Origin of the sequence: Bacillus sp. BD59S (assembly GCF_007363175.1) — a bacterium.
Classification (GTDB): domain Bacteria; phylum Bacillota; class Bacilli; order Bacillales; family Bacillaceae_G; genus Bacillus_A; species Bacillus_A pacificus.
In genome coordinates, this window is the sequence record NZ_CP034686.1 from 4802499 (window position 1) to 5033184 (window position 230686).

Annotated in this window: 220 protein-coding genes, 2 pseudogenes and 2 riboswitches (2 of these 224 only partly in view); of the genes and pseudogenes, 58 read left to right on the forward strand and 164 right to left on the reverse strand. The window is 36.7% G+C overall.

Translation table 11 applies throughout. The features are described from left to right. The 3 genes from EKQ63_RS27435 to EKQ63_RS27445 all read right to left on the reverse strand — a co-directional run. Positions 1–328, reverse strand: the beginning of a protein-coding gene (locus EKQ63_RS27435; protein ID WP_140421129.1) for a C40 family peptidase. Its footprint begins 1088 nt before the window's first position; the window shows 328 of its 1416 coding nt (coding positions 1–328); its start codon is at positions 326–328; its stop codon lies beyond the left edge, outside the window. A 146-nt stretch (positions 329–474) separates the two neighbouring features. Further along, positions 475–789, reverse strand: coding sequence for a winged helix-turn-helix transcriptional regulator (locus tag EKQ63_RS27440; protein ID WP_000400857.1), 315 nt, complete (start codon positions 787–789; stop codon positions 475–477). 173 nt (positions 790–962) lie between these two features. Beyond that, on the reverse strand, positions 963–1805 hold the full coding sequence (locus tag EKQ63_RS27445; RefSeq protein WP_000844764.1) for a DegV family protein: 843 nt from the start codon (positions 1803–1805) through the stop codon (positions 963–965). A 239-nt stretch (positions 1806–2044) separates the two neighbouring features. Here EKQ63_RS27445 and EKQ63_RS27450 point away from each other — a divergent pair, with 239 nt between their 5' ends. Both EKQ63_RS27450 and EKQ63_RS27455 read left to right on the forward strand, forming a co-directional pair. Beyond that, on the forward strand, positions 2045–2680 hold the full coding sequence (locus EKQ63_RS27450; protein WP_000926682.1) for a YigZ family protein: 636 nt from the start codon (positions 2045–2047) through the stop codon (positions 2678–2680). A gap of 74 nt (positions 2681–2754) precedes the next feature. Next, positions 2755–3888 (forward strand): LCP family protein, encoded by a 1134-nt coding sequence (locus tag EKQ63_RS27455; RefSeq protein WP_087955108.1) that lies wholly within the window; start codon positions 2755–2757, stop codon positions 3886–3888. A gap of 32 nt (positions 3889–3920) precedes the next feature. Here EKQ63_RS27455 and wecB read toward each other — a convergent pair whose 3' ends face one another. Then, entirely contained in the window at positions 3921–5036 is a 1116-nt protein-coding gene (gene wecB, locus EKQ63_RS27460; RefSeq protein ID WP_000140134.1) for a non-hydrolyzing UDP-N-acetylglucosamine 2-epimerase, read from the reverse strand. Between the two features lie 74 nt (positions 5037–5110). Beyond that, positions 5111–6481, reverse strand: coding sequence for a UDP-glucose dehydrogenase family protein (locus EKQ63_RS27465; protein ID WP_143881671.1), 1371 nt, complete (start codon positions 6479–6481; stop codon positions 5111–5113). Positions 6482–6970: 489 nt separating this feature from the next. Here EKQ63_RS27465 and EKQ63_RS27470 point away from each other — a divergent pair, with 489 nt between their 5' ends. The 3 genes from EKQ63_RS27470 (at position 6971) to EKQ63_RS27480 (ending at position 11765) form a co-directional block, all read left to right on the forward strand. Further along, positions 6971–8044, forward strand: coding sequence for a UDP-N-acetylglucosamine--undecaprenyl-phosphate N-acetylglucosaminephosphotransferase TagO (locus EKQ63_RS27470; protein WP_016718934.1), 1074 nt, complete (start codon positions 6971–6973; stop codon positions 8042–8044). 203 nt (positions 8045–8247) lie between these two features. Then, entirely contained in the window at positions 8248–8985 is a 738-nt protein-coding gene (locus EKQ63_RS27475; RefSeq protein ID WP_087955111.1) for a polysaccharide deacetylase family protein, read from the forward strand. 104 nt (positions 8986–9089) lie between these two features. After that, positions 9090–11765: a sigma-54-dependent transcriptional regulator gene (locus EKQ63_RS27480; RefSeq protein WP_143881672.1), complete on the forward strand. Its 2676-nt coding sequence runs from the start codon at positions 9090–9092 to the stop codon at positions 11763–11765. A 140-nt stretch (positions 11766–11905) separates the two neighbouring features. Here the strand turns inward: EKQ63_RS27480 and exsM are convergent, their stop codons facing one another. Next, on the reverse strand, positions 11906–12319 hold the full coding sequence (exsM, locus tag EKQ63_RS27485; RefSeq protein WP_048553037.1) for an exosporium regulatory protein ExsM: 414 nt from the start codon (positions 12317–12319) through the stop codon (positions 11906–11908). A 189-nt stretch (positions 12320–12508) separates the two neighbouring features. Between exsM and EKQ63_RS27490 the strand changes: the two genes are divergently transcribed. Further along, positions 12509–13690 (forward strand): chromate transporter, encoded by a 1182-nt coding sequence (locus EKQ63_RS27490; protein WP_143881673.1) that lies wholly within the window; start codon positions 12509–12511, stop codon positions 13688–13690. Positions 13691–13728: 38 nt separating this feature from the next. Here EKQ63_RS27490 and chbG read toward each other — a convergent pair whose 3' ends face one another. The 8 genes from chbG to EKQ63_RS27530 form a co-directional block, all read right to left on the reverse strand. Beyond that, on the reverse strand, positions 13729–14433 hold the full coding sequence (chbG, locus tag EKQ63_RS27495) for a chitin disaccharide deacetylase (RefSeq protein WP_087955114.1): 705 nt from the start codon (positions 14431–14433) through the stop codon (positions 13729–13731). 48 nt (positions 14434–14481) lie between these two features. Next, the gene (celF, locus tag EKQ63_RS27500; RefSeq protein WP_000145757.1) at positions 14482–15807 is read right to left on the reverse strand and encodes a 6-phospho-beta-glucosidase; all 1326 of its coding nucleotides are present in this window, start codon (positions 15805–15807) and stop codon (positions 14482–14484) included. A 3-nt stretch (positions 15808–15810) separates the two neighbouring features. Then, positions 15811–16134: a PTS lactose/cellobiose transporter subunit IIA gene (locus EKQ63_RS27505; RefSeq protein ID WP_000989050.1), complete on the reverse strand. Its 324-nt coding sequence runs from the start codon at positions 16132–16134 to the stop codon at positions 15811–15813. Positions 16135–16317: 183 nt separating this feature from the next. After that, the gene (gene celB / locus EKQ63_RS27510; RefSeq protein ID WP_143881674.1) at positions 16318–17625 is read right to left on the reverse strand and encodes a PTS cellobiose transporter subunit IIC; all 1308 of its coding nucleotides are present in this window, start codon (positions 17623–17625) and stop codon (positions 16318–16320) included. A 16-nt stretch (positions 17626–17641) separates the two neighbouring features. Then, positions 17642–17944 carry a PTS sugar transporter subunit IIB gene (locus EKQ63_RS27515; RefSeq protein WP_001023567.1) on the reverse strand — a complete coding sequence of 101 codons (303 nt, stop codon included), beginning with the start codon at positions 17942–17944 and terminating at the stop codon, positions 17642–17644. 329 nt (positions 17945–18273) lie between these two features. Beyond that, positions 18274–18591: a PTS sugar transporter subunit IIA gene (locus tag EKQ63_RS27520; RefSeq protein ID WP_143881675.1), complete on the reverse strand. Its 318-nt coding sequence runs from the start codon at positions 18589–18591 to the stop codon at positions 18274–18276. Between the two features lie 9 nt (positions 18592–18600). After that, positions 18601–19902 (reverse strand): PTS cellobiose transporter subunit IIC, encoded by a 1302-nt coding sequence (gene celB / locus EKQ63_RS27525; protein ID WP_087955117.1) that lies wholly within the window; start codon positions 19900–19902, stop codon positions 18601–18603. 14 nt (positions 19903–19916) lie between these two features. Continuing rightward, entirely contained in the window at positions 19917–20219 is a 303-nt protein-coding gene (locus tag EKQ63_RS27530) for a PTS sugar transporter subunit IIB (protein ID WP_087955118.1), read from the reverse strand. A 224-nt stretch (positions 20220–20443) separates the two neighbouring features. On the opposite strand from EKQ63_RS27530, the gene EKQ63_RS27535 reads away from it, so the two are divergent. From EKQ63_RS27535 to EKQ63_RS27545, 3 genes are all read left to right on the forward strand, one after another. Then, positions 20444–21661 carry a dicarboxylate/amino acid:cation symporter gene (locus EKQ63_RS27535; RefSeq protein ID WP_000649373.1) on the forward strand — a complete coding sequence of 406 codons (1218 nt, stop codon included), beginning with the start codon at positions 20444–20446 and terminating at the stop codon, positions 21659–21661. A gap of 148 nt (positions 21662–21809) precedes the next feature. After that, on the forward strand, positions 21810–22961 hold the full coding sequence (locus EKQ63_RS27540) for an acyltransferase (protein WP_088325778.1): 1152 nt from the start codon (positions 21810–21812) through the stop codon (positions 22959–22961). Positions 22962–23003: 42 nt separating this feature from the next. Then, positions 23004–23384: a VOC family protein gene (locus EKQ63_RS27545; RefSeq protein ID WP_087994274.1), complete on the forward strand. Its 381-nt coding sequence runs from the start codon at positions 23004–23006 to the stop codon at positions 23382–23384. Between the two features lie 40 nt (positions 23385–23424). On the opposite strand, the gene EKQ63_RS27550 is transcribed toward EKQ63_RS27545, so the two are convergent. Beyond that, the gene (locus EKQ63_RS27550; protein WP_088325780.1) at positions 23425–25425 is read right to left on the reverse strand and encodes a YhgE/Pip domain-containing protein; all 2001 of its coding nucleotides are present in this window, start codon (positions 25423–25425) and stop codon (positions 23425–23427) included. A gap of 135 nt (positions 25426–25560) precedes the next feature. On the opposite strand from EKQ63_RS27550, the gene EKQ63_RS27555 reads away from it, so the two are divergent. After that, positions 25561–26445, forward strand: coding sequence for a LysR family transcriptional regulator (locus EKQ63_RS27555; protein ID WP_087955122.1), 885 nt, complete (start codon positions 25561–25563; stop codon positions 26443–26445). A 46-nt stretch (positions 26446–26491) separates the two neighbouring features. Here EKQ63_RS27555 and EKQ63_RS27560 read toward each other — a convergent pair whose 3' ends face one another. Further along, positions 26492–27577: a transcriptional regulator gene (locus EKQ63_RS27560; protein ID WP_140168432.1), complete on the reverse strand. Its 1086-nt coding sequence runs from the start codon at positions 27575–27577 to the stop codon at positions 26492–26494. A gap of 91 nt (positions 27578–27668) precedes the next feature. Further along, positions 27669–27821: a hypothetical protein gene (locus tag EKQ63_RS30065; RefSeq protein WP_173601759.1), complete on the reverse strand. Its 153-nt coding sequence runs from the start codon at positions 27819–27821 to the stop codon at positions 27669–27671. A gap of 251 nt (positions 27822–28072) precedes the next feature. Between EKQ63_RS30065 and cydA the strand changes: the two genes are divergently transcribed. The 3 genes from cydA to EKQ63_RS27575 all read left to right on the forward strand — a co-directional run bounded on the left by cydA (position 28073) and on the right by EKQ63_RS27575 (position 32151). Then, on the forward strand, positions 28073–29428 hold the full coding sequence (cydA, locus tag EKQ63_RS27565; protein ID WP_143881676.1) for a cytochrome ubiquinol oxidase subunit I: 1356 nt from the start codon (positions 28073–28075) through the stop codon (positions 29426–29428). Continuing rightward, positions 29421–30446 carry a cytochrome d ubiquinol oxidase subunit II gene (locus tag EKQ63_RS27570; RefSeq protein ID WP_143881677.1) on the forward strand — a complete coding sequence of 342 codons (1026 nt, stop codon included), beginning with the start codon at positions 29421–29423 and terminating at the stop codon, positions 30444–30446. The genes cydA and EKQ63_RS27570 overlap by 8 nt, the downstream gene beginning before the upstream one ends. Before the next feature lie 346 nt (positions 30447–30792). Then, positions 30793–32151, forward strand: a complete 1359-nt coding sequence (locus tag EKQ63_RS27575) for an arsenic transporter (RefSeq protein WP_087955125.1) — start codon at positions 30793–30795, stop codon at positions 32149–32151. A 101-nt stretch (positions 32152–32252) separates the two neighbouring features. On the opposite strand, the gene thiC is transcribed toward EKQ63_RS27575, so the two are convergent. Together thiC and lldP are read right to left on the reverse strand one after the other, a co-directional pair. Beyond that, a complete protein-coding gene (thiC, locus tag EKQ63_RS27580; RefSeq protein ID WP_143881678.1) occupies positions 32253–34013 on the reverse strand; it encodes a phosphomethylpyrimidine synthase ThiC in 1761 nt (586 codons plus the stop codon). Positions 34014–34126: 113 nt separating this feature from the next. Continuing rightward, positions 34127–34242: riboswitch (TPP riboswitch) on the reverse strand. A gap of 71 nt (positions 34243–34313) precedes the next feature. Next, a complete protein-coding gene (lldP, locus tag EKQ63_RS27585; RefSeq protein ID WP_143881679.1) occupies positions 34314–35975 on the reverse strand; it encodes an L-lactate permease in 1662 nt (553 codons plus the stop codon). Between the two features lie 296 nt (positions 35976–36271). Between lldP and EKQ63_RS27590 the strand changes: the two genes are divergently transcribed. Beyond that, positions 36272–36589, forward strand: coding sequence for a magnetosome magnetite crystal formation protein family (locus EKQ63_RS27590; protein ID WP_143881680.1), 318 nt, complete (start codon positions 36272–36274; stop codon positions 36587–36589). Between the two features lie 68 nt (positions 36590–36657). Here EKQ63_RS27590 and EKQ63_RS27595 read toward each other — a convergent pair whose 3' ends face one another. Beyond that, the gene (locus EKQ63_RS27595) at positions 36658–37149 is read right to left on the reverse strand and encodes a metal-binding protein (protein WP_143881681.1); all 492 of its coding nucleotides are present in this window, start codon (positions 37147–37149) and stop codon (positions 36658–36660) included. A gap of 50 nt (positions 37150–37199) precedes the next feature. Beyond that, positions 37200–37565, reverse strand: a complete 366-nt coding sequence (locus EKQ63_RS27600) for a YkvA family protein (protein WP_000435502.1) — start codon at positions 37563–37565, stop codon at positions 37200–37202. Between the two features lie 546 nt (positions 37566–38111). Here EKQ63_RS27600 and EKQ63_RS27610 point away from each other — a divergent pair. The 6 genes from EKQ63_RS27610 to EKQ63_RS27635 all read left to right on the forward strand — a co-directional run bounded on the left by EKQ63_RS27610 (position 38112) and on the right by EKQ63_RS27635 (position 47271). Then, positions 38112–40040 (forward strand): LTA synthase family protein, encoded by a 1929-nt coding sequence (locus tag EKQ63_RS27610; protein WP_016718951.1) that lies wholly within the window; start codon positions 38112–38114, stop codon positions 40038–40040. Between the two features lie 510 nt (positions 40041–40550). Next, the gene (locus tag EKQ63_RS27615; RefSeq protein WP_049112924.1) at positions 40551–41435 is read left to right on the forward strand and encodes a D-amino-acid transaminase; all 885 of its coding nucleotides are present in this window, start codon (positions 40551–40553) and stop codon (positions 41433–41435) included. A gap of 210 nt (positions 41436–41645) precedes the next feature. Continuing rightward, positions 41646–43400: a C40 family peptidase gene (locus EKQ63_RS27620; RefSeq protein ID WP_143881682.1), complete on the forward strand. Its 1755-nt coding sequence runs from the start codon at positions 41646–41648 to the stop codon at positions 43398–43400. Positions 43401–43746: 346 nt separating this feature from the next. Continuing rightward, positions 43747–44958, forward strand: coding sequence for a NupC/NupG family nucleoside CNT transporter (locus EKQ63_RS27625; protein ID WP_087955131.1), 1212 nt, complete (start codon positions 43747–43749; stop codon positions 44956–44958). Between the two features lie 259 nt (positions 44959–45217). After that, positions 45218–45973 (forward strand): MreC domain-containing protein, encoded by a 756-nt coding sequence (locus tag EKQ63_RS27630; RefSeq protein ID WP_087955132.1) that lies wholly within the window; start codon positions 45218–45220, stop codon positions 45971–45973. Next, positions 45970–47271, forward strand: coding sequence for a glycosyltransferase family 2 protein (locus tag EKQ63_RS27635; RefSeq protein WP_088325784.1), 1302 nt, complete (start codon positions 45970–45972; stop codon positions 47269–47271). The genes EKQ63_RS27630 and EKQ63_RS27635 overlap by 4 nt, the downstream gene beginning before the upstream one ends. 679 nt (positions 47272–47950) lie before the next feature. Here EKQ63_RS27635 and opuD read toward each other — a convergent pair. After that, the gene (opuD, locus tag EKQ63_RS27640; RefSeq protein ID WP_087955134.1) at positions 47951–49468 is read right to left on the reverse strand and encodes a glycine betaine transporter OpuD; all 1518 of its coding nucleotides are present in this window, start codon (positions 49466–49468) and stop codon (positions 47951–47953) included. Between the two features lie 664 nt (positions 49469–50132). Between opuD and EKQ63_RS27650 the strand changes: the two genes are divergently transcribed. Together EKQ63_RS27650 and EKQ63_RS27655 are read left to right on the forward strand one after the other, a co-directional pair. Further along, entirely contained in the window at positions 50133–51005 is an 873-nt protein-coding gene (locus EKQ63_RS27650; RefSeq protein ID WP_143881683.1) for a cell wall-binding protein EntA, read from the forward strand. A 231-nt stretch (positions 51006–51236) separates the two neighbouring features. Further along, positions 51237–51539, forward strand: coding sequence for a DUF3910 family protein (locus EKQ63_RS27655; protein ID WP_087955137.1), 303 nt, complete (start codon positions 51237–51239; stop codon positions 51537–51539). A gap of 40 nt (positions 51540–51579) precedes the next feature. Here the strand turns inward: EKQ63_RS27655 and EKQ63_RS27660 are convergent, their stop codons facing one another. Genes EKQ63_RS27660 through EKQ63_RS27670 form a run of 3 tightly spaced genes read right to left on the reverse strand, consistent with a single transcriptional unit; the run spans position 51580 to position 55020 of the window. Beyond that, positions 51580–52959, reverse strand: coding sequence for a zinc ribbon domain-containing protein (locus EKQ63_RS27660; protein ID WP_087955138.1), 1380 nt, complete (start codon positions 52957–52959; stop codon positions 51580–51582). Positions 52960–52972: 13 nt separating this feature from the next. Beyond that, the gene (locus EKQ63_RS27665; RefSeq protein WP_143881684.1) at positions 52973–54526 is read right to left on the reverse strand and encodes a hypothetical protein; all 1554 of its coding nucleotides are present in this window, start codon (positions 54524–54526) and stop codon (positions 52973–52975) included. A gap of 5 nt (positions 54527–54531) precedes the next feature. Further along, positions 54532–55020, reverse strand: a complete 489-nt coding sequence (locus EKQ63_RS27670; protein ID WP_087994286.1) for a zinc ribbon domain-containing protein — start codon at positions 55018–55020, stop codon at positions 54532–54534. 157 nt (positions 55021–55177) lie between these two features. Between EKQ63_RS27670 and EKQ63_RS27675 the strand changes: the two genes are divergently transcribed. Both EKQ63_RS27675 and EKQ63_RS27680 read left to right on the forward strand, forming a co-directional pair. Beyond that, on the forward strand, positions 55178–56797 hold the full coding sequence (locus EKQ63_RS27675) for an SWIM zinc finger family protein (RefSeq protein ID WP_088325791.1): 1620 nt from the start codon (positions 55178–55180) through the stop codon (positions 56795–56797). Further along, on the forward strand, positions 56781–59537 hold the full coding sequence (locus EKQ63_RS27680; protein ID WP_087955142.1) for a DEAD/DEAH box helicase: 2757 nt from the start codon (positions 56781–56783) through the stop codon (positions 59535–59537). Before EKQ63_RS27675 ends, EKQ63_RS27680 begins: the two co-directional genes overlap by 17 nt. Before the next feature lie 179 nt (positions 59538–59716). Here the strand turns inward: EKQ63_RS27680 and EKQ63_RS27685 are convergent, their stop codons facing one another. Further along, the gene (locus tag EKQ63_RS27685; RefSeq protein ID WP_001080717.1) at positions 59717–60202 is read right to left on the reverse strand and encodes a VanZ family protein; all 486 of its coding nucleotides are present in this window, start codon (positions 60200–60202) and stop codon (positions 59717–59719) included. Positions 60203–60312: 110 nt separating this feature from the next. On the opposite strand from EKQ63_RS27685, the gene EKQ63_RS27690 reads away from it, so the two are divergent. Both EKQ63_RS27690 and EKQ63_RS27695 read left to right on the forward strand, forming a co-directional pair. Next, complete coding sequence (locus EKQ63_RS27690) at positions 60313–60537, forward strand: DUF1659 domain-containing protein (protein ID WP_014893407.1); 225 nt, start codon at positions 60313–60315, stop codon at positions 60535–60537. Positions 60538–60605: 68 nt separating this feature from the next. Further along, positions 60606–60821 (forward strand): DUF2922 domain-containing protein, encoded by a 216-nt coding sequence (locus EKQ63_RS27695; RefSeq protein WP_001197596.1) that lies wholly within the window; start codon positions 60606–60608, stop codon positions 60819–60821. 19 nt (positions 60822–60840) lie between these two features. Here the strand turns inward: EKQ63_RS27695 and EKQ63_RS27700 are convergent, their stop codons facing one another. Then, positions 60841–61239, reverse strand: a complete 399-nt coding sequence (locus EKQ63_RS27700) for a DUF4359 domain-containing protein (RefSeq protein ID WP_000747726.1) — start codon at positions 61237–61239, stop codon at positions 60841–60843. Positions 61240–61433: 194 nt separating this feature from the next. On the opposite strand from EKQ63_RS27700, the gene EKQ63_RS27705 reads away from it, so the two are divergent. Then, a complete protein-coding gene (locus tag EKQ63_RS27705; RefSeq protein WP_087955144.1) occupies positions 61434–61940 on the forward strand; it encodes a competence protein ComK in 507 nt (168 codons plus the stop codon). Positions 61941–61995: 55 nt separating this feature from the next. Here the strand turns inward: EKQ63_RS27705 and EKQ63_RS27710 are convergent, their stop codons facing one another. The 5 genes from EKQ63_RS27710 to EKQ63_RS27730 form a co-directional block, all read right to left on the reverse strand. Further along, positions 61996–62466, reverse strand: a complete 471-nt coding sequence (locus EKQ63_RS27710) for a sigma-70 family RNA polymerase sigma factor (protein WP_087955145.1) — start codon at positions 62464–62466, stop codon at positions 61996–61998. Between the two features lie 222 nt (positions 62467–62688). Further along, complete coding sequence (locus EKQ63_RS27715; protein ID WP_143881685.1) at positions 62689–63390, reverse strand: YknW family membrane protein; 702 nt, start codon at positions 63388–63390, stop codon at positions 62689–62691. Between the two features lie 113 nt (positions 63391–63503). Next, the gene (locus EKQ63_RS27720; RefSeq protein WP_088325795.1) at positions 63504–64706 is read right to left on the reverse strand and encodes an ABC transporter permease; all 1203 of its coding nucleotides are present in this window, start codon (positions 64704–64706) and stop codon (positions 63504–63506) included. After that, positions 64703–65383: an ABC transporter ATP-binding protein gene (locus EKQ63_RS27725; RefSeq protein ID WP_087955147.1), complete on the reverse strand. Its 681-nt coding sequence runs from the start codon at positions 65381–65383 to the stop codon at positions 64703–64705. The genes EKQ63_RS27720 and EKQ63_RS27725 overlap by 4 nt, the downstream gene beginning before the upstream one ends. Next, positions 65380–66573, reverse strand: coding sequence for an efflux RND transporter periplasmic adaptor subunit (locus tag EKQ63_RS27730; protein WP_000249042.1), 1194 nt, complete (start codon positions 66571–66573; stop codon positions 65380–65382). Before EKQ63_RS27730 ends, EKQ63_RS27725 begins: the two co-directional genes overlap by 4 nt. 375 nt (positions 66574–66948) lie before the next feature. On the opposite strand from EKQ63_RS27730, the gene EKQ63_RS27735 reads away from it, so the two are divergent. Further along, positions 66949–67140, forward strand: coding sequence for a helix-turn-helix transcriptional regulator (locus EKQ63_RS27735; RefSeq protein ID WP_001067018.1), 192 nt, complete (start codon positions 66949–66951; stop codon positions 67138–67140). Continuing rightward, on the forward strand, positions 67141–67653 hold the full coding sequence (locus EKQ63_RS27740; RefSeq protein WP_098227981.1) for a DUF3278 domain-containing protein: 513 nt from the start codon (positions 67141–67143) through the stop codon (positions 67651–67653). A 104-nt stretch (positions 67654–67757) separates the two neighbouring features. On the opposite strand, the gene EKQ63_RS27745 is transcribed toward EKQ63_RS27740, so the two are convergent. The 48 genes from EKQ63_RS27745 to nuoA form a co-directional block, all read right to left on the reverse strand. After that, a complete protein-coding gene (locus EKQ63_RS27745; protein WP_044791980.1) occupies positions 67758–69092 on the reverse strand; it encodes an MFS transporter in 1335 nt (444 codons plus the stop codon). A gap of 19 nt (positions 69093–69111) precedes the next feature. Next, complete coding sequence (locus EKQ63_RS27750; RefSeq protein ID WP_087955148.1) at positions 69112–70146, reverse strand: ABC transporter substrate-binding protein; 1035 nt, start codon at positions 70144–70146, stop codon at positions 69112–69114. Then, complete coding sequence (locus tag EKQ63_RS27755; protein WP_087955149.1) at positions 70143–70925, reverse strand: DUF3919 family protein; 783 nt, start codon at positions 70923–70925, stop codon at positions 70143–70145. Before EKQ63_RS27755 ends, EKQ63_RS27750 begins: the two co-directional genes overlap by 4 nt. Positions 70926–70991: 66 nt before the next feature. Next, positions 70992–72422: a HAMP domain-containing sensor histidine kinase gene (locus EKQ63_RS27760; protein ID WP_143881686.1), complete on the reverse strand. Its 1431-nt coding sequence runs from the start codon at positions 72420–72422 to the stop codon at positions 70992–70994. Positions 72423–72433: 11 nt separating this feature from the next. Continuing rightward, positions 72434–73105, reverse strand: a complete 672-nt coding sequence (locus tag EKQ63_RS27765) for a response regulator transcription factor (RefSeq protein WP_128805232.1) — start codon at positions 73103–73105, stop codon at positions 72434–72436. 121 nt (positions 73106–73226) lie between these two features. Further along, positions 73227–74219, reverse strand: coding sequence for a UDP-glucose 4-epimerase GalE (gene galE, locus EKQ63_RS27770; protein ID WP_143881687.1), 993 nt, complete (start codon positions 74217–74219; stop codon positions 73227–73229). A gap of 90 nt (positions 74220–74309) precedes the next feature. Next, on the reverse strand, positions 74310–75128 hold the full coding sequence (locus tag EKQ63_RS27775) for an SGNH/GDSL hydrolase family protein (protein ID WP_143881688.1): 819 nt from the start codon (positions 75126–75128) through the stop codon (positions 74310–74312). A 99-nt stretch (positions 75129–75227) separates the two neighbouring features. Continuing rightward, a complete protein-coding gene (locus EKQ63_RS27780; RefSeq protein WP_143881689.1) occupies positions 75228–76136 on the reverse strand; it encodes a polyisoprenyl-teichoic acid--peptidoglycan teichoic acid transferase TagU in 909 nt (302 codons plus the stop codon). Between the two features lie 259 nt (positions 76137–76395). Then, positions 76396–77562 carry a nucleotide sugar dehydrogenase gene (locus tag EKQ63_RS27785; RefSeq protein ID WP_143881690.1) on the reverse strand — a complete coding sequence of 389 codons (1167 nt, stop codon included), beginning with the start codon at positions 77560–77562 and terminating at the stop codon, positions 76396–76398. A gap of 89 nt (positions 77563–77651) precedes the next feature. Continuing rightward, positions 77652–78284: a CatB-related O-acetyltransferase gene (locus EKQ63_RS27790; protein ID WP_098905869.1), complete on the reverse strand. Its 633-nt coding sequence runs from the start codon at positions 78282–78284 to the stop codon at positions 77652–77654. Beyond that, the gene (locus EKQ63_RS27795) at positions 78281–79057 is read right to left on the reverse strand and encodes a glycosyltransferase family A protein (RefSeq protein ID WP_143881691.1); all 777 of its coding nucleotides are present in this window, start codon (positions 79055–79057) and stop codon (positions 78281–78283) included. The genes EKQ63_RS27790 and EKQ63_RS27795 overlap by 4 nt, the downstream gene beginning before the upstream one ends. Before the next feature lie 83 nt (positions 79058–79140). Further along, positions 79141–80544 carry a lipopolysaccharide biosynthesis protein gene (locus EKQ63_RS27800; RefSeq protein WP_143881692.1) on the reverse strand — a complete coding sequence of 468 codons (1404 nt, stop codon included), beginning with the start codon at positions 80542–80544 and terminating at the stop codon, positions 79141–79143. A 171-nt stretch (positions 80545–80715) separates the two neighbouring features. Next, positions 80716–81858 carry an O-antigen ligase family protein gene (locus EKQ63_RS27805; RefSeq protein ID WP_143881693.1) on the reverse strand — a complete coding sequence of 381 codons (1143 nt, stop codon included), beginning with the start codon at positions 81856–81858 and terminating at the stop codon, positions 80716–80718. A gap of 14 nt (positions 81859–81872) precedes the next feature. Further along, positions 81873–82859, reverse strand: a complete 987-nt coding sequence (locus EKQ63_RS27810) for a glycosyltransferase family 4 protein (protein ID WP_143881694.1) — start codon at positions 82857–82859, stop codon at positions 81873–81875. Position 82860: 1 nt separating this feature from the next. Further along, positions 82861–83634, reverse strand: coding sequence for a glycosyltransferase family A protein (locus EKQ63_RS27815; RefSeq protein ID WP_223290774.1), 774 nt, complete (start codon positions 83632–83634; stop codon positions 82861–82863). Positions 83635–83738: 104 nt separating this feature from the next. After that, positions 83739–84905, reverse strand: a complete 1167-nt coding sequence (locus EKQ63_RS27820) for a glycosyltransferase family 2 protein (protein WP_143881696.1) — start codon at positions 84903–84905, stop codon at positions 83739–83741. Between the two features lie 21 nt (positions 84906–84926). Then, the gene (locus EKQ63_RS27825; protein ID WP_143881697.1) at positions 84927–85550 is read right to left on the reverse strand and encodes an acetyltransferase; all 624 of its coding nucleotides are present in this window, start codon (positions 85548–85550) and stop codon (positions 84927–84929) included. After that, positions 85547–86191, reverse strand: coding sequence for a sugar transferase (locus tag EKQ63_RS27830; RefSeq protein WP_143881698.1), 645 nt, complete (start codon positions 86189–86191; stop codon positions 85547–85549). Before EKQ63_RS27830 ends, EKQ63_RS27825 begins: the two co-directional genes overlap by 4 nt. Then, positions 86191–87306, reverse strand: a complete 1116-nt coding sequence (locus EKQ63_RS27835) for a DegT/DnrJ/EryC1/StrS family aminotransferase (protein WP_143881699.1) — start codon at positions 87304–87306, stop codon at positions 86191–86193. The genes EKQ63_RS27830 and EKQ63_RS27835 overlap by 1 nt, the downstream gene beginning before the upstream one ends. A gap of 23 nt (positions 87307–87329) precedes the next feature. Next, the gene (locus tag EKQ63_RS27840) at positions 87330–89141 is read right to left on the reverse strand and encodes a polysaccharide biosynthesis protein (RefSeq protein ID WP_143881700.1); all 1812 of its coding nucleotides are present in this window, start codon (positions 89139–89141) and stop codon (positions 87330–87332) included. Between the two features lie 59 nt (positions 89142–89200). Continuing rightward, entirely contained in the window at positions 89201–90082 is an 882-nt protein-coding gene (gene galU, locus EKQ63_RS27845; RefSeq protein WP_143881701.1) for a UTP--glucose-1-phosphate uridylyltransferase GalU, read from the reverse strand. A 241-nt stretch (positions 90083–90323) separates the two neighbouring features. Beyond that, positions 90324–91091, reverse strand: a complete 768-nt coding sequence (locus tag EKQ63_RS27850) for a tyrosine-protein phosphatase (RefSeq protein ID WP_143881702.1) — start codon at positions 91089–91091, stop codon at positions 90324–90326. 108 nt (positions 91092–91199) lie between these two features. Then, entirely contained in the window at positions 91200–91901 is a 702-nt protein-coding gene (locus tag EKQ63_RS27855) for a CpsD/CapB family tyrosine-protein kinase (RefSeq protein ID WP_061184196.1), read from the reverse strand. Beyond that, positions 91891–92634 (reverse strand): YveK family protein, encoded by a 744-nt coding sequence (locus EKQ63_RS27860; RefSeq protein ID WP_143881703.1) that lies wholly within the window; start codon positions 92632–92634, stop codon positions 91891–91893. Before EKQ63_RS27860 ends, EKQ63_RS27855 begins: the two co-directional genes overlap by 11 nt. Before the next feature lie 274 nt (positions 92635–92908). Further along, positions 92909–93586: a CpsD/CapB family tyrosine-protein kinase gene (locus EKQ63_RS27865; protein WP_000467939.1), complete on the reverse strand. Its 678-nt coding sequence runs from the start codon at positions 93584–93586 to the stop codon at positions 92909–92911. 367 nt (positions 93587–93953) lie between these two features. Further along, positions 93954–94388, reverse strand: a complete 435-nt coding sequence (gene fabZ, locus EKQ63_RS27870; RefSeq protein ID WP_000931959.1) for a 3-hydroxyacyl-ACP dehydratase FabZ — start codon at positions 94386–94388, stop codon at positions 93954–93956. Between the two features lie 431 nt (positions 94389–94819). After that, positions 94820–95821, reverse strand: coding sequence for a rod shape-determining protein (locus tag EKQ63_RS27875; protein ID WP_000457987.1), 1002 nt, complete (start codon positions 95819–95821; stop codon positions 94820–94822). Between the two features lie 161 nt (positions 95822–95982). Beyond that, positions 95983–96255, reverse strand: a complete 273-nt coding sequence (spoIIID, locus tag EKQ63_RS27880) for a sporulation transcriptional regulator SpoIIID (protein WP_000544012.1) — start codon at positions 96253–96255, stop codon at positions 95983–95985. A gap of 308 nt (positions 96256–96563) precedes the next feature. Then, entirely contained in the window at positions 96564–96698 is a 135-nt protein-coding gene (locus tag EKQ63_RS27885; RefSeq protein WP_000008903.1) for a hypothetical protein, read from the reverse strand. Between the two features lie 141 nt (positions 96699–96839). Next, positions 96840–97745 carry a stage II sporulation protein SpoIIQ gene (locus tag EKQ63_RS27890; protein WP_016718987.1) on the reverse strand — a complete coding sequence of 302 codons (906 nt, stop codon included), beginning with the start codon at positions 97743–97745 and terminating at the stop codon, positions 96840–96842. A 161-nt stretch (positions 97746–97906) separates the two neighbouring features. After that, the gene (locus EKQ63_RS27895; protein ID WP_088325847.1) at positions 97907–98614 is read right to left on the reverse strand and encodes an ABC transporter permease; all 708 of its coding nucleotides are present in this window, start codon (positions 98612–98614) and stop codon (positions 97907–97909) included. Then, complete coding sequence (locus EKQ63_RS27900; RefSeq protein WP_070807218.1) at positions 98614–99456, reverse strand: ABC transporter ATP-binding protein; 843 nt, start codon at positions 99454–99456, stop codon at positions 98614–98616. The genes EKQ63_RS27895 and EKQ63_RS27900 overlap by 1 nt, the downstream gene beginning before the upstream one ends. Before the next feature lie 180 nt (positions 99457–99636). Continuing rightward, positions 99637–100644 (reverse strand): LytTR family transcriptional regulator DNA-binding domain-containing protein, encoded by a 1008-nt coding sequence (locus EKQ63_RS27905; RefSeq protein ID WP_070807219.1) that lies wholly within the window; start codon positions 100642–100644, stop codon positions 99637–99639. Between the two features lie 126 nt (positions 100645–100770). After that, positions 100771–101790, reverse strand: coding sequence for a stage II sporulation protein D (spoIID, locus tag EKQ63_RS27910; protein ID WP_000672636.1), 1020 nt, complete (start codon positions 101788–101790; stop codon positions 100771–100773). Between the two features lie 360 nt (positions 101791–102150). Beyond that, complete coding sequence (murA, locus tag EKQ63_RS27915) at positions 102151–103455, reverse strand: UDP-N-acetylglucosamine 1-carboxyvinyltransferase (protein WP_000411263.1); 1305 nt, start codon at positions 103453–103455, stop codon at positions 102151–102153. Positions 103456–103494: 39 nt separating this feature from the next. Continuing rightward, on the reverse strand, positions 103495–104199 hold the full coding sequence (locus EKQ63_RS27920) for a YwmB family TATA-box binding protein (RefSeq protein ID WP_411469467.1): 705 nt from the start codon (positions 104197–104199) through the stop codon (positions 103495–103497). 51 nt (positions 104200–104250) lie between these two features. Continuing rightward, positions 104251–104487 carry a DUF1146 family protein gene (locus EKQ63_RS27925; RefSeq protein WP_000940742.1) on the reverse strand — a complete coding sequence of 79 codons (237 nt, stop codon included), beginning with the start codon at positions 104485–104487 and terminating at the stop codon, positions 104251–104253. 212 nt (positions 104488–104699) lie between these two features. After that, entirely contained in the window at positions 104700–106214 is a 1515-nt protein-coding gene (gene nuoN / locus EKQ63_RS27930) for an NADH-quinone oxidoreductase subunit NuoN (protein ID WP_411469475.1), read from the reverse strand. Between the two features lie 7 nt (positions 106215–106221). Next, the gene (locus tag EKQ63_RS27935) at positions 106222–107724 is read right to left on the reverse strand and encodes an NADH-quinone oxidoreductase subunit M (RefSeq protein ID WP_143881706.1); all 1503 of its coding nucleotides are present in this window, start codon (positions 107722–107724) and stop codon (positions 106222–106224) included. Continuing rightward, positions 107721–109583: an NADH-quinone oxidoreductase subunit L gene (gene nuoL / locus EKQ63_RS27940; RefSeq protein WP_143881707.1), complete on the reverse strand. Its 1863-nt coding sequence runs from the start codon at positions 109581–109583 to the stop codon at positions 107721–107723. The genes EKQ63_RS27935 and nuoL overlap by 4 nt, the downstream gene beginning before the upstream one ends. Before the next feature lie 29 nt (positions 109584–109612). Next, entirely contained in the window at positions 109613–109927 is a 315-nt protein-coding gene (gene nuoK / locus EKQ63_RS27945) for an NADH-quinone oxidoreductase subunit NuoK (protein ID WP_143881708.1), read from the reverse strand. Next, positions 109920–110444 carry an NADH-quinone oxidoreductase subunit J gene (locus EKQ63_RS27950; protein WP_001012803.1) on the reverse strand — a complete coding sequence of 175 codons (525 nt, stop codon included), beginning with the start codon at positions 110442–110444 and terminating at the stop codon, positions 109920–109922. Before EKQ63_RS27950 ends, nuoK begins: the two co-directional genes overlap by 8 nt. Continuing rightward, the gene (gene nuoI / locus EKQ63_RS27955; RefSeq protein ID WP_000677191.1) at positions 110441–110860 is read right to left on the reverse strand and encodes an NADH-quinone oxidoreductase subunit NuoI; all 420 of its coding nucleotides are present in this window, start codon (positions 110858–110860) and stop codon (positions 110441–110443) included. Before nuoI ends, EKQ63_RS27950 begins: the two co-directional genes overlap by 4 nt. A 25-nt stretch (positions 110861–110885) precedes the next feature. Further along, positions 110886–111887, reverse strand: coding sequence for an NADH-quinone oxidoreductase subunit NuoH (gene nuoH, locus EKQ63_RS27960; protein ID WP_000573430.1), 1002 nt, complete (start codon positions 111885–111887; stop codon positions 110886–110888). Then, positions 111887–112987, reverse strand: coding sequence for an NADH-quinone oxidoreductase subunit NuoD (gene nuoD, locus EKQ63_RS27965; RefSeq protein WP_087995315.1), 1101 nt, complete (start codon positions 112985–112987; stop codon positions 111887–111889). The genes nuoH and nuoD overlap by 1 nt, the downstream gene beginning before the upstream one ends. A gap of 3 nt (positions 112988–112990) precedes the next feature. Beyond that, complete coding sequence (locus EKQ63_RS27970) at positions 112991–114256, reverse strand: NADH-quinone oxidoreductase subunit C (protein WP_143881709.1); 1266 nt, start codon at positions 114254–114256, stop codon at positions 112991–112993. Next, positions 114253–114771: an NADH-quinone oxidoreductase subunit NuoB gene (gene nuoB, locus EKQ63_RS27975; RefSeq protein WP_000236331.1), complete on the reverse strand. Its 519-nt coding sequence runs from the start codon at positions 114769–114771 to the stop codon at positions 114253–114255. Before nuoB ends, EKQ63_RS27970 begins: the two co-directional genes overlap by 4 nt. Further along, positions 114762–115130 (reverse strand): NADH-quinone oxidoreductase subunit NuoA, encoded by a 369-nt coding sequence (nuoA, locus tag EKQ63_RS27980; protein ID WP_016718997.1) that lies wholly within the window; start codon positions 115128–115130, stop codon positions 114762–114764. Before nuoA ends, nuoB begins: the two co-directional genes overlap by 10 nt. Before the next feature lie 268 nt (positions 115131–115398). Here nuoA and EKQ63_RS27985 point away from each other — a divergent pair, with 268 nt between their 5' ends. Then, positions 115399–118128: a putative bifunctional diguanylate cyclase/phosphodiesterase gene (locus EKQ63_RS27985; RefSeq protein ID WP_143881710.1), complete on the forward strand. Its 2730-nt coding sequence runs from the start codon at positions 115399–115401 to the stop codon at positions 118126–118128. Positions 118129–118202: 74 nt separating this feature from the next. Here EKQ63_RS27985 and EKQ63_RS27990 read toward each other — a convergent pair whose 3' ends face one another. From EKQ63_RS27990 to EKQ63_RS28080, 19 genes are all read right to left on the reverse strand, one after another. Further along, entirely contained in the window at positions 118203–118856 is a 654-nt protein-coding gene (locus tag EKQ63_RS27990; RefSeq protein ID WP_087955173.1) for a DUF975 family protein, read from the reverse strand. A gap of 49 nt (positions 118857–118905) precedes the next feature. Further along, complete coding sequence (locus EKQ63_RS27995) at positions 118906–119700, reverse strand: DUF975 family protein (RefSeq protein ID WP_000578817.1); 795 nt, start codon at positions 119698–119700, stop codon at positions 118906–118908. Between the two features lie 130 nt (positions 119701–119830). Then, positions 119831–120232 (reverse strand): F0F1 ATP synthase subunit epsilon, encoded by a 402-nt coding sequence (atpC, locus tag EKQ63_RS28000; protein ID WP_000847211.1) that lies wholly within the window; start codon positions 120230–120232, stop codon positions 119831–119833. Positions 120233–120252: 20 nt separating this feature from the next. Next, entirely contained in the window at positions 120253–121662 is a 1410-nt protein-coding gene (atpD, locus tag EKQ63_RS28005; RefSeq protein ID WP_001032602.1) for a F0F1 ATP synthase subunit beta, read from the reverse strand. A gap of 120 nt (positions 121663–121782) precedes the next feature. Then, on the reverse strand, positions 121783–122643 hold the full coding sequence (atpG, locus tag EKQ63_RS28010; protein ID WP_000157696.1) for a F0F1 ATP synthase subunit gamma: 861 nt from the start codon (positions 122641–122643) through the stop codon (positions 121783–121785). A gap of 223 nt (positions 122644–122866) precedes the next feature. Continuing rightward, a complete protein-coding gene (atpA, locus tag EKQ63_RS28015; protein WP_000027518.1) occupies positions 122867–124375 on the reverse strand; it encodes a F0F1 ATP synthase subunit alpha in 1509 nt (502 codons plus the stop codon). Positions 124376–124386: 11 nt separating this feature from the next. Next, positions 124387–124929 (reverse strand): F0F1 ATP synthase subunit delta, encoded by a 543-nt coding sequence (gene atpH / locus EKQ63_RS28020; protein ID WP_000064683.1) that lies wholly within the window; start codon positions 124927–124929, stop codon positions 124387–124389. Beyond that, positions 124926–125432, reverse strand: coding sequence for a F0F1 ATP synthase subunit B (gene atpF / locus EKQ63_RS28025; protein WP_001142617.1), 507 nt, complete (start codon positions 125430–125432; stop codon positions 124926–124928). Before atpF ends, atpH begins: the two co-directional genes overlap by 4 nt. Before the next feature lie 129 nt (positions 125433–125561). Then, positions 125562–125780, reverse strand: a complete 219-nt coding sequence (atpE, locus tag EKQ63_RS28030; RefSeq protein WP_000052064.1) for a F0F1 ATP synthase subunit C — start codon at positions 125778–125780, stop codon at positions 125562–125564. 56 nt (positions 125781–125836) lie between these two features. Next, positions 125837–126556, reverse strand: a complete 720-nt coding sequence (atpB, locus tag EKQ63_RS28035) for a F0F1 ATP synthase subunit A (RefSeq protein ID WP_000399870.1) — start codon at positions 126554–126556, stop codon at positions 125837–125839. A 7-nt stretch (positions 126557–126563) separates the two neighbouring features. Continuing rightward, the gene (locus EKQ63_RS28040; protein ID WP_000567600.1) at positions 126564–126956 is read right to left on the reverse strand and encodes an ATP synthase subunit I; all 393 of its coding nucleotides are present in this window, start codon (positions 126954–126956) and stop codon (positions 126564–126566) included. Beyond that, positions 126956–127180, reverse strand: a complete 225-nt coding sequence (locus EKQ63_RS28045) for an AtpZ/AtpI family protein (RefSeq protein ID WP_001171223.1) — start codon at positions 127178–127180, stop codon at positions 126956–126958. The genes EKQ63_RS28040 and EKQ63_RS28045 overlap by 1 nt, the downstream gene beginning before the upstream one ends. A 26-nt stretch (positions 127181–127206) precedes the next feature. Then, positions 127207–127320 (reverse strand): DUF4024 domain-containing protein, encoded by a 114-nt coding sequence (locus EKQ63_RS28050; protein WP_000232961.1) that lies wholly within the window; start codon positions 127318–127320, stop codon positions 127207–127209. Between the two features lie 378 nt (positions 127321–127698). Then, a complete protein-coding gene (gene upp / locus EKQ63_RS28055) occupies positions 127699–128328 on the reverse strand; it encodes a uracil phosphoribosyltransferase (RefSeq protein ID WP_000517539.1) in 630 nt (209 codons plus the stop codon). Between the two features lie 271 nt (positions 128329–128599). Next, on the reverse strand, positions 128600–129841 hold the full coding sequence (glyA, locus tag EKQ63_RS28060) for a serine hydroxymethyltransferase (RefSeq protein WP_140168593.1): 1242 nt from the start codon (positions 129839–129841) through the stop codon (positions 128600–128602). Between the two features lie 216 nt (positions 129842–130057). Continuing rightward, complete coding sequence (locus EKQ63_RS28065) at positions 130058–130630, reverse strand: TIGR01440 family protein (protein WP_087955175.1); 573 nt, start codon at positions 130628–130630, stop codon at positions 130058–130060. 66 nt (positions 130631–130696) lie between these two features. Beyond that, positions 130697–131140, reverse strand: coding sequence for a ribose 5-phosphate isomerase B (gene rpiB, locus EKQ63_RS28070; protein WP_000869919.1), 444 nt, complete (start codon positions 131138–131140; stop codon positions 130697–130699). Between the two features lie 96 nt (positions 131141–131236). After that, positions 131237–131677 carry a low molecular weight protein arginine phosphatase gene (locus EKQ63_RS28075; RefSeq protein ID WP_087955176.1) on the reverse strand — a complete coding sequence of 147 codons (441 nt, stop codon included), beginning with the start codon at positions 131675–131677 and terminating at the stop codon, positions 131237–131239. 246 nt (positions 131678–131923) lie between these two features. Continuing rightward, positions 131924–132421 (reverse strand): PTS sugar transporter subunit IIA, encoded by a 498-nt coding sequence (locus EKQ63_RS28080; RefSeq protein ID WP_000473666.1) that lies wholly within the window; start codon positions 132419–132421, stop codon positions 131924–131926. 387 nt (positions 132422–132808) lie between these two features. On the opposite strand from EKQ63_RS28080, the gene EKQ63_RS28085 reads away from it, so the two are divergent. Then, positions 132809–133195, forward strand: coding sequence for a DoxX family protein (locus tag EKQ63_RS28085; protein ID WP_087955177.1), 387 nt, complete (start codon positions 132809–132811; stop codon positions 133193–133195). A gap of 159 nt (positions 133196–133354) precedes the next feature. Continuing rightward, positions 133355–133966: a flavin reductase family protein gene (locus EKQ63_RS28090; protein ID WP_000949041.1), complete on the forward strand. Its 612-nt coding sequence runs from the start codon at positions 133355–133357 to the stop codon at positions 133964–133966. A gap of 317 nt (positions 133967–134283) precedes the next feature. On the opposite strand, the gene EKQ63_RS28095 is transcribed toward EKQ63_RS28090, so the two are convergent. The 15 genes from EKQ63_RS28095 to spo0F form a co-directional block, all read right to left on the reverse strand. Continuing rightward, positions 134284–134562, reverse strand: a complete 279-nt coding sequence (locus EKQ63_RS28095; protein ID WP_000197486.1) for a DUF3935 domain-containing protein — start codon at positions 134560–134562, stop codon at positions 134284–134286. Between the two features lie 83 nt (positions 134563–134645). Further along, positions 134646–134774, reverse strand: coding sequence for a hypothetical protein (locus tag EKQ63_RS30540; RefSeq protein WP_001094280.1), 129 nt, complete (start codon positions 134772–134774; stop codon positions 134646–134648). A gap of 19 nt (positions 134775–134793) precedes the next feature. Next, a complete protein-coding gene (locus EKQ63_RS28100) occupies positions 134794–135342 on the reverse strand; it encodes a manganese efflux pump MntP (RefSeq protein WP_071725954.1) in 549 nt (182 codons plus the stop codon). Positions 135343–135416: 74 nt separating this feature from the next. Continuing rightward, entirely contained in the window at positions 135417–136460 is a 1044-nt protein-coding gene (locus tag EKQ63_RS28105; RefSeq protein WP_048552893.1) for an L-threonylcarbamoyladenylate synthase, read from the reverse strand. A 108-nt stretch (positions 136461–136568) separates the two neighbouring features. Further along, positions 136569–137027, reverse strand: a complete 459-nt coding sequence (locus tag EKQ63_RS28110; RefSeq protein ID WP_071725955.1) for a GNAT family N-acetyltransferase — start codon at positions 137025–137027, stop codon at positions 136569–136571. A 49-nt stretch (positions 137028–137076) separates the two neighbouring features. After that, entirely contained in the window at positions 137077–137943 is an 867-nt protein-coding gene (spoIIR, locus tag EKQ63_RS28115) for a stage II sporulation protein R (RefSeq protein WP_103627336.1), read from the reverse strand. A gap of 112 nt (positions 137944–138055) precedes the next feature. Next, entirely contained in the window at positions 138056–138907 is an 852-nt protein-coding gene (gene prmC / locus EKQ63_RS28120; RefSeq protein WP_071725956.1) for a peptide chain release factor N(5)-glutamine methyltransferase, read from the reverse strand. Then, positions 138907–139974 carry a peptide chain release factor 1 gene (gene prfA / locus EKQ63_RS28125; protein WP_029441082.1) on the reverse strand — a complete coding sequence of 356 codons (1068 nt, stop codon included), beginning with the start codon at positions 139972–139974 and terminating at the stop codon, positions 138907–138909. The genes prmC and prfA overlap by 1 nt, the downstream gene beginning before the upstream one ends. Positions 139975–140234: 260 nt before the next feature. Next, positions 140235–140819, reverse strand: coding sequence for a thymidine kinase (locus EKQ63_RS28130; RefSeq protein ID WP_000280861.1), 585 nt, complete (start codon positions 140817–140819; stop codon positions 140235–140237). 108 nt (positions 140820–140927) lie between these two features. After that, positions 140928–141173: a type B 50S ribosomal protein L31 gene (locus tag EKQ63_RS28135; protein WP_000643437.1), complete on the reverse strand. Its 246-nt coding sequence runs from the start codon at positions 141171–141173 to the stop codon at positions 140928–140930. A gap of 521 nt (positions 141174–141694) precedes the next feature. Beyond that, positions 141695–142966 (reverse strand): transcription termination factor Rho, encoded by a 1272-nt coding sequence (rho, locus tag EKQ63_RS28140; protein ID WP_001053898.1) that lies wholly within the window; start codon positions 142964–142966, stop codon positions 141695–141697. A gap of 318 nt (positions 142967–143284) precedes the next feature. After that, positions 143285–144250, reverse strand: coding sequence for a class II fructose-bisphosphatase (glpX, locus tag EKQ63_RS28145; RefSeq protein ID WP_000442333.1), 966 nt, complete (start codon positions 144248–144250; stop codon positions 143285–143287). 116 nt (positions 144251–144366) lie between these two features. After that, complete coding sequence (murA, locus tag EKQ63_RS28150) at positions 144367–145656, reverse strand: UDP-N-acetylglucosamine 1-carboxyvinyltransferase (RefSeq protein WP_000413260.1); 1290 nt, start codon at positions 145654–145656, stop codon at positions 144367–144369. Between the two features lie 331 nt (positions 145657–145987). Beyond that, positions 145988–146845 (reverse strand): class II fructose-bisphosphate aldolase, encoded by an 858-nt coding sequence (locus EKQ63_RS28155; RefSeq protein ID WP_001131850.1) that lies wholly within the window; start codon positions 146843–146845, stop codon positions 145988–145990. 210 nt (positions 146846–147055) lie between these two features. Further along, positions 147056–147424: a sporulation initiation phosphotransferase Spo0F gene (spo0F, locus tag EKQ63_RS28160; RefSeq protein WP_000398594.1), complete on the reverse strand. Its 369-nt coding sequence runs from the start codon at positions 147422–147424 to the stop codon at positions 147056–147058. Between the two features lie 201 nt (positions 147425–147625). Between spo0F and EKQ63_RS28165 the strand changes: the two genes are divergently transcribed. Continuing rightward, positions 147626–148150 carry a DUF2529 domain-containing protein gene (locus tag EKQ63_RS28165; RefSeq protein WP_087995309.1) on the forward strand — a complete coding sequence of 175 codons (525 nt, stop codon included), beginning with the start codon at positions 147626–147628 and terminating at the stop codon, positions 148148–148150. A gap of 31 nt (positions 148151–148181) precedes the next feature. Here the strand turns inward: EKQ63_RS28165 and pyrG are convergent, their stop codons facing one another. The 8 genes and pseudogenes from pyrG to EKQ63_RS28205 form a co-directional block, all read right to left on the reverse strand. Continuing rightward, positions 148182–149789: a CTP synthase gene (gene pyrG, locus EKQ63_RS28170; RefSeq protein ID WP_000170452.1), complete on the reverse strand. Its 1608-nt coding sequence runs from the start codon at positions 149787–149789 to the stop codon at positions 148182–148184. A gap of 257 nt (positions 149790–150046) precedes the next feature. Beyond that, the gene (gene rpoE, locus EKQ63_RS28175) at positions 150047–150580 is read right to left on the reverse strand and encodes a DNA-directed RNA polymerase subunit delta (RefSeq protein ID WP_087955180.1); all 534 of its coding nucleotides are present in this window, start codon (positions 150578–150580) and stop codon (positions 150047–150049) included. 154 nt (positions 150581–150734) lie between these two features. Beyond that, a complete protein-coding gene (locus tag EKQ63_RS28180; RefSeq protein ID WP_000238599.1) occupies positions 150735–151364 on the reverse strand; it encodes a TetR/AcrR family transcriptional regulator in 630 nt (209 codons plus the stop codon). Positions 151365–151428: 64 nt separating this feature from the next. Next, entirely contained in the window at positions 151429–152568 is a 1140-nt protein-coding gene (gene acdA / locus EKQ63_RS28185) for an acyl-CoA dehydrogenase AcdA (RefSeq protein WP_143881711.1), read from the reverse strand. 21 nt (positions 152569–152589) lie between these two features. Next, positions 152590–153720 (reverse strand): acyl-CoA dehydrogenase, encoded by a 1131-nt coding sequence (locus EKQ63_RS28190; protein WP_088326403.1) that lies wholly within the window; start codon positions 153718–153720, stop codon positions 152590–152592. Between the two features lie 73 nt (positions 153721–153793). Then, entirely contained in the window at positions 153794–154645 is an 852-nt protein-coding gene (locus EKQ63_RS28195; RefSeq protein WP_088326405.1) for a 3-hydroxybutyryl-CoA dehydrogenase, read from the reverse strand. Positions 154646–154694: 49 nt separating this feature from the next. Further along, a pseudogene (locus EKQ63_RS28200) lies at positions 154695–155976 on the reverse strand (acetyl-CoA C-acetyltransferase). Positions 155977–155985: 9 nt separating this feature from the next. After that, positions 155986–158097, reverse strand: a complete 2112-nt coding sequence (locus tag EKQ63_RS28205) for a (Fe-S)-binding protein (protein WP_143881712.1) — start codon at positions 158095–158097, stop codon at positions 155986–155988. 306 nt (positions 158098–158403) lie between these two features. Here EKQ63_RS28205 and cls point away from each other — a divergent pair, with 306 nt between their 5' ends. The 3 genes from cls (at position 158404) to EKQ63_RS28220 (ending at position 163390) form a co-directional block, all read left to right on the forward strand. After that, positions 158404–159597, forward strand: coding sequence for a cardiolipin synthase (gene cls, locus EKQ63_RS28210; RefSeq protein WP_087955182.1), 1194 nt, complete (start codon positions 158404–158406; stop codon positions 159595–159597). A 32-nt stretch (positions 159598–159629) separates the two neighbouring features. Then, on the forward strand, positions 159630–160583 hold the full coding sequence (uvsE, locus tag EKQ63_RS28215; RefSeq protein ID WP_140421170.1) for a UV DNA damage repair endonuclease UvsE: 954 nt from the start codon (positions 159630–159632) through the stop codon (positions 160581–160583). Positions 160584–160711: 128 nt separating this feature from the next. After that, entirely contained in the window at positions 160712–163390 is a 2679-nt protein-coding gene (locus EKQ63_RS28220) for a DUF4084 domain-containing protein (RefSeq protein ID WP_143881713.1), read from the forward strand. An 18-nt stretch (positions 163391–163408) separates the two neighbouring features. Here the strand turns inward: EKQ63_RS28220 and papR are convergent, their stop codons facing one another. Then, the gene (gene papR / locus EKQ63_RS28225) at positions 163409–163555 is read right to left on the reverse strand and encodes a quorum-sensing peptide PapR (protein WP_000734741.1); all 147 of its coding nucleotides are present in this window, start codon (positions 163553–163555) and stop codon (positions 163409–163411) included. Between the two features lie 88 nt (positions 163556–163643). Beyond that, positions 163644–164501: a transcriptional regulator PlcR gene (plcR, locus tag EKQ63_RS28230; protein ID WP_048552869.1), complete on the reverse strand. Its 858-nt coding sequence runs from the start codon at positions 164499–164501 to the stop codon at positions 163644–163646. Positions 164502–164669: 168 nt separating this feature from the next. Here plcR and EKQ63_RS30410 point away from each other — a divergent pair. Next, positions 164670–165216: pseudogene (locus EKQ63_RS30410) on the forward strand (M4 family peptidase); the annotation flags it as partial. 31 nt (positions 165217–165247) lie between these two features. On the opposite strand, the gene EKQ63_RS28245 reads toward EKQ63_RS30410, so the two are convergent. From EKQ63_RS28245 to EKQ63_RS28260, 4 genes are read right to left on the reverse strand one after another with little or no spacing between them, the layout of a single operon-like run. Beyond that, positions 165248–165850 carry a response regulator transcription factor gene (locus EKQ63_RS28245; RefSeq protein ID WP_000619255.1) on the reverse strand — a complete coding sequence of 201 codons (603 nt, stop codon included), beginning with the start codon at positions 165848–165850 and terminating at the stop codon, positions 165248–165250. Continuing rightward, positions 165847–166977, reverse strand: coding sequence for a sensor histidine kinase (locus EKQ63_RS28250; RefSeq protein WP_048552867.1), 1131 nt, complete (start codon positions 166975–166977; stop codon positions 165847–165849). The genes EKQ63_RS28245 and EKQ63_RS28250 overlap by 4 nt, the downstream gene beginning before the upstream one ends. Then, a complete protein-coding gene (locus EKQ63_RS28255; protein WP_001202426.1) occupies positions 166978–167712 on the reverse strand; it encodes an ABC transporter permease in 735 nt (244 codons plus the stop codon). Then, complete coding sequence (locus tag EKQ63_RS28260) at positions 167709–168611, reverse strand: ABC transporter ATP-binding protein (RefSeq protein WP_087955185.1); 903 nt, start codon at positions 168609–168611, stop codon at positions 167709–167711. Before EKQ63_RS28260 ends, EKQ63_RS28255 begins: the two co-directional genes overlap by 4 nt. 157 nt (positions 168612–168768) lie before the next feature. Between EKQ63_RS28260 and map the strand changes: the two genes are divergently transcribed. Both map and EKQ63_RS28270 read left to right on the forward strand, forming a co-directional pair. Further along, entirely contained in the window at positions 168769–169563 is a 795-nt protein-coding gene (gene map, locus EKQ63_RS28265) for a type I methionyl aminopeptidase (protein ID WP_002081265.1), read from the forward strand. Positions 169564–170000: 437 nt separating this feature from the next. Next, a complete protein-coding gene (locus EKQ63_RS28270; RefSeq protein ID WP_087955186.1) occupies positions 170001–171398 on the forward strand; it encodes a M28 family metallopeptidase in 1398 nt (465 codons plus the stop codon). A 647-nt stretch (positions 171399–172045) separates the two neighbouring features. Here EKQ63_RS28270 and EKQ63_RS30070 read toward each other — a convergent pair. Together EKQ63_RS30070 and EKQ63_RS28290 are read right to left on the reverse strand one after the other, a co-directional pair. Beyond that, positions 172046–175246, reverse strand: coding sequence for a Cna B-type domain-containing protein (locus EKQ63_RS30070; protein ID WP_190240638.1), 3201 nt, complete (start codon positions 175244–175246; stop codon positions 172046–172048). A gap of 119 nt (positions 175247–175365) precedes the next feature. Beyond that, positions 175366–179217 carry a Cna B-type domain-containing protein gene (locus tag EKQ63_RS28290; RefSeq protein ID WP_223290775.1) on the reverse strand — a complete coding sequence of 1284 codons (3852 nt, stop codon included), beginning with the start codon at positions 179215–179217 and terminating at the stop codon, positions 175366–175368. A 1838-nt stretch (positions 179218–181055) separates the two neighbouring features. Between EKQ63_RS28290 and EKQ63_RS28305 the strand changes: the two genes are divergently transcribed. Then, a complete protein-coding gene (locus EKQ63_RS28305; protein WP_143881714.1) occupies positions 181056–181430 on the forward strand; it encodes a hypothetical protein in 375 nt (124 codons plus the stop codon). Between the two features lie 24 nt (positions 181431–181454). Here the strand turns inward: EKQ63_RS28305 and EKQ63_RS28310 are convergent, their stop codons facing one another. The 5 genes from EKQ63_RS28310 to EKQ63_RS28330 form a co-directional block, all read right to left on the reverse strand. Next, the gene (locus EKQ63_RS28310) at positions 181455–182126 is read right to left on the reverse strand and encodes an anti-sigma factor (protein WP_087955188.1); all 672 of its coding nucleotides are present in this window, start codon (positions 182124–182126) and stop codon (positions 181455–181457) included. Then, the gene (locus tag EKQ63_RS28315; protein ID WP_087955189.1) at positions 182110–182424 is read right to left on the reverse strand and encodes an anti-sigma factor; all 315 of its coding nucleotides are present in this window, start codon (positions 182422–182424) and stop codon (positions 182110–182112) included. Before EKQ63_RS28315 ends, EKQ63_RS28310 begins: the two co-directional genes overlap by 17 nt. Beyond that, positions 182411–182938, reverse strand: coding sequence for an RNA polymerase sigma factor (locus EKQ63_RS28320; RefSeq protein ID WP_000391655.1), 528 nt, complete (start codon positions 182936–182938; stop codon positions 182411–182413). The genes EKQ63_RS28315 and EKQ63_RS28320 overlap by 14 nt, the downstream gene beginning before the upstream one ends. A 397-nt stretch (positions 182939–183335) precedes the next feature. Next, entirely contained in the window at positions 183336–185006 is a 1671-nt protein-coding gene (argS, locus tag EKQ63_RS28325) for an arginine--tRNA ligase (RefSeq protein WP_087955190.1), read from the reverse strand. Further along, positions 185006–185443, reverse strand: coding sequence for a YwiB family protein (locus tag EKQ63_RS28330; RefSeq protein ID WP_070758258.1), 438 nt, complete (start codon positions 185441–185443; stop codon positions 185006–185008). The genes argS and EKQ63_RS28330 overlap by 1 nt, the downstream gene beginning before the upstream one ends. Before the next feature lie 202 nt (positions 185444–185645). On the opposite strand from EKQ63_RS28330, the gene EKQ63_RS28335 reads away from it, so the two are divergent. Beyond that, complete coding sequence (locus EKQ63_RS28335) at positions 185646–186632, forward strand: S66 family peptidase (RefSeq protein ID WP_143881715.1); 987 nt, start codon at positions 185646–185648, stop codon at positions 186630–186632. Positions 186633–186657: 25 nt separating this feature from the next. Here the strand turns inward: EKQ63_RS28335 and EKQ63_RS28340 are convergent, their stop codons facing one another. After that, on the reverse strand, positions 186658–187020 hold the full coding sequence (locus tag EKQ63_RS28340) for a YxeA family protein (protein WP_016719024.1): 363 nt from the start codon (positions 187018–187020) through the stop codon (positions 186658–186660). A 234-nt stretch (positions 187021–187254) separates the two neighbouring features. On the opposite strand from EKQ63_RS28340, the gene EKQ63_RS28345 reads away from it, so the two are divergent. Then, positions 187255–188292, forward strand: coding sequence for a PTS sugar transporter subunit IIC (locus tag EKQ63_RS28345; protein ID WP_087955192.1), 1038 nt, complete (start codon positions 187255–187257; stop codon positions 188290–188292). 488 nt (positions 188293–188780) lie between these two features. Here the strand turns inward: EKQ63_RS28345 and speB are convergent, their stop codons facing one another. From speB to EKQ63_RS28370, 4 genes are all read right to left on the reverse strand, one after another. Continuing rightward, positions 188781–189653 carry an agmatinase gene (speB, locus tag EKQ63_RS28355; protein WP_001209831.1) on the reverse strand — a complete coding sequence of 291 codons (873 nt, stop codon included), beginning with the start codon at positions 189651–189653 and terminating at the stop codon, positions 188781–188783. A gap of 217 nt (positions 189654–189870) precedes the next feature. Then, positions 189871–190698 carry a polyamine aminopropyltransferase gene (gene speE, locus EKQ63_RS28360; RefSeq protein WP_000424696.1) on the reverse strand — a complete coding sequence of 276 codons (828 nt, stop codon included), beginning with the start codon at positions 190696–190698 and terminating at the stop codon, positions 189871–189873. A 164-nt stretch (positions 190699–190862) separates the two neighbouring features. Beyond that, a complete protein-coding gene (locus tag EKQ63_RS28365; RefSeq protein WP_087995303.1) occupies positions 190863–192026 on the reverse strand; it encodes an MFS transporter in 1164 nt (387 codons plus the stop codon). Between the two features lie 5 nt (positions 192027–192031). Next, positions 192032–192439, reverse strand: a complete 408-nt coding sequence (locus EKQ63_RS28370; protein ID WP_000276566.1) for a MerR family transcriptional regulator — start codon at positions 192437–192439, stop codon at positions 192032–192034. A 152-nt stretch (positions 192440–192591) separates the two neighbouring features. On the opposite strand from EKQ63_RS28370, the gene EKQ63_RS28375 reads away from it, so the two are divergent. Both EKQ63_RS28375 and EKQ63_RS28380 read left to right on the forward strand, forming a co-directional pair. Further along, positions 192592–193317 carry a glycerophosphodiester phosphodiesterase gene (locus tag EKQ63_RS28375; RefSeq protein WP_087995302.1) on the forward strand — a complete coding sequence of 242 codons (726 nt, stop codon included), beginning with the start codon at positions 192592–192594 and terminating at the stop codon, positions 193315–193317. A 99-nt stretch (positions 193318–193416) separates the two neighbouring features. Beyond that, positions 193417–195468, forward strand: a complete 2052-nt coding sequence (locus EKQ63_RS28380; protein ID WP_087995301.1) for a transglycosylase domain-containing protein — start codon at positions 193417–193419, stop codon at positions 195466–195468. Positions 195469–195630: 162 nt separating this feature from the next. On the opposite strand, the gene EKQ63_RS28385 is transcribed toward EKQ63_RS28380, so the two are convergent. After that, positions 195631–196140, reverse strand: a complete 510-nt coding sequence (locus EKQ63_RS28385) for a YwhD family protein (protein WP_000136687.1) — start codon at positions 196138–196140, stop codon at positions 195631–195633. A gap of 25 nt (positions 196141–196165) precedes the next feature. After that, a complete protein-coding gene (locus tag EKQ63_RS28390; protein WP_087955197.1) occupies positions 196166–196840 on the reverse strand; it encodes a site-2 protease family protein in 675 nt (224 codons plus the stop codon). Between the two features lie 112 nt (positions 196841–196952). Here EKQ63_RS28390 and EKQ63_RS28395 point away from each other — a divergent pair, with 112 nt between their 5' ends. Continuing rightward, complete coding sequence (locus EKQ63_RS28395; protein ID WP_001147171.1) at positions 196953–197138, forward strand: 2-hydroxymuconate tautomerase; 186 nt, start codon at positions 196953–196955, stop codon at positions 197136–197138. 39 nt (positions 197139–197177) lie between these two features. On the opposite strand, the gene EKQ63_RS28400 is transcribed toward EKQ63_RS28395, so the two are convergent. The 6 genes from EKQ63_RS28400 to EKQ63_RS28425 all read right to left on the reverse strand — a co-directional run bounded on the left by EKQ63_RS28400 (position 197178) and on the right by EKQ63_RS28425 (position 203204). Next, complete coding sequence (locus EKQ63_RS28400; RefSeq protein WP_000262739.1) at positions 197178–198482, reverse strand: HD domain-containing protein; 1305 nt, start codon at positions 198480–198482, stop codon at positions 197178–197180. 146 nt (positions 198483–198628) lie between these two features. Further along, positions 198629–199573: an ABC transporter substrate-binding protein gene (locus EKQ63_RS28405; RefSeq protein WP_087955199.1), complete on the reverse strand. Its 945-nt coding sequence runs from the start codon at positions 199571–199573 to the stop codon at positions 198629–198631. A gap of 191 nt (positions 199574–199764) precedes the next feature. Next, a complete protein-coding gene (locus EKQ63_RS28410) occupies positions 199765–200577 on the reverse strand; it encodes an ABC transporter ATP-binding protein (protein ID WP_000212064.1) in 813 nt (270 codons plus the stop codon). A 15-nt stretch (positions 200578–200592) separates the two neighbouring features. Continuing rightward, positions 200593–201609 (reverse strand): FecCD family ABC transporter permease, encoded by a 1017-nt coding sequence (locus EKQ63_RS28415; RefSeq protein ID WP_143881716.1) that lies wholly within the window; start codon positions 201607–201609, stop codon positions 200593–200595. After that, positions 201606–202661, reverse strand: coding sequence for a FecCD family ABC transporter permease (locus EKQ63_RS28420; protein WP_087955202.1), 1056 nt, complete (start codon positions 202659–202661; stop codon positions 201606–201608). The genes EKQ63_RS28415 and EKQ63_RS28420 overlap by 4 nt, the downstream gene beginning before the upstream one ends. Positions 202662–202979: 318 nt before the next feature. Then, positions 202980–203204, reverse strand: coding sequence for a YuzB family protein (locus tag EKQ63_RS28425; RefSeq protein WP_000526077.1), 225 nt, complete (start codon positions 203202–203204; stop codon positions 202980–202982). A 387-nt stretch (positions 203205–203591) separates the two neighbouring features. Between EKQ63_RS28425 and EKQ63_RS28430 the strand changes: the two genes are divergently transcribed. Both EKQ63_RS28430 and EKQ63_RS28435 read left to right on the forward strand, forming a co-directional pair. Next, complete coding sequence (locus tag EKQ63_RS28430) at positions 203592–204284, forward strand: RsfA family transcriptional regulator (protein WP_000868372.1); 693 nt, start codon at positions 203592–203594, stop codon at positions 204282–204284. 129 nt (positions 204285–204413) lie between these two features. After that, positions 204414–205259 (forward strand): octanoyl-[GcvH]:protein N-octanoyltransferase, encoded by an 846-nt coding sequence (locus EKQ63_RS28435; RefSeq protein ID WP_087995300.1) that lies wholly within the window; start codon positions 204414–204416, stop codon positions 205257–205259. 48 nt (positions 205260–205307) lie between these two features. Here the strand turns inward: EKQ63_RS28435 and pta are convergent, their stop codons facing one another. Then, on the reverse strand, positions 205308–206279 hold the full coding sequence (gene pta, locus EKQ63_RS28440; RefSeq protein ID WP_000067215.1) for a phosphate acetyltransferase: 972 nt from the start codon (positions 206277–206279) through the stop codon (positions 205308–205310). Between the two features lie 279 nt (positions 206280–206558). Between pta and hemQ the strand changes: the two genes are divergently transcribed. The 4 genes from hemQ to gerQ all read left to right on the forward strand — a co-directional run bounded on the left by hemQ (position 206559) and on the right by gerQ (position 209828). Further along, the gene (gene hemQ / locus EKQ63_RS28445) at positions 206559–207302 is read left to right on the forward strand and encodes a hydrogen peroxide-dependent heme synthase (protein WP_088326422.1); all 744 of its coding nucleotides are present in this window, start codon (positions 206559–206561) and stop codon (positions 207300–207302) included. Between the two features lie 196 nt (positions 207303–207498). Continuing rightward, a complete protein-coding gene (locus tag EKQ63_RS28450) occupies positions 207499–208776 on the forward strand; it encodes a serine hydrolase (RefSeq protein WP_173602142.1) in 1278 nt (425 codons plus the stop codon). Between the two features lie 173 nt (positions 208777–208949). Continuing rightward, on the forward strand, positions 208950–209372 hold the full coding sequence (gene cwlJ, locus EKQ63_RS28455) for a cell wall hydrolase CwlJ (RefSeq protein ID WP_087955205.1): 423 nt from the start codon (positions 208950–208952) through the stop codon (positions 209370–209372). 27 nt (positions 209373–209399) lie between these two features. Beyond that, positions 209400–209828, forward strand: coding sequence for a spore coat protein GerQ (gerQ, locus tag EKQ63_RS28460; RefSeq protein WP_088326425.1), 429 nt, complete (start codon positions 209400–209402; stop codon positions 209826–209828). Between the two features lie 30 nt (positions 209829–209858). Here the strand turns inward: gerQ and EKQ63_RS28465 are convergent, their stop codons facing one another. The 3 genes from EKQ63_RS28465 to EKQ63_RS28475 all read right to left on the reverse strand — a co-directional run bounded on the left by EKQ63_RS28465 (position 209859) and on the right by EKQ63_RS28475 (position 211575). Next, complete coding sequence (locus tag EKQ63_RS28465) at positions 209859–210227, reverse strand: DUF423 domain-containing protein (protein ID WP_000688322.1); 369 nt, start codon at positions 210225–210227, stop codon at positions 209859–209861. A 64-nt stretch (positions 210228–210291) separates the two neighbouring features. Then, a complete protein-coding gene (locus EKQ63_RS28470; RefSeq protein ID WP_001167353.1) occupies positions 210292–210576 on the reverse strand; it encodes a YwdI family protein in 285 nt (94 codons plus the stop codon). Between the two features lie 6 nt (positions 210577–210582). After that, entirely contained in the window at positions 210583–211575 is a 993-nt protein-coding gene (locus tag EKQ63_RS28475) for a potassium channel family protein (protein ID WP_142940756.1), read from the reverse strand. A 95-nt stretch (positions 211576–211670) separates the two neighbouring features. Between EKQ63_RS28475 and EKQ63_RS28480 the strand changes: the two genes are divergently transcribed. The 3 genes from EKQ63_RS28480 (at position 211671) to EKQ63_RS28490 (ending at position 214506) form a co-directional block, all read left to right on the forward strand. Beyond that, on the forward strand, positions 211671–212954 hold the full coding sequence (locus EKQ63_RS28480; RefSeq protein ID WP_142940757.1) for a purine/pyrimidine permease: 1284 nt from the start codon (positions 211671–211673) through the stop codon (positions 212952–212954). Between the two features lie 225 nt (positions 212955–213179). Beyond that, positions 213180–214001, forward strand: a complete 822-nt coding sequence (locus EKQ63_RS28485) for a Cof-type HAD-IIB family hydrolase (protein WP_016719034.1) — start codon at positions 213180–213182, stop codon at positions 213999–214001. Positions 214002–214212: 211 nt separating this feature from the next. After that, the gene (locus EKQ63_RS28490; protein ID WP_000953390.1) at positions 214213–214506 is read left to right on the forward strand and encodes a DUF3817 domain-containing protein; all 294 of its coding nucleotides are present in this window, start codon (positions 214213–214215) and stop codon (positions 214504–214506) included. 38 nt (positions 214507–214544) lie between these two features. Here the strand turns inward: EKQ63_RS28490 and EKQ63_RS28495 are convergent, their stop codons facing one another. Genes EKQ63_RS28495 through EKQ63_RS28515 form a run of 5 tightly spaced genes read right to left on the reverse strand, consistent with a single transcriptional unit; the run spans position 214545 to position 219010 of the window. Further along, positions 214545–215222, reverse strand: coding sequence for a uracil-DNA glycosylase (locus tag EKQ63_RS28495; protein WP_087995294.1), 678 nt, complete (start codon positions 215220–215222; stop codon positions 214545–214547). A 19-nt stretch (positions 215223–215241) separates the two neighbouring features. Further along, positions 215242–216234 carry a DUF2705 family protein gene (locus tag EKQ63_RS28500; RefSeq protein ID WP_087955210.1) on the reverse strand — a complete coding sequence of 331 codons (993 nt, stop codon included), beginning with the start codon at positions 216232–216234 and terminating at the stop codon, positions 215242–215244. Then, entirely contained in the window at positions 216227–217144 is a 918-nt protein-coding gene (locus EKQ63_RS28505; protein WP_087955211.1) for an ABC transporter ATP-binding protein, read from the reverse strand. Before EKQ63_RS28505 ends, EKQ63_RS28500 begins: the two co-directional genes overlap by 8 nt. Next, complete coding sequence (locus tag EKQ63_RS28510; protein WP_140168590.1) at positions 217141–218022, reverse strand: SGNH/GDSL hydrolase family protein; 882 nt, start codon at positions 218020–218022, stop codon at positions 217141–217143. The genes EKQ63_RS28505 and EKQ63_RS28510 overlap by 4 nt, the downstream gene beginning before the upstream one ends. Positions 218023–218032: 10 nt before the next feature. Further along, complete coding sequence (locus EKQ63_RS28515; protein ID WP_143881717.1) at positions 218033–219010, reverse strand: LacI family DNA-binding transcriptional regulator; 978 nt, start codon at positions 219008–219010, stop codon at positions 218033–218035. A 97-nt stretch (positions 219011–219107) separates the two neighbouring features. Between EKQ63_RS28515 and EKQ63_RS28520 the strand changes: the two genes are divergently transcribed. Continuing rightward, positions 219108–219734, forward strand: coding sequence for a YczE/YyaS/YitT family protein (locus EKQ63_RS28520; RefSeq protein WP_087955214.1), 627 nt, complete (start codon positions 219108–219110; stop codon positions 219732–219734). A 23-nt stretch (positions 219735–219757) separates the two neighbouring features. Here the strand turns inward: EKQ63_RS28520 and EKQ63_RS28525 are convergent, their stop codons facing one another. The 3 genes from EKQ63_RS28525 to EKQ63_RS28535 all read right to left on the reverse strand — a co-directional run bounded on the left by EKQ63_RS28525 (position 219758) and on the right by EKQ63_RS28535 (position 223382). Continuing rightward, entirely contained in the window at positions 219758–221053 is a 1296-nt protein-coding gene (locus EKQ63_RS28525; RefSeq protein WP_000659098.1) for a homoserine dehydrogenase, read from the reverse strand. 141 nt (positions 221054–221194) lie between these two features. Continuing rightward, positions 221195–222100 (reverse strand): homoserine O-acetyltransferase MetA, encoded by a 906-nt coding sequence (gene metA, locus EKQ63_RS28530; protein WP_087955215.1) that lies wholly within the window; start codon positions 222098–222100, stop codon positions 221195–221197. Next, entirely contained in the window at positions 222084–223382 is a 1299-nt protein-coding gene (locus tag EKQ63_RS28535) for a bifunctional O-acetylhomoserine aminocarboxypropyltransferase/cysteine synthase (protein WP_087955216.1), read from the reverse strand. The genes metA and EKQ63_RS28535 overlap by 17 nt, the downstream gene beginning before the upstream one ends. A 92-nt stretch (positions 223383–223474) precedes the next feature. Further along, a riboswitch (SAM riboswitch) is annotated at positions 223475–223579 on the reverse strand. Between the two features lie 319 nt (positions 223580–223898). Here EKQ63_RS28535 and EKQ63_RS28540 point away from each other — a divergent pair. Further along, positions 223899–225131, forward strand: coding sequence for a chloride channel protein (locus EKQ63_RS28540; RefSeq protein WP_087995292.1), 1233 nt, complete (start codon positions 223899–223901; stop codon positions 225129–225131). 40 nt (positions 225132–225171) lie between these two features. On the opposite strand, the gene EKQ63_RS28545 is transcribed toward EKQ63_RS28540, so the two are convergent. Continuing rightward, positions 225172–225867 (reverse strand): YjjG family noncanonical pyrimidine nucleotidase, encoded by a 696-nt coding sequence (locus EKQ63_RS28545; RefSeq protein ID WP_143881718.1) that lies wholly within the window; start codon positions 225865–225867, stop codon positions 225172–225174. Positions 225868–225973: 106 nt separating this feature from the next. Between EKQ63_RS28545 and EKQ63_RS28550 the strand changes: the two genes are divergently transcribed. After that, complete coding sequence (locus EKQ63_RS28550; protein ID WP_143881719.1) at positions 225974–226645, forward strand: transcriptional regulator YeiL; 672 nt, start codon at positions 225974–225976, stop codon at positions 226643–226645. Between the two features lie 62 nt (positions 226646–226707). Here the strand turns inward: EKQ63_RS28550 and EKQ63_RS28555 are convergent, their stop codons facing one another. The 3 genes from EKQ63_RS28555 to EKQ63_RS28565 all read right to left on the reverse strand — a co-directional run bounded on the left by EKQ63_RS28555 (position 226708) and on the right by EKQ63_RS28565 (position 229765). Next, positions 226708–227334, reverse strand: a complete 627-nt coding sequence (locus EKQ63_RS28555; RefSeq protein WP_143881720.1) for an FMN-dependent NADH-azoreductase — start codon at positions 227332–227334, stop codon at positions 226708–226710. 191 nt (positions 227335–227525) lie between these two features. Next, positions 227526–228173 (reverse strand): response regulator, encoded by a 648-nt coding sequence (locus EKQ63_RS28560; RefSeq protein ID WP_143881721.1) that lies wholly within the window; start codon positions 228171–228173, stop codon positions 227526–227528. Positions 228174–228193: 20 nt separating this feature from the next. Further along, positions 228194–229765 carry a GAF domain-containing sensor histidine kinase gene (locus EKQ63_RS28565; RefSeq protein WP_087955222.1) on the reverse strand — a complete coding sequence of 524 codons (1572 nt, stop codon included), beginning with the start codon at positions 229763–229765 and terminating at the stop codon, positions 228194–228196. A gap of 135 nt (positions 229766–229900) precedes the next feature. On the opposite strand from EKQ63_RS28565, the gene pdxK reads away from it, so the two are divergent. After that, positions 229901–230686 carry the 5' portion of a pyridoxine/pyridoxal/pyridoxamine kinase gene (gene pdxK, locus EKQ63_RS28570; RefSeq protein WP_000174249.1) on the forward strand. It continues 39 nt past the right edge of the window, so the window shows 786 of its 825 coding nt (coding positions 1–786); it begins with the start codon at positions 229901–229903; the stop codon falls past the right edge of the window.

Below are 230686 nucleotides of genomic sequence, written 5' to 3' on the forward strand. Positions count from 1 at the left end.
TCTCTTGAACAGACTTATCTAAACCTTGAATTGTTTTGTTTAAGTCATTCATTTGTTTTTGTAATGCATCACGTTCTTGTTGTTGTTTATGTAAAGTGTCATTTTGTGTATTAATTTGTGATTTCACGTCAGAAATTTTATCTTCTGCAAATACATTTGGTGTTAGTCCTGAAAACATTAATCCTGCAACTAATGCGCAAGATGCCATTTTTAGCTTTTTCATTTTATTTTTTACACCGCTTTCTTTTTTCTTTTTCCGTATATAACCTATAAAATTTATACCATAATTCGGGATTTTTTTTGCTAATGTTACGCTTTTGTAAAACAAATGTAATATTATATGTAACTCTATCGCAAAATATGCATATTTTTGTATATATGTGTAGAGTTTTAAAATTTTTTTTAAGCAAAGAAAAAAACGCAAGGTTCCCCTTACGTTTTATTAAATATACTAATACGGATGAAATCAAAACGTTATTTCATCCATTTCTCAGCCCAATTTTGGACTTCATCCATAACACTTTCTAACGCTTTTCCCTTGTCCGTTAAGCCGTACTCGATTCGAACTGGTACTTCTGGATAAACATTACGAACTACAATGCCTTCGCTTTCCAATTCCTTTAAACGCTCTGATAACATACGATCGCTCATATTCGGTATAATATCTGCGATTTCTCTAAAACGTTTTGACTCTTCCAGCAAAGATTTAATAATTAAGCCAGTCCATTTCTTACTAAGCAAAGTAAAAGCTGACTCAAACTTTGGACATAAACAAGAATTATGCTCCATATGTTTCACCTCTCTTCTATTATAATATAGTTTCTTGTAAAAAGTAAGTTATAAAACTTTCCTCATTATTTTATTTTACGTACATTTTACCATTTCCAAATATTAACTTGTCAACTTCACGTAAAATATCCGTAAAAAAACCCTCTTCCGAAAGAGAGCTTTTTATATCCTTATTACTTCGTATACCATCCAAGACCTAGTGCACCTTCACCTAAATGCGTTCCAATTACAGCACCGAAATAACCTGTGCGGATTGTAACATGAGGATATTTTGCTTCTAATTCTGCCTTCCATTCATTCGCTTCCTCTTCACGTTGTGCATGAATGATAACTGCTTCCATAGGTACGCCTTTACTTGCTTGCTCATCAAAAATTTCAATGATACGTTTTAACGCTTTTTTACGCGTACGAATCTTTTCAAACGGGATAATGATTTTGTCTCTAAAATATAAAACCGGCTTTACTTGTAACAGACTACCGATGAAAGCTTGCGCACTATTTAATCGGCCTCCACGTTGTAAATGGTGTAAATCATCTACTACAAAATAAGCGTCCATCGTTTTCTTCATTTCATCAAAACGGGCGATAATCTCTTTTGGATCCTTCCCTTCGCTTGCTAGCTTTGCACCTTCACGCACGTAGAATCCTTGTACTTCACAACTAATTTCAGAGTCGTACGTATATACATCAATACCCTCTACCATTTGACCAGCTGTCGTTGACGTTTGATATGTACCACTAATCCCACTTGAAAGATGAATGCTAATAACTGCATCATAATCCTTAGATAATTCTTCATATAGCTCAACAAACTTTCCGATTGCTGGTTGAGAAGTTTTCGGAAGCTCTTCTTGCTCACGTACCTTTACATAAAAATCATCTGCTGAAATTTCAGCTTCTTCTTGATAAGATTCCGTTCCAAACACAACGTTTAATGGAATCATATATATATTGAGTTCATCACGAATATGCTTCGGTATATATGCTGTACTATCAGTAACAATAGCTGTTTTCATTTTCGTACCTGCCTTATAAAAAAGTTTTTATTTCCTAATTTTACACGAAAACTAAAAATGGTGCATCCATACATGAAAATGCGGGTTTGAAATTATACTTATCATCTCGACAAATTACAACAAAAAGGTAAAATACTCATCAAAAATTTCAGCTTATTTATAAAAAATGTTTGAATATAAAAACGCCCGCTTTTAAAATGTAAAGTACTAGTCATTTTGATGGATAGGGGCGTATACAAGTGTTATTACAATATTTAACAATAAAAGACTACGGTGAACACGAAATTGTTATTCAAAAATCAAGATTCATCTGTTATGTTAGTCGTGCTACAACCGAAGAAGAAGCTCAAGAATTCATACAAAAAATCAAAAAACAAAACTGGAATGCAACACATAATTGTTCTGCATATTTAATTGGCGAACAAGATCAAATCCAAAAAGCAAATGATGATGGTGAACCTAGTGGTACAGCTGGCGTACCTATGTTAGAGGTACTAAAAAAACGCGGTTTAAAAGATACCGTCGTTGTCGTTACCCGCTATTTTGGTGGCATCAAACTGGGCGCTGGTGGATTAATTCGCGCATATGGAAAATGTACAAGCGAAGGCATTAATCATGTCGGTGTTGTCGAGCGAAAGCTAATGCGCGTTATGCAGACCGAAATTGATTACACATTACTTGGCAAAATTGAAAATGAATTACGTAATTCAAAATATGCCATTAAAGATATACATTACCTCGAAAATGTCACATTTGATACGTATGTAGAAGAAGATGGAAAACAAGCATTCACGGATTGGATGATTGAATTAACAAATGGGAAATGTACAATTACAGAAGGAGATATGTTGTACTTAGAGCAAGATGTTATCTAAGAATAACTACTGTATCGCCTTTAAAGATTAATGTAGTGAATTACTTACCTACAAATGAACTAAGGAGATTATATATGGAAGAACGTTATTATCATCTCCAAAATAGCAGAATAAAAAAGAAACGAAGAAGAAAGTTTTTCTACTTCCTTATTTTCTTATTTTTATTTGGTAGTGTAGGACTTTATATATTAAATTCCTACTCTTCTCTCATGGGGATGTATAGTGGTTTTACTCGTGAAAAATCGGATTTGAGAACCGAAGATGTAGAAATTACAAAGGAGCCTTTTACACTCCTTATTATGGGTATAGAAGATTATGCAACAGACGGCCAAAACGGTCGTACAGATTCATTAATGTTTGCGACAGTCAATCCGAAAACGCAAAAGATTTCGCTTATGAGTATTCCTCGTGATAGTCGCGTTCCAATTGTCGGAAAGAATAAAGAGGACAAAATTAACGCTGCGCATGCTTACGGCGGAGAAGAAATGGCAATCAAAACTGTCGAAGGTTTCCTAAAAGTACCTGTAGACCATTATGTTAAAATTGATTTCCAAGGCTTTAAAGGTATTGTTGATGCTGTTGGCGGTGTTACTGTTGATGTTCCCTTCGATTTTTGGGAGCGTTCAGACGTAGATTACTACAAAAAAATCCAATTTAAGCAAGGACAACAAGAATTAAATGGTGAAGAGGCACTCGCTTACGTTCGTATGCGAAAGCAAGATCCAAATGGTGACTATGGTCGTGCCGCTAGACAAAGACAATTACTAGCTGCTGTTGCTCAAAAACTAAATTCCACCTCTACCGTATTTAAAATTAAAGATTTAACAGCAGTCGTTGGAAAATATATAAAAACTGACATTCCTATTTCTGATGGCCTTGCTCTTTACAAGAAACTTTCTGGGTTTGATCCTTCTACAATACAAACACTCAAACTTGAAGGAGAAGACAAAAAAATAAGTGGTATTTATTACTTCCTTCCGGATCCAAACGGTGTTGAGGCAGTACGTAACGAAATTAAAAAAGAACTAGGAGAAAAGGTAACCACGCAAGAAAATTCAACAACAAAAACCGAATCCACTCCTTCTTCAAATTCTAACTCTAACGAGAAAGCGAAGAAAGAAACGAATCATAATCAGAACAAAACACCAACTGATCCCCCTCCTTCTACGAATGCTCATGCAGAGTGGATTATGAGAAATCAGCAATAAAACAGCCAAATCGCATGCGATTTGGCTGTTTTTTATTTATTAAAATGTTTTAAGATTGCTTCTACAATACGCTCTGATGCACGGCCATCACCGTACGGATTAGATGCTTTTGACATCTTATCATGAGCTTCTTTGTCTGATAACAACTCATCAGCAAGACTAAAGATTGTCTCTTCGTCTGTTCCCGCTAATTTCAACGTACCTGCTTCAATACCTTCTGGACGCTCTGTTGTATCACGAAGAACAAGAACCGGTACACCTAATGACGGAGCTTCCTCTTGTACACCACCAGAATCAGTTAGCATTAGATAGGAACGAGCTGCAACATTGTGGAAATCAATTACATCTAACGGCTCAATTAAATGAATGCGGCCATGATCGCCTAAAATATCATTTGCAGTTTCACGAACAACAGGGTTCATATGAACAGGATACACAACTTGTACGTCTTCATGCTTATCAACAAGACGCTTTATTGCACGGAACATATTACGCATTGGCTCTCCTAGGTTTTCACGACGGTGAGCTGTCATAAGTACAAGACGATCACTTCCAAGTTTCTCTAGTACAGGATGACTATATGTTTCTTTTACAGTCGTTTTTAGTGCGTCAATCGCTGTATTTCCTGTTATGAAAATGCGTGATTCATCTTTATTTTCTTTCTGTAAGTTCGTTGCTGATTTTGCTGTAGGTGAGAAATGAAGATCTGCCATTACGCCTGTTAATTGACGATTCATCTCTTCTGGGTATGGAGAATATTTATCCCATGTACGAAGTCCTGCCTCGACATGACCTACTGGAATTTGATTATAGAAAGCAGCTAAGCTTGCAATAAACGTTGTCGTCGTATCACCATGTACAAGTACGATATCCGGCTTTGCTTCTTTCATTACTTTATCCAAACCTTCTAAACCACGCGTTGTAATATCGATTAAAGTTTGGCGATCCTTCATAATATTCAAATCGAAATCTGGTGTAATTCCAAAGATACTTAATACTTGGTCTAACATTTGACGATGTTGTGCTGTTACAGTCACAATCGATTCAATTTTCTCTGGATGCTTTTGCAACTCTAATACAAGAGGTGCCATTTTAATTGCTTCTGGACGTGTCCCGAAAATTGTCATTACTTTTAAACGTTCAGTCATTTCATTGCCTCTTTTCTTTCACTAGTTACAAATCCTATTATGACATATAAGAATATACATGAATACATACCTTTTTAACGAATAACGGAAAAATCCCTCTTATAAATACTTTCTCTTCCAACAGAATAATAATCTATTCCTTGTTTCTTGACATCCTCATCAGTATAACAATTTCTTCCATCAAATAAAATAGGTTCTCTCATAAGTTGTACGTACTTTCCTAACGGATACGTTCGGATAGCCTCCCATTCTGTCACGATAAAAGCCGCACTCGCTCCTCTAATCGATTCATCTATACATTCGCTATATTGTATAGTCTCCCCAAAGATATTTTTCATATTTTGAATCGCCTTTGGGTCATATAGTACTATGTTTGCACCTATATTCATTAATTCTTGTATCATAATAAGGGACGGTGCTTCTCTTATATCATCTGTATTCGGTTTAAATGCTGCTCCCAGCACTGCAATCCGCTTCTTGTTCATATTTATTACTTTCTTTGCTTTCTCAATCAATAATAGCTGTTGTTTATTATTCACTTCAATGACGGCTTTTAACAAACGAAAATCATGCGCCACATTCCCTGCAATTTGCACAAGCGCTTTCGTATCTTTCGGAAAACACGATCCCCCGTAACCAATGCCCGCATTTAAAAAAGACGACCCAATTCTCTTATCCATTCCCATTCCTTTTGCAACATCTAATACATTAGCTCCTACCTTCTCACATATATTTGAAATTTCATTGATAAAACTAATTTTTGTCGCTAAAAAGGCATTCGATGCGTATTTAATCATCTCTGCACTTTTTATATCTGTAACATACGTTTGCAAATGTAATTTACTATATAAATTTTCAACTTTTCGCGCCGCTTCCTCGTTATCTGCTCCAATTACAATACGATCTCCCTGAAAAAAATCGTAAATCCCTGAACCCTCCCGTAAAAATTCGGGATTCGATACAATATGTAATTCATGCCTATTTTGTAATGTCTCCTCAATCCATCCCCTCATAGCACCATTCGTCCCTACAGGAACAGTACTTTTTGTAACAACAATAATGTCTTTAGTCGCATATGCTCCAATATCAAAACATGCATTTTGAATATATGTTAAATCTGCTGTACCATCTAATAACGATGGCGTTCCAACTGCAATAAATATAAATTCTGCATCATGAAATGCTTCTTCTTTACTCGTTGTAAAAGTTAAACGATTATTCTCACACGCATCATGTATTAATTCATATAAGCCAGCTTCATAAATAGGCAGATCCCCTTGTTTTATCCGTTCAATTTTCTCATCATTTATATCAAAACATGTAACCGAATGTCCCAATACTGCCAATCCTACTCCTGTAATCAATCCAACGTATCCGGTGCCTATTATCGTAATTTTCATTTCCTTTTCGCACAGGAATATACAATAGAAAATATACGAATACATAGAATTTCCCCTGTGCTTCCCCCTCTCATATCAAAAATGAGAAAACTCTTTTACTTCTTTATTATATGAATTACTTTTTTCATTCTTTTTTAAGTTTTTGTAAAATTAAATATTGTCCATAAAACCAATAGAAATTTTACCGAGATTAAAGCTGTACGTTCAAGCGGGACAAATTCCCACATTTTAACACGGAACTTACTCATTTCTACGTGTAACACTTATAATATTGAAATAAAAGTATTCGCTATTAAAGAAAAAGAGAAAATGTCATATTCCAAAGCCCAATACGATTAACCTTCTCAAATGATTCAACATTCTGTATACAATTGTCATATATTCTATCTGCTTCCATTTACCGTAAAACGAAAAAAAGATTGAATTCTAATCTTTTTGTGATACCATATGTTATGAGCCTGTAAATAAACATCATAATTTTCAGATAAATATATCAAAAAAAATTACGTTATACTATAAAAGGGTGGGGTATTAATGGACTCACAAGTGATTTATGCCATTTTGGCATCTTTCATCACTGTACTCGTCGTTACTCCTTTAGTTATTAAGTTAGCTTTTAAAATAGGAGCAACAGATAAGCCAAACGCGCGTAAAGTGCACCAAAAGATTATGCCTCGTCTTGGCGGGTTAGCAATATTTATTGGTGTGGCTGTTGGATTTGTTGTCGGTGGCTTATACGAACAAAGAATGTTATCGATAACGCTAGGTGCGATTATCATTGTAATCATCGGTATTTTAGATGATATGTACGAGTTATCTGCGAAGGTAAAATTTGGTGGACAACTATTAGTTGCCATTATGATTGTAAAAAGTGGATTATTAGTGCAAGTATTATATATTCCAATCCTCGGGGATACTGAACTTGGATGGCTTGCTTACCCAATTACAGTATTTTGGATTGTAGGTATTACAAATGCCATCAACTTAATTGACGGCTTAGATGGATTATCCGCTGGTATTTCATCTATCGTACTGGCAACGCTAGCATATATGGCCTTCACTAGCCCATGGGGTACTGGAGCTGCTATTATCTTACCACTAGCATTAATTACATTAGCAAGTACAATTGGATTTTTATTCTACAACTTCCATCCAGCAAAAATTTTCATGGGAGATACAGGAGCACTATTTTTAGGATACTGTATTTCTGTTATATCGTTACTTGGATTATACAAAAGTGTAACGTTATTCAGCTTTATCGTTCCAGTTATCATTTTAGGCGTGCCTGTATTTGATACGACATTTGCAATTATCCGTCGTATCGTAAATAAAAAACCTATTTCAGCACCAGATAAGTCGCATTTACATCACCGTTTACTTGCAATGGGCTTCTCTCATCGTAAAACGGTACTAATTATATACGCATTCGGTATTTTCTTTAGTGTAAATGCAATCATTTTCTCTAGTGCGACATTATGGTTATCCATTATTCTTCTTTTCGTTTTAATCTTCTTTACAGAGATTATTGCTGAAGTAATTGGACTTGTACATGAACGTTACAAACCACTTATTTCCTTTTATAAAAAAGTGAAAAAACGCGAAGACTAATTGTAGTATAGCCTTTACTATTATGAAATATTCAAATAGCATCCTCTTTCTTATAAGAGGATGCTATTTTTTATTCGTTATTTTACATTTCCAAAATATAGCTTGTTTGAGAGTTCCACTATTGGAGAAAGATATACATAATAAGAAAAGGATTATATTTTCTTTTTTACATCTTGATGATTGTCAAACTGAGGGTGAATGTTATGATCAAGCGAGTATTTCAATACATTATTTTATTTTTAACGATTACTATGTACGCGTCATCTCATGCAGGAGCAACTACAATTCCCCCTGCTGAACATCATCCAAATACCGAAACTTCCTCTTCTACAAAAAAAATCGCGTACTTAACATTTGATGACGGACCAAACAAATATACTACGCAAATTTTAAACATCTTAAAAGAAAAGAACGGAAAAGCAACTTTCTTTGTTATTGGTGGAAAAGTACCACATTATAAAAAGACAATGCAACGATTAATTAAAGATGGACATTATATCGGACTTCACAGTATGTCCCATGATGTAAAACGCCTTTACACTGGTGATCCATCCGCTTTAATTACAGAAATGGAACAAACACAAAACATTGTCCAACAAGTTACAACATTAAATACACATCTCGTTCGTGTCCCATATGGTAGCATGCCTTACTTAAAAAAGAATTACCGTGATGCACTTGTATCAGCCCAATATAAAATGTGGGATTGGACAATCGATACATACGACTGGAAAAGCTATGATAACCCTTCTGCCATACTAGAAAGGGTACGTAATCAGAGCGATGAACAAGTCGAAGTAATTTTAATGCATGATTCGAGTGTAACCGTACAAATACTGCCACAAGTAATTGATTACTTACAGTCACAAGGATACAAGCTTCTTCCCTATAATCCATCTTCTCATCTCGAAGTAAACTTTTGGAAAGACACAAGATTGTAACAGCTTTAGTGCCTATGTGCTAAAGCTGTTTTATTTTTCTCTTCCCACCCTTCCCATTTTTGTGTAAAATTTTAAATAGTGATGAAGTTTCGAGGTGAATAGAAATGAAACGAATAGATCTCATTTTTAACGCAATACAAAAAGGCAATTATACAGAAGGTGTAACTGCATCAGAACTCGCTACCCTGTTGCAACTAGATCGAGCCAATGTAAGTAGCGACTTAAACAAACTCGTAAAAGATAAACGTTTATTAAAAACAAATACGCGTCCTGTTCGTTTTTATATAGAAACGAACACTTCGTTGGAAACGCATTCAAAAGAAGTAACTTCATTAGATACATTTGCAGTTGAAAATACGAGCCTTAAAATCGCAATCGAAAAAGCGAAAGCTTCTATTCTCTATCCTCCAAACGGTATGCATACTTTACTGCTCGGAGAAACAGGCGTCGGAAAATCCATGTTTGCTTCTTTAATGCACGAATATGCAATTGAAGTTGAACAGCTTCCTAAAAATGCACCATTTATCGTCTTTAACTGTGCCGATTATGCAAATAACCCACAGCTACTACTAGGACAATTATTTGGGATTAAAAAAGGAGCATATACAGGGGCAAGTGATCAAAAAGGGTTAATTGAAAAAGCACATGAAGGGATCCTTTTCTTAGATGAAGTACATCGCCTTCCTCCAGAGGGACAAGAAATGCTTTTCACCTTTATTGACCGCGGGGTATATCGCCGCCTTGGAGAAACAGAAAACGAACGTAAAGCACAAGTATTGATCATTACTGCAACAACAGAAGAACCAAATTCATTTTTATTAAAAACATTTACAAGACGTATACCAATGACTGTCACGCTGCCACCACTTCGTGAGCGTACACATAAAGAACGTTTTGCTTTACTGCAACTATTTTTCACAAATGAAGCAATTCGCTTGCGAAAAGAAATTCACGTTAGTCCGAATGCAATGCGTGCTTTCGTCTTTTACAATTGTCCCAATAACATCGGTCAATTAAAAACGGATGTACAAATTGCCTGTGCGAAAGCCTATTCTGACTTCGTGACAAAGAAACGTGATTCTGTCTATGTTTCAAGTACAGATTTACCTTGGTACATGAAAGAAGGGCTCTTCATTGAAAGAAAAAGCCGTCATCTATACCAAATACCGAATGAAACATTTATATTTACAGGTGATGAAGGTTGGAGTAATCATAAGGCAGAAAATGAAAAACAGTCTTCTATTTACGATTATATTGACTATAAATATGAAGAACTTCAAGCTCGTGGTATTGAAGAGGAAGAATTAGAATTACTAATAGAAAATGATATTCAAAGCTTTTTCGTACAATATTTTAACCAAATGTCAAAAAAGACAAGTCATGAAAATGTTTTTAAAATTGTAGATCGTAATATCGTTTCCGTTTGTGAAAAGATTGCTGAACTTGCTGAAAAACATTTATCCAAGACATTCGACGAAAAAGTATTTCTCGCTTTAAGTTTACATGTACAGACAACTCTACAACGTTTACAAGCTGGAAAACAAATTCATCACCCACAATTAAATCAAATTCGTACGAAATATAAAGAAGCTTTTTCCGTAGCTATGCAATGCATTCAGCTACTGGAAGACGAATTACAAATAACAATGCCTATCGACGAAGCAGGCTTTTTAACAATGTTCTTCGTCGTTGATCCAATTCCTGCCTCACAAACAGAAGTAAAAGTATTAATATTAGCGCACGGCAACGGCATAGCAACAGAAATGGCAAACGTCGCAAACGAACTGCTCGGCATTGACGAAGTAACCGGTATCGATATGCCGTTACATGAATCGCCGAAAGATTTCTTAGAACGTGTGAAAGTGTATATGAAAACACTCCAGAATGTAAATGGGCTTCTCTTACTCGTTGATATGGGATCTCTCGCTTATATTGGGGATATATTAGAAACTGAGTTCAAAATTCCAGTGCGTGTTCTTTCCATGACGAGCACTCCACATGCACTAGAAGCGGCTCGAAAAGCTCAGCTTGGCTACTCGTTAGATGCATTATATGAAACAGTGAAGAACTTAACACCGTTTTACTTAAACGTACAAGAAGAAAAGAAAAAGCCACTATCACCAATGAAATCTGTTATTTTGACAGCTTGTTTAACTGGGGAAGGCAGTGCTTTAGCTATTCAAAAAATGTTGGAGAACTATTTGCGATTTGACAAAGACTTAATTGAAATCATTCCGATTAGTATCGTCCATGAAAAAGATTTAACAAAAATGATTGAGAACATAAAAAAAGAGCGGAATATCATTTGTATCGTTACGAATTTCGATGTGCAGGTGCCATGCTTAACTTATCATTTCCAAGATATTGTAAACTACACAGCGATTCAGCCAATTCAAGAATTAATTACGTATGAAGAAACATATGCAAAAATGGCTGATATTCTTGAACAACAAATGCAGCGTAACGACGGAGCATTACTTATTAAAACAATTCGTTACGCATTGAATACAATTCAAGAATTAATTTCCTTACAGCTAACTCCTGACAGTTTAATGGGTGTTATTCTGCATATGAGCTGTATGGTTGATCGTCTTCAAAAAGGAGAAAGCCTTCTCCCTCATCCAGATAAAGAGAAACGAAGACAAGATGAATACTGGATGTATATGAAAGTAAAAAAAGCATTGCAGCCAATTGAAAATACATTTGAAATACAAATACCTGATGACGAAGTGTTTTATGTTATGGACTTCTTCATTAAAAATCAGCCTGTAAAAAATTAATTGAGGTCGTTTTGTAGTATATCGAACGTAACTCGGATTTTATCAGCGATTTTTCAAACATATCGATTTACCGGCAATAATCGCTAAAATTTGCACCTTATAGCAAAAAAGGCTGTTCCAAAATATGGACAGCCTTTTTTCTACTTCTTTACTTTCCTGATTCTCCCCCTTATTTCACCCTTCTTATGGGACTTCGTATAAACATTTACATATACATTCGCCTGAATGATTTCTTGAAGTAAGCTATCAAACGCTCGCCCTTGTAAAGGCCCTTCAAAATCCTCCACATTAACTACACTGGTCACGACTCCTTCACTTACACTAATACCTTGCTTTAGCGGACCAAACAAATTTAGAACAACTGGACCAATTTGATCCGATTTCCCTAAATGAATTTGGCATGATGTAACTTTTTCGATGTTTTTCAATATGACCCGATATTGTAATTTCTTTAAATCATCACTAAATATAAACTCTGCTACGCCAAAAGCTTCTGTATTTACAGGAGGTATTTCCCTCTTGCCTGTTAACCTCGCAAAGAAATGTGTTGTCATACGGGCATTCTCCTTATATAAATTTCCCAGTACTACTTCTACTACTTTATGGTTTATACATAATCATTTATGACTTTTTCAAGTGTTAATTACGAAGAAAAGATTCACATAATCTTTACATTAGAATCGTTCCTTTTTCTTTACTACCTCTTGTATAATGCACATAGAAAAACATTCTAGGAGGTCGTTTTGGAAAATAACAAATACACTATTCACAAATTATTAGAGATTTTTCTCGTTTCATTTAAATTAGGACTTACTTCATTTGGTGGTCCTGTCGCCCATCTTGGGTATTTCCACCATGAATATGTGCAAAAAAGAAAATGGATAGATGAACGGAGCTACGGAGATTTAGTAGCACTAAGTCAATTCCTTCCTGGTCCTGCTAGCAGTCAAGTTGGTATGGGGGTTGGATTAGTAAGGGGCGGCCTATTAGGAGCTATTATTTCATGGATTGGATTCACACTACCATCTGTACTTGTTTTAGTTTTCTTCGCCTCATTCCTTAATCAATTTGACCTTGGAAGTGCTGGCTGGATTCATGGACTAAAACTTGTAGCAGTCGCTATTGTCGCCCATGCCATATGGGGAATGGCGCAAAAGTTAACACCAGACCGAAATCGTGCGACCATTGCTATTGTAACTGCCGCAATCGCCTTATTATGGCCAAGTAGCTGGACACAAATCATTCTCATTATAATATCTGGCTTTATCGGCTGGTTTTTATATCGCAACCAACCAATTAGCCAATCTCAAAATATAAAAGTACCTATTTCAAAAAAGATAGCAGTTTCTTGCCTCATCTTATTCTTCGGACTATTACTGCTGCTACCAATATTAAGACCGTTCTCTTATTACATCGCTTTATTTGATAGTTTCTATCGCTCTGGCGCACTTGTATTTGGAGGCGGACACGTCGTCCTCCCCCTTCTTGAAGGTGAGTTCGTACAAAACGGAATGATGACGAAAGAACAATTTCTAGCTGGATACGGATTAACACAAGCAATGCCAGGACCACTATTTACATTCGCTTCTTATATAGGAGCAGTGTTAAACGGGACGCTTGGGGCAATACTCGCAACAATTGCGATCTTTCTTCCTGCTTTCTTACTCGTTATTGGTGTATTACCATTTTGGAACAGTGTGAGAAAAATATCTTTCATACAAGGCGCACTACTTGGAGTCAATGCCGCTGTTGTTGGTATTTTAATTGCCGCCTTTTATGATCCTATTTGGACAAGCACAATTATGAACGCTGTAGATTTTGTTTTTGCGTCTCTTCTATTTTGCTTGCTCGCTTTTTGGAAAACACCACCTTGGGTTATCGTTATACTTGGAGCCTTTGGCGGATATGTTCTATCCATTTTGTAAATAAAAAACGACGGCATTATATAGCCGTCGTTTTTTTATTAGAACTTCACAAGTTCTATTCCTTCTGGTAACTCACTCTCTGTTAAAATACGCAATTCTTTCACGCGATCCATTACGTAAGAAGAACGTTTCACAAGCTCTGGGTCAATATAAGCTGGATGAACCATAACTTCTACCGTTTGCTCACCTTGTACTCTTTCTTTTAACTTCACAAAATAATCTTCCGTCACACCATCCGCATAAAAATCACTATAAAACACGTCAGAAAATGGACGCACCGCTCGCTCGTCTTCACAACGACGAATTGGAACATTATATGTAGCAGCTAACCTTTCAAGAACATCGTGCAAGATCGGTAAGCTATGCACGTGATGATGACTATCTAAATGCGTTGGTTGTAATCCGTAAGATAAGAATTTCTCAATTTGAGCAATCCACTCTCTCTCAACTTCCTCTGGATTTACGTTCCCTTCCCATACGACGCTTTGTTTATGAAACAATCCATCGCTACTTACAAGTGATGGTACGTCTCCAAGAAGCGGCTTACCTGCCGTTAATACGAGATGTACGCCTACCCCTAACGTTTTATACTCTTTCGCTAAGCGTACCGCATGCTCTGTTCCTGGCATATTCATCATCATCGTCGTTGAATTTACAAGTCCATTTATATGTCCATCAATAATGCCGTAATTTGTACCTTCTGTAAGACCGAAATCATCTGCATTTACAATTAACTTAATCATCATAATACCTCCTAATAGAATAAAAAAAGCGGGCTAAATAGCGCCGCTTTATTTCTCTACCTTTTTGAAGAACTGTGGAAGATATTCTTTATGTGCTTCCAACATTTCATCTAAAATTTGTTTTGCAACTTTATCTGATGGTACAAGTGGATTAATTGTCATAGCAAGCAGCGCCTTATGATAATCCCCTGTAACAGCAGCTTCAATTGTTGTGCGCTCAAATGATTTAATTTGCTGTACTAAACCGCGAACTGGTACTGGAAGATCTCCAACCGCAATTGGTTTTGGGCCTTCTTTCGTAATAATACAGTTCACTTCAACAGCAGAATCATGTGGTAAGCTTGCAATTGTTCCGTTGTTTCGTGTATTAACAGGCTGGATATCACCTTTATTATTATAAATAGACGTAATTAAACTACATGCTGCGTCACTATAATAAGCGCCGCCACGTTTTTCTAATTGTGGTGGTTTAATATCTAAATTCGGGTCTTTATATAACTCGAATAAATCATCTTCTAATTGTTTTACTACTTCTGCACGTGTACCTTTTTCAACCGAAGCTTCTTTCTCTTCTTCTAGCATTTCACGTGTTTTGTAGTAGTAACGATGGTATGGACATGGAATTGCACGAAGGCCACGAATAAAGTCAGGCTCCCAGTTAAGCGCAGCGATATTTTCCATCGTAATTTGCTTTTCAGGATCTGTTACAAGCTCTAATACACGATCCATTACACTTACGCCATCTAAATATACATCTAGTCCGTATACCATATGGTTTAAACCTGCGAAGTCAACGTGGACACGACTTGCATCTACTTCAAGTAATCTCGCAAGACCCATGCGAATTCCGATTGGAACGTTACATAGACCAACTACTCTTTGAATATTTGTATAACGAAGAACAGCTTCTGTTACCATACCAGCTGGGTTTGCAAAGTTAATTAACCATGCATTCGGACAAAGCTCCTCCATATCCTTACAAATATCTAAAATAACAGGAATCGTTCTCAATGCTTTGAATAAACCACCAGGACCATTCGTTTCCTGACCGATTACATCATACTTTAACGGGATTGCTTCATCTTTTGCACGAGCTTCTAATAAACCTACGCGAAGCTGCGTCGTTACGAAGTCAGCATCTTTTAATGCTTCGCGACGATCAAGCGTTAAATGTACCTCAATTGGCAAACCAGATTTTTTCACCATACGTTTCGCTAAGTTACCAACGATTTCTAACTTTTCTTTTCCTGCCTCAATATCTACTAACCAAATTTCACGAACAGGAAGCTCATCATAACGCTTAATAAACCCTTCAATTAACTCTGGTGTATAACTAGATCCACCGCCGATTGTAGCAATTTTAATTCCAGTCATGCTTTATTCCCCTTTCGCTTCAAGCTTTTTATAAAGATCGATAAACTCTGCTGCTAATTCTTTTACTGTAATCGCATTCATTAAATGATCTTGTGCGTGAATTAAAAGAACACTAATCTCTGTTTTTTCTCCTCTTGCTTCTGATTGTATGAGCTCTGTCTGGAAATGATGCGCCTCATTAATCGCTTCTTTCGCCTTTACCATCGCTTCATCAGCTTCTGCCATTTTCCCCTGTTTGGCAAATTGAAGTGCCTCCATCGCAAAGCTTCGTGCATTACCGCTATTTAAAATTAATTGGAATGGAATTTGTTCTGCTGTAGTCATCATAATTACCGCCCTCTCTATTATCGTTCAACCGATTTACATACCCCTTCAGTTTGAACATGTCTATTAAAGTATTAATTTATGAATGATAGTTTGGTGTTCTTGTAGATGGTTCTCATCTTTTTGAACATGATATAAAGGTAGTTGTTCTCACAGACAATGCTGTCTGTGAGAACAATCTTTATGTTACATAGGTACAGAGTTGTTATTTCCTTGTGCTACTGCTTTTTCCGTACGAACAACTGAACGATCGCATAATACAACGAATGGATAATAGATTACCATTGCAATTACAAAGTTGAATAACTGTAGGAGTGCACCTGAAAGATGTCCACCTGTTACAAGATAACCACTAATAATTGGTGGTGTTGCCCATGGGATCATCACAACTGTTTTTGGTACCCAGCCAATAGATATAGCTGTATAAGAAGTAATTACTAATACAATTGGTGTTATGATAAACGGTAAGAATAAAATTGGATTTAAAATAATTGGTGTACCAAAGATTACTGGTTCGTTAATGTTGAATGCACCAGGACCAATTGATAAACGAGATACACCGCGTAATTGCGCACTTTTCGCTACAATTAATACAACGACTAAGAACGCTAATGTTGCACCAGAACCACCAAGATATACGAAAGTATCAAAGAATGGTTTTGTAACAATGTTTGGAACATCAAATGCAGATGTACCACCTTTGAATAACTGCATGTTTTTCTCTAATGCCGGTAAGTATAATGGCTCAATAATACCACCAACGATATTTGGACCATGTAAACCGAAGAACCAAAGAAGATGAACAAGGAGTACAATGACAATTGCACTTGGTAATGTCCCTGCTAAACTTTGCAGTGGTGATTGAATTGTATTAAAGATAAATTCATGAACACTTGTACCAGCTAATTTCACTGCTAATTGAATACCTGCAACTACTGTTAAGATAACAAATGCTGGAACTATAGCTGCGAAAGACCTTAAAACTGCTGGTGGTACTCCATCGGGCATTTTAAAAGTAATGTTTCTTTGTACAAAGAAGCGGAATACTTCAGTAACAAGGAGTGCCACAATAATTGCTACGAATAACCCTTGTGCACCTGTCCAAGCTAAGTTCAATCCGCCTTCTTTCGGTGTTGTTGGCGTAAGAATAATTAACGCACCAAATGAAATAATACCTGCTGACAAACCATCAACGCCGTAAGATTTTGCTAAGTTATAACTTGTTGTAAATGCTATGATTAGTGCTAGAATCGCGAAAGAGCCAGTCCACATTCCACCGCCAACTTGTTTCCACGTTTCACCAAACAAACCTTTCATGAAATCTTGGAAAGCTTCAGATGGAAAACCATTAATTAGTGATGCCAGTGCACCAACTAAAATAAGTGGCATAACTGCAATAAATCCGTCACGGATCGCAGCTAAGTGACGTTGCGATCCGATTTTACCAGCGACAGGAACAATATATTTCTCCATGAATGCAATAAACTTTTGCATTTTGCTTCCCCCCTAATTATTTTTTAAGTGTTAATGCGTGATCTAAAACTGCCTCTCCATTCATCATGCCGTAGTGCATTGGATTGATAACGTCGATTCCAACGTTTTTCTCATCAGCAAGCGTTTTCATTGAAGAAAGCATGTAACGAACTTGTGGTCCTAGTAATAATACATCTGCTTGATCGATATTCGTTTTTACTGCATCCCCAGATACAGCCCAAATCTTTCCTTCTAGACCGCGAGCTTTTGCAGCCGCTTCCATTTTTGTAACTAGTAAACTTGTAGACATCCCTGCTGAGCAACATAATAAAATATTCATTTGAAAATCCCCCTTGTGTAGTATAAAAAATTAATATTTTATTTATTTTTCTTTACGCTATTTATCAATGCAATTAGCGTGCCAACTTTTTAAAACCACTAAAATCAGCACTTTTTCGACCATTTTCTTTGTGTGTTAACGCTTTCAATTAGTGTGTCGACCAAAAAAACACAGTGTGTTATAAAACAACACGCTTTTAACACATAACTGTATGAAAATAGATTAGTGTTTAGTTGTCTAGTTGTATTTAAAATAAAAAAACACTAAAAAAATTTTTTAGTGTTTTTACCCTCTATTTAATGAAATAAAAAACCTTGCATACGCAAGGTTCATTCAGATATTGACATCTTCCTATATAATTCTACAAACTCACTCGCTAATTCCTTCACTGTAATTGCATTCATTAAATGATCTTGCGCATGTACCATTAGAAGGGTAACCTCAGTCTTTTCACCACCGGCTTCTTTCTGTATGAGATCCGTTTGTACACGGTGCGCCTCTTTTAATTCCTCTAACGCTTCTTGTAATTTCGCTTCTGCTTCTGTAAACTCTCCACGCTTCGCGCAATCAATTGCTTCCATTGAACAACTTCTCGCATTTCCCCCATGCAAGATTAAGTGAAAGGCCTTCGTTTCTACCGTATCCATTTTAGTTCTTTACGCCCCCTTTTCTTCCGCTAATTTTTGTTTATCCCATATTTTTAAGAATGGTAAATATATGACGAACGCTAGTGCAAAATTAACGAGTTGCAAAATCACACCTGAAATTTTGCCACCCGATCCTAAATATCCACTAAATAGAATTGGTGTCGTCCATGTTACAGCAGCACCACTTGGACGAGCTACCAATCCCCACTCCATTGCGAAATAAGAAACAATTGTTAACACAACTGGAACTACTATAAATGGAATAAGTAACAGTGGATTCATGACAATTGGCATACCGAAAGTTACCATTTCATTAATATTAAAAATACCAGGTGCAATTGACAATCGTCCTAAACTTTTTAATTGCTGACTTCGCGCAAACAATAACATTCCGACAACTAAGGCTAGTGTTGCACCAGAACCGCCCATATAAATCCATAAATCAAAAAACTGTGCAGTAATCGTGTTCGGTACATCTTGGCCCGCTTGAAAAGCAATCCGGTTCTGATCCATTAACGATAACCAAATCGGGCTCATTACACCGCCCACAATTGTAGCTCCATGAATTCCACACGCCCAAAGGACATGAACGAGAATAACCGCTATAACTGCTCCCCAAAGACTAGCACCAAGTATACTCAGCGGTTCTTGCAGTAGCTTCCCTACAACATTATGAATGCTTCCGAAAGTTGTGTGTTCAAAAATCAATCTAATGATCCAAACAACTGTCACAACAATAAACCCAGGAATAAGCGCTGCAAATGAACGCGTTACTGCCGGTGGAACTGTCTCAGGCATTTTTATAATCATCTTTTTTTGTACAAGAAATCGGTATATTTCAGTAGATATAATTGCAATAATCATCGCTACAAATAAACCTTGGCTTCCCATTAATGCCGCTGGAATTACTCCATCTACCAGTATACTTTCTTTCGTACCCGGCATGATATATGCAACTTGAAATGGAGTTGCAAGTAAAAATGTCACAAGCGACAATGCCCCGGATGCTAGAGCGTCCACTTTATAATATTCCCCAAGCCTGTAAGCGATTCCAAAAACGGCTATTAAAGCCATTATATTAAAAGTTGCACTAACTGGATACCCTAATGCTACGTTCCAGTTTTTCCCGAACAAACTCGCCATGAATTCACTATACCCGGGGATTGGTAATGTACTAATAATAAGAAAAATTGATCCTATAATTAAGAACGGCATCGTCAATACAAGTCCATCACGAATTGCTAGCAAATGCCTCTGCTCTGCAACCTTTCCTGCTACCGGCATTACATATTTCTCTAAAAACCGTATCATCTATCCCACTCTCCTCATGGTTTCATTGACAAAGCTGCTTGCAAGATAGCTTCTCCATTACAAAGTCCGTAATGGACGGATTGAATGACATCAACAGGTACTCCTTTCCCCTTACATAATTCTTTCATTTTCGGTAATAAATAACGTACTTGCGGTCCAAGTAAAAGTACATCAGCTTCATCTATGTGACTATTTACTTCAGAACCTGATACAGCCCAAATCTTTACCTCTATCCCTTTTGCCTCTGCTGCTTTCTCCATTTTTGTAACAATCAAGCTGGAAGACATTCCCGCTGCACAGCAAAGTAAAATATTCATCCCTTTTCCCTCCCCCTTTTTCCAAACCTAAGTTACGGCGCATCCCTTACCACAACTAGGTTACAAATATATATGTCTAGATTTCCTGCTGTATGCCGAGCTTAAAAACAAAAATTTCTCGGTTTTCACGCTATTCCATCTATCCGTATTCTCCTAGTAAAGAGGGCTCTAACTCGCTATAATAATTCAGTATGATTTTTTATAATTGATAGGAGGATATATTTATGAAGGCATATCGCTTTCCACTTATTTTATTATCTTCTATCCTAATTGGTGGTTTCATTGGTTATTTCATGGGTGCCGATGCAGTTGCTTTAAAGCCGCTTGGTGACATTTTCTTAAACTTAATGTTTACGATTGTTGTACCTCTAGTGTTCTTTAGCATCGCGTCATCTATTGCTAATATGGATGGATTAAAACGTTTCGGTAAAATTATGTCTAGTATGGCTGGGACTTTCTTATTTACAAGTATTTTAGCTGCTATTTTTATGATTATTGTCGTGAAAGTATTCCCGCCAGCACAAGGTGTTGTATTAGAACTAACCCAACCTGACAAAGCTGAAAAAGCAGTTAGTGTTGCAGATCAAATCGTCGGTATTCTAACAGTATCTGACTTCTCGAAGTTACTATCTCGTGAAAATATGTTAGCACTTATTTTCTTCTCTATTTTAATGGGGGTTGCAACTTCAGCAGTTGGTGAAAAAGGAAAACCATTCGCTACATTCTTACAAGCTGGTGCAGAAATTTCAATGAAAGTTGTATCTTTCATTATGTACTACGCTCCAATCGGACTTGCTGCTTACTTCGCAGCATTAGTTGGTGAATTTGGACCACAACTTCTTGGAACTTACTTCCGAGCAGCAATGGTATACTATCCAGCATCTCTTATTTACTTCTTTGTATTCTTTACGTTCTATGCATACCTTGCAGGTCGCAAGCAAGGTGTACAAGTATTTTGGAAGAACATGGTCTCTCCTACAGTTACATCTCTTGCAACTTGTAGTAGTGCCGCAAGTATTCCAGCAAACTTAGAAGCAACGAAGAAAATGGGTATCTCTTCTGACGTTCGTGAAACAGTTGTCCTTCTTGGATCTACACTCCATAAAGACGGCTCTGTTTTAGGCGGCGTATTAAAAATTGCTTTCTTATTCGGTATTTTCAACATGGAATTCGAAGGACCAAAAACATTAGCAATCGCACTTGTTGTTTCTTTATTAGTAGGAACAGTAATGGGCGCTATTCCAGGCGGAGGTATGATTGGTGAAATGTTAATCGTTTCTCTATACGGCTTCCCGCCAGAAGCATTGCCAATTATTGCAGCGATTAGTACTATCATTGATCCTCCTGCAACGATGTTAAACGTAACAGCAGATAACGCTTGTGCCGTAATGACAGCTCGCCTTGTAGAAGGTAAGAACTGGATCAAAAACAAATTTGCTTAATAGATAGAAAGAGGATGCTCCAAACGAGCATCCTCTTTTTTTGTTGTTAATCCATTCCGCCACAAATTTGTTAAAATCTTCACAAATATTCCACATCCATTATCCATTCTCCGTACTATAATCATGTATGGAAAAGGAGTTGGACATGATGACACAAAGCGCACCAGAATTTAAAGTTTTGCAAAGCATTGCATTCCTTGCTGTCGTTTTGCAAAGTTCGTTATTATATACAATGAATCAAGGAAATGTCTTACTTGAGCAATCCCTCATTATGGGCATGCTATTTAACCTTGCAAAATTTTCAGCACCTGCATTCATATTTATCGTCGGCTTCCACTTAATTCGTCACTATACAAAGCAATTAGTATACAAAGAATATATTTCTGAAAAAGCCGCACATTTACTCATTCCTTATCTCTTCTGGTCTATTCTTTACTTATTAACAACAAACGATATGATCACATTACAAGGCGGAATAAAAAGTTTATTACTCGGAACAGCCGCACCCCATCTTTGGTATGTAATTATGATGTTTCAAATTCACCTACTGTTCCCTTTACTGTGCACACTATTTTATTGGTTTCAAAAACGAACAGAAAATAAAAAAGACATATATAAATATATGACCGTCTTTGCTTCTCTATATTTCCTCTTAATGTGGTATTCTTCGCACTACATTTTTAATGGAGAGAAATTGACTAGCTCAACCATTTTACATTATACAGATCGTTCCTTCTTCTTCTATTCGTTCTATTTCGTCATGGGAGGAATCGCGGCTGTAGCACTAAAAACTTGGCGACTATTTGTCATGAAACATATCCCACTAATCACAATATTATTTTTCGTCTTATTTTTATTCATCAATTATGAGTTATTTAGTTTTTACGGAGCAAACTCTATTCATTTAACCGTTTCGACTTATTTAAAACCGTCTATGTTTTTATATATCGTATGCGAAATTATCATACTTTACGTGCTATCTATTACAATCGTACAGCGACGCGGTTTCTTATATAAAGCTTTACGATTTATCGGGAATTACACGTATGGTGCTTATTTAGCTCACTTTTTCTTCTTGCAACTATGTACAAAGTTTCTTTCTTTATTCACACTGCAAGAAAACACAATATTATATAGCTTATTATTATTTACAATAACAGCCACAATCTCGATTTCAGCAATGGTCCTATGCAGTACACTACCATTTCATACATGGATTACAGGACCTTCTCCTACGATGAAATGGGCTAAGATTGTACTTCCGAAAAATCACGAAAAGGTATTCAAACCATATCTTTGATATAATAGAATTCCATAAAAGAAAAGAAAGTAGGACACACCTATGATTAATCAAATTGGGCAAATTATGCTATATGTAAATAATCAAGATGAAGCAGTACAATTTTGGACTGAGACAGTAGGATTCCAAATTATTGCGGAAGAAAATAACGGACAAGGTTTTCGCTGGATTGAAATTGCACCGTCAAAAGAAGCAAGCACAAGCATCGTCCTTCACGATAAAGCGTTAATTGCAAAAATGCAACCTGAATTAAACTTACATACACCTTCACTTATGTTCTTCTCTAACAACTTAGATCAACTGTATAAAGATCTTTCTGAGAAAAACGTTACTGTTGGACAAGTTGTAGATTTACCTACTGGCAGAGCTTTTAACTTCGCTGATAACGAAAACAATTACTTTGCAGTAATGGAACGCAAATAAAAAAGAAGCTATCCGAAAAAACCGGATAGCTTCTTTCATTTTAAGAAACTTGTTCTGCATTCGTTTCCCTATGTTGTATATGGCTCGTAATCCAAGCAATTCCACCAGCAACAACGAGATAGCATAACAATATTAAAATTTGCATTTGTAATTGCGACCAATCTCCTAAAGAAATCACATCTTGCAATCCTCTAAGAGAATGGGACATTGGGAGAAATTGTCCAATCTTGCTAAGAACAGCTATATTTAATTCTCCTGGGAAAGTCCCACCGCTCGTCGCTAATTGCAAGACGAGAAGCGTTACCGCTAAGAACTTTCCAACAAGACCAAACACCGTTACTAACATAAGAATAAACGTCATGAACGTAAAGGAAATAACGATACTTGATAAAACAAAGAGTGGCACACTTGCAACTTCTAATTTCATAACTCCTAGCACAACCACATCCACTAGTAATGCTTGAATAAGTCCAATTACATATACTAATCCTAATTTATTAATAAAATGTACTGTTCCGCTTACTTTCATATTTTGTCTACGGCCAAGCGGTAAAATATTTGATGCCATAATTCCGCCAACATAAAATGCAAGCGATAAGAAATATGGTGCAATACCCGAACCGTAATTAGGCACGTCAGAAACTGTTGACTTCACTAATTGAACCGGCTCTGAGAACATCGTATTGCGTGCATCATCATTGCGAACATCCGCTATCTTCTCTGCGCCCTCTCCCAATTTCGTAGAAAGTTCTTTCGCACCATCGTCAAGTTTAACAAGTCCGTTCGTTAACTGATCAGCACCATGATTCAGCTCTGTTCCGCCATTCGCAAGTTGATTTACACCTTCTTGTAATGATGTAAATCCAGTTCCCCATTTCGTAAATCCACTAGCTAAATTTGTAGCACCATCTGCTATCTTTTTCGTTCCAGCAGTAGCTTCATTTAACTTAACTCCGAATGTATTCATACCTTCTTCAACCTTATGCTGACCATCTGCAAGCTTCTGTGCACCTTGTGTCAATTGTTTCTGACTATGATTTAAAGTGTTTGTTGCTTGAGCTAATCCATTAGAAGTAGCGATAATCTTTTGAAAAGCAGGATCTTGCTGCACTTCTGGATGATTTTTCACGTACTCTTCTAATTGTTGTTTTACACTATTTGCTGCATTGTCCGCTTTCACTTGCCCCTCAGCAAGTTTCTCACTTCCGTTCACCCATTCATTTGTACCAGCACTTAATTCACTAACCCCTGATTGTAACGTTTTTTCACCTTGCGTCAATAACTCCATACCGCTATGAAGTGAGGTTGCTCCTTGACTTAGCTCATTCGCTCCTTCAGTTAAGGCTGATTTACTAGAAGCAAGTTTTTCACTTCCTTCTTTCACTTTTGATGTCCCTTCACTTAAACGATGAATACCATCTGCAAGTTGATTTGCCCCATTTCTTGCATCTGTCGTTCCTTCATGTAACTTCCCAGCACCATTACTTGCATCACTCAACCCTTGTGCTAAGTCCTGAAACTTTGAAAAGACACCTTCTGTATAAGATTTCGTAATACTATTTGAAATTTTTGTTTTCATATTTTCAACAGCTGTCGTTCCAATTTGCGCTGCTACAAAGTTTTTACCCGGATTTACTTTGTACTGCAATTGTGCTGGTTCTGGCTTCTCATCCATAAGTGTACTTACCTTTTTAGAGAAATCGGCTGGAATCGTAACAACCATATAGTACTTATCTTCTTTTAACCCTTCCTCAGCATTTTTTTCTGATACGAAATGAAAAGCCAGTTCCTTATTCTCTTTTAAATTTTTTACAAAATCGTCTCCTGCATGAATTGTTTTCTCATCCATCGCAGCGCCTTTATCTAAATTCACAATCGCAACAGGTAATTTATCTAATCGTCCGTATGGATCCCAATATCCAGCTAAAAAGAATCCTGAATAAATTAAAGGAACGATTAATAAAAAAATTAAAGCGATACGCCCATGTTTATGGTGCCACATCGCTTTCCAATCTTTAAATATAAGTTGAATTCCATTCATGAAACATACTCCTTCTCCTAATTTCACACCATTACAATGGTTTAACAGATTTACTATACACGTCACTTTTCATACTGTATAATACATCTTTAATTATCAATTCATTCCTTTCGATCTATAGATAGGAGAGTCAAAATGGAACTTCTTCAACTAAAATACTTTCAAACAGTCGCACGATTAGAACATATGACAAAAGCGGCTGAGGAATTGCATATCGCACAACCTTCGCTCAGCAAAACAATTGCTAGATTAGAAAAGGACTTAGGCGTTCCGCTATTTGACCGCCAAGGGCGACAAATTACATTAAACTCTTTCGGGAAAGTATTCTTAAAACGAGTAGAGCGCATTTTTCATGAATTAAGTGAAGGCGAACGAGAAATTAAAGATTTAGCTGACTTACAACAAAGCTCTATTACGTTGGCTGTTTCTATTCCAAGAATATTACCCGAACTAATTGGTTCTTTTTTACTAGAACATCCTAACGTTCGATTCCAACAATTTCTCGCATCTACTCCTTCTATGAAACGACAACTAGATAATATAGAAATTGACTTTTGCATTTCTTCTGTGCCAATTGAAGGCGAAGAGATTATTTGGGAACCACTTATTACAGAAGAAATTTTCTTAGTCGTCCCTTCAGGTCATCGTTTATCAGAACGTAAAAGTATCTATCTACATGAAGTAAAAGACGAACCGTTCATTAGTATGAACACTGGCTATGGATTTCGGCACTTAACAGATGAATTTTGTAAAGAAGCTGGCTTCACTCCACATATCGCTTTTGAAGTAGATGAACCAACCGTGATTAGCGACCTTATTAAGCAAGGCCTCGGCATCGCCTTTGTCCCAAGTTTAACTTTATTAAAAAACTCTACTTTAGCATTAAATAAGTTACGTATTATTGAACCAAATTGTGAGCGAACGATTGGGTTAAGCTGGTCAAAAAAACGTTACTTATCAAAAACTGCCCAGCAATTCCGTGAATTCGTGATTGATTACTTCTCCAATATTAGGACGTAAAATAATATCAAAAAATGAAAGGTGCCATCCCCAAGGGTGGCACCTTTTATTTTTCACTCTTCTCTAATTCTATTTCAGCTAAAAGCGGCAAAACATTATCAAAAATATGCGTATTGTTATTTTCACCTGTTACATATCCACCGTAATATCTACTAAATACGTTGTCATTTCGGAATGTGGCCATATGATCATATAATTCCTTTGCAAACTTTGTATCACCTGTTTGTAGTACGTACAAAATCGTTAATCCGTAAGCCGCTGGCGATTCATAATTGACAGTTTGTTTTCCCGTTTCTAAATTGTAACGACCGTATAACTTTCCATCCTCCTGAAATTTCTTCTTTATAAATTCCAAATAAGCATCGGATGAAAGACCACCTAAACTACGATGATATGCAACGTATGATTGATCAATAAGATTCACTTCTTTGTCATACGTAAATGTACCATCTGCTTTATACTCTTTCGGGAATGCCCATCCATGCCTTGGATAATCCGCTAAAAATTGAACGACTTCCTGATATTGCTGAGCAGAAACTTTGCCATACTTTTTCATATAGGAGAACGCGCGCGGATTTATATATGACGTTGTTGCAAAATCATTTTGTTTCCTTGCATCTGCATCATAATAATCAACATAATAATTATCTTTCTTATTATAACGAATTACAGCATCACTCAATTGATCTGCCAAGTTTTTATAGCGCTCTTCCTTGTACATTTCATAAGCGCGATATAACTGTTCTATAATACGAAGGTCATCAATAAGTGCATTTGTAGCTGACTGCATTTCTCCCTTTTCAGAGATTTTCCATAAAACAATTTGGTTCTTATGTACAAAGTTATTTTGAATAACCTTAACTTGTTCATCGAATAACGCTTGATCGTCTTTATCGAGTGTATATTGCAACCATAGTCCTGCTGATTCCGATAAAGCTTCACGGCCTTTCGCTTCACCGGTACCTGCTTTTGTATCTTCTAAACGATATGTAGCAAGCGTCCCATTTTCATTCACCATATGTCTTAAAATAAAATGTTCCGTACGGTTTCCTTGCAAAGCTGACCAAAATACAATTCCACCTAAAGCGATTAAAAGGATAACTCCAATCACTATATATATACGTTTCCGCAAACTTTTCACCTCCCTAGTAAGGCTATCCTTAATTTTACCAGAACATACGTAAATGTAAAAAAGACAATCTGTTAGATTGTCTCCCGTTCCTCTATCCCTCACAAGCCTCTTTAGAAGGTCTATATAGCGATTCCACGAGTCGATCATACTCACTACGCGTAATCTCTTTATTATACAGCTTCAATAATAAATCTCTATGCTCTTTTGAAAATGCCATCTTTTTAATGACTTCAGGATACATCAAACATCCTCTCCATTTCACATAAACTTCTTCATTTCAAAAACAGAACTTATGTTCGCATAAAAGATTATAAAATATTCCTCACTAAAAAACAAACAAAATATTATTAAACATGAACTTCTTTCTATTTAGAATATTCAAACATAATATTATCATATTCACTTTTTAAATACATATATATTTTTGGAAGTTTTTTTGAATAAATCTTCCAATTCAATCAGAAAATAATGGCAAAAAAGAAGAGGAGTTTACATATGGATACGGTAACATTAGCAAGAGCATTTTTCGGTTCTTCACTAGCATTCCACATTATCTTCGCAACACTTGGTGTCGGACTTTCATTAATGATTTTTATAAGTGAAATACTCTATCACTGGAAGAAAGATTCCGACTACGCCATTATGGCGAAAAGATGGACAAAGGCCTTTGCCATCCTTCTTGGTGTAGCAATTCCAACTGGAACAATCGTTGGTGTGCAAATCTCACTGCTTTGGCCTGGTTTTGCCAAAATTGTTGGGCAAGTTATTTCTGTGCCCTTTCAAATTGAGATTTTCGCCTTCTTTTTAGAGGCTTTGTTCATGTCCATTTATGTATATGCAGCTGACAAACTACCTCCATTCATGAGATTAATCTCGCTATTCTTCGTTATGATTGGTGCCACGGCATCCGCCGTGCTTATTACATCGGCAAATACATGGATGAATACACCCGCGGGCTTTTCAATGGGGCCAGATGGATCAGTTTTTAACGTTGATCCGTGGAAAGCTTTCTTTAATCCGAGTTTTGGCACGAGCGCATTCCACGTTGTGATTACAGCCTACGCAACTGGAGCTGCCGTCATTGCCTCTATCGCTGGATTTAAATTATTAAAGAAGAATGTAAGTGAACGTGAAGTGGCATATCATAAAAAAGGACTACTGTTAGGACTCGTCGTGACATTTATTACAGGCGCTACGATGTGGCTTTCGGGACACGAATCGGCAATTGCTTTACATAAGCATTCCCCTGAAAAACTGGCATCTGCTGAAGCTTTATTTGAAACGACATCACATGCACCGTTATCAATTGGCGGCGTTGTAGATCCCAACACACTTGAACTAAACTACGCACTAGAAATTCCGAACATGCTTAGCCTACTAGTAGGACTAGACCCTAGCACTGTCGTAAAAGGACTAAAGGAATTTCCACAAGAAACATGGCCACCATTTTACACGCATACACTGTTCAATTTAATGGTTGGCACTGCTGCCTTTACCTTTGCAGTTGCAGCAATTGCCCTCTTATATTGGTACTTTGTTTACCGAAAAAAAGGAACAGAGCTACCGAAGTGGCTTCTTTGGGGAGCTGCCGCATGTGGACCAATTATGATGCTCGGCATTGAATTTGGGTGGATTTTCAGCTGTAGCGGTCGTCAGCCATGGACCATTTACGGTATGCAACGTACAGTCGACGCTTCTACACGCGCTGATTTTGTCGGTCCTTTATTTATTCTATTCATCATTTTATATATTGGACTCGGTATTTTAACAGTTTTTGTACTACGAACATTCTTTAAGAAACATCCGCTTACAAATGATTTACATCACGAAGGAGGCGATTCTCGTGCATGAGGAAAGTATTGCAATCATCATCTTATGGGCTCTTATTTTCGTATATAGTATATTAGGGTCCATCGATTTTGGAGCAGGTTTTTGGGGCATGGTATACGCAAAACATCCAACGCTCGCTGCCAAGCTTGCCAATCGATACTTATCACCAACCTGGGAAGTAACAAATACATTTCTCGTCTTTGTCGTTGTCGCTTTTCTCGGTTTCTTTCCGAAAGCTGCTTTCACCCTTGCGACAGTCATGTTCGTACCAGTTATGTTAATTTTAGTACTCGTGGCAATTCGCAGTACATTTATGGTATTTGCTTATTCTCTACCTAAGTACCAACACCTTCTTCGTATTATTTCAGGTATTACAGGGCTCTTAATTCCTGCTCTATTAATTACCGTTTTACCTGTTACAGAGGGGGCTTATATTACAATGTCTGAAGGAAAAGAAGTACTCCTTTATGGAAAACTTCTTTCTAGCCCGGTGATCTACTGTTACATGCTCTTCGGACTAACTTCGGAACTATTTCTCTCCTCTCTCTTTCTTGCTGATTTTGCGAGAGAACAACGTTCAGAAGATGCATATAAAATTTATAGAAGAAACGCGATCATCCTTGGCCCTGCAACGCTCGTCACGGCAATTATCGCCCTCGTTGTAATGGATCCGGAAACACACTGGCTGATGCAAGGATTAATCAAGCAATTCCCATGGTTTACAGTTTCTATCGTTTTATTCGTTATTGGGTACTCTTCTCTTTGGTGGACAAACAAAAAGTATGGCGCACTAGGATACCCTCGCATTGCCGTTTTAGCAGTCGTCGCTCAATATGCATTTGCAAGTTACGCTTACGGCGTTGCGCATTTACCATATATTATTTATCCTGATGTAACTGTATTTACGAGCTTTACAACGACAGAAACATTCTATGCATTACTTATTCTATATGCAATTGGGATCGCAATTTTATTACCAGGATTTATTTTCTTCTGGAATTTATTCTTGAAGGATCGAACTTTTTTGAAGGAAAAATAATATTGTGTGGGTCTGTTCCAAAAGATATTTTGGGATGGACCCTTTTGTCATTTTTTTCGGTAAATCGATATATTTTAAAAATCGCTCATATATTTTGATTTGCGATCGATATATTTCAATAATCGCTCATATAAATTTCATATACTACCTTACTGCCCCTTCAATTTATAGACTCCTCTCACAATAGTTATTTCACTAAGAGAGATACTTGTCCCATAACTTGAAAAACACATATTCACTATACTCCGTTATACGTCTAGTTCTTCTTATTTTTTGCTGAATATACTACCAATATAAACTTGAGACAAGCTACTTGTTCAAGGAAAAATAGAAAGGTAGGCAAAATATGAGCATTGAAATATGGATTACTATTATTGTATTCTTCCTAACGATGATTGTTATCTTTTGGCGACCTCGTGGTTTAAATGAGGCGTGGCCGGCAGCAATTGGTGCTGGCATTATCCTGATTACTGGACTTGTATCAAAACCAGACGTCATGGACATTATTAGTAAAATTGGCGGTGCCTCCATAACAATATTAGCGACCATCGTTATGGCGGTTATATTAGAAAGCTTCGGCTTCTTCCACTGGTCCGCAGCGAAACTTGCAAATTTAGCAAAAGGCTCTGGTCGTCGTTTATACTGGTATATTCAATTATTATGTTTTCTTATGACTCTCTTATTTAATAACGATGGTAGTATTTTAATTACAACTCCAATCCTAATTTTATTACTAAGAAACCTTAAATTAAAACCTCACCAACAAATCCCTTATTTATTAAGCGGTGCTTTAATCGCTACTGCATCTAGCGCACCAATTGGTGTAAGTAATATCGTAAATTTAATCGCATTAAACATCGTCCATATGACTCTTTATATGCATACTGCTATGATGTTTGTACCTGCAACATTAGGACTATTGTTTATGTCATGGCTCATGTATACGGTTTTGAAGAAAAAACTTCCAAAAAAATTACCTGTTTCTTCATATGATATCGAAGAAATATTCTTCACGAAAAACTTCCATCCGTTAAAGGGAAAAAATTCTGTTGATACGAAACAAAAACGTACAAAATTCATGCTAAAAGTATTAGGCTTCGTCTTCCTTATGCGCTGTCTTCTGTTCGTTGCATCCTTCTTATCTATTCCAATCGAAATCGTTGCCGTACTCGGTTCACTCGTTCTTCTTATCTGGAGATGGTACTACTTACGAACAAACCCTATCGATATTTTGAAAAAGACACCATGGCACATTTTAATTTTCGCTTTCTCTATGTACGTCATTATTTACGGACTTCACAATGCAGGTTTAACAGCTGCCCTTGTACAATGGCTTGAGCCAGTTGTAAATCAACATCTACTTTATGCTAGCTTTGCAATGGGCGGACTCGTTTCCCTCCTCTCTAACGTCTTCAATAATCACCCTGCACTTATGATTGGTACGATCACATTAACAGAAATGGGACTAGACCCAATCACTTTAAAAACTATCTATCTCGCAAACATTATTGGTAGTGACATCGGTTCACTATTACTACCAATTGGTACGCTAGCTTCCCTTATTTGGATGTATATCCTGAGACAAAACAAAATTAAAGTAAAATGGAAAGACTATTTAAGTGTATCCCTTATCGTTATTCCACTCACAACAGTCGTCACATTATTCCTCTTATTCTACTGGGTACACCTCTTCTTCGCTTTATAAACGACAGAAGCCCACTTTGCTACCGTCTTAGCAAAGCGGGCTTCTTCTATATTTAAGTTAGGTACTACAGTGTGATCAATCAAGTAAAGAGGTGTAACGTGTTATTGGTATAAATGACTACCAGTGTCTTTAAATTCTTTCGCTTTCTCTTTCATTCCTTTTTCAATTGCTTCTGTCGTTTCTAAATCATTTTCTTTTGCGTATTCACGAATATCATGTGAAATTCTCATACTACAAAACTTTGGTCCACACATGGAACAGAAATGAGCCGTTTTCGCACCTTCTGCTGGCAACGTTTCATCATGATACTCCATTGCACGTTCAGGATCTAAAGATAAATTAAATTGATCGCGCCAACGGAATTCAAAGCGAGCTTTTGAAAGTGCATCATCACGCTGATGAGCCGTTTTGTGCCCTTTCGCCAGATCAGCCGCATGCGCAGCGATTTTGTACGTAATAACACCTTCGCGTACATCATCTTTATTCGGTAAACCTAAATGTTCTTTCGGCGTTACATAACAAAGCATCGCTGTTCCAAACCAGCCAATCATCGCAGCTCCAATTGCCGATGTAATATGGTCATACCCTGGTGCGATATCTGTCGTTAACGGCCCAAGTGTATAGAACGGCGCGCCCTGACAAATATCAAGCTCTTTCTCCATGTTCTCTTTAATTAAATGCATCGGTACATGCCCAGGTCCTTCAATCATCACTTGCACATCATGTTTCCAAGCAATCTTCGTTAATTCACCAAGTGTTTCAAGCTCTGAGAATTGCGCTTCGTCATTTGCATCTGCAATCGAACCGGGACGCAATCCATCTCCAAGAGAGAACGAAACATCGTACTGCTTCATAATTTCACAAATCTCTTCAAAATGAGTGTATAGGAAGTTTTCTTTATGATGGAATAAACACCACTGCGCCATAATTGAACCACCACGCGAAACGATACCTGTCGTACGCTTTGCAGTAATTGGAATGTAACGAAGTAATACGCCAGCGTGAATCGTGAAGTAATCAACGCCTTGCTCCGCCTGCTCAATTAACGTATCACGATACACTTCCCACGTTAAATCTTCTGCAATTCCATTTACTTTTTCAAGCGCTTGATAGATTGGTACAGTTCCAACTGGTACAGGCGCGTTACGAATAATCCACTCACGCGTCGTATGAATGTTTTTACCTGTAGATAAATCCATAATCGTATCTGCACCCCAGCGAGTAGCCCACGTCATCTTCTCTACTTCTTCTGCAATAGAAGACGATACAGCAGAGTTACCGATATTTGCATTAACCTTCACGTGGAAATTACGTCCGATAATCATCGGCTCTGCTTCAGGATGGTTAATATTCGCTGGTAAAATAGCACGACCTTCCGCGATTTCCTTGCGAACAAACTCCGGCTCTACTCCTTCACGAATCGCAACGTATTCCATCTCAGACGTAATGATGCCATTACGCGCATAATGCATTTGCGTAACATTTGCACCTTGCTTCGCTCTAAGCGGTTTGCGATCCATCTGCGGGAAAACAGGTGTATGTTTTGAAGCCACCTTCACACCGTCATCCTCTGGTTTCACTTCGCGCCCTTCGTATGCTTCTACATCCCCACGCTCTAGAATCCAAGAGTGGCGCGGCGCCTGCAACCCCTTTTCCAGGTCCACTTTATACTCTGGATCCGTATAAGGACCGCTCGTATCATACACACGAATTGGCGGATTCGGAACGCCGTTTGTATCGCTTTGTTCAATCTCACGCATCGGCACCTTCATACCTTCTCGTGGTCCATCCACATACACTTTCTTACTTCCTGGTAAACTCGATTTCAATTCAATTTGCTCAGCTGAAACAGACTGTTTCATAACCTTTATTGCCCCCCTGTACGTGACAAGGACGAGATATGGCCAGCGTATGCCAAAATAAAAAGAGCCAGGTCCATAAAAAAATAAGGACCTGGCTCATAAAAGACATCATTATGTAAAGCCGTTAACTTCCCTACGCTGGTACGAGCCAGATCAGGTCCAAAGGGTTAAGAAGTTCACGCGCTTCTCTCTCAGCCTACGCATACGTTAGGCACCCCTAGTTTATCACTGATTTAATTTTCAATACTTTCTCATCATACACGATAATCTGAAAAATGCAAAGTTTATTTCTTTTGCTCTTTATGGAATCATCCAAGTTAAATAATAAGCCTGAACATAAGTCATAATCCCCACAATTATTACGAAGAACAAACTATGCTTTACTGTAAACCGGAATAAATCTGATTCTTTCCCAGCAAGTCCAACTGCTGCACAAGCAATGGCAATCGATTGCGGAGAAATCATTTTTCCTGTTACACCGCCCGTTGTATTTGCTGCAACGAGAAGTACTTCAGATACACCGACTTGCTGCGCTGTAATTGCTTGTAAATTTGAGAATAATGCATTCGCTGACGTATCAGACCCTGTTAAGAATACGCCAATCCACCCTAAGAATGGTGAGAAGAACGGGAATAGTCCGCCAGTTCCTGCTAGTGCCAATGCTAGTGTAGAAGATAGCCCAGAATAGTTTGCGATAAATGCAAATCCTAATACAAATCCAATAGATAGAATTGGCATTTTAAGTTCACTTAAAGTTTCTTTAAATGTTACCACTGCATCTTTTACACTCATTTTCAAAATCAGCATGGAAATGAGACAAGCAATTAAAATTGCTGTTCCCGTTGCTGATAATACATCAAACTTCAAAATTGCCTCGTAAGGCGTCGCTTTATTTACAATAGGCTCTGCTTTCATTACTAAATTGTGCAAGCCTGGAATTTCAAACTTAAACACAAGGCTTTCCAATGCGCCGCCTGGAGCAAATAACGATTTAAAGAAACTTTGGCTCCAAATAACTACCATCACAGTTAAAACAATGAATGGAGACCATGCTTTTACGACTTTTCCTACTGTTAGTTTCGGCATAGATGTCGCCGTCGTTGCCGCAGCTACTTCTCTATTTGCTTGCCCCGATTGATAAATTTCTTTCGGTTGCCATACTTTTAAGAACAGCGCTAAACTCACTAAACTTACAAGTGCTGACGTAATATCCGGAAGTTCTGGTCCTAAGAATGTCGCTGTTATGAACTGCGTAATTGCAAATGAGCTACCTGCTACAAGTAAAGCAGGCCATGTTTGTCTTACCCCTTTCAACCCGTCCATTAAAAATACGATAAAGAATGGAACAAATAATGATAAGAACGGTAATTGATGTCCAGCCATTTGTCCAATTTTATGTGGATCAATACCTGTTACTTGTCCAGCAACTGTAATCGGAATACCCATCGCCCCGAACGCTACTGGTGCTGTATTTGCAATTAAACAAAGACCTGCTGCATATAAAGGATTTAACCCAAGACCTGCAAGAAGCGCTGCCGTAATCGCTACTGGTGCACCAAATCCTGCTGCCCCTTCTAAAAATGCTCCGAATGAAAAACCGATTAAAATAACGAGTAAACGATGATCATTCGTAATGGATAATACAGATGCACGAATCACATCGAATTGACCTGTTTTCACAGATATTTTATATAAAAATACCGACATAATGATAATCCAAGCAATTGGCCATAATCCGTATAAAAAACCATATCCAGTCGCTGCCATCGCCATCATGAACGGCATCTTATAAGCGAATAACGCCACTAAAATTGTAAGTACAACTGTAATAAATCCTGCCACGTACCCCTTCATGCGGAAAACTGCTAAAGCTAAGAAAAAAAAGATAATCGGAATAAGTGCGACTGCTGCCGAAATCCAAATGTTTCCGAACGGATCATAAACTTGTGTCCATGTGTTCATTGTTCTCTCCCCCTAAAGAATCCCCTTTTAAATAGAATAACCTCATCAATAGACTATCAGGTCATCATACCTTTCAGCCTAAAATAAAAAAACGTTTAAGAAAACGTTTTCAATAACTTTCATTTATACTGTACCATAACAATTTCCGTTTAAAAAGATTTTTTCGAAAATTTTATTATTTAACATAAAAATCTTACAAAATCGTCACCTTGCTGTAATGTTCATCGATAGAAAGCTTGCCAAAACTATTGCATAATAATAGTATAACAACAGACATTATTCATGAGGTGATATATATGAACGGAAACAAAATATTAGCAGCTTTATCATACTTTAGTGTATTATTTGCCCCTATCTTATTCCCGATTATTGTGTGGACTGTGGGCGATTCTGAAACGAAACCACACGCAAAACGCGCTCTATGGACACACATCATTCCAAGCATCGCTACATTCATTGGCGTAACTATTTTAGGAATTATGGGTCTTGGATCTGATCAACCGGATGTAACATTGGGGATCGGTACAATGATTGTCTTATGTATTTGCGGAATCATTAGCTTATACTACTTCATTTGGAACATCGTAAAAGGTATTAAAGTACTGAAAGCTTAATTTCCTTTTTAAACAAACGTTTGATTAAAAAAGAAAAACCGTCCCAAAATACCTTTTGGGACGGTTTTTTATCTTCTGCGTCTCTTCTTTTTTCTCATCATTTTCTTGCGGCGCGTATTCACTTTATCCGCTATAATGTGAAGCGTGCTTGCCACAACAATTCCCATTACGAACGTTACAATTTCAACCTCATGGTCCTTCGCAATTTCTATTAAATTACCGTCAAGCGCGATTACATTTAATAGGAATAAAAATGGAGAAAACACAATTAACATGTATGCAATACGAATCACATCACCAAGTATAATTGTGTGTGTAAAGAAGGAGCGATGCGGCATTACCTTCTTATACGGATACCAAAATATACGCAGGAATCCCCATTTATTATACGCATTACTATACGTATCTAAATCCGGTGTTAAAAATGTAGTACCTACTAAAAAACCAATTGCAAAAGTTAATAAAAAATCAAAATTTGTTAGTCCATACGAAAAGAGCAGAAACAAAACAACCGGAAGGGATATTAAGTTTATTTTCGTATGCGTTCTTCCTGATGGCATAATGCACTTCCTCGCTTACGTTCGCCCTGTCACCATGTGACAGTTCTCACCTATTGATCTAATTTCTGATCGATAAAGGATGTGTCTATATCCGAACCAAACCATTCTGCCAACTTCACTCGTGCTTTATCTTTTACATCATCATCGACGTATAACGACGCTTGTAATAACGCAGCCATTAACGCCCCTAAATCATCCGTATAACCAATTCCAGCAACGAAATCTGGAATCGCATCAATCGGTGCAATAAAATAAGCAAGTGCCCCAATTACAATAATTTTCACTCGTTTTGGAACATCTGGTTTCTGCAAAACGTAAAACAACAATAAACTTGCATAAATGACCGACTGCCCCGCCTGCTTTGCGACATGTTTTACTTTCTTCCAAAACGCTTCAACTGAAAATTTTTGCTCCATGTAAAAGCCTCCCTATTTTTTAAAAGAAATAAGCTACAATATGTTTTCAGTAAAAGTTCATCAAAATTACACATAATCTATCAATGAACTTTCATTGTAACAAACAAACCTAAAAAGAACAAATGTTCGTTAATTTTTACGTACTTCCCTTCATATAATAGGTTTCTAGATAACCACTTACCCATTGTCATTTCTTATTTCTCAACAAAGAGAATTTTCACTTTCACTTAACATTCTGCTCTACCTTTGTTATATTTTCTAGTTGACGGACATATAAACGAATGTTAAAGTTTTCTCTGGTAGTGACAAATCTCATACAAAAAATGTAAAATGTTATAGTGTTTCTCAGAAATGAATTTTGTTGTATAATACAGAAATGACGTTATGCTTATGAGTAACACAAGAAACTAAAAGGGTATGCATAGTTATAGTCGTATATGGGTGAATATAGAACCTTTAATTATGGCCAAGAAAACTATGTATTTTTTATTTTAGCATTTTTCGCTCCAAAATCGACCAAGCCTGATAGAGAAAGGGTGGAAATGAATGAAAGAAACCTTGAAATCACAATTTCAAAATGTGCGTTTCACTGCATTCGTAGCTTTAGCCTTATGGTTGAAGACATATCTTATTACACGCACAAGCTTTGATTTAAAACTTGAATCTTTCATGCAAGAATTCATTTTATTCCTGAGCCCATTAGCAGCATCATTACTGCTTGTTGGTCTTGCATTATTTGCAAAAGGGAAAAAACGTAACTATATAGCACTTGGAATTAATTTTGTCTTAACAATCGTTCTTGTTGGTAACGTAATGTTCTACGGATTTTACAATGACTTCGTTACTTTACCAGTACTAGGACAAACATCTAACTTCGGAAGTTTAGGTTCTAGTGTAAAAGAATTATTTAACTACAAAATTATCCTTGCATTTGCTGATATTATCGTATTCTTCATTTTATTGAAGAAGATGAAGAATTTTGCACCGACAGAACGTGTAGCACGCCCAATGCGTTCCCTATACTTCGTGTCAACAATTGCTATTTTCTTCGCAAACTTAGGATTGGCAGAAGCTGAGCGTCCAGAACTATTAACACGTTCATTCGACCGCGTTATGCTTGTTAAAAACTTAGGTTTATATGTACACCAAGTGTATGATCTTGGCTTACAAGCAAAATCAAGTTCACAAAAAGCATTTGCTGACGGTAGTAAATTACAGGAAACAGAGAACTACGTAAAAACAACCCAAAGCAAACCAGATCCAAATATGTTTGGTACTGCAAAAGGGAAGAACGTAATCGTTGTATCTCTTGAGTCATTACAAACATTCTTAATTGGTGCAACAGTTAACGGACAAGAAGTTACACCATTCTTAAACCAATTTACGAAAGAAAGTTATTACTTTGATAACTTCTTCCATCAAACTGGGCAAGGAAAAACATCTGATGCTGAATTCTTAGTAGATACTTCAATGTATCCACTAGACCGTGGTGCTGTATTCTTCACACACGGTAACAACGAATATACAGCAACTCCAGAAATTTTACGTCAGCAAGGATACTACACTGCAGTATTCCACGCAAACAACGCAACATTCTGGAACCGTAACATTATGTATCCGGCACTTGGTTATGATCGTTACTACAACGAGCTTGACTACAAGATTACGCCAGAAACAAAATTAAACTGGGGATTAAAAGATATCGAGTACTTTGATCAATCTATCGATATGTTAAAACAAGTGAAGCAACCGTTCTATACTCGCTTCCTTACTTTAACAAACCATTACCCATTCACTTATGATGACAATACAAAATTAATTGATGAATACAATTCTGGTGATGGCGTATTTGACCGTTACATGGTAACAGCTCGCTACTTAGACGAAGCAATGAAACACTTCATTGAGCGTCTAAAAGCAGAAGGTATTTACGACAACTCAGTTATCGTATTCTACGGTGACCACTACGGTATTTCTGAAAACCATAACCGTGCAATGGCACAGTTCTTAGGAAAAGAAGAAATTACTGCATTTGACCATATGAACTTACAAAAAACACCGATGTTTATTCACGTTCCAGGTCAAAAAGAAGGTAAAACAATTTCAAAACCAACTGGTGAAATTGACATTAAACCAACTATTCTAAACTTACTTGGTGTAGACTCTACGAATGACGTTCGATTCGGTCATGACGTATTCTCACCTGATAATAAAGGCTTCGTTGTTCTTCGTGATGGTAGCTTTGTTACAGATAAGTACATGTACACGAACAGTACATTCTACGACCGCGCTACTGGCGAAGTTGTACAACTGCCAAAAGAGGAATCTCAACCACTTATTGATCGTGCCCAAAATGAATTGAACATGTCTGACAAAATCATTGAGGGTGACTTACTTCGCTTCTCTGAAAGCAACAAGATCAAAACTGGTGAAGTAAAGACAGCTATTAAAGAAGAAAAGAAGAGCGCTGAGTAATCTCAGCCTCTTTTTTTATATTCCTCCATACAATTACTTATATTCATTAACTTTAACATTACATAACCTTTACCAAATATTCACATAGAGTTAATGAAGTATCTCTATAATAAAATATGTAAACGAGGTTCTATATATTTCTTATCTCTCATCTGTAATAAGATCCCTTAAAGAAATATGTGAATCGTTTATTTCTACTTTCTTATAATTGTCTTTCAATATGTTTTGTTTCCATACACAAAACATTCAATAAGACGATGTCCCTATGAAAGATAGCTACCCTCCTTGTGCAGCATTCCATAAGAATGTTGCTTTTTTTTATTTAAAAGCAGGATTCTTATTTCTTATTTTCGAATTTGTATATACGAAACGCTGTAAATCACTACCAGTTCTCTACCATTTACAAATACATATACGTCATATGTAAAGAATTACTCACATAAAAATTACTGTAGTGATTTTTATTCCAAATGAATGAAAGCTTCACTTTACTTATGCACTTACGAAAGGATGGGACGAAAATTGGCATATGAAAGATTTGTACTTTGGAATGATGCAGTTATTGATACAACGAAACAAAAAACGTACATAGACCTTGAGGAAAGAGGCTTGCAGTTTGGGGATGGTGTCTACGAGGTTATTCGTCTATATAAAGGGAACTTTCACTTATTAGATCCGCATATCACAAGATTGTATCGCTCCATGGAAGAAATAGAATTAACACTCCCTTTCTCAAAAGCGGAACTGATTACCCTACTTTATAAACTAATCGAAAATAATAATTTCCACGAAGATGGAACGATTTATTTGCAAGTATCTCGTGGTGTACAAGCTCGTACCCATACGTTCTCATATGACGTCCCTCCAACAATCTATGCCTATATTACAAAGAAAGAAAGACCAGCGTTATGGATTGAATATGGTGTACGTGCCATATCAGAACCGGATACACGCTGGCTACGCTGTGATATTAAATCATTAAATTTATTACCGAATATATTAGCTACTACGAAAGCGGAACGAAAAGGTTGTAAAGAGGCCCTTTTCGTACGAAATGGTACTGTAACTGAGGGAAGCCACTCTAACTTCTTTCTAATTAAAAACGGAACTCTTTACACACATCCAGCTAATCACCTTATTTTAAACGGCATTATTCGTCAATATGTCCTTTCTTTAGCGAAAACCCTTCGTATTCCAGTACAAGAAGAGCTTTTCAGCGTTCGTGATGTTTATCAAGCGGATGAATGCTTTTTTACAGGAACAACAATTGAAATTTTGCCGATGACTCATCTTGATGGAACCGCAATCCAAGATGGTCAAGTTGGCCCTATCACTAAAATGCTGCAACGATCATTTTCTCAGAGTTTGTTACAATCCAATATGTCATCTTCTTAAACACGAATAATTTCTATCCTTTCTACATTCAATATATGTATTTAAATGGAAATCAAGGTATAGATTTATGCCTTGATTTTTTCTTGTAATCTTTTTGTCATATTCAGATTCCCGCATAAGTCTTGACAGTAATCGACATGCTCTTTAGAATTTTTAACAGTTGGTAAATATTTCTTCACTACATTACAGACAGAAAGGAATCGACAAATTATGAAAAAATACCTTGCCGGTCTTGCGGCAGTGTCTGTAGCAGGAGGAGCAGCACCTACACTTGATAGTGTTCAAGCTGCCCCTGAACAAAATACACAAAAAGCTGCTACAACTGTCCAAGCTTCTGCATCAAACAGCTCATCTTATACGGTAAACGCTAGCGTATTACATGTTCGTGCAGGCTCAAGTACTTCTCACGACATCATCTCGCGCGTTTATAACGGTCAATCACTAAACGTGATTGGCGAAGAAAATGGTTGGTACAAAATTAACATGAATGGCCAAACAGGCTTTGTTAGTGGCGAATTTGTATCAAAAAATGGTGCAAGCAATTCCACTGTAAGTACAACAGGCGGAAACAATAAAGTTACTGCTGATGTATTACGTGTACGTACTGCTCCTAACACTTCTAGTTCTGTTTCAGGACGTGTATATGCAGGACAAACATTAAACGTAATTGGCCAAGAAAATGGTTGGGTGAAAATCAACCATAATGGACAAGTTGGCTATGTAAGTGGCGAATTCGTATCTGGTGTTTCTGCTAATGCAGGCTCTTCAAACAACAATACGAATAATAACAACCAAGAATCTGTAAAACCAACAAGCGGAAACTATACAGTAAATGTATCTTCCCTTCGTGTTCGTACAGGTCCTAGCACTTCTCACACAACTGTAGGTTCTGTTACAAAAGGACAAGTCGTACAAGTTGTTGGCGAAGTTCAAGATTGGTTCAAAATCAATTATGCAGGCCAAACAGCTTACGTAAGTAAAGACTACGTAACAAAAGGTGGTTCTAGCGATAACGTTACACAAGGAAACAACCAAGATAACAAACAAGAACAAAATAATAATGTAACTGTTCAAACTGGCGGCACTTACGTTGTTAACGCAACATCTCTACGCGTACGTACAGGCCCTGCTACTTACCATAGCGTAATTGGTGGCGTATTAAATGGTACGACATTAAACGTAATTGGCTCTGAAGGTAGCTGGTTTAAAGTTAACTATCAAGGAAAAACAGGCTACGTTAGTAGCGAATTCATGAAATTCGTTAAAGGTGGCACTACTACTCCTGAGCAACCAAAACAACCTGAACAACCTAATCAAGGTGCAATTGGTGACTACTACATTAATGCTTCTGCCTTAAATGTACGTAGTGGTGAAGGTACAAATTATAGAATCATAGGCGCACTTCCACAAGGACAGAAGGTTCAAGTAATCTCTGAAAACTCTGGATGGAGCAAAATTAACTACAACGGCCAAACTGGTTATATCGGCACACGTTACCTTTCTAAAACACCAGTTGGGGGCGCAGTAGATAATAAGCCTAACAACAACCAAAATAACAATCAAAACAACAACAATAATAATAACAATACAAGCAATAATAGCGGTGACAGTTCTTCCGTACTTGCATATGCAAAATCAATGCAAGGTGTACCTTACGTTTGGGGTGGAACTTCTGCTACTGGTGTTGACTGCAGTGGTTACATCTACCACGTATTTAAGAAATTTGGTCATAACATTAGCCGTCAAAGTGTTGCTGGATATTGGGGTAGCCTACCACAAACTTCAAATCCACAACCAGGTGACTTAATTTATTTCCAAAACACTTATAAATCAGGTCCTTCTCATATGGGTATTTACCTTGGGGGCGGATCATTTATCCAAGCTGGAGATAAAGGTGTAGCAATCGCTTCATTAAGTAACTCTTATTGGAAGAGCCATTTCTTAGGATACACGAAAGCACCTTAATTAATAGTTTTAAAGCCTTCTAGATTACTAGAAGGCTCTTTTTAATGTTGTATAACCTATTTCCCTAAAAAAATAATGTATCTATTTTCCTATTTCATACACTATATTCTACAATAATGATCCATAACGTTATCATAATGTATATTTTCACATAAAAAACATAACCTATTTCATGTCTAATCATTTCATATGTGTTTTTTTGAAGAATTTTCTTTTTATTTAAACTTTTCGTTAGACGTTTGACCTCTGATGTCCATTATGATAAGTTACTTAAGATGTTATATTTGCAGAAGTATAGACAACTGTTTTATACATTTTTTTACTATGAGGAAGGAGCATACACTGCATGAATCTTTTATGGGGAATTGGCGGCGTGATTGGAGTATTAGCAATCGCTTTCTTACTATCTTCCAACCGCAAAGCTATTAATTGGCGCACGATTTTAATCGCGCTAGCATTACAAATGTCATTTTCATTTATCGTATTACGATGGGATGCCGGAAAAGCAGGTTTAAAACACGCTGCAGATGGCGTTCAAGGATTAATTAATTTTTCTTACGAGGGAATTAAGTTCGTTGCTGGGGATTTAGTCAACGCAAAAGGCCCTTGGGGATTTGTTTTCTTCATTCAAGCACTACTTCCAATCGTATTTATTAGTTCATTAGTTGCAATCTTATATCATTTCGGTATTATGCAGAAATTTGTCAGTGTCGTTGGTGGCGCATTAAGCAAACTTCTTGGAACTTCTAAAGCAGAAAGTTTAAACTCTGTAACGACTGTATTTTTAGGACAAACTGAAGCTCCAATCTTAATCAAGCCTTACTTAGCACGTTTAACAAATAGTGAATTCTTCGCTATTATGGTAAGCGGTATGACAGCTGTTGCCGGATCAGTTCTTGTCGGCTATGCAGCAATGGGTATTCCGTTAGAACACTTATTAGCAGCAGCAATTATGGCAGCTCCATCAAGTCTATTAATTGCGAAACTAATTATGCCAGAAACAGAACAAGTAGATAATAACGTTGAACTTTCTACAGAGCGTGAAGATGCAAACGTTATTGACGCAGCAGCACGTGGTGCATCAGAAGGTATGCAACTTGTTATTAACGTAGCAGCAATGTTAATGGCTTTCATCGCATTAATTGCTTTATTAAACGGTTTATTAGGATTAATTGGCTCTCTGTTCCATATTAAACTTAGCCTTGATTTAATCTTCGGTTACTTACTATCACCATTTGCAATCTTAATCGGGGTTTCTCCTGGTGAAGCTGTACAAGCAGCAAGCTTTATCGGTCAAAAACTTGCAATCAACGAATTCGTTGCATACGCAAACTTAGGACCACATATGGCAGAGTTCTCTGCAAAAACAAACTTAATTTTAACATTTGCAATCTGTGGATTCGCAAACTTCTCTTCTATCGCAATTCAGTTAGGTGTAACAGGAACATTAGCTCCTACTCGCCGTAAACAAATTGCACAATTAGGGATTAAAGCAGTTATCGCTGGTACACTAGCTAACTTCTTAAATGCAGCAGTTGCAGGTATGATGTTCCTATAAATTTATGCAAACCCTCCTCTTTCTAAAGAGGAGGGTTTTTATTTTATAATATGTTTTATTTATATGCAAAATATCCTATGTCTAAATATAATTACATTATGATACAATGATTAGTGGTTCTTTTTATTTTTTTAAAATAAAAAGAACCACTAATTTATGTTACTCACTTCAAAAGAATTTAGCTAAATGGTCTATTTCTTAATAATTGCGCATACTACAAGTATCCTTGCATGAATTATCTTTAAAGGAGGAAAGTTTTGTGAAAGATAACTTCTATAAGATCCTTTCTATGTGGATTTTACAAATTTTATTTTATTTTACAACTGTACATGTAACGCAATATGAGCATGCTCTCATTTTTACAATTATATATGTAATTGTTAATGTACTATTTCTATTTTTCCCTGATAAAACTGCCTTTGTTTTCTTCATATTAGGAACCATTATTTCTGTTTTCTATTTATTCTACGAAGCATGGCTTTACTTATGGAGTACATCAGAACAATGGGAATACATTATTACTCACTTCCTAATGGCAGCAAATTTCTTCATTGTATATATCTCCACTCATCTATTAAAGAAGGTTATTCATGAAAATAAAGAATTAACCGAACGTGTGAGAACGTTAGAACAGTACATTGGAGAATCGAAATTATTAACAAGACAAGAATTCGAAAGACGACAAGCATTATTAATCAATGCAATGAATCGTCGTAATGAAACAGGCGTTATAATTTATTTTGACTTCACTTCCTTTAGTAAATATACGAAGGAAAGTGTTATGGATCGTGTAGCTTCATTATTAGTTGAAACGGTAAGAGCTGACTTTGACCTTGTTGCTGAGTATGATACCAACACACTAGTCACTTTATTACAAAATACAAATGAAGCTGGTGCCGATATTGTAATGAACCGTCTACAGCCTAAAATGGAAAAATGGCTTGCAGCTGAGGCAATTCAAGACATTAAGATTAAACGAGAACAAATCGCTACAAAAGGACCGACAGTATTATGATGACACTCGTTATACTTCTTTTATTCCTTCTATTTTGCGTACTCGTTTTTTGGATCAGTATCACATTTTCGATTAAGTATGTACTTATTTTTACAGCCTTTCTTTTCTCTGGCTTACTCGTTTACTATTCTTTCTTAACACTCGCAGGTTTAGTTCACCGAAATAGGAAACGAAAAGATCGTACGCTAGAACATTACCCAAGCGTCGATATTTTAATACCAGCTCACAACGAAGGCGTCGTTATTAAGGATACTTTAGAGGCGATGGCAAAGATTGAATATCCAGGCAAACTAACTGTTTATTTATTAAACGATAACTCGCAGGATGAGACACCTGAAATTGGTGACGATTTTGACAAAGCTTATGCTCATATTCGTCACATTCGCGTTCCACCTGGTGAACCAAAAGGAAAATCACGTGTATTAAACTACGGCCTTAGTATTTCAGATGGTGAATACTTCTGTGTTTATGATGCAGATAACCAGCCTGAACCACATGCTTTGCGAATGCTTGTAGAACACGCTGAAACAACCGAGGATGCTGTTGGGGCAGTTGGGCATGTTCGTACTGTAAATGAAAACAGAAACTGGCTAACACGAATGATTTCGTTAGAATTTCAAATCTTCCAGCTCCTTATGCAATCTGGGCGCTGGTTACTATTCCAAACAGGTTCACTAACAGGAACAAACATGCTTCTTCGCCGCGCTGCACTAGAAGAGCTTGGCGGCTATGACCCTTATGCAATTGCAGAAGATGCTGAATTAACATTACGAATTACACAAAAAGGCTATCTCTTACCAATCGTTCCAGAATCGATTACATGGGAACAAGAACCTGAGCATTTAAAAATCCTTATTAAGCAGCGTACACGTTGGCTTCAAGGGAACTTATACATTTTAGAAAAAATGTTTTCTTCATTAAGTTTCTTTAAAGGAAAGCTTCTCGTCCATTCCTTACAACAAGTTTTAGTGTATGTTGTATTTTGGCTATTCTTAATTATTTCAAACGTTTGGTTTGTAATTGGGTTACTCGGGATATTCCAAATTCAATATAGCATTCCGCTACTATTTATGTGGTATGTCGCATATATTACATATGTTTCTCAATTATTTAGTGCCCAGAGTGTGGAACGAACCTTTACACCAACTAATATTTTTATTAGTGTGATCATGTACTTTACGTACGCACAGCTCTTTACGTACTTATTCATTCGTAGTTTAATCTTATACTTACGTGCAAAGAGTAAGAAACAAGTCATTGGCTGGGATAAAACAGTTCGATTCAAAAAAGACAAATAAACAGCACATTAAAAATAAGCACAGAGCGCCGTATGCTCTGTGCTTATTTATTGCCGTATAACTTATATATCAGACAATACCCCTTAGCTGAAAGTAATTTCACGTCCATCCCCCAACGAACGATCGACCTTCATTTATATACGAAAAAGTGATTGCTATTTTTGTAGAACCAATTGTTTCTCTTGCTGCTCTTTGCGCGTTTCAGTCTTAGGTTCCGTGCTTTCTTGGACACTACGATGTGCCACACGTTTCAAACAAATATGCTTCCACTTTCTTTCGTAACGTTTCATTATTCTAGATGTCCCCCTTGAATGCGCTTTAAAACTATTTGAAATCGCTTACAGGAAATAATATAGCACATATATATAAACGTGACAACACATTTCCGACAATTTTTTGTCAAAAATATGAATAGAATCCGCAAGATATCGAACATTGTCGAAACGAATCGATTTTTATTCGTATAAAAGGCATACTACTAATATAGTAAAGTATTTTATTTCCCTTACTTGCAGTTCAAATTCCTTCTATATAAAGTGAAATTTTAATCAGTGAGGTTTTTCTTCATCCCCACCTAACTTCTTTGCTTTCACTGAATTTTGAGGTGGGGGTCTTACTGCCCATTATAAAGCGGGATTAAAAAAAAGAGCTGATACATAATCAACTCTTTTTCCTTCTATTATTTATGACGCTTCATACGCCCTTCTTTTTGTAACTCTTTAAATAATGCTGCCATCATAAAGAAAATAACAAATACGAACGGGAATGCCGCTATGATAGCTGCTGTTTGCAGTGCTTCTAATCCGCCAACATATAATAGAGTAGAAGCTATCGCTGCTAATACGATACCCCAAACCATTTTAATGCGGTTTGGCGGATTTAAACTACCATGCGTCGTTAACATTCCTAGAACGAATGTCGCAGAATCTGCTGATGTAATAAAGAATGTTGCAATAAGTAGAATGCCTAATACTGATAAAGCTGATCCAAAGCTTCCCATCTGATCGAACATAGCAAATAATCCTACTTCTGTTCCCAGCTCTTTAACCTTTTCAAAGATATGTGCGTCACCAAATAGCTCCATATGAATACCAGTTCCACCAAAAACAGAGAACCAAAGTGCACCAATTACGGTCGGTACGAGTAAAACACCAATAACAAACTCACGAATCGTACGTCCTCGTGAAACACGAGCAATAAATGTACCTACGAATGGTGACCATGCAATCCACCATGCCCAATAGAAAATTGTCCATGACTGAATCCATTGGTTTCCGCCTTCATCTAATGGACTTAAACGGAAGCTCATACTCGGTAATTCTTGAATATAAGAACCTATTGTTGAAGTAAAGTAATTCATAATAAAGTTTGTTGGACCCGCAAATAATACAATGATCATAAGTGCAAACGCAAAAATAATATTCGTATTACTTAAATATTTAATTCCTTTATCAAGACCTGTTTGCGCAGATAACATGAAAAGAACAGTTACAATCGCTATAATAACTAACTGTGTCGTTAATGAATTCGGGATAGATGTTAAATAACTAACACCACCGGCAATTTGTTTCGCACCAAGGCCTAATGACGTCGCTACGCCAAACACCGTTGCGAAAACAGCTAACACATCAAATGAATGAGCAATACGACCATGTTCCCCGCCCTTAAATAACGGACCTACTGTCGCACTAATCGTACTCGCTTTTCCTTTTCTAAAAGTAAAGTAAGCAATACACAGCGCTACAAATGCATATAGTCCCCACGGATGTAATCCCCAATGGAAAAATGAGAAGCGTAGTGCAAGGCGCGCACTTTCCTCAGTTGCACCTTCTCCAAACGGAGGTGCATAAAAATGGTTTAATGGTTCGGCAACGCCCCAGAAAACTAGACCGATACCCATACCAGCACTAAATAACATAGCAAACCATGTCATATAACTATAATCAGGTTCGTCATCATCTTTACCTAAACGAATAGAACCGTATTTCGAAACAATTAAAAAGATAGACACAACTAAAATAATAGAAACAGAAATAATATAAAACCATCCAAACTTACTAACTAATGCAGTTTGAATTGCGGTTGTTACATTTCCTAGGCTACCTTTTCCAATAATAGATTCGGGAATAATTCCCCAAATTGTAAATGCAATACATAATGTTAATGATACGATGAATGTTTTTGTTAGTTTCCTCATCAAATCCCCCTTCGTAGGTTTCACTTTTGTAAATAACATAAATTCCGATATGTAAAATCGGATAGAAAACTATAATTTCACGGTGATTTTCTTACTTTCACCTTCACCAATTCGAATTCTTATGGACAGCCTTACCTTCCGTATAACCTTTTCACTCTGCAAGAGCTATAAGATCGAAATACTGCTGTCAAATTGTGTGAGAAAAATGCGGATGGGAATGTATTTTCCCAAAAAAGGATGTGTTACAGATGTAAAAAAGGGCATTTTTCTTCCTTGCAACCCTTTCTTTTTGTAACAATTATGCGGTTTTTTTGCTAGTATATAGCACGTGTTTATAGTTTCACAAACGAAATGTTTATGTTTATATAACTATATTACCCATAAAACGGTAAAATACTCAAGGAATGTAACCGTTTAGTAAACATTATGTAACACTCATGTAATATTTTTATTTACGTCGAAAACAATATGTTGTATTAAATATTTTGAATATAAGTAGAAACCTACTAATCACATAGAATGAAAAACGCTTTCCTATATTTTTTGTTATATTACAGGATGTTAACGACTTATTACGAATGGTTTGTAATTGTGTGTTTTCCCCAAATCCGAAAAAATCTGTTGCTATAATGAGGACACGAAAACAAACGCAATGGAGGCTATCATGAAAAAATTAATTGGTATAGCAACAGCAGCAGTTTTTGGTCTTGGGATTTTCACATCATCTGCTAATGCAGAAACTGTTGTAACAACAGACGTACTAAATGTACGCGAAAACCCTACTACGGAATCAAAAGTTGTCGGTAAATTACTAAACGGTAATAAAATAGATGTTCAAAATACAGAGAACGGATGGTCAAAAATCACTTTAGATGGTAAAGACGCATTCGTAAGTACAGAGTTCACTAAAAGCATCTACTACGTAACAGCTAACGTATTAAACGTACGTACTGAAGCGAACACAAACTCAGAAATTCTTGGGACGCTTAAGAAAGACGATATGATCGAAACAACGAACCAAGTACAAAATGAGTGGTTACAATTCGAATATAACGGAAAAACAGCTTATGTTCACGTTCCTTTCTTAACAGGTACAGCACCAGTTATTGAGAAACAAGAACAACCTGCTCCTGCTAAAGCGCAAGCACCAGCTCAAGCACCTGCAGCTCAAGCAAAACAAGCTGCTAAGCCTGCTGTAAAGGCTGCTGAAACTAACACACCTTCTGGTGGTCGTGAGTTAACAGTTGTAGCTACAGCATATACAGCTCATCCGAGCGAAAACGGTGGCACATATGGCGGCCGTGTATTAACTGCAATGGGTCATGACTTAACAGCGAACCCAAACATGAAAATGATCGCTGTTGACCCGAAAGTAATCCCATTAGGATCTAAAGTATGGGTAGAAGGTTACGGAGAAGCTATCGCTGGCGATACTGGCGGTGCAATTAAAGGTAACCGTATCGACATCCTACTTGGATCAGATAGCGCTGCTCAAAAATGGGGACGCAAAACTGTTAAAGTGAAAATTTTAAAATAACCAATGACTGCTGAAGCCAGTTCTCTTTGTTGAGAGCTGGCTTTTATTTTTTTATCCCACTTTAATGGGCAGTAAGACCCCCACCTCAAAATTCAGCGAAAGCAAAGAAGTTAGGTGGAGATCAACTGCCCATAAAAGTCCGATTGGTGAGGGCTAATAATCAGTGGGGGATAAAGAAAACCCCCACTGATTAAAGTTTCACTTTATAATAGCCATAAGGAGGTTATGTCCATGAATGTACAAGCAAAAGTAGACTGGATCGGTACACCAAAACCATATATATATAAGGATGAAGCAACATACGACGCTACTTCCATTGATTTCTCACTCGCTGACGACGACAATCGATATAAATTAATTGTGCTCAAGTCTGAAGATAATACACATTACAAATTTGTCCAATATGGAATCAAACCCGGCTCACAAAAGCCATTTCCTATCGACATTCCATTCGAACAAAACATGTTACCAATCATAGAGCAAATATTACATGATCCATATGTACAAGCGATATTAAAGGAAACGCGCTTCTAATCGAAAAAAGACTATCTCAATTATGAGATAGTCTTTTGCATTAATGAGTTGGACCAGATACTTCCTCTGATTTCAACGTATTATTCGCTCCAAGAGAATGGTACAATATCTTTCCATTTCCATTCACAGTAACGATATGATCATTATTAAAGCTTTTGAACTTCACAGAGCCATCACCGTAACGAATATGATACTCTTCATATGTCGTTACTTTATATTTCGTAGCACTTTGACGCTCTACATTACGAATTTCCATTGTTAATAAATCTTCTGTAATTCCTTTTTTGTGTAAATACTGTATATAATCACGGTCTTCCTTATACGATTTCCCGCTCTTATCATAATTATTTTCAATTAAGCTAAAATCATTTAATGAAATCGCACGCACATTATCATAAAGATGATTTCGTACAAAGTCACCAACAGCCGAACTTGATGTTTCTTTCGGGAATTTTAAGTAATACGTGCTTTGGTCTCCAATTTTAACACTTTCAGATTTCATCACACCAAAATCAGTAGTTTTCTCTAAATGTACTTCTACCGTTTCATCTGTTGGTACAGGACCAAGTTTATAACTTCCGCGGCTTAACTTCCCACGCTTCGTACCATTCACAAATACAGTTGCATCATTTTCATCAGAAGAAATGGTTACATAATTTCCTTCTAATGATAATTTAACATCCACTTTCGCCTCTTTTTCATCTGCCAAGTCCACTTCTTTTTCTGTTTCTAACTCAGTTAGTTCCGTCTTCGCTTTTGCCTTTACAACGTAAGAACCAGGGAAGTACGGACCAACTTCTTTTGAAGTTTTATCACTTGATAGCTCTATCTCTTTCTTATCATTCACATATATTTCAGCACCTTTCGCAGTTGTGCTTACATTCATATAATAAGATTTCATATTAAGTTTATACTTCGGATATAAGAACCATTCTTTCCCGTCTTCTATAATTTGACCATCTTTAAATGATGCTTTATCACTTGCTAGTTTTTGATCTACTGTCTCTCTTTGTAAATAAGATAGCAGTTCTTTATTATAAGAAGGATTTTCTTTTAAATAACGGATATATCCTTTAATATCGTCAACTTTCACTTTCAAACTCGGATCATCTACTTTTACAAACTCATCAATTGCATTCGCATCTTTCTTTTGGAATGCTTCAATCATAGCATTGACCTGCTTTTCTTTTGAGAACTTGCTTGCTCCAAATTTATACGCACCAAACAATATAGCAAAGATAACAACAAAGCCTATAAGTAACATTATATTTTTCTTACTTTTCACTGGCTTTATTTCTCGTTGTACTTCTGAACGAGAAGAAGCTGCCTGATCAGCAATTACATCTACCTTACTTCCACACTCGGAACAAAAGTTCAAATGATCTGCAACTTGTTTATTACATTTCCCACAAAACTTCAAATGGCTCTCCCCCTTATTTTTTCCCTAACTTCATACCGGCGAATGTTAATGCGTAAGAAAGAAGAAAACTACCTACCATTAAATACAGCGTGCTACTTTGAATAGAGAACAATGGTCCGGAAATCCCAGCAAATTCCTTCATAACTTCTTTACTCCCTGAGGCCTCAATATGAATTTTGGCCAATCCATTTACACAAAGCATCATCACAGTATACACCGCACTAAACACAGCAATAGTTACGTACATACTTTTCATCGGATATTGAGCCAATTTCATTCCAGCTCTAAATAGTAAAATGCATGGTAGTACAATTAATAACCCCCACCAGTGCATGTAGGAATTGAAATCCTCAATTTCTTTTACTCGTTTAAAATTCGCTCCATTAGCTACTTCCAGATCTTTTAATGACGTACCATTTATTGATATTCCTGACGTATAAGATAAATGCAATGGACCTTTTTCCATTGAGTATCTTCTCATTTCTCTATCCATGTCTCCCCATTCAATTGCTGTTGGAGCAAAGTGAGCCATATTCCACATGTATGGTGTTGCTTCTAATAAAATGAATGTTTTATATGTTTTCTCTGGAAAATCAATTGGTCCCACTGACTTTGAACTGCTAAATAAAATTGTAATAAGTATAATACCAAATGTAATAAGCAATCCTTTTAATACAGTTACCACACTATAATAAATAGATGTTGCATATGGAATACTTCGACTCATAGAAGATAATAGACGGTGTGGTCCTGCCTGAATACACATACCAATAAAGGTAAATAATAAACCAAATATAATGCCATACAATAAACTACTAACATGTGAATAACCAATACTGATTGTCATCGTTTTATAGAATTGAGAAATTGTCGTAGAAGAACTTGCGATAAAGCTGACAATACACAAGAAAACCCCATATACAATACCGATAATACTTGATGTTAGTAACTTCTCACGCCAAATAGCAGAAGGGTTGCTTCTCTCTACAAAGAATCCAATTCCACCTAATATAAGTGCTGGAATTGCTAACAAGATGAACAATGGGAAATGAAGGATAAATGACATCGCATATTCCCCGCTCCCACTAACTTCAAGGCCTATTAAATGATACATTAAAATTAATGGTGCTATACCGATGACAGATTGATCAATAGTAGTCATATTCAGCATACCGTTCATCTTTGTAAGCATCGTTCTCACTAGATCGTTAATCGCCGCATCGACAATTAGGCTACCAATCCAACCGGCTATAAACATACATACGATTGCAAGCCCACCACCAAGTAAACCTTTTTTCAAAGTGCTGCCAGGTGGACTTACATGTAATTGTAAACTTTCGTCTGGTAATCTTGTTTTCATTTCTTTTTTCATAATACCTAATAAGGAATCCCCGCATTTCTCACAATACGTAGCAGTCCCTTTACTTTCCACACCACAAGTTCGGCAATACTTTGAGTCTTTCGGTGCTAACGTAACTTCACTTTCTACACTACCTGTACTTGATCCATCATGTGTACAATAATTCGCTACATCCGATTGTTCTAAACCACAAGTTTTACAATACATGTTCCTCACTCCTTACTTTGCTTCATACCACAAACTGGGCAGAATGTAGCCTCTGCTGCAATTCGTTCACCACATGAAGTACATGACCCATTTTCAGCATTTTTTGATTGAAGGAGTAACTCATTTTCTTTCCCGCACTGTCCACAAAATTTATCATTTAATGATAATGGGCCGCCACAGCTACATTGCCCTTTCTGTCCTTGATTCTGTAAATTAGCTATTTGCTTACGCGTGTTATAAATAGCTACATCCAGCTCTTGTACTGGTTCTATAATACTTTTTAACACATCTACTCGAACTTCATCATTTCGGAGTTGCATATATGTCGTTTGACCAAGTTCCAACAAAATTTCAGTTTTCACCTGTAGTTTCTCTTGCGTAATCTTCTTTAATTGCGCAACCTCTTGAGCTACTTGTAATTTCATCTTCCCTTGCTCAATTCCCTCTTGCAATTTGTTCATACCGCTACCAAACTTCGATTGTAAATCTGACAAAACTTAATCCCTCCATAAATATATAGTAATATACAAAATTAACATTTTATATATTACCATGATTTTCAAGTAATGTAATCTAAATTTCATTTTTTCTGTTTTAAGCATTTTTTGTTTATAATGGTAAAGGAAAGAAATATGTGTACGGAGGAATATTATGCTGCAACACTCAATTACGAAAGATGAAATTATGATGATTGCGAATGAGTTCGTTCAAGGACTAGATCCACAGCAAACAGCTGATCAGGAACATGTCGCTACAGCTCGGCACCTATATCGTAGTGGTGTTGTCTACAACGTTGACTTTGATGGCTATACGCTATCAGGAACTGTAGATGCTGAAGGCAGCGTATATAGCGTCCATATCCCGATTCGCAACGTCGCTGAAAGCTATTGCGATTGCTTCGCACCAACGCAATGTGAGCATATGCTCGCTGTGTTACTATCGGCAGCATCTAGTTTCGGGCAAGTAGGAGATGTATTAACTTTATTTAAAAATAATACGAAGCCTTCCCTTCCTCCTATTCGAACTGCAAGACAAGTATTGCAATCATCAGCTTTTGAAGAAACGGATTATAAAAGTTGGCAATCCTATTTTGATAACGAATATGAATCATTTAAAAAAGAACAAGCTCGGCTTACTTATAAACAAATGTATTTTCTTATGAGTATTTTTACGGACTTCTATACGAAACTCGAGCGGAAAGCTCCACGTATCATTGTGATACATGAGTTGTTCAGGTTACATGCAGCACTTTATTGCTTTCAAAAATTATTAGAAGAAATTCAGGAATTTGAAGCAAATAAAACGTATTCTTATCACCAACCAGTTAACGTCGTTCGCCTATTTGTAGATAAAGTGGAATCCATCGTTCGGGACTTACAATCAGAATCGATTCCTTCAGAGTCTAAATCAATTTTGCAAGAAACAGCTCGTCTCGTTCACGAAGTATTCTTCTCCACCGATGCCTATACGCAAGAGAGATTTTTCATTTATCGTCACATATGGAGTGAACTCTTACACAATAACGAGCAACTACAAGAAGAAGAAAAACGAATCGATACGAAAATGAATCCACTTTCCAAAGCATTAGCATCTTCTCATCTACTCTTTTTAAATGACGAAGATCGATTAGCGATGGACTTACTAAAAAAACAGCCTGCTTCTGTTGTAAGTCTATACTTCTATTGGTTAGAAGAGTTATTAAATGCAATGAAATGGGATCGTGCGAAAAACTGGCTTTCCTTTACGTATAAACAAGTGAAGAAAACGATACATGAGCACGAAAATACAATTTTCATAAAAGATATCGTTCGCTTATTCGTCATCATGTATGAAACGTATGCAACCCATACAAATGAACAAGCTGGATTCGAAATGATTTTGCAAGAGCTATTACCATACAGTTTCGCAAACTATGAGCAATACGTACTGGCGAAAAAGCAGTATCGAACATGGGCAGAACTTCAGCTCTTACATGGATTTGAAGCAATTGAAATTTTGAAAGAGCCGCTGAAAGATATTGAAAAGGAGGCACCAGAAGCAGCACTTCCTCTTTATCACCTTGCTGCTACCGAAGCTATTGAAGAGCGAAATCGCAAATCATATAGACGTGCAGTTCGTTACTTAAAGAAATTACGTACATTATATAAACGATTAAAGCGTACCGATGAATGGGATGCTTTCATTATTCACATCGCAAACTTACATTCACGTCTGCGTGCACTACAAGAGGAATTACGGAAAGGAAAATTAATCGATGATCAATCAAACTGAAGTAACAATTAGGCTCCAGCACGTTAGTCACGGTTGGTTCCTTTGGGGAGAGGATGATAGCGGTAATCCATTATCCGTAACAAGTTGGAAACGAAATGCATTTACATGGCACTCCACTTCCTTCTACGGCACGTTTCTAAAAGAAGCAACCTTTGAAGGAAGACAAGGTGTTATGCTAACAAACGCACAAGCATTTGAATACATCGCTAATAAACCAATGAACTCCTTTGCTCGTATTCAAATGAACGGTCCTATTACAGCACTTACGGAAGATGCGAACGAATTGTGGGATGCCTTCACAAGCGGTAGCTTCGTACCTGATATGGAGCGTTGGCCTAAACAACCATCTTGGAAAGTTCAAAATACTCCAATCGAAGATGACACATTGGCATCTCTTTTCTCGGCTGCAGTAAATGAAAGCATATTACAAGATAACCGTTCAAATGACGGATGGGAAGATGCAAAGAGACTTTATGAACATTATGACTTTACGAAAAGACAATTAGACGCAGCACTACATGAAGAAGATTGGCTTCGAAAAATTGGTTACATTGAAGATGACCTTCCCTTTACAATCGGTCTACGGCTACAAGAGCCGCAAGAAGAATTTGAAATGTGGAAGCTTGAAACAATTGTTACACCAAAGCGCGGGGCCCATCGCATATATGTATATGAGGGTATCGATTCTTTGCCAAAACGATGGCACGATTATGAAGAACGTATTCTTGAAACACAAGAAGGCTTCAGTAGACTTGTACCGTGGTTAAAAGATGGTGATACATTCCGAAGTGAACTCTTTGAAACAGAAGCATGGAACTTCTTAACAGAAGCAAGTAACGAATTACTCGCTGCAGGTATTACGATTTTATTACCATCATGGTGGCAAAATTTAAAAGCGACAAAACCAAAATTACGTGTGCAGCTGAAGCAAAATGCGACGCAAACGCAATCTTTCTTCGGCATGAATACACTCGTCAATTTTGACTGGCGCATTTCAACGAACGGCATTGATTTATCAGAAAGCGAATTTTTCGAACTCGTTGAACAAAATAAACGGTTATTCAATATAAATGGTCAATGGATGAGACTAGATCCAGCCTTTATTGAAGAAGTACGAAAGCTCATGAACCGTGCTGATAAGTATGGGCTCGAAATGAAAGATGTTCTTCAGCAACATTTATCAAACACTGCTGAAACAGAAATTGTAGAAGAGGATAGTCCGTTTACCGATATTGAAATTGAACTAGATGGATATTATGAAGACTTATTCCAAAAACTATTGCATATTGGAGATATTCCAAAAGTAGATGTCCCTTCATCACTAAACGCCACACTCCGTCCATATCAACAACATGGCATTGAGTGGTTATTATATTTAAGAAAACTTGGATTCGGCGCATTGTTAGCTGACGACATGGGACTTGGAAAGAGTATTCAAACGATTACTTACTTACTATATATAAAAGAAAACAATCTCCAAACAGGTCCTGCTTTAATCGTGGCTCCGACATCTGTTCTTGGAAATTGGCAAAAAGAATTTGAGCGTTTCGCACCGAATTTACGTGTTCAGTTACATTATGGAAGTAACCGAGCTAAAGGGGAATCCTTTAAAGATTTCCTTCAATCAGCAGATGTTGTATTAACATCTTATGCATTAGCTCAGCTTGATGAGGAAGAACTTAGTACGTTATGCTGGGATGCTGTTATTTTGGATGAAGCACAAAATATTAAAAACCCACATACGAAACAGTCTAAAGCAGTACGAAACTTACAAGCAAATCACAAAATCGCATTAACTGGGACACCGATGGAAAACCGCCTTGCCGAGCTTTGGTCTATTTTCGACTTCATTAATCATGGATATCTTGGCAGCTTAGGACAATTCCAGCGCCGCTTCGTCTCACCAATTGAAAAGGACCGTGACGAAGGAAAAATCCAACAAGTTCAACGTTTTATCTCACCGTTTTTACTGCGTCGTACGAAGAAAGATCAAACAGTCGCATTAAACTTACCAGATAAACAAGAACAGAAAGCTTACTGTCCACTAACTGGTGAACAAGCTTCCTTATATGAACAACTTGTTCAAGATACATTGCAAAATGTAGAAGGATTAAGCGGAATTGAACGACGCGGATTTATATTACTCATGCTGAACAAACTTAAACAAATTTGTAATCATCCCGCTCTTTATTTAAAAGAAACGGAACCGAAAGACATCATCGAGCGTTCCATGAAAACGAGCACGCTCATGGAACTCATTGAAAATATAAAAGATCAAAATGAAAGTTGTTTAATCTTCACGCAATACATCGGTATGGGGAACATGCTAAAAGATGTGTTAGAAGAACATTTCGGTCAGCGCGTCCTCTTCTTAAACGGTAGTGTACCGAAGAAAGAACGTGACAAAATGATCGAACAGTTCCAAAACGGAACGTATGACATCTTCATCTTATCGTTAAAAGCAGGTGGTACAGGGTTAAACTTAACAGCTGCTAACCATGTCATTCACTACGATCGTTGGTGGAATCCAGCGGTAGAAAACCAAGCAACAGACCGCGCATATCGCATTGGTCAAAAGCGTTTCGTTCACGTTCATAAACTGATTACAACGGGGACACTTGAAGAGAAAATCGATGAAATGTTAGAAAGAAAACAATCATTAAACAACGCCGTCATTACAAGCGATAGTTGGATGACAGAACTATCTACAGATGAACTAAAAGAATTACTTGGTGTATAAAGTGAAACTTTAATCAGTGGGGGTTTTCTTCATCCCACACTGATTATCAGCCCTCACCAATCGGACTTTTATGGGCAGCCCGCCCCCCCACCTAACTTCTTTGCTCTCGCTGCATTTTGAGGTGGGGGTCTTACTGCCCATTAAAGCGGGATAAACAAAAGGAGCTAATCTTTTCGAGATTAGCTCCTTTTTCTATTCCAAAACCAATTACTTATTATAATACCTGTTAATCCACCGCACGTATCCAGTAATGAATCTTGCCACATCGGTGTACGATCGCCCGTAAACCATTGATGAATTTCATCAAATGTTGCGTATCCCGCAACGAAAAGGAGAGCGTATATAAAACACCTTTTTCTCGAATAACCTGATCGATGAAAAGCGTAATACGTCAATGAACCGAGCATAAAGAACACCATAAAATGAGCACCTTTACGAAGGAAAAACTCAATAAATCCACCTACACCTTTATTTGCAATACTAACAGGTGTACCACCGCCGTAATCGATAGATACCCATGAAAAATGCTCTTTCACAAACTCCACATTTACATATTGTTCAATATCCGAACGCATATCCTGCTTTTTATATGGTTGTGCCGAGGAATAGAAAATCAGCCCCATCCATAGTAAAACAGGAATCCAAAATAACCATTTACGATTCATTCTTCCGAAACCCCTCTCTTATTCTTTTAAGAGTACCAAAAAAAAGAATAAATTTCACGCCAAAACATGACATTTGCATCCTATTTATATAGTGAAAGGGGGTGATAAACATGGCAGTCGAAACAATCGTAATGGATTTAACTTTACGTCTCGTCTTAAACAATGGATTAGATAAGAATGGAAAAACAGTTTTTAAGAACAAACAATTTAAGCGCGTAAAAACAAACGCAAACTTAGAGCAAGTACAAAACGTAGCACGTGCTCTTGCTTCTTTACAAGCATCACCACTTCACGCTGTACAACTTGTTAGCACATCAGATCTTTCTAACCTTTAAGGTGGAAATATAATCAGTGGGGATGCCCCCCACTGATTACAAGATAAATAAAAAGGAGGAATCAACGTATGCAAGTACTAGAATTAATTTTCGCGAAAGAAGATGGAAAAACAGTTGTCTTTTCTATCGAGAAGCCGATCACACCTATTGATGCACAAGTCGTAAATCAAGTAATGGATACGATCCTTGCCTCATCTGTATTTTCATCAATTAATGAAAATACCCGAAAAAAAGGAGCTCGTCTCGTAGAAAGAAATGTATCTGAAGTTCCTATTACCTTATAGACAAAAAGACGAATCTGCATCATTTTGCAGATTCGTCTTTTTTCTTCGGCATTTCAATTGGAATAAAGATTTTTGAAAAACCGACGCATACATATTTATAGTGTTCTCCGCCGATATCAAATTCCGTCTTATATGTTGAGAAGAATATATAATCATCTCGCTTCGTATAATGATCGATTAACAATCCAACTTGCGGCTCAACATATTTTTTCGCCAACTTCTTACCAGCCGATGCTAAATCACCAAGGAGCCCCTCTTCATTTTCCTTTTGAACTTCGTCTAGCTTCTTACTTACATCATTACGTTTCATAAACTGCTTCGCTGCCCAATCCGTATATTCACCTTTACTCGGATTACTATTTGCTAAATATACTAGAAGAACAACAACTAGAGCCATAATAATATACCTTTTCTTCATACTATCTCACCGCCTACTCTTTTCTATTTTCATATATATGTACAAGCGATGCAAATTAGAAAGACTATCATCTATTGATTGTAAACGAATAGCTAAAATTTACAATATGAAATAAAAGATTAACAATTAATTTACTTAATTCGTATATAATTATATTGAGAATTATTATCATTTATAAAGGGGGAATTAAATTTATGAATGACGAAAATGATATTATTATTTCTAATTCTACAATGATGTTAGAACCATACAAGCACCCTTACTATCAGACAAAGATTATAGAAAGTAGCGGGAACCATCTTTACTCCTGTCAAACTGCTCTCCAACTTATCAAGCAATCTTGTCTAACCAATGTTCACTCTACTTATCAAGGTAGACGGAAAGCAGTTCAAACAAACTTTCATTTCAAACAAAATGTCCCGATTCCAATTAATCATCGAGAATATATTTGTGCTTTCCCAACAGAGTCTCCTTCTTCTCCAAACTGTATATGGCTGTTTTATAACCATATAGATGACATAGAGTTTTTCAAAAAAAGTAAAAAAGCTACCATTCATTTTTCAAATGGCACGACTACAACCATACATATCAGTCCCCATAAGTTAAAACAACAATTATTAAAAGCCGGATATGTATTATCACGTATGAACATGCAAGATTCACTACAATTTAAAAAACTCTTACTACATTTACTACCTTAACAGAATAAGTAGAATGGAAAGCAATATCCCTTGCCTTCCATTCTTATGATAATGTTTATCCTCTTAAACTATCTCGCATTTTCTCAAGTGCTCGCCGATACACCCACCTCACTTGATAATAGGTCATCTCTGTCTCTAAAGCGATTTCCCCCATCGTCTTTCCTACAAAAAAACGCTCAAAAACGATATACTTCTCCTTCTCATCTAATACACTCATAAAATCCTTCACTTTCATTTCAATATCTTCAAAACGAAAGATATCCTCATACTCTCCTACACATACACACTTTTCTTGCACTGCAAACTCTTTCTTCAATCTTTCTAATATATAACCACGCACCGTTACAACTGCATATGCAGGAAAACTCCCTTTCTCTGCATCAAACTTTTCATACGCATGCCAAAGACCGATTAACCCACATTGATAATATTCTTCATAATCTTGATAGATCCCTAACTTCTTTATTTGATTTACAATCAATCCTTCATACAACAAAACTGCCTCTTTAAAAGTCGCTGGCTTCACACAGTACCCACTTCTAAAAGGTATACCTCTTTGTTATTCCGCCGGTACCTCCACAATATAAAAATAAAGAGGGAAATTCACTGTGAGTAATTTTAAATACTATCGCTGAAATTTGAAATTACAATGGGTAGAATTTCAAATTTTGTTGGTGGTATTTGAAGTAAGGTTAAAAATAAAAAAGGTGACCCCCTTAAAGAGTCACCCCTTAATTCAATCATATTATTATACAGGTAAACCAGGTAAGAACTTTGCAATCAATACAACAATCGCAGCTAGGAATCCCGCTTTAATAATGAATAAAACAATAATTGGGATAGCTGCTTTCACTTTACTTAATCCTGCTGTAACTTGTAATCCTAACCAAATTAAAACTAAATTCCATAAATAGAAAAATTCAATTGTATTACCAATTCCATATGCAAGTGAACCTTGATCGAATAGTGGTCCTAAACTTGTATACGCAGTTGGTCCAGCACCTAAAATTAAAGCTATAACACCATTAATAAGTCCACCAATAACAACAACAATATCCGCATATACAATAAGCATTACTATTTTTTTATAAGAAGTATCATTCCCATAGAACATCATAAACACCTTATAAATAGCTGCAACAACTAATGTTGCAATCATAACACCTACTATTCCCCATATCGTACCAGAAATTACATCTGATGTAAGCGAACCCTGCTTTGCAAATTCGCCTCCCAATTTCTTTTGCATTTCAATCATCTCAGGTGATGTATACGTAATATACGAATTTAAACCACCCACAAGTCCTTGTAATAGCGCCACTATGAAGAACATACCCCAAACTTTCTCAGTCGTCTTCATTCTCTCAAACTGTAAACCAGGAGAAGTAATCATTCCGAACAATGATGGCTTCTCACCGCCAGCTTTTTGCGTATTCACATTAGCTTCCATTATAACGCCTCCTTCTATGTATATAACCCGTTCTAACGGGCGGTTCACTTCCTCATATAGAGGCTACGAACCGCCCACTAGAACGGTAATGTGTAGTTCTACTACACGATTAATTACTCATAACGAAGTGCTTCAATTGGATCTAATTTCGCAGCTTTATTCGCTGGAATTAATCCAAAGATAATACCGAGTGTCATAGAGAACAGTACGCCTCCGACGACAACTTCCCATGAAACAAGAGGTGGCCATTTTGCGAATGTGGAAACGATATATGCTCCGCCATATCCAAGACCAATTCCGATTAAGCCGCCTAGAAGTGTTAACATAACCGCTTCAATTAAAAACTGTAATAAAATTTTACTACGCGTTGCCCCAAGTGCTTTACGTATCCCAATTTCGCGCGTACGCTCCGTTACAGATACTAGCATAATGTTCATAACACCGATACCGCCAACGACTAATGAAATACCTGCAATACCGCCGATGATCATCGTCATAATGCCAGTTACTTTAGAAACATTTTCTTGGAATTCTTTTAAATTCACCAGTTCATATTTACCTGGAATTTCACTTGGCTTACGACTATTTAATACATCAACAGCCTGTTTCCCAGCTGCTTCTAAATCGTCTACATTTTTAGCTTGAATTGCGATGTTTTGAATCTCATCTGTTCCGTATAAAACAGGCCATAACGTAAGAGGGATTAGCGCTTCTTCCATTTCAAATCCCATAAACTCATTATCAGATGTATACACACCAACAATTTGCATTGGCTGCCCCTTCATCTCAATAATTTGTCCAACTGGGTTTACGTCCTTAAATAACGTTTCTTCTGTTTTTGTGCTAATCATCACAACGTTATTTGCATGAGTAATATCTGATTCACTTAAAGTACGTCCCTTTACGACCTTTACTTTATTAACTGCAAAATATTCATTATCAAGACCAATAACATTCAGATTTGCCTTTTTATCATTTACATCAAGCACCTCTGAATTCCGGTTTGTCGTAATAACATGTGAAACATCTTTCACTTGTTTTACTTCCAAAATATCCTCTTCCGTTAACTTTGGCATTTCAAATCCACCCATAGCAAACTCATCATTAATATCTGGTTGAAATTGAATTGGCATAAGATTATTACCACCAGAACCTGCGAATTTCGACTTCAGCATTGCTTCCCCGCCTTGCCCAATCGCAACGACAGTAATAATGGAACCAACACCGATAATAATACCGAGCATCGTAAGAGCTGAACGCAGTTTATGAGCTAAAATAGAAGACAGGGCAATTTTTATACTATCTAGTAAACTCATACCGCACACCTTCTATCTTCTGTAATTTTCCCGTCTCTCAGTACAATACGGCGGGAAGAATACGCCGCTACTTCCTCTTCATGCGTAACCATAACAATCGTTGTACCTTCTGCATTAAGCTTCGTGAAAATATCCATAACTTGCTCACCAGACTTCGTATCAAGCGCACCCGTCGGCTCATCGGCCATAATGAACGTTGGATTATTTGCAATCGCTCTTGCAATTGCGACACGCTGCTTCTGTCCACCTGACAATTCGTTCGGTAAATGATGCACGCGGTCCGCTAATCCAACTTTACCTAATGCCTCTAAAGCACGCTTACGACGCTCTGCCTTCTTCACGCCGCCATATACGAGCGGAAGCTCAACATTTTCGACTGCTGAAAGACGCGGAAGCAGATTAAAGTGCTGAAACACAAAACCGATATATTCATTACGAATTAAAGCAAGCTTTGACTCGTCTGCTGTTAAGATATTCACATCATTCAACATATATTCGCCTTCTGTTGGACGATCTAAACAGCCGATAATATTCATAAGCGTTGACTTACCAGAACCAGACGGTCCCATAATTGAAACGAACTCCCCGCCTTGAATTGTTAAACTAATATCGTGTAAAATCGGTACCGCAAGTTTCCCTTGATAATACGTTTTAGCAATATGATTTAACGTAATCATTTCTCTTTCACTTCCATTCCGTCATACACATCGTCGGAAGGATTTTTAACCACCTTTTGCCCCACTGTTACGCCTTCAGTAATCTCCGTCCAGTCTCCATCAGTAGAACCTTTTTTCACATTTTGTTTGCGAAGCTTTCCTTTATCCTCAACATAAACAAATGCATCATCATCTTTTTCTACAATGCTCTTAGTAGGAACAGCAACCATCTTCTTATTCTCTAAATTTACTTGCAGAGAAACGTGATAACCTGGAGATAAACCATCTTGACTATCAAGACTTGCTTTATATGTATATTGGGACATATTTTGAGTCGCTTCACCCATACCACCAGCTTGCGCCATCTCTGCACTCGTTGGGAATTCACTTACTTCTGTAATCTTACCTGTCCACTTCTTCTTATTGTTTGCTTTCGCAGTTACAGTAAATGTTTGATCCTTTTGAATTTGCGACTTTTGAAGCTCAGTTAATGTCCCTTGAATTTGGAATGGATCTTTAGAAGCCACTTGTAAAAAGGCTTTCCCTTGACCACCTAACGCTTGAGATGAACTTTGTGCCGCATCTTTATCTAACTTTTGAACAACACCAGCAAAATTACTATAAATCGTAAGCTCTTTTTGCTTTTTACTTAATTCTTCTTTCTGCAACTTCCCTTTTTCTTTCTCAAGATCAGTTGTCTTTTGTGCTATCTCTAACTCACTTACTTGCTCTTCCATCGGATCTGTTACTTCTTTCCCAGCTCCGCTATCTTTCGCTTTCTTAATTTCTTTCTTCAGCGAATCAATCTTCTTTTTCCCTTGATCATAACGCATATCTGCCATCTTCTGATCAAGCTCAGCTTGCTTCATTTGAAGATTAATCTCTTCATTATCATAAGAGAATAACTTCGCACCTTTCTCTACCTCTTGTCCTTCTTTTACCTCAATATCTTTCACTTTTCCTTTGGCCGGATCCGCATAAAAACTTTCAATATTCCCAGGTTTCACTTGACCAGAAATTAACTTCGTATTATTCAGCTTTCGCTCTGTTACCTTCTCGAAACTTACAGCATCAGCCGATGTTGATGCCCCCTTCTTCTTACCTTGCATAACAAAAATATTAACTGCTGCTACAATAACAATTAGTGCAATAACCCCGATAATAATCCATTTCTTCTTCTTGTTTGGAGTACGAACCGTATTTGGTACCATATTCTCTCTCCTTTTTATAACTTAATAGTTTAATATAAAATTGTATAAAACTTTCTGAAAATGAATTACATATTATTACATTCTTTTTACAAAGTTTTACACATCCATTTATATTGTAACAAAAATTCCAATGATTAGAAATATGACATTATGTCTTTTAAGATAGATTTAAGGAAAGATTATAGTAATATAAGAAAAGCTATCCTTTATTAATAAACTCCTCACAAAGATAAATTATTAAAATTATTTTTCTAATTGCATCACTATCATTTTTGTCATATATATTTGACTTTTCATTTATTCAACTATAAAATGTCACATATACATGACATTCTGGTGCACAAGGTCTACAACTATTAACTAGGAGGTTTATATTTGAATAACGTTAAACAATATCGAAAATCTGAAGGTCTATCGCAGCTAGAATTAGCTAAAAGAGTTAAAGTGGCGAGACAGACAATAAACTTAATTGAAAACAATAAATATAATCCCTCTTTAGCCTTATGTATCGAATTAGCAAAAGCACTAAAAACAGATTTAAACAGTTTATTTTGGGAGGGAGATTAAATGATGAAAATTGAATGGAAAGAAAGAGTTTATAATAGTTTTGTTGGAACAATGAGTGAGCGAGATGAATATCAAAAACAAGAAATCAATAAAGAATTATCTGTAGCTGGAATTGGTTTATGGTGGTTAAATATGTTGGTCATGCTTATTATGTTACTTGTTGATACTATGAACCATACAATATCTATAGGAACTATATTAGTTTTTCTATCTAATATGATTTACGCTAATTATTTAGCCTTTAAATTTAAGAAAAAAGGTTTAAGTGATACTGAATGTGCAACAAAAGAAGAATATTTGCAACACAAGAAAAAATTAAGAAAAGCTGGCTTAAAAGCAGGTTTGCTTTGGGGCTTTCAAATGTTTGTTTTTATGAATTATATCCTTCCCTATGTAGGTTCAGAGGAAATCTCTATTTCTTTATTTGATGTTGTACTTTGGAGTTGTGCCGGTGGATTTTTTGGTCTAACTATGTACATATTCGGTTTATGGAACCTAAAAAGATTATATTAAATAACAAAAATCATTTACATATTAAACTTCAATTTTACATACTGTTTGTTTTTCCTAATATAAAAGCTATCCAATCACAATTGGATAGCTTTTCAAACAAAATATTACGCCGCTTTAGGGGCTTTGCTTTCATGTCCACGTTGAACGATGAACAAGAAGATTGTTGATAAAATAGCACCTGTTAATAGTAAGATGAAGCAACCATCCCAGCCAGAACGATCAACAATAACACCGATTGCTGCGTTTGCTACAAGACTTCCACCTACGTAACCGAACAGACCACACATACCAACTGTCGTACCTACTGCAAATTTCGGTACTAATTCCATCGCACTTAAACCGATTAAGAACTGTGGTACATAAATTAAACAACCGATAATAGAAACTGCAATACTTATAACAAGTATGCTAGTTGCTTGCCAGTACACAAACGTACCAATAACAACTCCGACCATACTAAAGATACATAATGGCATACGTTTTCCTTTAAATAATTTATCACTTAAAAGACCAACGATTAATGAACTTGGAATTGCCATACCTTCAAAGATTGTGTACGCTGCGTGTGCTTCATTTTTTGAGAACCCTTTAACTGTCGTTAAATACAGTGGAACCCAGTTAATAACACCGAAGCGAATTAAATACACAAATGCATTTGCAATACATAAGAACCATACAAACTTATTTTTCACTACATACTTCATTAAAATTTCTTTTGGTGACATCTTGTTAGCATTGTCTGCTTTTTCAAGATTTTCATAGTCATTACGATACTCATCAATTGGAGGAAGACCTTCTGATTCCGGTGTATCCTTCGCATTAATCCAAACAAGAACTGCAATTACCATTGCGATAATCGCTGGGAAAATAAACACGCCGCCTTGCCAATGATTTTCACCAAAAATACCTACACCAATTCCGACAAGTGGTGGTACAAGCATTCCACCAACGTTATGTGAAATATTCCAAAGACCTGTTTTCGTACCACGTTCTTTCTTCGAAAACCATTTCGTCATAACGATACTACAAGGAGGTGCTCCCATACCTTGTACAATACCATTCACAACAAGTAATGTAACGATCATCCCAAATGAAGATGCAAAACCGAAACAAATATTTACAAGCCCTGATAAGAATAAACCGACCGCGATAAAGCGCTGGGCGAAAGCTTTATCTGATAAATTCCCCATAAAAAACTTACTAAATCCATAAACAATTGCCATTACTGAACCTAGTAGACCAATTTCAGCTGTACTAAATCCAAATTCTTCTACTAAATATGTGCTTGATAACGTAAAGTTACTACGAACTAAATAATAAGCAGCATATCCAACTGAAATTCCGATTAACACACGAATACGTAGTAATCGATATACACGGTCGATCATATCCGCAGGCAATCTTTCAATTGCAGGTGCTGGCTTGAGCCATTTAAACATATTCTTTCGTCTCCTTTTCTCACTTCTGAGAGAGACGTTGTCTATTCCATATCTCGATTATTCCGCTATTTGATATATGTTGGTTCGTTCTTCTAACCGGCTGTCCTTCTATTTCTTTCTCGTTCTTCGCAAACATCGTTGGCACGCCAAACGAAACCTTTTCTAAAATGTGACCCGCTTCTTCTGATAAACAATAATCAATAAATAAATCCGCAATAATACCATTCGGTGCACGCTTTAGTTTCGAAATCGCATTAACAGATAGCCCTGTTTGCTCAGGTACGATACTTACAACTGGAAAGCCTTGTTTTTGAAGCATTCTTTGATCTCCCATGAAGTTGATGCCTATCATATATTCACCACTCGCAACAAGCTCTACTGGCATGTAACCATTCACCGTTACTTCACCAACTTGCCCTGCAAAGTTCTTAACATATTCTTTCGCTTCCTCTTCACCTACAGTATCAATAAGTGATTGAAAAAACGTATAGGCTGTTCCTGAAACATTTGGATCTGGCATAACAATCTTTCCCTTATATACTGGATTTAATAAATCTTGCCACCTTGATGGATAAGGAAGTCCGAGCGGTGCTATTTCTTCGTTCCACCGCTCTTTATTGATTGCAATCGCCAGCTTCTCTACTTCATAACCGTACCAATAACCGTCTTTATCTTTCACAGTTTTTGAAATACGGTTCGCATGCTGACTCGTAACAGGAATAGATAGATTTTTTTGCTTCATCATTTGATGCGCGTCTACCGTACCACCAATAATAATATCCGCTTTCGGATTTCCAGCTTCCTCTTCTACCCTCCGAAGAAGCTCTTCTGTCGAAAGACGAATAAATTCATACGTACAGCCGCGTTGTTTACAAAATGATGAAAGCAACGCTTCCCCAACTTCCTCACGAGCCGCTACATACGCAACTAGATGACGATCATTCAAAATAGGGAGACCACTTTTATTATATTTAATAGAGGTTGTATCTCGAGAGCAACTAGACATCGCTCCTCCAATTACTAGCAAAAAGAAGAAAAAGGCTATCTTTCTCATGACACATTCTCCTTTACAAATACATTTGCGAGGGAGCTTTTCATATACATGACATTCCCATTATTATCACCGAGATATTGCACAACAAAATACGATGGATACACAGAAATAGTAAGAATGTCTTCACGCTCATTCTTTATACGCTTACCAGTTTTATAAGCGGTAATATAAGCGATCGGTTCATTCTGTGATTGTAATAACTTCTGGATTTCTCCGTAATCTGTAATTTGCTTTGCATACCGAATGGAATCAAGTATGTGCGTAAGGTCGATAGTACGTACCACATTACCTTGGCGCACTATGACATCCTGTGCTGACGCAAAGAAATCATGAATACGCTCTGGTGTGTAATACAGACTTAATAAATACGTTTGAAATGCTGAAATCATAGGATCCGTACCATTCTTTCCGTACATATCAGCCCCATACTGGAACAAGTCACCTACTGCAAAAGTACGTTTCTGTCCATTCAAGTACGTTACTTCTCCAGTAAATACTTGTTCTTGGTCCTTAGCTTCTCTCGGTTCTATTCTAATTCGGTCAAAGAATGAAACAATCGTATGCAAACGAACTTCATCCGTTATAACAATTTCTCCCCACTTTTCATGCCTAACCTTCATTTCAGTAGGCAGGGATTCATTCACTCTTTGTAAAACAGCTTGTTTGTCATTCACGATTGTGATTCGATTATATATTTGCTTCTCCATCACATAAAACAAAATAAGAGAAACAATTATACAAAAGACAAATATAAGAATTTGAAATGATAGCCTTTTCATTTCTGCCTACCTCCAAGATAAAAAAACGTTGTTTCGAAAATACCGCATAATTGTTTCATAAATGTATCATTTAACCGCTTTCAAGTTTTTTATGTCTTCCATCCGTCTCGGAAGCAAAAATGTAATAAATATGGTAGTACCAACCTCTTCACTACTCTCAATCCGCATACTTCCGCCCTGCTTATTCATAATCTCCTGACAAATATACAAACCGTAACCATTCCCGTAACTAGAAGAAAGTACCTTTCCTTCTGGCGATTCATTCCACTCTGCCAGCACCCCTTCATCGATACCAATGCCATCATCATGAACAAACACCTTTGCCTCATGTTCATTTACAATGGCATTCATACGAATTTGCGTAGCGTCGCTATATTTTATCGCATTATCAAGCACATTTAAGAAGATCTGTTTCGTCTTATCGAAATCCGCAACAACATGTACATCTGTTAACTCATTAAGAACTTCAATCTCAAATTTCTGCAAGCGAGGTTTCACAATTGAAACTGCTTCTTCGACCAATTCCTTTATATTCACAACTGTAGGTGATATTTCAAACGTACTCGTCCCGTACTTTGAAGACTTAAGTAATTCCTCTACAAGTGATAATAAACGCTCACTTTCTACAGCTACATAGCGCAAGCTCTCCTGTACATCTTCCTTCGCCTTTAACTTCGGAATTAAATCCACATAGCCAATAATCGCCGTTAGCGGTGTTTTTAGCTCATGCGTAATACGGTCTAAAAAATCTTTCTGCTTCTCTTTTTCTTCCTTCAATTGCTTAATATGTAGTTCAATCCCATCAGCCATCGCATTAAAAGACGCTGAAAGCTGCGCAATTTCCACATATTCATTTAACTCAATCTTACTTTTATAATCACCATTCGCAAGCCGGTGCGCCATTTGTCTTAACTGATCAATCGGCTTATGAAGAGACTTTGCCAAACGAATTGCAAAGAAAATACCTGCAGCTACGAGGCAAAGAGACGTCATTAAAAACGTCCAACCGACATTTGTTAAAACTTCCTTCTCACCCGTTAACTCATTTATAAAACGAACACTACCAATGACATCGTTTCCATAATACACTGGGCTTGAAAACAAAAGAATTGGAGCTGGGTCTCCCTCTTCAAACACATAAGATTTCTTCCCCTTCAAAGAACTCTCAATATCAATATTCCGATGAAGAAGTGCTCCCTTTTGCGTATCTGCCACAACATCCCCATTCTTCCCAATCATCTGTACACGGACATCCATGCGCTTCGCTAAATACGAAGCAATTAAAAGTGAATTCGGACCGAGCGTCTCTACCTCTGCTTCCTTCTCTAAATAATTCATCGTATAAATTTGTGCTTCTACACTTAACTTTTCTAAAGAATTTGCCGCGTTATGATACATATTCTTTTCTAACGTAATATAAACAACTGCGTACAAAAGAACAAAAATCGGAATTAACAGCCCAACGATTCCAAACACCATATTTCTTTTTAAAGACATACCATCACCACTTAACAATCCAGTTTATAGCCAACGCCATAAATTGTCTTAATATATTCCCCGCTATTTCCGAGCTTCTTTCTCAATCTTTGCACCATAATATCAACCGCTCTCGTATTTCCGATATACTCAAATCCCCATACTTTCTCAAGTAACTCATCTCTCATAAAGACACGCTGCGGATTGGAAACAAACAACTGGCATAAATTAAACTCTCGGTACGTTAACTGAATCTCTTCTCCACTCACATGCACTTTTCTTTCCTTAGGACAAATCGTTATCTCTCCCGCCCCGATTACTTCATGGCTTACCGTTACCTCTTTCTTCTTCACGCGCCGCGTCATATTCTTAACCCGAAGAATAAGCTCCGCATAATTAAACGGCTTCGTCACATAATCATCTGCACCAAGCTGCAAGCCAAGTAATTTATCATTCATCTGACTCTTCGCAGTTAACATGAGGACTGGAATATCCCGATCCTTCTCCCGGAACAAACGAAGCAATTCATACCCATCTGTATCTGGAAGCATAACATCCAAAATCAAAACATCCGGTCCTTCATTCCATCTCTCTAAAGCTTCTCTCCCGTCAGCCGCCGTAAGCACTTCATATCCTTCCATCTCAAGCTGCATCCGAATCAAATTACGAATACTCGACTCATCATCCACTACAAGTATTTTCATCATTCTCCTCCTTCCATCCTGTATTATAGTACAGTTTAGTATAGCAAAAATCATACAAAAAAAGAGAGGGTATTGTCGAACATATGTTGAACGACAATACCCTCTCCTTCACTTATTAGTCTTACTTATCATAACCATTAGGTTTCTTCTGATGCCAATTCCAAGCATGCTCAATGATTGTCTTCACATTTACATACTGAGGATCCCAACCTAATTTCTCTTTTGCTTTCTGAGAAGAAGCAACTAAACGTGCTGGATCTCCCGCACGGCGCGGTGCTACTTCAGCTGGAATTTCATGATTTGTAACTTCACGAACTGCATCAACGATTTCTTTTACACTGAAACCATTACCATTTCCTAAGTTATAGAAATCACTCTCTCCGCCGTTCTGCAAGTCTTTAAGACCTAAGAAGTGAGCTGCTACTAAATCTTCAACATGAATATAATCACGGATACAAGTACCATCTGGTGTATGATAGTCATCCCCAAACATCATAATCTTCTCACGTTGACCTAACGCCACTTGCAATACAAGAGGAATTAAATGCGTCTCTGGACGGTGATCTTCCCCAATAATACCATTTGGAGTTGCACCAGCCACGTTAAAGTATCTGAAAATCTTATAACGTAAATTAGAAGCTTGGCTATACCAATGAAGCATCTTCTCGATTGCTAACTTCGTCTCTCCATACGTATTCGTTGGATTTGTCATCGTTTCCTCAGTAATAAGGTCTACATCTACCTCACCATACGTCGCCGCAGTAGAAGAGAAAATAAACTTATCTACCTTAAACTCATCCATTACCTCTAATAAACAAAGTGCACCATACACGTTATTATTATAATATTGCAGAGGCTTCTCCATACTAACTCCAACTAAAGAATCAGCTGCGAAATGCATAACCGCCTCAATATTTTCTTTTGTAAACACATTTCTTAAAAATGCTTTATCACGAAGGTCGCCATTATAAAACTTCGCACCTTCCGTAATTGCATCCTCATGACCCGTTTGTAAGTTATCTACTACTACTACAGATAAACCTTCGTCTACTAACCTTTTCACAGCGTGAGAACCGATGTATCCAGCTCCGCCGCAAATTAGGATTGAACTCATTGTCTTCCTCCTACTATATATTAGGATTTCTTATTCACTCTCTTATTATAAAAGGTATACGATTGCTCGTATACCTTTTGTGTACCTTTATTACTTAGCAACGAAATAGTCCGTTACATATTGTGCCCAAACTTCGTGGCCTTTAGCACTTGGGAAACCAAACTCTTCTGTTAAGTACGGCAGGATAGCCTTCGTTGATGCATCAGGCCATGCTCCCCAATGATCCACATATGTATAACCATTTTGCGTCGCAAATTGCTTTAACGCCTCAATTGCTTTTGGATAATTCTTCGCACCATACACTGGGTTTGATGGCTGAATCATAATTGTAGCACCCTTCGCGCTAGTAGAAAGTGCTTGTACAAACTTCTGTGTACTCGCAACAGAGTTTCCATTACCAGTTTTACCATTGTCAGTAATGAATGGTGGTTCAAATAAAATCACATCTGGATTTTCCTTCGCAATCTCTTTATCACGTTTATTCACAATTAACTCTTCTGTGCTTTCACCCTTATATTCCTTTACCTTCACATTCCATAAACCTTTACCGTAAGCAGTTTCTAAATTAGCTGTTAGCTTAGCTGCCCAAGCACCTTTTTCAGATGAAGAAGCTTCATCACCAACAATAACAAGATTTACTGCCTTTTTATCCTCAGCAGCTTTCTTTAACTTCTCTTTCACTGCATCTGGCAAGTTCTTCGCGTATGCCTCATTAAAAGATGACTTCCCATCTTGTTTCTTCTCTGATTTCTTCGCTCCACTATCTTTCACTTCAGCCTTTGTTTTCGTTACTTCACTCGTCTGTCCCGTTGCATTCGCAATCTTCTTATTCCAGTATAATTTACCACTCACAACCGAAGCGACAAACAATACAAAAATAACTAGGACAAGTACTGCTTTCTTATTCATCGATTCACCTCATCTATTATTCTCACAACATATAATACTAATATAAATTCACGCAAAAATAAACCCAACTCCTACCAAAGGAGTTGGGTTATTCCATAATTACTTAGTCACTTCAAGATGTGATCTTAACTTATTCGTTAGATCTTGTTTCGCTGCATCTGGAACATAATAGTACCAAATACCATCAGCGGCTTTGTGTCCGTCACCTGGGATTTGGATTTCTTCACTATTTTTCAAACAATCTTTATAGTTCTTTTGCATATCAAACATTTGATCTTGCGTTAAGTTTGTCTTCACATTCTTTTGAATTGCTGTTAACACATCACCATAACTTGTTAAAGAAGAGAAAGTTGCGCCTTTCTTAATAACAGCTTGCATCACTTGACGTTGACGCATTTGGCGTCCGAAGTCGCCTCGTGGGTCTGCTTTACGCATACGTGTGAATGCTAAAGCTTCATCACCAGTTAAGTGTATATTTCCCTTGGCGAAATGGTGCTTATCTTGTGTAAATTCTAAATCATTATTTACATCTACACCGCCTACTGCATCTACAATATCTTTAAACCCTTCCATGTTCACTTCAATATAATAGTTAATAGGAATGTTCAAGAAGTTTTCCACTGTTGCTACAGACATGTCTACGCCACCAAATGCATAGGCATGGTTAATTTTATCACTTTTTCCTTTTCCAACGATTTCTGTATATGTATCACGTGGGATACTTACTGTTTTCATTGAATTATTTTTAGGGTTTAATGTGATGACCATTAGAGAATCTGAACGTCCTTTGTCTTCACCGCGTTCATCAGCCCCTAATAATAGGATTGAAACCGGTGCTGATTTACTGATTTTTTCTTCTTGTTTATTACCTTCATCACGCTTTAATGGTTTATGAACTTCATCTAATGCTTTTGACACGGAAGAATATATATTATAAGCATAGACTCCTCCACCTATAATTAGGACTCCTATGATTCCTAATATCCAAAATAGGACTTTCTTTTTCATTTTCCAACCTTCTTCCTTCAATCATTCTTAATAGATTTTCTAGGAATATAATTCTTCAATTAAAGTATCTTATTTCCTTAAACTAGTCAACTTCTAGCATGTATATTCTCTTAACAAGCGATTTGGTCTAATTTTTTAAAAATATAACTTAGAATAAAAAAAGGGTAACATACAAAATACTGCCTCGTTGTTAACTTCTCACTATTCACCTATAAACCCAACTTAGTTTTTAATATATGATAAAAATTACATATATCTTTTAATCTCTACTAAATAAGTCTCGTGTATAAACTTTATCTTCTATATCATATAATTCACTGGTTAATCTATTAGCTACCACTACATCACTTATCTTTTTAAATTCTTCAAAGTTATTAATTACTTTAGAATTATAAAATGTCTCTTCATGAAGAGTTGGTTCATATACAACGACTTCAATCCCTTTTGCTTTAATTCGCTTCATAATTCCTTGAATAGCCGATTGTCTAAAATTATCTGAATCCATTTTCATGGTTAATCTATAAATACCGACAACTTTAGGCTCCCTCTTTATAATCATTTCTGCAATATGATCTTTTCTTGTTCTGTTTGCATCAACAATTGCTGTCATTATATTATTCGGAACATCTGTGTAATTTGCTAATAATTGTTTTGTATCTTTAGGTAAACAATATCCCCCATAACCAAAGGATGGATTATTATAATGATCACCAATTCTAGGATCCAGTCCAACTCCATCAATAATTTGTTTTGTATCTAGTTCTCGTACTTCTGCATATGAATCTAGTTCATTGAAAAAGGCAACCCTCATGGCTAAATATGTATTGGCAAATAATTTAATTGCTTCGGCCTCAGTCGAATTTGTAAATAATACCGGAATATCTCTTTTTATCGCACCTTGAACTAATAATTCAGCAAATTTCTTTGCCCTATCCGATTTTTCCCCTACAATTATACGTGACGGATATAGGTTATCGTATAAAGCTCTACCTTCTCTTAAAAATTCTGGCGAGAAAATAATATTATTCGTTTCAAATTTCTCCTTTATTTTTTCTACATATCCTACTGGAACAGTTGATTTTATTACCATTATAGCTTCTGGATTAATAGATAAAACATTAGCAATTACAGCCTCAACAGTTCTTGTATTAAAATAATTTTTATCTGGATCATAATTTGTCGGCGTTGCAATAATAACATATTCTGCATCCTTAAATGCTCTATAATTATCAGTAGTAGCTATTAAATTCAGTTCTTTTGTTGCTAGAAATTCTTCAATTTCAGCATCTATAATAGGAGATTTTCTATTATTAATCATATCCACTTTTTCTTGAATAATATCAAGTGCTATTACTTCATTATGCTCAGCCAATAAAATTGCATTAGATAAACCAACATATCCTGTTCCAGCTATTGTAATTTTCATTTATTCGAAACACACCCTTACTTCTTAATATCTAGTTTATTCTTTTAAAATCGTATCGTAATTTATCCTAAAACGATAATGTAAAAATATCACTTTACATCTTCTATCCATTTTTCCCTATTTAATACCAAATGTGCAAGTTCTTTGTTTTGAGTATCGTACTTATCCCAATACTTCATTTCTTCTAGAAACTCTATATGATTTTTCTTAAATCTCATTTTAATGACTTTAGCTGGATTACCTACTGCAATAGCGTAAGCTGGGATGTCCTTAGTTACAACTGATCCAGCGCCTATAATTGCACCATTTCCTATTGATACACCTCGCATTATTATTGCATTGGCACCAATCCAAACATCGTTGCCAATTATCGTTTGAATATTTAAATCCTCAAAACTCCCTGGAATATTAAGAATATTATTTTTAGAATATATAAATGGAGATGTGCTAACATTTTTAATAGGGTGATTAGGTAAACCTATCATACAATTATAGCTTATAGAACAAAATTTACCGATATCCGAATTAAACACTATAGAATTATTATTAATATATGAGTATTCGCCGATAGAAACATTCTCGCCGATTATTACACCTTTATTAATTCTAGCCCCCTTAGATATCTTAAGGTTACGATTCACCTGAAAAGAATTAATACTGGCTGATTTGTGTTTATATTTTAAAAATATGAACTTTGCTAATAGCTTCATCTGATTTATCATATATTTCTCCCATGGACACTATATAATAGATAATTATATAAATAGAATAACTTGTATTTATAATTAGGGGCTATTTTTAGTAATAATTTGTAATACGCTTTTGCACCTTTAGAGTTTTTTCTGAACAGTTGTTTATTACCAATAGCAGTCAATCCTCCATGTCTATACTCACAAACCTGTAATGCCTCATTTACAGCTAAAACTTCATATTTGAGTGACATTTGAAGTGTTAGTACGCCCTCTGTAACAAATTTCTCTCCTTTATATTCAGGGAATCTATATTCTTTTAATATATCGTGTTTAAATACCCAAAGTTTATCCCCTTTCATCCTATACTTATAAATTAATTCAATTAAATTAAACGTTGAGTTACTCTTAGGAAAACTACTTCCTATAACCTTATCTTCTGGATCTACACATAAAAAACATATTGCCATTACGTTATTATTTATTTTAGAGTATCTATCAATTTTCTCTAAGGCATAATCCTTTAAAAAATCATCTGAATCTACACAAACCATAAACTCCCCTTTAGATTCTTCAATTGCCTTATTAAAAGCCCGATGCTTACCCCCATTATTTTGTCTAATATACCTAATAGATATGTTACCTTCTTTTATAAAATCATTAACTGTTTCTTTTGTCTTATCAGTTGATCCATCATCAATAATTAACCATTCAAAATCTTGGAATGATTGTTTCTTTAAAGAACCATATAAAACCTCTAACTCATTTTCCCTATTATAGGTTGGAGTAAAAATAGTATATTTCATCTTCTTTCCTCTCTAATCTCAATTTTCAAATCAAAAATTACTATAAATACTACAGATAAAAAATGAATTATAAAAATTCACTTTTATCTATTGAATTTCAATAATTTTACAACAGTTATTAAAATATCCTTAAAAACATAAATTAAGATAACTGTTAAAATTAATATAAAAGGAATTAAGTATACTCCTTTGAAATAATAAAATACAAAAGTAGAAATGATTAAAGTAACTACTCCTCCATAAAGTACAGAAGCTTTAAGTCTAATATTGTACAACTTCTTTAATTTGATTGTAATTATTAATCCATTAATAAAGAATGCTACTGTAAGAGAAATTGTTGCACCTACTAATCCAAAGGTATTAGTTAATAAAAATAAGCAAAATACATTAACTACCGCACTAATTAAAGTAGGCATTAACAATTTACTTGATTCCTTCTCTGCTAAGAATAAAGTACTAGCAAAACTTGCATATGAATTAATTAATACCCCTATAAATGTGATAGGAATAATAGTCAGTGCCTCATGATACTGTTCTGCAATCATGTATGGAAATATAAGTTTAATAATGATTAGCGAGATTGAACCAATATACAAGATAACTTTTAATATATAGTTCAAGCTTTTTCCATAATAACTTTTTTTGTTTTCTTCTTTCCCCATGGAATATGACATTTCATACCATGCTAATTGAAAAGAATTAACAACCAACACCATTATGCTAGATAAACGATTAGTAACCCCATATAATCCATTTTCATACATACCTAACCTATTACTAATTACAAGGCGAATTAGTCCACTTAACAGCCAATATGATATTGTTGTTAGACAAAGTGGTAAAGAAAAAAGCATTAGTTTCTTTATTAAAGAAATTGAAACTGTACTTACTTTAAAATTACTTAATACTTTAACTTTTACTTCTAGTATTATAATTTGAATTAGAGTTCCAACGATATATGAAATATATAGTGACTCAATCCCCATACTATAAATTACAATTAAAATTACATTAATTAAAATACTAATAATACTGTTCAGTAAACCTGTCGCTACTAACAAAGTATTCTTCGAAAAACTTCTAGCTACAAAATTATAATAATATTGAAAGGCAAATAGCACTCCCTGAATAAAGATTAAATATTTGTATTCAATACTATAATTAAGAGAACTAGTCACAACAAAAAAAGTGATACTATATAAAATTGCGCCAAAAATTTGAATCATAATTCCATTTGAAATTACAGCATATTTATCTGCTACCTTTTCATAATCAAAAGTAAAACGAAATATTCCATCCCATACTTGAAAGAATAAAATTGGAATTACTAAATTTATTAAAGAGATAGTTAAATCGTAATAACCAAAAGACTCAGGATTTATTTTGGAGGTATATAGCGGTAATAGAAAAATACCTATTAACTTAGTTAGCGTGTTTCCAATAAAAAATACCCCTGATGTCTTTATAAATTGTTTTAAATAATTCATTTTTGCGATCAGTCCTTATAATTTAACCTTTTAAATTTAAACACGTGTAAATATAATAATTTTTAGTTATTATCCTTAAAAACAATTAATAAAAAGTGCCCTCTTGGTATATAGGACACTTTTGTAAAGTTTATCTATAGTTTTGAAAATTAGAATCCCTATAAACACCTATTAACTCTTACGAGTCGAATAAGCTATGGCAATTAAAAATAGAGCTGGAAATATATTGCTTGCCCAAATTAAATTTGTCTCAAAAAATCCTACTATCAATACACCATAAAAACCTGATATGGCTATTCTGGAAATATTATTATTAACTATTTCATTAGATAAATTTATTATACTCTTACATATTAATAACATCACCATAAAAAACACTGGCATACCATATATAACCAAAATATTAAACATTGAATTATGGATGTTAAGGTTTCCATAAGAAACTATATCATAATTCGAACCTAGTCCTACAATAGGATGTTCTTTAAAACTATAAAATAGTTCAGTCCAAATTGCTTCTCTTCCTGTAAAAAGGGGTTTATCAAAGAACTCTAAACTAATATTAAATCGATTTTCCCACAGATTAATATAAATATATACAAAAACGATAGAACCTAGAGTTAATAAAGTATTTAATATAACTAAAAACTTTTTCTTTCCCCATATTCTAGAAGGAATAAAATAAGCTAATAAAATAAATAATATTAACCCAAGCAGTGCCCCTCTACTATCTGTTACCTGGATAGAATAAAAAGCAACAAAAGTAACTATTGGTACAATTACCTTACCTAATCTTAAAGTACTTAAATAAAAAACTGAATAGATATAAGTTAATAAAACTATATATCCTTTACTATTTGTATTGAATAGTTCTTCCTGTAAAAAACAGTAAAACAAAAAATAAAATAACATTACAATAGAAATTATTTTTAAACTTTTTTCATTTAAATTAAAGAATCTAAATATCGTCAGCATTATTACTAAATTAAATAAAACCATACTGCTTCCTAAATTAGAGTTTGAAAATATCGAATTTAGTAACATTAAAACTAACAAGATTACATTAAAAATAAATACATTTATTTGTTTTGATATTAATAAAGGTAAATGCATAGCCATTAATGCTATATTTGCTAAAAATAAAATAAAGCTAATAGCACTAAACAAATTAAAAAAACTTACCTTATACCAAGTAAGTAAAAAAATCGCGAAAAAAATGAAAGCATATGATGTGGTAACTATATTTAACATCATATGATATCTTCTTTCACTGTCGCTAATCCAACTTCCCTTACTATTTTTCTTTATATCCATAATTTATACCTACTCTAAAATTTTAGTATATCCATTATTCGATTAGCTGCGAAGTTTATAGATGTTTTTTCTCTATCCATCCCCTTAACTAACCGCTTGTTATTAGTACTAACAAGCAACAATTCAATCTTTTTCGAAACTTCAAAGATATCCTGGTTATTACATATAAGATCATCGGGCTCTAATGTTGAAATTATTGACTTAGCTCCCGTTTCTTGTGACATAAGTAAATCACAGCCATTAATAAGAGCTTCTATAGGAGCAAGTCCAAAAGTTTCAAAGCTACTATTCTGTACAAATAACTTTGCCCTTTGATAATAAAATGGCATTTTATCGTGTGGCACCTTTTGATAATATTGAACAAAAGGAAACGAAAGAATTTCTTCAAGATCCTTTCCTTCGTTTCCTATAACAATAAGTTGAAGATTCATTTGATCTTTTTGATTAATTAAATCAATTGCTTTACAAATTGATTTAATATTTTTTAATGGTACCCCTCCCCCAACTGCCATTAAAGTATTTTCTTCTCTTTCTATACTTGTTTTTTTAGCTGCAGTAAGGTTTTCCCAATCGATCCCATTATTGACATAGGTTAGCTTATCTTCATATTGAGGATAATTTTCTTTCATCCAATACATAAAATTTTCGGAAACACAAATAATTATAGGTGCTAATTCTAATACCTTATTTTCGACATCAACATCATTTTGATTATAATTCCCGTTAATTTTTCCTTCTATATTACGACATCCATGCATTAAATACGCAGATTTTATACCTAACAGTTTAGAAATTCTAAATCCTATAATATTTATTTTAGACATTCCAGAAAAGAGAACTGCATCTGCTTTTCTTATTTTAACAACAAGCTCAAAAACCCTACCAATTATTGAACGTTTTTCTAAAAACATAGTACTATTAGGTAAATTTTTCTTTAATGCTTTATTAACATTTGCTGGACCAACATTACCAATAAGATCTCCTACAAATAATAACCTCAAATCACTTCTCTCCCAATTTCCTCTTATATTCTTGATGACCACTGAACATTTCTCTAATTGCTTGAATTACAGTCATATTAGACTTATATTTGTGATAATGTCTAAATGCAAATTGTAATATAAGTACCGCTGCCCACCTTTGTGATAGAGCACTAAATATTGCGCCCCTGTCATAAAAATATTTTTTGTTAAATCCTGTAAACCAAGAAGATTCACCAATATATAAATCGGCAATCTTAATTGGTTCATATTTAATTTTTAATCCCTTTTTTAAACATTCATATAAAAATATATTTTCTTCTCCCATCCTATAAATGGAACCCGCTCCAAATTGCTCATTAAATTGAATGTTTGCTTTTTTAATTTTTTCGACTCTAAATGCAATTTCGACAGAAGATGTTTTTAAGGAACTAAGATATCCTAATCTTTTACTTTGACTTTCATATGTTTTGAATGGTCTGTTAATTCCTTCCACCTGAAATCTAATAATATCATAATCTGGATTTTCATCGAATGTCTTCTGGATTAATTCACTATAATTATCGACATATATTAGGTCATCATCCGCTAACAAAACAATACCGTCATCATGTGAATTGGATATTGCCTTATTACGACTTTTACTTAATCCTACATCCTCGCTACACACATAAGTTAATTTATGGTTCTGTACACATAAAGCTTCTTGTTTTTCATACCCACACTGATTTATTATTACTGCATCCGATGATATATTCATCTTCTCAAACAAATCAACAGGATTTGATCTATTCATTGTAGAGACTAACACCTGAACACACATATTCCCACACCCTAAACTAGATAAATAAAATACTCACTTTATTCCAATAACTTATATCCTACAATTAAAAAATTTATCTATCTTGTACTCTCAGCCTTTTCCCAAAATGGTTTTGCTTTTCCAGTCAATATATTATAGACACCAAACCATTGTGCAATTATCGTTACACAATAATAATAAGTTAATGTTATATACTTATTGTTTGTCTTAGTTATCACTTTTATCAACGCCATGAAATAAAATAGCATTTGACCAATAAATGTAATTAAATAAAACCAAGATTCTGTTACTAATAATGCATTGGATACTAGTACTAAAAGATGTGCAATCCATAGTAAATACCTGCATGTTCTATGTCCAAAATAAAAATAAGAAAACCATTTATACTTAAATATATTCATTATCCTTACATCTGGTAAAATATGCTTTAAAATAATTCGATTCATTCTTACTTTGCGACCAAATTCATCTTCAATGACCTCACCAGCTTTTTCACAAGCAATTGCATCATGATTCGCAATCGCCCTCTTTCCTTGAAGTGCATACAATGGTGGCATTGCACTATCGTGACATTGTATTGGATTAAAGTCATAATAATCATTAGTTCTACATGCATATAAAGCCCCATTACCAGCTGTTATAGTCTGCATTCGCCCTTCAATTTCACGCATTACCATGTCGCTATCCCAATAACTTGCTTCAGCATTACTTACATCACTCGACCCTTGATTAACAATCATTAATCTTCCCGAAACATATGCAATTTCTTCAGACGTAAATGCTGCCATAAGTTCTTTAACAGATTTTTTATCCATCATAGAGTTTGCATCGGTCATAACCAAATACTCTGTTTTCACATTTTTTTGTGCTTCATTTTGTGCATTTGTTTTCCCTTTTCGAGCTTTCACTTCATAAAGTCTTATTTTTCTATCTTTATTTTCTTTAATAAAATCCCTAACAATTTCATTAGTTTTGTCTGTACTATTATCAGAAGCTATTAAGAATTCGATTTTATCTTTAGGATAATCTAACTCTAAAATATTATTAAGTTTATCTAAAATTACTTTTTCCTCATTATGAGCAACTACCATAACCGTTACCGTCGGCTGATGAGAGTAATTCTTTTCAAGCTTTCGATTCTTATATAATTTTCCGATTAATTTTAATGATATAGGGTAACCAACCATCGCCCAAACTATAATAAATCCACTTATATAAAATAGATATTTGTATAAAAATTCCATTCATCTTCTCCCTTAATTGTTCTATCCGTCCACCCTTTTTGCGGGAACCCCTATATACGTCCCCGCTTCAGTTATATCTCTAATTACTACAGCTCCTGCACCAATTTTACATTTGCTAGTAATATTAATGTTATTGATTACTATACTTCCAATAGCTAACCAGGTACCTGATCCAATCCTTACTGTACCAGCTAAATGTGCACCTGGTGATATATGAACATAATCCTCAATTACATTGTCATGATCTATTGTAGAAGCAGTATTAATGATGCAACCTTTTCCAATTTTAGTGCAACAGTTAATTATAGCTCCTGCCATAACTACTGTTCCTGCTTCTAAAGAAACCTGTTTCCCAATAACTGCATGTGGATGAATTAAAACTGGTATACTTGCCCCCTGAGATTCAATTTGTTCTTGAATCTTTTCACGTGTAGTATTATTACCAATGCCAACAAAAACATCATAATCCTTTATGAATTTCGAAACATCTGTGGATTCTCCAATAATTTCTATACCCATTGAAGTTTTTTCATTTTCACTATCATCAAGAAAAGCAACATACTCCCACTTATTCATTCTCAATGCGATATCAGCTATAACCTTTCCATGTCCGCCAGCACCTATTATAAGGAGTTTTGTTTTCATAACTCTATACTTCCTTTTTGATTTCCCTTAAATGGTTCCATCGTTGCAGCAGTTTCTGAATTAATTCCTTCTCTAATAAAAACCTTCTTAATTGTTAAAAGGATAATCTTCCAATCTGTAGTGAAACTTACATTATCTACATAATCTACATCATAATTAAATTTCTCTTCCCAACTAATAGCATTCCGACCGTTAACTTGTGCTAATCCTGACAATCCGGGCCTAACTTCATGGCGGCGCTTTTGGTGTTCATTATATAGTGGTAAATACTGAACTAATAAAGGCCTTGGTCCTATAATTGACATATCACCTTTAAAGATATTAAAAAGCCCAGGTAATTCATCAAGTGATGTCGAACGTAAAAATTTACCGAACGTAGTAAGCCTTACACTATCAGGTAGTAACTCACCGTTTTCATTTTTTTCATCCGTCATTGTTCTAAATTTATACATTTTAAAAATAGTTCCATTTAATCCTGGTCGCTCCTGTTTAAATAATACCGGGCTACCTAACTTTGTTTTCACAAGAAAAGCAACGATAAGGAATACTGGACTAAGCATTATAATAGCAATTAAAGACAGCATAAAATCCATGGGTCTTTTTACAAACCGTCTATAGATGCCAACTTTAGAACCCCTCATTACGCTATCCACAACCCTTTAATAATTTTCACAACTCTATCTAAGTCTTTATCTGTCATTTTTGTATCACTTGGTAGGCAAACACCATTCTCAAAAAGTTTCTCCGACACATCTGTACCAATAAAGTCATACTTCTCAAAGAATGGTTGTAAGTGCATTGGCTTCCAAACTGGTCTAGATTCAATATTTTCCTTTTCAAGAACTTCCATTACATCAATTGGGCGAATCTTACCGTTTAGTGTCATAGAACTTAGCCAATAGTTTGGTTCGTTCCACTCATTACTAGGCATAAATTCAATACCTTCAAGCCCTTCTAATTCTCTCTTATAAAAATCAAATATGTATCTTTTCTTCTGAACCCTTTGATCTAACACTTTAAGCTGTCCCCTACCAATACCAGCAACTACATTACTCATGCGATAGTTAAAACCTAATTCACTATGTTGGTAATGTCTTGCTTGATCTCTACTTTGAGTAGCCCAGAACCTTACCTTTGAAACTCTTTCTTCATTATTAGAAACGAGCATACCACCACCAGAGGTTGTAATAATCTTATTTCCATTAAAAGAGAAAATACCATAATCCCCAAAACTTCCAGTATGCTTCCCTTTATAGTACGTTCCTAAAGATTCTGCAGCATCTTCAATTAAAGTAACATCGTATTTTTTACAAAGTTCAACAATCTTATCCATATCTGCCGAAAGACCATAAAGGTGAACTACTATAACTGCCTTTACATTTGGATACTTTTTAAAAGCCTCTTCTAATGCTTTAGGACACATATTCCAAGTTTCATAATCACTATCTATGAAAACAGGAGTAGCATTTTGATAAATGATTGGATTTGCTGTAGCTGAGAATGTAAGTGTTTGACAAAAAACAACATCACCTTCTCCTACTCCAGCTGCTTTTAATGCCATATGAATTGCAGCTGTTCCAGAAGATAGTGCAGCCGCTGCATTAGATCCTATTTTCATAGCCAATTCTCTTTCAAATCCATTTACATTTTCCCCAAGTGGTGCAATCCAATTTGTATCGAAAGCTTCTTTCACATAATGCATTTCATAACCTTCGTCACTCATATGTGGTGATGAAAGAAATATTCTGTCTCCCATTTTTAAAACTTCCTTCCCTTGCATTAATTTTTAAGATTTACTTTATTATTTGCAATATCTAATAGTCGTTCTCTTATTTCTTCTTTACTAATTCCTTCAAAGTCATTCATAAACTGCCTTAAAATCCCTTGATCAATTAAAACAGCCTTTCCTATATGAATTTTAGGGAAAATTTGTTCTGGATGAATTTCACCTTCATTTAATAACTCTTCGTACATTTTTTCACCTGGTCTTAATCCAGTAAATTCAATTCCAATTTCTTCAATAGAAAAACCTGAAAGGGTAATTAAATTTTTAGCTAAATCCACAATCTTTACTGGGGCCCCCATATCTAGCACGAACAATTCTCCGCCCCTAGCCAGTATACCCGCCTGAATAACTAATCTTGAAGCTTCTGGTATTGTCATAAAGTAACGAATCATATCAGGGTGAGTAACTGTTACAGGTCCACCCTTTTGAATTTGTTTCTTAAACAGAGGAATTACACTTCCCCTACTCCCTAGGACATTACCGAACCTAACCGCAACAAAACGTGTACCAGTACTAACCGATGCCATATGCTGCACAATCATTTCTGCAAATCGTTTTGTAGCTCCCATTACATTTGTTGGATTTACAGCTTTATCTGTAGAAACCATTACAAACGTATTTACTTTAAACGTATCTGCCGCTTCAGCTACATTTTTCGTACCAAAAATATTGTTTTTTACAGCCTCTTCAGGATTACGTTCCATCAAAGGTACATGTTTATGTGCCGCTGCATGATATACGATATATGGCTGATGTTTTTTCATGATTTCAAAGATTTTATGTCTATCTTGAATATCAGCAATTTCTGTCGTAATTTCCACAGAATCTTTATAAGTGACCCTCATTTCCATCTCAATATTATAAATACTGTTCTCACCATGTCCTAAAAGAACAATTTTAGCTGGTTTATATTTCATCACTTGACGACAAATTTCTGAACCAATTGATCCACCGGCGCCTGTTACTAAGATCGTTTTGCCTGTAATCTTTTCTCCAATTCCGGCATCATCCAACTTTATCGGTTCTCTTCCCAACAAATCCTCTACTTGTACATCACGGAATTCATTAACAGAGAGTTTACCATCTAAAAGGTCTTCAAGCATTGGTACAATTTGCGTTTTCGCCTTTGTTTTCCTACACTTCTCAAAAATCTCGTTTATTTGATTTCTATTTAATGAAGGAATTGCGATAATAATATGTTCTATATCATTATCTTCTACGATTTCTTGAATATGATCTGTTGTACCAACAACCGGTACATTATAAATTTCTAATTTTTGTTTATTTTTATCATCATCAACAAACGCAATTGGATATAAGTCTGCTTCTTTATTATGTTGTAATTGACGTACTACCATTGTCCCTGCTGAACCTGCACCAATAATTAGTGTGCGTTTTTTATCAGCAGCTTTTGTAATATACGTATCACGGAACATACGCCATACAAAACGTGAACCACCAATTAATAATAAATGTAACATCCATGCGATTGCTAATATTCGAACATAAATATCATGATTTATAATTTGTTGCACAATTGCTGTTACAATAATAGAAAGTGTAATGGCTTTAAATATTTGCTTTAATTCCCCAATACTTGCATATTCCCATGCCTTGTTATAAAGCTTATAAATAGCAGCAAAAATATGATGACTGCACAATAATGTAATAGAACTAATAATTACTGTCGTAGGAATTTTGCTTAATATATTTGGATGTATGAACCAATAACTTAAATACACGGCAGTTAATACAATAAATGAATCTAATAAAATTAATAATGAGAGCCGTTTTCGATAACTCAATATACATGTTCCCTTCTTTATATAATTCCTATCTTATTGATAATAAAAAGGCCATTCCCTTATGAATGTACCTCTTCCTTTTTTACAAGTTCTTTCATATACTTCATTAACTCTACATTTAATTCTTCATTTTGTAGTGCCATCTCAATTGTCGTCTTAATAAACCCAAACTTCTCCCCAACATCATAACGGATACCTTCAAAATCATAAGCAAACACACGTTGAATTTCATTTAATCTTTGAATTGCATCTGTCAATTGGATTTCCCCACCAGCACCTGTTTGCTGATCCTCAAGGAACATAAAGATTTCTGGTGTTAATACGTAACGACCCATAATCGCTAAATTAGATGGTGCTGTACCTTCTGCTGGCTTTTCAACAAATTGACGCACTTGATAACGACGTTCATTTTTTTCAATTGGATCGATAATACCGTAACGATGTGTTTCATTTTCAGGTACTGTTTGTACACCGATAACTGACGACTGTGTACCGTCATATTGATTCATTAATTGGCGTAAACATGGCGTTTCTGCTTGTACAATATCATCACCAAGTAATACCGCAAATGGTTCATTTCCTATAAATTTACGCGCGCACCATACCGCGTGTCCTAAACCTTTTGGTTCCTTCTGTCTTATGTAATGAATGTTAATCCTTGAAGAGGCTTGTACCTTTTCAAGTACTTCTAATTTTCCTTTTTCAAGCAAAGTTTGTTCTAACTCAAAAGAATGATCAAAATGATCTTCAATGGCACGCTTTCCTTTTCCAGTAACAATAATAATATCTTCAATTCCTGACTCTATCGCTTCTTCTATTATGTATTGAATTGTCGGTTTATCGACGATAGGTAACATTTCTTTCGGCATCGCTTTCGTTGCTGGTAAAAATCTCGTCCCTAGACCAGCAGCTGGAATAATCGCTTTTCTTACTTTTTTCAATTGTATTCCCCCTACATCCTTTTATTCACATGTAACAATAACAAAAACCCTACCTATAGAGTCATTTGTATAACTCCATAGGTAGAGTTTCTATTAGAAATAAATTATGGGCATCTAACCCATCCTCACGTCATACTCCCGACGACAAGCGTCTAAGGTAGGTTCGAAATAAAAATTTCTACCCACAGCACGACCGAGTGTCTCCGTTGATAACGGTTAGGAGACATCACCAATTCTTTATTTAAAAAATACCAAACAATTTTTTACGACGAATTTGTTCTGGATCTTCTTTATAAATCGCTTTCCCGCTAATGATTAAATACGGATTCTCTCTTAAATCATTCATAACAGTTGCACCGAATTCTTTCTCTATTAGTTCATAGCTTTCTGCTAAATGAAATCCTCTTGATGTTGTGTTATGTGCATCTGATGCGATCATATGGGTTAAATTATGTTCCACAAGCTGCAATGAAAATTTTTTGATTTTTTTACCAAACTTACCTAATAAACTACCTGCTGTCACTTGTGTTAATGCACCTTTATTGACAAGGTTATATAACTTATCTGGCCGCTCGATTAACTCGGCATTACGTTCGGGGTGAACGATAATTGGGATCATTCCTTTTACGCGTAGTTCATAAAATAGTTGTTCTGCATAACGAGGCACATGATTAGATGGAAATTCAATGAATATGTATTTGTTTGTTTCATTTAAAGTAACGATTTTACCCGCTTCATAGTCTTCTAGTAAATCACCGTATAACCTGACTTCTTGTCCTGGTAAAACTTTCAGTGGGATTTCATGTTGCTCTAATTCATCATTTAATTGCTTCACTTGATGAATAATAGAAGTACGCTCATTTACATATTTTCCATTTTGATGATGTGGTGTTGCGACAATTGTATGTATTCCTTCTGCCACAGCTTGCTGTGCCATTGCTAAGCTATCAGTTACTGTTTGTGCACCGTCATCGATACCAGATAAAATGTGACAATGTAAATCAATCATTTGTTTTGTCCTCCCTCGCTTATAGTAATCTTTTTTCCCTTGAATATGAGACATCTCATATTCAAGGGAAAAAAGGAGATATGTTCCTCCCATATCTCACTCTTTTCATTAATTTGCACCGTAGTAATAATATAAGCCCTGTTCACGTTCACGATCATTCAGAACAACACCTAACAACTTACCTTTAGCTGATTCTAGTAAACCTTTTGCTTTTACTGCTGTTTCTTTCTCTGTCGATTCACTACGAACGACAAGAATAGAAGCATCACATACATTTGCCATAATTTGCGCATCAGTAACAGCTAAAATCGGTGGTAAATCGAAAATAACTAAATCGTACGTACTGTATGCTTGTGCCAGAAGCTCCTGCATTGATTTTGAGCCTAACAATTCTGCTGGATTTGGTGGAATCGGACCACAAGCTAAAAAGTGCAGATTATCAACTGATGTCGTTTGTACACATTTTTCTAAACGCTCACTATGTGTTAATACGTTCGTTAGCCCAAAAATATTATCTACTTGAAACATTTGATGCATCGCTGGTTTACGCATATCCGCATCGATTAATAATACTTTCTTTCCTTGTTGGGCAAACACGACTGCCATATTCGCTGTCGTCGTTGTTTTCCCTTCACTTGGGTTCGCAGACGTTACCATTAATGAGTGTAAATTCGTATCAACAGCTGCAAATTCAACATTTGTTCGAATATTACGATACTGTTCTGAAATTGGTGATTTCGGTTGTTGATGAGCAATTAATTGACGACGTTGACGATGATTCTTTTTCTTTTTAAATAAATTAAGAGCCAATTGTTTGTCCCCTCACTTTTCTTGATGATGGAGCGTGTGATTTCACGTTCATTGTTTCTTCATCCATACGAGCTACAATACCTAACACTGGTAAACCAAGTAAGTTTTCTACATCTTCTTCTTTTTTTACTGTGTTATCTAAGTATTCTAGTAAGAATGCAAGACCAACTGCAGCCATTAAGCCAACAACAAAGGCAATTGCCACATTTAACATTGGACGTGGTTTAATCGGAGATTGATTTTCTGCAACTTCTGCTTTAGATAGTACTGTTACGTTATCCACGTTCATAATTTTTGCAACTTCACCTTTAAATACATCTGCAGTTGCATTTGCAATATCACGAGCTAATTTTGGATCTTTGTCCTCAGCTGTTACAGAAATGACTTGTGAATCTTTTTCATTCGCAACATTAATCTTTCCCGTTAACGCTTGCGCTGTCATATTTAAATTTAATTTTTCGTTTACTTGTTCTAAGATTACTGGGCTTTTAATAATAACCTTATATGTATTCGTTAATTGAATATTTGTTTGAATCTCACCAGCTTGGAACATTGCACCTTCTTGCTTCTTCTGATTAACAAGAATTTGCGTCGAAGATTGATAGATTGGTGTCATAAAGAAGAAGCTAATGATAGCACTTACAATAGCTGCACCAAAGGCGATTACGAGGATCATTGCTAAACGTTTTTTTAAAATATGAAATAACTCTTTCAAACTAATTGTTTCTTCCATAAGTTCCTCCAACTTTCTAAATTTTACACATAACAAAAATTATAACATATAATCTTACATTTTTTTATTTTAGTAATATCTATGTACGATTGTTATTTAAAAACATATATAATCTTACAAAATAATCTTAAATATGACAACACATTCCATCAATTTGGCAAAAATTCTATTATATCATATTTGTTATATAATACGATAAAAAATTTTATAACAATTCAAAAAAGCTAGCAAAAAAATTACTAGCTTTAAAAAATACTATTTTATACATTATTTTCTAATAATATCCATACTGTTCTTGTTCTTCTCTTTTATCGTTTAATATAACACCAAGTAGTTTTCCAGATGCTTTATCTAATATTTGTTTTGCTTTTATTAGTTTATCTTTTTCTGTTTTTTCACTGCGTGCTACTAATATAACTCCATCACATTTATTAGCGAGTATTTGTGCATCTGTAACGGCCAATACAGGTGGTGTATCAATCAAAACGATATCAAACATGTTATATGCCTCTAGAAGTAATTCGTCCATTTTACGATACCCAAGTAGCTCTGCTGGGTTTGGTGGGATTGGACCCGCTGACATAACATATACGTTCTCTATGTCTGTTTTTTGAATACATTGCACAAATGATGCTTGTCCTGATAATAAATTCGTTAATCCATTTGGATTGTGTGCAGCGAATAAATTTTGCAATGTTGGCTTACGTAAGTCAGCTCCAATTAACAATACTTTTTTACCTTGTTGTCCAAAAACAACTGCTAGATTAGAAATGGTCGTTGTTTTCCCATCACCTGGATCTGCTGAAGTGACAATGATAGAACGAATATGGTTATCTACAGATGTAAATTCAATATTTGTACGGATATTACGGTACTGTTCCGTAATGCGTGATTTAGGCTCTTTATGTGTAATTAATTGTCTTAATGGCTTTCTTTTCTTTCTTCCGAACATGTTATGGTCTCCTTTTTTCAGAATACGACATTTTCCCCTTTTTCTCTTTTATGCTCGATATGCTACGCCAATTTTCCATTTACTTCTACCGTTAAATTTCTCCATTACTTTCCTCTACTCTTCATCATAACGAATCAGAATAATCTTTGTCCTATCCCACACCTTCTATAATGTGACAACGATATCTCTATTTTTATCGCGCTATCATTTATCTTAATTTCAAGATATTTATAGCGCCATTATATACAAATTTCCATTCATTTACAATAAAAATTCTGATTAATCTGCATTTTAATATTTCGAACAAAAAATATATGAATTAAAAAAATTCTTCTGCATGTTGCAGAAGAATTTTTTTAATTCACATCTATTCTTTTTTATCACCAATCGCAAATGTAATTTCAGCTTCACATGCAACTTCACCATCTACTGTTGCGATTGCTTTTCCTTTTCCGATTGGACCACGTACACGCGTCATTTCTACTTCTAGACGAAGTTGATCACCTGGACGTACTTGTTTTTTGAAACGACAATTGTCGATACCTGCGAAGAAAGCAAGTCTTCCGCGGTTTTCTTCTTTCTTTAATACAGCAACTGCTCCAACTTGTGCTAATGCTTCTACAATAAGTACACCGGGCATAACTGCGTAGTCAGGAAAGTGCCCGTTAAAGAATTCTTCGTTTGCGGATACATTTTTAATTCCAACCGCTCTTTTTCCTTCATCTACTTCTAATATTTTATCAACAAGTAAAAATGGATAGCGGTGAGGAATGATTTCTTTAATTTGTTCTATATTTAGCATATAACAATCGCCCCTTTTGTAATATTGGTCTTACCACTTGGACATATTGTTTATTATCCCATTTTGTTTATTGTTTGTCATTATAAAGTGAAACTTTAATATCTTTTCAGCCCTATATATAAAAAAATGCACACACTCTATTCCCTTAAAATAGCTGCATATACTTGCAACTGACACGGAGGTAGAAAAGAGTGTATGCCCAGATTAGGGAAAGGCAATATGTATTAACACATGATTTGCCTTAATGTCGTATTCGACTCATTATATTATAAACGTTTTCAAATAAGGAAATATTAAATTTAACCATATATATGAATATTTTACCTATATTCTTCGTTTTTCTTTATTTTTCTTCTATTTTCTCAAAAAATCGAAATAAAAAAATAAAAATACAAAAAAGAACTAAGGTTTACACCTTAGTTCCTCTCATTTTATCGTAAAGCACGCTTTGGTAATCTATCGATATTCTCTAACATAATGCCTGTACCAACCGCAACGCAGTGCATTGGGTTTTCAGCAATTAATACTGGTACTTTTAGTTCTTCTGCTAGAAGCATGTCGATACCGTGTAGTAAAGCTCCACCGCCTGTTAGAATCACACCGCGGTCGATGATGTCCGCTGATAATTCTGGTGGTGTGCGCTCTAGTACGCCTTTTGCAGCTTGTACAATAACAGCCGCATTTTCTTTTAATGCTTCTGTAATTTCTTCAGAGCATACTGTAATTGTACGTGGTAAACCTGTTACCATGTCACGTCCGCGAATTTCAAGTTCTTCGCTACGTGCACCTGGGAATACTGTACCCACTTTAATTTTAATATCTTCTGAAGTACGTTCTCCAATTAATAGCTTATACTTACGTTTAATGTAGTTTAAGATCTCCATATCAAACTTATCGCCAGCCATTTTGATAGAGGAAGAGGTAACAATATCACCCATAGATAGTACAGCGATATCTGTTGTACCTCCACCAATATCAACAACCATGTTACCGCTTGGTTGGAAGATTTCCATACCAGCACCAACTGCGGCTACTTTTGGTTCTTCTTCTAAAAATACTGTTTTACCACCTGAACGTTCAGCAGCCTCACGAATTGCTTTTTGTTCTACTGATGTGATATTTGTTGGACAACAAATTAAAATGCGAGGTTTTGAAAAGAAGCTCTTTACGTCCAATTTGTTAATGAAATACTTTAACATCGCTTCTGTAATTTCGAAATCTGCGATTACACCATCTTTTAGTGGACGAATGGCTACAATATTACCAGGCGTACGTCCCACCATACTTCTTGCTTCTTCACCTACTGCTAATACTTTACCTGTGTTACGATCAATAGCAACAACAGATGGCTCATTTAATACAATACCCTTACCTTTAACATGGATTAATACGTTAGCCGTACCTAGGTCAATTCCGATATCTCGCGCAAACATTCCCGTTTTTTCCTCCTCGATATTCAAAATCAGGTTACACCCGAATTCTTTTACACCTAATTTCTGATTTTATCATAAATTTAACAGAAACGTAATATTCGCAAAAAGAATTCTTCTGAAAAATATTACCGAATTGAAACGGAATGTTTGCGATCGCATATTTATTGACGTACCGGCTTTTCTACATCTTCTTTTCTATACTTTTGTTTTGTTGCTTCTCCGCCTCTTAAATGACGAATAGACTTATGATAATCAAGAATTTCTTTCACTTCATTTGCGAGCTCTGGATTAATTTCTGGTAGACGTTCCGTTAAATCTTTATGGACTGTACTCTTTGATACCCCAAATTCCTTTGCAATGACACGCACTGTCTTTCTTGTCTCCACGATATACTTACCAATCTTGATAGTTCTCTCTTTGATGTAATCGTGCACACCACTCGCCTCCCTAAATTGGATGTGAGAAGGGTGAAATGAGCCTCGCTGCATACGACTAAGAAGTAAGTGTGAGTGCTGTTTGTAAGCGTTAAACATTCTTGGATTTATAATGAAATGATTCACGATTTCTCACCTCAAACACTCTCTTTGCTTTGGTTTATACCATTGTATTGCCCGCACTACTGATATATGCTACATGTTCACTATTTTTGCGGACTAAGTTAAGAAAAATTACATTTTTTTGTGAGAAATACGTTAACAGTGACTATTTTGGCGAAAAAAAATGACACCTTATATATAAGGCGTCATTCTTCTCGTTCTAACTCTTCTTCTAACAATTGATGGTGGGGAACCTCTTTCTTACCGGCAATGTAATAATATAAAGTAAATAAAACAAACAATAAAATAATAGCAGTCGACAGAACAAACAAAAATGACACAGTATCCCCTCCTTTTTGTAATATATATTCGAGAATCTCGTCATTTTTCCTTGTTATTGCAACTTTTTTCTCGAAATTGAGTATTTTTATATGGAAATAAAAAAATCAGCTCTCCTAGTGAGAACTGATTTTTTCACTTTCTTATTCTTGTGAAGAAGAACTGTTAGATGATTCTGTAGAACCATTTGTTGATTTTTCTTCTTTCTTCGGTTCTTCTTTTTTGTCACTAGTTGAACCACTAGTTGATTTCTCTTCTTTTTGAGACTTGTCTTCTGTTTTACTTTCTGGTTTCGTGCTCGTCGACTTTTCTTCTTTTTGAGATTTGTCATCAGCTTTTTTACCAGAAGCGTTCGTTGCCTTTGCAGCACCTGCATCAGCTTTAATTTCTGCTACTGACTTATTTAAGTAGCGCTCAGGGTTCACAGCCACATTGTCTTTACGTACTTCAAAGTGAACGTGAGAACCTGCTTCTTTATTCATTGCACTTAGACCGGATTTTCCTAATACTTCACCTTGTACAACTCGTGCACCTTTTTCTACTTTTACACTGCCTAAGCTTTGATAAGAAGCTGCTACACCATTTCCACTATCAACTGTTACAACATAACCAAGAAGTGAATCTTTTTCAGCTTTCGTTACTGTGCCACTTAAAGCAGCTGTAACATTGAATTCTTTTCCATTCTTCGCAGCAATGTCAATTCCTTTGTTCGGGGAATATGTGTTGTTATAAAAGACAAGTGCTTTTTCTTGTTCCGCCTCAGTTGCTGCATCTTCATAGAACTTCTTCTGTACAACTACTTCCGCATTAGCAGGAGCTGGCATTTTCACTACTTCTGAAGACTTCGTTACTGGTACTGCTGGATCTTCCGTTTGTGTATACGGCGTTGCTTGATCTTGGTTCGGAGTCTTCTTCGTATTAGCTCCTTGGAACCATAGCGCAACCATTAAAATTACCGCTGCACAAGCAATGTATAGTGCCGGAAATACCCATCTTTTTTGAAATAAATGTACTACCTTTTGCGACTTTTTATTATTTCTTCCTCGCATTCCATCATCACCTCAGCAATCATTTTGAACAATATTCACGCATCCTATACAACGTATAACTAATTACTTTTCGACAAAATCTGTAAAAATATGTATAGGAATTGTAAAATTTCCGAGGAAATGATTGAAAAAAGAAAAAACTGAGCGTTTTGGCTCAGTTTTTAGTCCATTTGTTTCTTTTTGTAAACCACCATACAAAGAATAATGGAAAGGACACACCAAATTATAATATTTATTAAATCACCACTAACAGTTGAAAAACCTTTTCCAGCCAGCATCTTTGGCATTGCATCTGCAAGATGTTTCGTTGGAATAAAATTGATTGCCTTTTTCAAAAAATCACTTTTAATAAATTCTCCTAACATCGGAGCTAGAAGAAAAATAATTAGAACTGGCATACCTATTACCGATGTTGATGCCATTGTTTTAGATATTAATCCAATTGCCGTACCTAGCATAAGGAAGAAAAGTATACTAACAAGTAAAAATAGAACGATTAAAACCATATTTCCCTTTACCACACCTAAAATAGCAAAGTTACTAATACAAATTACAAATGTAATAAGAGCCGTTAATGCACTTTTCCCTAGTAATACTTCTAACGATGATGCTGGTGATAACATCATCACACGTAGCGTATGCTTTTCTTTTTCTTCCGCAATTAAAGACGCTTGAACAAAACTTCCTACCATCGTTAAAGCCATTAAAGTTAACATACTAGCTATTTGATCTTTCGGCCCATCCATCTGTTGATAAACAAAGGAAAATATAATTGGCATTGCTGCCATTAAGAGCATAGATGAATTTGCTTTAATATCTTGTACCTCTTTGCGAAAAATAGCTGAAAATCTTCTCATTGAAAATGTCATTATAATCCCCTCCCAGTAACTTCAATAAAGATATCGCCTAGCGTTGGTTCGTGTGAATGAATGGATAGTAATTCGCCCTTTTTCATCCATTCTGAAATGCGTTTTGCACCTAATTCATCTTTTTGCACCACTTCTTTTTGCTTATCTTTTAATACGACTTGGATTTGGTCTTTTGCATATTGTAAGCGTAGGTTTTCTGGTGTATCAAGTGCTACAATTTCTCCACCGCATAGAAAGGCGATGCGATTACAGAGCGTCTCTGCTTCTTCCATATTGTGCGTCGTTAAGAAAATTGTCGTTCCTTCTTTATTTAAGTCTTTTAAGATTTTATGAATGTTTTGTACGTTAACTGGATCGAGTGCAGATGTTGGTTCGTCTAAGAAGAGGATATCTGGTTTATGAAGGATTGCTCTAGCTAATGTAACGCGCTGCTTCATTCCCTTTGATAGTTTCTTCACTAATGTTTTTTTATCATCTAATAGATTCACTTGCGCTAGTACTTCTTCGATTCGTTCTTTTTTGCAATCGTATAAGTCACAAAATAATAGTAAGTTATCATAAATGCTAAGTCTTTCATATAAGCCACTATTATCTGTTAAAATACCAATTCGTTTGTAATCGATGCTGCTTGGGTCTGTAATATCTTTTCCTAATACTCTTACCGTTCCAACACTATGAAGTAATTGAGAAGTTAAAATTTTTACCGTTGTCGTTTTACCAGATCCACTCGGTCCAAGGAATCCAAAAATTTCTCCTTGCTTCACCTCAATATTTACATTTCGAAGTGCCGTTTTTTCATTGAAACTTTTCATTACATCTTTCATTTCAATTGCTAATGTCATCTCGTCATCCCCTTTGTTTTTTCTTTTATAGATGAAAGTCGCTTTAGCGCTTTTCGTTTATTTGTTTCGCTTTTCTTGACTCAATCATATGAAAAACAAAGAGGTTACGCAGTAAAATACCGGTAAAAGGAGTATTTTTACCGGTGAATGAATCATATTTTGAGCTTATTGGAGCACTTTTTATAGCCCAATCACGCTTTTTAATTCATCCATTCGTCCTTTTGAAAGCGGGATTGAACTTTTTCTTTCATCGTCTAAAATTAAGCTGAAACTGTTACGAGTCCAAGTAATCACTTCTCGCACCCTTTGTAAATTCACAAGGTAAGAGCGATGACATCTAAAGAAACCAAAACCTGTTAATCTCGCTTCTAGTTCACTTAATGTTAATGCGCATACGAAATCACCTTCACGAACGTGAATATGTGTTACTCCGTTTTGCGTTTCAATGAAATGGATTTCCATTGGATCTAATAAAATGATTTTATCGTTTACTTTCGCTGGTATTCTTTCTAACTTCATTTGCGGAATCATTTGAACGACTTTTTCTTCATCGACTTCTTCTGCTTCCTCTTGTTCAATTTCTACTTTTTTCACACCATCATTGTTTAATATGTATACATCTTCTGTTAACGAAAGGGCGTCCGATAGGAAAGATGATGTAATAAAAATCGCCTTTCCTTGCTCTTTCATTTTCATAATTGCTTTTCGAATCATAATCGTACTCTCTGTATCTACATTTTGCTCTGGTTCTTCCAAAATGACTAAATCCGGATTATGAATCATCACTCGCCCAATATGAAGACGACGTTTCTCTGAAAATGATAGTTTTTCTATTTTAACGTTTAATTTATCTAAGAGGCCGACATATTGTACAACTTCTTCTATGCTCATATTCGATTCATACAGCCCTATTAAAAAATTAAAGTATTCCTTCACCTTCAAACGATCATATGCTTCATCTTTCAAAAAACAAAAGCCGATGCGAGAATAATTTCTCTTTCCAATCGCTTCACCTTCAAATAGCACATTGCCAGTTGAAGCTTCTTCCTCACCAATAATAATGCGGTGTAACACTTTAGCTGTATGGTTATTACATTGCAAAACAACACATTGCCCCTTCTCAACCTCTAGCTCAATTACCGGTAACTGGTTCGTCTTCCCTAACTGTTTCAACCCCAATAACACCATTTCGTCTCCCCCGAATGCTTTTTATCATATTATACCAAACAATTAATGGAAATTTTTGATATTTTATGAAGTGTCATAAAAAAGAAGGACCGCCCCAACATACCTCTTAGGACGGTCCCTTTTACTCTACTTCTTCACCATCAACTTACCTTCATAATCGTTCATCGTCTTTATTTCAACACCTTTATAGTAATGAGCGACGATATCTGTATATTTCTTGCCTTCTGCTGCCATGCCGTTCGCTCCGTATTGGCTCATACCAACGCCGTGGCCGAAGCCTTTCGTCGTAACGATGATTTTATCCCCTTGTTGTTTCCACGTGAAGTCGGAAGAACGTAAGTCTAACTTTTCACGAACTTCCTTTCCTGTTAATGTTTTCCCTTGAAATGCTACATCCTTTACGCGCTTTCCTTCCGTAAGATCTTTAATATTTCCAACTTTTCCGTCTGCTAGCACTTTCACGCCGAGACGTTTTTGAAAGTCAGCTACGGTAAAGGTTTGCTCGCTCGTAAATTTCGGAGAGGCTTGATCCCACGGGCTATCTACACTCTTTAAGTACGGATAATCATTTCCCCAATAATCAGCCGCATTTTCTGTCCGGCCATTACTCGTTGAGAAGAATGATGCTGAGATTGGCTTTCCGTCATACGTTAAAACTTGTCCTGCGGTTTTCGAAACAGCTTCTTCGATTTTCTTCAAATTATTTTCATAGTTATTGCCCCATTGTTTTTTCAATTCTTCTTTGCTTTTGTACACTTGATCCTTCACCGTATCTGTCACGTCCGCATTGTTTTTCTTACCTCCGCTTAGCATACGCTGGACTACAAATGTTCTCGCTGCTAATGCCTGCGCCTTTAGCGCCTCTATTTCAAAACTGGCATTCATCTCAGAAGCTACTACACCGGTCACATACTCCTCCATAGGCAATGATTCTACCTTCTTTTGTTTCTCACGATATACAGCAACTTGAACCGCTGTATCCACTTTCCCTGGAGCTGGTATACTTTCTATCGCTGGAGGAGTTTTAGAAGCTGCTTTTTCCTCTACTTTTGCTTTCGCAAACGGAATCACAAGAGCAGCAGGTACAATGATAACGAGCGCTATGAGAAGCGCTACTGTAATAAAAAGTGGCTTTGAAAATTTCATCTTATTTCCCCCAATATAAAGTGAAACTTTAATCAGTGGGGGTTTCCTTCATCCCCCACTGATTATTAGTTGAACCAATCGGGCTTTTATGGGCAGTTGATCCCCCACCTAACTTCTTTGCTTTTGCTGAATTTTGAGGTGTGGGTCTTACTGCCCATTAAAGCGGGATAAAAAAGCTTTACTCCATTCATTCTTATGGAACAACTCTTTCTTTTAGAACATACTTAAGGGGATCAATTTAAAACAAAAATTTTCTAAATATTTTTACTGGTACGTGCATAAGTATAGAATTTCTTGACTATAACAGTAATAAGCCCAAAAAAATAGCCCCTATGTCAAAAGACATAGAGACTATTTCAATTAAGCGTGAAGATCAGAAACTTCTTGTTCTTTCACTTCTTCTACTTTTTCATTTACACGTTCAATAGTTGCACCTAATGCAGCTAATTTCTTATGGAAGTTTACATAGCCACGGTCAAGATGTTTTAACTCAGTTACACGAGTGTAACCTTCTGATACTAAACCAGCTAAGATTAATGCAGCTGCAGCACGTAAATCAGTTGCTGCTACTTCAGCACCTTGTAAGCTGTTTGGACCGTTCATAATAACAGAACGACCTTCGATTTTAATATCAGCATTCATACGACGGAATTCTTCAACGTGCATAAAGCGGTTTTCGAATACCGTTTCTGTAATCATACTTGTTCCATCAGCTTGTAGTAATAATGCCATCATTTGTGATTGCATGTCTGTTGGGAAACCTGGGTGAGGCATAGTTTTAATATCAACCGCTTTTAACTTATCTGGGCCGATAACACGTACACCTTCATTTTCCTCAATAATTTTAACACCCATTTCTTCCATTTTCGCTGTAATTGAGCGTAAATGTTCAGGCACAGCATTTTCAATTAAGATGTCTCCACCAGTAATTGCCGCTGCAACCATGAATGTTCCCGCTTCAATACGGTCAGGAATAATAGAGTGGTTTGCACCATATAATTTATCAACGCCTTCGATACGAATCGTTCCAGTTCCAGCTCCGCGTACTTTCGCTCCCATCGCATTTAAGAAGTTAGCTAAGTCAACGATTTCTGGTTCTTTCGCTGCGTTTTCAAGGATTGTTGTCCCTTTTGCTAATGTAGCTGCAGACATAATGTTTTCTGTCGCGCCCACGCTTGGGAAGTCTAAATAAATTTTAGCTCCTTTTAGTTCTCCCTCAACGTATGCCTCAACAAAACCGTTACCAACCTGTACTTTTGCTCCCATTGCTTCGAAGCCTTTTAAATGTTGGTCAATTGGACGTGAACCAATTGCACATCCACCAGGAAGTGCAATACGAGCACGACCGTTACGTGCTAATAAAGGTCCCATTACTTGAACAGATGCACGCATTTTACGTACATATTCAAATGGTGCTTCAATGTTTAGCTCTTTAGAAGCATCGATTGTTACTTGGTTATTTTCAAATACGACTTCAGCATTTAAATGACGTAATACCTCATTAATTGTGTATACATCAGACAAAACTGGTACTTCAGATAGTACATTCTTTCCATCACTCGCTAATAGGGCTGCAGCGATTATAGGTAATACAGCATTTTTTGCGCCCTCAACACGCACTGTGCCGTTTAACCGCTTTCCGCCACGGACGATGATCTTTTCCAAATTATTCCCCTCCGTGTCCTTTTTTCAGTATCTATTCACTCAATACTCAGAAGTTATGATCGGTGTGCCAACCACAATTGTATCTTTGTTGTCTGTAGAACGTATTGCTATTTGCACATTTATTTTCTCTCTATTTGTTGAAAGAGCGTCATCCCACTTTTTATTGTATGCGGAGACTGACACAAATGCTCTTTCTTCTATCTGTTCGATCGCTCTTGCTGAAAGATCTTTCAAAAACTGATTGGTTTTATTTTGCAAAACACCTTCAATCTTATCATTCAGTACGCCTTGAACACAAGTGTAAATTATAGGTTTTTCACTAAAAATTTTATTTGTTTTCTGAATGTACTTCGGGTCCCATTTTGCCCCGCTTACTTCAAAAATAATGAAAGTGTTTTCTTTAGTATTTTCCTTACTCCAAGTTACTACTACTCGTTCTTCATAAGAAGAATACTTTTTATAGGATGTAGCTTTATATCCATCTGGAGATTTCTCTAATTCCCACTTTTGAATATTCGCCTTATCCTTCACATCGTTTAACAACTTTTGAAACGTATGTATATTAGAAATCGTTTTTGTTTCTCGCGCTAGCCATGACCATTTCTCTACTTTAGCATCATTTTTCTCTACAGCTGCGATCATGCTCTCCATCTTCTGTTCATCGCTGATTGGTTTCATCTCTCTATACCCAACCAAAAATAAAACAACACTTAATGCAACAATAAGAATGACTTTAAGCTTCAATTTCATCCCCTCCTATCCCCATTGTTAACGGAGATATGAGGTTCTATACACTTACTTTACTAAATACGTTAAACTCTTTGAATAGCCTAAATAATCAAGGAAAAAGTTACTTACAGATGTCCCAATTGCAATTGTAATTAAGATGAGTAATACTCTCGTCTGCATCACCTTTCCAGGCTTCATTAAACGCTCAATGTGAATACCTTGTAAGGCCCACCACGTAATGGTAATAAACAATAAATGCGAAACAATGGCAATCAGTGCTTGTTGCCCTAAAAGATGTGCCAAAAAACCGACCCCTTTTTACCCAGCTACTACTTACGAAATCTTATAAAAACGATACCATAATAAGCAGGAGCCACACTTTTTCAAATACAAATAAGCATCTTACATTTTACATCGTAATTTTCTCTTTAAAAGCGTATACTTATATGCATTTTTAATCGTAGTTCACACAAAATAAAAAGCGCAGAGTAACGACTCCACACCTTTTATTTTCACTATTGTACCACGTTCCCTAAGAAGAAGAAATCTTTCATTAATGGAAAATATTCATAAAAGAAATTGTACCCAATCATCGGCATAATCCCTAGTATTACAATTGAAATTGCGCAAAGGCTCATCACAACCTTTATATTGAGTGGCAAACGAATTTTCTCTTCTACTTCTCCCGTACGGAAAAACATTTGCTGTAAAATACGGAAATAATATACGAATGAAATGACTGTCGTCCCCATCATAATAGAAGCTAGTACGTAATGGGCTGGCTCTACATGAAGGGCCCCTAAAAAGATATTAATTTTCCCAATGAACCCAGCTGTTCCTGGTATCCCTGCTAGCGATAAAATAAAAATTGTCATCACAATCGCTGTAAATGGTGACCTTTTATATAATCCAGTGAAAATGGTCATATTTTCTTTATCGCTTTGTAAGATTAAGCCGTGGATAATTGCAAACGCGCCTATATTCATAAGCATGTACGCAAGCATGTAAAACCACATGCTATCCATCGTAAATGGTGATAATGCTACAAGGGGTACGAGTAAATATCCTGCATGCGCGATTCCTGAATAAGCAAATAGGCGTTTTACGTTATATTGCTTTAATGCGACTACATTTCCAATAATCATCGTAATACTAGCTAGCACAGCGATGTATATGCTCATACGTCCGTATAAAGATTGCATGTCTCCTTGCACCGATACACTTGCAAAAACCATGAGGAACAGACGAATAATGAGTAAGAACCCAGCAATTTTAGAAATCGTTCCAAGAAAAGCAGTAACAGGTGTAGCCGCTCCCTCATACACATCAGGCGCCCACATATGAAACGGCACTGTCGCAATTTTGAATGAAAGCCCAACGAGTAATAGTAGAAATGCAAGAGCTAACAATAACTGAATACCATCAGCAAGCTCCCCTGCGAATACTTTTTGCATATCCACGATATTAGTGGACCCTGTGATACCGTATAAATAACTCATTCCAAAGAGCGTAATTGCCGTTCCAATCCCTCCGTTAATGACATATTTCATTGCTGCCTCATTTGATGTACGGTTCTTTTTTCGTATTCCTACTAAAATGTAGGAAGAAAGTGAAAGCAATTCTAAACCGACGAAAAGTGTAATAAAATCAACGCTAGAAGCCATAAACATCGCCCCAAGAAGCGCCATTAAAAATAAGTAATAATATTCTCCCTTATCTTCAATTGGATTTTTCTTATCATCGCTCATTGCGATGCATAAAATGAGGGCCGCCCCGCCTAACAACAACGTTTTAAATCCTTTTGAAAATCCATCTAACACAAATGATCCATTTAAAATATCTCCCGCTGGTTCGCTATATAGCGTAATTAGTGACACGATTGCTAATACGACCGCCGCGATTGCACCAAGTGCTACGTATCTATGGTTCAGCTTAAAAAACAAATCACATATGGAAAGAAGGATGGCAGCCCCGAGAATAATGAATTCTGGCACCATGAGATGCCACGATAAGCTAAGTAACGTATCCATATCCATCCTACTTCACCCCCAATGTTTTCAACGTATTTTGAAGCGGATCCCCTAGTATTTCTGGCATTACGCCAATTGCAATAATGCAGAAGATAAGTAGCAATATAGGAACATACTCCCAACCGTGTATATCAGCTTTCGCTTCCCACTCTTTCTTACCAAATGTTACTTGCAGTGTTGCTCTTAATACGTATACAGCGGTTAAAATGATACCAAGTACTCCGGCCGCTGCAACGACTGGCTCTCCTTGGAATAAACCGAGAAAGGCAAGAAATTCGCTAACAAATCCGGACATCCCTGGCAATCCAAGCGATGCCATTCCTCCCGCTAAGAAGAAGCCGCTAAGTACCGGTACACTTTTTGCAAGTCCGCCAAGCGCTTTAATATCCGACGTTCCAAAGCGCTGTTCTATAACACCTAGTAAGAAAAAGAGTAAGGCCGCAATTAAACCGTGCGAAACAACTTGGAATAAAGCGCCTTGTGTACCTGGTGCATTTAACGCCCCAAGGCCCATTAATACAATACCCATATGTGAAATACTAGAGTAAGCAAGCACCTTCCGGAAGTCCGTTTGAATGAGCGCTAAGAAGGCTCCGTACAATAAATTGATGACCCCTAAAATCGCAATGAGCGTTGCAAACTCGCGAAAGTATTCCGGGAATAACCCCTGTCCGAAGCGGATTATACCGTATGCTCCAATCTTCAGTAAAACACCTGCATGAAGCATAACTACAGCCGGATGTGCTTCAATATGTACATTGACCATCCAGCGATGTAACGGGAAAACGGGTAGCTTAATTGCAAAAGCAATCATTATACTAAGAAACAAACCGAACTGTAAGCTATTTGGGACCGCCATTCCTCCACCAGCACCTACACTCGTTAATATTTCTTTAAGCTCTGTAATATTGGTTGTACCTGTTTTCGCAAATAAAACCGAGAAAACGATAAGCAAAATAGCGGAGCCAATACCGTTATATATTAAATAACTATAAGCAGCCTTTTCACTCGACAATTTCCCCCACTTCCCAATTAATAAAAACATCGGTGGCAATGTAATTTCAAAGAAGACAAAGAACAACATTAAATTTTGAGCAGCGAAGACACCGAGCATCCCTATTTCTAACATGAGTAACAGCATATAAAATGCTTTCAAGTTTCTTTTAATAGTAAATGCTGCAATTGCTGCAAGCATCGCTAGAAGGGCCGTCAGTACCATCATAATGAGCGATAAACCATCAATACCAAGCTCGTAATAAATGGAAAACCACCTTTTATCCACCGCTGCAAAATCCCCAAATGTAATCCATTTCACTTTTTCATCAAATAGAGACAAACTCTTTCCAGAAGCATATGTACAAGCGAGGACGATAGCGATTCCAAATGGAAGCACCGTTCCAAATAAACCGAGCGCTCGCACTGTACGCGATTCTTTTTTCGGTGTTAATGTAAGTAAGAGAATTCCTAAAAGCGGGGAAAAAATGAAGAACGTTAATAACAAATCATTCATCGTAAATCCCCTCCCGTATAGAGCAAAATAATGAAGAGTACTGCAAGTGAAACAGCTGTTACAGTCCCGTACACTTGTACATTTCCATTTTGGAGTCTAGAGCCAATTGCACTTATCCCTTTCACTAAGCTCCCTATTAAAACGGCAATTCCTTCGACTACATACACTTCAAATAGGCGAAGCACATGAGCGATTCCTTTCGTAATAGGAAGCACCGTCATATTGTATAGTTCATCCACATAATATTTTTCTTTCAAAAGTTTATAAAGAGGCGAGTCCTCGCCACCAGCCCAATCTCTAGAAATAGATTTCTTGCCATATATGACATATGCAAGAGCAATCCCAGTCAAAGAAACGAGCGTCGCAACAATCATAATCCAAACTGGTCCGTGCGCCTCTCGCACTTTAAACGCTACATCTTTCGTAAGCCAATCCCCGAGAAACGTTCCAAACCATGGTGTATTTATATAGCCTGCCACAACTGCAAGAACGCCAAGGACAATCATCGGATATGTCATGATGCGGGGCGATTCATGCACATCTTCCTTCGTCTTCGCTTCCCCCGTAAAGACAAGAAAGTATAGGCGGAACATGTAGAACGCTGTTAGGAATGCTGCAATTATTGCTAAGACGAATAAAACATAATTGCCGTTCATCCAAGCTGCCACTAAAATTTCATCTTTACTAAAGAAACCAGAAAGGAGTGGTACACCACTAATTGCAAGAGTACCGATTAAAAATAAGGCACCCGTTACTTTCATCTTCTTCTGTAACCCACCCATTTTATTAATGTTTTGCGTATGCACTGCATGAATGACACTTCCTGCTGCCAAAAATAGTAATGCTTTAAAAAAAGCGTGTGTCGTTAAATGGAACACACCAGCTACATAACCGGCAGATCCTAGTGCAAGCATCATATACCCGAGCTGGCTAACTGTAGAATAAGCGAGCACTCTCTTTATATCCGTTTGTACAAGACCGATGGAAGCTGCAAAGATTGCAGTGAAGGCGCCAACAAGTGCTACCGTCTGCATCGCCACCGCACTTGCTGAAAATAGCGGAAACATCGTTGCCACTAAATATACGCCAGCTGCGACCATTGTCGCCGCATGAATAAGTGCCGAAACAGGCGTCGGCCCTTCCATTGCATCCGGTAACCACGTATGAAGCGGGAACTGACCTGATTTACCCATCGCCCCGATAAAAATTAAAATCGCCGTTATTGTAATCATTGTAGGAGTAAGATCACCCGTATGAATCGCTCTAAATATTGCGTCATATTCAAAACTACCTGCATGCCAGAAAATTAAGATCATCCCAATAAATAAACCGACATCTCCAATACGTGTCATAATAAAAGCTTTTTTTGCGGCAGCCTTCGCTTCTTCTTTAAAGAAATAAAAACCGATGAGTAAGAACGAACCAAGGCCGACTAACTCCCAAAATATATAAAGCTGTAATAAATTCGGTGATATAACAAGCCCGAGCATCGCAAATGTAAAGAGTCCTAAATAGGCATAAAAGGTTGGTAATCTTTCCTCACCTTTCATATAACCTTTCGAATACACGTGTACAAGTAAACTCACAAGGGTAACGATAAACAGCATTAAAGCCCCTAATGCTGTCACTTCAAAGCCAAATGATATATCAATATCTCCAGCTCTAAGCCATACCCACTTATGTTTCACTGGTACTGTCGAAAACCGTTCTATTAATACAAGTACCGCAAATATAAAGGAGAGAAAGACGAAGAAAATACTAAGTACACTGCTTCCTTCTCTAATTTTCTTCCCGAATATAATTAATAACAAAAACGAAACAAGCGGGAAAAGCGGTATGAGCCATGCATAATCGATCATTGTTTCCTTCCCCCTTTTCGGTCACAATGTTATCCTTTGAGCGTATCCATTTCATCTACATGAACTGTCGTACGATTACGATACAAAGCAATTAAAATGGCGAGTCCTACCGCCGCCTCCGCTGCTGCTACGGCTATCGTAAACAGAGAGAAAATTTGCCCTGTTAAATTTGGGAACAAACCTAATTTACTAAACGCTACTAAATTTAAATTGGCTGCATTAAGCATTAATTCAATACAAACTAATACAATCACTGTATTTCGCTTCGTTAAAGCGCCAAATAAACCGATGCAAAATAAAATAATCGCAAGCGTTAAATATGCAGAAGCAGGAACGCTACTCATTGGAATCCTCCTCTTTCTCATCCTTCTTCGCAAGAATAATTGCGCCAACAAGTGCTACAAGTAAAATAACTGAGGTTAGCTCAAATGGAATAATATATTTTGAATAGAGAAGTGTACCGATTTGAAGTGTGTTTTTTTCATGGAGAGGTAAACTTCCTTGTGTACTTTCATTTGCAAAATCAATATTGTTAACAGCGAAATACATAACTGCCCCAAATGCTACAACCGCAAAGAAGATAATCCATTTTCGAAGCGTAAGACGTGATTCATTTTCTGCGTTATGTTTCGTTAACATAATGCCAAAAATCATAATAATTGTGATCGCACCCGAGTAAAGTAAAATTTGTGCAACCCCGATAAATTCAGCTGATAAAAGAAAGTACAAACCTGCAATACTGAGAAATGTCAGAACGAGAGCTAGCATCATATGCATGACTTTCGTCAAATTCAACATAAGAACGCCGCCGATAATTGCAGACAAGGATAGTATAAAGAATGCTATAAACTCGCCATTCATGCCTTATTCTCCTTCCTGACGTTTTCGTCGTTTTCGTCAAGCCACTGCAAATTTTTAAATAAGTCATCACGTGAATATTCCGCGAGTTCAAAATTATTTGTCATGACAATTGCCTCTGTCGGACAAACTTCTGTACATAAATCACAAAGAATACAAATTTCAAAATTAATATCGTACGTGTCGATAATTTTTCCTTTTTTCGTAGGATCCGGATGTTTTTTCCCCGTTAACTGAATACAGTCTGTCGGACAAATATTGGAGCACTGGTTACAAACAATACACTTTTCTGGATAAAACTTTTGAATCCCTCGAAAACGATCTGGCAATGGCAACGGTTGATTCGGATAATCATAAGTCACCTTCTTCTTACTCAAATTGCTTAGTGTATATTTTAATCCTTTAAATAGCCCTTTCATCTCTTACTGGCACCCCCTTCATAGATTAGAAGAATAACTCCTTAATCAATGCCGTTAAGAAAATATTTGCAAGTGCAATTGGCAATAATACTTTCCAGCCAAACTCCATTAACTGATCACCTCTTATACGCGGAAACGTAACGCGGAACCAAATTAACAGAAAAACTACACTGCTAAACTTTAAAGCAAACCATACGGCACCTGGGATGAAGCCAAGGAACATAACTGGATTCCATCCGCCTAAAAAGAGCACAGTAATTAAAGATGCCATCCCGAAGAAATATACGTACTCTGAAAGCATGAAAAACGCCCAGCGAAACCCTGAGTATTCCGTATGATATCCAGAAACAAGCTCCGACTCAGCTTCTGGTAAATCAAACGGCGTCCTATTTAACTCTGCTACCGCTGCGATTAAAAATACGACGAAACCGATTGGTTGCACGAAAATGTACCAAACATTCTCCTGCGCTGCTACGATTTCATTTAAATTTAGGCTACCAGCTAATAAAACGATCCCGATTACACTCATTACGAGCGGAATTTCATAAGAAATCATTTGCGCCGCTGCTCGCATCCCCCCTAAAAGGGAATATTTATTATTCGATGCCCATCCTCCGGTTACGACACCAATCGTCGTAATGCCAGAAACAGCAATGTAATACAGTAAACCTACGCCAATATCTGCGAACTGAAATTTATCAGTAAACGGGATGACTGCAAGCACCATAAATGCTGGAGCGAATGCAATGACAGGTGCTAATATAAATAACGGTTTATCTGCCGCCTTCGGAATACTATCCTCTTTCAGTAATAGTTTTAAAACATCGGCTACCGTTTGCAGCAGACCAAACCGGCCTCCAACTTGGTTTGGCCCAATCCGCCCTTGCATAAACCCCATCACTTTCCTTTCTGCCAAAATACCATATGTAACGAAGCCAAGGACTGCAAATAATAGGAGCACCGCTAATCCGAAAAAAATGAAGAAATTCGTCCAGCTAGAAGGTGATTGTAAGAGCGTTTCAATCATTAGCCATCAACCTCCCCAAGTACAATATCCACTCCACCTAAAATCGTAATTAAATTGGCTATGTTTTCACCTTTCAATAACTTCGGTAAAATTTGCAAATTGTAAAAAGACGGCCTGCGAAACTTCAAACGGTATGGCTCTTTCTTTCCGTCACTAGCAATATAGCAACCAATCTCTCCTCGCGGCGACTCTATACGGACGAATGCTTCCCCTTTAGGAGCCTTAATAATCTTCGGTACTTTCGCAAGTACTACTCCTTCTTTCGGGAACTGCTGGACAGCTTGCTCGACAATTTTTAAGGACTCCTCAATTTCCTGCATGCGGCAAACGTAGCGATCCCAAGCATCCCCCACGCTCCCAACAGGAATATCGAAATCAAAACGGTCGTAAATGGAGTACGGTTCATCCTTGCGAAGATCCCAGTTTACTCCGGTGCACCGCAAATTCGCTCCGCTTAAAGAATACGAAATTGCATCTTCTTCGCTATATATACCAACGCCTTTTACACGATTTAAGAAAATCTCATTGCCACTAACGAGATCATGGTAACCCGCCAATTGCTCTCTCATATACGGAACAAATTCTCCCACTTTTTCAATCCAACCGTCCGGCGCATCCCACTTTACACCGCCGACTCTCATATAGTTAAAAGTAAGCCGGGCACCGCATAATTCGTTTAATAAATTAATAATCATCTCCCGCTCACGGAACGCGTATAAAAACGGGCTGACCGCTCCTATATCGAGAAGATTTGTTCCCCACCAAACGAGATGACTCGCAATCCTTCCAAGTTCCATTGCAAGTACTCGCAAGTATTCGGCTCGCTCCGGGATTTCAAGCCCCATCATCGTCTCTACAGCATGGCAAATGACGTAATTATTCGTCATGGCTGATAAATAGTCCATCCGATCTGTATAAGGGATAATTTGCGTATACTGTAAGCTCTCCGCAATCTTTTCGGTCCCGCGATGCAAATATCCAATAACCGGTGTAGCTTCTTTAATAATTTCCCCGTCAATCTTAATAACAAGCCTGAACACACCGTGCGTACTTGGATGCTGAGGACCTACATTCAAAAGCATTTCTTCTGTACGGATCATTAGCTACACCTCCACATCATACGGCTCATAATCTTTCCTAAGCGGATGTCCTATCCAATCATCGGGCATTAAAATACGCGATAAATTCGGATGTCCCTTAAATACAATACCGAGCAAATCATACGCTTCCCGCTCTGGCCAGTCCGCCCCTTTCCAAAGCGCTGTCACTGATTCTACTTGCGGCGCTTCCCTATCCAGCTTCACCTTTACCGCTACTGACTGTTTCTTTCCATATGAAAATAAATGAACATACACTTCCATATGTGTCACAAAATCCGTCGCATGTAACTCTGACATATAATCAAATGCAAGTTCCTCATGGGATCGCAGTAACTCCATTACTTCATAATATTTTGAGGGCTCCACTACAAGAGTTGGCACATCTTTGGAAAGTTTATTAATGTAGCAATCTACTAAAGCACCCGCTCCTACTTTTCCCTTAATAACTTCAACATACTGATTTAAATACGGTTGATTCACAGATGGCTCTTCCCGCTTCGCTTCCTCTTCCTTCTTACCTTCAGCACCCTTCGTCTTCGCCCTTGCAGCCGCTGCCGCTTTTGCCTTCGCTGCTGCAATTGCCTTCGCCTTTTCATCTCCCGAATCCCCATCACCTTGCGAAGCTTTCTGCTTTGCTAGCGCCGCTGCTTTTGCCTTTGCGGCCGCCACGGCCTTCGCCTTCGCTTTCGCCTTGGCCTTTTCTTCTTCTGTTACTTCTTCCATTCCTTCTCTTTTTTGCTTCGCTAACGCCGCCGCTTTCGCTTTTGCGGCTGCTGCTGCCTTCGCCTTTGCTTTGACCTTTTCTTCTTCTGTTACTTCTTCCATTCCTTCTCTTTTTTGTTTCGCTAGCGCCGCCGCTTTCGCTTTTGCGGCTGCTGCTGCCTTCGCCTTTGCTTTGGCCTTTTCCTCTTCCGGCACTTCTTCTATTCCTTCTCTTTTTTGTTTCGCTAGCGCCGCCGCTTTCGCTTTTGCGGCTGCTGCTGCTTTCGCCTTGGCCTTTTCTTCTTCTGTTACTTCTTCCATTCCTTCTCTTTTTTGTTTTGCTAGCGCCGCCGCTTTCGCTTTTGCGGCTGCTGCTGCACGACGTTTCGCTTCTTCCACAGTCATACCATCATTTTTTGGTAGCGCTTTCTCTTTTTCTTGATTTTCTTCCTCAAGTTTACTTATTTCCGCATCATGTTTCGCAACGAGACGCTTTCTCGCCTCTTCTTTCGCACGCCTAGCCGCTTCTCTTTTCAAATCCTCTAAATCTTTATTTGGATCACTCATTTATTCGTCACCTGCTTCCCCGTCTTTGCCTCGTAACGAATTTTTTCTTTTAATTTATTAATTCCATAAATTAAAGCAGCGGGATTTGGTGGGCAACCAGGGATATACACGTCAACTGGTACAATTTGATCTACACCTTTTACAACAGCGTACGAATTTACATATGGACCACCTGCTGTCGCACAAGATCCCATTGCAATAACCCATTTTGGTTCAGGCATTTGATCATATAAGCGCCGAACAATAGGAGCCATCTTCTTCGTTACCGTTCCCGACACAATCATAACGTCCGATTGCCTTGGTGAAGTCCGAAAAAATGACCCAAATCGATCTAAATCATAATGTGATGAACCTACTCCCATCATTTCAATTGCGCAACATGCCAGTCCAAATGTCATTGGCCATAAAGAATTACTTCGCGCCCATCCCTTCAACTGTTCCAATGTAGAAAAAAAGATATTTCGTTCTAATTCCGCTCGCTCATTTGGATGTAATTCCTCAAAATTTATAACCATTGTAACACCTTCTTTTTCCAAGCATACGCTAACCCAACTAGCAACATTACAACAAAAATGAACATTTCAATCAGTGCAAATAAACCGAGCTTGTCATATGCAACAGCCCATGGATATAAAAATAAAGTTTCTACATCAAAGATGACAAACAATAAAGCAAAAATATAATAACGAGCATGAAACCGAATATTTGCATCATGAAAAGGCTCAATCCCACTCTCATACGTCGTCGCTTTCGCTGCACTTGGTTTATTTGGGCGCAGCATCCTTCCTAATGTAAGAGCCACTACCGGAAGCAATATGCCTAATAGCAAGAAGATCAAAACAATCATATAACTATTTTCATATACACTTGCCATTGTGAAACCCTCCCCCCTAAATTAAGAACAAGTTCACTTAGTAAACAATATGTCCTAGTTGCAGTAATTATTATTTTTAAATTTTTCTAAATAATGCAACTATTTTAATCATTATAGCAAACTTCAAATTCCTATGTCGATATGTTGGGGACAGAAACGAGAATTATTAAAATCTATTTTTATAACTGGCCATACCTGTACAAAATAAGTATAGAAACTATAAAAAATAAAAAGAGGAATCTATATGTATATATTGTGGGTGAGATAAATGAAAAAACAAACACATGTAAGCATTCTTATAAGCATTCTATTGTTGTCTATAATGATTCATTACGTGACAATGCCTTTTCTATATGAATACTCATTTCCTTTTCAAATATTAATTGGTATGAGTACATTATTCATTGATATTATCGCTTGTAGTTATATACTTTATTTTTCAAACATGAAAGAAGGGTTACCTCGCTTATTTTGGACCATTTTATGTGTTGGAACCCTCTCTTATTTCATTGGTGATATCATCGTTGCCTATCAACGTTTAATTTTAAAGGACTACTATACATTCGTTGATCCGTCTGATTTTTTTTATCTACTTTTTTTAATTAGCTTTGCATTTGCCTTTCTATATGAAATCATTTATAACCGAGATTTATTAGAAAAGCTTTTTATGATATGTGATATTTGTATTATTGTTACAGCACAGTTCACTTTAAGTTACTACTTACTTATCGAACGAACCATTCACGTTTCTTCAACATCCTATATCGACATATTTGTTCAACTTACCTATCCAATGACCGATTTACTCTTTTTTCTCATAGGGATTAACCTTTTATTCAAACCACTTTCCTTATTACCGAAAATAGTCGGTGCGCTCCTTGGTAGTGCTTTAATTTTGTATGCGACTACAGATGCGATTTATGCTTATATCAAATACTTCACACCCGAATATTCTATGTTTACAATTACTCCACTCTATCAAGTAACTTTAGTGCTAGTAGCAATTGCCTGTATTCTTCATACAAAAGAACCTGAAAGACAAGAACAAGTGCTATTAACACCTAAACTTGGGGAATCAATCAGATTATCGTTACCTTATATTTCTGTCGTAATGCTTATTGTTTTCATATTAGTCGAATACGTTTTTGCGCCTATTGTAGTAATCGGGCTTATGATAACTTTCTCCTTCGTTCTCATTCGCCATAGTTTAGTTCGAAAGCAAAATAAAATATTATTATTAGCCCAAATGCAATTCAACTCAGAACTTGAAAAACAAATTGAACTGCGTACAGAAGATTTAGTAGAACAAAAAAATGAACTATATCATAACCAACAAATGTTTAAATCTTTATACGAGCATCATCCAGATCCAATTTTCACATTAGATTTATACGGTAATTTTCTTAAAGTGAATAACGCTGGTACGACTTTACTCGGTTATCAAACGAATGAATTATTAAATCAGCCTTACTATTCACTTACGTATGAAGAAGATTTGGAAGAAATCATTAATGCCTTTCATAGCGTAAAAAAGGGGAAATCTATTTCTTTAGAAATACGGGCATATCATAAAAATAGAGATATTTACTACTTGCATGTGACAGCTGTTCCTATCTTTTTAAAGGATCATATTTCTGGAGTTTATTTAATGATTAAAGATATTACGGAAAGCAAACAACAACAGGAACAAATTAATTTTCTAGCATATCATGATACGCTAACAGAGCTTGCAAATCGACGTGCATTTCATCAATATGTAGAACAAGCAATTGCGCGATCCAAAATATCAAAAATGCCTTTTGCTGTTATGTTTCTTGACCTAGATCGCTTTAAAGTTATTAACGATACCCTCGGTCACAGGGTAGGAGACCTTCTATTAATTGCAGTAGCAAAAAGACTCGAAAGTATAGCGACACCCAATATGAAGCTTGCCCGATTAGCTGGAGATGAGTTCACACTCCTTATCGAAAATTATAAAAAGAGGCCAGATGTAAAAAAAATAGCTGATACAATTGTAGCAGCCATGAACGAACCATTTGAAATTGAAAATCAACATTTACAAATCTCACCGAGCATTGGGATAGCAATATACCCTGAAGCAGGTGAAGATCCGTTATCAATTTTACAACATGCTGATATGGCCATGTACGAAGCAAAAAATAAAGGAAAAAATGGTAGCTCTCTGTACACGAAAGAATTGTATAAAAAAATGGAACGAAAAGCTCGAATTGAAAAAGATTTACCACTCGCTTTAGTAAACGAAGAATTTTATCTCGTCTATCAACCACAAATTGATATTACGAAGAAAAAGATCATTGGTGCCGAAGCATTGCTACGCTGGAAACACCCACTCCTAGGTGACATTCCGCCATGTGAGTTCATTCCAATTGTAGAGGAAACTCCCCAAGTCATTCCACTCGGTCATTGGGTATTAAATGAATCTTGTCGTCAGCTAAAAATATGGCATACTTTTGGCTACAAAGATTTAAAAATAAGTGTTAACTTATCAGCTAAAGAGTTCCAGCAAAATAATTTAATTGAGAAAATTTCACAAATAATAACAGACGTTAAAGTCGATCCAAAAGATGTAACACTTGAATTAACCGAACGAATTGCAATGATCGATGAAAAAGAAACGTTATCCAAGCTAAAACAATTAAAGGAATATGGTATTCAAACGTCCATTGATGACTTCGGAACCGGCTATTCTTCTCTTGCTTATTTATCCATTTTCCCTATTGATACATTAAAAGTACCGAGAGAATTTACACAACTGGCCGATCATCGCCCTGAAGAAAGGGCCATCGTTTCCACTATCCTTTCTCTTGCAAATACTTTAAACCTATCTGTCGTTGCTGAAGGAATTGAAACAGAAAAACAACTTAAGTTTCTACAAAAGAACAACTGTAAATATATGCAAGGTTACTATTTCAGTAAACCACTTACTAGTCATCAATTTATAAAATTTCTACAAAAAACACCCAGTATGAACCAATAGCTCATACTGGGTGTTTTTATCATGCTATTTGCGGACAGTAAAACGATTCATCGACGCAGGGTGTCCCGCTCACTTTACAATGTCGGAATTTTTTTCTCGTAATATTCCTCTGCAATCTCTTCATAAAAGGCTGCTGACGTCGTATAAAAATATGGAATTAGCCATAAGAATCCAATCCCCAGTGTAATACAACTTAATATAAACCAACCAATAAAGCTCAAACATAAAATGAAATACTCCATCTTATGCCCATCCATCATACGACGGCTTTCTGTAATCGCTTGATTTATGGAATACTCAGGGTGATCATTTATTATAAAGTACGTCATCGCATAAGAAAATGATTTAATAATGCCTGGGATAATGAACAGTAACGTCCATAAGAAAAGATAAAAATTTACTAATAAATATAATAAAAATGATTTTAAAAATCTCTTTCCCTCTGAAAACCAAATGAACACATTACCGATACTAGCTTGCTTTTCACGAAGGATATTTAAAGCAAGATAATATCCACCTAAAGTTAAAGGACCAGTAACAAAAAACGTCATGATATTTATTGAAATTGAATTTTTCGTTTCTTTCCAATCAAAAATTGAAGAAAATACCCACTCAATACTAAAACTAAAGGTCGTAAGAAGAATCGAAATCAGTAATGTTGCCCCGACAGCTAAGCCCCATTTCCCTTCTAATGAATCCAGCGCTTCTCCTTTTAAATCACTAATCATGTTTAGCCTCGCCTCCTATACACAATAATTCTATTAGTATAGCATACTCCTACTGCAATTCACCCTTTGAAATGTAGCGATAAAAATGCGCTGTCGTTGTACTCACATACGGACTAAGCCATAGAAAACCTATTCCAAGTGTAAAAATCGCTAAAATTGCCCAACCTATAAAGCTTAGCCATAAAAGAAATAGATCTAATTTGTGCCCCTTCATCAGATTCTTACTTTCTTTCATTGCCTGCGAAACACTATATTCTGGTTTTTCAACCATCACATAATATGTCATCGAATATGAAAAATACAAAATAGCCATTACAACAAACGAAATAGCTAATAAAACAAAGAAAACGATTATGAATGATGGGTTTGCACTCTCATCAAAGAATCCTAATATCCCACATACAATCGTTCCTAGCATTGGAACCCATGTACCTGTATATAACAAAATTGCAAGCATAGCCCACATTGTTTTCATCATTCTTTTAAAACCACGAAATCCTTCAAATAAATAATCTACTCTAGCATCTTCTCGTTTACTTATTTGTAGAAACAAATTTGTATAACCGTATGAGGTAATGCCATAAGCCGCATAACTTAAAATTATCATAAGGCAGTAAAAAAGCCCAAACGTAATAGCAGCTCCAATTGCCATCGTGTCTTCTTCAATGGAACCAGTTGAAATAGACAATAAAAGAACTATTATAACTACTGGAATTAATAGTATAAGCATTACAGCCATTGAAACGACATAACTTATAATATGATATAAAATCGTTGATCCAACACCTAGTCCCCATTTTCCTTTTAAAGATTGCAATGCTTCTCGTTTCATTTCACCAATCATTTATTCATCTCCTTTATAAATTGTTGTACATTTTCTACTTATACGAGCACTGATATAATTATACCATTTTTGTAAAATTATCCATAAAATCCATAAAAAAATCCGTAAAGGCAAAGCCTTTACGAATTTTTTATTTCATATCGGAAACGTTTAAACGGTTCACAGCACGTTGTAATGCCATTTCTGCACGTTTAAAGTCAACATGTGCTTGTTTATCTTGCAGACGTTGCTCCGCACGACGCTTCGCTTCATTTGCACGATGGATATCGATATGGTTTGCTTCTTCAGCAGATGATGATAATACAGTTACTTTATCTGGACGAACTTCGATAAAGCCACCACTTACTGCTACATAATCAGTGTGTCCACCATTTTTCAGACGAACTGCACTAATTTTTAATGGTGCAACAGTTGGAATGTGACCTGGTAAAATCCCCATTTCCCCACTCTCTGCTTTTACACTTACCATTTCTACTTCTTTTTCGTAAACCGGTCCATCAGGAGTTACAATACTGACTGGAAATGTCTTCATACTTCGTCCCTCCTAAGGCCTTACGCCATCATTTTCTTCGCGTTTTCAATAACTTCTTCAATGCTACCAACTAAGCGGAATGCATCTTCTGGAAGGTCATCATATTTTCCTTCTAGAATTTCTTTGAAACCACGAACTGTTTCTTTTACAGGTACGTAAGAACCTTTTTGACCTGTAAACTGCTCCGCTACGTGGAAGTTTTGAGATAAGAAGAATTGAATACGACGAGCACGATGTACAACTAACTTATCTTCTTCAGATAACTCATCCATACCTAAGATAGCGATGATATCTTGAAGCTCTTTGTAACGTTGTAAAGTTTGCTGTACTTGACGAGCCACTTCATAATGCTCTTCTCCTACGATTTCTGGAGAAAGTGCACGAGATGTAGATGCTAATGGATCTACGGCTGGGTAAATACCCATTTGTGTTAAACGACGCTCTAAGTTTGTTGTTGCATCTAAGTGAGCGAACGTTGTAGCTGGTGCTGGGTCAGTATAGTCATCGGCTGGTACATATACCGCTTGGATAGACGTGATAGACCCTTTATTTGTAGATGTAATACGCTCTTGTAATTGACCCATTTCTGTTGCAAGTGTTGGTTGGTAACCTACCGCAGATGGCATACGACCAAGAAGGGCAGATACTTCAGAACCTGCTTGCGTGAAACGGAAGATATTATCGATGAACAGAAGAACGTCTTGTCCTTGCTCATCACGGAAATGCTCAGCCATTGTTAAACCTGTTAACGCAACACGTTGACGTGCTCCAGGTGGCTCGTTCATTTGTCCGAATACCATCGCAGTTTTCTTAATTACGCCAGAATCGCTCATTTCGTGGTATAAGTCATTACCCTCACGAGTACGCTCACCTACACCAGCGAATACAGAGATACCACCGTGTTCTTGTGCGATGTTGTTGATTAATTCCTGAATTAATACTGTTTTACCTACACCGGCACCACCGAATAGACCGATCTTACCACCCTTAATGTAAGGAGCAAGTAAGTCTACTACTTTAATACCAGTTTCAAGAATTTCTACTTTAGTAGATAATTCTTCGAATGCAGGTGCTTGACGGTGAATTGGATCACGGCGTACATCCGCAGGAACCTCACCATCTAAGTCAATTGCATCACCTAATACGTTAAATACACGACCAAGTGTTGCATCACCAACTGGTACAGAGATTGCTTTACCAGTATCTTCTACTTCTGTGCCACGAACAAGTCCATCTGTGGAAGACATTGCAACTGTACGAACTGTGTCATCACCTAAATGAAGTGCAACTTCAAATGTTAAGTTAATGCTTGTTCCGTTTTCGTTGCTCTGTTTTACCGTAAGGGCGTTGTAGATTTCTGGTAGCTTTCCGCCATCAAACTTAACGTCTACAACCGGACCCATGATTTGCGTAACGCGCCCTTTATTCATCGGGTTCCCTCCTAGCTTTCTTTTAATTAGCCAACTTTCTACGAGCAGTTAGCTTTTAATTTTTTATTGGTTTATAAGCTTACGCGGCTCTTTTGAATGAGCCGCTTCCACTTTTTATTACTACTCTAACGCTGCTGCTCCACCAACGATTTCCGTAATTTCTTGCGTAATCGCTGCCTGACGCGCACGGTTGAATGAAAGTGTAAGTGAATCGATAACTTCCATTGCGTTGTCTGTAGCACTCTTCATTGCTGTCATACGCGCTGCGTGCTCACTTGCTTTACCATCTAGTAATGCACCGTACACTAAGCTTTCTGCGTATTGTGGCAATAGTACTTTTAAAATTTCTTCTTCAGAAGGTTCGAATTCATAAGCTGTCGTCGGTTTATCAGACGCCACATCAGTAAGCGGTAAAATTTTATTTTCCGTTACTTCTTGTGAAATTTTACTTACGTAATGGTTGTAGTAAATATACAGCTCATCATAAGCACCATCTGCGAACATCGCAATTGCTCGAGAAGCAAGGTCTTTAATATCAGTGAATGATGGGTGATCAGATAATCCAACTACTTCATCAATAATGTTAAAGCCGCGACGTTTTAAATAATCACGTCCTAGTCGTCCAAGCACAATAATTGAATATTGGTTTGAATCCATATTATGACGTTCACGAATTACGTTACTTACTGTACGTAATACGTTACTGTTATAACCACCTGCTAGTCCGCGATCAGATGTAATAACGATGTATCCTGTACGCTTTACAGGACGCGCATTTAGCATTGGATGATTAATTCCTTTACTTCCTTGCGCAATGCTCGCTACTACTTCTTGAATCTTTTCCATATACGGAACGAAAGATTTAGCATTTTGCTCTGCACGGTTTAACTTAGATGCAGATACCATCTCCATCGCTTTCGTAATTTGACTCGTTTTCTTTGTCGAGTTAATCTTCGCTTTTATATCGCGTAAAGATGCCACAGGTTTTCACCACCTTTTTTCCGGAAGTTGGCACGATTAGTAAGAATCCTCTTCCTAATCTACGTTGCAAGATATTCTTGCTCATGATTGAAGGAAAAGAATAGGTGCACCTACTCTTTTCCTTTCACAACCGTCGGCAATCCCAGAGCCCGAGATGCCTTTATATATATTATCTAGCTCCGCCTCTTAGCCGATGGGGCTGAACAGTCGGCTTCACTTTTTATTATTCAGAAGCTACGAATACTTTTTTAAATCCATTAATTGCTGCTGCAAATTTATCGTCATCCGCAAGTTTCTTAGTTGTGCGGATTTCTTCTAATAAGTCAGTCGCATTAGAATCTAACCAAGCATGGAATTCTTCTTCGAAACGAGTGATATCTACTACTGGGATATCATCTAGGAATCCACGTGTTAAAGCGTAAAGAATGATAACTTGTTTCTCTACACGTAACGGTTTGTGTAATCCTTGTTTTAATACCTCAACAGTACGAGCACCACGGTTTAGTTTCGCTTGAGTTGCTTTATCTAAGTCAGAACCGAACTGAGCGAACGCTTCTAACTCACGGTAAGATGCAAGGTCAAGACGAAGTGTACCTGATACTTTACTCATTGCTTTAATCTGAGCAGATCCACCTACACGAGATACAGAAGTACCCGCATCGATCGCTGGACGTACGCCAGAGAAGAATAGGTCAGATTGTAAGAAGATTTGTCCATCCGTAATCGAGATTACGTTTGTTGGGATGTAAGCTGATACGTCCCCTGCTTGTGTTTCGATGAAAGGTAGTGCAGTTAAAGAACCGCCGCCTTTTGCATCACTTAATTTTGCTGCACGCTCTAATAAGCGAGAATGTAAGTAGAATACATCCCCTGGGTAAGCTTCACGACCTGGAGGACGACGTAATAGTAATGACAGCTCACGGTAAGCTGCTGCTTGTTTTGATAAGTCATCATATACTACTAATACGTGTTTACCATTGTACATGAACTCTTCACCCATTGTTACACCAGCGTAAGGAGCTAGGTATAATAATGGAGCTGGTTGAGAAGCAGATGCAGTTACAACGATTGTGTACTCTAATGCACCATGCTTACGTAGTGTTTCTACTACGTTACGTACAGTTGATTCTTTTTGTCCGATAGCTACGTAAATACAAATCATATCTTCATCTTTTTGGTTAATGATTGTATCTAGTGCAACTGCTGTTTTACCTGTTTGACGGTCACCGATGATTAACTCACGTTGACCACGGCCAATTGGTACAAGAGCGTCGATCGCTTTAATACCTGTTTGAAGTGGCTCATGAACAGATTTACGATCCATTACACCTGGTGCTGGACTTTCGATTGGACGAGTGTTTGTTGTATTGATTGGGCCTAAACCATCAACTGGTTGACCTAATGGGTTTACAACACGACCAATTAGTTCTTTTCCTACTGGTACTTGCATGATGCGACCAGTACGACGAACTTCGTCACCTTCACGGATTTCTGTGTAAGGTCCTAAAATGATAATACCTACGTTGTTTTCCTCTAAATTTTGTGCTAGTCCCATAACGCCGTTAGAGAACTCTACAAGTTCACCAGCCATAACGTTATCAAGACCATGAGCACGCGCGATACCGTCACCAACTTGGATAACTGTACCAACATCACTAACTTCGATTTCAGACTGATAGTTCTCAATTTGTTGCTTTATCAGTGCGCTAATTTCTTCAGCTCTGATGCTCATGTGCTTCACCCCTATCTATTCTTCATTAATTCACGCTGAATACGTGCTAATTTTCCTTGTAAACTTCCGTCATAAATGCGATTTCCAATACGTACTTTAATGCCGCCTAGTAAATCTTCATCTACAACATTTTTTACGCGAATTGCATCTTTTCCTGTTCTCTTTGCAAATGCTTCTGCAATGTTAAGCTTCTCTTCTTCTGATAGAAGACGAGTAGAATATACAGTTGCGTCCGCTACGTTACGTTCTTCATTAGCAAGAACAACATATTCATCTGCAATTTCAGGTAAGATATCAATGCGCTTGTTATCAATTAAAATATATAACGTATTTAAAATAGATTCAGAAACAGACCCGAATACGTTTGCAAGAAACGTCTTCTTTTGTTCCTTTGAAATGTTCGGTTGCGTTAAAAAGCTATGTAGTTCTCCGTTCTTTACATAAACGTTTTGTACAAGGCGTAATTCCTCTTCAAACATTTCTAATACGTGTTTTTCTTTAGCAATTTTAAAAAGAGCGACAGCATAACGTTTTGCTACAATCCCATTGCTCATCGCGCTTCTCCTACTTCTTTAATATAATCGCGAATTAACTTCACTTGATCTTCTTCTTTTAATTCTTTTTCAATTACTTTAGAAGCAATTTGAACAGATAAAGAAGCAACTTGTTCTTGTAAAGCAGCAATCGCTTGCTCTTTTTCGCGTTGAATTTCTTGTACAGCAGATGCTTTAATTGATTCTGCTTCTTCTTTCGCAGCAGCAACAATAGCATCCTTTTGATCTACAGCTTGTTTTTTCGCTCTTTCGATTAACTCTTGTGCTTCAACACGTGATTGTTTTAACATTTCACGTTGTTCTTCTACTAACTTCTTCGCTTCAGCGTTACTTCTTTCTGCAGCGTCGATTTCATTAGTAACATGCTCTTCACGTTCTTTCATAATCCCCATTAAAGGACCCCACGCGAATTTGCGTAGCATTACTAATAGAAGTAAGAAAATGAACAATGTATAAGCAATCGTTCCAAATGGAATGGCAGCCCCTAATAATAAAGTTGGCACAAGGATTCACTCCCTTCAAAATATCTAAATTGATCATATGAAAAAAAAAGACATACGTTTCGTTCATAAAGCAATGGCGAAGAAAGTTCGGAAAAACACTCTTCGCCATCTATGTAAGGGGAGTCTCCCTTATTTGTTCATTACGATGAATGCAATAACTACACCGATGATTGGAAGTGCCTCAACTAAAGCAACCCCGATGAACATAATTGTTTGAAGTGCGCCTTTTAATTCTGGTTGACGAGCAACACCTTCGATTGTACGTGATACGATAAGACCGTTACCAATACCTGCACCTAATGCTGATAAACCAATTGCAATTGCAGCTGCGATTACACCTAAACTCATTTAATTTGTCCTCCTTTGTATTATAAAAAAATAAATTTTTTCTTACTTAAATTATATTAATGGTCATGACTTACTTTATGAGCCATATAAACCATCGTTAACATAACAAAAATAAATGCTTGGATTGATCCAACGAATACACTGAATCCCATCCATGCTAACATCGGCACAAGTGCACCTAATGCTCCAAGGAATGATGCTCCGCCCAGCTTAGCAAGTAATCCTAATAAGATCTCACCTGCATAAATGTTACCAAATAAACGAAGACCTAACGTTAATGTGTTAGCAAACTCCTCAATAACCTTTAATGGGAATAAGAATTTCATAGGTTGGAAATAACCTTTTACGTATTCTTTCGTACCCTTCATCTTAATTCCATAATAATGGGTGAGGGTAACTACCATCACGGCTAATGTTAATGTAACTGCTGGATCAGACGTTGGTGATCTCCACCATGCAATATGTTCGCCAGCTTCAGTTGCTGAATACATGAATGGTAAACCAAGGAAGTTCGATACGATGATAAACATGATAAGCGTAACGCCAAGCGTTAAGAAACGTCCACCTGTTTTCCAGTCCATCGTACTATTGATAATCCCTTTCACGAAGTCAAACACCCATTCCATGAAGTTTTGCATTCCTGTTGGGCGAAGAGCTAAGCTGCGAGTTCCGATAACAGCGATTAAGAAAACAATAACTGCTGCTACAGTAACCATCATAACTGATGACAAATCGAACGTTAAACCTAGAAATTCAACTAATTTACCGTGTTCCACTAGTAATTCACCTCTCTTCCCTGCTCTTATACTCTAAATAAAGAAAATCTATGATCATGACAAGGTATCCTGTCAGCAATCCTACACCTAAGCCCCACATCGCAATTAACTCTTGATATTTGGCTGCAAATAAAATTAATAACCCTATCGTGGCGAATCTTGAATATGTACTTACCGCTGTCGCCTTAAACTTCACGTTTTCTCCATTTGTCACGCGATCCAACAGCTTGTCTGTTCTACGTGCAATGATGCGCAAACTAAGAAAACTGAAAATCGTCCCGATAATCAGTCCAAGAAATACATCCTTGTAAGAGGTGAATCCCCATCCTAGCACTAGAAGCGCAAGCAAGTAGTACATATATTTCTTTTGTCTTTGGACAAGTCCATGTACGTCTATCATCATTGCTCTCCCGAATAGTAATGTCGAATGAGTCGAATCATTGCGTATACCCCTGTTCCTAATCCGAGTAATAACCCTATAATAAGAAACAATGGAAACGTTCCAACCTTATTATCAATCCACTGCCCACCAAAGATCCCAACAAGAATAGAACCGACTAACTGAGCAAGAATACCTGACATTAAAGCATAAGCTTTTATATGGCTGCGATCGTTTTTTTGCAAGGATTCATCCCTCCAATATGTAACCCTCATTCACGATGTGTTAATAATAACTCATTTTTTTGCATAAATCCTATACAAAATAAAAAGTTTACATTTTCGTCACGGAATAGATGTATTTTTGTCACTGAAAGCCCTACCATCTATCCCCGTTGTTAGCATACAATAGGGTATTAACAGTGTCAACGAGAAATCGTAAAAAATCAAAAAATTTGAGTATTAGTCATTTCCTCCCAAAAATGAAAACGTTCCCCTTCTAAATACTGGTTAGAGATATGCAATTTCTAACAGTTTTCTCTTTATAATAGAAGGAAATGTTCACAAGTTTGTCACTATTATATTTTTACGATATAACGCTTTCCTTCCATAATATAGTGCTCTTTAGACGTAAGACTTCTATATTATATGTGATGTGTATGCAACTTATGTTGTATATACTATGTATATTTATCCTCTCCCCTCCCCTACTTGCTTACATCAAAAAAAGACGAGCCGAGGAATCCCCCTGCTCGTCAGTTGTCTTACTTCGTTCCGAATAAACGGTCACCAGCATCACCAAGACCTGGTACTACATATCCGTGGTCATTTAATTTCTCATCTAATGCTGCTACATAAATATCAACATCAGGATGTTCTTCTTGTACTACTTTTACTCCTTCTGGAGCTGCAACGATACACATTAATTTAATTTGTTTTGCGCCGCGCTTTTTCAGAGAGTTAATTGCTTCAGCTGCAGAACCACCTGTTGCTAGCATCGGATCTAGTACGATAAAGTCACGCTCTTCTACATCCGTTGGAAGTTTCACATAGTATTCTACCGGTTGCAATGTTTTAGGGTCGCGGTATAAGCCAACGTGTCCTACTTTTGCTGCTGGAATTAATTTCAGAATTCCATCAACCATTCCTAAACCTGCACGTAAAATCGGAATTAAACCAAGTTTTTTACCAGCGATCACTTTTGTTGTCGCTTTGCTTACAGGCGTCTCAATTTCAATGTCTTTAAGTGGAAGGTCGCGAGTAATTTCAAAAGCCATTAAGCTTGCTACTTCGTCCACTAATTCACGAAAATCTTTCGTACCTGTATTCTTGTCGCGAATATATGTAATCTTATGTTGAATTAACGGGTGATCAAATACATACAGTTTTCCCATGTGAATCTCTCCTTTAGATGATATTCATGCGTTTGCACGCTTTTTTACACTATTTACGATTGTAAAGAAAACGCTACTAATATTCAAGGGCAAATTTGGGAAAGTCATGATTTCCGATGAATCTATCTAGTATCTTTACCAATTATGGGAGCTGTATCCTTCATTATATCGCCAAAATTTATTCATCATTTGTATACATACTTAAAGAACAATATATGTCCACAAAAAAGACTGCTAAAACAATTACGTCTCAGCAGCCTTCTTCAATCTATTATAGACCTGTGTACATTGGGAATTTGCTCGTTAACGCTTCTACACGCTTACGTGCTTCTTCTAATGCAGCTTCATTTTCATGATTTTTTAATGTGTAAGCAATAAGTGACGCAATTTCATCCATTTCTTCTAAACCGAAACCACGAGATGTTACAGCTGCTGTACCGATACGTACACCACTTGTTACAAATGGGCTTGCTGTTTCAAATGGAATTGTATTTTTGTTCACTGTAATACCAACTTCGTCTAATACGTGCTCTGCTACTTTACCTGTGATTTCTAGGTTACGAACATCAATTAAGATTAAGTGATTGTCTGTTCCGCCAGAAACAAGTGTTAGTCCTTCTTTTTGAAGACCTTCAGCTAAGCGGTTCGCATTGTTAATGATATTTTGTGCATATGTTTTGAAATCATCTTGAAGTGCCTCACCAAACGCAACAGCTTTTGCAGCGATTACGTGCATAAGTGGACCACCTTGAATACCAGGGAAGATTGATTTATCAATTTGTTTTGCAAATTGCTCTTCACATAAAATCATACCACCACGTGGACCACGTAATGTTTTATGTGTTGTTGTTGTAACGAAATGTGCATGTGGCACTGGATTTGGATGTAAACCAGCCGCTACTAAACCTGCGATATGTGCCATATCAACCATTAAGTATGCGCCCACTTCATCTGCAATCTCACGGAATCGTTTGAAATCGATAACACGAGGGTATGCACTTGCACCTGCAACGATTAATTTTGGTTTATGTTCTTTCGCTTTTGCTAATACATCATCATAATTAATACGGTGAGATTCAGCATCCACGCCATATTCTACGAAATTATATTGTACTCCACTGAAGTTAACAGGGCTTCCGTGTGTTAAGTGACCACCATGAGATAAATTCATACCAAGTACTGTATCGCCTTGCTCTAAAATCGTGAAGTATACTGCCATGTTCGCTTGTGCACCAGAATGCGGTTGAACATTTACGTGCTCTGCGCCGAAAATTTCTTTCACGCGATCACGTGCGATATCTTCTACTACGTCTACGTGTTCACAACCACCATAGTAACGTTTCCCAGGATACCCTTCAGCATACTTATTCGTTAAAACAGAACCTTGCGCCTCCATTACTGCTTCACTTACGAAGTTTTCCGAAGCAATTAACTCAATCTTCGAACGCTGTCTTCCTAGTTCTGCCTCAATTGCAGCAAATACCTTTTCATCTTGACGTTTTAAATGATCCACCAAAATCCCCCTTTTCTGAACGAATTACATCGATTCCCAACAGTTTTTTCTTATTTATTCAGAAAAAACGAAAATTCAGGTTGTAATTCTTTCGAACCTTCATGTTTTCAACTACATTCTAACATGACTTTCTATATCATAAAAGAAAAAAAAGACCGAAAATCGGTCTTTTCTTTCTTCTATGATAAAGTCAGACAACATACCTTATTCGTAACTTTAACGGCAAGTGATAGTCTCTTCCTTCGCCACATAAACAGCACGTGCTCCACCAATTAGTTTTCCACGTGTTGTTGCCATCGTTACATGTGCACTTCCAATTTCCTTCACACTAGTACGAACCGGAACAGCTACGTGCTTTAAATGCATACCGATAAATGTATCACCAATATCCATTCCCGCATCTGCTTTAATAAACTCAATTACTACCGGATCTTTCAAATTGTGATAAGCATATGTTGCTAATGCACCACCTGCTGATCTAACAGGCGTAACTGTTACAATTTCAAATTGATATTTCATCGCCAACTCTTTCTCAACTACTAAAGCACGGTTTAAATGCTCACAACATTGAAACGCCAACTCAATACCTGTTTGCTCTTGAAATTGTTTTAACTCAGAAAAAATCGCCTCTGCTACTTCCATCGTTCCTGATGTCCCAATTCTTTCTCCTAGCACTTCGCTCGTACTACATCCCACTACAAAAATTTGACCACTTTGTAATGAAGCTTGTTCTTGGAAATCAGAAAGCGAAATTTGTAGCTGTTCTCTTACCTTTACGATTTCTGTCATTACGCCTCTTCCTTTCACAGGTTGGTTCACCAAATTATATTTCCTACTGCTTCTAGTTAGAATCTATTACTTTGCTTCGTATGTTTTAATTTTTCCTACGCGGTTTTCATGACGGCCACCTTCAAATTCAGTTGTTAACCAAATTTTTGCGATGTCACGTGCTAGACCAGCACCAATTACACGCTCACCCATTGCTAACATGTTTGTATCGTTATGCTCTCTCGTTGCTCTCGCACTGAAAGTATCATGAACTAACGCACAACGAATACCATTTACTTTGTTTGCAGCAATTGACATACCGATGCCTGTCCCACAAACTAAAATACCACGGTCTACTTCGCCATTCGCTACCATTTCAGCCGCTGGAAACGCAAAATCAGGGTAATCAACAGAACCAGCTTCACATTCACAACCTAAATCAATATATTCAATATTTAACTCTTCTAATAAGCTTACAAGTTCTTTACGGATATTCATACCGCCGTGATCAGATGCTACTACTACTTTCATTTTTACCCCTCCAAAGTTTCAATCCATTATCTTCATTTCTCACTTGATCCTTTAATGGGACGAAGTGATCTCCAATATCGTATTATACACGAAACATCAACCTTCTGAATGTTTTTTCAGTAAAGTTTGTACAAGTTTTTCCATCTCTTCTAACGTTTCTTTATAAATAGAAAGAGAGCCGCCGAATGGATCTGAAATATCCTTACCCATCCCCTCAGTTACTCCATATAATGTATCTACTTTCCCTTCAACACTCGGATAATGCCCAAGGATAATTTGCTTATGGTTTTCCGTCATTGTTACTACAATATCTGCCCAATCAATTAAGGCTTCGTTTACCTGCTGCGAAGCATGATCGATTGCAATTCCCTTTTCAGCTAAAGCTTCCTTTGCATGTACCGACGCATCACTTCCAGGATAGGCGAAAACACCAGCAGATTGCACTTCAAACTTACCTTCCCCATAATGGCGCAGTAACGCCTCAGCCATCGGACTACGGCATGTATTTCCAGTGCAAACAAATAATACTCGTTTCATCTAAACCCACCCCTTTTCTCTATTTCCTACCATTTATCATATCGTACATTACAATAGAACAAAAGAAATGTGAATATACGAAAGGCGCATTTCTCTTATATTTTTTCTAAGAAAAATGCGCCTTATCCACATATATGTGAAACCCTATTTCCAAGTGCCCAAAGTATTTTACCATATATAAGGAACAGACTACAAAACAAAATAAGGAATCCATTTCATACGAAACGGATTCCTTTCATGTGATAATTATTTCATTGTAACTTTCATTACTTCTGTTGAACCTTTTGTAGCAGTTACACCTACAGTTGTCTTAATAGACTCAGCTGCATCTGTGTTTGTAATAACGATTGGAGTAATTGTGCTTTTCGCTTTTTCACGAATTAATTCTAAGTCGAATGAGATTAATTTATCTCCAGCTTTTACAGCTTGTCCTTCAGAAACGTGAGCTTCGAAACCTTCACCTTCCATTTTTACAGTTTCTAATCCAACGTGGATTAAAATTTCTGTACCGTTTTTCGCTTTAATTCCAATTGCATGTTTCGTGTGGAATAATTGTACGATTTCGCCATCAACTGGAGATACAACTACACCTTCGGTAGGATCGATTGCAACACCGTCACCCATCATACGACCAGCGAATACTGGATCTGGTACTTCTTCAATATTTTTCACTGCTCCAGTTAATGGAGCTACGATTGTTTCTTCATTTGTTTTTGAACCAAGACCGAATAATTTTTTAAACATAGGATAGTCCTCCTTATAATTTACCTAAAAGTTTATAGGGCAATCTCTATTAAAGATCAGAATAAACGTAAGACCTCATACTTCGAATATTATACTGTAAAAACGCTTTCGAAATAAATTACGTCATTACTACTAGACTCTTATTGTAGCGTCTCACAAAATTCCAGTCAATTCTGATTGTCTGAATAACAATAAGAAGTTAACTTCTACTTATATTTTCTCTTTTTTTACCTAACTTGTCTAGAGGTCTTTACTACATTTTATTTTTTGTTGTTAATTTGTAAAATTTTTTTCAAACTTTTTTCGAAATCGACTTGACTAAAGTAAGTAACTATTTTATTATTACTTACGTAAGGTAAGTTAATAACTTTTAGGAGGTTTTCAAAAATGATGGATTTCGGTCTTCTTATTATTCGTCTTATTATAGGTATTACATTCATGGGTCATGGTGCTCAAAAATTATTTGGTTGGTTCGGCGGTTACGGTTTAAAAGGAACAGGTGGCTGGATGGAATCAATTGGTTTACGCCCTGGTGTATTTATGGCATTTATGGCTGGCGCAACTGAATTATTAGGTGGTTTCTTATTCGCATCAGGTATTTTCATTGTAGTTGGTTCATTATTTATCGTTGGAACAATGTTAATGGCGATCTTCACTGTTCACGGAAAAAATGGTTACTGGGTAACACAAAACGGATATGAATATAACTTAATGTTAATCGCCGTTGCTATCGGTGTAGCTTTAATCGGTCCTGGCGCATACGTTTTACTATAATTTTTATCTTGAATTCGAGATTATTTAGGTGGAACTTACTTCATTATGGTTGAAGTAAGTTCTTTTTATGTAATAAAAATATTATTTTCAGCAGGAGTTTTCCACTAACATCTTGTAAACAAACAATAAGTCGTCATATTTAGAAAGGGGATTTCAATCATGTTATCCATTAATCCAAATGAACAATCGGAAAAAGAGAATTACAAATTATTAACGGGAAGTATCATCCCACGCCCTGTCGCATTTGTTACTTCTGTAACAAAAGACGGCGTATTAAACGGCGCACCATATAGTTATTTCAATATTGTCGCTGCTAATCCACCACTGATTTCAGTTTCTGTACAACGAAAAGCTGGAGAAAGAAAAGACACTTCCCGAAACGCAATTGAAAAAGGGGAATTTGTCGTACATATCTCTGATGAATCATACGTAGCGGCAATTAACGAAACAGCAGCTAATCTCCCTCCAAATGAAAGTGAAATTGAACTAGCAAAATTAACACCAATTGAAAGTGATGTCATCTCCGTTCCAGGTGTAAAAGAAGCAAATATTCGAATGGAATGCGTACTAGAACGTGCAATCCCTCTCGGCGGAACAGAAGACTCACCGGCTTGCGATCTACTAATCGGACGCGTCGTTCGTTTCCACGTCGCAGAACACCTATACGAAAATGGACGCATTCATGCAGAAGGACTAAAACCAGTAAGCCGCCTAGCAGGACACAACTACGCAAAACTAGGAGAACAATTTGAATTAGTGAGGCCAGTTTAAAAGTGGAAGGGGCTCGTTTAGCTCTGACCAGCTAAGGTTCTCTCGCACAAAAGGTGCTTTTTACCTTTAGTGCGGGAGGTTCTTAGATGCGAAGAGCTGGCCACTGGAACTGGATAATATCTAAAAGCGGAAGCGGCTCGCCCAGAATGGGAGGCGGATGGAGCTTCTGACGTAGAGGCGCTTTTTGCCTCGCAGGAAGACGCGAAGCCACCGACCATTCTAGCCGCTGGAGCTAGATAATATCTAAAAGTAAAGGCGGCTCGATTCCTTCCATCACTTAAACATAAAAATCCCCTGCTAAATAGCAGGGGATTTTATCATTGTAATTCTTCCTTTTTTTCCTCTAAATTCGGGAATTTCTCTTTTTTCGGTTTCCCAAGCTTAATTACGAAGAAGTAAAGGGAAAGCAATGTAATAAGAAAAACAATTAAAAACGGGTATGGAGAATAAAAAGCACGCGCTGCCTCCGTTTTCCCCGCAACAAACTTCAATGACTCAATATCTAAAAACTCAGCAAACATTTGTACACCGAGCATACTAAACCAAAAAACAAAAAAACTAATAATAACACCAAAAACTTGCTTCAACCTCGTCATCCATCTCATCCTTTCTATATTGTAATTTTTTAGCGCAATCAGTATAGTACAAACAAAACTATGCATAGAAAGGAACTATCTTATCATTCGCGAATTAATTTAATCCAACCTAAAATTGAAATTTGTAAAATAACACCCCAAATAATAAGCAGCCGTAACCATCTCGGAAAAAAAGTTACAAATCGAATATACCATTCCAATAACGTGTTCATAACGCCCTCCCCCTTAAAATTATATAGGAAAAAGGAGATATAACCCAAATCCAACCAAAATGATACCACCTACTATCTCACCATATGTACCGAGCATACCTTTCGCATGCCTACCAATGAATAAACCAACCCACGCTAATAACATACTAACAAATCCAAAGAGTAATATCGTAATAATTGTCTGTGCACCGTAAATACCAAGGCTAAGCCCTACTGAAAAACTATCTATACTAACACCAAATGCAAATACAAATAAACTAATTCCAATAGGGGCTGTTCTAGTTTCTTCATTCTCTAAAATAGAGGAATACACAATATAAAATCCTAATCCTATTAATAAAATAGCACCAGCAAAATGTGCAATGTCTCCATACTGCTCTGATAAAAAACGACCTAATACCATCCCTATAAATGGCATGATAATATGAAATATCCCTATCGTCACACCGATATACAGGATTTGTCTTATCTTTAAGGTCATCATTCCCATACCAAGACTCACCGAAAACGCATCCATCCCTAAGGCGAACGCCATAATTATTAAAGGTATTATCTGTTCAAGCGTCATTCATGTCCCTCCTCGGACGTGCTACTTCAAAATATGCTTATCCGAGGAGAAATATTCTGTTTGCTAATCATACCTTATGATTCAGTAATAATTTGATGTCCTGCCGCTTTTGTTAAACGATTCATAATGGCATTCCCTATCCCTTCATTCGGGAATGATTCACTAAAAATAACATCCACTTCACTTGCATCAAATGTTCTAAGTACATCATATAATTTAGTCGCAACGCTAGCTAAATCACTTCGAACACCACAAGATAATACAACATCCGCGCTATATACATGCTGATACTCTTCTGTCGTTAATACACCGACTTTGAATCCTTCTTCCTTTTTCTTATCCACAATAAGCTGAATAAATTCACGTGAACCTTCAACAATACTCAGTGGAGCTTTCGGTGCATAATGTGTATATTTCATTCCAGGTGATTTAGGTTTTTCCTTCTCATCCTTTAGAGCCGGATCTAAAGAAACCGTGCCAATCACCGCTTCCAATTGTTCTTTCGTAATCCCACCTGGGCGTAATATCGTTGGAACAGCGCTCGTACAATCAATTACAGTCGATTCAACACCGACTCCTGTTGCACCACCATCTACAATACCTGCGATTTTCTCATTTAAATCTTCATATACGTGAGATGCTAACGTCGGGCTTGGACGACCTGAACGATTCGCACTTGGTGCTGCAACAGGTACATTTGCCTCTTCAATAAGAGCAAGAGCTACTGGATGATCAGGCATTCTTACTCCAACCGTATTAAGTCCTGCCGTTACCTTCTCTGAAATTCCTTCTTTTCTAGGTAAAATGATTGTTAAAGGGCCCGGCCAAAAATGCTCCATTAACGTTTCTGCAACTGGCGGAATTTCCTTCACAATCCCATCTAACTGCGATTTTGTACCGATGTGGACAATAAGTGGATTATCACTCGGTCTTCCTTTCGCCTCAAAAATTTTCGCAATCGCTTCATCATTCATCGCGTTTGCACCTAGTCCATATACCGTTTCTGTAGGGAAGGCAATCGCCTCATTTTCCCTTAATAATTTTGCTGCTTCTTGTAACTGTGGATAATATTTTTTTCTTTCCACAACATTATCCACAACCCACATATTTGTATGCATTTTTTCCCACGTCCTTTTCTACCCTGAAATACTTGTCTATTTTTAGTTTACTATGAGATTTATCCAAAAGACAAACAAGGTTTATCCACAAAATGTGGATAAACCTAATTAATCCGTGGATAACTTTGTGAATAGCTGACAATTTAGTATTATTGCATTTGGCTCTTTTATATTTTTACAAAAGTGTTCTAACTGTTGAATTCCCTCTGGTACGTCCTCTTTCTCTATAGTAACAAAGTCAAAAAACTGAAAGATTGTTATAGATTGTGGATGATTTGTTAGTAAGTACAATTGTCGAATATTTTTTTCTTTCATATACTGCAAAAACATTTCAAAAAAATATAAGAAAGTCTGTTTATCCACATTAGGTGTGAATAAACAAGAACGAATAAGTGCGTTTTCTTCACTTTGTTCATATCCGATGACTGCCCGTATTTCTTCCGCCTCTTCCAAAATCATAAACTGTGCGTACAACTCATTTATTTTATCATCTTTTTTATTAGCTTGTCCGAAAAAAGAATGCAATCTTTCCACATCTGCCTTCGTCGCAAAATATACCTTCTTCATAATAAATCCCTCCTCTTTTTTATATATGAGAAGGGATTTATGAATAGTACTATTTAGAGAATAAAGATGTAAAAGCTTCTACAATAAATAACTTAACTTCTGGCTTTTCTTCTTCCTCCTCTACTTTTACATACTCATTTCGCTTTTCTTGTTTTTGTTCCACAGTTTTCTCCACTTTTTCCACAGTTTTTGTTTCCTCTTTACTTACAGGTTGTTCTTCTACTTTCGTTTCATTTTTTACTACTTTCTTTTCAGAAGCTGTTACTTTTTTTGCAACTTCCTGCTTTACAACTTTCTTTCCCTTCACCTCATCCCCTTTTTTCTCTTCTGCATTTACTACTTCTTCATCATCTATTTGTTTCACTTGCTCCTCTTCAGGAGATTCAGCCTTCACAACATGTTCTTCTTTCCTTACAGCTGTACCACTTGAAAAATCTAAGAAACACATCGGTGGAAATAATACACACCACCAGTTTGCCCCTTCACCTTCCCCAATTGTAATTAAGACTGCTTCATATTCCCCTGCCGGATAAATAAAATTCCCATATACCTTTGTAGGAAACTTTACATTTTTACTGAATTTCACTTGAAATGAATCTTTACTTCCTTCTTTTTTCAACGTATTTGCTACTGTTTTTTCGATTTCTGGAATATGACTTTGAATGACCTTGCGTGCCTCTTCAAATGAAGTTAAATCAGCTACCCATCCATCAATTTGTGCTTTTACCTCATCACGCACTTTGCGCTTTAACGCCTGGTCTTTATCTGAATCACTATTTGCTAAAATCCGTAATCGAACGGCCTCTTTCGGAATAACTGAAGGCCCTTTTGCATCAGCTTTCATATATCCAAACTGCACAAGTAACTGTGCACCAATTAATAATAGAAGAAGATAAGCAATAACTTGTTTTTTCATTTCCTCCACCGTCCCTTCTACAAACAGTGTGGACAGACTTTCATCTTTCTAAACTATTAAATTCAAAATCTATATGAATTTTTCCACAAAAAAATAGAGTAAGGTGTGAACCTTACTCCATCTCCGCAAATACCATACGATCTTTTCCATTAATATCAAAAACAACCTCAACATGAGCATGTGGAAATGCTTGTTGTAACAGCCCTTTCACGTCCTCGCCTTGCCCTACTCCAATTTCAAATGCGACAATTGCTTTCTTCTGCAACACATTCGGCAACTCTTCCATAAAGCGGCGATAGAAATCTAATCCGTCTTCACCACCAACAAGCGCTCTCTTTGGCTCATGCTCTTTCACCACGGGAGAAAGACCACGCCAATCTTCTTCCGGTATATATGGAGGATTTGAAACAACAACATCTAACTTTTGACCCGTTTCATAAAATGGTGATAATAAATCACCGTGATAGAACGTTACTTCTGCGCCCAAAGTTTTCGCATTTTCTTTTGCAACTTCAATCGACTCCCGCGCAATATCTACCGTATACACATGAATATTTTTATTTTCTAAAGCAAGCGTAATCGAAATCGCTCCGCTACCTGTACCGATATCTGCTACATGTAGTTTCTCATCACCAAAATGACGCTCGATTCTTTCTAACACTCCTACTATAAGCTCTTCTGTTTCCGGTCTTGGTATTAATACTTCTTCATTCACAAAGAACGATCTTCCATAAAACATTTCATGACCAATCATATATTGAATTGGAGTACCTTCTACATGCTTGTGGATAAACTCTGTAAAACTTTTTTCTTGTTCCGCAGTTATTTCTTCACGCATATTCATGAGCATTCCGGTTCTGTTCGTCTTTAATACATGACAAAGGACAATTTCTCCCGCATTTTCATCTCGTCCATTTTCCTGTAAAAAAGAAGAAGCCCATTTCAGGGCTTCATAGACACGCATTACTCAGCTGCCTCCATCCTTTGAGCCTGATCTTCCATTACTAAGGCATTGATGAAATCATCTAACTTACCTTGTAAGATTTGATCTAACTTTTGAATCGTTAAACCGATTCGATGGTCTGTAACACGGTTTTGCGGGAAGTTATACGTACGAATACGCTCTGAACGATCACCCGTACCAACAGCTTGTTTACGGTTTTGATCATACTCAGCTTGTGCTTCTTGTCTAAACTTATCATAAACACGTGCGCGTAATACTTTCATCGCTTTTTCTTTATTCTTAATTTGTGATTTCTCATCCTGACATGATACAACTACACCAGTCGGTAAATGCGTTAAACGTACCGCTGACATCGTTGTGTTAACGCTCTGTCCACCAGGTCCACTAGAAGCGAATGTATCAACACGAACATCTTTCTCATGAATATCAATTTCTACTTCTTCTGCCTCTGGTAATACAGCTACAGTTGCTGTAGATGTATGGATACGTCCACCAGATTCCGTTTCAGGAACACGTTGTACACGGTGAGCGCCATTCTCGAATTTCAGCTTCGCGAAAGCACCTTTACCGTTAATCATAAAGATAATCTCTTTATATCCACCTAACTCTGTATAGCTAGCCTCGATAATCTCCGTTTTCCAACCTTGCACCTCAGCGTAACGGCTATACATACGGTATAAGTCACCAGCAAATAAAGCGGCCTCGTCGCCACCAGCAGCTCCACGAACCTCAACGATAACGTTCTTATCATCGTTAGGGTCTTTTGGTACAAGTAAAATTTTCAGACGCTCTGATAATGTTTTTTCTTGTGATTCTAACTCAGAAACCTCTTCTTTTACCATTTCACGCATTTCTGCGTCTAACTTATCTTCTAACATTGCTTTCGCATCTTTTAATTGCTCACGAACATCTTTATACTCACGATACACCTCTACCGTTTCCTGTATATCAGACTGTTCCTTTGAATATTCACGAAGCTTATTTGTATCGCTAATAACTTCTGGGTCACTTAACAATTCATTTAACTTTTCATAACGATTTTCTACAGCTTGCAAACGATCTAACACATCATTCACCTCTACATCCTAGTATCTAATACAAATAGTATATGGTACTTACTCAAAAAAACGCAAATTATATTTAAAAGTGGAGGTGGCTCGTCCAGCTCTGACCAGCTAAGGTTCTCTCGCACAAAAGGTGCTTTTTACCTTTCGTGCGGGAGGTTCTTAGATGCGAAGAGCTAGCCACCGGAACTAGATATATTTAAAAGCGTAAGCGGCTCACACTCTCTATTCTGAAAAAAACCCGCCTTGCACAGCGAGTTTACTTATCTTTGTTTTGTAGGAACTGCATGACAATGACGACAGCGTGGTTCATACGATTCTGAAGCACCAACTAAAATAATTGGATCATCAAATGCCGCTGGTTCTCCATCAATTAATCGTTGTGTACGACTTGCCGGAGATCCACATGCAGAACATACTGCTTGTAATTTTGTTACATGTTCAGCAATCGCCATCAGCTGAGGAACTTGTCCAAATGGTAGACCACGGAAATCTTGGTCTAAACCAGCTACAATGACACGATAGCCACGATTTGCCAATACTTGCACCACTTCCACAATGTCCCCATCAAAGAATTGCACCTCATCGATTGCAATTACATCCATTTCTTCAGTGATATGTTCAAATATATCTTTTGAAGCTGAAACAGGAACTGCTTTTACCTTTAATCCGTTATGTGATACAACATCTTCTTCACTATAGCGATTATCAATACATGGTTTAAATACAATTGCATGTTGTTTCGCAAATTGCGTACGACGCACACGGCGGATAAGCTCTTCTGATTTACCAGAAAACATACTACCGCAAATCACTTCAATCCAACCGTTCTGATTTATTAAGTACATGAAGCTCTCCTTTCATCTACTTTTTAATTAAAAGTAGGGTAAAGGTATAATATTTTCGCAAAAAAAACAGACAAGCGAATAGATACACTTGCCTGTTTTATGTTTTTATTACTTAAGACCGTATTTCTTATTGAAGCGGTCAACGCGTCCGTCTGCAGTAGCAAACTTCTGACGTCCAGTGTAGAATGGGTGAGAATCAGAACTGATCTCAACTTTTAGTAATGGATAAGTGTTACCATCTTCCCACTCAACAGTTTCGTTAGATCCTCTAGTAGATCCGCTTAAGAATTTGAAGCCTGTGTTTGTGTCCATGAATACAACTTTCTTGTAATCTGGGTGAATTCCTGCTTTCATTCTTTTCATCTCCTTCCGCCCTGAATCATTTTCGAAACAGAGTTTTTCATCTTCAGCTGCATACACAACTATATTGATGAAACACATATGATGAAATTATAACAAGGCTAACTTCATTTTGCAACTACCTGTTTTTGTCTTTTTAAATTAAAAGTGGAGACGGCTCGTTCAGCTCTGACCAGCTAAGGTTCTCTCGCACAAAGGTGCTTTTTACCTTTCGGGCGGAAGGTTCTTAGACACGAAGAGCTAGTCGTCGGAACTAGATACAATTTAAAAGCAGAAGCGGCTCGCTCAGAATCGCAGGGCATTGGAACTCTCGACCTTGAAGCGCTCTTTACTTCGAGCGAGAGAGTGAAATGACCGGAGATTCTAGCTACTGGAGCTGGATATTATCTTAAAGTGGAGGCAACTCATCCAGCTAGAACCAACTAATGCCCTTCCACTCATCTTTCTTTAACATCACCTAAAAAACATAAAAAAACTCGCTTACCATAAAATAAGCGAGTCCCAATCTTTTCCCTTTACTTCGTTGTTACATATCTTTTCGAATCTGCAACAATATTTTGTAAAAATTCTTCATTTGTCTTTGTTTGACGAAGTTTACGTAAGAAACCTTCAACAAAGTCTGGTGTATCACGCATTGTTTTACGAATACCCCACAGCTTGTCTAAATGTTCTTTCGGAATTAATAGATCCTCTTTACGTGTACCAGAACGGCGAATATCAATTGCCGGGAAGATACGACGCTCAGCTAATGAACGATCTAAGTGAAGTTCCATATTTCCAGTTCCTTTAAATTCTTCGTAAATTACATCGTCCATACGAGATCCTGTATCAACAAGAGCTGTTGCTAAAATTGTTAAGCTACCGCCTTCTTCAATATTACGTGCAGCTCCAAAGAAACGCTTCGGTCTATGGAAGGCAGCTGGGTCGATACCACCCGATAATGTTCTACCACTTGGCGGAATAACAAGATTGTAAGCTCGCGCTAAACGGGTAATACTATCCATTAAAATGATAACATCTTTTTTGTGCTCTACAAGACGCATTGCACGTTCTAACACAAGTTCCGCTACTTTAATATGATTTTCTGGTACTTCATCAAAAGTAGAGCTTACAACATCTCCTTTAACAGAACGTTCAATATCTGTTACTTCCTCTGGACGCTCATCAATTAAAAGGACAATTAATTCAGCTTCCGGATGATTTGTTGTAACACTGTGTGCGATTTCTTTTAATAGACTAGTTTTACCAGCCTTTGGAGGCGCGACAATTAAACCACGTTGTCCAAATCCAACTGGTGCAATTAAATCCATGATGCGTGTCGGTAACTTTTTCGGTTCCGTTTCCAATTTCATTTGGCGATCTGGGTATAATGGTGTTAATGCAGGGAAATGCACACGCTCTTTTGCTGACTCTGGATCATCTCCGTTTACAGCTTCAACTTGTAATAATCCAAAATAGCGTTCATTTTCTTTCGGAGGTCGTACTTTACCAGAAACTTTGTCTCCATTACGTAAATCGAAACGACGAATTTGCGAAGCTGAGATATAAATATCTTCTGAGCTTGGAGAGTAGTTGATAGGACGTAGGAATCCAAATCCTTCTGATTGAATAATTTCTAATACGCCTTCCATGAAGAAGAAACCTTCTTTTTCTGCTCGAGCTTTTAAAATGGCGAAGATTAACTCTTTTTTCGTTAATTTGCTATAATACGAAATTTTAAATTCTTTCGCAAGCTCGTATAACTCTTTTAATTTCATGTTTTCTAATGCTGCAATTGACAAATTCATTCAGACACCACACTTTAACGTTATTCTCTTTTCACATGGGTAAAGGGAAAAAATACGGAAGGCAAATAATTAATAATGAAAGGCAATAAGTTCAAGTAGGGTAATATTCACTATTGTAACCCTTTTATCTAGTTTTAATCAATACGTTGAAACACAAATACAAGAAGCGAAGACAAGAAAATTTGTCTTCGCTTTTTATTTAATCTAGTTTCATCAGCTAGAATCTCCGGTCATTTCAATCTCTCACTCGAAGTAAAGAGCGCTTCAAGGTCGAGAGCTCCAAATAGCCTGCGATTCTGAACGAGCCGCTTACACTTTTTATTTAATAACCAAGTTCGGTTTTTTATTCAAGCTGTGACGTCCGTCTACGAAGCGTACTGTGCCTGATTTCGCACGCATAACAAGAGATTGTGTTGTTCCTACGCTACCTTTAAATTGAACGCCGCGTAATAGTTCTCCGTCTGTTACGCCTGTTGCTGCGAAGATTGCATCGTCACCTTTTACTAAGTCCTCCATGCGAAGGATGCGGTTGATGTCGTCTATGCCCATCTTTTTGCAACGCGCCAATTCAGCGTCGTTTTGTGGTAATAATTTCCCGTGAATTTCTCCACCTAAACATTTTAATGCAACTGCTGCTAACACACCCTCAGGCGCACCACCAGAGCCGAATAAAATATCTACACCTGTACGATCAAATGCGGTGTTGATTGCGCCAGCTACGTCTCCATCATTAATCAATTTAATGCGAGCACCAGCTTTACGAATTTCTTCAATAATTGCTTGATGACGTGGACGGTTTAAAACTGTCGCTACAACATCTTCAATATCTTTGTTTTTCGCTTTCGCAACTGCACGTAAGTTATCGATAATAGGCGCATCAATATCGACCGCCCCAACCGCTTCTGGGCCAACCGCGATTTTATCCATGTACATGTCAGGAGCATGTAACAAATTACCGTGATCTGCAATTGCAATAACAGCAAGAGCATTCCATCCACCAGCTGCTACAATGTTTGTCCCTTCTAAAGGATCAACTGCAACGTCTACACGCGGACCATATCCTGTACCTAATTTTTCTCCGATATATAACATTGGTGCTTCATCCATTTCACCTTCACCAATTACAACTGTACCTTTCATCGGAATTGTATCAAATACATCACGCATAGCTGATGTTGCTGCACCGTCTGCCTCATCCTTTTTCCCGCGTCCCATCCAACGCGCTGATGATAAAGCTGCAGCCTCTGTTACACGTACTAACTCCATAGATAAACTTCTTTCCACGATAATCCCTCTCCTTTAAGCCTTTATATTTCTGCCGTATTTTGTGAACCGTGTTTTTCTATAAAGTGTACTTCCGCAAGTAGTGATGCTTCGCTTCCCCCTCGCGGAAGTATCACTTATGCGTTCTTCATTTCTTCAATTTCTTGCTTTGTCATTTGTTCTCGCCAAATGTTTGCACCAAGCCCTTTAAGCTTGTCTACTATATTTTCATAACCACGATCGATATGCTCAAGTCCGGTTACTTCTGTAATTCCATCCGCCATTAATCCTGCAATAACAAGGGCTGCTCCAGCTCGCAAATCACTCGCTTTCACTTTTGCACCTTGTAATAAAACAGGACCAGTTACGATAGCTGACCGACCTTCTACTTTAATTTGCGCATTCATACGACGTAATTCATCAATATGTTTAAAACGTGCGCCATAAATCGTATCCGTTACAACACCCGTTCCATGCGCCTTTGTTAAAAGTGTTGTAAACGGCTGTTGTAAATCGGTTGGGAAACCTGGATATACAAGCGTTTTTATATCAACTACTTTTAATCTTCTATCACCGTTCACTGTAATCTGGTCATCATTCGTTTCAACTTGGACACCAGCTTCTCTTAATTTTGCGGTAACTGACTCCAAATGCTGAGGAATAACATTATCAACTGTTACTTCTCCTCCTGACGCAGCACCTAAAATCATATACGTACCCGCTTCAATACGATCTGGAATGATCGTATGATGACAACCGTGCAGTGAATCCACACCATCAATTCGGATTACATCTGTACCAGCACCTTTAATACGTGCTCCCATGCTAGTTAACAGTGTAGCTACATCAATAATCTCTGGTTCTTTCGCTGCGTTTTCAATAACAGTTCTACCTTTCGCTCGTACGGCTGCTAGCATAATATTAATCGTAGCTCCTACACTAACAACATCTAAATAAATACGTGCCCCTCGTAGTTCATCTGCTCTTAAATAGATAGCACCTTGTTCATTCGTAACATGTGCACCTAACGCTTCAAACCCTTTAATATGCTGATCAATCGGCCTCGGTCCTAAGTGACATCCACCTGGAAGCCCAATAACAGCTTTTTTAAAACGGCCAAGCATCGCACCCATTAAATAATAAGAAGCACGCAATTTTTTCACTTTTCCATTTGGTAAAGGCATTGCAACCATGTTAGAAGGATCGACTACCATCTCTTCCTCCTGTCCATAAGTCACTCTCCCTCCAATTTCCTCTAGTAAGTCTCCTAACATTTTCACGTCCGAAATATTAGGGACACCACCAATAGTTACTGGAGTATCTGCTAAAATTGTCGCTGGAATTAGTGCAACGGCGCTGTTCTTTGCACCACTCACGCGAATTGTTCCATTTAAAGCTCTTCCGCCTTCAATTAGCAATTTTTCCATATTGAGCTCCCTTCTTGTGAATGTATTTACTTTCTATATTTTTATAGAAAGCTCCCCCTTAAGAATCTCAATTACTTTTCCATCCCAAAACTCAATAAATAGGAAACCATTATCTTCATTTCTCCTGTAATACAAAAAGATAAAGATTAACTATTTATCGAATTTACTTTATCAATTTAGATACGTTATCACATTTATTAATAGGACTATGCACATTATTTTCTATTTCAAAAACAAAATGATAAAATCTTTAGACTTGTTCACGCTTTCATTATACAACGAAAGGAAACCGTCTAAAAGAGTAGACGGTTTCCAAAACGGAATTTTATTCTTACGCTTTACCGTTAGAACCGAATTCGCGAATTTTACCAATAACAGTTGCTTTGATAGCGTCGCGGCCAGGTCCGATAAATTTACGAGGATCGTAAACTTCTTGATCTTTGTTTAATACTTCACGAACAGCTTTTGTAAACTCGATTTGGTTCTCAGTGTTTACGTTGATTTTTGAAGTACCTAAAGAGATAGCTTTTTCGATATCAGCAGTTGGGATACCAGTACCACCGTGTAATACTAAAGGTACGCCAGTGAAGTCACGAACTTGTTCCATTTCAGCGAATCCTAAGTTAGGCTCACCTTTGTAAGGACCGTGTACAGAACCTAAAGCTGGAGCTAGGCAATCAATACCTGTTGCTTCAACAAGGTGCTTACACTCAGCTGGGTCAGCGTAAATTACGCCTTCAGCGATTACGTCGTCTTCTTGTCCGCCAACTGTTCCAAGCTCAGCTTCAACAGATACGTTACGAGCGTGTGCGTATTCTACTACTTTTTTAGTAGTTTCTACGTTTTCTTCGAATGGGTGGTGAGAAGCGTCGATCATTACAGATGTGAAACCTGCATCGATTGCTTCTTTACATTTTTCGAAGCTTGAACCGTGGTCAAGGTGAATCGCTACAGGAACAGTGATGTTCATTTCTTCGATTAAAGCTTTAACCATAGCTACAACTGTTTTGAAACCAGTCATATGACGAGCTGCACCCTCAGATACACCTAGGATTACAGGAGATTTTTCTTCTTCCGCAGCAGCTAAGATAGCTTGAGTCCACTCTAAGTTGTTCATGTTGAATTGACCAACTGCGTATTTTCCTTCTAGTGCTTTGTTTAGCATTTCTTTCATAGAAACTAAAGGCATGGTGAATCCTCCTAAAAAACGTTTTTTGTATCCGATAAGTTCTTATCGCTGGTAGTATGACCAGAATAAGGTAAAATATGTATATCTACATACCGGACTTTTTTCTACACTCAATAGGATAACAACTTGTACTCAAAAACTCAACCGTATTCACCTGCACAATAGTCCATGTAAACGCTTTTTTCCATATTTTTTATAAAAAATTCATTTTTAAGCCTCTACAGCGAGCTCATTTCTCACTGCTTGACGAATTTCATCAATATCAAATGGTTTAGCAAAATGCATTAAAGCACCTAAATCTTTTGCTTCTTGGATCATATCAAGCTCTCCATAAGCAGTCATTAAAATCACTTTAATACTCTCATCAATTTCTTTTACATGCTTTAAAATCTCTATACCGTCCATACCTGGAATTTTCATATCTAACACAACTAAATCTGGATTATCCTTTTTCACGATATCTAAAGCTTGAAATCCATTCGCTGCTTGGAATGTCTGATAACCTTCTTTTTGGAACACTTCATGTAATAACACACGAATGCCATATTGATCATCAACGATTAAAATTTTCCCTTCCATAACTCCCAACCTTTCTGTGTAAGTACAAGATTTAAAGCTTCTTATATCTTAACGATTAATTTTCGCTATTCTTTACCAAATTCCTTCCTATTTCTTTCTTATTTTACCGTTTCCCATTTTGTTATGCCACCTTCGATTTCACCTTTCTAAAAAAATAAACTATAATGAAAGCCGGTAAACACGTACGAAGGGAGTATCATTATGTTAAAAATTTTTTCAACCCAATTAAGCGGTTATTTCTCCAGAGTTTCTCAAAAAGAGGAAATGAATATAGAAGATAGCGCCCGTCTACTTGCTCAAGCATTAGTTGGCGAAGGTTTCATTTATTTACATGGTACAAATGAAATGGAGGGCGTTGTTGCTGAAGCGCTATTCGGTGCTGAACCAATGAAGCAAGCAAAACGATTATTTGAAAATAATAAAGAAGTAGAAGTAACTTCTGCAGATCGTGTACTTCTTATCAGCCGTTTTTCAACAGATGAAGAAGTTGTAGCAATAGCAAAAAAACTTCAAGCAGATGGACACTCTATTGTCGGCATTTCTGCTATTCAAGAAGGTACTGAATCACTAGAACAATATACAGATGTACATATTGATACAAAATTGTTAAAAGGGCTTATTCCAGACGATGAAGGTAATCGCTACGGATTCCCCAGCTTAATGATAGCTTTATTTGCATATCACGGGATCAAATTTACAATCGATGAAATGTTAAATGAATATTAAAAAAAGCGCCCTATTTCAGGCGCTTTTTTTATTACTTGCTCTCTTTATTCGTAATAGATGCTCTTACGAAGTCATGGAACAATGGTTGTGGACGGTTTGGACGAGAAACAAGTTCTGGGTGGAACTGTGCTGCTACGAACCAAGGGTGATCTTTTAATTCAATGATTTCAACTAAACGGCCGTCTGGGCTTGTACCAGAGAATACAAATCCTGCTTTTTCCATATCCGGACGGAATTGATTGTTGAACTCATAACGATGACGATGACGCTCATATACAACCGGCTCATTGTAAGCATTGTAAGCATTTGTTTCTTCAGCAAGCTTACATGGGTATAGGCCAAGACGAAGTGTACCACCTAAGTCTTCTACATCTTTTTGTTCTGGTAATAAGTCGATGATTGCATAAGGTGTGTCAGGATTAATTTCAGAAGAGTTAGCTCCTTCTAATCCTAATACGTTACGTGCGAATTCGATTGATGCAAGTTGCATACCTAAGCAAATTCCTAGGAATGGAACTTTGTTTTCACGAGCATATTGAATTGCAACGATTTTACCTTCTACACCACGATCACCGAAGCCACCTGGTACAAGGATACCATCTGTGTCTCCTACTAATTCTTGTACGTTCTCTGCTGTTACGTGCTCAGCATTTACCCATTTCACTTCTACATCTGTGTCGAAAGAGTAACCTGCATGACGAAGTGCTTCTACAACAGAAATGTATGCATCTTGAAGCTCTACGTATTTACCAACAAGAGCGATTTTTGTTTTCTTAGAAAGGTTACGCACTTTTTCAACTAGCGCAGTCCACTCTGTCATATCTGCAGCTGGATTGTCTAATTTTAAGTGATCGCAAACGATTTGGTCCATATTTTGCTCTTGAAGAGATAATGGAACTGCATATAAAGTATCTGCATCGCGTGCTTCAATAACTGCTTTTGTATCAATGTCACAGAATAATGCAAGCTTGTCTTTCATATCTTGAGAAACAGGCATTTCTGTACGAACAACGATAATATTTGGTTGAATACCTAAGCTGCGAAGCTCTTTAACGCTATGTTGCGTTGGTTTTGTTTTCATTTCACCCGCTGCTTTTAAGTACGGGATTAACGTACAGTGAATGTACATTACATTGTCACGACCGATGTCGCTCTTAATTTGACGGATTGCTTCTAAGAATGGTAGAGACTCGATGTCACCAACAGTTCCACCAATTTCTGTAATAACAACGTCCGCGTTTGTTTCGCGACCAGAACGGTATACGCGCTCTTTAATTTCGTTAGTAATGTGAGGAATAACTTGAACTGTTCCTCCTAGGTATTCACCACGACGCTCTTTTTGAAGAACTGAAGAGTAAATTTTACCTGTTGTTACGTTGCTGTATTTATTTAAATTGATGTCGATGAAACGCTCATAGTGACCAAGGTCTAAGTCAGTTTCTGCACCATCATCTGTTACGAATACCTCACCGTGTTGGTATGGGCTCATAGTCCCTGGGTCTACGTTAATGTATGGATCAAACTTTTGAATCGTTACGTTTAAACCACGATTTTTTAAAAGTCTTCCAAGAGATGCTGCTGTAATACCTTTTCCTAGAGACGATACTACACCGCCTGTTACAAAAATATACTTAGTCATGAAAAAGCTCCCTTCTATTTTGCTGTTATATAATCACCGTTGCAAAGCGCAACGTATGTAGATAACACTGTATCCATCTTATTGTTAGACTCTTTTTATTTTCTAAACAAAAAACAAAAAAGAAAATTGCTCCCCTCATCACATAAAGTAATAAGTAGGGAGCAATTTTCTTTTATATTTACACTTTAAAAGTATTATCGTCCTTTTTTAAAGAGCCCAAAAATGATTCTACATGGACGATAATGAAAAGTCAAGAACTACAGTTCTTCCTCTTCTTCTTCTTCAGTTTCATCATACTCAAGTTCTTCTTCAGCGAAGTCATCTTCATCTTCGTCTAAATCATCAAGATCATCGTCGTCTCCGTCTTCGTCTTCAAGAACCTTGTCCAAATCTTCTACATCTTCATCTTCGTCTTCATTTCCGTCTACATCATCAAAGTCATCTTCATCTTCTTCAATGTAGTCGTCAAAACCGTCTTCTTCAACTTTACGTTTCTTCTTCGGTTTTGGTTGAGGCAAGATTTCTTCATCAATTTGCTCGTATGGGTACCAGCTGCGTAGCCCCCAACGATTTTCTCCTAAATTAATGAAACGTCCATCGATGTTTAAGTCTGTATAAAATTGTGCGATTTTCGCATTAACTTGCTCTTGAGATAGTCCCAGCACTTGAGCGATTTCTTGAACCAACTCGTTGAATGTCGTTGCTTGTTTTTTATCCCCTAAAACGCTATGTACAACTTCAATCATTGAACATTCTTTTAGCTCTTCTGGTGAATATTGCTTAAAATCCACTTATGCGGCACTTCCTTTCATCAAATATAACCTTATATATAACGGCCTGCTTAAAAAAATCCATACTATTCATTATAAACAAAAGTCGCACAAATATGCTACAAAAAAAACGGGAAACTTTTATAGGGCAGTAAAATTATAATTTGTGCATTCCTTATTTCGGAAGCATATGGGCCCCTTGTAATACATACCTAATTTGCATTTCTGTATATTCTTCGAGCGTATATAGCTTTTGCAACGCCCAACGTCGAAATCCCCACATCTGTCCTTGTATAAAAATATTATGCGCAAGAAGCTGTATTTCTTTTTTATTTAATGTAAATGTTCCATTTTCCGTACACTGTTCTAAAATATTCTCAAACATTCCTACCATTTGAAACTCCTTTTCTAATACATACGGGAGTGATTCTTTCGGTAAAAAGCGTACCTCTTGATACATTATTAATACTTCTTCTTGCAATTCGTCCATCACTTTAAAATAATTCGTTATTGCTATCTTTAAACTTTCTATACTTCCTTTTTCTGTACAAACTACTTCCTCTAATCTTTCTTTTACATGTTCATAAATACTATCACAAACTAAATACAAAACATCATCTTTTGTACGAATGTATTCATAAAGCGTTCCAATACTAAATCCAGCTGCCTTTGCAATCTCTCTCGTTGTTGTACGCGGAAATCCTTTTTGCTTAAACAATTGCACTGCACCTTTAATCATTTGTTCACGTCTTAACGCAACTAATTTCTCATCTTTCACTGATGCGTGCACATTATGTTTAACCATCCCCTTCACCTCTCTATTATTTTTTGGAAGGAAAAAGCGTAGGAAAATACCTACGCCTTTGATCCTACTTCGTTAACATACGAGAAATTACGAGCCTTTGAATCTCTTGTGTTCCTTCATATATCTGTGTAATCTTTGCATCTCGCATGTATCGCTCTACTGGATAATCTTTCGTATAACCGTAACCACCAAATACTTGTACCGCTTCAGTCGTCACCTTCATTGCTGCATCACCTGCAAATACTTTTGACATCGCCGACTCTTTACCATAAGGAAGTCCTTCTGATTCCAGCCAAGCTGCTTGATATGTTAGAAGACGCGCCGCCTCCACATCCGTTGCCATATCTGCAAGTTTAAAGCCAATCCCTTGCTGCGCCGCTATCGGCTTCCCAAACTGATGACGCTCTCTTGCATATTCTACTGAAGCATCTAAAGCCCCTTGTGCAATGCCAACCGCTTGCGCCGCAATACCGTTACGGCCACCATCTAATGTTTGCATCGCTATCTTAAACCCTTGTCCTTCTTCCCCTAGTAAATTTTCTACAGGAATACGGCAATCTTCGAACATAATTTCAGTTGTTGGTGAAGAGCGAATCCCTAACTTGCTTTCCTTCTTCCCAACTGAGAATCCTGGTGTATCACTTTCCACAATAAACGCGCTCGTACCACGCTGCTTTGATTCAGGATCAGTTAACGCGAATACAACATAAATGTCGGCAATACCGCCATTTGTAATAAATATTTTCGATCCATTTAAAACATAATGGTCTCCGTCTCTCTTGGCGATTGTCTTCATTCCACCAGCATCCGATCCAGACCCTGGCTCCGTTAAGCCGTATGCACCAATTTTCTTTCCTTCAGCCATCGGTCGTAAAAACATTTGCTTTTGCTCTTCTGTTCCAAATTTAAAAATTGGCCAACCAGCAAGTGAAGTATGTGCAGACAATGTTACACCTGTAGAAGCACATACGCGTGATAATTCTTCAATAGCAATTACATACGCCAAGTAATCGCTTCCAATTCCGCCGTATTCTTCAGGCCACGGAATTCCGGTTAAACCAAGCTCTGCCATTTGATCAAATAGCGCACGATCAAACCTCTCTTCTTCATCACGTTCAGCTGCTGTCGGTGCTACTTCGTTCTTAGCAAAGTCCCGAACCATTTTTCTTATCATTTCATGTTCTTCTGATAGTTTAAAATGCATGCCCGTCTCCCCCTTGTGCTTTTATAAAGCCCGGCTAATAACAAGTTTCTGTATTTCACTCGTTCCTTCATATATTTGCGTGATTTTCGCATCACGGAAAAATCTTTCTACTGGATAATCTTTCGTATAACCGTAACCACCAAATACTTGTACCGCTTCAATTGCAACTTCAACAGCTGTTTTAGAAGCGAATAATTTCGCAATAGATGCTTCTTTACCACATGGTAATCCTTGCGCTCTTAGCGATGCCGCCCTATATACAAGTAATCGCGCCGCTTCTACGCTAGTTGCCATATCTGCAAGTTTGAAGCCAATCCCTTGCTGCGCCGCAATTGGCTTTCCGAATTGCTCACGTTCTTTCGCATAATCAATCGCACATGCAAGCGCCGCTTCAGCAATCCCTAATGCTTGCGCCCCAATTCCAATTCGTCCAACATCTAAATTCGCCATCGCTACCTTAAATCCTTGTCCTTCTTCACCAAGTAAATTCTCAGCCGGTACCTTCATATCCTCGAACGTAAGTTGTACAGTGCGAGAACCAAGTAGTCCCATTTTATGCTCATCTTTACCGATAATTAAGCCTGGTGTATCTTTCTCTACTATGAATGCAGAAATCCCACTCTTTCCTGCCTCTGGATTTGTAGAAGCGAATACAATATATGTACTTGCTTCACCACCATTTGTAATGAACACCTTCGATCCATTAATGATGTAATGATTGCCTTTCTTCACAGCTCTTGATTTCAAACTTCCTGCATCCGATCCTGCATTTGGTTCTGTTAATGCAAATGCACCTAAATATTCACCAGTCGCAAGTTTAGAAACGTATTTCTCTTTCTGCTCTTCTGTTCCGAAATATAAAATCGGGTTCATTCCAACTGACGTATGTACAGCTAAAATTACACCAACCGTTGCGCTTACCTTTGAAATTTCTTCAATTGCTAAAATGTAAGAAATAAAATCCATTTCTGCCCCACCGTATTTTGCAGGCGCTGGAATTCCCATTAACCCAAGCTCACCCATCTTCTGCAAAATCTCTTTTGGGAATACCCCTTGTTCCATACTAGGAACAAAGGGAGCTATTTCCTTCTGTGCAAAATCCCGAACCATTTTCCTCATCATTTGCTGCTCTTCATTAAAACGAAAGTTCATATATTCCGCCTCCATTTGCTATATATCCTTTAAATAATTTGGTAAGACCACTATTTTGTAACAAAGGGGGCATTTATTCGTAAACGTAGAATCCACGACCTGTTTTACGCCCTAACCATCCTGCATTCACATACTTACGTAATAACGGACATGGGCGATATTTACTATCTCCTAATCCTTCATGCAACACTTCCATAATGTATAAACACGTATCTAAACCGATAAAATCAGCGAGTGTCAAAGGCCCCATCGGATGGTTCATACCAAGCTTCATGACTTCATCAATTGCTTCTTTCGTCGCTACACCTTCATATAACGTATAAATTGCTTCGTTAATCATCGGTAATAAAATACGGTTCGATACAAATCCTGGGAAATCATTTACTTCAACTGGTACTTTGCCAATTTTCTTCGTAATATCCTCAATTGTTTCGTATACCGCATCATCGGTAGCCAAACCACGAATAATTTCAACAAGCTTCATAACTGGAACTGGATTCATAAAGTGCATACCGATTACTTTTTCCGGACGCTTCGTTACCGCTGCAATTTCTGTAATTGGCAGAGATGACGTATTCGTCGCTAAAATTGCGTGTTCTGGAGCAATTTCATCTAAATTCGCAAAGATTTTCTTTTTAATATCCATTTTCTCAACAGCTGCTTCAATAATAAGATCTGCTTCCTTCACACAATCTAAATCAAGCGTTACTGCAAGACGATTTAATGTCGCTTCCTTTTCTTCTTCCTTCATGCGTCCTTTTTCTACTTGGCGCGCTAAGTTTTTCGTAATGATAGCCAATCCTCTATCTAATTGCTCTTGCTTTAAATCTTGTACCTTCACGTCATATCCTGCCATTGCACATACTTGTGCAATTCCTGATCCCATTTGCCCTGCACCAATTACAACAATGTTTTGTACACCCATTTTTTCTTCCCCCTTAATTGTTAATAAATTTTATACCCTCGAACTTTAATTAGTGAACTTCAATCATCACTGCATCACCTTGGCCACCACCGCTACAGATCGAAGCAATACCAATTCCGCCGCCGCGTTGCTTCAGTGCATGGATTAGTGTAACGATAATGCGCGCTCCGCTTGCTCCAATCGGATGCCCCATCGCCACTGCGCCGCCATTTACATTCAATTTTTCTGGGTCAATTCCCGCAATCTCTGTACTTGCAATTGCTACTGCTGCAAATGCTTCATTAATCTCGAATAAATCGATGTCTTCAATTGTCTTTCCTGTTTTTTCAAGCAATGCGTTAATTGCATAACCTGGCGTTCTCGGGAAATCTTTAGACTCCACTGCAATTGCTGTATGTGCCAAAATTGTCGCTAACGGCTTTCTTCCTTCTTGCTTCGCTCTCTCTTCGCTCATTAATACAAGTGCAGCACCACCATCGTTTAAGCCTGGTGCATTACCAGCTGTCACTGTCGCTGTTTTATCAAATACAGGTTTTAATTTTGCTAACTTTTCAATTGTTGTATCCGCGCGTGGCGCCTCATCTTTTGCAACGACAATAGGATCGCCTTTTCTTTGCGGAATCGTTACTGGCACGATTTCCTCTTCAAACCGTCCTTCTTTATGTGCTGAAACCGCACGCTGGTGGCTACGATATGCCCATTCATCTTGCGCTTCGCGAGAAATTCCATCTTCCTTCGCAACTTCTCCGCCATAAACACCCATGTGTATACCTGAAAATGCGCATGTTAAACCGTCAGCAACGTTTAAATCAACGACTTCGTTGTTGCCCATTCTGTATCCCCATCTTGCTCCTCTTAAAATGTAAGGACTGTTACTCATCGACTCCATACCACCAGCTACAATCAATGATTGATCACCAGTACGAATAATTTGATCCGCTAACGTAACCGCACGAAGCCCCGATGCACAAACTTTATTCACTGTTTCCGTCTGCACTTCCCAAGGGATTCCAGCAGCCCTTGCCGCTTGGCGCGATGGAATTTGTCCCTGCCCACCTTGAATAACCGTTCCGAATATAACTTCCTCAACATCACTAGCAGCAACATTTGCTCTTTCAAGCGCCGCTTTAATTGCAATCCCTCCAAGTTCTGTTGCTTTTACATCTTTTAAAGATCCACCAAATTTCCCAACCGGTGTTCTTGCAGCACTTAAAATAACAGTTTTACTCATATTTCTTTCCCCCATTTCTTTTTATCACTGAGCGTGCGCTCGGTGTTCCTACGTTGAGAAGAGGTGCAATAATTGCACCTCTTTCTAAAGTTGTATGCATTCCTACAAACTAGATTGCTTCTTTCTTCTGTCCAATCACTGAGCGTTCTAAAATCTCTGTTATATCGAGAGTTTGAACTTTCTCTTCAACTTCTTTCGCTTTCGTCCCATCACTAATCATCGTTAAGCAATAAGGACATCCTGTACCGATAATGGATGGCTGTACAGCTAATGCTTGTTCTGTACGAGCAACGTTAATGCGAGAACCTGTTGTTTCCTCCATCCACATTAAGCCACCACCTGCTCCACAGCACATTCCCGTTTCACGGTTACGTGCCATTTCTACAAGGTTCACACCAGGAATCGCTTTCAAAATGTCTCGTGGCGCTTCGTATACTTCGTTGTATCTTCCTAAGTAACAGGAATCATGGTACGTAACTGTTTCCTCAATAGCGTGAACCGGTTTTAAGCGTCCTTCTTTCACCCACTGAGCTAGCAGTTCTGTATGATGATAGACTTCTGCTTGCAAGCCAAAGTCCGGATACTCATTTTTAAATGTGTTATAAGCATGAGGGTCAATCGTAACGATTTTCTTCACTCCTGCTTTTTCAAATTCCTCGATATTTTTTGTCGCCATCTCTTGGAAGACAAATTCATTTCCAAGGCGGCGCGGTGTATCTCCAGAGTTCTTTTCCTTATTACCGAGTATCGCAAATGAAATGCCTGCTTCGTTCATCAACTTCGCAAACGAAATCGCAATCTTCTGACTACGATTATCATATGACCCCATTGAACCAACCCAGAATAAATATTCGAACTCCTCGCCAGCTTTCGATTTTTCTTTTACAGTTGGAACCGTTACTTCATCATCACCTTGGCGCCAAGTTTCACGCTCTTTACGGTTTAGACCCCACGGATTCCCTTGACGCTCGATGTTTGTCATCGCACGCTGCGCTTCCGCATCCATCTTTCCTTCTGTTAAAACAAGATAGCGGCGTAAATCAATAATTTTATCAACATGCTCATTCATAACCGGACACTGATCCTCACAGTTACGACACGTTGTACAAGCCCAAATCTCTTCTTCTGTAATAACATCTCCGATTAAACTCGGATCGTAAGCGAGTGTTGTGGCTGCAGATTCTTGTTGTCCTTTCCCAGCTGCCATCATCGCTAACTGATTTCCTTGTGTATTATTAAAAGCAACTACCGGAACCCACGGTGCTTTTGATGTCACTGCAGCTCCTTTATCAGTCAAATGATCGCGAAGTTTTAAAATCAAATCCATCGGCGATAACATTTTCCCTGTTCCTGTTGCCGGACACATATTTGTACAACGACCACACTCTACGCAAGCGTATAAATCAATAAGCTGATTTTGTCTAAAGTCTTCGATTTTACCAACACCAAATGTTTCTTGTGTTTCATCTTCAAAGTCAATCTTTTCAAGTTTCCCTGGATTTGAAAGACGGCCGAAGAAAACGTTAGCTGGTCCCGCAATTAAATGCGCGTGTTTCGATTGTGGAACATAAACTAAAAACGTTAACAAAATTAGTAAATGCACCCACCAAGAGAAATAGAACACAGAAATGGCTGCGGTTTCATTTATCCCTGAGAAAACGTAAGCGATTGCAGAAGCGATTGGCTCACTCCATGAAAGCTCCTCGCCATGCCATATAATTCCCATCCCATTACCGAGTAGCACAGAAATCATTAAGCCACCGATAAAGATAAGAACAAGGCCTGATTTGAAATTACGTTTTAAACGAACTAGCTTCTCAACATAACGTCGATGAAAAGCCCAAAAGACTGCAATTAAAATAACAAGTGTGACAATTTCCTGGAAGAATGTAAATGCAGGGTATAGTGGTCCAAGTGGAAGATGTGATCCTGGTGCGAGTCCTTTCCAAACGAAGTCAATTGCTCCAAATTGGACAAGAATAAATCCATAAAAGAACATAACGTGAATAATGCCGCTCTTTTTATCTTTCAGCAGCTTTTTTTGACCGAAAACATTGACCTTAAGGAGATCCCAACGCTCTTTAAAACGACGGTCAAATTCAATCTTTTTTCCTAACTGTATGTAGGCCATCCTCGTTCGTATAAGATACACAAACAAATATCCCGCATAAGCAATAACAGCAATGGCAGCCAGCCAATTCATGATCAGTAAGCTATTCATTTTTATGCTACCCCTCTCTTTGTAAGCCCTCTTTCTTTTTTAGAATCTTCAAAAACATATAATTTTCTGAATTTTATCCCCTACCTTCATTATATAATGAGTGAGCATTCAGTCAACAGTTTTTTGTTATACAACAACATATTTTTTAATAAAGCTGTTTATTTCGGTGAAACTATAAAGTGAAACTTTAATCAGTAGAAGTTATTTACTCCTTACTAATTATTAGGCCACAAATAACAGGATAAAATGAATGTTTGATTTATAAAAAACAAATGGTGAAAAGACCGTGAAGGAGGGAATTTACTCATGTTCTTCTTATCTCTCTTATTAGTAGGTAGCACTCTCTGGATTGTAATTGATCTTTCTTATGGGAGAATTATTCATTTAAAGCGTGTACGTTCTCGTTCTTTCCCTTTACGTCAAAGTGATTTTCACCTTTATACATACGGAAAAGATTTGTATGACGCTCTATTTACTGATATAAAACAGGCGAAACACCATGTGCACGTTTTGTTCTTCATTGTAAAAAACGATAAAATCAGCCGGGAATTTTTAAAGTTACTTATTGATAAGGCAAAGGAAGGAATCGAAGTAAGACTTCTACTCGATCGATTGGGAAGCCATCATTTATCAAATGAGGCCATTCGCTCCCTACAAAAACATGGTGTCTCTTTTTCATTTTGTCACAAAGTAAAGTTTCCTTTTCCTTTCTTTTCTGCAAATCAAAGAAACCATAGAAAAATTACAGTTATCGACGGGAAAATTGGTTATATTGGTGGATTTAATATTGGAGAAGAATATTTAGGGCATAATCAAAAATTAGGATTATGGCGCGATTATCACTTACGTCTTACAGGAGAAGGAATACAAGATTTACAAAAGCAATTTTTACATGATTGGCTGGACGATACAGGTCAAAATTTATTAGAGGCATCTCTTTATTTTCCTAAACAACAACCAGGAACCATTCTGCATCGTTTTATCCCTACTGATGGGGCCTACTTGCAAAATACATTTTTATATTTAATTGAAAGCGCAGAAAAAGAACTCTTTATCGGTACACCATATTTCATTCCTGGAAGAAAAATTATGAATGCATTATTAAAAGCGCGACAACGCGGGGTTCAAATCACGATTCTCGTTCCAGAAAAAGCGGATCATCCCCTTGTTCGAGAAGCAAAATTCCCATATTGCCGAAAGTTAATACAAGCTGGCTGTAATATTTACGCATTTCAACAAGGGTTTTTTCACGCTAAAGTTATTATAGTTGATGACTACATCTGTGATATCGGAACTGCAAACTTTGATATGAGAAGTTTATATATTAACCATGAAATCAACTGCCTTTTATATGATGAACATTTTATACAAACAGTAAAAAATAAATTCCACGAAGATCTAGAAAATGCGTCATTACTTTCCTTGAAAGATGTTAGTCCGAATTCCCTCATTAATAGAGGCAAAGAATGGATAGGAACAATACTTGCTTTCTTTCTATAGGAAAGATAATGCATAAAGGAGATGTATTCATTATGATTATGCGTTTCGGATATGTCTCACATGCAATGGCACTCTGGGACTGTTCTCCGGCTAAAACGATGACATTTACAAGCTTTCAAAAGCTTAGTAAACAAGAACGAGAAGATAAATTATACGATGTTACGCGGCAGAATCTTGAGCATACAATACGTATTCTTCATTACAATATAGCGCATGAAATTCCATTATATCGCTTATCTTCTTCCATCGTCCCACTTGCAACACATCCCGAAGTCGAGTTTGATTACATCGGTTTGTTCACACCGCTTTGGCGTAAAATTGGGGCATTAATTAAAGAACATAATTTACGAGTAAGTTTTCATCCAAATCAATTTACACTATTTACAAGCGATAAGCCACACATTACAACTAACGCTATTACAGATATGACTTATCACTATAAAGTATTAGATGCAATAGGAATTGCAGATTCTTCTTATATTAACATCCACGTAGGTGGTGCCTACGGAAATAAAGAAAAAGCGGTTGAACGTTTCCATGAAAACATAAAAAAACTTCCTGCACATATAAAGAGGCAAATGACACTTGAAAATGATGATAAAACATATACAACTGCTGAAACTTTATCTATTTGCCAAAAAGAAAAGGTTCCATTTGTATTTGATTATCATCATCACATGGCAAATCTTTGCGAAGAACCGTTAGAAGAGTTACTTCCTGCAATTTTTGAAACTTGGGCACATACAAATATCCTTCCTAAAGTTCATATTTCCTCCCCTAAATCAAAAAAAGAATTTAGGGCTCACGCGGAATATATTGATTTAGAGTTTATTAAACCTTTCTTACACGTTGCAAAAAAAATCAATCATAATTTCGATATTATGATTGAAAGTAAACAGAAAGATTTAGCGATGCTGCAATTCATACATGAATTATCCGCTATAAGAGGAATAAAAAGAATAAATAGCTCAACATTACAATGGTAAATTGTAATGTTGAGCTATTTTTTTCAAAAAAAGTAATTTTTTTAGTAAAAAACACCCTATTTTATATGCTATGATTGGAATTAGCATTTTCCACCTGTGATTCAACTTTATTGAAACGGAGTCATAATATGATCAATCAAAAAAAATATGTACACTTTGTTATGATATATATAATTATATTTTCTCTTTGGATATTTCTTATTCCTAAGAACTTGAATATAAAAGAAATTGGAATTCTCTTCTTATTTTGTTTTGCTGCACTCTTTTCTTGCTATTGTTTATATAAAGCTATTAAGAAAATGAAGCGCGGTGATAAATTATTTTGGGTTTTATTACTATGCACTTGCCTATGTGGATTGACAATGGAGATAACTTTATTTCTTCATTCACTTTCTATATATGACCAAGTCATATTCTCATATACGGCATTACCCTTTTTTATCGTACAATATATTTTGCTCTTTTCTGGCTTTGCTATAAAGTTCATAAAACATTACTCCATTAGAGGCCTAGCTCAATTTTCATTCGATAGCATCTTTATCATTATTATGAATATTTATTTTACCTTAACTTTTATTTTGGACCGTTCAAGCTTTCGTATGTTAACAATAGATCATTGGGTTTTAATTGGATACTTTATTGCACAATCATTAGTCATTTACGCCGTTATTAGTCTATATAGACGAGAACAATATTCTGCTAGTAGAATCTCATTAATTATCGGCTTTACTATCATACTTGTATACGGATATATACATCTCTTTCAATTAAACGCAGGGATGGAAACTTCTTCTGAAGTCTCTTACTTAATACATACTGCTTCGATTTTATTAATTGGTTTGTCATCCATACTATATATTTTAAATAAACCAATACAGCATGAAACGAAAGCAAAATATTACCGGTTTGATTATGTACGCTTTATATTACCTTATTTTAGTGTAATCATTACTTTTTCTTTTATTATCTTTCAACCTTGGGATGATAAGTTCATGTTGATCGGTCTAGTATTATCTCTCATCTTATTATTTTTACGACAACTTTATATGTGGAAAGATAATCAGGCACTAATCGATACATACGAGCAGTTGACTACACAACTAGAAGGTAAAGTAGAAGAGGGTGCATCTGCGTTATCAAAGAGTGAACAACGCTATAAATCTTTATTCGAAGATCATCCTGATGCCGTTTTCTCTTTAAATATGCATGGTATTTTCCAACAATCTAATACAGCTTGTGAAAGCCTATTTACCGCCTACTATTGTGAAGTAGAAAGCTATTCTCTTCTACACTTTATTGACTCAAAAGACCATGATCTACTAAAGAAAGCTTTACAAATAACAACAGAAGGTAGACCACAAACTTTAGAAGTTCGCACAAAAGAAAAAGAAGGCTATTACTATTACCTTCACATTACCCTCATTCCTACTTTCATAAACAAAGAAGTTGTTGGAATGTTCGGCATAGCACGTGATATTACAACTTTATATGAAAAACAAAAACAAGTAGAACATTTAGCCTTTCATGATGCACTTACTGGATTACCAAATCGCCGAAAGTTTGAAAAAGATTTAAAAAACATTTTAAATACAGCTCAAACTAGCGTCAATGATGTTGCCGTCATGTTCCTTGATTTAGATCGATTCAAAAAAATTAACGATAGACTCGGACACGACGTCGGAGATTTATTATTAATTGAAGTAGCAAAAAGATTACGCAGTTGCTTACGTTCAAAAGATATCGTTGCTCGCCAAGGCGGAGATGAGTTTACAATTCTATTACCAGATATGTACTCAGAAAAAAGTGCGGCTTTTATTGCTGAACAGATTTTAAATATTTTAAACAAACCATTCTTCATTCAAGGCGAAGAACTGTCTATTACACCGAGTATCGGAATTGCAATGTACCCTGATTATGGAACAGATGTAACAGAATTAATGAAAAATGCTGATATGGCTATGTATCGCGCGAAGGCAAATGGAAAAAATCGATTTGTTTTCTTCTCAAAAGAAATAAGTATTGCTCAAAATGAAATCCAATTTTTAGAAGGCGAACTTGCAAAAGCATTACAACAAAATGAATTTTTCCTTGAATACCAGCCGCAAGTAAGCACAAAAACAAAACAAATTATCGGTTTTGAAGCATTACTTCGTTGGAAACATCCAAAGCTTGGTATCGTATCCCCGGCCCAATTTATTCCGCTAGCAGAGGAAACTGGATTCATTATTGAACTTGGAAATTGGATTTTGCGTACCGCTTGCTTAGAAGCAAAAAGATGGCATAATCAAGGTTTTTCTCACTTAAAAGTCGGTGTAAATTTATCTGTTGTTCAATTTAACCATGCAAATTTAATACCAACTATTTCAAAGGTTTTAGAGGAAACAGAGTTAAAACCAGAAGCACTAGATATTGAAATTACAGAAAGTATCGCTATTAATCAAAATCAATCTGTAGTTGCAAAATTAGAACAGCTTCAAAATCTTGGTATTCAAATTTCAATTGATGATTTTGGAACTGGTTATAGTTCTTTAGCTTATTTAACAAAATATCCAATCAATACATTAAAAATTGCTCGGGAATTTATTTGCGGAATTACAACTAGCCCTTTAGAAGAAGCGATTATTTCTTCCATTATTACACTATCCAAAGAACTAAATTTAGAAGTTATTGCAGAAGGTGTAGAGACCGAAGAACAATGGAAGTTTTTATATGAGCAAAACTGTGACCACATTCAAGGATTCTTTATTAGCAAGCCTGTTTCTAGTAAAGACGTTTGGAGGTTACTCCACAAAAAAACAACCGTCTAAGTAAGACGGTTGCTTTTTTTAATATTCAAAAGGTAGGTCCGAAGCTAATTGTACCTCTTGATCATTATGAGAAATTACTTGGCTTTTCTCTAAAGCTGTATCTGTTAATGAAATACCCCATGCCATTGCTAACGTTAATAAACTACCAATAAGTAATTTTTTCATATTCCATCACCCACATTTTTTCTTTTAATATATCATGAAAATTTATCCATGCCGTATGCAATTATGCATATCCATTTTTTAGGGTTATTCATTGATTGATTTTATTTACGATTGCCTCTTTATATGCATGCATTTCTAATATATCAAAAAAGAAACTTGCTTTCTTATATGTATCTTCAATCTCTGCCTCATCATACTCCAACTTTTCTAGACATTCACCTCTTTGATAGTACAGCTGCCCAATTAATGCCATACTATTAATTCGGCAAGATATTTCAATCGCCTTATTCACTTGATATAAGGCTTGTTCATATTGATTATCTAAGTATAATGCTTTTGCATGATTATATCTTACCTTCACGTCGAATTCTTCATTATCATGCAATGACTCTAATTGTTTCAATATACCTTCAAATAACTCAATACTCTTCTTAAAATAGCCATTTTCAGCATAAATATTTGCGATTGCATTTTCTATATAGAGGTTTTGGTATACATCTATTCCAGCTAATTGTTGGTTTAACAATTTTTTCAATTCTAAAATACAATATTCGTAATCAATCTTCTTCAATATGTAAGCTGCTACATGATATTGCCATTGAAGAAACTGCTGGAATTCGGGATGATATTCTTCCTTTTTCAGCTCATTCCATACTCTATTATAAATCTCTTTATATTTTTTTTGCTTACATAGCGTAATGACTTGATCTTTAAACTGCTTTTTTCTTTCAATATCAGAATAAACAAGTACCTCATAAAAGTGAATAATGGGAACTTGTAATTTCGCTGCGATACCTTGCAATATATCCATACTTGGGTACACTGCACCTGATTCAATTCGGCTCACTTCCGATTGATGACATATGTTCTCCGATAACTGTTTTTGTGTTAATCCCCTCATTACCCTAATTTTCTTAATTTCACTTCCTAATTTTTCTGCGTGCATACTTACTCACCATCCCATTAGAACAATCTAATTTGTTAAGTTGTCATACCACTACAATAATGTGAATTCGACAATTTTTGATATGAAATAATGCATAATATATATAAGATTCGGCAAATTTTCCATACAATTCATCTCACTTATAGTAATAGATTCGGAGTTTTATAGATAAATTATAGAAAACTTACCTATGCTTTCGTTACATTCGCTCTTCTTTATCCTTTATTAGCAGAAGCCATTCACACCCAAGAATTAGACAAAAATAAAGTAAAAATCGACATTGCTCAGCCTAGTTTAACAATTTAAAAATTAACACAACCTCAAAATAATATGAAAAAATATAACGAAAAAGTAGTTAAAAGGTGAGATAAACGAGGCTAAAGCTCAACAAGAGTGAGTGACAGCTGAAATGCATGTAGATTCCCAACCTACCAATAAAGATACAAAAGAAAATCAAAGCGAAGTTCGCCTTGCACAAACTTACAAAAACTATAAAATATATAGTCAAGATTTCATTGTAAAAGTAGATAAAAATGGAGTAATTACAACTATTAGTGGCAAAGTGGTCCAAAATTTAGACCAACAACTTAATCTAACTATAACAAATTTTTTGTCGAAAAATGAAGTAAAATCTTCATTACGTACTACACTTCAACTTCCAAGCCATTCAACCGAGACGGAATTCTCTAATGAAACTGTTGTGTACAAGAAAAAAAGAAGTTTACCATTCATAGGTAAACTTCTTTTCATATCCATCCCTTTTCTTCCGCAATTGTAATTGCCTCAATTCTATTTTTCGCATCAAGCTTCGTTAATACTTCAGAAATATAATTACGTACTGTACCAGGTGAAAGATAAAGTGTCTTTGCAATTTCATTTGCTGTCTTTCCTTCTTTCGCAAGTAGCAATACTTCTTTTTCACGATCTGATAACGGATTTTGCTCCTGCCATAAACCGAACATTAAATCTTGAGAGATCTCTCGTTTACCTTTCATTACGTTGCGAATCGATGCAGCTAAATCCTCGCTTGGGCTATCTTTTAATAAATATCCGTGCACACCAGCTTTCATTGCTCGTTCAAAATATCCAGGGCGCGCAAATGTTGTTAAAATCATTACTTTACATGCCGATTTTTCTTTCTTCAACGTTTCTGCAACATCTAATCCGCTTTGAATTGGCATTTCAATATCCATAATGCTTACATCAGGTTTTAACGATTCGATTAGTTTCAGCGCCTCTTCTCCGTTCGCTGCTTGCCCAATTACTTCAATATCATCTTCTAGATCAAGTAGGGCTCCTAACGCACCACGAAGCATTCGCTGATCTTCTGCAATAATAATTCGAATCATGCCTTCACCTCATCTTTTCCTGTTCTAATAACAACTGGAACTTTTACTGTTAATAGTGTTCCTGGATTAATCGTACCCAGTTCAACAAATCCATCAATAAGAGCGATTCGCTCCTTCATACCACGAATACCATTCCCATCGTGATTTTGATCCGCTAAACCGATTCCGTTATCTTCTACTGTCAAAATCAATTCACCTTGTGATTCTAGTACAGAAACTATGCACCGCGTTGCCTTACTATGCTTTACAACATTCGTAACAGCTTCACGTAAACACATTCCTAAAATATTTTGTTCAATGGGTGATAGTGAACTTGCACTCGTTTCTTGTTTGATCTCTAATTCAACATTAGCAGCTTGTAAGATCGCTTTTATTTGCTCAAGCTCTTCTTCTACCGTAATCATGCGCATATCAGAAATTAATTCCCTTAGCTGTTTTAAAGCAGTTCGAGATGTTTGTGTAATCTCCTTCGCTTCCGCACTTGCGCGCTCTGGATTTTTGACGATTAGCTTTTCAACAAGCTGACTTTTCAACGTAATAAGAGATAGCGTATGCCCTAACGTATCATGAAGATCCCTTGCAATACGCTGCCTCTCTTCACGTTTTACTAAGTCCTTAATTTGCTCGTTCGCTTCGTTTAATTGATTTCTTAACATCTTTTTCTGATTAAAATTGCGCATACCAAATGGTGTAAGAAGCATTAAAATAAACATCGGAACGATATTTACTAAACTTGTCGGTGTTAGTTGATTCATATTTACAAATACAAATGCTCCAAGCATTACAACTAACAAACATAGTAATATCCGAAATACTTTCTTACTTGGTGCAAATCCCATCGCACTTGCCGTGAAAAAGCCAAAGAATATCATGAAGGGATTATAAAATAAAGCAAATAAATAGATGAGCACCATCTGTATACATGCCCACAAAACAAACGTCTTCTGAACAAAATAAAGTTGACGGTATGTGATAATAAAAAGTATCAACATACCGCTCCCTAGCACAAGCTTCCATCCTGACACTTGCGCTAAATGGTAAATTGGAAATAATAAATACACAAGAAACATATACGGAAAGAATCCCATATGTTTCGGAAAAATCTCAATCCTCTTCTTCTCTATCATTTATACCGCTTCCTGTCTTTTTCTTATATATATTGATACTACAACAAATATAAGGAAATAGCCTCCTAATACCGCGATGTTTTCCCAACCAATTGATTTTCCAGCTACAATATCCCATGCACCGCTTCCAAAATGATATGTTGGTGTCCATTCACTAATAGATCTTAATATTTTCGGAAATACTTCGATCGGCATCCATAGACCACCAAGAATTGCTAAACACATATTTAAAATATTCGCTAAGCCCGCAGCAGCATCCGCCTTCTTAATAGAACCTATTACTGTCCCTAACGCTAAAAATGGTGTCACACCTAACAACAACCATAACCCAGCTCCAATCCATTGCCCTACTGTTAACTCAACATGATTAATTAATATTCCTGCGATAAAGATAACTAAGATTGAAAAAGCATTCACTACAGTTTGAGCGATGATTTTAGCTGTTATATATGCTCCCTCTGGAAGTGGTGTAATTTTTAAAAGATGTGTCCAACCCTGCCCTTTTTCTTGAGAAATTCTCACACCAAAACTAAAAAGTGCTGTCCCTACAATACTGAACGTTGCCATTGAGATTAAATAATGTGCTTTCCACGCATCTCCGTTTTGTGGCACTTGAACCACATTTGTGAAAATGTAATAGAACATAACTGGCATTAATAATGAGAAAAAGATAAACAATTTATTACGAAACGTACGTAAAATTTCTATTTTGCATTGCATCCATAAAGCTCTCATGCGATTTCCCCCTCCTGATTTGTGATAAACTGTTCAAATGCTTCATCAAGGCTTCCACGTTCAACAGAAACATCTGTTACAGGTAAGTTCTTTTCATAAATTGCTCTTAACGTTGCATCTGTATCTTCTGTTGCTAAAGTGAAGTGTCCTTCTTTTGATTGTACTTCTGTTACATTTGGTAATTCTTTTAGTAATTTTGCAGGAATACTTTCCTTCGAATAAAATGTAATTGTTTTTCGGGAAATCGTCGCTTTCATCTCATCTGGCGTACCGTCTGCGATAATCTTTCCATTCGCAAATAATAAAATACGATTTGCTAATACATCTGCTTCTTCTAAATAATGCGTCGTTAAAATAATCGTTTTCCCTTCACTTGCTAACTTTCGAATCGTTTCCCAAAACGTTCTTCGAGACGTAATGTCCATTCCGACTGTCGGCTCATCTAAAAATAACAAATCTGGATTTCCTGCAAGTGCGAGTGCAAAATTTAACCTTCTCTTTTGACCACCTGATAATTTCTCGCATCTTTGCTTTCTCTCTGATTTTAAATTCGATAACTGTAGCAACGTTTCTTTCGCTATCGGATTCGTATAATAGCTGCGGAATAACTCAATTGCCTCTTCCACTGTAATGCTATCAATGACACTTACTTCTTGTAGCATCGCGCCGATTCTATTACGAACATCTCTATGCTTTGGACTCTTTCCAAATGTAGAAACCGTTCCTTCCGTCGGATCCTTTAATCCAAGCATCATCGACATCGTCGTCGTTTTCCCTGCACCATTCGGCCCAAGCAGTGCTACGATTTCTCCTTTATTCACATGAAATGAAACGTTATTTACTGCTTTTTTATATTTAAATGTTTTAGAAACACTATTTACTTCAATAATCTTTTCCATCTCTCCACCCCCGCTGTTTCTTATATTTACATTGTATTACTTGGAAAACTTAGGAAACAGTATGATGCGTCATGACATCGATATGACAATTGTCATGTATTCTTTATGAGAGGAATCAATACGCATACTGCAAGCAAGTAGCAGGATGAAAATAAACATGATACAATCGGGTAAGATATATATTCGAGGAAGGACAGTGGTTTTCATGATTATTCGTAATGAACAAGATTTAGAAGGCTTACGAAAAATCGGCCGCATCGTTGCGCTTGCACGTGAAGAAATGAAAAAAGAAGCGAAGCCAGGTATGACAACGAAAGAGCTTGATTTGATCGGTAAAAAAGTATTAGATGAGCATGGTGCTATTTCTGCACCTGAAAAAGAATATGATTTCCCTGGCGTAACTTGCATCAGTGTAAACGAAGAAGTTGCTCACGGTATTCCAGGTGATCGTGTATTAAAAGAAGGCGACCTTGTAAATGTCGACGTATCTGCAGCACTTGATGGTTATTATGCAGATACAGGTATTTCATTTGTACTTGGAGAAGATGAAGCAAAAGAAAAGCTTTGCCAAGCAGCTGTTGATGCCTTTTGGGCAGCAATGAAAAAGGTGAAAGCTGGTTCAAAACAAAACCAAATTGGTCGTGCCGTTTCAAACTTTGCACATAAAAATGGATACAATGTTATTCAAAACTTAACTGGTCACGGTATTGGTCTTAGCTTACATGAAGCACCAAACCACATTTTAAGCTATTTTGACCCAATGGATAATGCGCTTCTAAAAGACGGTCTTGTTATCGCTGTAGAGCCATTCATTTCTATGAAAGCTGATCATATTATCGAACGTGGCGATGATGGTTGGACTTTCGTTACACCTGATAAAAGCCTTGTTGCACAATGCGAACATACAGTTGTCGTAACACGCGGCGAACCGATTATTTTAACAGAAGTATAAAAAAGGACGATACATAAAGTATCGTCCTTTTAACGGGGTGAGGCTGTCCAAAAGTACGGAAAACCTTTGAACAGCCTCGTATTTTCATATGGATGCCTTACATATATCACTGATAATAAGTATGAAATGCGGAAACATATTTATCATCACATGATTCAAACATGAGAAAAGAAACCCTATGGGATTCTTTTCCCTACATAATCTAAAGTTTGGGTACACTAGATTCATGCAATGTAGGAGCTTTCCAAACAGAAAGCGAACCTTCGTTTAAAATGATAGCATACATATCTCCGTCAAAAATATGCAAATGTGCATATAGCGTTTTTTTATTTCTCAATGTCAGAATATTGAAAATAAATAAAGGTAAAGGTAAAATGAAGTCATTATCCGTCTTCTTTTGTCAGTCAGAGAGAATAGAAGAATAGGAGAGGAAAAAAATGAAAAAATCTTTGAAACAAAAAATAGTAAGCTCTTTGCTTGCTGTATCACTCGCTGTTAGCTTAGCTCCGATTGGACAAGTCAAAGCTGATTCCACGTCAGAAATCACACAGACTTCACCTATCACAAAACAAGTTGATGCAAGCCGCGCTATCGAACACATCCGTTTCTTATCCGAAACAATTGGTCCTCGCCCCGGTGGAACAAAATCTGAGGAATGGGCATCTCGCTACGTTGGTATGAAGCTTAAATCAATGGGCTATGAAGTAGAATATCAACCATTCCAAGTGCCGGATCAATACGTCGGATTTATTGAATCACCATTATCCACAAAGCGTAATTGGCAAGCTGGTGCTGCCCCTAACGCACTAATTTCTACAGAGGCTGTTACAGCCCCTCTTATCTTTGTTCAAGGTGGGACAAAATTAGAGGATATTCCAAATGAAGTAAACGGAAAAATTGTCCTATTCGAAAGAGGAACAACAGTAGCGGACTATAATAAACAAGTTGAAAATGCTGTTAGCAAAGGAGCAAAAGGTGTTCTTTTATATAGCTTAATTGGTGGTCGTGGAAACTATGGACAAACTTTCAACCCTCGCCTAACGAAAAAGCAATCTGTCCCTGTCTTTGGTCTTGCTTATGCACAAGGAAATGCATTTAAAGAAGAAATCGCTAAAAAAGGGACAACAATCCTTTCCCTCAAAGCGAGACATGAATCTAATTTAACATCATTAAACGTCATCGCTAAAAAGAAACCAAAAAATAGTACAGGTAATGAAAAAGCTGTCGTTGTAAGTTCACACTACGATAGTGTCGTTGGAGCACCTGGAGCAAACGACAACGCTTCTGGTACAGGATTAGTATTAGAATTAGCTCGTACTTTTCAAAATGTAGAAACTGATAAAGAAATTCGTTTTATTGCTTTTGGTTCTGAGGAAACTGGCTTACTTGGCTCTGATTATTATGTTAATAGTCTATCCCAAAAAGAGCGTGACCGAATTTTAGGTGTCTTTAACGCAGACATGGTTGCTACAAATTACGATAAAGCAAAAAATTTATATGCTATGACGCCTAACGGTTCTCCAAACCTTGTAACAGACGCAGCCTTACAAGCAGGCAAACAATTAAATAATGACCTCGTACTGCAAGGGAAATTTGGCTCTAGTGATCACGTACCGTTTGCTGAAGTTGGGATTCCTGCGGCTCTATTTATTTGGATGGGTGTCGATAGTTGGAATCCATTAATCTATCATATCGAAAAGGTATATCACACACCTCAAGATAACGTATTTGAGAATATTTCACCTGAACGTATGAAAATGGCATTAGAGGTTATTGGTACAGGCGTCTATAATAGCCTTCATTCCACTGTAAAAACAGGAGAGAAAGCCGCTTAATACTATTTCAAGCCACCGATTAATCGGTGGCTGTTTATTAAGAAAAAATAAATATGCATAAAAGCATATTTATTACATGGTATTATGGTGTATAATTAAAATCGTAATATATAAATAAAGTATACAAATTACATAGCATTATGTAGAATAAAAAATTTAAAATACTATTGATTACATCTAATGAGAAGATTTTTCGATTGTAAAAAGGTGCTCTTGCAGTTGTGTTAACTTGAACTTCAGAAACTAATACCTTCATTCCTAAAATAAACGTTACATCAGCTACTCAAGAACAAAGCTTTACAAAATGCTATTTCTAAATTAGCTATAAAAATGGCTATGCATTCATCCAAAACTTAATGAAACATAGCATTGACCTTAAATTACATGAGATACCACACTCTAAGCTTATGGAACAATGATAATGGGCTTCTTAAAAACGATTTTGTTATCGTTTTAGAGCCACTGATTGAGTCCACCTTGAAATTGTTCCCTTTTTTCTATAAAAAAACCCTTCAGGCTGCATTCTTCCCTTCACCTTATTGTGAAGTGTTTTTGAATACTTACCTAAAGGGCGTAATATCAATAGTAATTTTTTAATTTGTCAGCTACTCAGATTACAGTGTAATTAATAATCTAAGGCTTTTTTATTATTTAATTCGCTGACGAGCGAATAGGATTCCACCTAAAAGGAACAATACCATACCTCCAAGAATTGAACTCATTCCTGCTGATGTTCCTCCTGTGTTAGGAAGTAATGTTGGCTTATCATTTTCTGTAGTAGATGGAACTTTTGAATCGCTATTGCTGCCTGTATTTGTGTTTGGATTTTTCGGATCTGTGCTTGGATCTTTTGGATTTACATTTGGTTTGTCCTTGATTTTTGTATTTGTGATGTCATAACCTTTTACTTCAGATTTATATCCAGCTACTGGTTGTTCTTTCACTTCATACTTGTACGCTACTCCGTTTGCATCGTATGCTTGTAGCTTTTCAAACGTATATTTCCAGTTTGTTTCTGCTGTTACTTCTTTTGTATCTACTACTTTACCATTTTGTAAAAGGTCTACTTTAATCGAACTTGGACGATCTGTTGCATTGTTATCGCTCCAAGTTTTTGTTCCTTCTACTTTCGTTTCGCCTACTTTTGTATTTGTGATGTCAGTGCCACTTACTTTTGATTCATATCCGGCTACTGGCTGTTCTTTCACTTCATACTTGTACGCTACTCCATTTGCATCGTATGCTGCTAAATCTTTGAATTCATATTTCCAACCTGTTGCTTTGCTTACTTCTTGCGTCGCAATCACTGTACCATTTTGTAGTAGGTCTACTTTGATCATTTCCGGACGATCTGTTGCGTTATCGTCTTTCCATGTCTTCGTTCCTTCTACTTTTGTTTTGCCTACTTTCGTATTCGTGATGTCAGTGCCACTTACTTTTGATTCATATCCGGCTACTGGCTGTTCTTTTACTGTATACTCGTAAGCCTTACCTTCCGCATCATATGCTTCTAAATCTGCGAATATATATTTCCAACCCATTACTGCTAGTACGTCTTGTGTTTGAATCACGTTCCCGTTTTGTAGTAAGTCTACTTTGATCATTGTCGGACGGTCTGTTGCATTTCCGTCGTTCCACGTCTTCGTTCCTTCTACTTTTGTTTTGCCCACTTTTGTATTTGTGATGTCAGTGCCACTTACTTTTGATTCATATCCGGCTACTGCTTGTTCTTTCACTTCATACTTGTACGCTGCTCCGTTTGCATCGTATGCTTGGAGTTTTTCAAACGTATACTTCCAGTTTGTTTCTGCTGTTACTTCTTTTGTATCTACTACTTTACCGTTTTGTAGTAAGTCTACTTTGATTGTGCTTGGACGATCTGTTGCGTTATCGTCTTTCCATGTCTTCGTTCCTTCTACTTTTGTTTCGCCTACTTTTGTATTTGTAATGTCATAACCACTTACTTTTGATTCATATCCTGGTACTGCTTGTTCTTTCACTTCATACTTGTACGCTACTCCATTTTCATCGTATGCTTGGAGTTTTTCAAACGTATACTTCCAGTTTGTTTCTGCTGTTACTTCTTTTGTATCTACTACTTTACCGTTTTGTAGTAAGTCTACTTTAATCGAGCTTGGACGATCTGTTGCGTTGTTATCGTTCCACGTTTTTGTTCCTTCTACTTTCGTTTCGCCTACTTTTGTATTTGCAATATCAGTACCTTTTACTTCGGATTTATATCCAGCTATTGGTTGTTCCTTCACTTCATACTTGTACGCTACTCCGTTTGTATCGTAAGCTTGGAGTTTTTCAAACGTGTACTTCCAATTTGTTGCTTTACTTACTTCTTTCGTGTCAATTACTTTACCGTTTTGTAGTAAGTCTACTTTAATCGAGCTTGGACGATCTGTTGCGTTGTTATCGTTCCATGTCTTTGTTCCTTCTACTTTCGTTTCGCCTACTTTTGTATTTGTGATGTCATAACCGTTTAATTTGGATTTATATCCTTCAACTGCTTGTTCTTTCACTTCATACTTGTATGCCTTTCCTTCTGCATCGTATGCTTGTAATTTTTCAAACGTATACTTCCAGTTTGTTTCTACTGTTACTTCTTTTGTATCTACTACTTTACCGTTTTGTAGTAAGTCTACTTTGATTGTGCTTGGACGATCTGTTGCGTTATTATCGTTCCACGTTTTTGTTCCTTCTACTTTTGTTTCGCCTACTTTTGTATTTGTGATGTCAGTACCACTTACTTTGGATTCATATCCTGGTACTGTTTGCTCTTTCACTTCATACTTGTATGCCTTTCCTTCTGCATCATACGCTGCTAAATCTTTGAATTCGTATTTCCAGCCTGTTGCTTTGCTTACTTCTTGCGTCGCAATCACTGTACCATTTTGTAAAAGGTCTACTTTGATCATTTCCGGACGATCTTTCGCGTTATCGTCTTTCCATGTTTTCGTTCCTTCTACTTTTGTTTTGCCAACTTTTGTATTCGTGATGTCAGTACCATTTACTTTGGATTCATATCCTGGTACTGGCTGTTCCTTCACTTCATACTTGTATGCTACTCCGTTTGCATCGTATGCTTGGAGTTTTTCGAACGTGTACTTCCAGTTTGTCGCCGCTGTTACTTCTTTTGTATCTACTACTTTACCATTTTGTAGTAAATCTACTTTGATTGTGCTTGGACGATCTGTTGTATTGTTATCGTTCCACGTTTTTGTTCCTTCTACTTTCGTTTCGCCTACTTTTGTATTCGTGATGTCAGTACCATTTACTTTGGATTCATATCCTGGTACTGCTTGTTCTTTCACTTCATACTTATATGCTACTCCGTTTGCATCGTATGCTTGAAGTTTTTCAAACGTGTACTTCCAGTTTGTTTCTACTGTTACTTCTTTTGTATCTACTACTTTACCGTTTTGTAGTAGGTCTACTTTAATCGAGCTTGGACGATCTGTTGCGTTATTATCGTTCCACGTTTTTGTTCCTTCTACTTTCGTTTCGCCTACTTTTGTATTTGTGATGTCATAACCGTGTACGTCAGATTGGTATCCCGCTACTGGTTGTTCCTTCACTTCATACTTGTACGCTACTCCATTTTCATCGTATGCTTGTAGCTTTTCAAACGTATACTTCCAGTTTGTTTCTGCTGTTACTTCTTTTGTATCTACTACTTTACCGTTTTGTAGTAAGTCTACTTTGATCGAGCTTGGACGATCTGTTGCGTTGTTATCGTTCCACGTTTTTGTTCCTTCTACTGTCAATTCCGCTACTTTTGTATTCGTAATGTCATAACCTTTTACCTCAGATTTATATCCTGCTACTGGCTGTTCTTTCACTTCATACTTGTACGCTACTCCATTTTCATCGTATGCTTGTAGCTTTTCAAACGTATACTTCCAGTTTGTTTCTGCTGTTACTTCTTTTGTATCTACTACTTTACCGTTTTGTAGTAAGTCTAATACTTGTACGCTACTCCATTTTCATCGTATGCTTGTAGCTTTTCAAACGTATACTTCCAGTTTGTTTCTGCTGTTACTTCTTTTGTATCTACTACTTTACCGTTTTGTAGTAAGTCTACTTTGATCATTGTCGGACGGTCTTTTGCATTTCCGTCTTTCCATGTCTTCGTTCCTTCTACTTTTGTTTCGCCTACTTTTGTATTTGTGATGTCAGTACCGTTTACTTTGGATTCATATCCTGGTACTGTTTGCTCTTTCACTTCATACTTGTATGCCTTTCCTTCTGCATCATACGCTGCTAAATCTTTGAATTCGTATTTCCAGCCTGTTGCTTTGCTTACTTCTTGCGTCGCAATCACTGTACCATTTTGTAAAAGGTCCACTTTGATCATTTCCGGACGATCTTTCGCGTTATCGTCTTTCCATGTTTTCGTTCCTTCTACTTTTGTTTTGCCAACTTTTGTATTCGTGATGTCAGTACCATTTACTTTGGATTCATATCCTGGTATTGCTTGTTCTTTCACTTCATACTTGTATACTACTCCGTTTGCATCGTATGCTTGGAGTTTTTCAAACGTGTACCTCCAGTTTGTTGCCGCTGTTACTTCTTTTGTATCTACTACTTTACCATTTTGTAAAAGATCTACTTTGATCATTTCCGGACGATCTTTCGCGTTATCGTCTTTCCATGTTTTCATTCCTTCTACTTTTGTTTCGCCTACTTTTGTATTCGTGATGTCATAACCTTTTACTTCGGATTTGTATCCGTCTACCTGTTGTTCTTTCACTTCATACTTGTATGCTACTCCGTTTGCATCATACGCTGCTAAATCTTTGAATTCATATTTCCAACCTGTTGCTTTGCTTACTTCTTGCGTCGCAATTACTGTACCATTTTGTAAAAGGTCTACTTTAATCATTTCCGGACGATCTGTTGCGTTATCGTCTTTCCATATCTTCGTTCCTTCTACTTTTGTTTGACCTACTTTTGTATTTGTGATGTCAGTACCACTTACTTTGGATTCATATCCAGCTACTGGCTGTTCTTTCACTTCATACTCGTAAGCCTTTCCTTCCGCATCATATGCTTCTAGATCTGCGAATATATATTTCCAACCCATTACTGCGAGTACGTCGTGTGTTTGAATCACGTTCCCGTTTTGTAGTAAGTCTACTTTGATCATTGTCGGACGGTCTTTTGCATTTCCGTCTTTCCATGTCTTCGTTCCTTCTACTTTTGTTTTGCCTACTTTTGTATTTGTGATGTCAGTACCACTTACTTTGGATTCATATCCAGCTACTGGCTGTTCTTTCACTTCATACTTGTATGCTACTCCGTTTGCATCGTATGCTTGGAGTTTTTCAAACGTATACTTCCAGTTTGTTTCTGCTGTTACTTCTTTTGTATCTACTACTTTACCGTTTTGTAAAAGGTCTACTTTGATCATTTCCGGACGATCTTTCGCATTATCGTCTTTCCATGTTTTCGTTCCTTCTACTTTTGTTTCGCCTACTTTTGTATTCGTGATGTCATAACCGTTTACTTTGGATTCATATCCTGGTACTGTTTGCTCTTTCACTTCATACTTGTATGCCTTTCCTTCTGCATCATACGCTGCTAAATCTTTAAACTCATACTTCCAGCCCGTTGCTTCACTTACTTCTTGCGTCGCAATCACTGTTTCTTTTTGTGCTTGTGAGTTATCTTTTTGTACTAAATCTACTTTGATAGTTTTCGGACGATCTGACGCATTGTTATCATTCCACGTCTTCGTCCCTGCAACTGATGTCTTGCCTACCTTTGTATTCGTGATGTCATAACCATTTACTTTGGATTCGTATCCATCTACCTGTTGTTCTTTCACTTCATACTTGTATGCTTTTCCATTTTCATCGAACGCTACTAAATCTTTAAATTCATACTTCCAACCTGTTTCTTTGCTTACTTCTTGTGTCGCAATCACTGTACCGTTTTGTAGTAAGTCCACTTTGATGGCTTTATGCTCTTCCTCTGTGCCACCTTTCCATGTCTTCGTTCCTGCAACTGATGTCTTGCCTACTTTTGTATTCGTGATGTCATAACCATTTACTTTGGATTCGTATCCGTCTACTGCTTGTTCTTTCACTTCATACTTATATGCTTTTCCGTCTGCATCGTTTATTGCCAAATCTTTAAATTCATATTTCCAGCCTGTTGCTTCGCTTACTTCTTGCGTCGCAATCACTTTACCGTTTTTTAGTAAGTCTACTTTAATCATCGTTGGACGACCTTCCGCATTTCCGTCCTTCCATGTTTTCGTTCCTTCTACTTTTGTTGTTTGTACCACTTTTGTATTTGTAATGTCATAACCATTTACTTCTGTTGTGTATCCATCTATCGGTTTTTCTTTTACTTCATACTTGTACGCTACTCCATTTGCATCATAGACTGTTAGGTTGTCAAATTTGTATTTCCAACCATCTGCCGCTGTTACTTCTTTCGTGTCTAACACTTTCCCATTTTGTAGTAGGTCTACTTTAATCGAGCTTGGACGATCTTTCTCGTTATCGTCTTTCCACGTCTTCGTCCCTGCAATAGATGTCGTTTTCACTTTATTCGGAATTAGCAACTTAACTCCATTTACAGCATCTGATTTAACTTCAAAGTTCACTTTTGCTTGAGGATCGAAATCAATATAGTCTGGAGCCGAAACTTCTTTCACATAATATTTACCTGGTTGTAAATTAGGGATTTCAATTATCCCTTTTTCATCTGTTGTATATATATCTCCAACTTGTTCATTAGGCTCTTTATATAACTTAAACGAAACATTTGGGATTACTTTTTCTTCATCCCCTTCAATATGCTTCACAATTTTTAGTGTTCCTCTTGGAGTCACGTTACCTTCAGCACCACCCCCAGCTGTCATATTTTCGACTGGATGAGTACCCGATTCAGTAACCGGTTCTCCGTTTAAAACTTGGTAATCAATCGTATAATCATTCTTAAAGAAATCTTGCTTCTTCCCGGCTTCCGTTATAGTAGATGTATAACCAATTGAAAAGGAGGCAAGACGCGCTTTATCCTTATTAAGCACAACTTTAAATAATTTGTCTCCAGTAAAGGTAATCGTCCCGTAACCTTGCTTTTCAAGCTCTTGTAGCGTTAAAGATCGACGACCTATATGATCATCTACAATTATATAGAAACTATCCTTATTAAGTGTTTGACCTTCCTGTAAATTATCAGTCACAACAATATCACGACTTAACTCTTCTTTAGCCAAGTTTATATTCAAGAACCAACGTACTTCATCGCTCTTACCTGAGTTCATATCACCAGTTTTATAAAAAAATGGTGGCTTTCCAGGATCTGTACCCCCTCCACTGCTTGGGCCGGTAATTGTTACAGATTGCTTATCTACATTTGTACCAAAATTGGTTTCAATCTCTTTCTTTTCATCCGTTCCTACATTAGCAGCTTCTATAAAAAAGTTTAAATACCCTTTAATATTTTGATGTGTACTCACTTTATCATTAAATGTACATACCACAGTACCTGCAGTGACTTTACAAGTACCATAATCATCTAATAAAAACTCTGTATTTAATCCTTTTAATTCTGGAGGTAGTGTTAATGTCAGTGTGTCTCCAGACTTCAGCTTAAGGCCATCTTTTTCACTAAAGTTTACAGTTACTTTAGTCCGTTGTCCGACATAAAGATCTGTTTTATCAATCTTAAAACTATCCACAATTCCTGCTGTGTTTAATTCTTGTGCATTTGCTACGATAGGTAAAAGACTCTGGCCTATAGTAAACATGAAAATCATTATAATCGAAAAAATTGAAGTAATTCTCTTCAAATACATACTCTATGTTAGCCTCCCCATAATTTAAAATATAAATAGTTTCTGGTACAAACATGTTATGTCAAAAATTCTATTATCCAACTATCTCACCTACGTATTTTTAATAGCTATTATGATCTCTCTTCCTCCTTCACTACTACTTAACAACTTGAAACTTGATTTTTTATAAGTGTATCTAACATTTTCAACACGCCTACAATTATGTACTTTTAACCTATATTTTTTAATAGAAACATAGATAAACCTTAATAAAGAAGTTTAAATAATAAATACATATAGACGACAGATACTGGAATACATTTAAAATTAGAAAAAAATGATTTAAAACGCATTCCAGACGAAACTCATGACAACCATTCTTCTTTTTGTGCCTTAGGAATTATAAAATGCTTATTCTATGTGTAAAAGATTTTAGTGCGGGCAAATATAGACTAACTACTTCACAGCAAATATGCATTCTATCAACTTCCATACTTATCGTTCTGAAAAAAGAACGATAAGTACGGATTATAGTCGCATTCAGCATACCAGCAAAAAAGCTTATAAATATGGAACGAGTTAAAAACTCATATTTTACAGGATATCATTAGAAGATAAGCTTTCTGTCATCATAAGTACAGCTGATAATGTCCATGTATTAAAACATTTAATACCTAGTTAAATACCGAAATAAATTGATGCAAAAAATATCTTAACATCAGCGCTATATGATTAAAATATTACGGACGAAGTATTGTTTGTCTATGAAGATAAAAGAAATATTCTCCAAATCTGAATAAAGTGGAACAAGTTTGGGGGTAAATAAAAACGATTGTGATTTTCAACTGATTTCATGTGAATTTTGCAGAAATACGGGAATCAGTCTTTTCATTTTTGGAGTATATAAATGGGTGTCGAGAAAAAGGGTTTCTCCTGATAGATCTGATTCTAGATCTATGTCAAAAAATTAAAATAAACCTATATATTATCTATACGCTAAGAATTTTTAATTTCTTTACGAATAATAAAATATTTATATATACTTATATACATTTATGTATTATTATATATATAAGTGATGTTAAATCAAAAATAAGAGGTGTATATCTCCTCATTATTTTTATTGAATCTAAAAAACCAAGTTGATTAGCACCAAATCCCTAACTCTTTAAATACGAAGTTTTGAGGATTACCTACTCAGTTGTTAGGTAGATTATACATTTAAGTACACTTACCTTGATTGTAATAACATGACTTAAAGCAATTACAACATTCCCTATTAGCATTTCATCAATAAATAATACAGACATGCCTTTTTTCGTAATTCCCCCAAAAAACAACAAATTTTTTCCATAGTCTATTATTCTAGAATTGTTACCAAAAATCAATAGTTAATTGTTGTTCCCCATTTTTACTTCATTATTATAAGGTATCTTTAGGTTAACCAATCATCCTATTTTACATATCATATTCTGGCTAAGATTGACCACCCTCATAGAATTCTCCTTAATTTACAAAACATTATATATTTATGTTTTTCAGAAAAAACCACCTTTCTTTTAAAAGTAATAACATCTATATCCTCATTAAAAATATGCAAATAATTCAGGTTGCACTTTTCTATTTCTCAATATAAATTAATTAAAATAAAAAAACATATAATAAAGTCTTTATCCATCTTATTTTGTCAGTCCAAAAGAAAAAACAATTAGTTATAGCAAAAATCACTCATTTTAAAGTGGTGACATTTTATTGAGAAAAAATACATATGCATAAAAGCATATTTTCTCCTACTCATTATCGTATACAATATTAACTGTAACGAAAACGATTACAACAATTAAGGAGGCTTTTCTACTATGAAAAAAATGATTTTAGCCGGTGCATTAACTTTAGCAGGAATTACTGGTGCTACCGCGTTTATTCCTGAAACAAAGGCTGCTGCCGCTACTCAAGAACAAAGCTTTACAAAATTTTATTCTTTGCAAACTGGAAGTAGTTCTGAACAAGAACCTGTTTTCCTTCAAAAGGGACAAGAGTTAACAATTCAACCTAACAGCAAAACCCCTAGTTACAGTGTTTATGACTCAAATCATAACCTTATTGGACGTTATTCTGATGGCTACGGCCGAATTTTCACTACAAAAACAGATGGCAATATGTACGTTCAATTTCATGCACCTTATGTTTACTATAGTCCTGTTAGCTTTTCGGTTACGTATACAATCCGATAAAATAAAGGCCCTTCCCAAGGGCCTTTATTTTGTTTCCCAATTCACTTTTACAAAACCATCTTTCACCATTAAACCACTTATACTAAATACATACTTTTCATTCGCTTTCAATGTAGCTTTAAAAGTACCTGTTTTCGATTCACAAATCTCCTTTAACTCTCTTATACCTTCTCCTTGCCTTTCATACAAGCTAAAGCATAAATTCCCACGTTTTGCATCTGTCTCATAGGAAAATGTTACTTCTGTGTCTTTTGCATACTCAAGTTCAATATCTTTCCCAGCAATATCCCATGATGAGAATTTTGCCTCATAGCTTGTCTCTCCTTGTTGCTCACTCTCTAAATACATATCACCAGCTCTCCACATATCATCTAACGTTTGAACGAAAGCGAAGCCGCTCAGTAATACAAACATCGCACTGGCAAATATGACAACTAATGTTATCTTTTGTTTTTTCATAGCATTCATCGTATGCTCTCCTTCTATTTTCTTGTTACTTCTTCGTATCATATATAACAAAACTCCAATAAAAAACGGCAATATAATCACTACAACACTCCACCACTTACTTATTCCACGCGTTTTCGCATCTGTATACACCCATGATGTTACACATACTAAAAGTGCTATAAAAGCTAAAAACATTGTAATCCCAGCTATCTCAAATACTACAAATGGATTATCGAACTCTATCATGTAATTTATACTCCTTCTTTAAAAATGACTGTATGACAACATATATAGGAATGTATAGGTGCATCATAATAACTATCGTTATAATGATAGTTATTTTATGATCCAAATGACTAATAAACTGCTCTAGGGTGACTGTTAATATAATCATCCAAATAGCATGAATGAAAATAACCCATCTCTTCTCTAATTTCCGAGCATTTTGCATGCCCTGCTTCGTATTATTTATTAGCTCTTCGCTAGGAATCATCTCTCCCGCTAAACTACTTTTTATCTTTTGATCAAATTTATCTTCCTTCATAAACGAACCCCTCCAAATGTTCTCGCATTTGCTTCTTCGCATAATTAAGGCGGTATTTCACCGTACCAATTGGTATATTTAATATTTCACTCATTTCTTTGTAAGAATATTGTTCATAGTAGTAGAGTACGAGCACTGTTTTATATTTTTCATTTAATAACTGTATAACTTCTCGTATCATTTCTGCTTCGACTTTTTGAATAAATTCTTCTGATATATTCACATCATCTGCATGCTCTATTTCTCCCCCATCTTCTTTATGAAATAAATCCAATACACGATCTTTCCATCTTTTTTTCTTACGATAAAAATCATAAAACGTACGAACACAAATTGTAGTAATCCACTTTTTATAATTCTCCACGTAAGAAAGTTGGTGCCGCGATGAAAAAACCTTTATCCACGTCTCTTGAAAAATATCCTCCGCGTCTTCTTTCGTCTTCGCTAACTTATAGCATAAGGAATATATTTGCTGCTTATATATATCAATTAATTCTTCTACCTTTTCTTCCATCGGAAACCTCCTGTCATTTATATAAGACGACGCAAATTCTCCTTTTGTTTGATAAAAATTTTATTTTTTTATTATCTCCATACAAAAAGGCAATCACAACATCGTGTGATTGCCTTTTACTGAAAGCGAAAAATCGGCTCCGCTTTTCTTTATGTCTAGCTCTGCCTCCTAGCCCCTTCCGTCTAAGAACCTTCCCCACGAGAAGATAAAATGCATCTTCTGTGGGAAAGAACCTTAGCCTTCGGGACTAAACAGTCGGCTCCGCTTTTCTTTATTGTCCAGCTCCAGCGGCTAGAATACTCGGTGGCTTCGCGCCTTCCTCCGAGGCAAAGTACGCCTCTCTGTCAGGAGCTCCATCCCCCTCCTATTCTAAACGAGTCGCTTCCGCTTTTCTTAATTACATTTTTTCTGGTGCAGATACTCCTACGATTGCTAATGCGTTTTGAAGTGTAGTGCGTACTGCTTTCATTAACTCGTAGCGAGCTTTACTTAATTCTAAGTTATCTTGGTTTAATACTTTTTCTGCATTGTAGAAGCTGTGTAATGCTGCTGCTAATTCAAATGCATAGTTTGTAATACGGTGTGGTAAACGTTTTTGTGCTGCATCCGCAACTACTGCTGGGAATTCACCAAGTTTTTTCAGTAACTCTACTTCTTTCTCAGAAGTAACAAGTTTGTAGTTCACGTCTCCGCCTGTAGCTAATCCTAATTCTTCACCTTGGCGAAGGATACTGCATACGCGAGCGTGAGCGTATTGTGCATAGTATACTGGGTTTTCATTAGATTTTGATACAGCTAAGTCCATATCGAAGTCTAAATGAGAATCACCGCTACGCATTGCAAAGAAGTAACGCATTGCGTCTACGCCTACTTCTTCCATAAGCTCACGAAGTGTGACTGCTTTACCTGTACGTTTACTCATTTTCATTTTTTCACCATTTTGGTACAGTTGTACCATTTGGATGATTTCTACTTCTAACGTGTCTTTATCGTAACCAAGCGCTTGAATAGCAGCTTTCATACGAGGAATGTAACCGTGGTGGTCAGCACCCCAAATGTTGATTAACTTATCGAAACCACGCTCTAATTTATCACGATGATACGCGATATCTGGCGTTAGGTACGTGTAAGAACCGTCGTTTTTAATTAATACACGGTTTTTATCATCACCGTAAGTCATAGAACGGAACCAAGTTGCCCCATCTTCTTCAAAAATCTCATCGCGCTCTTTTAATACAGCAAGAGCTTGATCGATTTTTCCGTTTTTGTATAATGATGTTTCTGAGAACCATACATCAAATTTAACACGGAAACTTTCTAAGTCTTTTTGAAGTTTTGCTAACTCATATTTTAAACCGTACTCACGGTAGAATTCATAACTTTCTTTTTCATCAGCTTTCGCATAACGATCGCCAAACTCTTCAGCTAAACGCTTACCGATTGCAATAATGTCCGCACCATGGTATCCGTCTTCTGGCATTTCTTTCTCTAAGCCTAAAGCTTGCATATAACGAGCTTCAACAGAAAGAGCTAAGTTATGGATTTGGTTACCAGCATCATTAATGTAGTACTCACGAGATACATCGTATCCTGCTTTTGCTAATAAGTTACATAACGTGTCACCTACTGCTGCACCACGTGCATGTCCTAAGTGAAGGTCACCTGTTGGATTCGCAGATACGAACTCAACTTGTACTTTTTCACCTTTACCAGTATTCGTTTCACCGTAAGCTTCACCAGCATTAACGATCGTTGGGATTAAGTCTGTTAAGTAGCTATTATCCATGTAGAAGTTAATGAAACCAGGACCTGCGATTTCAATCTTTTCAATAGAAGCTTTTGCTTTATCGAAGTTTGCAACTAATTCTTCTGCGATCATACGAGGTGCTTTCTTTGCAACGCGTGCAAGTTGCATTGCCATATTTGTAGAAAAGTCACCATTTGTCTTATCTTTTGGAGATTCTAATACAACGTTTGGAATCTGTTCTTCTGTCGCTAATTCTGCCTTTAATACAGCAGCTTGAATTTCTTCTTTAATTAATCCTTTTACTTGTTCTAAAGAATTCATTATTTTGCCTCCTTCAAATTGATCGTAATTGTATATCTGCCAGCTTCTTGTTCACTTAGAAGCAATGCGTACGTTAAGAAGAGTTGTCCTTTTTTCTTTTCATCCGACCATTTAAAAAGAACGTTATCAGTCTTTGTTTGCAATGCAAACGTACCAAGTTCACTCATGTACGTACCAGTTGTCCATTCACCTTTCACATGCGTTTGACGCATAGAAACAGCACCTGAACGCATAATGAGAACTTGTTCATCTTGAATTTTAATAATTGTTTTTACTTCGCCCTGTTCGTTCGGCTCTTGGAATGTTACGTATGTACCTTGACCTTTTACATAGTATTGACCATTTGCTTCAAAAGCAACGGTTTCCTTCCTCGCCCCTTCACGGATTTCTGTTACGAAATGAACGTGTACCGGCAAGCCTGCAAGTTGTTTCTCCACGTCTTGCACACCTTTCAAATGTTATAGATATTAAATACTACTTATAATAAATCACTTTTCCTATCATATCAAAAAAAACCTCTGTCTGTCTGCTGAAAAATCAGGAAAACTCCATTTCAAAAAATAATTCACTTTCACTTTATTTCATATGATAAAATATTTTTTAAATCTAAATATTCTTTCATTTAAAGAGGTGAATGAAGTGCTACCAACAAAATTGAAAAAAGGTAATGAAATTAGAGTTATTTCACCATCTTGTAGTTTAAGTATTGTCTCAACTGAAAACAGGAAGCTTGCTGTAAAAAGGTTAACCGACATGGGCTTTCACGTTACATTTTCAACATATGCTGATGAAATAGACAAATTTGCTTCCTCTTCTATTTCTTCACGCGTTCAAGACCTTCACGAAGCATTTAGAGACCCGAATGTAAAAGCCATTTTGACGACACTTGGCGGATACAACTCTAACGGTTTATTGAAACACCTCGATTATAATTTAATTCGAGAAAATCCGAAGTTCTTCTGTGGCTATTCTGATATTACCGCTTTAAATAATGCCATCTACGCAAAAACAGGACTCGTTACATATTCAGGACCCCATTTCTCTTCATTTGGAATGGAGAAAGGTCTCGAGTATACGAACGATTACTTTTTACAATGCTTAACTTCTACTGATCCTATTGAAGTCCTACCATCTGAAACATGGAGTGATGATTCTTGGTACATTGATCAGGAAAATCGAGAATTTATTAAGAATGAAGGATATGTTTCGATTCACGAAGGCGAAGCAACTGGAGAAATTGTTGGTGGTAATATGAGCACCTTAAACTTGCTACAAGGTACACCATATATGCCAAACTTAAAGGATAAAATTTTATTTCTTGAAGAGGATAGTTTAACTGGGAGAGCTACTCTTAAAACTTTTGATCGATATTTACATTCTCTTATGCAGCAACAAGATTTTGAACATGTAAAAGGCATCGTTATAGGAAAGATGCAAAAAGGTGCAGAATGTACGATAGAAGACATGCAAGAAATGATTGCTTCAAAGCCAGAGCTTGCACATATCCCTATCATTGCAAACGCAAGTTTCGGTCATACAACCCCGATTTTCACTTTTCCAATTGGCGGACGTGTAAAAATCATTTCTAACAAAGAAAAAACATCTATTACTATTTTAACGCACTAAAAAAGGGGCGAATGAGTCGCTCCTTTTATCGTTTTTCTATTTTTTCCAACGCTTTTTGCGGAATTGATTCTTTCGGGATTTCAGCCCATCCTTTTCCTTGCATACCTTTTGCATAAATTTTTATAAAAGCACCCGTATGCAATTCACGGTTCATCATTCTTTTAATAACCTGTAACTTCCCGTCTTCTGTATACCCTTTAAAAGTATACAAGTATTCTCCGTCTTTTTTCTCACCTTTATCTATCACCGCATAATAATCTTGTATTTCTTTATTTGAAAAGAAGTTGTCTACAAAAGCATGTACACCTTCTGTTTTTGTGTTCAAATAATACGCTGTTCCACCTAGAATAATGGCGAATACAGCTAAAACTTTAATTACCAATTTCATACATGAACCTCCTGTTTGCACTTCTTTTTCCCTAGTCATATATCTATACTTGTATTATACGAAAAATGGCATACTATACTCTATCTAAAAGTCTTACACTTTCCTTACATTATTGTAAGGCATTTTCACCTTATAGCCATTTCCCAATAAAAATTTTTTCCGTTTCATGAACTTTTATATTATTATTGAATGATACGAATTTTTATTACAAAAATCAAAGGAGACAGTTTTCAAATGGCTATCTTGCAAGGTTTAGCACTATTACTTGTTGTACTTTGTCTATTTACACTTTTCAGTTACCGTGCGCCTTACGGAATGAAGGCGATGGGTGCTTTAGCTAATGCAGCAATCGCAAGCTTTCTTATTGAAGCATTTCACCGTTATATCGGTGGAGAAATGTTTCATAATGACTTTTTACAATCAGTAGGAGAAGCTTCCGGTAGTATGAGCGGTGTCGCAGCAGCGATTTTAGTCGCATTAGCAATTGGTGTTTCCCCCGTATATGCTGTTTTAATCGGTATCGCTACTAGTGGATTCGGTATTTTACCAGGATTTTTCGCTGGATACGTTTGTGCCTTCGTCGTGAAATTTCTCGAAAAAAAATTACCGGCTGGTGTAGAGTTTTTAGCAATTTTATTTATCGCTGCACCAATCTCACGCGGAATGGCAATGCTTATGGATCCGCTCGTTAACGCAACACTGGGTAAAATCGGTTCTATGATTTCAGTTGCAACTACAGAAAGCCCTATTATCATGGGTATTATGCTTGGTGGATTAATAACAGTTATTTCTACCTCTCCACTGAGTTCTATGGCACTCACTGCAATGCTTGGATTAACAGGTTTACCAATGGCAATTGGTAGTCTTGCCGTAGCAGCCTCAGCCCCAATGAACTTTATTTTCTTTAAACGACTAAAGATTTGTTCAAAGAAAGACACAATTGCTGTAGCAATCGAACCTTTAACACAAGCCGATGTTGTTTCAGCAAATCCGATTCCAATTTATGCGACAAACTTCGTTGGCGGTGCACTTGCTGGTATTATTACATCTCTGTTCCAGCTCGTTAATAATGCACCAGGAACAGCATCACCAATCCCAGGACTTCTTGTTTTATTCGGATTTAATGACGTTGTAAAAGTAACAATTGCTGCTGTATTATGTGGAATCGTTACCACGATTGTTGGATACATCGGATCAATCGTGTTCCGTAAATATCCAATTCGCTCTGCTGATGACATTCGCGGCATTACTTCGGAAGAGAAGGTTGCATAAGAAAAAGAGCTATTCCCGTTGTTTGGGAATAGCTCTTTTTTGTGTTGTATGACGGTAAATCAAATTATATCAGCGATTTTTTAAATATATCAGTGCAACTCGAATTATATCGGCGATTTTTCAAATATATCGATCACAACTCAAAATATATCAATGATTTTTTCATTATATCGACGATTCGACAAGACATATCGACTTACCGACACATAACGACAAAATAAGAGCCCCTAATCATATAGAGGGCTCTTATTTTATCCAGCTACAGCGGCTAGAATGATCGGTGGCTTCGCTTCTTCCTTCGAGGCAAAAAGCGCCTCTACGTCTGAAGCTCCATCCCCCTCACATTCTGAGCGAGCCGCTTCCGCTTTTATTCTATCCAGCTACGCCTCCTAGCCCCTTGCGTCTAAGAACCTTCCCTGCCAAAAGGTAAAAAGCACCTTTTGCAGGAAAGAACCTTAGTCACCGGGTTTAAACAGTCGGCTTCGCTTTTATTTTACCCAACCGAGCAGCATTTCCCGCACGAATTTGCTTGCTGCGACTGGTGTTTGATCACTATGGTCGTAGACAGGAGCTACTTCTACTAAGTCCGCTCCAACTACATTTATATTTGAATTTGCAATTGCTACGATGGAATCTAATAATTCTTTAGATGTGATACCGCCAGCTTCTAACGTTCCTGTTCCTGGAGCGTGAGCTGGGTCTAATACATCAATGTCGATTGTGACATAGACTGGGCGTCCTGCAAGTTTCGGTAATACTTCTTTTAACGGTTCTAATACGTCAAATTTATATAAGTTCATACCTACTTCTTTCGCCCATTCAAATTCTTCCTTCATTCCAGAACGAATTCCGAAAGAATATACGTTTTCCGGACCAATTAAATCACACACTTTACGAATTGGTGTAGAGTGGGATAAAGGCTCCCCTTCATACGATTCACGTAAATCAGTATGAGCATCCATATGGATGATTGCTAAATCCGGATATTTTTTTGCCATTGCCTTAAAAATTGGCCAAGACACTAGGTGCTCACCGCCAAGACCTAGTGGAAACTTATCGGCATCTAAAAGTTTTGATACATATTCTTCAATCATGTCTAAGCTGCGTTGTGCGTTTCCGAATGGTAATGGGATATCACCCGCATCAAAATATTTTACCTCTTCTAGTTCACGATCTAAATACGGACTATATTCTTCAAGACCGATTGATACTTCACGAATACGTGCAGGGCCAAAACGAGATCCTGGACGGTAACTTACTGTCCAATCCATAGGCATCCCATAAATAACTACCTTTGACTCTTCAAAACTTGGATGACTTTTAATAAATACTTTACCTGAATAAGCTTCATCAAAACGCATATTCTTTTCCTCCTTATGTGGAACTTAAGGTATCCCAACCTTTCATTATTTCTCAAATTTGGAGCGAGTTGCTCCTCTTTCTCGATTTACCGGGTCTTCTGCTTCATAAAAAGAAGACAATTTTCTTTACAGAAGTGTAAATAACTAGCATGTTCAAGTCTTCTGGACAAACACCTTAAATGAGCTACTTACACTTTATTTGTTCCGTGCGATTCTCTTACTTAATTAAATCGCCAACAAATTTCGGTAACGCGAATGCTGCATTGTGTAATTCTTTTGTGTAGTATTTCGTTTCGATTTCGTGGAAACGCTCTTCACTTACTTCTAATGGATCATGTTTTTTAGATCCAATTGTGAACGTCCAAAGACCACTTGGGTAAGTTGGAATGTTCGCTGTGTATAAACGGGTAATTGGAAAAATCTCTTTTACGTCTTTAAACACAGTTGTAATTAGTTCTGGTGTAAACCAAGGGTTGTCCGTTTGTGCAACGAAAATACCATCTTCTTTTAACGCTTTTGAAATTCCAGCGTAGAAGCCTTTTGTAAATAGGTTTACTGCTGGTCCTACTGGCTCAGTAGAATCTACCATAATTACATCGTATTCATTTTCGCTTTCTGCGATATGTAGGAAACCGTCTCCTACTTTTACTTCTACACGCTCATTATCTAATGCACCTGCAATTGATGGTAAGTATTGTTTAGAGTACTCAATTACTTTTCCATCGATTTCAACAAGAGTTGCTTTCTTTACGCTTGGGTGTTTTAACACTTCACGAATAACACCGCCATCGCCGCCACCTACAACTAATACGTTTTCAGGGTTTGGATGTGTAAATAAAGGTACGTGCGCTACCATTTCATGATAAACGAACTCATCTTTTTCTGTTGTCATAACCATGCCATCTAAAATAAGCATGTTTCCGAACTCTTCCGTTTCAACCATATCAAGTTTTTGGAATTCTGTTTGCTCCGTATGTAATGTGCGGTTAATACGCGCCGTAATCCCAAAATGTTTTGTTTGTTTTTCAGTGAACCATAGTTCCATCGTACAATCACGCCTTTCAATGCAAATTTATAATAGGGACATCATTAATGTCCCCTAACAAAAATAAAACAAAACATCCAAAAAGTATAGTTAAAAGTACAAAAATACCGAAAATATATTTTAGTCAGAGGGTTCTAACATATACATATAAAGAAAACCCTTTCTTAAGAAAGGGTTTTTCTCTCTACTTCTACCGGTTTTCGAATCGGAATTAAAATCATTACACAACCAACTAATACAACAATCCCACCTACTAAAAATGGACTTTGCGGTGAAACAGTGTGGCCGATAATCCCTGATAAAATGGGAGCGATCGCGCCACCTAACCAACGAACGAAGTTATAAACACCAGATGTAACAGATCTTTCATAAGGTGAAATATCCATTACATAACTTGTAAATAATGCATTATTTAATCCTGATGCTAATCCTGATAGAACAATTAATACAATTTGTAACCACATAATTTTCACAAAGAATAGTGCAATTAAGAACAGGGAAAATACGAGTAAACTGCCTTTTAACAATGTTTTCGGCTCATATTTCCCTTCTAGCTTATGTGCTAAAATTGCAGAACCGTAAGCTAACGCGAGTCCCCATCCACAAAATACAAATCCTAATTGAATAGCAGATAAATGCATAATAAGTGGTGAATATGCTAACACAACGAAAAATCCGTAGTAGTATAACATTCCTGAAATCGCGCCTTGCATAAATGGTTTATACTTCACCAGGTTAAGTAATTCTCCTACGCCTGCCGCTTTACGTTTCACTTTTCGCTCTGGTTCTTTCACAAAAAAGAAAACTAAAATAAATGCTAAGAAAATTAAAATACTCGTTGCGAAAAATGGGTAACGCCAAGAATGTCCACCTAATATACCACCTAATAATGGTCCGCCCGCCATTCCTAAACCGATGGCTGCTTCATATAATCCTACTGCTTCATGAACTTCTTTACTTAATGCAATCAATAATGTCATCGCCGTTGCGAAGAACATTGCATTTCCTAATCCCCATCCAGCGCGGAAAAGAGATAATTGAGCAATCGTTTGCGATACACCACATATAAACGCAAATACAGTTACGATCGCAAGACCAATTGTCATCATTCTTTTATCACCAAATCTTGATGCAAATATACCAGCTGGTAACATCATAATTGCCATCGTTAAAATATACGCTGTAAATAACATCTCGACTTGCCAATGCGTTGCCCCAATCTTTTCAGCAATAATCGGCAAAATTGGATCGACTACCCCTATACCTGAAAAGGCAAGGAAAGTAGCCACCACTGTAATCAATCTCCCTATTTTTTGTTTGCTCTCCATTTTGATTACTCTCCTTTTGTATTCTCTAAAAATGTCACTGCACGGTGTAAACTATCCTCAAGTTCCGCCTTCACACGCTGCATTTGCTCCATTTTCTCGTCTAGCGTTTGCACTTGTTTCTCAAGCATCTCTTTAATTTCTTGAATTACTTCACGATCACGAGGGTTCTCACTATTTCTTCTTTGCTCCATTCTTTCTTTTAACGATAAGAAATGTTGCATTTCTTGAAGCGTAATTCCTAGCACTTCTTTTGCTTCTACAATCCTTTTGATTCTTGCAATATCCTCATCTGTATACAGGCGAATATTTCCCTCACTACGTTCTGGAGGATGAATTAAACCAATTTCCTCATAATAACGAAGTGTACGTTTTGTTAAACCAACTTGTTTCGTGACTTCATCAATCTTATACATGTTTATTCCTCCCTTCACTCGATTATTACATTTTACGTTAACGTTAACTTTTGTGCAACTGTTAGACTTTTGTAAATGTTTGTCATATTAAATTGTATTTTTTCAAAAGCAGTTTCATAATGAAAGAAAAGAAACGATAAGGAGAATTTCACATGAGTAAACCACTTATTTTCGCTCATCGCGGCGTAAAAGGAACACATCCAGAAAATACGATGATTGCCTTCCAAGAAGCTGAACGCATTGGCGCCCACGGAATTGAACTTGATGTCCACCTATCCAAAGATGGTGAACTTGTCGTGATTCACGATGAAACAGTCAATCGTACAACAAATGGCATGGGTCTTGTTTCTGAAAAAACGGTAGAAGAGTTACAAGCTTTAGATGCCGGCAGCCATAAAGATCCTTCTTTCCATGAAGCAAAAATCCCAACGTTACGAGAAGTATTTATTTGGTTATCTACAACAAGCTTACAACTCAATATTGAATTAAAAACAGACGTCATTCACTATCCAAACATTGAAGAAAAAGTTGTTGCTCTCGTTCGAGAATATCATCTTTCTAATCAAATTGTATTCTCTTCATTTAATCACGACTCTGTTTCATTATTAGCAGAAATAGCTCCTGAAATCCCAAGAGCAATTTTATATGATACACCACTTGCTGACCCTATCGCTGAAGCAAAAAATAGAGATGCAACTGGTTTACACCCAAACTTTCAACTACTAACAAAGGAATTTGTTCAACTCGCGCAAAAGCAAGGGTATGTTTTCCGCCCTTATACAATTAATGAATACAAAGATTTACAAACTATGATTGATTATGGCGTAGATGTCATTATTACCGATTGGCCAGCACGTGCCTTTGAGCTCCTTTCTTAATTGAAGGGGCTCTTTGTTTTCGAAATTTCATTGTTTAAAATAATCGAAAACCCTCAATACTAATACAATAATGTTTGTATGAATGAGGGGCTGAAAAAGATGGATCAAACTATGAATCCGAAACTTAAAAAATATAAACGTCTTTTCTTCACCGTAATGTTTTCTTCTGTTCTTTTTTTCGTTTTTTCCTTTTTTGTTATTATTATAGTTGCAAAAATTATGGGACCTCCTCCTGTGGCTGTCCCGCAAACAAGTGTCTTTTATGCCAATGATGACACTGTTATAGGACAAAGTAATGAGGTACAAAAACGATACAATGTATCTCTCAATGAAATTTCTCCTTATGTAAAAGAGGCAACACTTTCTATCGAAGATCAAAGGTTCTACAAACATCATGGCTTTGATATGAAGCGTATCGCTGGTGCCATTGTTGCTGATTTAAAAGCGATGGCAAAAGTCCAAGGCGCTAGTACGATTACACAACAGTATGCCCGTAACCTATACTTAGATCATGATAAAACGTGGAAACGTAAACTATTAGAAGCAATGTACACAATCCGTCTTGAAGTGAATTATAATAAAAATCATATTTTAGAAGGATATTTAAATACAATTTATTACGGGCATGGTGCTTATGGAATCGAAGCTGCGTCCCGTCTATATTTTGATAAAACAGCAAAAGAATTAACATTAGCGGAAGCTAGTATGCTTGCAGGTATACCAAAAGGACCTAGTGTCTACTCTCCCTTTTTAAAAGAAGATCGTGCGAAAGAACGACAATCTCTTATATTAGATGAAATGGTAGAACAAGGTTATATTACGAAGAAACAAGCAGCTTCAGCGAAGAAAGAATCACTAACTTTCGCTTCATTAGATACGAAAAAAGTAGCAGAGGTCGCGCCTTATTTCCAAGATGCTGTACAAGCTTCTCTTCTTCGTGATATCGGATTAGATGAGCAAGCCTTACAAAAAGGCGGCTTGCGTATTTATACAACGCTAGACCCGAAATTACAATCGGTTGCAGAGCAAGCTGTAAAAGACCACATACCTGACACGACAAACATACAAACTGCGCTCGTCTCTATGAATCCAAAAACAGGGGAAGTAGCTGCCCTTGTTGGTGGAACTGATTATAATACAAGTCAATTTAACAGGGCTACACAGGCCGCTCGCCAGCCCGGATCTACATTTAAGCCATTTCTATATTATGCGGCATTAGAACGAGGATTCACCCCTGCTACGCGCTTAAAAAGCGAATACACCGTGTTCACTTTAGGTGACGGTGTTTCAAAGTATAAACCGAAAAACTATAAAGACTATTATGCAGACGATTTTGTAACAATGGCGCAAGCTCTTGCGGTCTCTGATAACGTCTATGCCGTGAAAACCAATTTATTTTTAGGCGAAGACATTCTTACAAAAACGGCGAAGCAATTCGGCATTAAGAGTGCATTAAAAGACGTCCCTTCCCTTGCGCTCGGTACATCTCCTGTAAAACCAATTGAAATGGTTAACGCTTATAGCATGTTCGCAAACGGGGGAAAAGAAGTAAAACCGATTTTCATTCGCCGCATTATGGATCATGAAGGAAATATTTTATACGATGCTCATTTGGAGAGTAAACAAGTTCTTGATAAGAGCAAAGCATTTGTGATGGAAGAAATGATGACAGGCATGTTTAATAAAAAACTAAGCAGTTATGCTGCCGTAACTGGTCAATCAATGTTATCTAAGCTATCAAGAACCTATGCCGGAAAATCTGGCTCTACTGAAACAGATAGTTGGATGATTGGGTTTACCCCGCAAATCGTAACTGGCGTATGGGTTGGATATGATCAACCTAAATCAATTTCAAACGTAGCAGAACAAGGCTATGCGAAAAGAATATGGACCGATACGATGGAGAAAGGCTTAGATGGACAACCTAAAAAAGAGTTTAAACAACCCAGTGACGTTGTTGCAGTTGATATTAACCCTGAAAACGGGAAAATTGCTACAAAAAATTGCCCAATTTCAGTGAAAATGTATTTTGCAAAAGGTACAGAACCAACTGAATATTGTATGGATCACGTTGATGATAAAGAGGAATTTGAAAAGACAACTGAAGAAAAGAAAAAAACAAGTTGGTGGAAAAAATATCTTCCTTGGTAGAATATCAGGCTATTTCACTGAACGTGGAATAGCCTGATATTGTCATTCTTTGTCGGTAAGTCGATATTCCTTGTCGAATCGTTGATATATTTTCATACAACAAGCCAAAATAAAAAGGATGTCTCACTAGTCAACAATCGACTAGTGAGACATCCTTTTCTTTTATTCACTTAATAATGCACGGCGCAATTCTTCGCTAGATTCGTTCCAAATCGCTTCATTATGTTCTTTTAAGAATGTACCAAGTACTTTTTTAGATGATTCGTCCATATGGTCAACCATAATGTGACGCTTCAATGATTTATCCATTTTGTTTACGTGCTCTGGAAGTGATTTATATCCGCGGCGAATCTCACGGTCAACTGTCATTTCACAAGCTGTTACACCTGCGTAATACGCACCTGTCGCAGTTCTTTCAATCGTTACCCAAACAAGCCAGTATGGTTTTCCGTTTGGAACTTCATCTTTATTTGTTAAAAACTTAATACCTTTTTCTACTGTACTACGCGCGTGCATCGCACCAATATCAACGAATGCAGTTTTCTCTAGTACATCAACAAATACAGGTGAAATGTTTTCTAAGCTTAATGCCCCAACACCAAATCCACCATGTCCATCTGTTGAATCATTTTTCACGATATTAAAACCGATTTTTTTCTTTTTCTCTGTCATATGTATATTCCTCCTCACTTAATGATTATAAAAGGCCAAAGATAGGCGCAATGATACTGTTTAAAAATGCAAATACGTATGGAATGACAACACTAAAAATAGGTTGGATTGTGTAATTGCTAAGCGGTGTAATAACTAGAATTAATAAAGCAATTGCCCCGTATTTTTCATACTGTGTCATTTTCGCACGAATATTTGTTGGTGCTAAATCCTCCACTACGCGATATCCATCAAGTGGCGGGATTGGTAATAAGTTAAATACAAGTAAAACGATATTCAACATAATAAAAATCTGGAAAAATTGAGCTAACGTATCTGCTACTGCAAATGGAATTGAGTCTAATACACCAAATGTTAATAAGCTATACCAAATAATTAAACCAATTGCACTTAAAATTAAATTACTAATCGGTCCTGCAATTGAAACTAATACCCCTGCAAGACGAGGTCTTTTAAAGTTATATGGGTTAACAGGAACTGGTCTTGCCCAACCGAAACCAAGAATTAATACAGCAATCATCCCGATAGGATCTAAATGTGCCATCGGTGATAAAGTTAAGCGCCCTTGTCTCTTTGCTGTATCGTCTCCAAATTTATATGCTACATATGCATGCGCAAATTCATGCACTGATAACGCAATAATAATGGCCATTGCTACCAAAGGAATTTGGTGCAACGGGTATCTAAATAACTGATCCATGTTTCATCTCCTCTTCCATATGTCAAAAAAAGAAATTATTTGTTTTTTCGATTGTTCTTCCCCATAATCCGCTATAATAAGAGTGTAACTTACATAAAAGGAGCGATTATATATGCCATACGTAACAGTGAAAATGCTAGAAGGACGCACAGAAGAACAAAAGAAAGCTCTTGCTGAGAAAGTAACAGCAGCAGTAAGCGAAACAACTGGTGCTCCTGAAGAAAACATCGTTGTTTTCATCGAAGAAATGTCTAAAAACCATTATGCAGTTGGCGGAAAACGCTTAAGCGACAAATAATTTCAAGTTTTTTCATAAGAAGCAGCTCTTAGCTGCTTCTTATTTTTTTCCTTCTAGTAACTCGATGATTCTCTCTTTATATTTTCCTTTTCTTCCATCTTCATAGATTAAATCATGCGGATAGAATAATTTTTGATCCCTTCTCTTCTTACCAGTAATCGCCTCAACAATATCCGATTCACGTGAAAGCTCTCTAAGCTCTCCATTTGGCATAAGAAGTAAGATTGGTAAACGCTCTTCTTCTTCACCCGCTCGGTAGAAGTCGTACGGTAAGTCTGATGTCGAATCAACAACTAAATAGTACTCAGGATCGAGTCCAATCTTTTTAAATAAACTACTTAATTCCATCCAATTATCTAAACCATGCTTATCTGTAAACTCTACGTATTTAAATAGGTTTCGATTCATAAAGCGGCGGCATAAATCGCTTAAAATTGGATCTTCTTCGTCTTGCCATACTTGGAAGTAATAATACATAACGTTCTCGTCTAACTTTAAATAATCCTCTACTGTTACTTCTTCTTCAAATAAGGAATAGAAATGAACCGGATGATTTTTAAATGTATAATACTTCTCGTGCAATGATTTTGCACGGTGTAAAATCTTCGTTAAAATAACTTCGGCACTTCGCGTTACCGGGTGGAAATATACTTGCCAATACATTTGATAACGACTCATAATATAATGCTCAACAGCATGCATACCACTATTTTTAATAACTACTTGATTCCCGTACGGACGCATAACACGCAGTATACGTTCCATATCAAAGTTTCCATATTTTACGCCAGTAAAGTACGCATCCCTTAATAAATAGTCCATGCGATCTGCATCAATTTGACTGGAAATCATGCTAATCGCTAATTTATTAGTAGATGTTTTCGCAATTACATCGGCTACCTTTTGTGGGAAATCTTTATCCACACGACTTAATACGCGATTAATCTCCGTATCTCCAACGATAATCTTTTGCGTAAATTTCTCATGGTCTAATGAAAATACTTTTTCAAACGAATGAGAAAATGGACCGTGACCGACATCATGAAGTAATGCCGCACATAAACATAACAATCTATCTTCAGCATTCCAATTCGGCCTGCCATCAAACACATCATCAATCATACGACGAATAATTTCATATACACCTAACGAATGAGTAAAGCGACTATGCTCTGCACCGTGAAATGTAAAAAATGTCGTTCCAAGCTGCTTAATACGGCGCAAGCGTTGAAATTCTTTCGTTCCGATTAAATCCCAAATAACACGATCGCGCACGTGCACATATTTATGTACCGGGTCTTTAAACACTTTTGTTTCGCTGAGTTTGTCGTTTAAATATACCACCTTCCGACATCCCCCTTTCTTTACTGCATTCTTACTATATATTATAAACGAAATAGGAAACAGAAAGAAATGAAAGACTATATTAATTGCCCTTATATAAAGAAAAAATCACTTTTACCGGGGTAAAAGTGATCTCTTTTTATACATTATTTCCCTAAAACGAACGCAGCAACTTCATCTAAGATCATTTCTTTACCTAGCGGGAAGTAACCTTTGTTTAAGTCTTCATTTTTAATTGTAAATACGTGGTTATTTTTAACAGCGTTCATATTTTTCCAAATTGATTCTTCTTGGAATTCTTTTAGACGCTGAGAACCGTCACCAGTCGTAAATACGAATAAGTAATCTGGGTTGTAATCAATTAAAGCTTCTTTTTGTACTTGTACTAAAGGTTTATCAGTTGGTGTACCTTTAACTGCTGGTAATTTTAAATCGTTAAAGATTACGCTACCGTAACCGTAGTCACCGTATACGCGGAAGGCGTTTGGATATGCAGCCATCTTCATGAATGTAGCATCGCCAGTTTTCGCTACGATTTTGTCATGTAATTTGCTTGCTTTTTCATCATACTGTTTGAACCATTCTTTTGTTTCTTTCTCTTTACCGAAGATTTGACCTACTTCTTCGAATTTTGGACGCCATTGGTCTAATGGAGTTTTTAACATAACTGTTGGTGCAATTTTAGATAATTGATCATAAATCTTTTCTTGACGATTGTTTACAAGAATTAAATCTGGTTTTGCAGCAGCTACTGCTTCAATGTTAATTTTATCGCCCCAAGCAGAGCCAACTGGTTTAACGTCTTTTAATTTATTTGCAATATGTGCATCAATTTTTTCTTGAGATGTATTAGCAGTAATAATTGGTTTCATACCAAAAATTAATAATTCTTCTGTTGAACCACTAAGGTCAGCAATTTTCTTTGGATTTGCAGGGATTTTAATTTCCCCTTTTGCATGTTGTACAGTGCGCTCTTCAGTCTTCGCATCTTTCGCATCTGCTTTCTTCTCTTCTTTGTTAGAACAAGCTGCAAATAGTACAGAAGTAACGACTAGTACCATTGCTAATAACGCCATTTTAAAATTCTTCATGTTCCCACTCCTTCTAGCTGTATTTCTCTTATAAGTTACAATGAACTATAAGAAACAAGATTAACAATTAATCAATATATATTTATTAATTGTTTTTTTATGCCCCGTTCTAACGGGTGTTCAACTTCCTATTTACTAATAAGAAGCTCAACATCCATTAGAAGCCCCCCTCTTTACGAGGGGGATTCTACTTATGCTTTTTTACGCAATTGATTACTAATCATCGCTAAATCATATGTTAAACAAATTGGTTTGCAGTTTACTGGACATGGAACGATTTGAGCTTCGATCTCAAATACACTGCGAAGTGTTTCACTCGTCATCACTTCGTCTGGCGTTCCTTGTTTCATTAACTTACCAGCTTTTAATGCAATCATATGATCTGAGAAACGAGAAGCATGGTTTAAGTCATGGATAACCATAACAATCGTTCTACCTTCTTCTTCGTTTAACTTTTTCAATAAGTTTAATACTTCTAATTGATGAGCCATATCTAAGTACGTTGTCGGTTCATCTAATACAAGTAATTCTGTCCCTTGTGCAAGAGCCATCGCAATCCATACGCGTTGGCGTTGGCCACCTGATAACGCCTCTGCTGGACGATTTGCGAATTCTGTCATTCCCGTCACTTCAAGTGCCCAATGAATATAGCGATAATCCTCTTCTTTCAACGTTCCAAATCCTTTTTGATGAGGAAAGCGCCCATATGAAACGAGTTCAAATACAGTAAGGCCAGTTGGCACTTCTGCAGTCTGTGGTAAAATTGCCATTTTCTTTGCGATTTCTTTCGTTGGTTGTTTCTCGATTGCTTTTCCGTCAAGATAAACAGTACCTTTTTTCGCCTTCAAAATACGAGAAGCCGTTTTTAATAATGTGGACTTCCCACAACCATTTGGTCCAATAATTGTTGTAATTTTCCCTTCCGGAATTTCAACTGTTAATCCATCAATAATTAACCCTTCATTATAGCCAACAGATACCGCATCAACTGCTAAAGTTGCCATACAAAAAGCCTCCCTTTATTTTGTCCTCATAAGTAAGTATATGAAATACGGTGCACCAATTACAGAAATAACAAGACCGACCGGTATTTCTGAAGTTGTTAACACACTTCTTGAAATTACGTCTGCGAATAAAAGTAAAAACGTTCCTATTAGTGCAGCGGTAGGCAGCATAATTTGATGTTTACCACCAACAAGGCGCCTCGCTAAATGCGGAGCCATTAAACCGATAAAACCAATTCCTCCGGCAACAGCAACAGATGCACCAGCTAAACAAACTGCAATAAATAATAATTTACGTCTTTCTTTTTCTACATTTACACCAAGGCCAACTGCTGTGGAGTCGCCTAGGTTCATTACGTTTAATATGTGAGCCTTACTAATAGCAAGTGGCAAGAAAATAACCATCCACGGAAGTACACTTAGTACAAACTTCCAATCTGTGCCCCATAGACTTCCTGCTAACCAAATCGTAGCAAAACGGAAATCGTTAGATGTCATCTTCATAGAAAAAATTAAACTAACAGCACCAAACCCAGCTGCAACAGCGATACCGACAAGTATTAATCTAGTTGATGAAACGCCGTCTTTCCATGCTAGTAAATAAATAATAACCGCTGCTAATATCGCACCGACTAACGCAAAGAAAGGAAGAATGAATACAGATAAAAATGTACCAGTTCCTACTTTCCCGAAGAAAAAGTAGACAAAGATAACAACTGTTAATCCCGCTCCAGCGTTAATACCGATAATACCTGGATCAGCAAGTGGATTTCGTGATAACCCTTGCAAAATTGCACCTGACATAGCTAAAGCAGATCCAACTAGTATAGCAATGAACATACGCGGCATACGGAATTCAAATAAAATAACAGACTGATCTTCAGCCCCGAGTCCAACCAATGACTTTAATACGTCCGCTGGGGGTATTTTAAATGTCCCTGTATTTAAACTCACTAAAAATACAGTAACGATTAATCCTACTAAAATTGTTAAAACAGAAACATTCTTTTTTGTTAAGACACTTGTCCTCACATTTTTCCTCTCCCTTCGTTACGTGCTAAGTAGAGGAAGAATGGAACCCCAATTAGCGCTGTAATTGCTCCAATTGGCGTTTCAAACGGCGGATTAATAACGCGAGATAACATATCTGCACATTCAATTAACAGCCCGCCTAAGACCGCAGAACATGGAATAACCCATCTATAGTCTGAGCCTACAAGGAAACGAGTCATATGTGGGATGACAAGACCAACAAATCCAACCGATCCTGCTATAGAAACTGCCGAACCTGTTAACACAAGAACAAGTACTGTCCCGATAAATTTAATTAATGTCGTATTTTGACCAAGTCCAATCGCAATTTCTTCACCGAAGCTTAAAATTGTAATATACCTCGACATCATAATTGCAATGAAGAGACAAACTAGACCAATCGGTACTAACATATTAATACTTTCCCATTTCACGCCAGCAACTCCGCCTGCGTTCCACATACTCACCTCTTGGGCAAGATTGAAATATAGCGCAATTCCAGATGAAATGGCCCCTAATAAAGCACTAATCGCTGCACCCGCTAAAGCTAATTTCACAGGCGTTAATCCACCTGGTGAAGAAGATCCAATTCCATATACAATGCTCGCTCCAAACGCAGCACCAATAAAAGATGCGATAACGAACAGTAAATAAGGTGAATTAGGGAAGAATGCATACATAATTGCAATTCCAAATACAGCCCCATCTGTAATCCCCATTAACGATGGGGAAGCAAGTGGATTTCGCGTCATACCTTGCATAATTGCTCCTGATACCGCTAAAAAGGCACCTGCAACTACGCCCCCTATTGCTCTAGGCATGCGAAGTTCTTGAATTACGTTATGATGCGTAATAGAACCGTCAAACTGAAACACAGCTTGCCATACAGTCTTTAAACTAATATCTGCAGCACCAAACGAAATAGACAATGCCATGCTTAAAGCTAACAAAATTGTACCTGCTACTAAAATAATAGAAGCAATGAGCGGCCTGCTCTTAATCTCTTTAACATTCACATCTTGCTGTTCTATACTCCTTGCGCTCGCTTCCATCCCTCAACCATCCTAACCAACAACATATGTTTAATTTAATGAAATGAAATTTATTCTCAAATAGCAATAAAAAAATTAAATGAATCGTCCCTTTCCTGATAATGATTCTCAGAATCAGACACCTTCTATTCTACCTATCGCTTCAAAAGACTGTCAACCATTATTTTGAAATACAAATTCATATAGGTCGAGACCTTAATAAATAGATAACCCCTATCTGTCATGAACTATTATCATCACCAGTTAAGCTTTCTCAGAATAGATTCTTCCTCTTATGGGTATAAAAAAAGAAGAGTAATCTGTTCACTCTTCTTTTCCTTACTTATTTAACTTTGCTTCAATTTTTACAATTAATTCGTCTTCTGTTGGCGCTGCAACTGGACGATTATTTACAAATGCGAATGATTTTTTACGGCCAGGGCCACAGTAAGACTGACATCCAACTTCAATCGTTGCACATGAATCTACTTTTTTTAGCTTTGGAATCAACGTTTTAACGTTCGTTGCCTGACAATCATCACACACACGAAATTCGTTTCCCATTATATAACACTTCCTCTATTTTAAACTTTTCTCAAGTACATTTAAAAATAAACACTAAATGGTATTTTACCGCTCTTTGAAGCTCGTTGCAAGTTTCCTTTCGACGCTCTTTCCTCATATAATGCTACATATTTATATGTTCTCCTACAGCAGCTTCCGTCATTCTTGGCAAAATTTATCCCGCTTTAATGGGCAGTAAGACCCCCACCTCAAAATTCAGCGAAAGCAAAGAAGTTAGGTGTGGGATGAAGAACCTCCCCACTGATTAAAGTTTCACTTTATACCTTTCATCGAAATCTACCATATTTTTAAAAGCTTTGTATAAAAGCTCACTTTTTTGCCCATTATAAAAATAGGAAGTTCATAAAAAGAAAGGGAGTTGAATCTATGAAAGTAAGACAAGATGCTTGGACGGATGAGGATGATTTATTACTTGCTGAAACTGTACTTCGTCACGTTCGAGAAGGAAGTACCCAATTAAATGCATTTGAAGAAGTAGGAGACAGATTAAATCGTACATCGGCTGCCTGTGGTTTTCGTTGGAATGCTGTTGTTCGCTATAGCTATGAACAAGCTCTTCAACTAGCAAAAAAACATCGTAAAGATAAAATGCGTGCTGCAAGTGGTGAACAAGCGAAAAAACGTTTACTTTATACACCACCAGCTTCAGATTCGATAACTAATTATGAAGAGTTCGTACAAGAGGAATCAATTGTACAATATAAAGAAGCTACTCCATATCAAGAAACTACCGTTCCTGCTGCAAAGGGCTCTATGACAATGCAAGATGTTATTTATTTTTTACAAACAGTCGGATCTTCAAATATAAAAGTGACAGCTCTTGAAAACGAGAATACGAGATTGAAACAAGAAATTAAATCACAAATCCTTCGAAATGAAGAACTAGAAAAGAAACTGGAAAAATTAGAAAAACAATCTCATACTGTACAAGAAGATTACGAAACACTTATGAACATTATGAACCGCGCTCGTAAGTTAGCAGTCATGGATGACGAAGAACGTTCTCAAACATCTTTCCGAATGGATCGAAACGGTAATTTAGAAAAAATTGCAGAATAAAAAGGATGCATATAATGCATCCTTTTTTAGTCTTTCATCTTTAAACTTTCCCTTTATATGCGAGAAAACCTCATTCTTCATTTTTTGCTATAATAGAGATTGTCATTTTAAAGATAAGGGGTTAGTTATATGAGCAATTCCCGTTCCATTTTATCTCAGCCAGAGTGGCGTATTGTAGATCAGTCTAGTTTGGGACCAACATTCCATGCATTGCAGTCATTCGCAATGGATGACACACTGTGCACAAGCATTGGAAATGGTCAATCGGCTGCAACAATGCGTTCTTGGGTTCATCACAATACAATTGTTCTTGGCATTCAAGATTCACGCCTACCGCACTTAGAAGAAGGTATTTCCTTTTTAAAAGAAAACAACTTCAATGTTATTGTTCGTAATTCTGGCGGGCTTGCAGTCGTACTTGATGAAGGTGTGTTAAACGTATCACTTTTATTCCAAGAGACCGAAAAAGGTATCGATATTGATCTTGGATACGATACAATGTGGCATTTAATTCAGGAAATGTTAAAAGATTACGATGTTACAATTGAGGCAAAAGAAATCATTGGTTCTTACTGTCCTGGTAGCTACGATTTAAGTATTCGCGATCAAAAATTTGCTGGTATTTCACAGCGCCGTATTCGCGGTGGTGTCGCTGTCCAAATTTATCTCTGTGCTACAGGAAGTGGCTCTGAACGTGCCGCACTCGTTCGTGATTTCTACAACCTAGCCATTCAAGGAGAAGAAACACGCTTTACGTACCCTGAAATTGTACCGAGTACGATGGCTTCACTTTCAGAATTACTTGGCGAAACCATTACAGTGCAAGATTTAATGATGCGCCTTTTAAAAACACTGCAACAATTCGCTCCAAAGTTAACACCATCTCAATTAACAATAGATGAAATACCTTTATATGAGACGAATTTACAACGTATTATTGATCGTAACAATAAAGCACTTGGCTTAGAAAAATAAAGACCGTCGCTATTTTAGCGACGGTCTTTATTTCAATTCGTTATAGAATTAAAGTGCTTGAGCTGCTGTAATTAAAGCTAACTTGTACACTTCTTCTTCGTTACATCCACGAGATAGGTCGTTTACAGGCATATTTAAACCTTGTAAGATTGGTCCTACTGCTTCGAAGTTACCTAAACGTTGAGCGATTTTGTAGCCAATATTACCAGCTTCTAAGCTTGGGAATACGAATACGTTAGCATCACCTTTAATTGTAGAACCTGGAGCTTTTTTCTCAGCTACAGATGGTACGAATGCAGCATCGAATTGGAATTCTCCATCTAGAGTTAATTCCGGAGCCATTTCTTTTGCAATGCGAGTTGCTTCTACAACTTTTTCTGTTTCTGGAGATTTCGCAGAACCTTTTGTAGAGAAGCTTAACATAGCAACGCGTGGATCAATGCCGAATAGTTCAGCAGTTTTCGCACTTTCGATACCAATTTCAGCTAAATCTTGGCTATTTGGTGCAATGTTAATTGCGCAATCAGCGAATACATATTTCTCTTCTTCACGTACCATGATGAATACGCCAGAAGTTTTTGTAACGCCTGGTTTTGTTTTAATGATTTGAAGTGCTGGACGAACTGTATCAGCTGTAGAATGAGCCGCACCACTTACTAAACCGTGTGCTTTGCCCATGTATACAAGCATTGTACCGAAGTAGTTTTCGTCTTTAAGGATTTTGCGAGCGTCTTCTTCAGTTGCTTTACCTTTACGGCGTTCAACGAAAGATGCTACCATTGCATCCATTTCTTCGTATGTAGCTGGGTCGTAAATATCAACGCCTGCTAATGTTAAATTCATGCTAGCAGCTTTTGCGCTAATTTCTTCTTTATTACCAACTAAGATTGGTTTTACTAACTCTTCTTTTGCTAAACGCTCTGCAGCGCCTAAAATTCTTTCATCAGTTCCTTCAGGAAGTACGATAGAAATGCCTTTTCCTTGAACTTTTTCTTTTACTGTTGTAAATAAGTTGCTCACGAATAAACCCTCCTACATATGTTAAAAAACTCTATCTTTAAGAATACTTCTTTTCCTCTATATTTTAAACTTATAGCTCCCAAAAAATAGATAAAATAAAAATGATTATATTTTCATAAAATTCAGCATAGAAATAAAGTCCCTTTAAGCTTTATCTTCTCCTATTTTTAAGTAAATTAAAATGTGACAATTTTATGCGCTAAGGTTTTATATAGATGATTTTAAAACTATATATGCTATAGTTAACGTGTAAAACTATCATTAACTGAGGTGAATAGAATGAGTGAAGCAACAACAACGTTAGATGGCTGGTATTGTTTACATGATTTACGTTCTATTGATTGGGCTGCATGGAAAACATTATCTAGCGACGAACGCGGACAAGCTGTGTCTGAATTTTTAAATGTCATTGAAAAATGGAACGACGTAGCTGCTGCAAAAAAAGGCAGTCACGCAATGTATACAGTTGTTGGCCAAAAAGCTGATATTATGCTTATGATTTTACGTCCAACAATGGAAGAATTAAATGAAATTGAGACAGAATTGAATAAAACAACTTTAGCTGAATATATGGTTCCTGCATACTCTTACGTATCTGTTGTTGAACTAAGCAACTACCTTCCAGCTGATGAAGATCCATACCAAAATCCACAAATCTTAGCTCGCTTATATCCTGAGTTACCGAAAGCAAATCACATTTGCTTCTATCCAATGGACAAGCGTCGCCAAGGTGATGACAACTGGTACATGCTTCCGATGGAGGAACGTAAGAAAATGATGTACAGTCATAGTAAAATTGGTCGCCAGTACGCAGGTAAAGTACGCCAAGTTATTTCAGGATCTGTTGGATTCGACGATTTTGAGTGGGGCGTAACATTATTCGCTGACGATGTTCTTCAATTTAAAAAGCTTATATATGAAATGCGCTTCGATGAAGTAAGTGCTCGTTATGGTGAATTCGGAACATTTTTCGTCGGAAACATTTTACCAGGCGAAAAGGTAGAGAAATTTTTACACATATAAATCGTGAAAAAGGAACGAAATTCGTTCCTTTTTTTATTCCCCTCTATATTTCTCCTCAAAAAACTTCTTTTTTCCTCAAATTTGAACAAAAATCGACAAATTCCTTTTAAATACCTTACAAAATTGTAACCTTTCTATATCCAAATTTATGCTAAAATGGTACGAGCTATATGCTAATAACGATGCGAAGGTGATAATGTATATGAAGAAAATCTTGTCTATTTTACTAGCGTTTCTATTGTCAATTTCTTCCTTAGGAGTAACAACATCCCATGCAGAAGAAAAAATACACATTGAAGCAGCTGCTGCACTCCTATTTGATGCAGATACAGGAAAAATACTGCATGAACAAAATCCAGATGAATTACTAGCTATCGCTAGTATGTCAAAATTAATTGTTGTTTATGCCGTGTTAGAAGCAATTAAAGAAGGAAAAATCACTTGGGATACAAAGGTGAACATTTCTGATTACGCTTATGAAGTTTCACGTAATAATGAATTCTCTAACGTGCCGTTCGAAAAAGGACGTCAATATACTGTAAGAGAACTATATCATTCTATCGTTATCTTCTCTGCAAACGGATCTAGTATTGCCTTAGCAGAACTTCTTGCAGGAAGTGAGAAAAACTTCTTAAATCTTGCAAATGAACATGCAAAAAAACTAGGGTTAAAGAAATATAAATTTGTAAACGCTACTGGTTTAAATAACGCTGACTTAAAAGGAAAACATCCTGAGGGTACTGATCCAAATGCAGAAAACTCTATGTCAGCTCGCGATATGGGTATACTTTCAAAAGCAATGATTACAAAGTATCCAGAAATGCTAGAGGATACAAAACAAAGATTTAGAAACTTCCCAGATAATCATCCGAAACCAATTCGCATGGAAAACTGGAACTGGATGTTACCAGGAGCTGCTTTCGCTTATGAAGGTACTGATGGTTTAAAAACCGGAAGTTCTGATACGGCTGGATATGGATTTACTATTACTGCTAAACGTGGTGATGTACGTCTTATTTCGGTTATTATTAAAACAAAATCAATGGACGAGCGCTTCACAGAATCTCGTGAGTTAATCGAATACGGGTTTAATAACTTCGAAAAACAAAAACTAAAGGTCGATAAAAACAATACACTCTCTGTAGTACAAGGGAAAGAAGATCAAGTAACTGTTGCACCAGAAAAAGAAATAACCGTAATTGCAAAAAAAGGTAGCAAAGACTCTTATAAAGTTGGAACTGAAGCAGATAAATCACTTGCTGAAGATGGTCATTTAGTTGCTCCTATTAAGAAGGGGGCCAAAGTAGGTTCGATTACTTTAGAATCAACCGATAAATATGGTTTCTTAGACGGTAGTAAAAGTATGAAAGTTACTGCAAAAACGACAGAAGAAGTTGAAAAAGCAAATTGGTTTGTGTTAACAATGCGCTCTATCGGTGATTTCTTCTCAAACTTATGGTCTAAAGTTTTTTAATAAAAAAGCTGGCTCACGCTAGCTTTTTTTATTTTCCACTCCCAATGTAAAACTTCGTTTGGTTGTCATATCTGATTCTTTTTCCTCATACGTATGAACTAGTAATTGTTACACACTTCATCTAGAGATAAACCTCTTTCCAAAAGGTATTCCAAAAAGAGAGGTGACACATAATGGGTGTTATCGCGCATAACGAAGAAGATGTTAAGTTATTAGCTAGATTGATGCGTGCTGAAGCTGAAGGAGAAGGGCAACAAGGAATGTTAATGGTTGGAAATGTTGGAGTAAATCGTGTTCTTGGAAATTGTTTGGACTTTAAAAACATTCGTAATTTACGTCAAATGGTTTATCAAAACCCTGGCGGTTTCGAAGCAACGCAAAAAGGATATTTTTATCAGCGTGCGCGTGCACAAGATATTGCTCTGGCAAGACGGACCATTCAAGGGCAGCGTTTTTGGCCTGCCAACTTTGCCTTATGGTTTTTTAGACCTGAAGGTGCATGCCCACCAACTTGGTATAACCAGCAAAACTCTGGTCGCTTCAAAAAGCACTGCTTCTTCCAGCCATCTGCTGGGGATTGCCCTAGCGTATATTAAGGAATAAAAATGAGGAGGGATTTTTGAATGGCACAGCAACAAAATCCGTACTATGGAACAGGCTTTTATCAACCATCTGGAACTTATGTACAACCGCAACAAATGACTCAACAACAGCAGCAAGCGATGCAACAACAAACAGCTCAAGCTGCTCAAGCTCAATATGCAATTTCTCAAGGCATGTTACCTCTAGAGCAATCCTATATTGAAAATATCCTTCGTTTAAACAAAGGTAAGCAAGCAACGGTTGTAATGACTTATGAACGTGGCAGTTCCCTTGGTACACAGTCTTATACAGGTATTATTGAAGCAGCTGGCCGTGACCATATCGTTATTAGTGAACCGCAATCAGGGAAGCGTTATTTGCTACTAATGATTTACTTAGATTATGTAGAATTTCCAGAAGAAATTGCGTATTTGCCTGGTCAACAAGCAACTTATGCTCCAAGACCATAAAAAAAGCTGGCATATGCCAGCTTTTGTTTTTTATAATCCCTTTACAACTGCAGTTCCGACTAAGATCCATGCCACAATAAACGCCACACCACCAAGAGGTGTAATTGGGCCAAAGAACTTAATACCCGTCGTACTTAATGCGTACAAACTACCTGAAAACATAATAATCCCGGCTACCATAAGCCAGCCAGCAGTAGTTAAAAGTGATGATTGAATTTTATCCATCAATAAAGCAACTACAAATAGTCCGCCTGCATGAAACATTTGATATGTAACACCTGTTTTCCAAACTTCTAACATTTTCGCAGAAACTTTATTTTCTAAACCGTGTGCTCCGAAAGCCCCTAACGCAACAGATAGCCCCGCTGCAATACAACCTAGTAAAAAGAAAATTTTCATCTTAATTCCCCTTTTTTACTTTTATCATAAGCAATTTTTTCATATAAGCCAAACGATTTATCCTCTAAAAATCAAATAAAGAATTACCGTTTGCATCACTTTCTTTTATATATACTGGCTCATCAGAAACCGGTGCAATTGGTTGCATCGTGATTGGTTGTGATCCAATTATTTGTGATTGAATTTGTGGCTCTCTATACGTAGAAGATTCAACTTGCTCATCTAATAATAAATCACATAAAGCACGCACAACTAATACATGCTCTTTTGATTTTTGTCCTTCACTACTTTTTGCCTTTGCAATTTCATTCGCCATTTTATTTAAAATTTTATCACTCGATATTTGCATTCCTCGTCACCTCTTACTTTGTAGTTCTTTCTCAAATTGACCCAGTTTTTCTACTGAACCAAATACTATTATCATATCATGTTCTTGCAGTTTTTCCTGCCCCGTTGGATTATGTATAACATTCCCATTTCTCAAAATCGCTAAAATTGTTACATCAAATTGATTTCTCACATCACTCTCTAGTAACGATTTACTAGCTAAAATAGAGCCTTCGCCGACTGCAATTTCTTCAATTACAAATGACTGCTCCACACCATACAGTACTGTATCAATATAATGAACTGTTAACGGATTCGCAATACCTTTTGCAATATGAATTCCTGCCATACTAGATGGATTAATCACCTTATTTGCCCCAGCTCGCCTTAATTTTTCTTCGGTTTCTGGTTTTTCCGCTCTTGCCACAATTTTAATTGCATCGTTTAATCCTCTTGCCGTTAACGTAATAAATACATTTTCAGCGTCATTTGCTACGATAGCAACTAAACCAGCTGCCTTTGAAATCCCAGCATGATGTAACACTTGGTCTTCTGTTGCATCTCCATGTACATATAAAAGTTTTTCCTTCTCTAATATGCTTTCATCCTTATCCACGACGACAAATGGAATTTTCTTTTCTTGCAATTCATGTACAACTTGAAGCCCTACTCTACCGCATCCACATACGATAATATGATTTTGTAACTGTGCTATTTGTTTATCCATCTTCTTCCTCCGTACTGCATGAAATAGGTTCCCTTCAATAATCATAGCTGCCACTACACCGATTGCATACGTAACAATACCGACTCCAACAGGAATAATGAGAAGTGCAAATACTTTCCCTGCCTGCGTTATAGGTACCGCATCTCCGTATCCAACCGTTAATACAGTAATCATCGTCATCCAAAATGCTTGAAACAAACTAATCCCTTCAATTGTCATAAATCCTAACGTTCCTAGAATTACGACAAAAGTCATACATATAACTGCTATCCATAATTGCTTACGTGCATTCATATCGTGTTTCAACTCTTTTCTCTATCTACAATCTTTGCCAGTGGAAATGAAATACGTATATACTAGATACGGAATCTATGAAAGAGGTTGATATAATGAAAACATTTCTTTCCGCCTTACAATGGGCACTATTTATTTTAGCTGGAAGCCTTATTGTACCAATTAGCGTCGCAACTAGTTATGGCCTTGATGGCGCTGAAGCTATTGCATTCGTACAAAGAACATTATTTGTTCTTGGCTTTGCCGGTCTACTGCAAGCTATATTTGGACATAAACTTCCTATTCAAGAAGGTCCCGCAGGCCTTTGGTGGGGGATTTTCTCCCTTTACGCAAGTTTAGGTGTCGTATTATTTGGATCAAACAATGAGACACTTAAAGTTCTTCAATATGCTTTCTTATTAAGCGGTATCATTTGTATTATTCTTAGCGTTTTTGGACTTATTGATAAACTCGTTCGCTATTTTACACCGACAGTCATTGGAACGTACTTATTTCTTCTTGTTGCACAACTTAGTGGTTCCTTCTTAAAAGGAATGTTCGGTCTTGATGGAAAACATACAGAAGTACAACCTAACGTATTTATTCTTTCACTCATTGTTATTTTACTATCCTTTTTCATCATGAAGCTACCTATTATCGGACAATATTCTGTTCTTTTCAGTATCGTTTGCGGCTGGATATTATTCGCATGCTTTGGATTATCTAATCCAATAACACCAGTGACAGACATAATCCGTTTTCCATCCTTATTTGTTTTCGGAATGCCTCGTGTTGAATGGAACATGGTAATTACGGTCATTTTCGTTACACTCTTACTTCTAACAAATATGTTAGCAAGTATTCGTGTTGTGCAAAAGGTTGTCTCTAAATATGAAGAAAATGCTGCATCAGATCGTTTTAAACAGGCCGGTATTATAACAGGAATCAATCAATTACTAGGCGGCCTATTTTCGGCTATCGGACCTGTCGCTATTTCTGGATCAGCAGGTTTTATTGCAACGACTAATATTTATAAACGCCTCCCATTTATATTAGGATCAAGCTTTATTATTGTCGTTAGTATATTCCCAAAGATCACTTCATTCTTTGCGGCAATCCCAGTTGCAGTTGGTTATGCTGCCATTTATCCTGTATTTGCAAGCATGATCGGTCTTGCCTTTCGGGAATACGAAACGGTACAGGATAAAGAACAATTATTTAAAGTAGCGGGTCTTTCAATCTTCACAGGAATTGGGGTTATGTTCGTTCCAGCAGGAGCATATTCCACGCTTCCACCATTTCTAGCTTCGTTCCTAAGTAATGGTCTCGTTCTTGGGGCTGTAATGGCAATCTTGCTAGAAATACTATTTTCTCGTTCTACAGCAAAACAAGTATCGTAAATTGGAAAACTTCCATTATTGCACTCTACCTTTAGAGTTGTTACGATAAAATAAACATTTAATCATTGGGGTTTTGTACATCCCCAATGATTATTAATTAATATGATGAGAAAAACACTCATAAAGACGAATCTACTTCTTTTCAAAGAGGTTCGATGTCTTACTATTATTTCTTACATCTCCATGAACATATATTTGATTTAAATAAAGAAGGGACTTTTCAATATGACTTATAAAATGATTGTTTTAGATTTAGATGATACTTTATTACGTGACGACCATACTATTTCACCTCGTACGAAAGAAGCTCTAATGACTGCACAAGAACAAGGTGTAAAAGTTGTACTTGCTTCCGGACGTCCAACTTTTGGTATGCGCAATGTAGCGAAAGAACTTCGTTTAGAAGAATACGGCAGTTTCATTCTATCTTTTAATGGTGCAAAAATTATTAACTGTAAAACAAACGAAGAAATCTTTAGTAGTACGCTATCTCCTGAAATCGTTCACAACCTATTTGAAATTAGTAAAACTGAAGATGTATGGATTCATACTTATATTGGCGATGATATCGTAACAGAAGAAAATAATCCTTATACTGAAATTGAGGGCGATATTACTGGTATGCCAATTGTTGTTGTAGATGACTTTAAGGCTGCTGTTAAAGAGCCAGTAGTAAAAGTATTAATGAATAAAGAAGCTGAACGCCTTGTTGAAGTAGAATCAAAACTACAAAAACAACTAGAAGGACAATTAAGCGTTATGCGTTCTAAACCATTCTTCTTAGAATTTACTGAAGCTGGTGTTACAAAAGGAACGAGCTTAAACCAACTGATTCAAAAACTTGGCATTAAGCGCGAAGAAGTTATCGCAATGGGCGATAGCTATAATGACCAAGCAATGATCGAATTCGCTGGTCTTGGTGTTGCAATGGGCAATGCACCTGATGATATTAAAGAAATTGCAAACTATGTAACAGATACAAATATGAACGATGGTGTAGCAAAGGTTGTAGAGAAGTTCGTACTAAAAAGAGAAGCACTTGTTTAATATTTTCATTCATAAAACCTATTTGAAGTCAAACACTTCAAATAGGTTTTTATTTAAATTACCATGCTTTTGTGACTATATTTTGAACTTTGCACTATTCTCGTAGTGTAAACTTTCTTTTTGTATATAATGAAACAAAATAGACTATTTTATTTTGAAAAAGAATACAAATTTACTATAAACAAGCATACGTTAAGGGAGGCCACTTTACATGTTATCTACACCAATCGGACGATTAAGAGCAATTGGACTTATTGAAGGGATTTCTTTCCTACTACTATTATTTGTAGCAATGCCATTAAAATATTTCGCAGGATTTGCAACAGCTGTTAAAATTACAGGCATGGCTCACGGTGTTTTATTTATTTTATTTATCTTCGCAGTAATTCAAGTAACAATCGTACACCGTAAATCAATTTTATGGGCACTTGGGGCATTCGTTTCATCGGTTATCCCATTTGGTACTTTTGTACTAGATGCAAAATTAAAAAACGAGCAACAATAATGAAAAGGTAGTTAACAACTGTTAACTACCTTTTTTATTTATAAATTTGGAATTTCCCAATCAATTTCCCTCTCGCCCATATTAGCTAAAATCGTATTTACTTTAGAATATGGTTTACTTCCAAAGAAACCACGTCTTGCTGATAATGGACTTGGATGTACGGATTCGATAATATGATGATTCGGATTCGTAATTAACTTCTTCTTCGCCTGTGCATGACGTCCCCACAATATGAAAATAACTGGCTTTTCACGTTCATTTAATAGCTCAATTACACGATCTGTGAAGTGCTCCCATCCTTTTCCTTTATGAGAATTTGCTTCACCTTGTCGAACTGTTAATACAGTATTTAATAATAAAACGCCTTGCTTTGCCCACTTTACTAAATAACCGTTATTTGGAATGTCATACCCATATTCATCTCGAAGTTCTTTATACATATTTAACAACGACGGTGGCGTTTTAATACCGGGTTGCACAGAAAAGCTTAAACCATGCGCTTGATTCGGTCCATGGTATGGATCTTGTCCTAAAATAACGACCTTTGTATTTTCATAACTTGTATACTCTAGAGCGTTAAAAATATCTTCTAGCTTTGGGTAAACAACATGTGTACTGTACTCTTCTTTCAAAAAATCAGCTAGCTTACGATAATACTCTTTCTCAAATTCTGGCGCCAATAATGGTCCCCAATCATTTGTTAAAATATTCTCCATATCTTCACTTCCCGTCCAATTAATTCACCATATCCTGCTTTGTAAATACTACAAATGAAATAATAAGAGACACAACTCCCCAAACAGTTAAATTCATTAAAGAAAATCCCATCGATAAACCTTGTAATGCAGGTAATTTTCCTGATAGATAATCCGTTAATGATAAATTCACACTAAAAATATATTTCGCACCTTCCCAAGATGTTGCGAATGAACTTAAAATGCCGCCCGCAATTAATGCGGCTAACATAACGCCCATACCAGCTGGTGTATTACGAATTAAAACAGAGACCATAAATGATATAGTTCCAACAACGATAGCAACAAACCAAGCTAATCCATATGCCATTAAGATGTATTGCCACTGCGGAATAAGGTGCACAAAGTTCGTATTTAACGTTTCCTTATCAATGACGAACCCTGTTAAAACAGGTAAATTCCATCCCGAGTAACCAAATACAAGCCCTGATAGTATGTAAGCAAACAAGCCTACAAGAAACAGTATGAGCGAAATAAAAAATAACATCGTCACGTATTTACTAAGGAGTATTTTCCAGCGCCGAATCGGCCGCGTAAGTAACATCTTCATCGTTCCATCACTTCGTTCTCCTGAAACGATATCAATGGCGACAATCATTACAAGAAGCGGAATAAATAATGTAATTCCTTGCTCAATAAACGCCCTTACAAAAGTCGGTGCGCCCGGTGCCATCGGGTTAATATCATGATCTAAATAATATTGTTGCTGCTCAACTCTTACCTTTAACCAATCACGCCATTCTTCTGGCAACCTAGAATTGTTCAACCGGTTCTGAGAATCAACAATTTGCTGTTGTAATGAAACCTTCCAATCAGTTGTACCGAGCCTTTTCTGTGTCGTCTCTATTTCACGATACTGCGCGTACACAAAAAGTGGGATCAAGATTGCTAAAATAAGCATGACAACAAAAATACGTTTCTTGCGGTAAATCTTTTCTGATTCATTTAAAACTAGATTCGCAAATTCACGCATGCTGCTCACCCCTTGTGAGTTCAATAAATAAATCTTCTAGCGTAAATACAAGTTCCTTAACGCTATGTACATCTATCCCGTTTTCTACAAAATGTTTATTCCAATTACTTATAGATGCGATATTCATACGGCATAGTAATCGATCACCTTCTATACTCACTTCTCTTACTTCCTCAGCATCTTCTAGCATATCTTTTGCTTTCCCAATCGGCGTAACAATCCATTCTACGCGGTCACTTGCTGTTTTAATTAACTCTTCAACCTTGGCAACTGTTATCATCTTTCCTTTATGAATAATAGCAACGCGATCACATATCATTTGTACTTCGCTTAGCAAATGACTTGAAATAAACACGCTCATATTTTCTTCTTTCACAAGCTTATGTATAAATTCCCTAAGCTCTCTAATTCCGGCTGGGTCTAAACCATTTGTCGGCTCATCTAATATGAGTAGTTTAGGATTTCCAAGAAGCGCTTGCGCAATGCCAAGTCGCTGTTTCATACCGAGTGAATATGTTTTTACCTTATCGTGAATTCTTTCATCCAAATGAACCATTTCAGCAATTTCAATAATACGTTCATCTGATATATCACCTAACATACGAGCAAATTGCTTTAAATTTTCCCATCCCGTTAAATATGTATACAACTCTGGGTTTTCAACGATACTCCCAATTTGACGCATCGCTTCTCTGAAATTTTCCTTAATCGAATAACCACCGATAGAAATCGTACCTTCTGTCGCCTTAATTAATCCGACTAACATTCGAATGGTAGTCGTCTTTCCAGCACCATTTGGTCCTAAGAACCCGAACACTTCTCCTTGCTTTACATCAAAGGAAATATTCTCTACAAGAGTCTTCTTTCCAATTACCTTCTTCACGTCTCGTACGGAAAGTATCGTCGTCATTTTACCCCTCCTTGTTCTAGTTTTAATTTACTTACAACATTTTGAACTAAACGTTCTGCCATATACGTATAACCTACTTCGTTCGGATGAAAATGATCAGAGTATAATAAATCTTTCCCGCGGTTTTGGAATAAATCAAATGTCGGTGTAATATATACATTTTTATTATTTATCGCTAACTTTTCTAAAGATGCATTCCAGTCTACAACAATGTTTGAAGACCCCTTTAAATCTTCTACATCTTCAAAAGGATTATATAAACCTAGCCAAAAAATAGGGCTATCTGTATTTAATTTACGAATTTCTTCTATAATTTTCTTCGCTTCATTTTGGAATGTTTCCGTATCAGGACGATATGTTTCTAAATCTATCTTTCCAAGCGATTCCCAACCCGGAAATAAATCATTTCCTCCAATCGTTAAAACGATTACATCTGCTTGCTTAATTGAATATTGAGCGCCACTACTCTCAATTTGTTTTAATAAGTCAGGCATTTTCGCACCACTAACAGCTAAGTTCGTTAAGGCAACCTTTTGCTTATAACCTTTTTGTAAATCTTCTTTCATCCGTCCAATATAGCCAATTCCTTCTTTATCACCAACACCGCGTGTTAATGAATCACCTAAACTAACGATTTGTAACGTTCCCGTTTTCTTTTTCTCTTTTGCCACTACATCGGTCTTTTTAATTAAATTTGAAGCTTTCGGATTTAATACATCATTTACACCTGAAACAAAGCCATATGCAAATAAACAGAAAGATGCAATTGTAATGAGTAGAATTACTTTTACTACTTTTGATCTCATATCAAAACCCCTTTTAGCCCTCATAGATTGTCCATAATTATACCAAACGCAATTTTGAAAAGCGATTTTCACACCTTATCTATTATGTTGTTTCCCTATGTACTAATTCTGGAAATAACTCTACGTGCTTTACATCTATTTTCTCATCATTAATCTTTTCATATAATAATTCAAATGCCTTTACACCAACATTTTTACTACAATACGAAATGGTCGTAATGCCTAAAATATCTGCCACATCTTGATCATCACAACCGATAATCGTAATATTTTCTGGAATACGAATTCCTTGTTTTTTCGCTTCCGTTACCATTCCTGCTGCAATATGGTTGCAAGATACAAGAAACGCAGTTGGTTTTACTGACATAGAGGCCCATTCCCTAATTACATTACGCCCATCTTCCACCGTAAAACAGCCTTTAAACTTCCAGGCTTCTATTGATGTTACAGCAATCTGTTGAAGTGAATCTTCATATGCTTGTTTTCTCCTTTGGCTATTAATACTGTTACTTCTTCCAATGCAATACCCAATACTTGTATGGCCCGCATCTATTAAGCTCTTCATCCCGCGCGAAAACACTTTATAATAATCAATATGCACACTCGAAATGTAGTTCGAGTCTATTTCTTCACACATAACAATAGGGCCAAACTTCGTATATTCTTCAAGCTTTTCCTTACTATTTGCCCGCGAACATATAATAATCCCATCAAGCTTTTTCATTTTTAACATATTCAAAATTTCTAATTCTCTTTCCTCACTATAATTCGTCTGACAAAGCATCATATTATAATTATTCTTTGCTGTTTCCTTTGATATTCCCTCAATAATAGCACTATAATATTGGTCATTTACATGCGGTAATAAAACGCCAATGACATTCGTTTTCCCTTTCACTAAATGAATTGCATTCACATTTTGCGTATAGTTTAATTCTTCTATAATTGCTAAAATTTCTTTTCGCTTCTGTTCATTCACATATGGATGATTATTTAGTACACGTGAAACAGTTGAAACAGATACCCCAGCAAGTTCAGCAATTTTTCTTATATTCGTCATCTCATTTTCCCCTTCTCACAAAAATTCTCCCTTGACCTGGTAAGCTTTCCACAATATATCCTTTCCTAGCAAATACTTTTTGAAAGGATATACAACTATGTTTCGACTCAAATTAGAACATATATTTTTCATTAGCGGTCTACTTATTCTCGCCATCGGCATTAATATGATGACGACAATTACTTCCTTTGGACTTAGCCCTTATGATTCCTTCTTTATTGCACTATATCAAAATTTCGGGATAAGTATCGGTTTTTGGATTTTCATGATTAACTTTGCTTTTACCCTTATCGTACTCTTTTGGAATAAAAAACAAATTACGATCGGTACAATTGTAACAATGGTTCTTATTTCTCTTTTTGTTGATTGGATCGGTTCCATTACAACTATTATGGACGCTATCCGTTCTCTTCCAAAATATATAACACTTATTTGCGGAAATCTATTCGTTGGAGCTGGAATTGGTCTTTACGTCTCTACAAATCTTTGTGCAGCACCTCAAGAAGCTTTCGTTTTAACAGTTGCTGAGAAAAAGAAATGGACATTTAGAAGGACAGAAATTTCGTTAGCATTCTTATTTTTAACATTAAGCTTCTTATTAGATGGACCTATCTATTTTGGAACAATTATTTTATCCTTTACAACAGGCTGGATTATACAAGCATTTATTCAAGTTGGTACACAAATTTTAAATAGAAAAAAACCTATTAAGCAAGCTGCTTAATAGGTTTTTTATTAGTAGAGATACTACTTAGCATCTCCTTCAATTCGATAGTTTGCTTTCAAACAATCTATTTCTTCATACCCTTGCAACGTATGTAGAATATAATCATAATCAGCAAGAGATGCACGATGCGTTACAATTACAATTTCAGCTTTTCCTTTCTCTTCAAGTGGCATTTGAATAATCTTTTCAAAGCTAACGCCACGCTCAGAGAATAACGAAGTAATTTTTGCAAATACACCAATTTCATCTTTCACATGAAGTCGTAAAAATTTCTTCACAACAATTTCGTCTGGCTCTTTTAATACTTTTTGATATTGCGGGACTACAGCACTATTTCCTGTTACCCCTAATCTAATATTTTGCATGACAGCTACTAAATCTGAAACAACAGCTGTTGCTGTCGGTAGACTTCCTGCACCTGGTCCATAAAACATCGTTTCTCCAACTGCTTCACCATACACATATACAGCGTTATATTCGTTTTGTACGGCCGCAAGAGGATGTGTATTTGGAAGTAGTGTCGGTTCAACTGTAACCTCTAATTTTTCACCATCTCGCTTCGCAAGACCGATTAATTTAATCGTGTATCCTAAACTCTTACTGTATTCAATATCTTCTTCTGTAATAGAAGTAATCCCTTTTACCTTTACATCTCCAAGCTCTACATTTGTAGAGAAACCAAGGGTAGCCAAAATCGTCATTTTTCTTGCTGCATCTAAACCTTCTACATCTGATGTTGGATCTGCTTCTGCAAATCCAAGTTGCTGGGCTTCTTTTAACACGTCGTTATATGCTCTCCCTTCATCTGACATTTTCGTCAAAATAAAATTTGTCGTTCCATTTACAATTCCCATTACTTTCGTAATAAGATCTGAAGAAAGTCCTTCTACGATACTTCGTAAAATCGGAATCCCTCCGGCCACACTGGCTTCATAAAATAAATCAGCTTTATTATCTTTTGCTACCGCTAATAGTTCCGCCCCATGTAACGCCATTAAATCTTTATTGGCAGTCACAACATGCTTCCCGCTTTGTAAAGCTTGCAAAATATATGCTTTTGCATCATCAATGCCACCCATTACTTCGATGACAACGTCGATGTTTGGATTGTCTAAAATTTCATGTGCATCTTGTGTTAATAGAGTAGAAGGTACCTCTACTTCTCTCTCTTTTTCAATATTTTGTACTAGTACTTTCGTTACTTTTACAGGACAACCTACTTGGTGTATAAGTCGCTCTTGGTGATCTGTAATGATACGAACTACCCCGCTACCAACTGTCCCAAGACCTAATAAGCCAACTTGAATTTCTTTCATAATACTGTCCACCCCTCAAAAATTGTGTTTAGATGAAATTATATGAATAAAAAATCTGAAAAACAATGTTTTTTGAACATTCGGAAAAATAAAGGTTAATCTTTACAAAGAAAACGTTGCCACGTGTGACACAATCTTTTTTTATAATACATAAGGGGTTTCTTGATACACGTAATAATTTAGCCAATTAGAGAATAATAGATTTCCATGGCTTCTCCACCTTACAAGTGGCTTCTCATTTGGATTATCATGCTTAAAATAGTTTTTCGGCACATCAATATTTAACCCTTTGTCACGATCTCGTTCGTATTCTTGCTTTAACGTATCACAACTATATTCACTATGACCGAGCGCAAACACTTGTCTTCCTTCTTGTCCAATAACAAGATGAACGCCCGCTTCCTCAGAGTTGGCTAATAACGTTAACTCCTTCACTTCTCTAATGTCACTCTCTCGTACTTCCGTATGACGAGAATGCGGGGCAAAAAATAACTCATCAAACCCTTGTAACAATTTCACATGTTGCTCACGAACTTCATGTTCAAATACACCAAACATTTTTTCCTTAAGAGGATACTTTTGAATACCATAATGATGATACAAACCAGCCTGTGCCCCCCAGCAAATATGAAGCGTAGATGTTACGTTCATTTTTGAATACTCCATAATGCGTTTAAGCTCTTCCCAATAATCTACCTCTTCAAAAGAAAGGGTTTCAACTGGTGCTCCTGTAATAATGAGTCCATCAAATTTCTCATTCTCAATATCACGGAATGTTTTATAGAAACTCGTTAAATGTTCCTGTGCGACATTACGGGACAGGTGTGATTCCATATGAAGTAAATGTACATCTAATTGCAACGGTGTATTGCCAATTAAACGAAGTAATTGCGCTTCTGTGTCTTGCTTTGTAGGCATTAAATTTAATATAGCAATTTTCAATGCCCGGATATCTTGTGTTTCTGCTCGCTCCTTCGTCATTACAAAAATATTTTCCTCCTGTAACACTTTGCGAGCTGGTAAATCTTTATCAATTATGATCGGCATGTTCTTTGCCTCCGACTAGCGCTGCTTCTAAATCTGCAATAATATCAGAAACATCTTCTATACCAACCGATAAACGAATTAAATCTGATGTAACGCCAGCTAAACGCTGATCTTCAGCACTTAATTGTCTATGCGTTGTGCTAGCAGGATGTATAACGCAAGTTCGTGCATCCGCTACATGCGTTACGAGAGTTGCTAGTTTTACATTTGCGATAAATTCTTTCGCGGCTTCTAATCCTCCCTTAATGCCGAATGTTAAAACACCACTAGCACCTTTTTTCAAATACTTTTGTGCTAACGAGTAATTTTCATTACTATTTAATCCCGGATAATTCACCCATTCAATACGTTCATGATCAGCGAGCCACTTAGCAACTGCAAGAGCATTTTCACTATGACGCTCCATTCGTAAATGCAATGTTTCTAAGCCGATATTGCTAATATATGCATTGAATGGGCTCATACAATTTCCATAATCTCTTAATAGCTGAACACGTGCTTTCACAATATACGCTGCTGCACCAAAATTTTGAATGTAACTTACGCCGTGGTAACTTGGATCAGGTTCAACAAGTTCAGGATATTTCCCATTTGTCCAATCGAAGTTCCCTCCGTCAATAACAATGCCGCCTAACGAACTTGCATGACCATCAATATATTTCGTCGTAGAATGGACGATAATATTTGCTCCGTGCTCAAATGCTTGGCATAAATAAGGAGTTGCTAATGTATTATCCACGATAAAAGGTACTTCCAACTCTTTCGCTGCATCTGAAAACTCTTTGAAATTTAAAACGTTCATCGCCGGATTTCCTAGCGATTCTGCATAAACAAGTTTCGTCTTATCATTAGCAAGGGCCACAATTTCATCAGCAGTTAAATTCGGATTAAAGAATGTAACATCAATACCAAGCTTACGCAAACTCACTCCAAATAAATTAAACGTCCCGCCATAAACTGTGGAAGAACAAAGCAAGTGGTCTCCACTACTACAAATATTTAAAACGGCAAGCATAATAGCAGCCTGCCCAGAAGCCGTTGCAACAGCTCCTACACCACCCTCTAAATCCGCTAACTTTTGCTCAAATGCAGCTAAAGTAGGATTTCCAATACGCGTGTAGATATATCCTTCTGCCTCTAAATTAAATAGCGCTGCTAAATCATCTGAAGTATCGTATTTATACGTTGTACTTTGATAAAGCGGTAAAACACGCGGTTCACCATTTTTTGGAGTATAGCCACCTTGCACACAAATTGTTCCTTTTCCCCATGATTCTCCCATCTTTTATTCTCCTTTCTTTTATACAAAATAAAAAACTGCCCCTTTCCTGAAAACAAGAAAGGAGCAGTTTGAAAACACGCTCTAAAGGCTCTTTCTTATCTCTCAGGGTTATTACCTGCAGGATTTGGCACAATTCCGTTATACGGCTGTTGCCAAGGTTTCATCGGGCCTGTCCCTCCACCTTTTCTTGATAAGACTATGCAATTACCGTTGATTTTATAGCAATAATTTCCTAATGTCAATCAGTTTTTCTGAATGTTCTAAATTAACTACAAAGAATTTAATGTACATAACAAAAGAAATATATTCCATATTCATTTGAAAAAGACCTTTTAAAACCCTCAATTAATATATAGAATTAAATAAGTAGTTTAACTGTATACATTTCAGATTCTCACGAGACCTCAATATATTGAATAAGCCACCCTTTCAAAAAGATACTATACATATTCATTTCATTTCACAGTAGCATATTTAATCCTTTTGACATTAAAACTTACATAACGGAGGTATAACATGACAAACCAGAAAGACATGCACTATATACTCGCCCTATACGGCATTTTATTAGGCTCTATAGTCGGCGCAACAGTCTGGTTATTTTTAGTTACAATAAATATCGGCATTCACTTTATTTGGGGATACTTACCTACTATCTTCTCTTCTCCCCCGTATTACACCATTTGTGTAACAACTATCGGTGGTATTCTTGTTGGTTTAACTCAAAAATACTTCGGTACATATCCACGCCTTATGCCGGAAGTAATGAGTGAATATAAAAAAACAGGTAGAATTGAATACCGTTTCGTACATAAAGCCACTTTAACTGCGATTATCGTTTTAATATTTGGAGCTAGCTTAGGTCCTGAAGCAGCACTTGTTGGCATTATCGGTGGGCTTTGTACATGGGTCGGGGATCGCTTTACATTCGCCTTAAAAGGAATGAATGAACTAACAGAAGTTGGGATTGGTGCTACTTTAAGTGTAATTTTTAACGCGCCATTATTCGGTTATTTAGCTCCAAGTGAAAATGAGGGAGAGCAAATTAACGAATTCTCTAAAGGAAAAAAAGCAATTGTATATTTGGCTACCACTTTCGCTGGTTTTTCCGTTTATTTATTACTTAGTAAATTTGATAATCGTGGATCCTTTATCGTTAATTTCGGAGAAGGTTCTCTTTCTCTTAATGAATGGATTGCATTTCTTCCACTTGCTAGTATTGGTGCTATAGTTGGATTCTTTTATTTCAAATTAGAGTTCACATTAGAGAAATTAATCCATCCCTTAAAAGAATACAAACTATCGCTTGGAATTATCGGTGGCATTTTATTAGGGATTGCAGGAACTTTTCTCCCATACACATTATTCTCCGGAGAACATCAATTAAAAGATTTAGTCGTTGAATGGAGCCATTTATCCTTCTGGGTACTACTTCTTTCAGGGGTTTTAAAATTATGTATTACTGCTGTTTGTTTAAATACAGGCTGGCGCGGTGGACATATTTTCCCAATTATATTTTCTGGGTCAAGTATCGGATATGCTATAGCGTCCATTGCCCCAATAGATCCAATCGCTTCGGTCGCCATCGTCACGACAGCAATTTCAAGCTATGCACTAAGAAAACCAATTGCTATAACATTACTATTACTCATGTTTTTCCCGCTCAATTTACTATTACCGATGCTTGGGGCAGCAGCAATTGGTAATGCATTTCCACTTCCTAAAAATAACGAAGCTATAAACGAATAGAAATAGGCAGTAGGGACGAAAGTTCCACTGCCTATTCTCATTACACATGTTGCTTCAATAACGCGTATAACTCTTCAAAATTTTGCACTTCATATGTTGGCACAATCCCGCTATTATTAAATTTCTTTTCTGGATTAAACCAACAAGTATCAATTCCCGCTACATATCCACCTTTCATATCAGCGCTTAACGAATCCCCAATAATGAGCCCTTCTTCAGGAACAAAGTTAGGAATCCTTTCAAAAACATAATCAAAATACTCTTTCATCGGCTTTTGATAACCTGTATCTTCAGAAACGAAAATATCTTGAAACAAGGCATGTAATCCTGCATTACGTAATCGTTTATCTTGCGTCTTAGAAATACCGTTTGTCACTATATATAAATCGTACTCACTTTGAATTTGATTTATAAATTGTAAAGCACCTTCCATGAGCTGATTTCCTTCTTCTAAGTAACTGCGATAATTATTTTCGAATAATATCCCATCTACTTCTTCCCCGTATTCTTTAAATAAAATTGAAAATCGTGTATTTACAACTTCATCACGATTGATTTCACCTTCTTCAAAAGCAGTCCAAAGACTTTTATTAATTTTTTTATATTGCGCTTCAATCTCGCTAGTTAGAGACATCCCTTTCTCTTCAAAAAGCATACGTAACGCCGCTTTTTCCGCCTTTTGAAAATCTAACAATGTATCATCTACATCAAATAATAACGTTTTATATTTTTTCATAAGCCCCTCACACTCTCTTTTCTACAAAAACAAATTTACGTAAATCGTATCATTCTTTCTTGTAAAAATAATAGGAGATATCTCATACTAAACATGAGGTGAAAACATGAAAGTCAGCAAAAATAGCGAAGAAATCTCTCATTACATACAAACTTACAACTTCCATTCTCTTTTTTCTTTTGACATCTTACCGCATGCTGAACTACATTCCTTTCAGAAGAGCGAAAAGATATGTAATGAAGGGTTCGATGTTCCTTATCTTTATTACTTAATTTCTGGGAAAGCAAAAATATATATGAGTCACAAAAACGGAAAGATCTCCTTAATTAACTTTATTCAAGCACCTTCGTTCATTGGGGAATTAGGATTAATTGGCGTAGAATCCGTTACGAAAACGGTGGAAGTAATTGAAGATTGCATGTGCCTAGCGCTTCCTCTTAAAGATTGTCAGCATCTTTTGTTACAAGATGTTATCTTTCTACAGAAACTATGCAAATTTATCGGTGAAAAAACAATTATCCGAACAGAAAGTTATGCTAAAAATAATAGTTATCCGTTCGAAAATCGATTAGCAGCGTTTATTCTATTAACGGAACAAAATAACAGTTATACAGAAAAACATACCGAGGCTTCGGAATACTTAAATGTTAGCTACCGTCACCTTTTATATGTATTAAAACAGTTTTGCCGACAAAATTACTTGAGAAAAGATGGGAGAACCTATTACATACAAGATCGAATTCAGTTAGAAAAACTAGCTGATGAACTTAAAATATAAAAAAGTAGCATTAACGTTTACCTGTTAATGCTACTTTTTTCGAGTGAGGATTTTATTTTTAATTAAAATTTACTTGCTACTTTAACTGCTTCTTCAAGACCAGCTGTAATGATTTCTTCTGCTTTATCTGGGAATTGGTTATGTCCTTCAATAACTACTGTTTCCATGTTTGTTGCGCCGAAGAAGCCCATCATGCTTGCTACATATTTAACAGCCATTTCTACTTCTGCTGCTGGACCTTCAGAATATACGCCACCGCGTGCGTTTAATAATGCAATCTTCTTATCTCCAATTAGACCAACTGGACCTTCTGGCGTATATTTAAACGTTTTACCAGCACGGTTTAAATAATCAATATATGTGTGTAATACTGCTGGAATCGTTAAGTTCCATAATGGGAAACCGAAAACGACTTTATCAGCTTCTAGGAATTGATTTAAGTACTTATCAGCAACTGCTACGGCCTTTGCTTCTTGTTCTGTTAAATCAAATCCTTTACCTGCTTTGAATGTACCATTAATCATATCTACGCCTACATATGGTAATTCTTCTTTATATAGATCAAGTTCTACTACTGTATCGTTTGGATGCGCTTCTTTGTAACTTGCTAAAAACGCTTCATATAATTTTACACTAACTGCTTGTTCCGCTGGACGGTTGTTTGCTTTTACGAATAAAACTTTTGTCATTATGTTTTCCTCCTAGTACTAACTCTTCTGTTGTTATATGCTTTCAAAAAAGGTATCCCTTGTAATTGTTGTTTTGTTGCTTACAAACATATTTTATCTTTATATCAAGACAATTTCGTCCTCACATAGACGTATTTTTCCATAAAAAAAGTCCACCTTCCAAAGGCGAACTAGGTCTTACGACTTTTGTCTTATACAATTCCGTTTTTCACTGCATATAATGCCGCTTGCGTACGATCAGATAAATGTAATTTACTCAAAATACTACTTACATGAGCTTTTACCGTTTTTTCCGTAATAACTAAAACAGAAGCGATTTCTTTATTACTCATCCCTTTCGCCAATAGCTGCAATACTTCATTTTCTCTCGCTGTTAGCACATCCACTTGAATTGAAGGCTCTTCTTCCTTTTCTTCTACAGGTAATGTTTGAGAGAGAAGAGCATTTGCTATATCAGGATGTAATTGAATATTACCTTTATATGCACTTCGAATAGCCTCAACAAGCTGATCCGGTTCTACATCTTTTAAAATATACCCGCTTGCTCCAGCCCTTAATGCTGGTAACACATGCGCCTGATCAGAAAAGCTAGTTAATACAATTACTTTCACATCCGGATATTCTTTTTTAATACACGCTGTCGCCTCAACACCATCCATTTCGGGCATATATAAATCCATTAGTACAACATCAGGATTCGTCTCCCCTACTTTTATTAGTGCCTCTTTCCCATTACTTGCTTCTCCAACTAACTCTATATCTTCCTGTGTACTTAAGAAAAATGCTAACCCTTTTAAAACGACTGTATGATCATCCACTAACAATACTTTTATTTTCACAAACTTCCCTCATTTTCACATCATAATGGTACGTTTACTTTTACACTTGTTCTTTTTTTATCACTTACAACTTTAATTGTTCCACCGACTAATTCTACTCTTTCGCGCATCGTAGTCATGCCAAGTGATTTCTTCTCTTTTATATCCTTTTCTACAAAGCCGTTTCCTTGATCTACTATTTCTAATGATACATTCTTCTCCGTCACTTTGAAATAAATCGTCGCTTCTCTAACATTCGCATGCTTACTTACATTATTTAAAGCTTCTTGTCCAATTCTCCATAGCGCTTCCTCTACTACACGTGGTAAATCACGGACACCTGTAACTTGTTCCCGAATTTTCAATCCCAAACTTTCACCATATTGCTTTAAAGCTGGTAATAATCCTTTCTCTAAACCCGCTGGACGTAGTTGCCAAATCAACGTCCTCATTTCTTTTAAAGCTCCTTGCGCTAGTTCACGCATATCATGCAAAGATCGATCTACTTTTTCATTTTGACCTTTTAAAACTGCCTCAGCGCCTTTTGTCATAAAGGTTAACGAAAATAGCTTTTGTGAGACGGAATCATGTAAGTCCCTTGCTAACCGATTTCTTTCTTCCATTCGTACAAGTTCACGCCGTTGCTCATTTAACCTTAAATTTTCTATCACGAAGGAAATATGATTTGTAATTGCTTGAAGTACATCTATCGTATTCACATCAAATTCACCATTATTTGAACTAACACATAAAACACCAAATATGTGAGTTTGAATCTGTATTGGTGTAGCAATAACCGTCCTATTAGAGGCTACCTTATGACTGATTTGATGATTTAATAAAATAGGTTCACCTTTTTCTAATGCTTCTTTCGCTGCTTTTTTTATATCCTCTTGCAATTCTTCCTGGCAATAAGATGCCCGCAAGGATAATTCTTTCTCTTCCCTAATAAAGAATGCGACTTGATTCCACTGAAACACTTCACCTAATTGATCTACAACTTTTTCAGGCAATATATTAAATTGATGAATCGTTCTTAAAACTTGAATGAACCGTTCTAATTTCACATAATAATGTGCTCTTCGCTTTTCATTTTCATATAACTTTGCTCGTTTTAAAGCTGTTCCAATTTGGAAGGCAACTGATTGAAGCAATACTAATTCTTCTTCTGAAAAATGTGTTTTACCTGGGCTTGCCACATTTAACAAACCAAATTTTTCTCCTCCAGCCTTTAAAGGAACCGTAGCATGATGAAGAATTCCTTCTGTATCTCCCCAATTATATTCAATTGCATTATTAATTCTTTTACATTCAATAATATTAACAGCTCGCTCTAATTTCCCATCCACAAAGCCACGTAAACACCAACATTCCCCTTCACACATCGGGCGTTTGTTTTCATATGTAAGTGCCTCTGGTAATTGATAATCAATTAATTTTGTATACCTACCATTTTCATCCGCAAGAAATATCCATCCTGTCGTTAAACCTGTTACACTCAGTAATTTTTCTAGTACTGCTTGCAATACATGATATGTATCATTTGATGTATTTAGTGTTTCTGCAATCTCTTTTAATATAACTAATTCATTTGTACGATTCTCTTGAAACATAATTCGTCTCCTACATACAAGATTTTACATCGTTCCTAACATAAATCATCTACTTTTCACTTTGTACTTATTCGTAACATTGATATAATGGTGAAAACATAGTTTTCATTATATCACCTGAGGGGGCTTTTCATAATGACATTAAATAAAGCACTTACTATCGCTGGTTCTGACACAAGTGGCGGTGCTGGTATACAAGCAGATTTAAAAACATTCCAAGAACTTGGTGTGTACGGAATGACATCTCTTACGACAATCGTAACGATGGATCCACATAACGGTTGGGCACATAACGTATTCCCAATCCCAGCTTCTACATTAAAACCACAATTAGAAACGACAATTGAGGGCGTTGGCGTAGATGCTTTAAAAACAGGTATGCTTGGATCAGTAGAAATTATTGAAATGGTTGCAGAAACAATCGAAAAACATAATTTCAAAAATGTAGTAGTTGACCCTGTTATGGTATGTAAAGGTGCTGATGAAGCATTACATCCTGAAACGAACGATTGCTTACGTGACGTTCTTGTTCCAAAGGCATTAGTTGTCACACCAAACTTATTTGAAGCTTACCAATTAAGTGGCGTAAAGATTAATTCTCTTGAAGACATGAAAGAAGCAGCGAAAAAAATCCATGCTTTAGGTGCTAAATATGTCCTAATTAAAGGCGGTAGCAAGCTTGGTACCGAAACTGCAATCGACGTCCTATATGATGGAGAGACATTCGACATTCTAGAATCAGAAAAAATTGATACGACAAATACACACGGCGCAGGTTGCACATATTCTGCTGCAATTACAGCAGAACTTGCAAAAGGAAAACCTGTGAAAGAAGCAGTAAAAACTGCTAAAGAATTTATCACAGCTGCTATCCGTTATTCATTCAAGATCAACGAATACGTAGGCCCAACACATCACGGT

Excerpts from the sequence above, each read along its gene's own strand:
- EKQ63_RS27440 (WP_000400857.1), bottom strand. The coding sequence starts at position 789 with ATGGAGCATAATTCTTGTTTATGTCCAAAGTTTGAGTCAGCTTTTACT.
- EKQ63_RS27445 (WP_000844764.1), bottom strand. The coding sequence starts at position 1,805 with ATGAAAACAGCTATTGTTACTGATAGTACAGCATATATACCGAAGCAT.
- EKQ63_RS27455 (WP_087955108.1), top strand. The coding sequence starts at position 2,755 with ATGGAAGAACGTTATTATCATCTCCAAAATAGCAGAATAAAAAAGAAA.
- wecB (WP_000140134.1), bottom strand. The coding sequence starts at position 5,036 with ATGACTGAACGTTTAAAAGTAATGACAATTTTCGGGACACGTCCAGAA.
- EKQ63_RS27465 (WP_143881671.1), bottom strand. The coding sequence starts at position 6,481 with ATGTATTCGTATATTTTCTATTGTATATTCCTGTGCGAAAAGGAAATG.
- EKQ63_RS27470 (WP_016718934.1), top strand. The coding sequence starts at position 6,971 with ATGGACTCACAAGTGATTTATGCCATTTTGGCATCTTTCATCACTGTA.
- EKQ63_RS27475 (WP_087955111.1), top strand. The coding sequence starts at position 8,248 with ATGATCAAGCGAGTATTTCAATACATTATTTTATTTTTAACGATTACT.
- EKQ63_RS27480 (WP_143881672.1), top strand. The coding sequence starts at position 9,090 with ATGAAACGAATAGATCTCATTTTTAACGCAATACAAAAAGGCAATTAT.
- exsM (WP_048553037.1), bottom strand. The coding sequence starts at position 12,319 with ATGACAACACATTTCTTTGCGAGGTTAACAGGCAAGAGGGAAATACCT.
- chbG (WP_087955114.1), bottom strand. The coding sequence starts at position 14,433 with ATGATTAAGTTAATTGTAAATGCAGATGATTTCGGTCTTACAGAAGGT.
- celF (WP_000145757.1), bottom strand. The coding sequence starts at position 15,807 with ATGACTGGAATTAAAATTGCTACAATCGGCGGTGGATCTAGTTATACA.
- EKQ63_RS27505 (WP_000989050.1), bottom strand. The coding sequence starts at position 16,134 with ATGATGACTACAGCAGAACAAATTCCATTCCAATTAATTTTAAATAGC.
- celB (WP_143881674.1), bottom strand. The coding sequence starts at position 17,625 with ATGCAAAAGTTTATTGCATTCATGGAGAAATATATTGTTCCTGTCGCT.
- EKQ63_RS27515 (WP_001023567.1), bottom strand. The coding sequence starts at position 17,944 with ATGAATATTTTATTATGTTGCTCAGCAGGGATGTCTACAAGTTTACTA.
- EKQ63_RS27520 (WP_143881675.1), bottom strand. The coding sequence starts at position 18,591 with ATGGATACGGTAGAAACGAAGGCCTTTCACTTAATCTTGCATGGGGGA.
- celB (WP_087955117.1), bottom strand. The coding sequence starts at position 19,902 with ATGATACGGTTTTTAGAGAAATATGTAATGCCGGTAGCAGGAAAGGTT.
- EKQ63_RS27530 (WP_087955118.1), bottom strand. The coding sequence starts at position 20,219 with ATGAATATTTTACTTTGCTGTGCAGCGGGAATGTCTTCCAGCTTGATT.
- EKQ63_RS27535 (WP_000649373.1), top strand. The coding sequence starts at position 20,444 with ATGAAGGCATATCGCTTTCCACTTATTTTATTATCTTCTATCCTAATT.
- EKQ63_RS27540 (WP_088325778.1), top strand. The coding sequence starts at position 21,810 with ATGACACAAAGCGCACCAGAATTTAAAGTTTTGCAAAGCATTGCATTC.
- EKQ63_RS27545 (WP_087994274.1), top strand. The coding sequence starts at position 23,004 with ATGATTAATCAAATTGGGCAAATTATGCTATATGTAAATAATCAAGAT.
- EKQ63_RS27550 (WP_088325780.1), bottom strand. The coding sequence starts at position 25,425 with ATGAATGGAATTCAACTTATATTTAAAGATTGGAAAGCGATGTGGCAC.
- EKQ63_RS27555 (WP_087955122.1), top strand. The coding sequence starts at position 25,561 with ATGGAACTTCTTCAACTAAAATACTTTCAAACAGTCGCACGATTAGAA.
- cydA (WP_143881676.1), top strand. The coding sequence starts at position 28,073 with ATGGATACGGTAACATTAGCAAGAGCATTTTTCGGTTCTTCACTAGCA.
- EKQ63_RS27575 (WP_087955125.1), top strand. The coding sequence starts at position 30,793 with ATGAGCATTGAAATATGGATTACTATTATTGTATTCTTCCTAACGATG.
- thiC (WP_143881678.1), bottom strand. The coding sequence starts at position 34,013 with ATGAAACAGTCTGTTTCAGCTGAGCAAATTGAATTGAAATCGAGTTTA.
- lldP (WP_143881679.1), bottom strand. The coding sequence starts at position 35,975 with ATGAACACATGGACACAAGTTTATGATCCGTTCGGAAACATTTGGATT.
- EKQ63_RS27590 (WP_143881680.1), top strand. The coding sequence starts at position 36,272 with ATGAACGGAAACAAAATATTAGCAGCTTTATCATACTTTAGTGTATTA.
- EKQ63_RS27595 (WP_143881681.1), bottom strand. The coding sequence starts at position 37,149 with ATGCCATCAGGAAGAACGCATACGAAAATAAACTTAATATCCCTTCCG.
- EKQ63_RS27600 (WP_000435502.1), bottom strand. The coding sequence starts at position 37,565 with ATGGAGCAAAAATTTTCAGTTGAAGCGTTTTGGAAGAAAGTAAAACAT.
- EKQ63_RS27610 (WP_016718951.1), top strand. The coding sequence starts at position 38,112 with ATGAAAGAAACCTTGAAATCACAATTTCAAAATGTGCGTTTCACTGCA.
- EKQ63_RS27615 (WP_049112924.1), top strand. The coding sequence starts at position 40,551 with ATGGGACGAAAATTGGCATATGAAAGATTTGTACTTTGGAATGATGCA.
- EKQ63_RS27620 (WP_143881682.1), top strand. The coding sequence starts at position 41,646 with ATGAAAAAATACCTTGCCGGTCTTGCGGCAGTGTCTGTAGCAGGAGGA.
- EKQ63_RS27625 (WP_087955131.1), top strand. The coding sequence starts at position 43,747 with ATGAATCTTTTATGGGGAATTGGCGGCGTGATTGGAGTATTAGCAATC.
- EKQ63_RS27635 (WP_088325784.1), top strand. The coding sequence starts at position 45,970 with ATGATGACACTCGTTATACTTCTTTTATTCCTTCTATTTTGCGTACTC.
- opuD (WP_087955134.1), bottom strand. The coding sequence starts at position 49,468 with ATGAGGAAACTAACAAAAACATTCATCGTATCATTAACATTATGTATT.
- EKQ63_RS27650 (WP_143881683.1), top strand. The coding sequence starts at position 50,133 with ATGAAAAAATTAATTGGTATAGCAACAGCAGCAGTTTTTGGTCTTGGG.
- EKQ63_RS27655 (WP_087955137.1), top strand. The coding sequence starts at position 51,237 with ATGAATGTACAAGCAAAAGTAGACTGGATCGGTACACCAAAACCATAT.
- EKQ63_RS27665 (WP_143881684.1), bottom strand. The coding sequence starts at position 54,526 with ATGTATTGTAAAACTTGTGGTTTAGAACAATCGGATGTAGCGAATTAT.
- EKQ63_RS27675 (WP_088325791.1), top strand. The coding sequence starts at position 55,178 with ATGCTGCAACACTCAATTACGAAAGATGAAATTATGATGATTGCGAAT.
- EKQ63_RS27680 (WP_087955142.1), top strand. The coding sequence starts at position 56,781 with ATGATCAATCAAACTGAAGTAACAATTAGGCTCCAGCACGTTAGTCAC.
- EKQ63_RS27685 (WP_001080717.1), bottom strand. The coding sequence starts at position 60,202 with ATGAATCGTAAATGGTTATTTTGGATTCCTGTTTTACTATGGATGGGG.
- EKQ63_RS27690 (WP_014893407.1), top strand. The coding sequence starts at position 60,313 with ATGGCAGTCGAAACAATCGTAATGGATTTAACTTTACGTCTCGTCTTA.
- EKQ63_RS27695 (WP_001197596.1), top strand. The coding sequence starts at position 60,606 with ATGCAAGTACTAGAATTAATTTTCGCGAAAGAAGATGGAAAAACAGTT.
- EKQ63_RS27700 (WP_000747726.1), bottom strand. The coding sequence starts at position 61,239 with ATGAAGAAAAGGTATATTATTATGGCTCTAGTTGTTGTTCTTCTAGTA.
- EKQ63_RS27705 (WP_087955144.1), top strand. The coding sequence starts at position 61,434 with ATGAATGACGAAAATGATATTATTATTTCTAATTCTACAATGATGTTA.
- EKQ63_RS27715 (WP_143881685.1), bottom strand. The coding sequence starts at position 63,390 with ATGGAAGCTAATGTGAATACGCAAAAAGCTGGCGGTGAGAAGCCATCA.
- EKQ63_RS27720 (WP_088325795.1), bottom strand. The coding sequence starts at position 64,706 with ATGAGTTTACTAGATAGTATAAAAATTGCCCTGTCTTCTATTTTAGCT.
- EKQ63_RS27725 (WP_087955147.1), bottom strand. The coding sequence starts at position 65,383 with ATGATTACGTTAAATCATATTGCTAAAACGTATTATCAAGGGAAACTT.
- EKQ63_RS27730 (WP_000249042.1), bottom strand. The coding sequence starts at position 66,573 with ATGGTACCAAATACGGTTCGTACTCCAAACAAGAAGAAGAAATGGATT.
- EKQ63_RS27740 (WP_098227981.1), top strand. The coding sequence starts at position 67,141 with ATGATGAAAATTGAATGGAAAGAAAGAGTTTATAATAGTTTTGTTGGA.
- EKQ63_RS27745 (WP_044791980.1), bottom strand. The coding sequence starts at position 69,092 with ATGTTTAAATGGCTCAAGCCAGCACCTGCAATTGAAAGATTGCCTGCG.
- EKQ63_RS27750 (WP_087955148.1), bottom strand. The coding sequence starts at position 70,146 with ATGAGAAAGATAGCCTTTTTCTTCTTTTTGCTAGTAATTGGAGGAGCG.
- EKQ63_RS27755 (WP_087955149.1), bottom strand. The coding sequence starts at position 70,925 with ATGAAAAGGCTATCATTTCAAATTCTTATATTTGTCTTTTGTATAATT.
- EKQ63_RS27760 (WP_143881686.1), bottom strand. The coding sequence starts at position 72,422 with ATGTCTTTAAAAAGAAATATGGTGTTTGGAATCGTTGGGCTGTTAATT.
- EKQ63_RS27765 (WP_128805232.1), bottom strand. The coding sequence starts at position 73,105 with ATGAAAATACTTGTAGTGGATGATGAGTCGAGTATTCGTAATTTGATT.
- galE (WP_143881687.1), bottom strand. The coding sequence starts at position 74,219 with ATGAGTTCAATCCTAATTTGCGGCGGAGCTGGATACATCGGTTCTCAC.
- EKQ63_RS27775 (WP_143881688.1), bottom strand. The coding sequence starts at position 75,128 with ATGAATAAGAAAGCAGTACTTGTCCTAGTTATTTTTGTATTGTTTGTC.
- EKQ63_RS27780 (WP_143881689.1), bottom strand. The coding sequence starts at position 76,136 with ATGAAAAAGAAAGTCCTATTTTGGATATTAGGAATCATAGGAGTCCTA.
- EKQ63_RS27785 (WP_143881690.1), bottom strand. The coding sequence starts at position 77,562 with ATGAAAATTACAATAGCTGGAACAGGATATGTTGGTTTATCTAATGCA.
- EKQ63_RS27790 (WP_098905869.1), bottom strand. The coding sequence starts at position 78,284 with ATGATAAATCAGATGAAGCTATTAGCAAAGTTCATATTTTTAAAATAT.
- EKQ63_RS27795 (WP_143881691.1), bottom strand. The coding sequence starts at position 79,057 with ATGAAATATACTATTTTTACTCCAACCTATAATAGGGAAAATGAGTTA.
- EKQ63_RS27800 (WP_143881692.1), bottom strand. The coding sequence starts at position 80,544 with ATGAATTATTTAAAACAATTTATAAAGACATCAGGGGTATTTTTTATT.
- EKQ63_RS27805 (WP_143881693.1), bottom strand. The coding sequence starts at position 81,858 with ATGGATATAAAGAAAAATAGTAAGGGAAGTTGGATTAGCGACAGTGAA.
- EKQ63_RS27815 (WP_223290774.1), bottom strand. The coding sequence starts at position 83,634 with ATGAATAGATCAAATCCTGTTGATTTGTTTGAGAAGATGAATATATCA.
- EKQ63_RS27820 (WP_143881696.1), bottom strand. The coding sequence starts at position 84,905 with ATGGAATTTTTATACAAATATCTATTTTATATAAGTGGATTTATTATA.
- EKQ63_RS27825 (WP_143881697.1), bottom strand. The coding sequence starts at position 85,550 with ATGAAAACAAAACTCCTTATAATAGGTGCTGGCGGACATGGAAAGGTT.
- EKQ63_RS27830 (WP_143881698.1), bottom strand. The coding sequence starts at position 86,191 with ATGAGGGGTTCTAAAGTTGGCATCTATAGACGGTTTGTAAAAAGACCC.
- EKQ63_RS27835 (WP_143881699.1), bottom strand. The coding sequence starts at position 87,306 with ATGGGAGACAGAATATTTCTTTCATCACCACATATGAGTGACGAAGGT.
- EKQ63_RS27850 (WP_143881702.1), bottom strand. The coding sequence starts at position 91,091 with ATGATTGATTTACATTGTCACATTTTATCTGGTATCGATGACGGTGCA.
- EKQ63_RS27860 (WP_143881703.1), bottom strand. The coding sequence starts at position 92,634 with ATGGAAGAAACAATTAGTTTGAAAGAGTTATTTCATATTTTAAAAAAA.
- EKQ63_RS27865 (WP_000467939.1), bottom strand. The coding sequence starts at position 93,586 with ATGTTCGGAAGAAAGAAAAGAAAGCCATTAAGACAATTAATTACACAT.
- fabZ (WP_000931959.1), bottom strand. The coding sequence starts at position 94,388 with ATGCTAAATATAGAACAAATTAAAGAAATCATTCCTCACCGCTATCCA.
- EKQ63_RS27875 (WP_000457987.1), bottom strand. The coding sequence starts at position 95,821 with ATGTTTGCGCGAGATATCGGAATTGACCTAGGTACGGCTAACGTATTA.
- EKQ63_RS27890 (WP_016718987.1), bottom strand. The coding sequence starts at position 97,745 with ATGCGAGGAAGAAATAATAAAAAGTCGCAAAAGGTAGTACATTTATTT.
- EKQ63_RS27895 (WP_088325847.1), bottom strand. The coding sequence starts at position 98,614 with ATGACATTTTCAATGAGAAGATTTTCAGCTATTTTTCGCAAAGAGGTA.
- EKQ63_RS27900 (WP_070807218.1), bottom strand. The coding sequence starts at position 99,456 with ATGACATTAGCAATTGAAATGAAAGATGTAATGAAAAGTTTCAATGAA.
- EKQ63_RS27905 (WP_070807219.1), bottom strand. The coding sequence starts at position 100,644 with ATGGTGTTATTGGGGTTGAAACAGTTAGGGAAGACGAACCAGTTACCG.
- spoIID (WP_000672636.1), bottom strand. The coding sequence starts at position 101,790 with ATGAAATTTTCAAAGCCACTTTTTATTACAGTAGCGCTTCTCATAGCG.
- nuoN (WP_411469475.1), bottom strand. The coding sequence starts at position 106,214 with ATGGATACGTTACTTAGCTTATCGTGGCATCTCATGGTGCCAGAATTC.
- EKQ63_RS27935 (WP_143881706.1), bottom strand. The coding sequence starts at position 107,724 with ATGAATGATTTGTTATTAACGTTCTTCATTTTTTCCCCGCTTTTAGGA.
- nuoL (WP_143881707.1), bottom strand. The coding sequence starts at position 109,583 with ATGATCGATTATGCATGGCTCATACCGCTTTTCCCGCTTGTTTCGTTT.
- nuoK (WP_143881708.1), bottom strand. The coding sequence starts at position 109,927 with ATGAGTAGCGTTCCTGCTTCTGCATATTTAACGCTTGCGATTATTTTA.
- EKQ63_RS27950 (WP_001012803.1), bottom strand. The coding sequence starts at position 110,444 with ATGAATGGCGAGTTTATAGCATTCTTTATACTATCCTTGTCTGCAATT.
- nuoI (WP_000677191.1), bottom strand. The coding sequence starts at position 110,860 with ATGAAAGGGCTATTTAAAGGATTAAAATATACACTAAGCAATTTGAGT.
- nuoH (WP_000573430.1), bottom strand. The coding sequence starts at position 111,887 with ATGATTGAAACGCTCTTACAATCACCTTCTAGCTGGACGAATTTCTTC.
- nuoD (WP_087995315.1), bottom strand. The coding sequence starts at position 112,987 with ATGATCCGTACAGAAGAAATGCTTTTGAATGTAGGTCCTCAGCATCCA.
- EKQ63_RS27970 (WP_143881709.1), bottom strand. The coding sequence starts at position 114,256 with ATGAGTGATCCAAATAAAGATTTAGAGGATTTGAAAAGAGAAGCGGCT.
- nuoB (WP_000236331.1), bottom strand. The coding sequence starts at position 114,771 with ATGGTTATAAATTTTGAGGAATTACATCCAAATGAGCGAGCGGAATTA.
- nuoA (WP_016718997.1), bottom strand. The coding sequence starts at position 115,130 with ATGGCAAGTGTATATGAAAATAGTTATATGATTGTTTTGATCTTCTTG.
- EKQ63_RS27985 (WP_143881710.1), top strand. The coding sequence starts at position 115,399 with ATGAAAAAACAAACACATGTAAGCATTCTTATAAGCATTCTATTGTTG.
- EKQ63_RS27990 (WP_087955173.1), bottom strand. The coding sequence starts at position 118,856 with ATGATTAGTGATTTAAAAGGAGAAGCGCTGGATTCATTAGAAGGGAAA.
- EKQ63_RS27995 (WP_000578817.1), bottom strand. The coding sequence starts at position 119,700 with ATGATTGGTGAAATGAAACGAGAAGCATTGCAATCTTTAAAAGGAAAA.
- atpC (WP_000847211.1), bottom strand. The coding sequence starts at position 120,232 with ATGAAGACATTTCCAGTCAGTATTGTAACTCCTGATGGACCGGTTTAC.
- atpD (WP_001032602.1), bottom strand. The coding sequence starts at position 121,662 with ATGAATAAAGGGCGCGTTACGCAAATCATGGGTCCGGTTGTAGACGTT.
- atpA (WP_000027518.1), bottom strand. The coding sequence starts at position 124,375 with ATGAGCATCAGAGCTGAAGAAATTAGCGCACTGATAAAGCAACAAATT.
- atpH (WP_000064683.1), bottom strand. The coding sequence starts at position 124,929 with ATGAGCAATGGGATTGTAGCAAAACGTTATGCTGTCGCTCTTTTTAAA.
- atpE (WP_000052064.1), bottom strand. The coding sequence starts at position 125,780 with ATGAGTTTAGGTGTAATCGCAGCTGCAATTGCAATTGGTTTATCAGCA.
- EKQ63_RS28040 (WP_000567600.1), bottom strand. The coding sequence starts at position 126,956 with ATGATAGACGTACATGGACTTGTCCAAAGACAAAAGAAATATATGTAC.
- EKQ63_RS28050 (WP_000232961.1), bottom strand. The coding sequence starts at position 127,320 with ATGGTAGGGCTTTCAGTGACAAAAATACATCTATTCCGTGACGAAAAT.
- upp (WP_000517539.1), bottom strand. The coding sequence starts at position 128,328 with ATGGGAAAACTGTATGTATTTGATCACCCGTTAATTCAACATAAGATT.
- EKQ63_RS28065 (WP_087955175.1), bottom strand. The coding sequence starts at position 130,630 with ATGACAGAAATCGTAAAGGTAAGAGAACAGCTACAAATTTCGCTTTCT.
- rpiB (WP_000869919.1), bottom strand. The coding sequence starts at position 131,140 with ATGAAAGTAGTAGTAGCATCTGATCACGGCGGTATGAATATCCGTAAA.
- EKQ63_RS28075 (WP_087955176.1), bottom strand. The coding sequence starts at position 131,677 with ATGAAACGAGTATTATTTGTTTGCACTGGAAATACATGCCGTAGTCCG.
- EKQ63_RS28080 (WP_000473666.1), bottom strand. The coding sequence starts at position 132,421 with ATGTTTAAAAAATTATTCGGTCTTGGTTCAAAAACAAATGAAGAAACA.
- EKQ63_RS28085 (WP_087955177.1), top strand. The coding sequence starts at position 132,809 with ATGATGGATTTCGGTCTTCTTATTATTCGTCTTATTATAGGTATTACA.
- EKQ63_RS28090 (WP_000949041.1), top strand. The coding sequence starts at position 133,355 with ATGTTATCCATTAATCCAAATGAACAATCGGAAAAAGAGAATTACAAA.
- EKQ63_RS28095 (WP_000197486.1), bottom strand. The coding sequence starts at position 134,562 with ATGACGAGGTTGAAGCAAGTTTTTGGTGTTATTATTAGTTTTTTTGTT.
- EKQ63_RS30540 (WP_001094280.1), bottom strand. The coding sequence starts at position 134,774 with ATGAACACGTTATTGGAATGGTATATTCGATTTGTAACTTTTTTTCCG.
- EKQ63_RS28100 (WP_071725954.1), bottom strand. The coding sequence starts at position 135,342 with ATGACGCTTGAACAGATAATACCTTTAATAATTATGGCGTTCGCCTTA.
- EKQ63_RS28105 (WP_048552893.1), bottom strand. The coding sequence starts at position 136,460 with ATGCATACAAATATGTGGGTTGTGGATAATGTTGTGGAAAGAAAAAAA.
- EKQ63_RS28110 (WP_071725955.1), bottom strand. The coding sequence starts at position 137,027 with ATGAAGAAGGTATATTTTGCGACGAAGGCAGATGTGGAAAGATTGCAT.
- spoIIR (WP_103627336.1), bottom strand. The coding sequence starts at position 137,943 with ATGAAAAAACAAGTTATTGCTTATCTTCTTCTATTATTAATTGGTGCA.
- prmC (WP_071725956.1), bottom strand. The coding sequence starts at position 138,907 with ATGCGTGTCTATGAAGCCCTGAAATGGGCTTCTTCTTTTTTACAGGAA.
- EKQ63_RS28130 (WP_000280861.1), bottom strand. The coding sequence starts at position 140,819 with ATGTACTTAATAAATCAGAACGGTTGGATTGAAGTGATTTGCGGTAGT.
- EKQ63_RS28135 (WP_000643437.1), bottom strand. The coding sequence starts at position 141,173 with ATGAAAGCAGGAATTCACCCAGATTACAAGAAAGTTGTATTCATGGAC.
- rho (WP_001053898.1), bottom strand. The coding sequence starts at position 142,966 with ATGAATTTGTCAATTGCAGCATTAGAAAACATGAAATTAAAAGAGTTA.
- murA (WP_000413260.1), bottom strand. The coding sequence starts at position 145,656 with ATGGAAAAATTGCTAATTGAAGGCGGAAGAGCTTTAAATGGAACAATT.
- EKQ63_RS28155 (WP_001131850.1), bottom strand. The coding sequence starts at position 146,845 with ATGCCTTTAGTTTCTATGAAAGAAATGCTAAACAAAGCACTAGAAGGA.
- spo0F (WP_000398594.1), bottom strand. The coding sequence starts at position 147,424 with ATGGAAGGGAAAATTTTAATCGTTGATGATCAATATGGCATTCGTGTG.
- EKQ63_RS28165 (WP_087995309.1), top strand. The coding sequence starts at position 147,626 with ATGTTAAAAATTTTTTCAACCCAATTAAGCGGTTATTTCTCCAGAGTT.
- pyrG (WP_000170452.1), bottom strand. The coding sequence starts at position 149,789 with ATGACTAAGTATATTTTTGTAACAGGCGGTGTAGTATCGTCTCTAGGA.
- EKQ63_RS28180 (WP_000238599.1), bottom strand. The coding sequence starts at position 151,364 with ATGGTTAAACATAATGTGCACGCATCAGTGAAAGATGAGAAATTAGTT.
- acdA (WP_143881711.1), bottom strand. The coding sequence starts at position 152,568 with ATGCATTTTAAACTATCAGAAGAACATGAAATGATAAGAAAAATGGTT.
- EKQ63_RS28190 (WP_088326403.1), bottom strand. The coding sequence starts at position 153,720 with ATGAACTTTCGTTTTAATGAAGAGCAGCAAATGATGAGGAAAATGGTT.
- EKQ63_RS28195 (WP_088326405.1), bottom strand. The coding sequence starts at position 154,645 with ATGGGTGTACAAAACATTGTTGTAATTGGTGCAGGGCAAATGGGATCA.
- EKQ63_RS28205 (WP_143881712.1), bottom strand. The coding sequence starts at position 158,097 with ATGAATAGCTTACTGATCATGAATTGGCTGGCTGCCATTGCTGTTATT.
- cls (WP_087955182.1), top strand. The coding sequence starts at position 158,404 with ATGTTCTTCTTATCTCTCTTATTAGTAGGTAGCACTCTCTGGATTGTA.
- uvsE (WP_140421170.1), top strand. The coding sequence starts at position 159,630 with ATGATTATGCGTTTCGGATATGTCTCACATGCAATGGCACTCTGGGAC.
- EKQ63_RS28220 (WP_143881713.1), top strand. The coding sequence starts at position 160,712 with ATGATCAATCAAAAAAAATATGTACACTTTGTTATGATATATATAATT.
- papR (WP_000734741.1), bottom strand. The coding sequence starts at position 163,555 with ATGAAAAAATTACTTATTGGTAGTTTATTAACGTTAGCAATGGCATGG.
- plcR (WP_048552869.1), bottom strand. The coding sequence starts at position 164,501 with ATGCACGCAGAAAAATTAGGAAGTGAAATTAAGAAAATTAGGGTAATG.
- EKQ63_RS28245 (WP_000619255.1), bottom strand. The coding sequence starts at position 165,850 with ATGATTCGAATTATTATTGCAGAAGATCAGCGAATGCTTCGTGGTGCG.
- EKQ63_RS28250 (WP_048552867.1), bottom strand. The coding sequence starts at position 166,977 with ATGATAGAGAAGAAGAGGATTGAGATTTTTCCGAAACATATGGGATTC.
- EKQ63_RS28255 (WP_001202426.1), bottom strand. The coding sequence starts at position 167,712 with ATGAGAGCTTTATGGATGCAATGCAAAATAGAAATTTTACGTACGTTT.
- EKQ63_RS28260 (WP_087955185.1), bottom strand. The coding sequence starts at position 168,611 with ATGGAAAAGATTATTGAAGTAAATAGTGTTTCTAAAACATTTAAATAT.
- map (WP_002081265.1), top strand. The coding sequence starts at position 168,769 with ATGATACAATCGGGTAAGATATATATTCGAGGAAGGACAGTGGTTTTC.
- EKQ63_RS28270 (WP_087955186.1), top strand. The coding sequence starts at position 170,001 with ATGAAAAAATCTTTGAAACAAAAAATAGTAAGCTCTTTGCTTGCTGTA.
- EKQ63_RS28290 (WP_223290775.1), bottom strand. The coding sequence starts at position 179,217 with ATGTATTTGAAGAGAATTACTTCAATTTTTTCGATTATAATGATTTTC.
- EKQ63_RS28305 (WP_143881714.1), top strand. The coding sequence starts at position 181,056 with ATGAAAAAAATGATTTTAGCCGGTGCATTAACTTTAGCAGGAATTACT.
- EKQ63_RS28310 (WP_087955188.1), bottom strand. The coding sequence starts at position 182,126 with ATGATAGAGTTCGATAATCCATTTGTAGTATTTGAGATAGCTGGGATT.
- EKQ63_RS28315 (WP_087955189.1), bottom strand. The coding sequence starts at position 182,424 with ATGAAGGAAGATAAATTTGATCAAAAGATAAAAAGTAGTTTAGCGGGA.
- EKQ63_RS28320 (WP_000391655.1), bottom strand. The coding sequence starts at position 182,938 with ATGGAAGAAAAGGTAGAAGAATTAATTGATATATATAAGCAGCAAATA.
- argS (WP_087955190.1), bottom strand. The coding sequence starts at position 185,006 with ATGAATTCTTTAGAACAAGTAAAAGGATTAATTAAAGAAGAAATTCAA.
- EKQ63_RS28340 (WP_016719024.1), bottom strand. The coding sequence starts at position 187,020 with ATGAAATTGGTAATTAAAGTTTTAGCTGTATTCGCCATTATTCTAGGT.
- EKQ63_RS28345 (WP_087955192.1), top strand. The coding sequence starts at position 187,255 with ATGGCTATCTTGCAAGGTTTAGCACTATTACTTGTTGTACTTTGTCTA.
- speB (WP_001209831.1), bottom strand. The coding sequence starts at position 189,653 with ATGCGTTTTGATGAAGCTTATTCAGGTAAAGTATTTATTAAAAGTCAT.
- speE (WP_000424696.1), bottom strand. The coding sequence starts at position 190,698 with ATGGAACTATGGTTCACTGAAAAACAAACAAAACATTTTGGGATTACG.
- EKQ63_RS28365 (WP_087995303.1), bottom strand. The coding sequence starts at position 192,026 with ATGGAGAGCAAACAAAAAATAGGGAGATTGATTACAGTGGTGGCTACT.
- EKQ63_RS28370 (WP_000276566.1), bottom strand. The coding sequence starts at position 192,439 with ATGTATAAGATTGATGAAGTCACGAAACAAGTTGGTTTAACAAAACGT.
- EKQ63_RS28375 (WP_087995302.1), top strand. The coding sequence starts at position 192,592 with ATGAGTAAACCACTTATTTTCGCTCATCGCGGCGTAAAAGGAACACAT.
- EKQ63_RS28380 (WP_087995301.1), top strand. The coding sequence starts at position 193,417 with ATGGATCAAACTATGAATCCGAAACTTAAAAAATATAAACGTCTTTTC.
- EKQ63_RS28385 (WP_000136687.1), bottom strand. The coding sequence starts at position 196,140 with ATGACAGAGAAAAAGAAAAAAATCGGTTTTAATATCGTGAAAAATGAT.
- EKQ63_RS28390 (WP_087955197.1), bottom strand. The coding sequence starts at position 196,840 with ATGGATCAGTTATTTAGATACCCGTTGCACCAAATTCCTTTGGTAGCA.
- EKQ63_RS28395 (WP_001147171.1), top strand. The coding sequence starts at position 196,953 with ATGCCATACGTAACAGTGAAAATGCTAGAAGGACGCACAGAAGAACAA.
- EKQ63_RS28405 (WP_087955199.1), bottom strand. The coding sequence starts at position 199,573 with ATGAAGAATTTTAAAATGGCGTTATTAGCAATGGTACTAGTCGTTACT.
- EKQ63_RS28410 (WP_000212064.1), bottom strand. The coding sequence starts at position 200,577 with ATGGCAACTTTAGCAGTTGATGCGGTATCTGTTGGCTATAATGAAGGG.
- EKQ63_RS28420 (WP_087955202.1), bottom strand. The coding sequence starts at position 202,661 with ATGGAAGCGAGCGCAAGGAGTATAGAACAGCAAGATGTGAATGTTAAA.
- EKQ63_RS28425 (WP_000526077.1), bottom strand. The coding sequence starts at position 203,204 with ATGGGAAACGAATTTCGTGTGTGTGATGATTGTCAGGCAACGAACGTT.
- EKQ63_RS28430 (WP_000868372.1), top strand. The coding sequence starts at position 203,592 with ATGAAAGTAAGACAAGATGCTTGGACGGATGAGGATGATTTATTACTT.
- EKQ63_RS28435 (WP_087995300.1), top strand. The coding sequence starts at position 204,414 with ATGAGCAATTCCCGTTCCATTTTATCTCAGCCAGAGTGGCGTATTGTA.
- hemQ (WP_088326422.1), top strand. The coding sequence starts at position 206,559 with ATGAGTGAAGCAACAACAACGTTAGATGGCTGGTATTGTTTACATGAT.
- EKQ63_RS28450 (WP_173602142.1), top strand. The coding sequence starts at position 207,499 with ATGTATATGAAGAAAATCTTGTCTATTTTACTAGCGTTTCTATTGTCA.
- cwlJ (WP_087955205.1), top strand. The coding sequence starts at position 208,950 with ATGGGTGTTATCGCGCATAACGAAGAAGATGTTAAGTTATTAGCTAGA.
- gerQ (WP_088326425.1), top strand. The coding sequence starts at position 209,400 with ATGGCACAGCAACAAAATCCGTACTATGGAACAGGCTTTTATCAACCA.
- EKQ63_RS28465 (WP_000688322.1), bottom strand. The coding sequence starts at position 210,227 with ATGAAAATTTTCTTTTTACTAGGTTGTATTGCAGCGGGGCTATCTGTT.
- EKQ63_RS28470 (WP_001167353.1), bottom strand. The coding sequence starts at position 210,576 with ATGCAAATATCGAGTGATAAAATTTTAAATAAAATGGCGAATGAAATT.
- EKQ63_RS28475 (WP_142940756.1), bottom strand. The coding sequence starts at position 211,575 with ATGAATGCACGTAAGCAATTATGGATAGCAGTTATATGTATGACTTTT.
- EKQ63_RS28480 (WP_142940757.1), top strand. The coding sequence starts at position 211,671 with ATGAAAACATTTCTTTCCGCCTTACAATGGGCACTATTTATTTTAGCT.
- EKQ63_RS28485 (WP_016719034.1), top strand. The coding sequence starts at position 213,180 with ATGACTTATAAAATGATTGTTTTAGATTTAGATGATACTTTATTACGT.
- EKQ63_RS28490 (WP_000953390.1), top strand. The coding sequence starts at position 214,213 with ATGTTATCTACACCAATCGGACGATTAAGAGCAATTGGACTTATTGAA.
- EKQ63_RS28495 (WP_087995294.1), bottom strand. The coding sequence starts at position 215,222 with ATGGAGAATATTTTAACAAATGATTGGGGACCATTATTGGCGCCAGAA.
- EKQ63_RS28500 (WP_087955210.1), bottom strand. The coding sequence starts at position 216,234 with ATGCGTGAATTTGCGAATCTAGTTTTAAATGAATCAGAAAAGATTTAC.
- EKQ63_RS28505 (WP_087955211.1), bottom strand. The coding sequence starts at position 217,144 with ATGACGACGATACTTTCCGTACGAGACGTGAAGAAGGTAATTGGAAAG.
- EKQ63_RS28515 (WP_143881717.1), bottom strand. The coding sequence starts at position 219,010 with ATGACGAATATAAGAAAAATTGCTGAACTTGCTGGGGTATCTGTTTCA.
- EKQ63_RS28520 (WP_087955214.1), top strand. The coding sequence starts at position 219,108 with ATGTTTCGACTCAAATTAGAACATATATTTTTCATTAGCGGTCTACTT.
- EKQ63_RS28525 (WP_000659098.1), bottom strand. The coding sequence starts at position 221,053 with ATGAAAGAAATTCAAGTTGGCTTATTAGGTCTTGGGACAGTTGGTAGC.
- metA (WP_087955215.1), bottom strand. The coding sequence starts at position 222,100 with ATGCCGATCATAATTGATAAAGATTTACCAGCTCGCAAAGTGTTACAG.
- EKQ63_RS28535 (WP_087955216.1), bottom strand. The coding sequence starts at position 223,382 with ATGGGAGAATCATGGGGAAAAGGAACAATTTGTGTGCAAGGTGGCTAT.
- EKQ63_RS28540 (WP_087995292.1), top strand. The coding sequence starts at position 223,899 with ATGACAAACCAGAAAGACATGCACTATATACTCGCCCTATACGGCATT.
- EKQ63_RS28545 (WP_143881718.1), bottom strand. The coding sequence starts at position 225,867 with ATGAAAAAATATAAAACGTTATTATTTGATGTAGATGATACATTGTTA.
- EKQ63_RS28550 (WP_143881719.1), top strand. The coding sequence starts at position 225,974 with ATGAAAGTCAGCAAAAATAGCGAAGAAATCTCTCATTACATACAAACT.
- EKQ63_RS28555 (WP_143881720.1), bottom strand. The coding sequence starts at position 227,334 with ATGACAAAAGTTTTATTCGTAAAAGCAAACAACCGTCCAGCGGAACAA.
- EKQ63_RS28565 (WP_087955222.1), bottom strand. The coding sequence starts at position 229,765 with ATGTTTCAAGAGAATCGTACAAATGAATTAGTTATATTAAAAGAGATT.